Origin of the sequence: Roseovarius sp. (assembly GCF_040219995.1) — a bacterium.
Lineage (GTDB): Bacteria > Pseudomonadota > Alphaproteobacteria > Rhodobacterales > Rhodobacteraceae > Roseovarius.
Window position 1 is genome coordinate 167,881 of the sequence record NZ_JAVJUC010000014.1, and the last position, 224,155, is coordinate 392,035.

The 224,155-nt window shown below is 62.8% G+C and carries 218 protein-coding genes, 2 tRNA genes and 2 pseudogenes (2 of these 222 running past the window's edge); 123 read left to right on the top strand and 99 right to left on the bottom strand.

The features are described 5' to 3' along the window. From pyrG to RID11_RS05000, 3 genes are all read right to left on the bottom strand, one after another. Positions 1-1,623, bottom strand: the 5' portion of a protein-coding gene (gene pyrG, locus RID11_RS04990; protein WP_350136324.1) for a CTP synthase. 21 nt of this gene lie to the left of the window's left edge; only the first 1,623 of its 1,644 coding nucleotides appear in the window; its start codon is at positions 1,621-1,623; the stop codon falls past the left edge of the window. A gap of 172 nt (positions 1,624-1,795) precedes the next feature. After that, positions 1,796-2,158: a preprotein translocase subunit SecG gene (gene secG, locus RID11_RS04995; protein WP_350136325.1), complete on the bottom strand. Its 363-nt coding sequence runs from the start codon at positions 2,156-2,158 to the stop codon at positions 1,796-1,798. Positions 2,159-2,664: 506 nt separating this feature from the next. Next, on the bottom strand, positions 2,665-3,060 hold the full coding sequence (locus RID11_RS05000; protein ID WP_350136326.1) for a DUF6524 family protein: 396 nt from the start codon (positions 3,058-3,060) through the stop codon (positions 2,665-2,667). 146 nt (positions 3,061-3,206) lie between these two features. Between RID11_RS05000 and RID11_RS05005 the strand changes: the two genes are divergently transcribed. Together RID11_RS05005 and RID11_RS05010 are read left to right on the top strand one after the other, a co-directional pair. Further along, positions 3,207-4,502, top strand: coding sequence for an adenylosuccinate synthase (locus RID11_RS05005; protein ID WP_350136327.1), 1,296 nt, complete (start codon positions 3,207-3,209; stop codon positions 4,500-4,502). 9 nt (positions 4,503-4,511) lie between these two features. Further along, positions 4,512-4,733, top strand: coding sequence for a DUF2842 domain-containing protein (locus tag RID11_RS05010; RefSeq protein ID WP_350136328.1), 222 nt, complete (start codon positions 4,512-4,514; stop codon positions 4,731-4,733). A 74-nt stretch (positions 4,734-4,807) separates the two neighbouring features. Here the strand turns inward: RID11_RS05010 and RID11_RS05015 are convergent, their stop codons facing one another. Continuing rightward, positions 4,808-7,252 (bottom strand): GcvT family protein, encoded by a 2,445-nt coding sequence (locus RID11_RS05015; RefSeq protein WP_350136329.1) that lies wholly within the window; start codon positions 7,250-7,252, stop codon positions 4,808-4,810. 254 nt (positions 7,253-7,506) lie between these two features. Here RID11_RS05015 and RID11_RS05020 point away from each other — a divergent pair, with 254 nt between their 5' ends. Further along, complete coding sequence (locus RID11_RS05020) at positions 7,507-7,875, top strand: hypothetical protein (protein WP_050663443.1); 369 nt, start codon at positions 7,507-7,509, stop codon at positions 7,873-7,875. A gap of 185 nt (positions 7,876-8,060) precedes the next feature. Further along, a complete protein-coding gene (locus tag RID11_RS05025) occupies positions 8,061-10,487 on the top strand; it encodes a GcvT family protein (RefSeq protein WP_350136330.1) in 2,427 nt (808 codons plus the stop codon). 277 nt (positions 10,488-10,764) lie between these two features. On the opposite strand, the gene RID11_RS05030 is transcribed toward RID11_RS05025, so the two are convergent. Both RID11_RS05030 and RID11_RS05035 read right to left on the bottom strand, forming a co-directional pair. Next, positions 10,765-11,016: a hypothetical protein gene (locus RID11_RS05030; RefSeq protein ID WP_350136331.1), complete on the bottom strand. Its 252-nt coding sequence runs from the start codon at positions 11,014-11,016 to the stop codon at positions 10,765-10,767. Between the two features lie 10 nt (positions 11,017-11,026). Beyond that, complete coding sequence (locus RID11_RS05035) at positions 11,027-11,680, bottom strand: alpha/beta hydrolase (protein WP_350136332.1); 654 nt, start codon at positions 11,678-11,680, stop codon at positions 11,027-11,029. A gap of 159 nt (positions 11,681-11,839) precedes the next feature. On the opposite strand from RID11_RS05035, the gene iscR reads away from it, so the two are divergent. The 23 genes from iscR (at position 11,840) to RID11_RS05150 (ending at position 35,159) form a co-directional block, all read left to right on the top strand. Beyond that, on the top strand, positions 11,840-12,301 hold the full coding sequence (gene iscR / locus RID11_RS05040; RefSeq protein ID WP_074784095.1) for a Fe-S cluster assembly transcriptional regulator IscR: 462 nt from the start codon (positions 11,840-11,842) through the stop codon (positions 12,299-12,301). Positions 12,302-12,369: 68 nt separating this feature from the next. Further along, positions 12,370-13,413 (top strand): cysteine desulfurase family protein, encoded by a 1,044-nt coding sequence (locus RID11_RS05045; protein WP_350136333.1) that lies wholly within the window; start codon positions 12,370-12,372, stop codon positions 13,411-13,413. 18 nt (positions 13,414-13,431) lie between these two features. After that, positions 13,432-14,955 carry a Fe-S cluster assembly protein SufB gene (sufB, locus tag RID11_RS05050; protein WP_350136334.1) on the top strand — a complete coding sequence of 508 codons (1,524 nt, stop codon included), beginning with the start codon at positions 13,432-13,434 and terminating at the stop codon, positions 14,953-14,955. After that, positions 14,955-15,263 carry a hypothetical protein gene (locus RID11_RS05055; RefSeq protein ID WP_350136335.1) on the top strand — a complete coding sequence of 103 codons (309 nt, stop codon included), beginning with the start codon at positions 14,955-14,957 and terminating at the stop codon, positions 15,261-15,263. The genes sufB and RID11_RS05055 overlap by 1 nt, the downstream gene beginning before the upstream one ends. Before the next feature lies 1 nt (position 15,264). Continuing rightward, on the top strand, positions 15,265-15,870 hold the full coding sequence (locus RID11_RS05060; protein ID WP_350136336.1) for a hypothetical protein: 606 nt from the start codon (positions 15,265-15,267) through the stop codon (positions 15,868-15,870). Between the two features lie 32 nt (positions 15,871-15,902). Further along, positions 15,903-16,658: a Fe-S cluster assembly ATPase SufC gene (gene sufC, locus RID11_RS05065; protein ID WP_350136337.1), complete on the top strand. Its 756-nt coding sequence runs from the start codon at positions 15,903-15,905 to the stop codon at positions 16,656-16,658. Continuing rightward, a complete protein-coding gene (locus RID11_RS05070) occupies positions 16,658-17,941 on the top strand; it encodes a SufB/SufD family protein (RefSeq protein WP_350136338.1) in 1,284 nt (427 codons plus the stop codon). Before sufC ends, RID11_RS05070 begins: the two co-directional genes overlap by 1 nt. After that, positions 17,941-18,429: a YIP1 family protein gene (locus tag RID11_RS05075; RefSeq protein ID WP_350136339.1), complete on the top strand. Its 489-nt coding sequence runs from the start codon at positions 17,941-17,943 to the stop codon at positions 18,427-18,429. Before RID11_RS05070 ends, RID11_RS05075 begins: the two co-directional genes overlap by 1 nt. Continuing rightward, complete coding sequence (locus RID11_RS05080) at positions 18,426-19,022, top strand: YIP1 family protein (protein WP_350136340.1); 597 nt, start codon at positions 18,426-18,428, stop codon at positions 19,020-19,022. Before RID11_RS05075 ends, RID11_RS05080 begins: the two co-directional genes overlap by 4 nt. Position 19,023: 1 nt before the next feature. Continuing rightward, a complete protein-coding gene (locus tag RID11_RS05085) occupies positions 19,024-20,244 on the top strand; it encodes a cysteine desulfurase (protein WP_350136341.1) in 1,221 nt (406 codons plus the stop codon). A gap of 48 nt (positions 20,245-20,292) precedes the next feature. Continuing rightward, positions 20,293-20,369: transfer RNA gene (locus tag RID11_RS05090), tRNA-Arg, on the top strand. Between the two features lie 169 nt (positions 20,370-20,538). Continuing rightward, a complete protein-coding gene (locus RID11_RS05095; protein ID WP_350136342.1) occupies positions 20,539-25,530 on the top strand; it encodes an ExeM/NucH family extracellular endonuclease in 4,992 nt (1,663 codons plus the stop codon). Between the two features lie 244 nt (positions 25,531-25,774). Continuing rightward, positions 25,775-26,422, top strand: coding sequence for a helix-turn-helix domain-containing protein (locus tag RID11_RS05100; protein ID WP_350137728.1), 648 nt, complete (start codon positions 25,775-25,777; stop codon positions 26,420-26,422). Positions 26,423-26,585: 163 nt separating this feature from the next. Further along, positions 26,586-27,515, top strand: coding sequence for a class II glutamine amidotransferase (locus RID11_RS05105; RefSeq protein WP_350137730.1), 930 nt, complete (start codon positions 26,586-26,588; stop codon positions 27,513-27,515). 1 nt (position 27,516) lies between these two features. Further along, positions 27,517-28,194: a GXGXG domain-containing protein gene (locus RID11_RS05110; protein ID WP_350136343.1), complete on the top strand. Its 678-nt coding sequence runs from the start codon at positions 27,517-27,519 to the stop codon at positions 28,192-28,194. A gap of 11 nt (positions 28,195-28,205) precedes the next feature. Then, positions 28,206-29,549, top strand: a complete 1,344-nt coding sequence (locus RID11_RS05115; RefSeq protein WP_350136344.1) for an FMN-binding glutamate synthase family protein — start codon at positions 28,206-28,208, stop codon at positions 29,547-29,549. Positions 29,550-29,622: 73 nt separating this feature from the next. After that, positions 29,623-30,951 (top strand): type III glutamate--ammonia ligase, encoded by a 1,329-nt coding sequence (gene glnT, locus RID11_RS05120; protein ID WP_350136345.1) that lies wholly within the window; start codon positions 29,623-29,625, stop codon positions 30,949-30,951. A gap of 260 nt (positions 30,952-31,211) precedes the next feature. Continuing rightward, a complete protein-coding gene (locus tag RID11_RS05125; protein ID WP_350136346.1) occupies positions 31,212-32,129 on the top strand; it encodes an iron chelate uptake ABC transporter family permease subunit in 918 nt (305 codons plus the stop codon). A gap of 152 nt (positions 32,130-32,281) precedes the next feature. Continuing rightward, positions 32,282-32,740, top strand: coding sequence for a hypothetical protein (locus RID11_RS05130; RefSeq protein ID WP_350136347.1), 459 nt, complete (start codon positions 32,282-32,284; stop codon positions 32,738-32,740). Continuing rightward, positions 32,737-33,414, top strand: a complete 678-nt coding sequence (locus tag RID11_RS05135; protein WP_502949338.1) for a MotA/TolQ/ExbB proton channel family protein — start codon at positions 32,737-32,739, stop codon at positions 33,412-33,414. The genes RID11_RS05130 and RID11_RS05135 overlap by 4 nt, the downstream gene beginning before the upstream one ends. Next, positions 33,407-33,787, top strand: a complete 381-nt coding sequence (locus tag RID11_RS05140; protein ID WP_350136348.1) for an ExbD/TolR family protein — start codon at positions 33,407-33,409, stop codon at positions 33,785-33,787. The genes RID11_RS05135 and RID11_RS05140 overlap by 8 nt, the downstream gene beginning before the upstream one ends. Further along, the gene (locus RID11_RS05145; RefSeq protein ID WP_350136349.1) at positions 33,784-34,170 is read left to right on the top strand and encodes an ExbD/TolR family protein; all 387 of its coding nucleotides are present in this window, start codon (positions 33,784-33,786) and stop codon (positions 34,168-34,170) included. The genes RID11_RS05140 and RID11_RS05145 overlap by 4 nt, the downstream gene beginning before the upstream one ends. Continuing rightward, positions 34,167-35,159 carry an energy transducer TonB family protein gene (locus RID11_RS05150; RefSeq protein WP_350136350.1) on the top strand — a complete coding sequence of 331 codons (993 nt, stop codon included), beginning with the start codon at positions 34,167-34,169 and terminating at the stop codon, positions 35,157-35,159. Before RID11_RS05145 ends, RID11_RS05150 begins: the two co-directional genes overlap by 4 nt. Here the strand turns inward: RID11_RS05150 and RID11_RS05155 are convergent. After that, positions 35,140-35,283 (bottom strand): annotated as a pseudogene (locus tag RID11_RS05155) (integrase core domain-containing protein); the annotation flags it as partial. The gene RID11_RS05150 and the pseudogene RID11_RS05155 overlap by 20 nt on opposite strands. A gap of 81 nt (positions 35,284-35,364) precedes the next feature. On the opposite strand from RID11_RS05155, the gene RID11_RS05160 reads away from it, so the two are divergent. From RID11_RS05160 to RID11_RS05170, 3 genes are all read left to right on the top strand, one after another. Then, positions 35,365-35,883 carry a hypothetical protein gene (locus RID11_RS05160; protein ID WP_350136351.1) on the top strand — a complete coding sequence of 173 codons (519 nt, stop codon included), beginning with the start codon at positions 35,365-35,367 and terminating at the stop codon, positions 35,881-35,883. A gap of 88 nt (positions 35,884-35,971) precedes the next feature. After that, positions 35,972-36,499 (top strand): gluconate 2-dehydrogenase subunit 3 family protein, encoded by a 528-nt coding sequence (locus RID11_RS05165; RefSeq protein WP_350136352.1) that lies wholly within the window; start codon positions 35,972-35,974, stop codon positions 36,497-36,499. Next, positions 36,496-38,154, top strand: a complete 1,659-nt coding sequence (locus RID11_RS05170; protein WP_350136353.1) for a GMC family oxidoreductase — start codon at positions 36,496-36,498, stop codon at positions 38,152-38,154. The genes RID11_RS05165 and RID11_RS05170 overlap by 4 nt, the downstream gene beginning before the upstream one ends. Positions 38,155-38,228: 74 nt before the next feature. Here RID11_RS05170 and RID11_RS05175 read toward each other — a convergent pair whose 3' ends face one another. From RID11_RS05175 to RID11_RS05190, 4 genes are all read right to left on the bottom strand, one after another. Beyond that, complete coding sequence (locus RID11_RS05175; RefSeq protein ID WP_350136354.1) at positions 38,229-38,786, bottom strand: protein-tyrosine phosphatase family protein; 558 nt, start codon at positions 38,784-38,786, stop codon at positions 38,229-38,231. Between the two features lie 56 nt (positions 38,787-38,842). Continuing rightward, positions 38,843-39,886, bottom strand: coding sequence for a type 2 periplasmic-binding domain-containing protein (locus RID11_RS05180; protein ID WP_350136355.1), 1,044 nt, complete (start codon positions 39,884-39,886; stop codon positions 38,843-38,845). Between the two features lie 85 nt (positions 39,887-39,971). After that, on the bottom strand, positions 39,972-41,057 hold the full coding sequence (locus tag RID11_RS05185) for an amino acid ABC transporter permease (protein WP_350136356.1): 1,086 nt from the start codon (positions 41,055-41,057) through the stop codon (positions 39,972-39,974). Further along, a complete protein-coding gene (locus tag RID11_RS05190; protein WP_350136357.1) occupies positions 41,054-42,217 on the bottom strand; it encodes an amino acid ABC transporter permease in 1,164 nt (387 codons plus the stop codon). Before RID11_RS05190 ends, RID11_RS05185 begins: the two co-directional genes overlap by 4 nt. A 91-nt stretch (positions 42,218-42,308) precedes the next feature. Between RID11_RS05190 and RID11_RS05195 the strand changes: the two genes are divergently transcribed. After that, positions 42,309-42,935 (top strand): winged helix-turn-helix domain-containing protein, encoded by a 627-nt coding sequence (locus RID11_RS05195; protein ID WP_350136358.1) that lies wholly within the window; start codon positions 42,309-42,311, stop codon positions 42,933-42,935. Between the two features lie 254 nt (positions 42,936-43,189). Here the strand turns inward: RID11_RS05195 and RID11_RS05205 are convergent, their stop codons facing one another. The 4 genes from RID11_RS05205 to RID11_RS05220 form a co-directional block, all read right to left on the bottom strand. Next, the gene (locus RID11_RS05205) at positions 43,190-43,645 is read right to left on the bottom strand and encodes a nuclear transport factor 2 family protein (protein ID WP_350136359.1); all 456 of its coding nucleotides are present in this window, start codon (positions 43,643-43,645) and stop codon (positions 43,190-43,192) included. A gap of 85 nt (positions 43,646-43,730) precedes the next feature. Beyond that, entirely contained in the window at positions 43,731-44,366 is a 636-nt protein-coding gene (locus tag RID11_RS05210) for a cysteine hydrolase family protein (protein WP_350136360.1), read from the bottom strand. 165 nt (positions 44,367-44,531) lie between these two features. Then, positions 44,532-46,775, bottom strand: coding sequence for a xanthine dehydrogenase family protein molybdopterin-binding subunit (locus RID11_RS05215; protein ID WP_350136361.1), 2,244 nt, complete (start codon positions 46,773-46,775; stop codon positions 44,532-44,534). Positions 46,776-46,778: 3 nt separating this feature from the next. After that, on the bottom strand, positions 46,779-47,237 hold the full coding sequence (locus tag RID11_RS05220; protein ID WP_350136362.1) for a (2Fe-2S)-binding protein: 459 nt from the start codon (positions 47,235-47,237) through the stop codon (positions 46,779-46,781). Between the two features lie 186 nt (positions 47,238-47,423). On the opposite strand from RID11_RS05220, the gene RID11_RS05225 reads away from it, so the two are divergent. After that, positions 47,424-48,440 carry an AraC family transcriptional regulator gene (locus RID11_RS05225; protein WP_350136363.1) on the top strand — a complete coding sequence of 339 codons (1,017 nt, stop codon included), beginning with the start codon at positions 47,424-47,426 and terminating at the stop codon, positions 48,438-48,440. A gap of 332 nt (positions 48,441-48,772) precedes the next feature. Here the strand turns inward: RID11_RS05225 and RID11_RS05230 are convergent, their stop codons facing one another. From RID11_RS05230 to RID11_RS05245, 4 genes are read right to left on the bottom strand one after another with little or no spacing between them, the layout of a single operon-like run. After that, complete coding sequence (locus RID11_RS05230) at positions 48,773-49,027, bottom strand: hypothetical protein (protein WP_350136364.1); 255 nt, start codon at positions 49,025-49,027, stop codon at positions 48,773-48,775. Continuing rightward, positions 49,024-49,881 (bottom strand): alpha/beta fold hydrolase, encoded by an 858-nt coding sequence (locus RID11_RS05235; RefSeq protein ID WP_350136365.1) that lies wholly within the window; start codon positions 49,879-49,881, stop codon positions 49,024-49,026. Before RID11_RS05235 ends, RID11_RS05230 begins: the two co-directional genes overlap by 4 nt. Further along, positions 49,878-50,414, bottom strand: a complete 537-nt coding sequence (locus RID11_RS05240; RefSeq protein ID WP_350136366.1) for an anthrone oxygenase family protein — start codon at positions 50,412-50,414, stop codon at positions 49,878-49,880. The genes RID11_RS05235 and RID11_RS05240 overlap by 4 nt, the downstream gene beginning before the upstream one ends. A 23-nt stretch (positions 50,415-50,437) precedes the next feature. After that, positions 50,438-51,187 carry an SDR family oxidoreductase gene (locus RID11_RS05245; RefSeq protein ID WP_350136367.1) on the bottom strand — a complete coding sequence of 250 codons (750 nt, stop codon included), beginning with the start codon at positions 51,185-51,187 and terminating at the stop codon, positions 50,438-50,440. A gap of 178 nt (positions 51,188-51,365) precedes the next feature. Here RID11_RS05245 and RID11_RS05250 point away from each other — a divergent pair, with 178 nt between their 5' ends. Then, positions 51,366-52,370, top strand: coding sequence for a helix-turn-helix transcriptional regulator (locus RID11_RS05250; protein ID WP_350136368.1), 1,005 nt, complete (start codon positions 51,366-51,368; stop codon positions 52,368-52,370). Between the two features lie 71 nt (positions 52,371-52,441). Continuing rightward, the gene (locus RID11_RS05255) at positions 52,442-52,630 is read left to right on the top strand and encodes a hypothetical protein (protein WP_350136369.1); all 189 of its coding nucleotides are present in this window, start codon (positions 52,442-52,444) and stop codon (positions 52,628-52,630) included. Here RID11_RS05255 and RID11_RS05260 read toward each other — a convergent pair. After that, positions 52,627-52,779, bottom strand: a complete 153-nt coding sequence (locus RID11_RS05260) for a hypothetical protein (RefSeq protein ID WP_350136370.1) — start codon at positions 52,777-52,779, stop codon at positions 52,627-52,629. The genes RID11_RS05255 and RID11_RS05260 overlap by 4 nt on opposite strands. Before the next feature lie 470 nt (positions 52,780-53,249). Between RID11_RS05260 and RID11_RS05265 the strand changes: the two are divergent. Next, a pseudogene (locus RID11_RS05265) lies at positions 53,250-53,630 on the top strand (type III glutamate--ammonia ligase); the annotation flags it as partial. 300 nt (positions 53,631-53,930) lie between these two features. On the opposite strand, the gene RID11_RS05270 reads toward RID11_RS05265, so the two are convergent. Both RID11_RS05270 and RID11_RS05275 read right to left on the bottom strand, forming a co-directional pair. Then, on the bottom strand, positions 53,931-54,836 hold the full coding sequence (locus RID11_RS05270) for a GNAT family N-acetyltransferase (RefSeq protein WP_350136371.1): 906 nt from the start codon (positions 54,834-54,836) through the stop codon (positions 53,931-53,933). A gap of 290 nt (positions 54,837-55,126) precedes the next feature. Then, positions 55,127-55,402, bottom strand: coding sequence for a hypothetical protein (locus RID11_RS05275; protein WP_350136372.1), 276 nt, complete (start codon positions 55,400-55,402; stop codon positions 55,127-55,129). A gap of 47 nt (positions 55,403-55,449) precedes the next feature. Here RID11_RS05275 and RID11_RS05280 point away from each other — a divergent pair, with 47 nt between their 5' ends. From RID11_RS05280 to RID11_RS05290, 3 genes are read left to right on the top strand one after another with little or no spacing between them, the layout of a single operon-like run. After that, entirely contained in the window at positions 55,450-55,725 is a 276-nt protein-coding gene (locus RID11_RS05280; protein ID WP_350136373.1) for a hypothetical protein, read from the top strand. Then, on the top strand, positions 55,722-56,846 hold the full coding sequence (locus RID11_RS05285; protein WP_350136374.1) for a WD40 repeat domain-containing protein: 1,125 nt from the start codon (positions 55,722-55,724) through the stop codon (positions 56,844-56,846). The genes RID11_RS05280 and RID11_RS05285 overlap by 4 nt, the downstream gene beginning before the upstream one ends. 29 nt (positions 56,847-56,875) lie before the next feature. Then, positions 56,876-57,055, top strand: coding sequence for a hypothetical protein (locus tag RID11_RS05290; RefSeq protein ID WP_350136375.1), 180 nt, complete (start codon positions 56,876-56,878; stop codon positions 57,053-57,055). On the opposite strand, the gene RID11_RS05295 is transcribed toward RID11_RS05290, so the two are convergent. Next, a complete protein-coding gene (locus tag RID11_RS05295; RefSeq protein ID WP_350136376.1) occupies positions 57,048-57,977 on the bottom strand; it encodes a hypothetical protein in 930 nt (309 codons plus the stop codon). The genes RID11_RS05290 and RID11_RS05295 overlap by 8 nt on opposite strands. A gap of 86 nt (positions 57,978-58,063) precedes the next feature. On the opposite strand from RID11_RS05295, the gene RID11_RS05300 reads away from it, so the two are divergent. The 10 genes from RID11_RS05300 to RID11_RS05345 all read left to right on the top strand — a co-directional run bounded on the left by RID11_RS05300 (position 58,064) and on the right by RID11_RS05345 (position 69,428). Next, positions 58,064-59,323: an RNA polymerase factor sigma-54 gene (locus RID11_RS05300; RefSeq protein WP_350136377.1), complete on the top strand. Its 1,260-nt coding sequence runs from the start codon at positions 58,064-58,066 to the stop codon at positions 59,321-59,323. Between the two features lie 526 nt (positions 59,324-59,849). Then, a complete protein-coding gene (locus tag RID11_RS05305; protein ID WP_350137734.1) occupies positions 59,850-61,514 on the top strand; it encodes an aromatic/alkene/methane monooxygenase hydroxylase/oxygenase subunit alpha in 1,665 nt (554 codons plus the stop codon). A gap of 85 nt (positions 61,515-61,599) precedes the next feature. Further along, positions 61,600-62,655, top strand: coding sequence for an NADH:ubiquinone reductase (Na(+)-transporting) subunit F (locus RID11_RS05310; protein ID WP_350136378.1), 1,056 nt, complete (start codon positions 61,600-61,602; stop codon positions 62,653-62,655). A 52-nt stretch (positions 62,656-62,707) separates the two neighbouring features. Next, the gene (locus RID11_RS05315; RefSeq protein ID WP_350136379.1) at positions 62,708-63,769 is read left to right on the top strand and encodes an aromatic/alkene monooxygenase hydroxylase subunit beta; all 1,062 of its coding nucleotides are present in this window, start codon (positions 62,708-62,710) and stop codon (positions 63,767-63,769) included. A 22-nt stretch (positions 63,770-63,791) separates the two neighbouring features. Beyond that, positions 63,792-64,166 (top strand): MmoB/DmpM family protein, encoded by a 375-nt coding sequence (locus tag RID11_RS05320; RefSeq protein WP_350136380.1) that lies wholly within the window; start codon positions 63,792-63,794, stop codon positions 64,164-64,166. A gap of 83 nt (positions 64,167-64,249) precedes the next feature. After that, on the top strand, positions 64,250-65,272 hold the full coding sequence (locus tag RID11_RS05325; protein ID WP_350136381.1) for an amidohydrolase family protein: 1,023 nt from the start codon (positions 64,250-64,252) through the stop codon (positions 65,270-65,272). A 5-nt stretch (positions 65,273-65,277) separates the two neighbouring features. Further along, positions 65,278-66,081 carry an iron-sulfur cluster assembly protein gene (locus tag RID11_RS05330; protein WP_350136382.1) on the top strand — a complete coding sequence of 268 codons (804 nt, stop codon included), beginning with the start codon at positions 65,278-65,280 and terminating at the stop codon, positions 66,079-66,081. A 76-nt stretch (positions 66,082-66,157) separates the two neighbouring features. Beyond that, positions 66,158-67,789 carry a molecular chaperone GroEL gene (locus tag RID11_RS05335; RefSeq protein WP_350136383.1) on the top strand — a complete coding sequence of 544 codons (1,632 nt, stop codon included), beginning with the start codon at positions 66,158-66,160 and terminating at the stop codon, positions 67,787-67,789. Between the two features lie 66 nt (positions 67,790-67,855). Further along, positions 67,856-68,899 carry an NAD(P)-dependent alcohol dehydrogenase gene (locus tag RID11_RS05340; protein ID WP_350136384.1) on the top strand — a complete coding sequence of 348 codons (1,044 nt, stop codon included), beginning with the start codon at positions 67,856-67,858 and terminating at the stop codon, positions 68,897-68,899. A gap of 40 nt (positions 68,900-68,939) precedes the next feature. Continuing rightward, positions 68,940-69,428, top strand: coding sequence for a BLUF domain-containing protein (locus RID11_RS05345; protein WP_350136385.1), 489 nt, complete (start codon positions 68,940-68,942; stop codon positions 69,426-69,428). Between the two features lie 210 nt (positions 69,429-69,638). On the opposite strand, the gene RID11_RS05350 is transcribed toward RID11_RS05345, so the two are convergent. The 3 genes from RID11_RS05350 to RID11_RS05360 all read right to left on the bottom strand — a co-directional run bounded on the left by RID11_RS05350 (position 69,639) and on the right by RID11_RS05360 (position 73,267). Then, positions 69,639-71,654, bottom strand: a complete 2,016-nt coding sequence (locus tag RID11_RS05350; RefSeq protein WP_350136386.1) for a sigma-54-dependent Fis family transcriptional regulator — start codon at positions 71,652-71,654, stop codon at positions 69,639-69,641. Between the two features lie 107 nt (positions 71,655-71,761). Next, the gene (locus RID11_RS05355) at positions 71,762-72,244 is read right to left on the bottom strand and encodes a hypothetical protein (RefSeq protein ID WP_350136387.1); all 483 of its coding nucleotides are present in this window, start codon (positions 72,242-72,244) and stop codon (positions 71,762-71,764) included. A gap of 756 nt (positions 72,245-73,000) precedes the next feature. Further along, positions 73,001-73,267 carry a type II TA system antitoxin, ParD family gene (locus RID11_RS05360; RefSeq protein ID WP_350136388.1) on the bottom strand — a complete coding sequence of 89 codons (267 nt, stop codon included), beginning with the start codon at positions 73,265-73,267 and terminating at the stop codon, positions 73,001-73,003. A gap of 206 nt (positions 73,268-73,473) precedes the next feature. Between RID11_RS05360 and dusA the strand changes: the two genes are divergently transcribed. Beyond that, entirely contained in the window at positions 73,474-74,481 is a 1,008-nt protein-coding gene (gene dusA, locus RID11_RS05365) for a tRNA dihydrouridine(20/20a) synthase DusA (RefSeq protein ID WP_350136389.1), read from the top strand. Positions 74,482-74,499: 18 nt separating this feature from the next. Here dusA and RID11_RS05370 read toward each other — a convergent pair whose 3' ends face one another. The 4 genes from RID11_RS05370 to RID11_RS05385 form a co-directional block, all read right to left on the bottom strand. Next, positions 74,500-75,987 (bottom strand): replicative DNA helicase, encoded by a 1,488-nt coding sequence (locus tag RID11_RS05370; protein WP_350136390.1) that lies wholly within the window; start codon positions 75,985-75,987, stop codon positions 74,500-74,502. Between the two features lie 229 nt (positions 75,988-76,216). Continuing rightward, positions 76,217-76,894 (bottom strand): orotate phosphoribosyltransferase, encoded by a 678-nt coding sequence (locus RID11_RS05375; RefSeq protein WP_350136391.1) that lies wholly within the window; start codon positions 76,892-76,894, stop codon positions 76,217-76,219. 76 nt (positions 76,895-76,970) lie between these two features. Next, positions 76,971-78,008 carry a dihydroorotase gene (gene pyrC, locus RID11_RS05380; protein WP_350136392.1) on the bottom strand — a complete coding sequence of 346 codons (1,038 nt, stop codon included), beginning with the start codon at positions 78,006-78,008 and terminating at the stop codon, positions 76,971-76,973. 42 nt (positions 78,009-78,050) lie between these two features. Next, entirely contained in the window at positions 78,051-79,001 is a 951-nt protein-coding gene (locus RID11_RS05385; protein ID WP_350136393.1) for a phosphoadenosine phosphosulfate reductase, read from the bottom strand. Positions 79,002-79,206: 205 nt separating this feature from the next. Between RID11_RS05385 and RID11_RS05390 the strand changes: the two genes are divergently transcribed. The 7 genes from RID11_RS05390 (at position 79,207) to RID11_RS05420 (ending at position 87,280) form a co-directional block, all read left to right on the top strand. Beyond that, entirely contained in the window at positions 79,207-80,115 is a 909-nt protein-coding gene (locus RID11_RS05390; protein WP_350136394.1) for an AAA family ATPase, read from the top strand. 82 nt (positions 80,116-80,197) lie between these two features. After that, complete coding sequence (locus RID11_RS05395; RefSeq protein WP_350136395.1) at positions 80,198-81,436, top strand: vWA domain-containing protein; 1,239 nt, start codon at positions 80,198-80,200, stop codon at positions 81,434-81,436. A 4-nt stretch (positions 81,437-81,440) separates the two neighbouring features. Next, positions 81,441-82,403, top strand: a complete 963-nt coding sequence (locus RID11_RS05400) for an XdhC family protein (protein WP_350136396.1) — start codon at positions 81,441-81,443, stop codon at positions 82,401-82,403. Then, entirely contained in the window at positions 82,400-83,392 is a 993-nt protein-coding gene (locus tag RID11_RS05405; protein WP_350136397.1) for a molybdopterin-binding protein, read from the top strand. Before RID11_RS05400 ends, RID11_RS05405 begins: the two co-directional genes overlap by 4 nt. A 117-nt stretch (positions 83,393-83,509) precedes the next feature. Next, positions 83,510-83,995, top strand: a complete 486-nt coding sequence (locus RID11_RS05410) for a (2Fe-2S)-binding protein (RefSeq protein ID WP_350136398.1) — start codon at positions 83,510-83,512, stop codon at positions 83,993-83,995. A 118-nt stretch (positions 83,996-84,113) separates the two neighbouring features. Continuing rightward, positions 84,114-86,477: a xanthine dehydrogenase family protein molybdopterin-binding subunit gene (locus tag RID11_RS05415; RefSeq protein ID WP_350136399.1), complete on the top strand. Its 2,364-nt coding sequence runs from the start codon at positions 84,114-84,116 to the stop codon at positions 86,475-86,477. Between the two features lie 11 nt (positions 86,478-86,488). Beyond that, positions 86,489-87,280 carry an FAD binding domain-containing protein gene (locus tag RID11_RS05420; RefSeq protein ID WP_350136400.1) on the top strand — a complete coding sequence of 264 codons (792 nt, stop codon included), beginning with the start codon at positions 86,489-86,491 and terminating at the stop codon, positions 87,278-87,280. Between the two features lie 331 nt (positions 87,281-87,611). Here the strand turns inward: RID11_RS05420 and bchO are convergent, their stop codons facing one another. The 4 genes from bchO to crtA are packed head-to-tail and all read right to left on the bottom strand — an operon-like array spanning position 87,612 to position 91,877. Continuing rightward, positions 87,612-88,499 carry an alpha/beta fold hydrolase BchO gene (gene bchO, locus RID11_RS05425; RefSeq protein WP_350136401.1) on the bottom strand — a complete coding sequence of 296 codons (888 nt, stop codon included), beginning with the start codon at positions 88,497-88,499 and terminating at the stop codon, positions 87,612-87,614. After that, a complete protein-coding gene (locus tag RID11_RS05430) occupies positions 88,496-90,175 on the bottom strand; it encodes a magnesium chelatase subunit D (protein ID WP_350136402.1) in 1,680 nt (559 codons plus the stop codon). The genes bchO and RID11_RS05430 overlap by 4 nt, the downstream gene beginning before the upstream one ends. Then, entirely contained in the window at positions 90,172-91,176 is a 1,005-nt protein-coding gene (gene bchI / locus RID11_RS05435; RefSeq protein WP_350136403.1) for a magnesium chelatase ATPase subunit I, read from the bottom strand. Before bchI ends, RID11_RS05430 begins: the two co-directional genes overlap by 4 nt. Then, a complete protein-coding gene (gene crtA, locus RID11_RS05440) occupies positions 91,173-91,877 on the bottom strand; it encodes a spheroidene monooxygenase (protein ID WP_350137737.1) in 705 nt (234 codons plus the stop codon). Before crtA ends, bchI begins: the two co-directional genes overlap by 4 nt. Before the next feature lie 110 nt (positions 91,878-91,987). Here crtA and RID11_RS05445 point away from each other — a divergent pair, with 110 nt between their 5' ends. The 3 genes from RID11_RS05445 to tspO are packed head-to-tail and all read left to right on the top strand — an operon-like array spanning position 91,988 to position 95,045. Then, positions 91,988-93,541: a phytoene desaturase gene (locus RID11_RS05445; RefSeq protein ID WP_350136404.1), complete on the top strand. Its 1,554-nt coding sequence runs from the start codon at positions 91,988-91,990 to the stop codon at positions 93,539-93,541. Beyond that, on the top strand, positions 93,538-94,587 hold the full coding sequence (gene crtB, locus RID11_RS05450) for a 15-cis-phytoene synthase (RefSeq protein ID WP_350136405.1): 1,050 nt from the start codon (positions 93,538-93,540) through the stop codon (positions 94,585-94,587). The genes RID11_RS05445 and crtB overlap by 4 nt, the downstream gene beginning before the upstream one ends. Then, on the top strand, positions 94,584-95,045 hold the full coding sequence (gene tspO, locus RID11_RS05455) for a tryptophan-rich sensory protein TspO (protein ID WP_050662154.1): 462 nt from the start codon (positions 94,584-94,586) through the stop codon (positions 95,043-95,045). The genes crtB and tspO overlap by 4 nt, the downstream gene beginning before the upstream one ends. 9 nt (positions 95,046-95,054) lie before the next feature. Here tspO and RID11_RS05460 read toward each other — a convergent pair whose 3' ends face one another. Beyond that, positions 95,055-95,537, bottom strand: a complete 483-nt coding sequence (locus tag RID11_RS05460) for a Hint domain-containing protein (protein WP_350136406.1) — start codon at positions 95,535-95,537, stop codon at positions 95,055-95,057. 177 nt (positions 95,538-95,714) lie between these two features. On the opposite strand from RID11_RS05460, the gene RID11_RS05465 reads away from it, so the two are divergent. Further along, positions 95,715-95,799: transfer RNA gene (locus RID11_RS05465), tRNA-Leu, on the top strand. A gap of 123 nt (positions 95,800-95,922) precedes the next feature. After that, positions 95,923-97,257 (top strand): trigger factor, encoded by a 1,335-nt coding sequence (gene tig / locus RID11_RS05470; protein ID WP_350136407.1) that lies wholly within the window; start codon positions 95,923-95,925, stop codon positions 97,255-97,257. Positions 97,258-97,384: 127 nt separating this feature from the next. On the opposite strand, the gene RID11_RS05475 is transcribed toward tig, so the two are convergent. The 5 genes from RID11_RS05475 to rpsF form a co-directional block, all read right to left on the bottom strand. Further along, positions 97,385-98,179 carry an acyl-homoserine-lactone synthase gene (locus RID11_RS05475; RefSeq protein WP_350136408.1) on the bottom strand — a complete coding sequence of 265 codons (795 nt, stop codon included), beginning with the start codon at positions 98,177-98,179 and terminating at the stop codon, positions 97,385-97,387. Between the two features lie 324 nt (positions 98,180-98,503). Then, positions 98,504-99,235, bottom strand: a complete 732-nt coding sequence (locus RID11_RS05480) for an autoinducer binding domain-containing protein (RefSeq protein ID WP_350136409.1) — start codon at positions 99,233-99,235, stop codon at positions 98,504-98,506. A gap of 217 nt (positions 99,236-99,452) precedes the next feature. Beyond that, the gene (rplI, locus tag RID11_RS05485; RefSeq protein WP_350136410.1) at positions 99,453-100,073 is read right to left on the bottom strand and encodes a 50S ribosomal protein L9; all 621 of its coding nucleotides are present in this window, start codon (positions 100,071-100,073) and stop codon (positions 99,453-99,455) included. An 11-nt stretch (positions 100,074-100,084) separates the two neighbouring features. Further along, the gene (gene rpsR / locus RID11_RS05490) at positions 100,085-100,312 is read right to left on the bottom strand and encodes a 30S ribosomal protein S18 (RefSeq protein ID WP_013961325.1); all 228 of its coding nucleotides are present in this window, start codon (positions 100,310-100,312) and stop codon (positions 100,085-100,087) included. Positions 100,313-100,341: 29 nt separating this feature from the next. Continuing rightward, positions 100,342-100,695, bottom strand: a complete 354-nt coding sequence (gene rpsF, locus RID11_RS05495) for a 30S ribosomal protein S6 (RefSeq protein WP_080455272.1) — start codon at positions 100,693-100,695, stop codon at positions 100,342-100,344. 241 nt (positions 100,696-100,936) lie between these two features. Here rpsF and RID11_RS05500 point away from each other — a divergent pair, with 241 nt between their 5' ends. Together RID11_RS05500 and RID11_RS05505 are read left to right on the top strand one after the other, a co-directional pair. Continuing rightward, positions 100,937-101,446, top strand: coding sequence for a hypothetical protein (locus RID11_RS05500; protein ID WP_350136411.1), 510 nt, complete (start codon positions 100,937-100,939; stop codon positions 101,444-101,446). 126 nt (positions 101,447-101,572) lie between these two features. After that, on the top strand, positions 101,573-102,148 hold the full coding sequence (locus tag RID11_RS05505) for a YceI family protein (RefSeq protein WP_350136412.1): 576 nt from the start codon (positions 101,573-101,575) through the stop codon (positions 102,146-102,148). Positions 102,149-102,219: 71 nt separating this feature from the next. Here RID11_RS05505 and RID11_RS05510 read toward each other — a convergent pair whose 3' ends face one another. From RID11_RS05510 to RID11_RS05560, 11 genes are all read right to left on the bottom strand, one after another. Then, positions 102,220-103,428 carry a DegT/DnrJ/EryC1/StrS family aminotransferase gene (locus RID11_RS05510; RefSeq protein WP_350136413.1) on the bottom strand — a complete coding sequence of 403 codons (1,209 nt, stop codon included), beginning with the start codon at positions 103,426-103,428 and terminating at the stop codon, positions 102,220-102,222. A 125-nt stretch (positions 103,429-103,553) separates the two neighbouring features. Continuing rightward, a complete protein-coding gene (locus RID11_RS05515) occupies positions 103,554-104,858 on the bottom strand; it encodes an NAD(P)/FAD-dependent oxidoreductase (protein WP_350136414.1) in 1,305 nt (434 codons plus the stop codon). Positions 104,859-104,905: 47 nt separating this feature from the next. Further along, positions 104,906-106,273 (bottom strand): glutamine synthetase family protein, encoded by a 1,368-nt coding sequence (locus RID11_RS05520; RefSeq protein ID WP_350136415.1) that lies wholly within the window; start codon positions 106,271-106,273, stop codon positions 104,906-104,908. A 1-nt stretch (position 106,274) separates the two neighbouring features. Beyond that, the gene (locus RID11_RS05525; protein ID WP_350136416.1) at positions 106,275-106,952 is read right to left on the bottom strand and encodes a type 1 glutamine amidotransferase; all 678 of its coding nucleotides are present in this window, start codon (positions 106,950-106,952) and stop codon (positions 106,275-106,277) included. Between the two features lie 50 nt (positions 106,953-107,002). Beyond that, positions 107,003-108,319 (bottom strand): glutamine synthetase family protein, encoded by a 1,317-nt coding sequence (locus RID11_RS05530; RefSeq protein ID WP_350136417.1) that lies wholly within the window; start codon positions 108,317-108,319, stop codon positions 107,003-107,005. 177 nt (positions 108,320-108,496) lie between these two features. Continuing rightward, positions 108,497-109,189, bottom strand: coding sequence for a M48 family metallopeptidase (locus RID11_RS05535; RefSeq protein WP_350136418.1), 693 nt, complete (start codon positions 109,187-109,189; stop codon positions 108,497-108,499). Between the two features lie 42 nt (positions 109,190-109,231). Then, a complete protein-coding gene (locus RID11_RS05540) occupies positions 109,232-110,131 on the bottom strand; it encodes a DMT family transporter (protein WP_350136419.1) in 900 nt (299 codons plus the stop codon). Between the two features lie 70 nt (positions 110,132-110,201). Next, positions 110,202-111,086: a cation diffusion facilitator family transporter gene (locus RID11_RS05545; RefSeq protein WP_350136420.1), complete on the bottom strand. Its 885-nt coding sequence runs from the start codon at positions 111,084-111,086 to the stop codon at positions 110,202-110,204. A gap of 36 nt (positions 111,087-111,122) precedes the next feature. Continuing rightward, entirely contained in the window at positions 111,123-111,539 is a 417-nt protein-coding gene (locus RID11_RS05550) for a Fur family transcriptional regulator (protein ID WP_074784207.1), read from the bottom strand. 82 nt (positions 111,540-111,621) lie between these two features. Continuing rightward, entirely contained in the window at positions 111,622-111,960 is a 339-nt protein-coding gene (locus RID11_RS05555) for a DMT family transporter (RefSeq protein WP_350136421.1), read from the bottom strand. 318 nt (positions 111,961-112,278) lie between these two features. Next, positions 112,279-112,656, bottom strand: coding sequence for an Lrp/AsnC family transcriptional regulator (locus tag RID11_RS05560; RefSeq protein ID WP_350136422.1), 378 nt, complete (start codon positions 112,654-112,656; stop codon positions 112,279-112,281). Positions 112,657-112,659: 3 nt separating this feature from the next. On the opposite strand from RID11_RS05560, the gene RID11_RS05565 reads away from it, so the two are divergent. Beyond that, positions 112,660-112,866, top strand: coding sequence for a DUF6356 family protein (locus tag RID11_RS05565; RefSeq protein ID WP_350136423.1), 207 nt, complete (start codon positions 112,660-112,662; stop codon positions 112,864-112,866). 86 nt (positions 112,867-112,952) lie between these two features. On the opposite strand, the gene RID11_RS05570 is transcribed toward RID11_RS05565, so the two are convergent. Next, positions 112,953-115,157 (bottom strand): NADP-dependent isocitrate dehydrogenase, encoded by a 2,205-nt coding sequence (locus RID11_RS05570; RefSeq protein WP_350136424.1) that lies wholly within the window; start codon positions 115,155-115,157, stop codon positions 112,953-112,955. A 129-nt stretch (positions 115,158-115,286) separates the two neighbouring features. Beyond that, positions 115,287-116,510 (bottom strand): multidrug effflux MFS transporter, encoded by a 1,224-nt coding sequence (locus tag RID11_RS05575; protein WP_350136425.1) that lies wholly within the window; start codon positions 116,508-116,510, stop codon positions 115,287-115,289. 131 nt (positions 116,511-116,641) lie between these two features. Here RID11_RS05575 and RID11_RS05580 point away from each other — a divergent pair, with 131 nt between their 5' ends. Next, a complete protein-coding gene (locus RID11_RS05580; protein WP_350136426.1) occupies positions 116,642-116,935 on the top strand; it encodes a hypothetical protein in 294 nt (97 codons plus the stop codon). A gap of 63 nt (positions 116,936-116,998) precedes the next feature. On the opposite strand, the gene RID11_RS05585 is transcribed toward RID11_RS05580, so the two are convergent. Next, positions 116,999-118,045: a cytochrome-c peroxidase gene (locus RID11_RS05585; RefSeq protein ID WP_350136427.1), complete on the bottom strand. Its 1,047-nt coding sequence runs from the start codon at positions 118,043-118,045 to the stop codon at positions 116,999-117,001. 291 nt (positions 118,046-118,336) lie between these two features. On the opposite strand from RID11_RS05585, the gene RID11_RS05590 reads away from it, so the two are divergent. Next, positions 118,337-120,049 (top strand): bifunctional sulfate adenylyltransferase/adenylylsulfate kinase, encoded by a 1,713-nt coding sequence (locus tag RID11_RS05590; RefSeq protein ID WP_350136428.1) that lies wholly within the window; start codon positions 118,337-118,339, stop codon positions 120,047-120,049. Between the two features lie 71 nt (positions 120,050-120,120). Next, a complete protein-coding gene (locus RID11_RS05595) occupies positions 120,121-120,819 on the top strand; it encodes a hypothetical protein (protein ID WP_350136429.1) in 699 nt (232 codons plus the stop codon). Positions 120,820-120,823: 4 nt separating this feature from the next. On the opposite strand, the gene RID11_RS05600 is transcribed toward RID11_RS05595, so the two are convergent. The 3 genes from RID11_RS05600 to RID11_RS05610 are packed head-to-tail and all read right to left on the bottom strand — an operon-like array spanning position 120,824 to position 123,329. Continuing rightward, positions 120,824-121,174 (bottom strand): potassium channel family protein, encoded by a 351-nt coding sequence (locus tag RID11_RS05600; RefSeq protein ID WP_350136430.1) that lies wholly within the window; start codon positions 121,172-121,174, stop codon positions 120,824-120,826. 3 nt (positions 121,175-121,177) lie between these two features. After that, positions 121,178-121,816, bottom strand: coding sequence for a DsbA family oxidoreductase (locus RID11_RS05605; protein WP_350136431.1), 639 nt, complete (start codon positions 121,814-121,816; stop codon positions 121,178-121,180). Beyond that, on the bottom strand, positions 121,803-123,329 hold the full coding sequence (locus RID11_RS05610) for a class I adenylate-forming enzyme family protein (RefSeq protein ID WP_350136432.1): 1,527 nt from the start codon (positions 123,327-123,329) through the stop codon (positions 121,803-121,805). Before RID11_RS05610 ends, RID11_RS05605 begins: the two co-directional genes overlap by 14 nt. A 66-nt stretch (positions 123,330-123,395) precedes the next feature. Between RID11_RS05610 and RID11_RS05615 the strand changes: the two genes are divergently transcribed. Further along, entirely contained in the window at positions 123,396-124,019 is a 624-nt protein-coding gene (locus RID11_RS05615) for a helix-turn-helix domain-containing protein (RefSeq protein WP_350136433.1), read from the top strand. Between the two features lie 9 nt (positions 124,020-124,028). On the opposite strand, the gene RID11_RS05620 is transcribed toward RID11_RS05615, so the two are convergent. Then, positions 124,029-124,373 carry a hypothetical protein gene (locus RID11_RS05620; protein WP_350136434.1) on the bottom strand — a complete coding sequence of 115 codons (345 nt, stop codon included), beginning with the start codon at positions 124,371-124,373 and terminating at the stop codon, positions 124,029-124,031. Positions 124,374-124,512: 139 nt separating this feature from the next. On the opposite strand from RID11_RS05620, the gene RID11_RS05625 reads away from it, so the two are divergent. The 13 genes from RID11_RS05625 (at position 124,513) to RID11_RS05685 (ending at position 136,745) form a co-directional block, all read left to right on the top strand. After that, positions 124,513-125,460, top strand: coding sequence for a hypothetical protein (locus tag RID11_RS05625; RefSeq protein ID WP_350136435.1), 948 nt, complete (start codon positions 124,513-124,515; stop codon positions 125,458-125,460). Between the two features lie 61 nt (positions 125,461-125,521). Continuing rightward, complete coding sequence (locus tag RID11_RS05630; RefSeq protein WP_350136436.1) at positions 125,522-126,484, top strand: AAA family ATPase; 963 nt, start codon at positions 125,522-125,524, stop codon at positions 126,482-126,484. Next, entirely contained in the window at positions 126,481-127,383 is a 903-nt protein-coding gene (locus tag RID11_RS05635) for a DUF58 domain-containing protein (RefSeq protein WP_350136437.1), read from the top strand. Before RID11_RS05630 ends, RID11_RS05635 begins: the two co-directional genes overlap by 4 nt. Further along, entirely contained in the window at positions 127,373-127,744 is a 372-nt protein-coding gene (locus tag RID11_RS05640; protein ID WP_350136438.1) for a hypothetical protein, read from the top strand. Before RID11_RS05635 ends, RID11_RS05640 begins: the two co-directional genes overlap by 11 nt. Further along, positions 127,737-128,699, top strand: coding sequence for a VWA domain-containing protein (locus tag RID11_RS05645; RefSeq protein ID WP_350136439.1), 963 nt, complete (start codon positions 127,737-127,739; stop codon positions 128,697-128,699). Before RID11_RS05640 ends, RID11_RS05645 begins: the two co-directional genes overlap by 8 nt. Beyond that, entirely contained in the window at positions 128,699-129,595 is an 897-nt protein-coding gene (locus RID11_RS05650; protein WP_350136440.1) for a vWA domain-containing protein, read from the top strand. The genes RID11_RS05645 and RID11_RS05650 overlap by 1 nt, the downstream gene beginning before the upstream one ends. Continuing rightward, the gene (locus RID11_RS05655; RefSeq protein WP_350136441.1) at positions 129,592-130,245 is read left to right on the top strand and encodes a tetratricopeptide repeat protein; all 654 of its coding nucleotides are present in this window, start codon (positions 129,592-129,594) and stop codon (positions 130,243-130,245) included. Before RID11_RS05650 ends, RID11_RS05655 begins: the two co-directional genes overlap by 4 nt. Beyond that, positions 130,242-131,435: a hypothetical protein gene (locus RID11_RS05660; RefSeq protein ID WP_350136442.1), complete on the top strand. Its 1,194-nt coding sequence runs from the start codon at positions 130,242-130,244 to the stop codon at positions 131,433-131,435. Before RID11_RS05655 ends, RID11_RS05660 begins: the two co-directional genes overlap by 4 nt. A 70-nt stretch (positions 131,436-131,505) precedes the next feature. Next, entirely contained in the window at positions 131,506-132,222 is a 717-nt protein-coding gene (locus RID11_RS05665) for a response regulator (RefSeq protein WP_350136443.1), read from the top strand. A gap of 4 nt (positions 132,223-132,226) precedes the next feature. Beyond that, a complete protein-coding gene (locus tag RID11_RS05670) occupies positions 132,227-133,384 on the top strand; it encodes an FIST N-terminal domain-containing protein (protein ID WP_350136444.1) in 1,158 nt (385 codons plus the stop codon). Beyond that, positions 133,381-135,624: a hybrid sensor histidine kinase/response regulator gene (locus RID11_RS05675; RefSeq protein WP_350136445.1), complete on the top strand. Its 2,244-nt coding sequence runs from the start codon at positions 133,381-133,383 to the stop codon at positions 135,622-135,624. Before RID11_RS05670 ends, RID11_RS05675 begins: the two co-directional genes overlap by 4 nt. A 78-nt stretch (positions 135,625-135,702) precedes the next feature. Next, positions 135,703-136,383 carry a hypothetical protein gene (locus RID11_RS05680; protein ID WP_350136446.1) on the top strand — a complete coding sequence of 227 codons (681 nt, stop codon included), beginning with the start codon at positions 135,703-135,705 and terminating at the stop codon, positions 136,381-136,383. A gap of 56 nt (positions 136,384-136,439) precedes the next feature. Next, positions 136,440-136,745 (top strand): hypothetical protein, encoded by a 306-nt coding sequence (locus RID11_RS05685; RefSeq protein WP_350137740.1) that lies wholly within the window; start codon positions 136,440-136,442, stop codon positions 136,743-136,745. 17 nt (positions 136,746-136,762) lie between these two features. Here the strand turns inward: RID11_RS05685 and RID11_RS05690 are convergent, their stop codons facing one another. Together RID11_RS05690 and RID11_RS05695 are read right to left on the bottom strand one after the other, a co-directional pair. Continuing rightward, positions 136,763-137,455: a GntR family transcriptional regulator gene (locus tag RID11_RS05690; RefSeq protein ID WP_350136447.1), complete on the bottom strand. Its 693-nt coding sequence runs from the start codon at positions 137,453-137,455 to the stop codon at positions 136,763-136,765. Beyond that, on the bottom strand, positions 137,448-140,378 hold the full coding sequence (locus tag RID11_RS05695) for an FAD-binding and (Fe-S)-binding domain-containing protein (RefSeq protein WP_350136448.1): 2,931 nt from the start codon (positions 140,376-140,378) through the stop codon (positions 137,448-137,450). The genes RID11_RS05690 and RID11_RS05695 overlap by 8 nt, the downstream gene beginning before the upstream one ends. A 145-nt stretch (positions 140,379-140,523) precedes the next feature. On the opposite strand from RID11_RS05695, the gene RID11_RS05700 reads away from it, so the two are divergent. The 7 genes from RID11_RS05700 (at position 140,524) to RID11_RS05730 (ending at position 147,476) form a co-directional block, all read left to right on the top strand. Continuing rightward, the gene (locus RID11_RS05700; RefSeq protein ID WP_350136449.1) at positions 140,524-141,708 is read left to right on the top strand and encodes a pyridoxal-phosphate-dependent aminotransferase family protein; all 1,185 of its coding nucleotides are present in this window, start codon (positions 140,524-140,526) and stop codon (positions 141,706-141,708) included. 121 nt (positions 141,709-141,829) lie between these two features. Then, positions 141,830-142,804 carry a TRAP transporter substrate-binding protein gene (locus RID11_RS05705; RefSeq protein ID WP_350136450.1) on the top strand — a complete coding sequence of 325 codons (975 nt, stop codon included), beginning with the start codon at positions 141,830-141,832 and terminating at the stop codon, positions 142,802-142,804. 118 nt (positions 142,805-142,922) lie between these two features. Further along, on the top strand, positions 142,923-143,477 hold the full coding sequence (locus RID11_RS05710) for a TRAP transporter small permease (RefSeq protein ID WP_350136451.1): 555 nt from the start codon (positions 142,923-142,925) through the stop codon (positions 143,475-143,477). Further along, on the top strand, positions 143,477-144,757 hold the full coding sequence (locus RID11_RS05715) for a TRAP transporter large permease (RefSeq protein ID WP_350136452.1): 1,281 nt from the start codon (positions 143,477-143,479) through the stop codon (positions 144,755-144,757). The genes RID11_RS05710 and RID11_RS05715 overlap by 1 nt, the downstream gene beginning before the upstream one ends. Positions 144,758-144,766: 9 nt before the next feature. Then, entirely contained in the window at positions 144,767-145,540 is a 774-nt protein-coding gene (locus tag RID11_RS05720) for an enoyl-CoA hydratase (RefSeq protein ID WP_350136453.1), read from the top strand. Beyond that, a complete protein-coding gene (locus RID11_RS05725) occupies positions 145,537-146,739 on the top strand; it encodes a CaiB/BaiF CoA transferase family protein (RefSeq protein ID WP_350136454.1) in 1,203 nt (400 codons plus the stop codon). Before RID11_RS05720 ends, RID11_RS05725 begins: the two co-directional genes overlap by 4 nt. Beyond that, entirely contained in the window at positions 146,736-147,476 is a 741-nt protein-coding gene (locus RID11_RS05730; protein ID WP_350136455.1) for a 2-keto-4-pentenoate hydratase, read from the top strand. Before RID11_RS05725 ends, RID11_RS05730 begins: the two co-directional genes overlap by 4 nt. Before the next feature lie 5 nt (positions 147,477-147,481). Here the strand turns inward: RID11_RS05730 and RID11_RS05735 are convergent, their stop codons facing one another. The 5 genes from RID11_RS05735 to RID11_RS05755 all read right to left on the bottom strand — a co-directional run bounded on the left by RID11_RS05735 (position 147,482) and on the right by RID11_RS05755 (position 152,497). Next, the gene (locus RID11_RS05735; protein WP_350136456.1) at positions 147,482-148,330 is read right to left on the bottom strand and encodes an ABC transporter permease; all 849 of its coding nucleotides are present in this window, start codon (positions 148,328-148,330) and stop codon (positions 147,482-147,484) included. Positions 148,331-148,340: 10 nt separating this feature from the next. After that, a complete protein-coding gene (locus RID11_RS05740; protein WP_350136457.1) occupies positions 148,341-149,198 on the bottom strand; it encodes an ABC transporter permease in 858 nt (285 codons plus the stop codon). Continuing rightward, positions 149,198-150,301, bottom strand: a complete 1,104-nt coding sequence (locus tag RID11_RS05745; RefSeq protein ID WP_350136458.1) for an ABC transporter ATP-binding protein — start codon at positions 150,299-150,301, stop codon at positions 149,198-149,200. The genes RID11_RS05740 and RID11_RS05745 overlap by 1 nt, the downstream gene beginning before the upstream one ends. Before the next feature lie 67 nt (positions 150,302-150,368). Continuing rightward, on the bottom strand, positions 150,369-151,421 hold the full coding sequence (locus RID11_RS05750; protein ID WP_350137743.1) for an extracellular solute-binding protein: 1,053 nt from the start codon (positions 151,419-151,421) through the stop codon (positions 150,369-150,371). A 173-nt stretch (positions 151,422-151,594) separates the two neighbouring features. Further along, complete coding sequence (locus RID11_RS05755; protein ID WP_350136459.1) at positions 151,595-152,497, bottom strand: MurR/RpiR family transcriptional regulator; 903 nt, start codon at positions 152,495-152,497, stop codon at positions 151,595-151,597. A 139-nt stretch (positions 152,498-152,636) separates the two neighbouring features. Between RID11_RS05755 and RID11_RS05760 the strand changes: the two genes are divergently transcribed. From RID11_RS05760 to RID11_RS05790, 7 genes are all read left to right on the top strand, one after another. Next, complete coding sequence (locus RID11_RS05760; RefSeq protein ID WP_350136460.1) at positions 152,637-153,404, top strand: N-formylglutamate amidohydrolase; 768 nt, start codon at positions 152,637-152,639, stop codon at positions 153,402-153,404. Next, positions 153,397-154,002, top strand: a complete 606-nt coding sequence (locus RID11_RS05765) for a TRAP transporter small permease subunit (protein ID WP_350136461.1) — start codon at positions 153,397-153,399, stop codon at positions 154,000-154,002. Before RID11_RS05760 ends, RID11_RS05765 begins: the two co-directional genes overlap by 8 nt. After that, positions 153,992-155,314 carry a TRAP transporter large permease gene (locus RID11_RS05770; RefSeq protein ID WP_350136462.1) on the top strand — a complete coding sequence of 441 codons (1,323 nt, stop codon included), beginning with the start codon at positions 153,992-153,994 and terminating at the stop codon, positions 155,312-155,314. The genes RID11_RS05765 and RID11_RS05770 overlap by 11 nt, the downstream gene beginning before the upstream one ends. Before the next feature lie 51 nt (positions 155,315-155,365). After that, positions 155,366-156,403: a TRAP transporter substrate-binding protein gene (locus RID11_RS05775; RefSeq protein ID WP_350136463.1), complete on the top strand. Its 1,038-nt coding sequence runs from the start codon at positions 155,366-155,368 to the stop codon at positions 156,401-156,403. A 74-nt stretch (positions 156,404-156,477) separates the two neighbouring features. Further along, a complete protein-coding gene (locus RID11_RS05780; RefSeq protein ID WP_350136464.1) occupies positions 156,478-157,839 on the top strand; it encodes a glutamine synthetase family protein in 1,362 nt (453 codons plus the stop codon). Positions 157,840-157,915: 76 nt separating this feature from the next. Then, positions 157,916-159,295 carry an aldehyde dehydrogenase family protein gene (locus RID11_RS05785; RefSeq protein WP_350136465.1) on the top strand — a complete coding sequence of 460 codons (1,380 nt, stop codon included), beginning with the start codon at positions 157,916-157,918 and terminating at the stop codon, positions 159,293-159,295. Then, on the top strand, positions 159,292-160,437 hold the full coding sequence (locus RID11_RS05790) for an iron-containing alcohol dehydrogenase (RefSeq protein ID WP_350136466.1): 1,146 nt from the start codon (positions 159,292-159,294) through the stop codon (positions 160,435-160,437). The genes RID11_RS05785 and RID11_RS05790 overlap by 4 nt, the downstream gene beginning before the upstream one ends. Positions 160,438-160,445: 8 nt before the next feature. On the opposite strand, the gene RID11_RS05795 is transcribed toward RID11_RS05790, so the two are convergent. Continuing rightward, positions 160,446-160,571, bottom strand: coding sequence for a hypothetical protein (locus tag RID11_RS05795; RefSeq protein WP_350136467.1), 126 nt, complete (start codon positions 160,569-160,571; stop codon positions 160,446-160,448). A 342-nt stretch (positions 160,572-160,913) separates the two neighbouring features. On the opposite strand from RID11_RS05795, the gene RID11_RS05800 reads away from it, so the two are divergent. Genes RID11_RS05800 through RID11_RS05815 form a run of 4 tightly spaced genes read left to right on the top strand, consistent with a single transcriptional unit; the run spans position 160,914 to position 164,747 of the window. Next, positions 160,914-161,777 carry an FAD binding domain-containing protein gene (locus tag RID11_RS05800; protein WP_350136468.1) on the top strand — a complete coding sequence of 288 codons (864 nt, stop codon included), beginning with the start codon at positions 160,914-160,916 and terminating at the stop codon, positions 161,775-161,777. Further along, the gene (locus tag RID11_RS05805; protein ID WP_350136469.1) at positions 161,774-162,253 is read left to right on the top strand and encodes a (2Fe-2S)-binding protein; all 480 of its coding nucleotides are present in this window, start codon (positions 161,774-161,776) and stop codon (positions 162,251-162,253) included. The genes RID11_RS05800 and RID11_RS05805 overlap by 4 nt, the downstream gene beginning before the upstream one ends. Then, a complete protein-coding gene (locus tag RID11_RS05810; RefSeq protein WP_350136470.1) occupies positions 162,253-164,502 on the top strand; it encodes a xanthine dehydrogenase family protein molybdopterin-binding subunit in 2,250 nt (749 codons plus the stop codon). The genes RID11_RS05805 and RID11_RS05810 overlap by 1 nt, the downstream gene beginning before the upstream one ends. After that, positions 164,502-164,747 carry a MoaD/ThiS family protein gene (locus RID11_RS05815; RefSeq protein ID WP_350136471.1) on the top strand — a complete coding sequence of 82 codons (246 nt, stop codon included), beginning with the start codon at positions 164,502-164,504 and terminating at the stop codon, positions 164,745-164,747. The genes RID11_RS05810 and RID11_RS05815 overlap by 1 nt, the downstream gene beginning before the upstream one ends. A gap of 3 nt (positions 164,748-164,750) precedes the next feature. Here RID11_RS05815 and RID11_RS05820 read toward each other — a convergent pair whose 3' ends face one another. Then, positions 164,751-165,371: a thiamine phosphate synthase gene (locus tag RID11_RS05820; protein WP_350136472.1), complete on the bottom strand. Its 621-nt coding sequence runs from the start codon at positions 165,369-165,371 to the stop codon at positions 164,751-164,753. 205 nt (positions 165,372-165,576) lie between these two features. Here RID11_RS05820 and RID11_RS05825 point away from each other — a divergent pair, with 205 nt between their 5' ends. Genes RID11_RS05825 through RID11_RS05840 form a run of 4 tightly spaced genes read left to right on the top strand, consistent with a single transcriptional unit; the run spans position 165,577 to position 171,173 of the window. After that, positions 165,577-166,992 carry a YcjX family GTP-binding protein gene (locus RID11_RS05825; protein WP_350136473.1) on the top strand — a complete coding sequence of 472 codons (1,416 nt, stop codon included), beginning with the start codon at positions 165,577-165,579 and terminating at the stop codon, positions 166,990-166,992. After that, the gene (locus RID11_RS05830) at positions 166,989-167,435 is read left to right on the top strand and encodes a GNAT family N-acetyltransferase (protein ID WP_350136474.1); all 447 of its coding nucleotides are present in this window, start codon (positions 166,989-166,991) and stop codon (positions 167,433-167,435) included. The genes RID11_RS05825 and RID11_RS05830 overlap by 4 nt, the downstream gene beginning before the upstream one ends. Next, positions 167,432-168,421, top strand: coding sequence for a YcjF family protein (locus RID11_RS05835; protein ID WP_350136475.1), 990 nt, complete (start codon positions 167,432-167,434; stop codon positions 168,419-168,421). The genes RID11_RS05830 and RID11_RS05835 overlap by 4 nt, the downstream gene beginning before the upstream one ends. Positions 168,422-168,458: 37 nt before the next feature. Further along, positions 168,459-171,173 (top strand): DUF2339 domain-containing protein, encoded by a 2,715-nt coding sequence (locus RID11_RS05840; RefSeq protein WP_350136476.1) that lies wholly within the window; start codon positions 168,459-168,461, stop codon positions 171,171-171,173. Here the strand turns inward: RID11_RS05840 and RID11_RS05845 are convergent. Further along, complete coding sequence (locus RID11_RS05845; protein WP_350136477.1) at positions 171,170-171,580, bottom strand: group III truncated hemoglobin; 411 nt, start codon at positions 171,578-171,580, stop codon at positions 171,170-171,172. The two genes, RID11_RS05840 and RID11_RS05845, sit on opposite strands and share 4 nt — an antisense overlap. 295 nt (positions 171,581-171,875) lie before the next feature. On the opposite strand from RID11_RS05845, the gene ileS reads away from it, so the two are divergent. Further along, a complete protein-coding gene (ileS, locus tag RID11_RS05850; RefSeq protein ID WP_350136478.1) occupies positions 171,876-174,941 on the top strand; it encodes an isoleucine--tRNA ligase in 3,066 nt (1,021 codons plus the stop codon). Between the two features lie 48 nt (positions 174,942-174,989). On the opposite strand, the gene mazG is transcribed toward ileS, so the two are convergent. After that, positions 174,990-175,811 (bottom strand): nucleoside triphosphate pyrophosphohydrolase, encoded by an 822-nt coding sequence (mazG, locus tag RID11_RS05855; RefSeq protein ID WP_350136479.1) that lies wholly within the window; start codon positions 175,809-175,811, stop codon positions 174,990-174,992. Positions 175,812-175,873: 62 nt separating this feature from the next. On the opposite strand from mazG, the gene RID11_RS05860 reads away from it, so the two are divergent. Further along, entirely contained in the window at positions 175,874-177,046 is a 1,173-nt protein-coding gene (locus tag RID11_RS05860; RefSeq protein WP_350136480.1) for a M20 aminoacylase family protein, read from the top strand. 1 nt (position 177,047) lies between these two features. Next, positions 177,048-178,010: an agmatinase gene (gene speB, locus RID11_RS05865; protein ID WP_350136481.1), complete on the top strand. Its 963-nt coding sequence runs from the start codon at positions 177,048-177,050 to the stop codon at positions 178,008-178,010. A gap of 117 nt (positions 178,011-178,127) precedes the next feature. On the opposite strand, the gene grxD is transcribed toward speB, so the two are convergent. The 5 genes from grxD to mnmA all read right to left on the bottom strand — a co-directional run bounded on the left by grxD (position 178,128) and on the right by mnmA (position 180,896). Next, complete coding sequence (gene grxD, locus RID11_RS05870) at positions 178,128-178,490, bottom strand: Grx4 family monothiol glutaredoxin (RefSeq protein WP_350136482.1); 363 nt, start codon at positions 178,488-178,490, stop codon at positions 178,128-178,130. Continuing rightward, positions 178,487-178,771, bottom strand: a complete 285-nt coding sequence (locus RID11_RS05875; protein WP_350136483.1) for a hypothetical protein — start codon at positions 178,769-178,771, stop codon at positions 178,487-178,489. Before RID11_RS05875 ends, grxD begins: the two co-directional genes overlap by 4 nt. A 6-nt stretch (positions 178,772-178,777) precedes the next feature. After that, positions 178,778-179,014 carry a BolA/IbaG family iron-sulfur metabolism protein gene (locus tag RID11_RS05880; RefSeq protein WP_350136484.1) on the bottom strand — a complete coding sequence of 79 codons (237 nt, stop codon included), beginning with the start codon at positions 179,012-179,014 and terminating at the stop codon, positions 178,778-178,780. 92 nt (positions 179,015-179,106) lie between these two features. Next, entirely contained in the window at positions 179,107-179,667 is a 561-nt protein-coding gene (locus tag RID11_RS05885) for a hypothetical protein (RefSeq protein WP_350136485.1), read from the bottom strand. An 83-nt stretch (positions 179,668-179,750) separates the two neighbouring features. Further along, the gene (mnmA, locus tag RID11_RS05890; protein ID WP_350136486.1) at positions 179,751-180,896 is read right to left on the bottom strand and encodes a tRNA 2-thiouridine(34) synthase MnmA; all 1,146 of its coding nucleotides are present in this window, start codon (positions 180,894-180,896) and stop codon (positions 179,751-179,753) included. Between the two features lie 125 nt (positions 180,897-181,021). Between mnmA and sciP the strand changes: the two genes are divergently transcribed. The 5 genes from sciP to RID11_RS05915 all read left to right on the top strand — a co-directional run bounded on the left by sciP (position 181,022) and on the right by RID11_RS05915 (position 186,662). Next, positions 181,022-181,300: a CtrA inhibitor SciP gene (gene sciP / locus RID11_RS05895; protein WP_350136487.1), complete on the top strand. Its 279-nt coding sequence runs from the start codon at positions 181,022-181,024 to the stop codon at positions 181,298-181,300. A gap of 95 nt (positions 181,301-181,395) precedes the next feature. Continuing rightward, positions 181,396-182,112, top strand: coding sequence for a response regulator transcription factor CtrA (gene ctrA, locus RID11_RS05900; protein ID WP_350136488.1), 717 nt, complete (start codon positions 181,396-181,398; stop codon positions 182,110-182,112). 97 nt (positions 182,113-182,209) lie between these two features. Next, a complete protein-coding gene (ligA, locus tag RID11_RS05905) occupies positions 182,210-184,345 on the top strand; it encodes an NAD-dependent DNA ligase LigA (protein ID WP_350136489.1) in 2,136 nt (711 codons plus the stop codon). After that, positions 184,342-186,432 carry an ATP-dependent DNA helicase RecG gene (gene recG, locus RID11_RS05910; protein ID WP_350136490.1) on the top strand — a complete coding sequence of 697 codons (2,091 nt, stop codon included), beginning with the start codon at positions 184,342-184,344 and terminating at the stop codon, positions 186,430-186,432. The genes ligA and recG overlap by 4 nt, the downstream gene beginning before the upstream one ends. A 107-nt stretch (positions 186,433-186,539) precedes the next feature. Next, on the top strand, positions 186,540-186,662 hold the full coding sequence (locus RID11_RS05915; protein ID WP_268784689.1) for a hypothetical protein: 123 nt from the start codon (positions 186,540-186,542) through the stop codon (positions 186,660-186,662). Positions 186,663-186,962: 300 nt separating this feature from the next. Here RID11_RS05915 and RID11_RS05920 read toward each other — a convergent pair whose 3' ends face one another. Together RID11_RS05920 and RID11_RS05925 are read right to left on the bottom strand one after the other, a co-directional pair. Beyond that, the gene (locus RID11_RS05920; protein WP_350136491.1) at positions 186,963-188,189 is read right to left on the bottom strand and encodes a HAMP domain-containing protein; all 1,227 of its coding nucleotides are present in this window, start codon (positions 188,187-188,189) and stop codon (positions 186,963-186,965) included. Positions 188,190-188,296: 107 nt separating this feature from the next. Further along, positions 188,297-188,752, bottom strand: coding sequence for an iron-sulfur cluster assembly scaffold protein (locus tag RID11_RS05925; RefSeq protein WP_350136493.1), 456 nt, complete (start codon positions 188,750-188,752; stop codon positions 188,297-188,299). A gap of 67 nt (positions 188,753-188,819) precedes the next feature. On the opposite strand from RID11_RS05925, the gene hisI reads away from it, so the two are divergent. Next, the gene (gene hisI / locus RID11_RS05930; RefSeq protein WP_350136495.1) at positions 188,820-189,188 is read left to right on the top strand and encodes a phosphoribosyl-AMP cyclohydrolase; all 369 of its coding nucleotides are present in this window, start codon (positions 188,820-188,822) and stop codon (positions 189,186-189,188) included. Positions 189,189-189,270: 82 nt separating this feature from the next. On the opposite strand, the gene gluQRS is transcribed toward hisI, so the two are convergent. Genes gluQRS through RID11_RS05945 form a run of 3 tightly spaced genes read right to left on the bottom strand, consistent with a single transcriptional unit; the run spans position 189,271 to position 192,303 of the window. Further along, positions 189,271-190,104, bottom strand: coding sequence for a tRNA glutamyl-Q(34) synthetase GluQRS (gluQRS, locus tag RID11_RS05935; RefSeq protein ID WP_350136497.1), 834 nt, complete (start codon positions 190,102-190,104; stop codon positions 189,271-189,273). 12 nt (positions 190,105-190,116) lie between these two features. Further along, positions 190,117-191,475, bottom strand: a complete 1,359-nt coding sequence (gene trmFO, locus RID11_RS05940) for a methylenetetrahydrofolate--tRNA-(uracil(54)-C(5))-methyltransferase (FADH(2)-oxidizing) TrmFO (RefSeq protein ID WP_350136499.1) — start codon at positions 191,473-191,475, stop codon at positions 190,117-190,119. 42 nt (positions 191,476-191,517) lie between these two features. Beyond that, positions 191,518-192,303: an enoyl-CoA hydratase gene (locus tag RID11_RS05945; RefSeq protein WP_350136501.1), complete on the bottom strand. Its 786-nt coding sequence runs from the start codon at positions 192,301-192,303 to the stop codon at positions 191,518-191,520. A gap of 58 nt (positions 192,304-192,361) precedes the next feature. Here RID11_RS05945 and RID11_RS05950 point away from each other — a divergent pair, with 58 nt between their 5' ends. Then, positions 192,362-192,781: a PaaI family thioesterase gene (locus RID11_RS05950; protein WP_350136503.1), complete on the top strand. Its 420-nt coding sequence runs from the start codon at positions 192,362-192,364 to the stop codon at positions 192,779-192,781. 58 nt (positions 192,782-192,839) lie between these two features. Here the strand turns inward: RID11_RS05950 and speE are convergent, their stop codons facing one another. Continuing rightward, positions 192,840-193,688, bottom strand: coding sequence for a polyamine aminopropyltransferase (gene speE / locus RID11_RS05955; protein ID WP_350136504.1), 849 nt, complete (start codon positions 193,686-193,688; stop codon positions 192,840-192,842). Further along, positions 193,685-194,224: an adenosylmethionine decarboxylase gene (gene speD / locus RID11_RS05960; protein WP_350136506.1), complete on the bottom strand. Its 540-nt coding sequence runs from the start codon at positions 194,222-194,224 to the stop codon at positions 193,685-193,687. The genes speE and speD overlap by 4 nt, the downstream gene beginning before the upstream one ends. 358 nt (positions 194,225-194,582) lie before the next feature. Between speD and rplM the strand changes: the two genes are divergently transcribed. After that, on the top strand, positions 194,583-195,047 hold the full coding sequence (rplM, locus tag RID11_RS05965; RefSeq protein ID WP_050661799.1) for a 50S ribosomal protein L13: 465 nt from the start codon (positions 194,583-194,585) through the stop codon (positions 195,045-195,047). Then, complete coding sequence (rpsI, locus tag RID11_RS05970; RefSeq protein WP_080455810.1) at positions 195,047-195,538, top strand: 30S ribosomal protein S9; 492 nt, start codon at positions 195,047-195,049, stop codon at positions 195,536-195,538. The genes rplM and rpsI overlap by 1 nt, the downstream gene beginning before the upstream one ends. Before the next feature lie 62 nt (positions 195,539-195,600). Here the strand turns inward: rpsI and rfbA are convergent, their stop codons facing one another. The 5 genes from rfbA to RID11_RS05995 all read right to left on the bottom strand — a co-directional run bounded on the left by rfbA (position 195,601) and on the right by RID11_RS05995 (position 199,666). Continuing rightward, entirely contained in the window at positions 195,601-196,473 is an 873-nt protein-coding gene (rfbA, locus tag RID11_RS05975) for a glucose-1-phosphate thymidylyltransferase RfbA (protein WP_350136509.1), read from the bottom strand. Continuing rightward, the gene (gene rfbD, locus RID11_RS05980) at positions 196,470-197,327 is read right to left on the bottom strand and encodes a dTDP-4-dehydrorhamnose reductase (protein WP_350136511.1); all 858 of its coding nucleotides are present in this window, start codon (positions 197,325-197,327) and stop codon (positions 196,470-196,472) included. The genes rfbA and rfbD overlap by 4 nt, the downstream gene beginning before the upstream one ends. After that, on the bottom strand, positions 197,324-198,367 hold the full coding sequence (rfbB, locus tag RID11_RS05985) for a dTDP-glucose 4,6-dehydratase (RefSeq protein WP_350136513.1): 1,044 nt from the start codon (positions 198,365-198,367) through the stop codon (positions 197,324-197,326). Before rfbB ends, rfbD begins: the two co-directional genes overlap by 4 nt. A gap of 3 nt (positions 198,368-198,370) precedes the next feature. Next, positions 198,371-198,931 (bottom strand): dTDP-4-dehydrorhamnose 3,5-epimerase, encoded by a 561-nt coding sequence (rfbC, locus tag RID11_RS05990; protein WP_350136515.1) that lies wholly within the window; start codon positions 198,929-198,931, stop codon positions 198,371-198,373. Between the two features lie 69 nt (positions 198,932-199,000). Next, a complete protein-coding gene (locus RID11_RS05995; RefSeq protein ID WP_350136517.1) occupies positions 199,001-199,666 on the bottom strand; it encodes a metallophosphoesterase in 666 nt (221 codons plus the stop codon). A gap of 250 nt (positions 199,667-199,916) precedes the next feature. On the opposite strand from RID11_RS05995, the gene RID11_RS06000 reads away from it, so the two are divergent. The 5 genes from RID11_RS06000 (at position 199,917) to RID11_RS06020 (ending at position 207,624) form a co-directional block, all read left to right on the top strand. Then, complete coding sequence (locus tag RID11_RS06000) at positions 199,917-201,272, top strand: polysaccharide biosynthesis/export family protein (protein WP_350136519.1); 1,356 nt, start codon at positions 199,917-199,919, stop codon at positions 201,270-201,272. A gap of 365 nt (positions 201,273-201,637) precedes the next feature. Further along, the gene (locus RID11_RS06005; protein WP_502949339.1) at positions 201,638-202,300 is read left to right on the top strand and encodes a sugar transferase; all 663 of its coding nucleotides are present in this window, start codon (positions 201,638-201,640) and stop codon (positions 202,298-202,300) included. A gap of 262 nt (positions 202,301-202,562) precedes the next feature. Then, positions 202,563-204,713 (top strand): GumC family protein, encoded by a 2,151-nt coding sequence (locus RID11_RS06010; RefSeq protein ID WP_350136523.1) that lies wholly within the window; start codon positions 202,563-202,565, stop codon positions 204,711-204,713. 245 nt (positions 204,714-204,958) lie between these two features. Further along, entirely contained in the window at positions 204,959-206,989 is a 2,031-nt protein-coding gene (locus RID11_RS06015) for a YjbH domain-containing protein (RefSeq protein ID WP_350136525.1), read from the top strand. Next, positions 206,986-207,624 (top strand): YjbF family lipoprotein, encoded by a 639-nt coding sequence (locus tag RID11_RS06020; RefSeq protein ID WP_350136526.1) that lies wholly within the window; start codon positions 206,986-206,988, stop codon positions 207,622-207,624. The genes RID11_RS06015 and RID11_RS06020 overlap by 4 nt, the downstream gene beginning before the upstream one ends. Positions 207,625-207,730: 106 nt before the next feature. Here the strand turns inward: RID11_RS06020 and RID11_RS06025 are convergent, their stop codons facing one another. From RID11_RS06025 to RID11_RS06045, 5 genes are all read right to left on the bottom strand, one after another. Next, a complete protein-coding gene (locus RID11_RS06025; protein ID WP_350136528.1) occupies positions 207,731-207,994 on the bottom strand; it encodes a hypothetical protein in 264 nt (87 codons plus the stop codon). Positions 207,995-208,178: 184 nt separating this feature from the next. Continuing rightward, a complete protein-coding gene (locus tag RID11_RS06030; RefSeq protein ID WP_350136529.1) occupies positions 208,179-208,766 on the bottom strand; it encodes a GNAT family N-acetyltransferase in 588 nt (195 codons plus the stop codon). Then, positions 208,756-209,451, bottom strand: coding sequence for a sugar transferase (locus RID11_RS06035; RefSeq protein WP_350136531.1), 696 nt, complete (start codon positions 209,449-209,451; stop codon positions 208,756-208,758). The genes RID11_RS06030 and RID11_RS06035 overlap by 11 nt, the downstream gene beginning before the upstream one ends. A 3-nt stretch (positions 209,452-209,454) precedes the next feature. Next, on the bottom strand, positions 209,455-210,642 hold the full coding sequence (locus RID11_RS06040; RefSeq protein WP_350136533.1) for a UDP-N-acetylglucosamine 4,6-dehydratase: 1,188 nt from the start codon (positions 210,640-210,642) through the stop codon (positions 209,455-209,457). Continuing rightward, entirely contained in the window at positions 210,639-211,823 is a 1,185-nt protein-coding gene (locus tag RID11_RS06045; RefSeq protein ID WP_350136535.1) for a LegC family aminotransferase, read from the bottom strand. Before RID11_RS06045 ends, RID11_RS06040 begins: the two co-directional genes overlap by 4 nt. Positions 211,824-212,052: 229 nt before the next feature. On the opposite strand from RID11_RS06045, the gene RID11_RS06050 reads away from it, so the two are divergent. Genes RID11_RS06050 through RID11_RS06060 form a run of 3 tightly spaced genes read left to right on the top strand, consistent with a single transcriptional unit; the run spans position 212,053 to position 213,190 of the window. Beyond that, on the top strand, positions 212,053-212,316 hold the full coding sequence (locus RID11_RS06050; protein WP_350136537.1) for a spike base protein, RCAP_Rcc01079 family: 264 nt from the start codon (positions 212,053-212,055) through the stop codon (positions 212,314-212,316). Then, positions 212,313-213,047 (top strand): hypothetical protein, encoded by a 735-nt coding sequence (locus RID11_RS06055; protein WP_350136539.1) that lies wholly within the window; start codon positions 212,313-212,315, stop codon positions 213,045-213,047. Before RID11_RS06050 ends, RID11_RS06055 begins: the two co-directional genes overlap by 4 nt. 11 nt (positions 213,048-213,058) lie before the next feature. Continuing rightward, complete coding sequence (locus RID11_RS06060) at positions 213,059-213,190, top strand: hypothetical protein (protein ID WP_350136541.1); 132 nt, start codon at positions 213,059-213,061, stop codon at positions 213,188-213,190. Between the two features lie 14 nt (positions 213,191-213,204). Here RID11_RS06060 and RID11_RS06065 read toward each other — a convergent pair whose 3' ends face one another. The 8 genes from RID11_RS06065 to wecB all read right to left on the bottom strand — a co-directional run. Next, positions 213,205-214,422: a glycosyltransferase family 4 protein gene (locus RID11_RS06065; protein WP_350136543.1), complete on the bottom strand. Its 1,218-nt coding sequence runs from the start codon at positions 214,420-214,422 to the stop codon at positions 213,205-213,207. Between the two features lies 1 nt (position 214,423). Next, positions 214,424-216,229, bottom strand: coding sequence for a heparinase II/III family protein (locus RID11_RS06070; RefSeq protein WP_350136545.1), 1,806 nt, complete (start codon positions 216,227-216,229; stop codon positions 214,424-214,426). After that, positions 216,226-218,352: a bi-domain-containing oxidoreductase gene (locus RID11_RS06075; protein ID WP_350136546.1), complete on the bottom strand. Its 2,127-nt coding sequence runs from the start codon at positions 218,350-218,352 to the stop codon at positions 216,226-216,228. Before RID11_RS06075 ends, RID11_RS06070 begins: the two co-directional genes overlap by 4 nt. Before the next feature lie 389 nt (positions 218,353-218,741). Continuing rightward, a complete protein-coding gene (locus RID11_RS06080; RefSeq protein WP_350136548.1) occupies positions 218,742-220,004 on the bottom strand; it encodes a hypothetical protein in 1,263 nt (420 codons plus the stop codon). Beyond that, positions 219,997-221,145, bottom strand: coding sequence for a lipopolysaccharide biosynthesis protein (locus RID11_RS06085; RefSeq protein WP_502949340.1), 1,149 nt, complete (start codon positions 221,143-221,145; stop codon positions 219,997-219,999). The genes RID11_RS06080 and RID11_RS06085 overlap by 8 nt, the downstream gene beginning before the upstream one ends. Before the next feature lie 92 nt (positions 221,146-221,237). Then, positions 221,238-222,152: a class I SAM-dependent methyltransferase gene (locus RID11_RS06090; RefSeq protein WP_350136550.1), complete on the bottom strand. Its 915-nt coding sequence runs from the start codon at positions 222,150-222,152 to the stop codon at positions 221,238-221,240. A 72-nt stretch (positions 222,153-222,224) separates the two neighbouring features. After that, on the bottom strand, positions 222,225-223,496 hold the full coding sequence (wecC, locus tag RID11_RS06095) for a UDP-N-acetyl-D-mannosamine dehydrogenase (RefSeq protein WP_350136552.1): 1,272 nt from the start codon (positions 223,494-223,496) through the stop codon (positions 222,225-222,227). 6 nt (positions 223,497-223,502) lie between these two features. Continuing rightward, positions 223,503-224,155 carry the 3' portion of a non-hydrolyzing UDP-N-acetylglucosamine 2-epimerase gene (gene wecB / locus RID11_RS06100; protein WP_350136555.1) on the bottom strand. It continues 481 nt past the right edge of the window, so 653 of the gene's 1,134 nt are visible here — the last part of the coding sequence; its start codon lies off the right edge, out of view — the gene reads right to left on this strand; its stop codon occupies positions 223,503-223,505.

A 224,155-nucleotide genomic window follows, 5' to 3' on the forward strand; every position in this document is an offset into this window, starting at 1 on the left:
CACCGCCGCGCGCAGGAAATCCGAGAAAAGCGGGTGCGGTGCGAAGGGTTTGGATTTCAGTTCGGGGTGATATTGCACGCCGATGAACCACGGGTGATCGGACCATTCGACGATCTCGGGCAGGCGGCCATCGGGAGACATGCCCGAAAACGTCAGACCGCAATCCTCCAGCTTTTCGCGATACTTGGTGTCCACCTCGTAGCGGTGGCGGTGGCGTTCGTCGATCGCGGTGGTGCCGTAGATCTGCGCCACGCGGGAGCCCTCCTTGAGCACCGCGTCATAGGCGCCGAGGCGCATGGTGCCGCCCTTGTCGTCGCTGACATTGCGCTGCACCTTCTCGTTGCCCTGCACCCATTCCTTGAGGTGGTAGACGACTGGCTCAAACCGTTTCTTGCCCGACTCAAGGTCGAATTCCTCGGAGCCCGCGTGTTTGAGCCCGGCGACGTTGCGCGCCGCCTCGATCACCGCCATCTGCATGCCGAGGCAGATGCCGAGATAGGGGATCTTGCGGGTGCGGGCAAATTCGGCGGCCTTGATCTTGCCTTCGGTGCCGCGCTCGCCAAAGCCGCCCGGAACCAGAATGGCGTGGAACCCTTCGAGATGCGGGGCGGGGTCTTCGCGCTCGAAAATCTCGGCATCGACCCATTCGACATTGACCTTGACCCGGTTGGCCATGCCGCCATGAATGAGCGCCTCCTTGATGGATTTATAGGCGTCTTCCAGTTGCACGTATTTGCCGACGATGGCGATATTGACCGCGCCGTCGGTGTTGTGGATGCGGTCCACGACATCCTGCCAGACCGTGAGATCGGGGCGTGGCGCCGGGCTGATCTGGAACGCGTCGAGCACCGCCTGATCGAGCCCTTCGTGGTGATAGGCGAGCGGTGCCTCGTAGATCGACTTGAGGTCATAGGCGGCGACCACATGTTCCTTGCGGACATTGCAGAAGAGCGCGATCTTTTCGCGCTCCTTGTCTGGGATCGGCTGTTCGGAGCGGCAGACGAGGATATCGGGGGCGATACCGATGCTTTGCAGCTCTTTTACCGAGTGCTGGGTCGGCTTGGTCTTGAGCTCTCCGCTCGCGGCGAGATAGGGCAGGAGGGTCAGGTGCATGAAGATGCATTGCCCGCGCGCCCGGTCGTGGCTGAACTGGCGGATCGCCTCGAAGAAGGGCAGGCCCTCGATATCGCCGACGGTGCCGCCGATCTCGCACAGCATGAAATCGACCTCGTCGTCGCCGATGGCGAGGAAGTCCTTGATTTCATTGGTGACGTGGGGGACGACCTGAATGGTCTTGCCGAGGTAGTCACCACGACGTTCGCGTTCCAGCACATTGGAATAGATGCGGCCCGAGGAGACGGAATCGGTCAGTCGGGCGGGCACGCCGGTGAAGCGTTCGTAATGGCCGAGATCGAGATCGGTTTCGGCCCCGTCATCGGTGACGAACACCTCGCCATGCTCGAACGGCGACATGGTGCCGGGATCGACGTTGAGATAGGGGTCGAGTTTGCGCAGGCGGACCGAGAAGCCGCGCGCCTGCAAGAGCGCGCCCAAGGCTGCCGAGGCGAGCCCCTTGCCAAGCGAGGAAACGACGCCGCCGGTGATGAAGATGTAACGTGCCATGCGCGCGCAAAGCCCCCCGTGATGCTGCGTTTGTGATGCTTGATCAAAAGCCCGGAACGGCCCTGAAAAGGCCATCCATCACGGGATTTAACCAATAGAGGATTCGGGAGGGATACGCAAGCCAACCGCAAGATCATGTTGCGGTGGCAGCACGCCCCTCAATGGTTTGTGGTCAGTCGGCGGTGGGCGTCAGGGGCGCGTTGTCGCCCGAGGGCGGCGGCAGGAGCGAGCCGTCGCCGGGCAGGCCGGGCACGCTTTCCTCCACCGGAGCAGGTTGATCGCCAAGACGGTCAAGCACCGAACTGCCCGCCGATTGCTGCGCCGCGATGATGGTAAGCGTGATCGAGGTCACGATAAAGGCCGCCGCGAGGATCCATGTGACCTTGCCCAGGGCCGTGGCTGCGGCCCGGCCGGTCATGGCCCCGCCGCCACCGCCGCCCATGCCAAGCCCGCCACCCTCGGAGCGTTGCAGCAGCACCACGCCGATCAGCGCGAGCGCCAGAAGCAGGTGGATGGTCAGGACGACGTTTTCCATGGGTCACAGGGCCTATCACTTGATCGCGGTCTGCGCGGTATCTATGCAATTCCGCTGCCGCCCGCAACCCGGCAATGTGGGAGGCCTTGGCGGAGGGGCGTTCTGGTGCGGGGGTCAGAAGAAACTGAGCCGGGGTCGGGTGACACCGGAGTTTTCATTGGCGCCGGGCTATCAATGACATGCTCCGCCTGATGTGTTGGTCGGGATCTGGCCTTGAGCTGCCGTTGCCGCATCCCGCGCGAAACGCACCGAAGGTGCCGCGCGATCGCCGGGCCGTCCCGCGGCCTGGCGATTTGATATGGCGCGCAGCGTGTCGAGGTTACAATGACGTGGCTTGGATAAAGTGCCCGCCACGACCGCTGCATCGCCAGTCCCCGGCCCTGCGATCACGCGGCACCATCTGGCGAGGTGCAACGTCAACTCCAGGCCAATTCGGGTCGTCAGTTACAGCACACGCATTCCACAGCACAGCCGCAAAGATTACGGCGCTCACCCCTAACAACCCGCTATTCGTCCACATCGTCCATGTCCGCCTGCCCCGAGAGCCTGCGGCGGACGTGGGACCAGCTGAGCCCGATGCCGAGCACCAGCGACAGCGCTATCAGTGCCAGCCAGACATTCAGCGTGGGATTGTCGAAGCTGATCAGCCCGAAATCGTGCAGCACCCAGACCAGCGCCGCCGCGATTGCCAGCACCAGCCCCATGCCGAAGCCGCCGATGGAGCGCAGCGTGGCGCGCAGGTAGATGATGTAGCCGACCAGCAGGATCAGCCCCAGCAGCACGGTCAGCGGCATCTGCGCGCTGAAATTGCCCCGTGCCCAGGTGATGAAATTCCACTCGGTCGGGTTGAAGGTCAGCGCCAGCAGCACGAAGGCCACCGCCCATCTTGCCAGAAATCCCATGTCACCCCCGCTTTTGTAATGCACGGCACCGATGTGCCGCAGGGCGAGCGCGCTGTCCAGTGCGGCGCGGTGATTTAGCTGTTTCGCCCGAGTGCGCGCGCCGTTATACCGGCGCGCGGTTTGGACCAAATGCCGAGGGGTAAATCATGGCAAATGTCGTCGTCGTCGGGGCCCAGTGGGGGGACGAGGGAAAAGGCAAGATCGTGGACTGGCTGAGCGAGCGCGCCGACGTGATCGCGCGGTTTCAGGGTGGTCACAACGCAGGCCATACCCTCGTGATCGACGGCAAGGTCTACAAGCTCAACGCGCTGCCTTCGGGCGTGGTGCGGGGCGGCAAGCTGAGCGTGATCGGCAATGGCGTGGTGCTCGACCCGTGGCATCTGGTCAAGGAAATAGCCTCGATCACTGAACAGGGCGTGACGATCACGCCCGAGACGCTGATGATCGCCGAGAACACGCCGCTGATTCTGCCGATTCACGGCGAGCTCGATCGCGCCCGCGAAGAGGCCGCGAGCAAGGGCACCAAGATCGGCACCACCGGGCGCGGCATCGGCCCCGCCTATGAGGACAAGGTGGGCCGCCGCGCGGTGCGGGTGGCCGATCTGGCCGATGAGGAGACGCTGATCGCGCGGGTGGACCGGGCGCTTCAGCATCACGACCCGCTGCGCCGGGGGCTGGGGATCGAGGCGGTGGACCGCGAGGCGCTAATTGCGCAGCTGATGGAGATCGCGCCGCAGATCCTGCCCTATGCGGCACCTGTGTGGAAAGTGCTGAACGAGCAGCGCCGGGCGGGCAAGCGCATCCTTTTCGAGGGCGCGCAGGGTGCGCTGCTGGACATTGATTTCGGCACTTATCCCTTTGTCACCTCGTCGAATGTGATCGCGGGCCAAGCGGCGACGGGCGTGGGCATCGGGCCGGGCTCGATCGACTACGTGCTGGGCATCGTCAAGGCCTATACAACGCGCGTGGGCGAGGGGCCGTTCCCGACCGAGTTGCAGGATGCTGATGGTCAGCGATTGGGCGAGCGGGGCCGCGAGTTTGGCACCGTGACGGGGCGGCAGCGGCGCTGCGGCTGGTTCGATGCCTGCCTTGTGCGGCAGACCTGTGTCACCTCGGGTGTGACCGGCATTTCCTTCACCAAGCTCGACGTGCTCGACGGGTTCGAGACGCTCAAGATCTGCGTAGGCTATGATCTGGATGGCAAGCGGCTGGATTACCTGCCGATTGCCGCCGAGGAGCAGGCCCGCTGCACGCCGGTCTACGAGGAGTTGCCGGGCTGGTCCGAATCGACCGAGGGCGCGCGCAGCTGGGCCGATCTGCCCGCCAACGCGATCAAATACGTGCGCCGCGTCGAAGAGTTGATCGACTGCCCGGTCGCGCTACTCTCCACCTCACCGGAGCGCGAGGACACCATCCTCGTGACCGACCCGTTCGCGGATTGAGGAGGCGGAATGCTCAGCTACAAGGCGCGGAAACGCTGGTCTCTGGTGGTGCTGCTGGTGGGGCTGCCAGCCTATATCGTGGCCGCTGTGAGCCTTGTGAACTGGATCGACCGGCCGTCGTTCTGGATCGAATTGCTGGTTTATGTGGGGCTGGGATTTATCTGGATCATCCCGCTCAAGCGGTTGTTCCTTGGTGTGGGGCAGGCTGACCCGGATGAACGGCAGGATTAACTACAGCTTTCACCTTTCTGAAAATACTCGAATAAACCCCGGCTCAGGTCATCACCCGCGCCGGGGTTTTGCGATCAGCCCCGCATCCGCGCCCCGTCCGCGTCAAAAAGCGGCTCGGTGATCAGCCGGGCGGCGCGGCGGTGGCCGAGGATTTCGATCTCGGCCTCAAGCCCGTCGCGCGCGCGCTCGGTCGGGATGAGGGCGAGGGCGATGGATTTTCCTGCGTGGTGCGAATAGCCCCCCGAGGTGCAGAACCCGCGCACTTCGCCCTCGATCCAGACCGGCTCATAGCCGTTCACGTCGGCATCCTCGGCCTCGACCTCAAAGGCGACGAGCGTGCGGGCGGCCCCTTGGGCGCGCTCGGCCTCTGCCGCCGCGCGGCCGATGAAATCGGTGTTCTTTTTCCACGCGATGAACCGGTCCATCCCGGTCTCGCCGGGGGTGTAATCGGGCGAGAACTCGCGCAGCCACGCGCCGAAGAACCGGTCGAGCCGCAGCGACATCATCGCGCGCATCCCGAAGGGTTTCATGCCGTGCTTTTGCCCTTCGGCCCACAGCACATCCCAGAGCGCGCGTTGCGCCATCGGGTCGCAATAGATCTCGTATCCGAGATCGCCGGTATAGCTGACGCGCTGAACGAGGCAATCGACCATGCCAAGGACCGCGGGGCGGATATCCATGAAGTTCATGTCCGCCACCTGATCACGGGTGCAGGCGGTGAGCACGTCGCGCGCCTTTGGCCCCGCGATCTGGAAGCCGTTGAGTCGATCCGAGATGTTCTCGACCCGGACGCCCGTCGCCTCGTTCTGGGCGAACCAGCGCATGTGAAACGCCTGCGCGCCATAGGAGGCGGTAAGCTGGAAGGTCTCGTCATTCAGGCACGACACGGTGAAATCGCCCCAGAGCCGTCCCTTGGGCGACAGCATCGGGGTGAGCGAGAGCCGCCCGGGCTTGGGGATGCGCCCCGCCATGATCCGGTCGAGCCAGTCGCGGGCGCCTGTGCCGCTGACGAGGTATTTGCCGAAATTGTGAACCTCGTTGATGCCGACGCCCTCGCGCACCGCGCGGACCTCGCGGGCCGTGGCCTCCCATGCGTTGGACCGGCGGAAGGACGGGGTCTCAAAGCGCGGCTCTTTTTGTTGGCCTACCGCTTCGCTGCTTGAGGCCCCATAGCCTTGCGCGAAGTAGTTGACCACCTCCAGCCCGTATTGCGCGCCCCAGACCGCGCCCATGCCATCAAAGACGTCATACATCGGCGTCTGACGGAAGGGGCGGGCGGCGGGCAGTTCCTCGTTGGGGTAGGCGACAGAGAAGCGTTTCTGATAGTTTTCAATGACTTTCGGGCGGGTGTAGCCCGGGCTGATCCAATCGCCGAAGCGGGCGACGTCCATGGCCGTCACGTCGCGTTCACACTCCCCCTCGGTCATCCATTGCGCCAACATGAGGCCGACGCCGCCGCCCTGGCTGAACCCCGCCATCACGCCGCAGGCCGACCAGTAGCCGCGCAGGCCGGGGATGGGGCCCACGAGCGGGTTGCCATCGGGCGCGAAGGTGAAGGGGCCGTGAATGACCGATTTGACGCCCGCACGCTCCAGCACGGGGAAGCGGCGATAGGCGAATTCGATGCTGGCCTCGATCTTGTCGAGATCGTCGGGCAGCAGTTCATGGCCGAAATCCCAAGGGGTGCCGTCCACCGCCCAGGGCTTGCAGGGTTGTTCATAGAAGCCGATACACAGCCCGCGCCCTTCCTGCCGCAGATAGCTTTCGCCGGCCGGGTCCATGACATGGGGGTGCTCGGCGTCGCGGTCATAGATCTCAGGCGTCTCGTCGGTGACGATATACTGGTGCTCCATCGGGTGCAGCGGCAGGTAGACGCCCGCCATCGCGCCGACCTCGCGGGCCCAGAGCCCGCCCGCGTTGACCACGTGGTCGGTGTGGATGGTGCCCTTGTCCGTCACCACATCCCATGTGCCGTCGGGGCGCTGGTTGGTCTCTTGCACCATGCAATGGGTTTCGATCTGCGCGCCGCCCATGCGCGCCGCCTTGGCATAGGCGTGGGTTGTGCCGGAGGGGTCGAGATGGCCATCCAATGGGTCATAAAGCCCGCCGATGATGCCCTCGATGTTGGTGACGGGCGCGATTTCACGGATTTCCTCGGGTGTCACGATATGGGTGTCGAGGCCCATGTAACGATGCTTGGCGCGCTCTGCGAGCATCATGTCGAAGCGGTCGCGATTGTCGGCGAGGGTCACGCCGCCGACATGATGCAGCCCGCAGGACATGCCGGTGATCTCTTCCAACTCTTTGTAAAGCCGGATCGTGTAGCCCTGAAGGGCGGCCATGTTGGTATCGCCGTTGAGGGTGTGAAACCCGCCCGCCGCATGCCAGGTGGAGCCCGAAGTGAGTTCCGAGCGCTCGAGCAGCATGACATCGGACCAGCCCAGCTTGGTCAGGTGATAGAGCACGGAACAGCCGACGACACCGCCGCCGATCACGACCACACGGGTGCTGGTTTTCATTTCACGCCTCCCTGATGATTTTGGCCGAGCCTGCCTGCCGCGCAGGAAAGATCATGTCTGTCTGCGACAAATGCTGCCGTATTTGGATCGGGGCAGAGGGTGGCGCATTCGGGAGGGGCTTGGGGAGCCATCGAAAGAATTATGCGAGAAAACAACCAGAAGACGAATCATTGAAATTTTACTCAGCTTAATATATAAGAAAGTTACCCGCAGTAATTAGCGGGGACTTTAACTTTTCCAAGGAGGCCTTTGAAATGGCACAAGATTTTTATGAATTCGACAGTGAAGCCGTTGATGCTGCGCTCGACGCCGCACGGCGCACCCATTCGGGAAACGAGAAGCTCCAGAACCTGACGGCGCAGTCGGGTTTGCCCATGGTCGGGGCGCATATCGCGGTCGCCGCGCAATGCATTGCCGTGACCATCTCGAACAATCAGGTGTGTCTCACCCTGCCCTTGGGGCTGGGCAAGCATTGTCTCCACTTGCCGGTGCACATCCCCAACGGGACCGCAGCACAGGCCTGTCTGACGATCTGCACGCATTTCGGCATCCCGACGGGTGTCAAAGTGTCGGTGGTCGTGGCAGGAAGCACGGTGTTCAGCCAAACCTTTGGTGCGTGCTGAACCGAGTCATCCCCCAGTGACCTGACCGTATATTCTTGCCCTGCGGCCTGCCCCTTCGGTGGCAGGCCGTGTTTTTTGATGTTTGGTGGTGCCTTGCATCACCGCGACAGGAATTGTCGGAAATCGGCAATCGCCGGGACGGAGCGCGCTTCAGGGTATCGGGAAGAAAAACCCGAGGGATACCCATGAAGACCCATGCACAGGCCGTCGTGATCGGCGGCGGCGTTATCGGATGCTCGATCCTCTATCACTTGGCCAAGCTGGGGTGGAGCGATGTCGTCCTGCTGGAGCGCGACGAGTTGACGAGCGGCAGCACGTGGCACGCGGCGGCCAATATTCACGGGCTGCATGACAGTGCCAATATCAGCCGTTTGCAGCATTATACGATGAACCTGTATAATGCGCTGGAGGAGGAGACTGGGCAAAGCTGCGGGGTGTTTCAGCCGGGCAGCCTCTATCTGGCGCAGACCGAGAACCGGGCGCATCAGTTGCGGTTGCAAGCCGCGAAGGCCAAGCTTTACGGGATGAATTTCCACGAGATTTCCCGGGACGAGGCCGAGCGGCTGCACCCGCTGGTGAATTTTGACGGTATCCGCTGCATCATGTACGAGCCCGATGGCGGCAACGTGGACCCCTCGGGCGTGACCAATGCCTATGCGGTGGGGGCGCGGCAGCGGGGCGCGGAGATCCATCGCTTTACCCCGGTGATGGCGACAGTGCCGCAAGCTGACGGGACGTGGATCGTCGAGACGCCGAAGGGAAATATCCGCACGCCTTGGGTGATCAATGCCGCTGGTCTCTGGGGGCGCGAGGTGGCGAAGCTGGCGGGGATCGAACTGCCGCTGCAACCGACCGAACACCAGTATTTCGTGACCGAGACAATCGCTGAGATTGCCGGGATGGATCGGCGCTTGCCCTCGGTCGCGGACCGGGACGGCGAATATTACCTGCGGCAGGAGGGCAAGGGCCTGCTGATCGGCGCCTATGAGCGCGACATGCGGTTCTGGGCGGAAGAGGGCACGCCCTTGGATTTCGCGCATGATCTTTTCCCCGACGATCTGGAGCGGATCGAGGACAACATGATGCGCGCCATCGACCGGGTTCCGGTGGTGGGCGAGGCCGGCATCAAGCGGGTGATCAACGGCCCGATGATCTGGTCGCCCGATGCCAACGTGATCCTTGGCCCGGTGCCGGAACTGAAGGGCTATTTCTGCTGTAACGGGATCATTCCGGGGTTCAGCCAATCGGCGGGCATGGGCTGGATGGTGGCGGAATGGCTGGTGCATGGCGAGATGAAATACGACATGTTCGCCTGGGACATCGCGCGGTTTGGCCTGTGGGCCAATGACCGGGAGTTTGTGAAGGCGAAGGTCAAGGATCAATACGCGCATCGCTTTGCCATCCATTACCCGAACGAGGAGCGCGCGGCGGGGCGGCCGCTGCGAGTGCGGCCCGCCTATGAGATGCAGCGCGAGATGGGCGCGGTCTTTGGCCTCAACTATGGCTGGGAACATCCGCTGTGGTTTGCGGACACGCCCGGCACCGTCGATACCAACGGCTTTACAAGGCAGAACTGGTGGGGTCCGGTGGGCGAGGAGGCGAAGATGCTGCGCGAGCGGGCGGGGATCATCGACATCTCGAATTTTGCCAAGTACCGGGTCAAGGGGCCGGGGGCGGAGGAGTGGCTCAACGCCGTCTTCGCCAACCGGATGCCGAAGGCTGTGGGCCGGTCGTGCCTGACGCCATTGATTGGCGTGCGCGGCGGGATTGCCGGGGATGCGACGGTGACGCGGCTCGCGGAGGATGAGTTCTGGGTGATCTCCTCGGGCATGGCGGAGCGCTATCACAAGCGGTTCTTCGACGCGGTGCCGCTGCCGGAGGGGACCGTGTTCGAGAGCCTGACCGAGGCGGTCTGCGGCTTCAACGTGGCGGGGCCACAGTCGCGCGAGTTGTTGCAGCGGCTGACCAATGCGTCGCTCAGCACCGAGGATTTCCCGTTCATGCGCTCGGCGAGAGTTGAGATCGCGGGCGTGGCCTGCGTGGCGCTGCGAGTGAGTTTCACCGGCGATCTGGGCTGGGAGTTGCATTGCGCCACCGAGGATCAGGCGCGGCTTTATGCGGCGCTGATCGAGGCGGGGCGCGAATTCGGTGCGGGGCCGGTGGGCAGCCGCGCGCTGATGAGCCTGCGGATCGAGAAGGGCTATGGTTCGTGGTCCCGCGAATACAGCCCCGAATACTGGCCGCAGGAGGCCGGGCTGGCGGGGCTGTGCAAGATGGAGAAGGATTTCCTGAACAAGGCGGCGCTGGAGGCGGTGATCGGAGAGGCGCCGCGTGAGCGGCTGGTGCTGCTGGCGCTGGACGAGGCGGATGTGAGTGCCTCGAATGCCGATGCGACGGGCGGTGAGCCGATCTTCAAGGATGGCGTGGGCCTGGGGCGTGTGACCTCGGGGGCTTATGGCTATGCGGTGGGGATGAGCCTGGCGCTTGGATATGTGAAGGGGGACGCCGGGCCGGGCCACGCGGTGGAGGTAATGGTGCTGGGCCAGCCGCACCGCGCGCGCATCCTGCATGAGCCGCCGTTCGATCCGGAGGGGGTGCGGCTGCGGGCGTGAGGGGAATGTGAGAGTCGGACACGGGGGGGTGTTTGGCCTGTTGCTGCCGTTAAATCCTGCCCGCGCGAAACGCACCGAAGGTGCCGCGCGATCGCCGGGCCGTCCCGCGGCCTGGCGATTTGATAGGGCGCGCAACGTGTTGCGTTTAGAATGACTTGGCTCGGATAAAGTACCAGCATCTGCCGTTGCATCGCCAGTCCCCGACCCTGCGATCACGCGGCACCTCCTGGCGGGGTGCTATGTCCCCTTCAGGCCAAAAATCGCGACGCCCGACCGTTCAGCCGTCGCCCTTGCCGGCGGCGGCCTCTTTCTCGGCCTTGAACTTCTTGAGCTTGTCCATCAGCAGCGCCCGCGCCTTGATATTGGCGCGGCGCACGCGGACGGCGGTGAGAAACGCCTCTTCGGCGGTCTGCGAGGTGGCCCCGAGCACCTTCTGGATATCGGTCACGAGATCCTCGTCACCGGTCGCTTCGATCGCCTTGATGACGTCGCGGGCCAACTCGTCTGCAAGATCCTCGGTTACACCCATGTGACGCCCCCTAGCGCGTACTCTCGGTCAGGCGGCGTTTGACATAGGTCGAGACGGTGTCGATCATGCCGTCCATGTAGGGCTCGCGGAAGAAATGGTCGGCGCCCTCGACCTCTTCATGGGTGATGGTGATGCCATGCTGTTCGTGCAGTTTGCCGACCAGCGACGTGGTATCTGCGGGTGGCGCCACGCGGTCATGGCTGCCGTTGATGATCAGACCCGAGGCCGGGCAGGGCGCGAGGAAGCTAAAATCATACATGTTGGCGGGCGGCGAGACCGAGATGAAGCCGGTGATCTCGGGGCGGCGCATCAAAAGCTGCATGCCGATCCAAGCGCCAAAGGAAAAGCCCGCGACCCAGCAATGCTTGGAATTGTTGTTCATCGATTGCAGGTAATCGAGCGCCGAGGCTGCGTCAGAGAGTTCGCCCACGCCCTGATCGTATTCGCCCTGAGACCGCCCGACGCCGCGAAAGTTGAAGCGCAGCACGGTGAAACCCATGTTATAGAAGGCGTAATGCAGGTTGTAGACGACCTTGTTGTTCATCGTGCCGCCGAATTGCGGATGCGGGTGCAGCACGATGGCGATCGGTGCGTCCTTGTCGGCTTGCGGATGGTAGCGGCCTTCGAGACGGCCTTCGGGGCCGGGAAAGATTACCTCGGGCATAGGGTCCCTTTTGTCCTTGTTGCGGGGGCTGGCGAGAATCTTGACGAATTCGCTCGACCACCTTAGAACATTTCTAAATTACGGTCAGTGCCGGACTGGCTCAGAGCGAGATAAGCCCTGCGTCGCGCAAGGTCAATCTGTTCGCGAGGGGAGAGGCCCATGAAACTCAGCACCAAGGGACGTTACGCAATGGTGGCGCTGGTCGATATCGCGCTGCAGCCCGATGGCGAGGTGGTCACCCTGGGCGAGGTGTCGCGGCGGCAGGATATCTCGTTGCCGTATCTCGAACAGCTTTTCGTCAAGCTGCGGCGCGCCGAATTGGTGACCTCGGTGCGCGGGCCCGGCGGCGGCTACCGGCTGGCGCGGCCCGCGACGGAAATCCGCGTGGCCGATGTGCTGGCGGCGGTCGACGAGACGGTGGATGCGCTGCACAAGGGCGCGGGTGCCTCGGGTGGTGCGAGTGGGTCGCGCGCGCAATCCATGGCGAACCGGCTGTGGGAAGGGCTGAGCGCACAGGTCTATGTGTTCCTGCATCAGACAAGGCTGAGCGATGTGGCGGGCAATTCGCTGGCCCCGTGCCCGGCAGTGCCGCATCTCTTTTCGGTGGTGGATGAGGACTAGACCCTTGGGACGGGTGGGGGCCAGCCCCCACACCCCCGGAGTATTGCAACCATAAAGAAACGGCAGGCATGGACAGGGTTTACCTCGATTACAATGCGACGGCCCCGCTGCGCACGGAGGCGCGCGAGGCGATGATCCACGCCATGGACCTGCTGGGCAACCCGTCGAGCGTGCATGCCGAGGGGCGCGCTGCCAAGGGGTTGGTGGAGCGGGCGCGGGCGCAGGTGGCTGCCGCGCTTGGGGCTGAAGGCGCGGATGTGATCTTTACCTCGGGGGCCACGGAAGGCGCCGCATTGGCCTGCGCCGGGCGGGGCCTGAGCGGGGCGATGATCGAGCATGATGCAATCGGCGCCTGGGTGAGCGAGGATCTGGCGGTGGATGCGGCGGGACGGGTGACGGTGGAGGACCCCGAGTGTGCGGTGCTGCAACTTGCCAATTCCGAGACCGGCGTGGTGCAGGACCTGCCCGAGGGGCTGGCGGTGAGTGACATGACGCAGGGCTTTGGCAAGTTGCCGGTGGCCTTCAACTGGTCGGGCGCGCAGATGGCGCTGGTGTCGGCGCATAAGCTGGGCGGGCCCAAGGGTGTGGGCGCGCTGGTCATTCGGCGCGGCACCGATCTGGCGGCGCAGATCCGGGGCGGCGGTCAGGAAATGGGTCGGCGTGCGGGCACCGAGAATGTCATCGGTATCGCCGGATTCGGCGCGGCGGCCGAGGCGGCGGCGCGCGATCTGGCGGCGGGGGTCTGGGATCGGGTCGAAAAACTTAGAAAGATTCTAGAATCAACTATTGCAGAGACTGGGAACGGGACTATTTTCGTCGGGAAAGACTCGGTGCGATTGCCCAACACAAGCTGCTTCATAACGCCGGGCTGGAAGGGCGAGACGCAGGTCATGGCAATGGACCTTGCAGGCTTTGCGATTTCGGCGGGCAGCGCCTGTTCGAGTGGCAAGGTCAGGGCCAGCCGGGTGTTGCGCGCCATGGGATATGACGACGCCCATGCCGGTTGCGCGATCCGTGTCTCGCTGGGACCGGATGTGACGGAAGACGAGATCATGCGCTTTGCCGAAAGCTGGCTGACGCGCTGTACAAAACATCAGGCCCGCAAGGCCTGAGAAGAAGGGAGATAGCCGATGGTTGCTTTGGACGAGACCCAAGTCAAGGAAGGCGTTGATCAGGATACGGTCGATGCGGTGCGGCAGGTCGGCGGTGCCTACAAGCACGGCTGGAACACCGATATCGAGATGGATTACGCACCGATGGGCCTGAACGAGGACATCGTGCGGCTGATCTCGTCGAAGAACGAAGAGCCGGAGTGGATGACCGAATGGCGTCTGGCGGCCTATAGGCGCTGGCTGGAGAAAAAAGAGCCCAACTGGGCGATGGTCGATTACCCCAAGATCGACTTTCAGGCGCAGTATTACTATGCGCGTCCCAAGAGCATGGCCGAAAAGCCCAAATCGCTGGATGATGTCGATCCCAAGCTGCTGGAGACCTATGCCAAGCTGGGTATTCCGCTGAAAGAGCAGATGATCCTTGCCGGGGTCGAGGGGGCCGACGAGGCCCCTGCAGAGGGCCGCAAGGTGGCCGTCGATGCGGTCTTTGACAGTGTCAGCGTCGGCACCACGTTCCAGAAGGAATTGCGCGCGGCAGGCGTGATCTTCTGTTCGATCTCCGAGGCTATCAAGGAGCACCCGGAACTGGTGAAGAAGTATCTCGGGAGCGTCGTTCCGGTCAGTGACAACTTCTATGCGACGCTGAATTCGGCGGTCTTTTCCGACGGCTCGTTCGTCTATGTGCCGCCGGGTGTGCGCTGCCCGATGGAGTTGAGCACCTATTTCCGGATCAATGCTGAAAACACCGGGCAGTTCGAGCGGACGCTGATCATCGCCGACAAGGGGTCGTTCGTGAGTTATCTTGAGGGCTGTACCGCGCCGCAGCGCGATGAGAGCCAACTGCACGCCGCCGTGGTCGAGATCATCGTCGAGGAAGACGCCGAGGTGAAGTATTCCACGGTGCAGAACTGGTATCCGGGCGATGAGAACGGCAAGGGCGGGATTTACAATTTCGTCACCAAGCGTGCCGATTGCCGGGGCGACCGGGCCAAGGTGATGTGGACGCAGGTCGAGACCGGCTCTGCGGTGACGTGGAAATACCCGTCCTGCATCCTGCGTGGCGATGACAGCCAAGGTGAGTTCTATTCCATCGCCATCGCTAACAACCATCAGCAGGCCGATACCGGCACCAAGATGATCCATCTGGGCAAGAACACCCGGTCGCGTATCGTGTCAAAAGGGATCAGCGCGGGGGTGGCGCAGAACACCTATCGCGGGCTCGTCTCGATGCATCCCAAGGCCAAGAACAGCCGCAATTATACGCAATGCGACAGCCTGTTGATCGGTGACAAATGCGGGGCGCATACGGTGCCTTACATCGAGGTCAAGAACAACTCCTCCCGCGTGGAGCATGAGGCGACCACCTCCAAGGTCGATGACGACCAGATGTTCTATTGCCGCTCGCGCGGGATGGACGAGGAAGAGGCCGTGGCGCTCGTGGTTAACGGCTTCTGTCGCGACGTGCTGCAGGCGCTGCCGATGGAGTTCGCCATGGAGGCGCAACAACTGGTGGCGATCTCGCTGGAAGGGTCTGTTGGCTGATGACCGGGCAGGGCACCATCAACGGTCCGCAGCGGCTCGCGATTGCGTGGCTGACGCGGTTTCCGCCGCGGTTGCGGCAGGAGGGGCGGCGGCTTGGCCTGTTGATCCTCGGGCATCTCACGATCTTCCTGCTGGCGCTGGGCCATGACGAGATTGTCGCGGAATGCGTGGAGAACGGGATGATCGCCGCGCACCGGGCCGAAACGGTCGAGCTGGTCATCGGGCTGGGCCTGTTCCTGTGCTGGAGCGTGCTGACCGTCGCAATGGTGCGGATGATTGACCGGGCGCGCGCCGGTGTGCTGGACTGACATGCAGGACGCAGTGACCATAGCGCGGCCCGAGTTGACGCTGCCCGAGGCGGAGGCGGCGCATCTGCGGGAGGCCTATGAGCAGGCGGCGGTGATTCTCGAATACGGATCCGGCGGCTCTACCGTGATGGCCGCCGAGATGCCGGGCAAGACGGTGATGTCAGTCGAGAGCGACACGGACTGGGCGCAGATGATGCGCGACTGGTTCGCGAAAGCCGCGCCCGCCCATGGCACGACGGTCGATGTGATCTGGTCCGATATCGGGCCGACCAAGCAATGGGGCTTTCCCAAGGACCAAAGCGGCTGGTCGCGTTATGCGCAATATCCGCTGGCGGTCTGGGACCTGGACACGTTTCAGCAGCCCGACGTGGTGCTGATCGACGGGCGGTTCCGGGTGGGCTGTGCGATGGCCGTGGCGCTGCGCACGACGCGGCCGGTGACGCTGCTCTTCGACGATTATGTGCCGCGCAAGCAGTATCACCGGATCGAGCAATACATCGGAGCACCGCGCCGGGTGATCGGGCGAATGGCCGAATTCGAGGTGGCCCCGATGCCGCTGCGGCCGGAAATGCTCTTGACGACGATAGAGATGATGCAGCGGCCCTGAGGCCGCGAAGACAATAGGAAGGACATAATAAAATGTTGGAAATCAAGAACCTGCACGTCGATCTTGAAGACGAGGACAAGAGCATTCTAAAGGGTGTGGACCTGACCGTCGAAGCGGGCAAGGTGCATGCGATCATGGGGCCGAACGGGTCTGGCAAATCGACGCTGAGCTATGTTCTGTCGGGGCGCGACGGCTATGAGGTCACGCAGGGCTCGGCCACGCTTGACGGGGTTGACCTGCTGGCTCTGGAGCCAGAGGAGCGCGCCGCCGAGGGGCTGTTTCTGGCGTTTCAATATCCTGTCGAGATCCCCGGCGTGGGCAACATGACCTTTCTGCGCACCGCCGTGAACGCGCAGCGCAAGGCGCGCGGTCAGGACGAGATGAGCGCCGCTGATTTCCTCAAGGAGGTGCGCGAGAAGGCCAAGACGCTCAAGATCGACGCCGACATGCTCAAGCGTCCGGTCAATGTTGGCTTTTCCGGCGGTGAGAAGAAGCGCAACGAGATCCTGCAGATGGCGATGCTGGCCCCCAAGATGTGCATTCTCGATGAGACCGACTCGGGTCTCGATGTGGATGCGATGAAGCTGGTGGCCGAGGGTGTGAACGCGCTGCGCGACGAGGGGCGCGGGTTTCTGGTGATCACCCACTATCAGCGCCTGCTGGATCACATCAAGCCGGACGTGGTGCACATCATGTCGGAGGGCCGGATCATCAAGAGCGGCGGGCCGGAACTGGCGCATGAAGTCGAGAAGAACGGCTATGAAAACCTGAAGGCAGAGGTGGCGTGATGGCTTTGGACGATACCAAGCATTCGGCCACCGAGACGCGGCTGGCGTCGATGGTCGTGCCCGATGTCGGCTGTACCGCCGAGGCGCGGCAAGAGGCGCTGGCGCGGTTGCGCAGCATGGGCCTGCCGCATCGTCGTGATGAATACTGGAAATTCACCCGCCCTGACACTCTGGTGCAGCCCGAGCCGCCGCAGGCGGCGCTGTTCGACGATGGCGAAGCTCCGGTCTTCGACAGTTTCGACCGGCTCAAGATCGTTTTTGTGGACGGGCTGTTCGATCCCGAGTTGTCAGATGATCTGACGCTGGAGGGGGTCGTAATCGACCGTTTGGAAGATGTTTGCTGCAGCAACGAGCACTGGGCCGAGGATTTTTACGGAACGCTGGAAGCGGCCGGTCAGGTGCCGGTCGAGCGGCCGCTGGCCGCGCTCAACACCGCCTATGCGGGCGACGGTGTGACCATCCGTGTGACCGGACGCCCGAGCAAGCCGATCAACCTGATCTATACCCATGAGGCGACCGCGTCGGACGTGTTCCTGCATCATGTGGTGCGGGTCGAGGAGGGTGCCTGCGCGACGATCCTCGAAAACGGGCCGGCGGCGGCGCGGTTCAACAACTGCATGGAGGTGGACGTGGCCGATGGCGGCACCCTTCATGTGGTGCGCGCGCAGGGCCGCGACCACGAGCGGCGCGCGGTCACCAATCTCTTTGCCCGGCTGGGGCGCGAAAGCGTCTTCAAATGCTTTACCCTGACCGCCAATGGCGTGCTGACGCGCAATGAATGCGTGGTGACGCTGACCGGGGATGATGCGGTGGCCCATGTGGCCGGGGCCGCCATGGGCGACGGTGATTTCCATCAGGATGACACCGTGTTCATCACCCATGACGCCGAGCGCTGCGAGAGCCGTCAGGTCTTCAAGAAGGTGCTGAGCAATGGTGCGGTTGGCGTGTTCCAGGGCAAGATCCTGGTCAAGCCCGGCGCGCAGAAGACCGATGGCTACCAGATCAGCCAGTCGATGCTGCTGGATGGCGATAGCGAGTTCCTGGTCAAGCCGGAACTGGAAATCTACGCCGATGACGTGGCCTGTTCGCATGGTTCCACCTCGGGGGCGATCGACGAGGATGCGCTCTATTACCTGCGCGCGCGGGGGCTTCCGAAGGATATCGCGACGGACCTTTTGACCCTTGCGTTCGTCGCCGAGGCGGTCGAGGAGATCGAGGACGACGCCCTGCGCGAAGAGATCAACGGGCAGTTGGCAACCTGGCTGGACTGGCGCAAGGGCTGATGCCGGTCACAAGCGACATCGTCGCCACCTATCGCGGGCCGCGCCGGGTGGTGCGGCGACTGCTGGATATAGGCGAGCGCGAGGATCGCGCGCTGATACTCGTGATTACGGCATGTGTCTTGATTTTCGTGGCTCAAGCGCCTTGGCAAGCGCGCTTGGCACACTTTGACCCATCGGTACCGATAGAAGCTCGCCTCTACTGGAGCAGCTTTTTCTGGATACTGATAATGCCTCTATTACTGTATCTTTTAGCATTCTTGAGTCATTTGGTTGCCCGTACATTAGGAGGGAATGGTTCAGGCTATGGTGCGCGAATTGCGCTTTTCTGGGCATTTTTGGCCGTGTCACCAGTGTCTCTGCTACTAGGAATCGTGGCGGGCTTTGTCGGCCCCGGGCCGGGATTGCAGGGGGTCGGGCTGATCTGGTGTGGTGTTTTTGGCTGGTTCTGGCTATCCGGTCTGCGAGAGGCGGAATGGAGCAGCGCATGATACCCGATCACTTCAAGGAGCTGGTGCGGCAGACGCTGTTCCAGCCGCATGAGGCGGCGCGCGCGCTGATCGAGATGCGGTTGCCCCGGCAGGGGCTGTGGATGGCGCTTGCGCTGTTGTCGGTCCTGAATTCGATCGTCTACTCGCTGTCGCTGCAACTCAGCCCGCCGACTGATCCCTCGGCAGCACTGATGCCGCCTGCGTTTCATTCGCCGATCCTGTTCGCAATTTTCCTGTTCGGGGCCTTGGCAATCACGGTGATCGCGCTCCATTACGTGGGGCAGGGTCTGGGTGGTGCGCCCGGGTCGATGGACGACATCCTTGTCCTGCTGACGTGGTTGCAGGTGTTGCGTCTTATGGTGCAACTGGCAGTGTTGGTACTGGCGCTCGTGGCGCCCGTACTTGGTGCGCTTGTGGTGATGGTCGCGGCGGTCTGGGGCATTTACATATTGATTAGCTTTGTCGATGCCGCGCATCGCTTCGGCAACATGTTCAAGGCGGCAGGGGTCATTATCCTGTCGCTCGTGGCGATGGCGATCGGGCTGAGCGCGTTTCTCAGTCTTGTCGGGGTCGTCGTGATGGGAGGGGGCTGAGATGCTCGATGTCGAAAAAATCCGCGCCGATTTCCCGATTCTCGCACGAGACGTGAACGGCAAGCCCTTGGTTTACCTTGATAACGGGGCCTCGGCGCAAAAGCCGCAGGTGGTGATCGACGCGATCACCACGGCCTATGCCCATGAATATGCCAATGTGCATCGCGGCCTGCATTACCTGAGCAACCTTGCCACCGAGAAATATGAGGGCGTGCGCGGCACCATCGCGCGATTCCTCGGGGTGGCGGATGAGGAGCAGATCGTGCTCAATTCCGGCACCACCGAGGGGATCAACATGGTCGCCTATGGCTGGGCCATGCCCCGGATGGAGGCGGGTGACGAGATATTGCTGTCGGTGATGGAGCATCACGCCAATATCGTGCCCTGGCATTTCCTGCGCGAGCGGCAGGGCGTGGCGCTGAAATGGGTGGATGTGGATTCGCGCGGCTATCTCGACCCGCAAAAGATCATCGACGCCATCACGCCCAAGACCAAGCTGATCGCAATCACACATCTTTCCAATGTCTTGGGAACCAAAGTTGATGTGAAGGCGATTTGCGATGCGGCCCGTGAAAAAGGCGTGCCGGTGCTCGTGGACGGCTCTCAGGCGGCGGTGCATATGCCGGTCAATCTCGACGATCTGGGCTGCGATTTCTACGCCATCACCGGGCACAAGCTTTATGGTCCCTCGGGCTCTGGCGCGATCTTCGTGCGACGCGAGCGCCTCGCCGAGATGCGCCCCTTCATGGGCGGCGGTGACATGATCCGCGAGGTCAGCAAGGATCATGTCAGCTATAACGACCCGCCGATGAAATTCGAGGCGGGCACGCCGGGCATCGTGCAGACCATCGGTCTGGGCGTGGCGCTGGACTACATGATGGGCGTCGGCATGCAGGATATCGCGCGGCATGAGGACGATCTGTGCCACTACGCGCAGGAACGTCTTGCGGGGCTCAACTGGCTGAGCGTGCAGGGCACCACGCCTGACAAGGCGGCGATTTTTTCGTTCACCATGGACGGGGCCGCGCATGCGCATGACATCTCGACCATCCTCGACAAGAAGGGGGTTGCGGTGCGCGCGGGGCATCATTGTGCCGGGCCGCTGATGGATCACCTTGGCGTCACGGCCACCTGCCGTGCGTCTTTCGCGATGTACAACACCCGCGCCGAGGTTGACGCGCTGATCGACGCGCTGGAACTGGCCCACGAGCTTTTCGACTGAATTTGCGATTGCGGGGTCGCAATGGCCCCGCTATACGGTGCCTCAAGTGGACCCATAGCTCAGCTGGATAGAGCGCTGCCCTCCGAAGGCAGAGGCCTCAGGTTCGAATCCTGATGGGTCCGCCACTTGCCCCACAGTCTGAGAATACGTGGTTGGCGGCGGTGTCGCGCGGGCAGATCCGGAGATCCCACAAGCCACTCGGAGCGGGGTCGCCCAATCGCCGTGTTTGACACAATTTCTATACGTTGACCTGCCAAACCTGCGTTCATCTTGGGTGTATTCGGGGGAATCGGCATGACCACGTGGTGGCGTAGCTTTCAATTTGGCAACAACAACTCCAACCTTCTGACCGGGTCGGGCAACAGGGATCACCTGTTCGGGTTCGGCGGCAACGACAGCCTTGACGGCGGGGCCGGGCGCGACAAGCTTTTTGGCGGTCGTGGAGACGATAATCTGGCCGGTGGCGCGGGCAACGATTTTCTGAACGGCGGGCGCGGTTTTGACACGGCGATCTACGAAGGCGGTTTCGACGATTACGACATTTCGGTGCGCGGCGGCTGGTTCGGGCGGACGGCGACGGTATCGAGCGTGACTGCGACGGTGGCCGATGCGGGCCGCGACCTGCTGACCGGGGTCGATGCGCTGTATTTTGCGGCGGATGATCTGACGATATTTATCAACGGGCGCAACAACGCGGTGATCGCGGGCGATGACAGCGCCACGGTGAGCGAAGATGGCACAACCGGTATCGCGGTGGCGGACCTTTTGGCGAATGACCGGGATTTTGACGGCGATAGCGTCGCAATCACAGCGGTGTCGGCCAATTCCGAGGCCGGGGCCTCGGTGCGGATCGATGGTGATCAGGTGGTGTATGATCCCGGCACGATCTTCGATCATCTGGACGATGGTGAAACGGCCACCGACAGCTTTACCTACTCGGTCGATGACGGTCGGGGCGGCGTGAGCGAGGCGACGGTGACCGTGACCATCGAGGGGGCCAATGACGCCCCGGTCCTGTCGGCCCGCGCCGCTGTGACCATCGATGAGAACAGCATTGCCGTTCCGGCGGATATTCTGGCCAGTGACGTCGATGGCGACGCGCTCAGCTTTGCGATCACCGGCGGGGCGGATGCCGCGCTGTTTGCCATCGACGCGACGACCGGCGCGCTTAGCTTTGCATCGGCACCGGATTTTGAGGCACCGGGCGACGCGGGTGGCGACAATGTCTATGACGTGCAGATCGGCGTCAGCGACGGGGATGTGACCACGACCGCCGATATCGCCGTGACCGTTGCCGATGTCGAGGAAATCGACGCGCGGATCAACGAATTTCACTACGACAATGCGGGCACTGACGTCGGCGAGTTCGTCGAAGTGCGGGTTGGCGCGGGGCAGGACGCCTCGGGCCTGTTGCTGGAATTCTACCGCGACAGCGGCACTGTCTATGACAGCCGCAGCCTGCCCGATGCACCGGTCAGCAGCGAGGGCGGGTTCGACTATTACCTTGTCGAACTGCCCACCAACGGCATTCAGAACGGCGCTGCGGACGGGATCGCGCTGTCGAACGCTGGCACGCTCATCGAACTGCTGAGCTATGAGGGTACGCTGACCGCCACCGAGGGCAGCGCCATCGGCGTCATCTCGACCGATATCGGCGTGGCCGAGGGCAGCGGCACACCTATCGGTGCATCGCTGGAGCGGGATGAGGAGGGCGAGGGCTGGTCGGTCGCCGATCAGGACACGCGCGGGCTCAACAACGATTTCGTGCCGTTGGCTCAGCTTGTCATCTCGGAGATCATGCAGAACCCTGCGGCGGTGTCGGACAATGACGGCGAATATTTCGAGATATTCAATGCCGGTGACAGCGCGGTTGATCTCAATGGCTTTACCATCTCGGACAATGATTTCGATGCCCATTTGATCGACAATGGTGGCCCGCTTTTGCTGGCAGCCGGAGAGTTCCTGGTACTGGGGCGCAATGCCGACACGGCCAGCAATGGTGGCGTGGCGGTGGATTACCAGTATAGCGGCGTCGCGCTCGCCAACGGGGCTGATGAAGTCGTGATCACCGATACGCTTGGTCGCGAAGTGGACCGCGTCGAATATGACGGCGGCCCTGGCTTCCCCGATCCTAACGGCGCGGCGATGGAACTGGTCGATCTGGCGGCCGACAATAACGACGGCGTAAACTGGACGACGGCGACACAGAGTTTTGGCGCGGGCGATCTGGGCACGCCGGGGGCGGAGAACGGCACGCCGCCGCAGGTCTTTGTCGGACGGATCAACGAGTTTCACTATGACAATGCCGGGGCTGATATCGGCGAATTCATCGAGGTGCGCGTCGCGGCGGGCACCGATGTCAGCGCCACGACGCTGGCGCTCTATAACGGCAATGGCGGTGGGCTCTACAATACGCTGACGCTGCCTGCGGCCCCGACCTCCTCGGATGGCAGCTTTGATTATTACGTTGTCGATGCGCCGGGCCTGCAAAACGGCGGGCCGGACGGGATTGCGCTGGTCAATGGCGGCACGGTGATCGAGTTCCTCAGCTATGAGGGCACGATGACCGCTGCGGACGGGCCTGCGGCGGGGCTGAGTTCCACCGATGTCGAGGTGGCCGAGGCGAGCGGCACACCCGAGGGCTTTTCGTTGCAACGCAATGACGATGGCACATGGCGCGCGCCCGAGGCCGAGACCCGGGGTGCCGCCAATGACGGCGGAACGCCGCCGGCGGATGTGGCGATCAACGAATTCCGCGTCTCCAGCGGCGGGGCGAGTGACGACACCTCAAATTTTGTGGAGTTGAGTGCTGCGCCGGGGCAAGGCTTTGACGGGCTGACCTTGCTCGCCATCTCGGGTGAGTTCGAGCCCGGACAGGTCGATTTCGCGATCTCTCTGGATGGCGCCGTGGCGGATGAAAACGGCTTCTTGCTGATCGCGGAAGAGAGCAACCCGGCGCTTGAGATCGGCGATGTGGGTGTTGCGGGGCTGGATTTCTTCGGCTCACCGCAAAGCTTCCTCGTGGTGGACGGCTTTACCGGCAATGCGGGTGACGATCTGGATGCCGACAATGACGGCGCGCTTGACAGCGATGTCGGCGCGATCCTGGCCTCGCTGTCGCTGGTCGATGGCGATACCACGCCGGATGTCAATTACAGCCGCGATGTGTTTGGTCCCGATGGAAATTTCACCCCGGCGGGCGGTGCGCGTAACCCCGACGGCAGTGGAGATTTCACCCAACTGGAGTTCGGCGATACTTCGGCCGACACGCCCGGTGCCACCAATGCCGCTGGTCCGGCGACCCCGGCGCTGATCTCCGAGGTGCAGGGCGCAGGCCCGGTCGCGGCGCGCTTTGGTGAGGTCGTGACGGTGAGTGCGGTGGTCACATACCTCGTCGATGACGGTTTCTTCCTGCAGGAAGAGGATGCCGACAGCGACGGCAATGATGCCACCTCTGAGGGGATCTTCGTCTTCACCGGCGGGGCGGACCTTCCGAACCTTGGCGATCAGGTGTCGGTCACTGGCACGGTGACGGAGTTTTTCGAGGAAACCCAGATCGGCGATGTCACCAATGTGACCTTGCAATCCTCGGGCAACCCGATGCCGACCATGGCCGAGATCATGCTCTCCGAAAGCGCCTCGGATTTTGAGGCGGTGGAGGGGATGCGCTTTCGTCTTTCCAGCGGCATCGTTGAACAAGAGATTACCGTGATCGAGAATTTCAATCTCGACCGCTTTGGCGAGATCACGGTGAGTGCGGGCACCCAGACCCAGGCCACGCAGCTGTTCGATGCGCAGACCGAGGCCGCGCAGGTGGCGCAGGTGATAGAGGACAACCTCAACAATCGCCTGATCATCGATGACGGGCAGTCGGGGCAGAACCCGGATGCGTTCGAGTTCATTCCGAACCTGACACCGGGCGACAACGGCAACGGTATCCTTGATGCAGGTGATACCTTTACCGCAGAGGGGGCGACGCTGCGCCTTGGCTCGCAAATCATCGGGGTGACCGGCGATGCGGGACAGGACGACATCACCGGCGTGATGCGGTTCAGTTTCGACGAGTACCGGATGCTGGTCGACGGGCAACTGGTGGTCGATCCGGCCACCAACGAAGGCGCGCGCCCCGCGACGCCCGAAGATGTGGGTGGCGACATTCAGGTGGCCGCGTTCAACGTGCTGAATTATTTCACCTCGTTCAGCGACGGCGCGGCGACCAACCCTGCCGGGCAGGCGCGCGGGGCATCAACGGCCAGCGATCTGGAGCGGCAGACCACCAAGCTGGTCGAGGCCTTCTTCGAGACCGGGGCCGAGGTCTTTGGCATCCAGGAGATCGAGAATAATGGCTTTGGCGACGGTTCGGCCATCATGGCCTTCGTCGATGCGCTCAATGCCGAGGCGGCGTTGCGCGGCTCTGCGTCCAGCTTTGCCTTTGTCGACCCAACCACCGATGGCGGCCCCATCGGCACCGATGCGATCATCAACGGCCTGATCTACGACACCACCGCCGTCGATCTTGTCAGTTCCGATTTCAACGTCTTCACCGAGGCGTCGGCGGCAGAGACCTTTGCGCTTGCCGATGTGCTCAATCCGTTCGTCAGCTCCGGCGATCAGTTGGGGGACTTCCAGCGCAACCGCCCCACGGTTGCGGCGGAGTTCGAGGACAAGATATCCGGTGCTACCTTCACCGTCTCCTCCAACCACTTCAAATCCAAGGGTGACAGCGGCCTTGTGGATCTGGCCGAGGCGGCGCAGGCGTTTCTCGATGGCGGCGGCAGCGGCTTCACCCAAGCCGATATCGACGCGCTGCGGGCTGACCCGAACTTCGATCAGGGCGATGGTCAGGGCTTCTGGAACGCGGTGCGCGCGGATGCGGCGGGTGAGCTCGCCGACTGGATCGAGACCGGGTATAACGGCACCGGCACCGAGAATGCGCTTTTGCTGGGCGACTTCAACGCCTATGCCAAGGAAGACCCGGTGCAGACCATCGCCGAGGACCCGGGTTATGTCGATCTGATCGACAATTTCATTGGGCAGGAAGACGCGTTCAGCTTCATCTTCGACGGCCAGCAGGGCACGCTCGATCAGGCGCTTGCCTCGGAGGATATCGCCGCGCTCGTCACCGGTGTGACCGAGTGGCACATCAACGCGCAGGAGCCGGATCTGCTGAACTACAACAGCCGCTTCAACGATCCCGGCTTCTTCAGCGAGGATGTGTTCGCCTCGTCCGACCACGATCCGCTGATTGTCGGGCTCGACACGCAGCCGGAATTTTTGGTCGCCTGACGCAACGCCCCGGCCATCCTGTGGGTTGCCGGGGCATTTCATGGTCTGAGGGTCCATCGGCGCGCTTGACTGCCTTGGCGCGCCACCCGGCCCTGTGGCTGCGGCAGGACGCAATAGATGCTGATGACGTGAATGAGTGTTTGGATTCTTGCCGAGCAACGCGGTTTTGGGGCAGTTCCTGAGTGGCAATCAAACCGTGGGATTGTCGCCGGAATGTCCCTATAGTCGCGACAGCATCGTGATCATGAACATCCAAAAGGCGGAAGATTTGGCCAAGCTGACACAGGATCCCCATAAGGGATTGGAGGAAAAGGAAAAGGTTCTCGAAGTTGCCATCGGGCGCGAGGTTCGGGCGTTTCGCAAGAAGCAGAACATCACGGTGGCGGAACTGTCGGCGCTGACGAACCTGTCCATCGGCATGCTCTCGAAGATCGAGAACGGCAACACCTCGCCGTCGCTGACAACGCTTCAGTCGCTGGCGAATGCGCTGTCGGTTCCGCTGACCGCGTTCTTCAAGCAGTACGAGGAACGGCGCGAGGCGGTGCATACCAGGGCCGGGGAGGGGGTTGAAACCGAGCGGGCGGGCACGCGATCGGGGCACCAGTATAACCTGCTGGGCCATATCGGATCGAACAACAGCGGTGTCATCGTGGAGCCCTACCTGATCGTGCTGAACGACGAATCCGACACGTTCCAGACCTTCCAGCATGACGGGATCGAGACGATCTACATGCTCGAAGGTATTGTCGGATATCGCCACGGCAGTGAGGCCTACCGGCTCGAGCCGGGGGACACGCTGTTCTTTGATGCCGACGCGCCGCATGGTCCCGAGGAGTTGATCAAGTTTCCGATCCGGTATTTGTCGATCATCAGCTACCCGCAGCGCAAGTGATCCGGAGCGGTGCCGCTTTTTTAGGCGGACCGGCAGAAGAATGGCTTGCAGGTTATTGCCTAAGGGGAAACTTTTTTCACCTTTGTTGCGTATCACGCATCGTGATGCTAGCTTTTGTCAGAGGTGCCCCAAGGGGCGGAATCAGGACATGGAGCAGAGGCGAATGTGCGGGATTGTCGGGCTTTTTCTCAAGGACCAGGCGCTTGAACCACGGCTTGGGTCGATGTTGACGGACATGCTGATCACCATGACCGATCGCGGCCCCGACAGCGCGGGCATCGCCATATATGGCGCGGACAATCCGGCGGTGTCCAAGCTGACGGTGCAGTCGGATACCCCCGATCAGGCCTTCGCCACGCTGGAGGCGGATCTCGGGGCCGCGCTTGGCGGCGATGTGCGCCTGCGTCGCAAGGATACGCATGCGGTTCTCGAAATCCCGCGTGGTCAACTTTCCGCCGCCAGCACGGCGCTCGCCGGGATAAACCCTGATATCCGGGTCATGTCGTCGGGCGACACGGTCGAGATTTACAAGGAGGTGGGTCTGCCGACCGAGGTCGCCGAGCGCTTCGACCTGCGCGCGATGTCGGGAACGCACGGCATCGGCCATACCCGCATGGCGACCGAGTCGCTGGTGACGACCATGGGCGCGCACCCGTTCAACACCGGCGCTGACCAGTGTCTTGTCCATAACGGGTCGCTGTCCAACCACAACCGCCTGCGCCGCAAGCTGCAGCGCGAAGGTATGCATATCGAGACCGAGAACGATACCGAGGTCGGCGCGGCCTACCTGACATGGCGCATTCAGAACGGGGCCACCCTGGGCGAGGCGCTGGAGGGGGCGCTGACCGATCTCGACGGTTTTTTCACCTTCGTTTTCGGCACCAAGGACGGGTTCGGCGTGGTGCGCGATCCGATTGCCTGCAAACCCGCCGTGATGGCGGAAACCGATCAATACGTGGCCTTCGGCTCCGAATACCGCGCGCTGGTGAACCTGCCGGGCATCGAGCAGGCGCGCGTCTGGGAGCCGGAACCCGCGACCGTCTATTTCTGGAGCCACAACGACACCCCCACCCCAACGGAAAAGGCCGCGTAAGATGCAGATCATCGACATGGCAACCACGCCGCTGCGCGATCTGAACGCGACGCTTCAGGCGCAGGCGGAGGCGACCAACCTCACCGCATGGGAGATCGAGAACCCGCGCGGCAGTCACGCGATTGCCGTCGGTCTCGATGCGCCCATCGAGGTGACCGTCAAGGGCTCTACCGGGTACTACTGCGCCGGGATGAACAAGCAGGCGACGGTGACTGTGCGCGGCTCTGTCGGGCCGGGCGTGGCCGAGAATATGATCTCGGGCACCGTCGTGATCGACGGTGACGCCTCGCAATATGCCGGGGCCACCGGCCATGGCGGCACGCTCGTGATCAAGGGCAATGCCTCGTCGCGCTGTGGTATCTCGATGAAGGGCATCGATATCATCGTGCATGGCAATGTCGGGCATATGTCGGCCTTCATGGCGCAATCCGGCAATCTCGTGGTCTGCGGCGATGCGGGCGATGCGCTGGGCGACTCGATCTATGAGGCCCGGCTCTTCGTGCGCGGATCGGTCAAGTCGCTGGGCGCCGACTGCATCGAGAAGGAGATGCGCCCGGAGCATGTCACGCTGCTGGCCGATCTTCTCGAACGCGGCGGCTGCGATGCACGGCCCGAGGAGTTCAAACGCTACGGATCGGCCCGGCAACTCTATAATTTCAACATCGACAACGCGTATTGAGGGCCAGAGCCATGAAAGACGATCACAGCGGCGCCCCGCGCACCCAACCGATCCAGTCGGCCACGTTCAGCCAAAGTGTGAACGCGGAGATCCGCCGCGCGGCGGCGACTGGGATATACGACATTCGCGGAGGCGGTGCGAAACGCAAGGTGCCGCATTTCGACGACCTGCTTTTCCTTGGGGCGTCGATCTCGCGCTATCCGCTCGAAGGTTACCGCGAGGCCTGCGACACCGCGGTGACGCTTGGCACGCGCCATGCCCGCAACCCGATCGAACTCGACATCCCTATCACCATCGCGGGCATGTCATTCGGCGCGCTTTCGGGTGCCGCGAAAGAGGCGCTCGGCCGGGGCGCCACGCTTGCGGGCACCTCGACCACCACCGGCGACGGCGGCATGACGCCAGAGGAGCGGGGCCACTCAAAGACGCTGGTCTACCAATACCTGCCGTCGCGCTACGGCATGAACCCCGATGACCTGCGTAAGGCGGATGCCATCGAGGTCGTCGTCGGACAGGGCGCGAAACCCGGCGGCGGGGGCATGCTGCTGGGGCAGAAGATCACCGACCGCGTGGCGGAGATGCGCAACCTGCCCAAGGGCATCGACCAGCGCTCGGCCTGCCGCCACCCCGATTGGACAGGGCCCGACGATCTGGAAATCAAGATCCTCGAGTTGCGTGAAATCACCGGCTGGCGGGTGCCGATCTATATCAAGATCGGGGGCGCGCGGCCCTATTTCGACACCACGCTGGCGGTCAAGGCGGGGGCGGATGTGGTCGTGCTCGACGGGATGCAGGGCGGCACGGCGGCGACGCAGGACGTGTTCATCGAACATGTCGGCATGCCGACCCTCGCCTGTATCCGCGAGGCCGTGCGCGCGCTGGAAGACCTTGGCATGCACCGCGAGGTGCAACTGATCGTCTCGGGCGGTATCCGCAGCGGGGCGGATGTCGCCAAATGCATGGCGCTCGGGGCGGATGCGGTCTCGATCGGCACGGCGGCGCTGATCGCGCTCGGCGACAATGATCCGAAATGGGAAGACGAGTACCGCGAACTCGGCACCACTGCCGGGGCCTATGACGACTGGCACGAAGGCAATGATCCGGCGGGTATCAGCACGCAGAACCCCGAGCTTGCCGCGCGGCTTGATCCGGTCGAGGGCGGGCGGCGCTTGCGGAACTACCTCAAGGTGATGACCCTGGAGGCCCAGACCATCGCGCGCGCCTGCGGCAAGAACCGGCTGCAGAACCTCGAGCCTGAAGACCTCTGCGCGCTCACCATGGAAGCAGCGGCGATGGCAAAGGTGCCGCTGGCCGGCACGGATTGGTGGCCCGGCAAGCCCGGCACGACATTCTGAGGAGACCTCCGAAGGCGCGGCACCGAAGCTGCGCCTTTTTCAAAATCATAACAGACAACAGGGAACAGATCGCATGGCCACGGACCTCGCCAAATTCGCCGCAGACAGGGGCGTCAAGTATTTCATGATTTCCTTCACCGATCTCTTCGGCGGCCAACGCGCCAAGATGGTTCCGGCGCAGGCCATCGCGGACATGCAGGAAAACGGTGCAGGCTTTGCCGGGTTTGCCACGTGGCTCGACATGACCCCGGCGCATCCCGACATGCTGGCAATTCCCGATCCCTCTACGGTCATCCAGTTGCCGTGGAGGCCGGAGGTCGCGTGGGTCGCCGCGAATTGCGTCATGGAGGATGAGGACGTGGCACAGGCGCCGCGCAACGTGTTGCGGCGGCTGATTGACGAGGCCGCCGAAGAGGGCCTGCACGTCAAGACCGGGGTCGAGGCCGAGTTTTTCCTGCTGACCCCCGAAGGCGACCGGATCAGCGACCCGTTCGATACCGCCGAGAAGCCGTGCTATGACCAGCAGGCGGTGATGCGCCGCTATGACGTGGTGCGGGAGATCTGCGATTACATGCTCGATCTCGGCTGGGGCCCGTACCAGACCGACCACGAGGATGCGAACGGCCAGTTCGAGATGAACTGGGAATTCGACGACGCGCTCAAGACCGCCGACAAGCATTCCTTCTTCAAGTTCATGGTCAAGTCGGTGGCCGAGAAGCACGGCTTCCGCGCCACTTTCATGCCCAAGCCGGTCGAGGGGCTGACCGGCAATGGCTGCCATGTCCATATCTCGGTCTGGGATGCGCCCGGAGAGGCGGCAAAGACCAATGTCTTTGCCGGTGAGGGTGAGGGGCCGACGGGCGAGGTCGGCCTGTCGGAGCGCGGCAAGTATTTCCTGGGCGGCATCATGAAACACGCGAGTGCGCTGGCGGCGATCACCAATCCGACGGTGAACAGCTACAAGCGCATCAATGCGCCGCGCACCTCTTCGGGCGCGACCTGGGCGCCGAACTCCGTGACCTGGACCGGCAACAACCGCACCCATATGGTGCGCGTGCCCGGCCCTGGCCGGTTCGAGCTGCGCCTCGCGGATGGTGCCGCCAACCCCTATCTGCTGCAGGCGGTCATCATCGCGGCGGGTCTGTCGGGCCTGCGGTCGCAGGCCGATCCGGGCAAGCGCCATGACATCGACATGTATGCCGAAGGTCACAAGGTGCGCGGCGCGCCCAGCCTGCCGCTCAACATGCTCGACGCGCTGCGCGCCTATGACAAGGACAAGGCATTGAAGGCAGCGATGGGCGAGGCGTTCTCGTCGGCGTTCCTGACCCTAAAGATGCAGGAATGGAATGCCTATGTGTCGCATTTCACCCAATGGGAAAAGGACAACACGCTCGACATCTGATCTGGCATGGGGGGCTGTTGCAGCAGTCCGGTGTCGTCTTCACAATAGCCGCCGATGACCCAAGCGGTAACTGGGCTGTCGAAGGAAGAGACCAATTGCGCCGTCCAACCGGTATGGTTGAGAATCCTCAGTCAGACTCTTTGTAGGGTCAACTCGCTAGCTGTGCGTATTGCGCGCCTCTACCGATAAGCTCTGTATGACATCCCATCTCGACAATTCGGCCGCCATCCATCACCGCGATATGGTCGGCATGCTCGATCGTGCTGGCCGGGCTCGGCATCACCCTTGCCGCGCTCACGTTGGGGCGTATTGAGGCAGGTTGGCAGGCGGGCTTTCCCTCGGCTCTCACCTTCGATCTGCGCTGGCCGCGCGTGTTGGGGGCGGCGGCGGCGGGGCTTGCGATGGCGCTGTCGGGCGTGATCCTGCAACGGCTGATCCGCAACCCGCTGGCCAGCCCCGACATCCTTGGCATGACCGCCGGGGCGACCGTCGCGCTCGTCGGCACGGCGATCATCGGTGGTGGGTCGATCCACGAGGTGGGGGCGGGCAGCGCGATCCTCGGCAGCCTTCTGGTGCTGGCGCTCCTGCTCGCTTTGGGGCGGCGGCATGATCATGCGCCGACGGTGCTGGCGCTGACGGGCATCGCGCTCGCGGCGCTGCTCGATGCGCTGGTGAAGGTGGCGCTCGCGGCAGGCAGTCAGGATAGCTATGCGATCATCGGCTGGCTTGGCGGGTCGACCTACCGGGTCACCGGGGCAGAGGCGGGGCTGCTCGCGCTGACCGCGCTGCTGGGGCTTGGGGTGGTGCTGATGATGCGGCGCTGGCTCACGCTCCTGTCGGCGGGCGATGACATGGCGCTGGCGCGGAGGCTGTCGCTTGGGCTCGCTCGACCTGCGTGCCTTACGCTTGCGGCGGCGCTTGCGGCGCTGGTCACGGCGTGGCTGGGGCCGGTGGCCTTTGTCGGGCTGCTGGCCCCGCATGCGGCGGTGATGCTGGGCGCGCGCCGGGTGGCGGCGCAGGCGCTGATGGCAGGGGGCATCGGCGCGGTGCTGATGGTCGGATCGGACTGGCTGGGGCGCATGGCGCTCTATCCGATGCAGCTTCCGGCGGGGAGCGTGGCCTCGGTTCTGGGCGGGGGGTATTTCCTTTGGCTGCTGCTGCGGCGGCGGGTGCTGTGAGCCGGTGCCGTATACTTGACTCTTTCGCTCATGGAGCGATAAAAGCCGGGCAAAGCGGCCTTCGGGTCGCACCGTTCACAAAGACCGTGCCAGCCCTGCGCCAGCCATGCGGTTCCCATTCCCCTATGTTCAGGGAAGAAGAGGATCATGCCATGATTGCGCAGCGCCGTATCATATCCAGTCTCGCGGGCGCCCTTTGCGGTGCAGTGCTCGGCCTCGCGACGCCGGTCGCGGCACAAGAGGCTGACGCGGCGGCCGCACCCTCGCTCGCGCTCAGCCTCAACAGCCTGACCGCCACCGAGGCGGGCGGCTGTCGGCTGAGCTTTGTCATCCGCAACGGCCTCGAGGCCGATATCGACAGCCTTGTGACCGAGGCGGTGCTGTTCGACGCCGAGGGGCAGGTGGCCACCATGACGCTCTTCGATTTCGGCACCTTGCCTGCGGGACGGCCCCGGGTGCGGCAGTTTGATCTGGCGGGGCAGGGCTGCGACGGGATCAGTGGGGTTCTTGTCAACGGCATAGGCACCTGCGAGGGCGAGGGGCTGACGCCTGCCGTCTGTCTGGATGGGCTGCGGCTGTCGTCGGAGACGGATGTCGAGGTGTCGGGATGAGCGCGCTTGCCCCGATGCTCGAGCGGCTGCGCGGCCTCATGGAAATGGGCGGGCCGGTAATCGCGCTTATCGCCGCTGTCTCGGTGGCGACGCTGGCGGTCATTCTCTACAAGCTGTGGCAGTTCCGCGCCTCGGGCGTCGGGCGGCACCATGCGCTGCGTGCCGCCGTGGCGGACTGGGACCGGGGCGAGAGCCATGCCGCGCGGCGGACGCTGGAGCGCTCGCGCAGCTACCTTGCCCCGGTGATCGCCCGCGCCTTTGCCGCTGATCCGTGCGACGGGGCCGCCACGCGCCGGATCGAAGCCGAGGCCGAGGCGCGGTTTTCCCGGCTTGAGCGTGGTTTCCGCTTTCTCGACACGGTGGCGCAAGTGGCGCCGCTTCTGGGCCTCTTTGGCACCGTTCTGGGGATGATCGAGGCGTTTCAGGCGCTGCAATCAGCGGGAAGCCAGGTCGATCCCTCGCTGCTCGCGGGGGGGATCTGGGTGGCGCTTTTGACCACGGCTGCCGGTCTGGCGGTGGCGATGCCGGCCTCTGTGGTGCTCTCGTGGTTTGAATCGCGCATGGCCGAGGAGCGCGCGCTGGCCGATCACGCGCTGAGCGTGGTGCTGGGCCCGGACGGACAGGCGGTGGCGCACCCCGTGCCGCAGGGCCGGGCGGTGCCCCGGAGTGCGTAACCCGCCATTCCGGCGGCGCAAGCTGTCGCTGACTTCGCTGATCGACGTGATCTTCCTGCTGCTCTTGTTCTTCATGCTGTCCTCGACGTTATCGCAATTCGAGGAGGTTGACCTTGCCACGGCCGGGCAGGGGCAGACGGCGACCTCGGACACACGTCCGATCTTTGTGCAACTGCGCGAAGACAGCCTGCGCGTGAATGCGCGGGAGGTGCCGCTGGAGGGTCTGGCAGAGGCGCTTGCCGCCCTGACAGAGGGCGAGGCGCGCGCGCTGGTCAGCACCGGGGCGGAGGTCACGGCACAACGGCTGACCGACCTTCTACTGGCGCTGCGCGGCATCCCGGGCCTGTCGGTGCAGGTGCTGGTGCCGTCATGAGAGCGCCCGCGCGCCGCAGCCGCCGAGAGCCCACGATCGCGCTGATCAACATCGTGTTCCTGATGCTGATTTTCTTCATGGCCGCCGCGACCCTGGCGCCGCCGCTTGATGGCGAATTGAAACTGGTGCGCACCGCCGAGCTGGAGGGGCGCGCGCCGCCTGATGCGCTGGTGGTGCATGCTGATGGGCGGCTGGCCTATCGCGGAGAACCCCTGCCGGATGCGGCCGCCTACATGGCCGCGCTGCCCGAGGAGGCGCGCGCGACCGTGCGCATCGTGCCCGATGCTGCGCTGCCCGCGCCCGATCTCATTCGGCTTGGCGCGGCGCTGCGGCGCGCAGGGGCGACCCGCGTGGTGATGGTGACCGAACGGGGGCTGCAATGATCCGCCGCTCGCGCGTTGTATTATCTGCGTGCGCCGGGGTGGCGCTGGTGCTGCACGGCGCGGGGCTGTGGGTGTCGGACAGCGCCGAGAAGATCGAGATCGCAGGCGGGGCAGGGGCGGTCGAGGCCGCGCTGGGCAGCAGTTTTGCCGATATGGCGGCGGGCGTGGCGCAGCCCGTCTCGGAGGCCACGGTGACGCCTAACCGGCAGGCTGAGGACGGCGTGGATCCGGCCGAGCCGGTGGAGACGCGGCGCCCCGAGACCCCGCAGGCCGCCGCGCGTGCTCCGGCGGAGACGGCCGAGACGCCTCCCCCGGACAAGGCTGCGCTGCCCGCCGACACGGTGGCCGCAGCAAGGGTCACTCCGACCCCGTCCCCGCCTGCTGCCGCCGTGCCGGTCCGCCCGTCTGCCGCCTTGCCAGTGCAACGCCCCGCGACGCCGACGCGCGAGACGAGCGAGCGTGCCAGTTCGGCCCCGCAGGAGGTGATCGAGGCGCAGCCCGAGGCGGGACTACAGGTCTCGCGCCGCCCGCAGGCCCGCCCGCGCGCAATTGAAGAGACGGCCGCCCGCCAATCGCCCGAGCCTGAGCGCCGCGAGACGCGCAGCCGTAGCCGGCAAGGCAACAACGCCAGCCGCGACGCCATCACCGGCAGCGCCGCCGGGCGTGAGAGTGCCGCCGCCGCGCGGCAGGGCCGCGACACGTCCCGCCAAAGCTCTGCGCAGGGCAATGCCGCGGCCAGCAACTATCCCGGTGAGGTCATGCGCCACCTCGCCCGCGTGCCGCGCCCGCGCGCCGCCAGCCGCGGCGCGGCGCTGGTTCGCTTCTCCATCGGTGCGGGCGGGCGGCTCGCCTCGGTGGGGATTGCGCGCTCCTCGGGCTCCTCGCGGCTCGACCGCGCGGCGCTCACCGTGGTGGAGCGTGCCGCGCCCTTTCCCGCGCCGCCGCGTGGCGCACAGACCAGCTTTTCGGTGCGGATCGAGGGGCGGTGAGGGTTTTGTAGCGGACACGCCATTGCTCGATCACGATGTGGACTTCCCGCAGGCTGTAGAAGAATTCGCCATTGAGCAGTTTCTCTCTGAACCGGGCGTCGAAGCGTTCGGCGTATCCGTTTTTTTCCAAGGTGTGGCGTTGATGACAAGACTCGACATGAAAATTTGAAATGTTAGCAATGAGCTACGTCATACGGAGGTTAACATGAAGATGATACGACTTTTCGCTTCGTTCCTTGGTGCTACGGTTCTCGCAACACATGGCGTCGCAGGAACTGCTGTCCCGCCGCCTGTGACGCCACCGGCGGTCAACTCTGCCGGCAGCAATGACGATACATCACTCTTTGTTGGTCTGAACTGGGGTATCGGCTCCCGCGCCACGCTCGAAGGCATTGTTGGCGTGGTTCACAGCAGCGTTGATAGAGATGGCGACGTGGAAGGCGGCCGCCTGTCCGTGCATTTCGATTTGCTCGGTCGTGAGGTTGCTCCGAATGTACGCCTGACTGGCATCCTCGGCGACGATGACATTGCTGCAGAGGCTGGGCTTGGCCTTGGCTTTGATGGCACCCCGTTCGGCATTCTGGGCGGTATCGGAAACTACTACAACTTTGGTGGGACGTTAGGCTTCGACGGAACTGTCGGCGGCTACATTGGGACGCATTCCTACGGCGAGTTTGACGACAAACCGGATGCTCCGGCTCCGGTATTGCCACCTCCGACATGAGCTGACTCGGAACATCAGCCGGTCGAGGCATAGATGTCCGCTGCATCAGAATTTCGTCCGCTACGGCACAAGGCGGCTTTAACGAACTATGAACAGCACACGCGCGCCTGACAATCAATCTGCGCCTCTCTTGAAGAGCGCATTGGCTGTAAACCGTAGAGACGCGATTCTGCGATTGGCATCTGGCTGCCTGGTGTCGCTGGTGTCTTCGCCGGCGGTCGGACAAACTGCAACAATCGAACGCCAGACCCTGGATGCCGTGATCGACACTCTCTTGCCAGCGGATGACATGACGCCGTCGGCCACATTGCTTGGCGTGAGCGCCGAACTCATGTTGCTTGCACCAAAGGGCAGCTCTCTGCACCGTCTCTTCGCGCTTGGGACGACATGGCTCGACACACTGGATGCACGTAGCTTTGCAGAGTTGCCTTCCGAAACGCGTCAAGATGTTCTCAGATACATGGAGCGCGCAGATTACAACGAGGTGCCGGGGCGCTTCTTTCAATTGCTGCGCCAGATGACTGTAGAAATATACTACGCCCAGCCGCAGACCTATGCCGGGCTTTCACTCAACCCAGCCCCACAGCCAGAGGGGTACCCTCCTCCTTGGACATGAGCGGTGAGGTATATGATGTCGTGATTGTCGGCTCGGGGGCTGGCGGAGCCGCATCGGCATGGGCCCATACAACAGCCGGGCTGAAGGTCCTTCTTCTCGAGGCAGGTCCGCGTTTTGACCCGTCGCAAGACTATCCCTTGACAGAGCCGGGATGGGAGCGCCGAACCTTTCCGGTCAAGTCTGGCAGTCGCGCGCAAATCCTCTACGGCGATCTCGGGCGGCTCGATCCTGCAAACGCGGACCTACAGAGCTGGAACGCCGTTCAGGGCAAGCGCCCCCTGAATGCCCGTCGCCAGCCCAGTCGGTCAGGCTATTCGCACGTGATGGGCGTCGGTGGCTCCACCCTTCACTATGTCGGTGAGGCGCACAGACTGCATCCTGAGAGTTTCAAACTCGCACGGGACCACGGGATCGGGGCAGACTGGCCGTTGGAGTATCAAGAGCTGGAGCCCTACTACACGACAGCCGAATACCTGATCGGCGTTGCCGGACCAGAGACTGACGGTGCGCGATGGCGTTCTGCCCCCTATCCGCAATCGGCCCATCCGCTCAGTCCAGCCGCCCAACGTCTGGCAGAGGCTGGTCAGCGTATCGGTCTGCCATTCGAGCCGAATGCCCGCGCGGCGCTGTCGCAGCCACTTGATGGACGGCCTGCCTGCAATTATTGCGGGCAATGTAGCCGCGGTTGTCCCTTGGGCGACAAGGGGTCTACCGATGTCACGTTTCTAAGGCACGCAGAGGCGACCGGACGCCTCAAGCTGATACCCGAGGCACGGGTGGTAAACATCGAGGCCGCGCGCGACGGCCGGATTGCCGCAGTTCACTATGTCCATGAGAAACGTCGCATACGACAGGAAACACCACAGTTGATCCTCGCATGCGGAGCGGTTCAGACACCTCGGCTCCTGCTTGCCTCGCATAGCACGCAAACGCCTGACGGGCTTGCCAACGGGTCGGGTCAGGTCGGGCGTAATTTCATGGAAACCCTGTCATGGCACAGCACCGCGCTGCTGCCTGGTTTGCGCAACAGTCATATGGGTCTTCCCGCAGATGCCGTTGCATGGTCCCAAAGCGCTCCTGATGGCGCAGCGGACGCCTTTGGGGGGTGTCGCTATACATCGGCTGTTCAGGAGATAGGGCTGACCGGTCCGGCTGCCTATGCGTCCCGGCTCATCACCGGCTTTGGCGCGGCGTTCAAAACGCGACTGCGCTCCAGTTTTGGCTCCGCCATTACCGTCGGCGCGACTGGCGCGGTCATCGCTGACGCGCGCAGTTACATCGCCTTGTCCGAGGATGAGAACGACAGCGATGGCTTGGCCCTTCCCGTAATCAATTCGGTTTTGACCTCAAACAGCCTGACGTTATTGCACAACATGGCGAGCAATTCGCGGAAACTGTTGCACAGTACAGGGGCCGAAACGATCGTCGAGGAGTTCGGTTCTTGGGATGAATTCACGGCGACGCATGTTTTTGGCACTGCACGCATGGGCATCGACAGCACCACATCGGTGACGGATCGTTTTGGTCGCAGCCACGATCATCCGAATCTCTGGATAGCCGATGCAAGCGTGTTTCCCTCTTCCGGTGGAGGCGAAGGTCCATCTCTTACAATCCAGGCCCTTGCCTTGCGCCAGGCCGAGCGCATCAGCGGTTGACCCGGTCTCCAGATCTCCGTCCAGATTATGGAATGCTGCGATTGCTCCTGGCCCGAACCAGGACCCGCCCGGCGTCACAATCCGATGGCATATCTTGTCAGCCAGTCATGCTGACGGTCGTTTTCCACCGTCTCCGGGAATTGGTGGCGCAGCAGGCGCACCGCATGTTCTGGCGCCTGTCCGGCGTCAATCAAATGCATGGCGGCGATTACACCGCTCCGGCCCGCGCCATGGTGACAGCACATGCCGACGGACGCGCCAGACGTGAACACCGTTCTGAAGACAGGGGACAAGCGTTTCCAGGCCCGCATGAAGGCCGGACCGGGCACGGAATAATCCTCGATGGGCAAGGCGAGGGCGCGCACACCTCGCGCACTGACAGCCCGACGGAGCATCGCGATAGCGTCCTGGGGTAGTTCATCGGGCTGGGTCAGGATCAGAAGCAGCCGCATCCCTGCTTCAGATGCGTGGGTTAACGTGGCGTCCATCCTGTCGGGATTGATCAGGGCTTGCCCGCGAAAATCGGTATACAGACCGGGAAACCCCATGGTAAGGACATGCCCGCCACCGGGTCGCGGGCATATTGCGCGCACCGAGGTGTCCCGATGGGACATGATCAGGTCTTCGTGCATTTGCTCTCTGGACAGAAAAACGCGCGCCCCGGGAACCGGAGCGCGCTGAACCGGGGTTAGCGGATCGGATAGGGATACATCAGCCCGCCGTTTTCCGCATGTGCGTTGGGCGTTTCCGAACGGTTCAGGCCGAAGGGCGTCTCGACCCCCAGATGACGGTCGAAAACTTCGCCGTAGGAGCCCACCTGCTTGACGATCTGGTAGGCCCAGTCATTCGCCAGGCCAAGCTTTGCAGCCATGTCGGTGGTGGCGCTGTCGGTGCCGAACATGCGCTGCACGGCGGGCGACTGGTTGTCAAGATCAGCCACGACCGTGTCGATATTGGCCGAGGTAATGCCATGGCTGTCGGCATTCAACATGACCTGGAATCCCCAGAACAGGGCAGCCTCGAACGCCTGGTCCGGGCGCGTGACCAGCGTCAGCGGCTCGTTCGAGATAACCTCGGGCAGGATCACGTAATCGGCGGGGGTCTCTGACAGTTGACGGTCCGCGGTCAGCGCGGTCACATCCGAGGCGTAGACATCGCATTTGCCGGAAAAGAACGCCTCGAGCCGGGCGGTCTTGTCGGCGATGTTCTCGACCCGGTAGGTCATGCCCTGCGCGCCGAACCAGTCCGCAATGTTGAGAAGCGTTGTCGACCCGTCCTCGGCGCAGACGCTGGCACCGTCAAGTTCGGCGGCACTGGACACGCCGAGGGATTTGGGAACCATGAAGCCCTGACCGTCGAAGAAGGTCGTGACGACAAAGGCCATGCCCTCATCGGCGTCGCGGGTGCCGGTGCGGGTGATCGAGCGCGACCCCATATGCGCCTCGCCCGCGACAATGGTCTTCATCGAGTCGGAAAAGCCGACGCCGCGAATGTCGGCCTTGCCCGCGTCGCCCAGAACCGCCGCAGCAGCCATGCGGCAGAAATCGGCGTTGAAGCCCTGAAAGAGGCCCGTGCTGTCGGGCACGGAAAAACCGGGGGCGGTCGGGCTGACCAGACAGACCAGGCTGTCATTGGCCTTGATATCGTCCATGATCGGACCCGCGAATGCGGGGGCCGCCGCGACGGCAAAGATCGCGGCGCTGACGGACATGAGGTTATGGGCGGCGGGCATGAAAAACTCCTGCGATTGCAAAGCGTGAGCATCAACGGATGCTGCCACCTGTATACAGGTGTATTTCGTCAGATTCGTGACAGCCTCAGTGACTTTTTCGGCTTTGCTTGCGGTGCAATTCGCGTCCGACCCATGACAGGAACGCGCAAGACAACAGGAACCAGACCCCGACAAAGGCATAGGCCTCCAGCGCGAATTGCCCCCAGCCGGGTTCGCTGAACGCCATCCGCGCGGTGGAGGTCAGATCGTGGATGCCCAGCACCACGACCAGCGATGTGTCCTTGTAGGCCCCGATCACCGAATTCACCAGCGCAGGCAGGCTGCGCGACAGAGCCTGCGGCAACAGCACAAGGCGCATCGTCTTGCCCCAGGACAGGCCAAGGGAAAAGGCGGCCTCGTGCTGGCTGTCGGGCAGGGATTGCAACCCGCCGCGCACATCCTCGGCGAAATAGGAGGCGTGAAAGAACACCAGCGCGATCAGCGTCGCCATGACTGGGCTGATACGTGTGTCGGGCGGCAGGGTCAGTGGCAGCACGAAAACACCGACGAAGAGCACCGTGACCATCGGAAAGCCCCGCATCCCCTCGATATAGACGATAGCGGCGCGGCGCAGCACCGGCCAGCGGGTCTGGTGCCGCAGCACCGCCAGCGCCACCCCCAGCGGAAAGGCCAGCGCGATTGCGATGACCGACAGGATCAGCAGCACCGGCATCCCGTTCCAGCGTGACATGTCGATTGCCGCAAGCCCGGCCGCGCCGCCGCCCATCAGCACGAAGGCCAGCGGGATCACCCCGACCCACAGCACCACGAGCATCCGTGGCCGCAGCCAGCGAAGCCGCCCGGTGATCCGCAACCCCACCAGCGCAGACAGCGCCAGCAGCAGGAGAGAAACCAAGGCAGGGCGCCAATGTTCGGCATAGGGATAGGTGCCAAACAGCATGAACCGGCTTTTCTCCAGATAGAAGCGCCAGCACGCCCCCGAGGACCCGGCGCAATCCTCCATCGGTTGTGTGGGGGACAGCGCCGAGATCACCATCCAATCCAGCAAGGCCCACGTCACGTAAAGCGCGACAGCCGCGCTGATCAGCGACACGAGCGCGGTCACCGGCGTGCCAAACCATTGCCGCCACAGGTCGCGGCGCGCCTCTGGGGGCGGGGATGGCGGGATCACCTGGCACCTCCGGCGCTGCGGGCGCGCAGCCTGTCGTTCAGGCGGTTCATCAGCGAGGACGCGACCAGACACAGGCCCAGATAGAGCCCCATGGTTATCAGCATCATCTCGAGCGGTCGGAATGTCTGGTTGATGATCGTGCCGCTGACGGACATCAGATCGGAATAACCCACGGCGATGGCAATCGAGGTGTTCTTGATGAGATTCACATATTGGTTGATCATCGGCGGGATCACGATCCGCAGCACCTGGGGCAGAATGACAAAGCGCGTCACGTGCCGCGGGCTCAAGCCAAGCGCCCGCGCGGCCTCTATCTGGCCCTGTGGCACCGCGAGAATACCGCCGCGCACCACCTCGGCAATCTGCGCGCCGTGATAGAGCCCGAGCGTCCCTAAGACCACCAGGAACTGCACCGAAAGGCGCGCTCCGCCCTCGAAATCGAACCGCTGGAATTCTGGAACGCTGGTCATCAGCGGCGTATCGACGAGAAGACCAAAGATCAGCGGAAAACTGATGATCAAAGCGAGGATCACGGGAAGAACCTCTATGTCCTTGCCTTTGTCGCGCTTTATGCGGCGCGCGCGACGTAGCCAGAGCAGGCTGAGCGCAACTGCAACAGCCAAAGGCACCAACAGCCAAGCTTGCCGGACATCTGTTTCGATCACCGGCAAATAAATCGACCGGTTGGTCAGATGCAGTGGGCCGATAGAGAATGCCTCGCGCACCGGCGGCAAGCCGCGCACCGCCACGACATAGAGCACCAGCAGAACGAGGATCTTGGGCAGGTTGCGGAAAAGTTCGACGTAAAGCAGGCCGATCATGCGGCCCGCCGGGCTGGGTGACACGCTGACCAATCCCATCAGCACGCCCAGACCCGTGGCCAGCACCAGCCCGCATATGCCCAGAAACACCGTGTTGAGCAGCCCCGCGAGGATCACCCGCCCATAGCTGTCGCCCGCATCATAGCGGATCAGGCTCTCGCTCAGGTCAAACCCGGCGGTCTGCGTCAGGAACCCGTATCCCGGTGTCACGCCCGCCGCTTGCATGTTCAGCCAGATATTGCCCCCAAGGATCGTAAGGCTCAGCAGGATTGCCGCGACAACCGCGAGCCCGACCCAGTCAGGTGCGGATCGGCGGGCAGGCGGCGGCGCGTGTTGCATGAAAAGTCCCTGTGCAATATAGCTTCTGCATACGTGTATACAGGCGGTATGTCGGACCTGTGACACTTGACTGTTCCGGGATGAGACGCGAATGACCTTCCACATAGCCAAGCCACGCGCCGATGATATCGCGGATGCCATCCGCAAGCGGATTTGCCTGCAACCTCAGGACGGGCCGCACCTGCTGCTCGAAGGCGTTCTGGCAGACGAGTTCGGTGTGTCGCGCACCCCGGTGCGGCAGGCGTTGCAGCGGCTGGCCTATGAAGGGCTGATCGAAGTGCGCACCGGTGTCGGCTCCGTCGTGAACCCGATGGACCCGGCGCAGCGCGGTATGCATTGTGCCGTGCATGGCGCATTGTTGGGGCTTGTGGCGGGCCTGCCAGATGCACCGGTACCGCAGGAGGTCGCACGGCGTCTGGGCATGATAAGCACACAGGATATGTCGCATCTGTCGACGGACCCGGACACCGTCTACGCGGTATTCACGGAACTGAATGCCCTGATGTCACAACTGATCCCTGACCCGGTTATCGCCGATGCGCATCTCGTCAGCGGCTGGCGGATCGTGCGCTGGTTCCTGGCAGATATGCAAAATGGTGACGCCACGAGTTTCGAAGCCGTGCTTGGCCTTTGCAGGGCCACTATGCGCGCGGCCGATAACGGGCGGGCAGCGATGTTCCGGGCCGCCTCGGATATCGTGCTTGCGGCCGCCAAATGATCCACGATGTCGGCCCTCGCAACAGCGCGGGTCATCGCACCAAAACCACCAAGACCATTCGCATGTCCCGCCTGCCTCTGCCGGAGGGACAGCATCGCATGATCAGATGATGGCGTGGTGCATCCGGGCCGACACCCATTCGCTCAGGACCACGGAGGCAAGGATCAGGAGCAGGATCACCGTTACGTGACCCCAGGCGAGGACGTTGAGGCATGACCTCGTGAAAACCTCGCAAGCTCGACGGCTGAAACAACTTAGACGTCGCTCTCTTCCTGCGCAGTTTGGTTCGCAGTTGCCATGCGCTGCGTGGCTTCTTCGCCAAGTTTCATGACGGCAGCTATCGGGCGGATCATCACGACAAGGTCCGCTATCTTGCCAGCGGCATCGAAGCGGATGATATCTATGCCCGTGAACGCGGTATCGCCGACGCTGCCGCGGAACTCCAGGACATGACCGTCGTCGCCGTTGAAATGCCGCGTATATTCGAATTCGTCAAATATGCTGAATGACAGCCCCAAGCTGCCGACGAGTGCGTTCTTGCCGCGCAACGGCATCGCGTCGCCCGGATTGGAAAACGTCACGTCGTCTGCCAGAAGATTGGGCAGCTTGTCCCAGTCAAGGTGCAAAAAGATGCGTTGCCATTCTTTCAATGCGGTTTGGACATGCGGGCTGTGGACCATGCGATCTGGGTCGGAAGTGGTTTCGTTCATGGAAATCTCCTGATTTCAGGAAAGTGTTGAAGAGACTGATGCAACGATCACGCGGTCAACTACGGCTGACTGGTCCACGCGGGGATCATAGGGCCGTGTCGCCGACCAATTTCCCCACCACCTCGGCCGTGGTCAGAATCGCATGGGCATAGGTCGGGCCGTTGATCTCGTGGGCGGCATGCAGCGCTTCCGGGGACAAGGCCGCCGTTGCGTCGCGAACGAGGGTCACATGATAGCCAAGCTCGGCCGCATATCTTGCAGACGCTTCGGTACACGTATTGGCGATCGCCCCGACGAAGATGACATGGGTGATGCCGCGTTGGCGCAGCCGCACATCAAGGTCGGTGTTGGCAAAGCTCGACGCGCCCCAGTGTTCCTTGACGACGATGTCGCCGTGGTCGGGGCCGAACCCCTCGTACCATTCACCGCCCTTGCTGCCTTCGGCGAACATCTCGTGTTCATGGGCCGAGGCCTGGAACGGCGTCAGGTGCGCCCACTCCTCAAAGTCGTTCGGGTGGTGGCGGTGATGCGGCAGGATGAAGATCGGATGCCCGACCTCACGCGCCGCCGCACGGAGCTTGGCGAGGTTGGCATGAAGGTTGACCGATCTGGAGACTTCGCTGAGCGCGGGCCACATCTTGCCGTCCTCGGCGAGGAAATCGTTGTAGGGATCGACGCAAAGAAGCGCGGTGCTGTCGCGGGGATAGTCAGTATGTGCCACGGGTTATTCCTTTCGGTGGAGTGTCGTGAAACCGGCGTTCCTGGTCCTTGTTTTGCCATCGCGTGCGTCGGGCGCGGCTTTGTCTGGTGCTGCGACGTCGGCCAGGCGCAGGCGGTCCGGGCATGAGGCTGGCCGCGGACGTCAGGGACAGGCGCGCCGCATGTCTCACGCGAAATCCACCGACCGGTTGAACGGCATCTCTCGCAGCCGCTGGCCCGTCGCGGCAAAGATGGCGTCGGCCAGCGCAGGCGCCGCCGGTGCGGTCGCGGGTTCGCCCAATCCGCGGACCCGCTCGGCGAGGCCCAGAAGCTGCGTATGGAACCGCGGCGTCTGGTGCAGTCGCATGCCTTCGAACGCATCGAAGTTGGTTTGCTGCACCGCGTGGTTTTCGTAGGTCAGTTCGCAATTCATCGCGTGGCCCAGGCCGAAGATGGCGGCCCCGGTCAGCTGCGCCTCGGCGTTGACGGGGTCGAAAACGGTGCCGCAATCGGCTGCGATCCAGACCTCGTCGATGCGCAGCCCGCGATCGGTCATCGTCACGTCGATGACTTCGGCAACGGGTACGCCGTGCGTGTAGGCGAAGGCGATGCCCCGCCCGCGCTCCGGCCCAATATCGGCGCCAGCCCAGTTCGACATCTCGCCGACGGCCTCCAGAACGCGTCGCGAGTCCGCGTGGTCTATCAGGCGCAGCCGCTCCTCCAGCGGATCGGCGCCCGCGGCGTGGATCAGCTCCGACAAAAAGCTTTCGTGGAAGAAGGTGTTGGAGCAGGCTCCGGGAGAGCGCCACGACCCCACCGGCATCATCGGCGGCGCGGCATAGCCCGTCACGCGATAGTTCGGGATGGCGTAGGGCTGGTCAAAGGCGCCCCAGACCAGCATCGCATCCGGTCCGGGCGGCACGATGAAGACGCGCCCGAACCAGGACCCCACAAGCGACGGGCTGATCGTGTCCAGATCACAGGCCAGCACGCGGCCATCTGCCACTGTCCCCCGCCCGCGCGCCATGTGTAGGGGCCGTGGAAAATCGTGGGTCATGTCCTCTTCGCGGCTCCAGGTTGTCTTGATCGGCCTGCCAGGCATGGAGGCGGCGATCTGGATCGCCTGCACCACGTAATCGTGGTCGAGCCTGCGGCCAAAGCTGCCGCCCGCAGGCAGAGCGTGGAGGATGACGTTGCCCGCCTCGATGCCGGTTACATCGGCGACCGCATCCCGTACCACATGGGGCACCTGCGTCGCGGTCCAGATCGTCACCGAGTCGTCTTCGACCAGCACCGTGGCGCTAAGTGGCTCGAGCGCAGCATGGGCGAGGAACGGCGCGCGGTACTCCGCCTCGATCACGGTGGCACCGTTCAGCGCCGCCTCGACATCGCCGTCGTCGCGCAGACGGCTGTTGCGGAACTCATCCGCGTGCGCATCCGAGAGCGCCTGCCACATCTCAGCGCTGCTGGCCGGATAGTCTGGGGGCAGCCAGTCGACCTGAAGCGCCTCGGCGGCTTTGAAGGCGAACCAGGTGTTGTCGGCGATGACCGCCAGCCCCTCGTCCACCTCGACGACCGACCGCACGCCCTGCATCGCCAGCGCGGCATCGGGAGAGTAGCTCGCCATACTGCCGCCGCGCCCGGGGTTTGCGCGCACCGCGGCATGCAGCATGCCAGGAAAGGCCACGTCGATTCCGTAGGATTGCGTACCGGTCGATTTCGCCACGATGTCGAGCCGCTGATAGGGCTTGCCGAGCCGCGTCCAGTCGGACGCGGGGCGCAGGGCCACGTCGGTCACCGGCTCGGTTGCTGCCGCTTCGGCGGCGAGTTCGGTATAGGCGATGAGTGTTCCGTCGGGCAGGACAACGTGACCGTTCTCGGTCCGCAGATCCGCTGAGGACAGCCCTGTGCGCGCCGCGGCAGCGGCCTTCAGCGTCTCGCGGGCGGTGGCGCCGGCGCGCCGCAAGGTCTCGTGCAGGTCGGCGGTGGAGGACGACCCTCCGGTGAACTGCGACCCCGAAAGCCGCGCGACGTTCATCATCAGGTCGCGCACTGTCTCCGCGACGAACCCCTCATCCCACCCCGGAAAAGACAGACCGTCCGCCGCTACGGTGCCATTGAAATAGGCCGGATGCGGCTGGCCGGGGTCGAGCGTGGCCGTGCTTGGGTCAATATCAAGCTCCTCGGCGATCAGCATGGCCTGGGTCGAGGCGATCCCCTGTCCTACATCGGCGCGCGGCACGATCAGCGTGATCCCGTCCGGCGTGATCTTGACGAAGGGGGTCAGCGCAGCTTCGCCCTCGCCCAGATCGCCGAGCAGGGGGTTTGGCGTCGGACGGGTCACGAAATAGGCCCCGAAGGCGACCCCGCCGACAATGGCGGCCGACCCGATCAGGAAGCTGCGGCGGGCAATGGTTCTGACGCGTCCCATGGCTCAGGCCTCCCGCATCGCTCTGGCGGCGCTGTGGACGGCGGCGCGGATGCGGGGATAGGTCCCGCAGCGGCACAGATTGCCCGACATAGCGGCGTCGATATCGTCATCGGATGGCTCGGGGATGCGGGCCAGAAGGTCGGCCGCCTGCATGATCTGGCCGGACTGGCAGTAGCCGCATTGCGCAACCTGATGTTCGATCCAGGCGGCCTGAATAACATGCAAGGCATCGGGCGTTCCCAGCCCCTCGAGTGTTGTCACATCACCCCAGACATCGCCCAGGGTCACCTGACAGGAGCGCACGGCATCGCCGCCAATATGGACCGTGCAAGCACCGCATTGCGCGATGCCGCAGCCATACTTCACACTCGTTACGTTCAGCCCGTCCCGCAATACCCAAAGAAGGGGCATGTCGGATGGCAAGTCCACATCATGACTGTTGCCGTTTACCGTGAGTAGCATGTTTCGCTCCAGTCAGTTTGTGGACGTGGCGTGACACCGTGCGCCCTCAAGAGTTAAATCCATGGGTTCGCCAGAGCGATATGCATATGTGGTCAGGTGAATTCAGATTGGGTCAGTCGGCATTCAGAGTCTGGTTCTGCCCATGCGCCCATGGCATTGAGGCAAGGTAGTTGAAAGCTTGGGTGCATGGACAGTTCACAGACATACTCCAATTTCATGGCGACGGACGTGGCATGCCGCATCCTCGGCGTTGATCCGCAGGTCATGCTCGAGACGGCAGGCCTTGGTGGGTTAGCCCGCAGTCGGACAGAGATGCGTGTGACGGCGCAGCAGTATTTCGACTGCTGGAACACGATGGAGGTGCTGTCGCCGCGCCCCGACTATGTGCTTCACCTCGGTGTTGCGATCTCCCGCGGGCCGGTGATCCCGGTGTTTTTCACGCTGTCCTGTGCGCCCGACATGGAAACCGGCCTGATACGTCTGGCGCAGTTCAAGTCGTTGCTCGGCCCGACGCTCATGCGAGTGTTCTGGGATGGCGGGCTGTTGCGATTGGAGTTCGACAGCGTCGATGCCCGCGTGCCCATGCCGCCGAGCCTTGGCGCCCTTCAACTTGTGGTCGCGGTGGAGAACATTCGCGGGGCTGCGGCCCATCTGGTATGCCCGGTTGCGGCGGGCTTCGATGGATCGGAGGAAGAGCGGCACATGATCGCCGGTCAATTGGGGATCATGCCGGAGCGGTCGCCTGCCGCCTACGTGGCCTTCTCCCCGGAGGACGCGAAACGCCCGTTCATTTCCGAGAATCCCGCCCTCTGGGCCGATATCGAGGCCGACCTCAAGCTTCAGCTGGCAGCCCAGAACGACCGTTGGCCTGTCGCCGACCGGGTGAGGGGAGCCTTGGTCGATCTGATGCCCGCAGGGCGCACGGGAGCCGAGGACGTGGCCCTTGCGCTCGGGATCAGCCGCAGCACACTGCAGCGGCGATTGCGCGAGCAAGGGACGTCGTATCAGGTGGTCCTCGACGCCACGCGGCGTGACATGGCGATCCGGTATCTGACCAAGACCACCCTGCGCGTCGAAGAGATCGCAAGCGTGCTCGCCTACCGCGATGCCAACAGCTTTTCGAGAAGTTTCCGCAGGTGGACGGGACAAGCGCCTGTCGCCTTTCGCGAGGCACCCAAGCAACAGACCGGAGAGGCTGAATAGCCGTTGGATCATTCTGGAGCGCGGTCTACAGCTACCCTAGGCACGTGACATTGGGATCAGACGGCCACCCACCGTTAAGACTGCAGTGACTAGACGGAGATGGCGTTCACGGCCCTGCGACCGGTTGCATCGGTCTTCAGGATCGCTGTCGTTGCATGGATTTGTGCGGGGGCAGTTGCATCTTGTCAGGCTGCCCCGATGAGAATCCCGACCGCAAGCGCAGGGATAGCGACGAAGCTGGGGAGCCAGACCATTGTGCGCAGGACCGCGATACCAAGGTAGAAGACGGGGACATAGATCAGCCGCGAGACAATCGTAAGGAGCGCCGCGCCTCAGGTCCACCCGTTCGAGATATCGAGATTGACCGCAAGTCGGGCTAGCGGCAGATACATGATCGCCCCTTCCTTGAGGTTTCCCAGTGTCCTGTCGATCCGCAGACCCGTCGCTCTCATGCCCGGCGGGGCGCCATCGCGGTTGGAGAAGCCAAAGGCCGGGTCGGCGGTCAGGGCGGAATAGGTGGACTGCACCGCGAGGGTGCCGAAGATCAGGAAGCTGTAGACCGGGATGCCGAGGGCTTCGAGAGTCATCGGGCAATACCTCCACTTTCCTTTTCGACATCGGCAATGAAGGCAAGCACGCGCGCGAGGTAGTCTTCGGACGCGTCTTCCCATGCGTAGTGGGCAGCACCCTCGATGACGGCGAGACGACTGTCGGGCAGCAGATCGGCCAGCCGTTTCGAGTTGGAGACCGATACGAAGGTATCGTATTCGCCGTGCAGAACCTGGACAGGGGTTTCGATTTTCTCCACGTCCTTCTCCAGTGATGGCGTCTCGTCCGGGTAGCTCCCCAGAAATCCGACCTGCCCCTTGAGCTTCGCAAATGATGTGGATCCTGCCAGGTAGTCGGCCTTGGCGGCGGCTGTTGGGCGACTGAGACGGTACCCGATCGTATTTGCGGCGGCGCAATAGATGCGACCGCCGATGGCCCCGCCCGCGGACAGCGTGGCAAGCTGCACCACGCGAGAGTTGACCAGCCCACGGAACAGCCATGCCCCTTCGACGACGCCAACACATCCCGCATCGCCGAGTGTGGCAGACTTCAGACGACCCGGCGTGTCGGCCATGAACCTGAGGCTCATCGGTGTGCCGATATCGGGCCCGACAAAGTGCGGATGGGCCAGGTCGAAATGATCGAGGATCTTGCCGAAAAACCCCGCATGCTGGCTGACCGTCGTCACGTGGCGCGCCGCATCAGAGCCTCCATGGTTCGGCAGGTCTACCGCGACAACATCGAACTCATCGGCCAGTCGATCCCACCATGCGTCATAGGTCAGGATGCTCATCGGTTGCGGCGAGGTCAGGACGACCTGCGGCTTGCCCGGGTTTCGCGCGACGGCGAAACGGATCCGAAGTCCGTCAATGGTGCAGAATTCAAGCTTCATCGTTGCGCCTGCTCATGAGCGGCCATTGCGCGCAACGCGTAGATGGGTATGGCAAGGGTGATCAGGACGCGGGGGATGTGGCCCAGAAGCCAAAGCCCGCGGATCGTGGCCGCGTTCTCCTCTGTCACCGGACCGACCAGGGCGATGGCCTTGTAGAAATCCAGCACATCCCCCAGGGGCGACCCGATCACCGCTGCAAGTCGCACGTTGAGCGGCATGTGGAAGAAAATCGTGATCAGCGAGACGGCCAGATACAGCCACAGCGCGATCCCCCAGTTCCGCCGCGCCGGGGCATTGTCCCGATCGAGCCGGGCCGACAGGATCAGGCCAACCGGCATCAGGAGGAAAAGCGGCATGATCGTGTAGAGGAAATTGCTGAACTGGGTAAAGAACTGCGCGACAAAATCGCCCGGAGGGAGATTGAGCCAGTAACCCCCTATCGACAGCCCGATAAAGAGATTGGCGCCGAAAAAGGCAGCCGAGGTGATGACCGTCAGCGCATTGACGCGGGCGCGATAGATTTCGGATTGCATGACGTTGTCCCTGTCGTTGGAGGTCAATGAAACTCGGTCTTGGCGAACTGGCGGAACAGAAACGCGGGTGCGATCCGGCTCATCCATTTGATCTGGCGTGTTTGTCCCAGCAGCATCTCGGTCTGGTTTCGGCGCAATCCTTCAAGTATGTCGCGCACTAGGTCGGCGGGCTTCATCTTTTTGAAGTTGTCGGACTTCAGCACCGATGCCATGTCGGTATCGACGACGGGCGGCAGGGCTTCGAATACGGTGATGCCATAGGGCTTCAACTGGTGACGCAAGGTTTGCGCGCAGTGATGGATCAGGGCTTTGGTCCCGGAATAGACCGGCGTTCCGGGCGACGCGACGAAGGCAACGCCCGATCCGATGAACAGAACGCCGGGCTGCCCACTATTTTCCAGCAGTGGCAAGGCGCGCCGCGTCAGGGTCAGGGGTGCCGTCGCGTTGATCGCGATCTCGCGCTCGATCCTTTGCAGCGTGTCCGGGTCGGTCCTGAAATCATAGGCCAGAAAAATGCCCGCGTTGTTGATCAGCAGATCGAGGCGACCATGCTGCACCTGAATATCGGCCAGCATCCGCTCTTGATCCTTTGCAATCGTCACATCCCCCGCGATAGCCTGCGCCCCGGTCAGGCGCGCGGCCTCGGCCAGCTTGTCTGCGTCGCGCCCGCAGATGATGACCGTGTTGCCAAGCGACACAAGTTGCCGGGTCAGCTCAAGGCCGATGCCCGAACCACCGCCGGTGACGAGTATGATCTTCGATGTCAGGTCCAAGCCGGTCTCTCCAAGCGATGGTGTCATCGTCTAGGTAGGCTTGTTGAATGGCCTTCTTCCACTGATTGCGACTTGCAGATCGTATCAATGACTTGCAGATCGGCTCATGGCTGTTGCGTGGGACAGGGCGAGCGGTTCTAGTGCAATAAGCGGTACTCCCGCGCGAAAGGCCGATGGCATGCAGTCGCAAGAGCGATCCCCGATCTACACATCCGCCGTCCTGTCGGGGCCGATCTGCGGGATGCTAGGTGTCGGCTGGGACGAGGTTCTGACCCGTGCGGGCCTCAACGCGACCGAGCGTAGAGACCGGGCCTTCCTGGTTACCGCCGACGAATACCTGCGCCTCTGGAACGCTATAATGGCACTATCGGGGCAGCAGGACGTCTCGAAGCTTCTCGGATTGCGGATGGCGGGCGGTCCGGCAATCCCGGTTCTTTTCGCGCTATCCACCGCTCCGGATTTCGAGACCGGCATCACGCGCATGGCACAATTCAAGAGCCTGTTCGGGCCGATGCAATTCATAATGTCGCGCAGCGCGTCCGAGTTCACCGTGCGCGTCGCTCCTGACGTGGCCACCGGGCCTTTGCCCGGATCGTTCACCAGCCCACAGATCATTTACCTGCACGCGCAGGCCAATGCGCTGGCGCGTCATGCGATCCGCCCGCTGCGGGTCTGCCTGCCGCTGCCGCTGGACGAGCGCGAGCGTCTGGAAGGGACCTTCGGCCAGGTCCCAGAGCATGGCGACGCCATACTGACCTATGCCCGCGCCGATGCGCGCGCGCCCTTCGTCTCTGACAATCCCGAGCTTTGGAACGCCACGGAAGCGGACCTGAAAAGCCAGGCCATGATCCAGTCCAATGGCTTACCCCTGTCGGACCGGGTCCGCGCGACGATGTTGGAGGCTTTCTCGATCACCGAACCCACGATCGCCCATGTGTGCGGGCGCTTGAAACTCAGCCGAAGCACACTTCTCCGGCGCCTGGACGACGAAGGGGTCACGTTCCAGTCGCTGCTGGACGACACGCGAAAAGATCTGGCGATCCGATATCTGGTAAAGAGCGACCTGAACAACCAGCAGATCGCCCACCTCGTCGGGTACCGCGATCCCAATGCGTTCCAGCGGGCGTTCCGGAAATGGACCGGGATGACCCCACAGACACTGCGCGCGGAGCGGTTGAATTGAATTGATCCTTTTGCAAATCGGCGACGCTCAGGCGGCTTTCGCGGACTTGCGACCAGCCAGCCCCAGAAGCTATGCAAGATAGCCGTGGCAGAGATCAGGGTCATCACCGTGCCAGGGAAAAAGTTCATGTAACCCTGCAGATCGACGAACAGGAGATAGCCAATTTCCGCCCGCCTCCAACCATGGCCGTGACCCAGATAGCTGTCATGGTGCTGAGCCAGATAAAGACAGCGCCAATGATTGTTGCGAGGCAGATCTAGAGCAAGTTGAAGCCGTGCTTATTCAGTACGCTGCCGACGGCTGGGTCGTAGTCAGCCACCAGGATCACAGGGTCGATGGCGTCGGCAATAGCCGCGAGGCCTAGCGCCGAGGCCGGGATGATAGTCATCACGTCGGTGAGCGTGTGCACAGCCCTTCCCAAACGCCGCCGTCTTACTGTCTTTGTACTGGGTGGGCTGGAATGAGTGACGCCGTGTGCGTATGATGTGCACAACGTGTCCGTTCCGGTAGTGGGCGCACCTGAGGAGAACTCTGAATGCCAAACAACGCAGCCACCGAGGCAGCGAGACTATCTTCTGCGCCTATGATGGATGGTGGCGATTCTGACGTCATTTCAATTGGTTGCGGGGCGTCTTGTGCAGCTGATGTTCATGTTTCGATCGCACGATTTATTGTTCTGGCGTAGGTTTGGCCTGGTTGTCTCTGACGGGGCCCAATGGAGCAGTCCAGTTTGGAGGCAAAGAGCAGAAGCCAACAACCGTTTCGTGGCCCGGTCGACGTCTGGTCTGACGGAAATCGAGCTCTGCCGTAGCGACATCTATACGCTTCATTCCGTCTGCCTTCAGATCGGCCAAGGACGCCAGGGGCGTCAAGTATTTCATGATTTCCTTCACCGATCTCTTCGGCGGCCAACGCGCCAAGATGGTTCCGGCGCAGGCCATCGCGGAGATGCAGGAAAACGGCGCCGGGTTCGCCGGGTTCGCCACTTGGCTCGATATGACCCCGGCGCATCCCGACATGCTGGCCGTGCCCGATCCCTCCACGGTCATCCAGTTGCCGTGGAGGCCGGAGGTCGCGTGGGTCGCCGCGAATTGCGTCATGGAGGGTGAGGACGTGGCGCAGGCCCCGCGCAACGTGCTGCGGCGGCTGATTGACGAGGCCGCCGAAGAGGGCCTTTACGTGAAAACCGGGGCCGAGGCCGAGTTCTTCTTGCTTACGCCTGCGGGTGACCATATCAGCGACCCGTTCGATACCGCCGTGTAGCGCTGCTACGACCTGCAGGCGGCGATGGGAGAGGCGTTCTCGTCGGCGTTCCAGACCCTCAAGATGCAGGAATGGAACGCCTATGTGTCGCACTTTACCCAATGGGAGAAGGACAACACGCTCGACATCTGATCTCGCGTGACGCGCTGTTGAAGCACTCCCGATGTGGGTTTCACAAGAGCGTCCGATGGGCCAAGCGGATAAATTTTGGCGCGCTTGTCGGTTGCTCCACCTGCGCCACCTGTCGTATCGAGCTGAACGGCTCAGGTTCCGGCTGGATGAAAGTTCAGTGGCAAATCAGCATGGCAGGTCAAGCAGCGTGTGAACTTCGCTCAGCAGCCTGTCGCGATCCTGCGCGGTTAAAAAGCGGAGGGCTGGTCTGCCGCCACCGCACAAAACCATTCCGAGCACGCAACGTTCCTCGTTTTCTATGATCCAGAGCGCTGTGCCTGCGCCGCGAAACCGATGGGTCTCCAAAAAATTGCGAACCTGCGTTTCGTCCTGCCCGGGCCATATATCGCAGGGCGGTTGACCTTGGAGAAGTCGCTGAACCGATGCCAAATCGGCCTGCCGCGCGGGACGCAGGCTGATGCGGGGACCCTGAAGGTGTGGCGGGTTCAGAACATGCCATTGCTCTGGCGTCATCATGTGATCGCGGCAAAGATAGCTCGTTCCGGCACCGTGAAAGAACATGCGGCAGGTCATCGGGGCGGCGGAAAAGCCGATCCGTCTCAGCACTGAGAGCGAAGCGGTATTGTCCTCGCGACAGGTGGCAGTCAGCGGTGGTGTCGGGACGGCGAAGTGATCTGCAAGCGCAGCACGGAGCGCGCGTGCCATATAACCATGGCCCCAATGCGAGGGCGCAAGCCAGTACCAGAGTGCATCGCCAAGGCAGAGCCCGCCGATCACGACACCGTCCTGATCGAGCGCAAAAACCCTTTGCGCCGGGTCTGCGGAGTAAGCCAGAAACTCCTTGGCCTGACTGAGATCGAACGGTTGCCTGATGGCGGCGAGCCATTCGGCAACGCGTGGGTCCCCGAGTTGCACGACGATCGCCGCCAAATCGTCTTTTCCGAAGGGTCTCAGACGCGGTGTCATGGCGAGTTTTGCTCGTTTCATAGGCTGGGTTGCGGTTGCGATCGGGTCAGGTGGCACGGCCGACCCTGACCCATATTGATTCGCCGCGCCGCAGCGTTCGGCCATGTATCGGGTGCGACGGGTACAGCCATTGGCACACAGTGTTACGTTCGCCGGTGGACGGTGTAACAGGGGTTTACGAACGTCATGGTTACATGCCCAATCCTAACATAAATCCTTACTTTTCAATGTGCTTTATTGCAAGCTGCGGTCGCGACGAAAGCTTTCATGAAACTTTGAGGCCAGGATTTGTGACCCCATGACAACCGGAATAATCCAGTTCGAGTCTACGGGTGCATGGCTTCCGCGGCACGGGAGCGCTATCCGATTGCGAGTTCGTCCTAGGGCCAGCAGCCTCAGTTCGCAGGACCGTTGCGTGGGGTTCCGGGAAGCCGGTCCCATATCATGGAAAGGTTGCCGACAAGGCTGTGATGAACCTGCCGCTGAATGGCCTCACGGAGATCCGGTGCAAGCGCGTCCAGCGCCAATCGTGCGGCGCGTAGGTCGTCCGGTTGGCCGGTTGTCGCCGCGCGTTCTGCAGCCTTCGTGCAGAGATCGACGGCCCCGAGCCTTTCGCCGCAGACTGCGGCCAACTCTTGGAAAAACGCCAAGTCGGTCGGATCAAGCATCATCCCGGGCATCTCTTTGCATTGCGCGACCAGACTTACAGGAGGCAGGCATGACGGATCAAGGCAGATCAGTGCAGGACATTCTCAAGGCCCGGTTGGCGGTCACCCAGGAGCTTTCGGCGGCCACCGCTGAACATCTGCGGCTCAGTCAGAGCATCTGCGGCATTGAGGTGCTGGAGATGGGAGGGATTGGCGAAACCGACGTAAGGATGCAGCGTGAGCGTTCGGCTGTCGATATCTGTGAAGCGAAGATCAGCAGATTGGAGCAAGACATGGCGGAATTGGACGAGGAACTTGCCGAACTGACCAACGGAGACACGACATGATCGAAACCAAGCCGCCGCAGGCCCTGTCGTTGTTCGATCTCATCGGGCGGGAATGGGCGTTGGGCGACGCTGTCGCGCAGATCGTGTTCAATGCCAATACGTCGGCTGTGGCGTGCATGCTGGCAGACGGGACGCTTGCAATACTGCCTATGGCCGATGCCGAACACCCGGAACGTCGGATACGCATGGAACTGGAGACGGGGCGAACGACGATCCGGCCGCGTGAAAACCCGCCCGCGCCAGAAATTCGCCCCGATCCGCAGTTCTTTGGGAGGGTCTTCTGTCGTCTGGGTGAACAGGGATTTGCCGTGGGCGGCGAGGGAACTGCGCTCTGGCGGGTGACGGCACGCGGGCAGACCGTAAGGCTTGTTTGCGACGGCGACGCCCCGGTCACGGCGCTTTGTTCGGCAGGGCAGGCGGAGTTCTTCGTCGCGCGGGGCGGACATGTTGCGCTGCTGGAGACACAGAGCATGACTGCGAAGGCGGAGTGCGACCTGTCGTCGCCAGTGATGAAACTGGCGGTCTCGCCGAACGGGGGGCTGATCGTCGCCTGGCATGCGGGCCAATTCACGGTCCTCAAGACCGAGACATTGGAAGCCGTTTCCGAGATCAAGGCCGACGGCGTTGTAACCAGCCTCGCCTGGTCGCCTGACGGGCGGTGGATTGCGGCGGGCTGCGAAGACAAGGCTCTGATTGTTGTTGACGTGAAAACCGGGCAGGCTGATCGGATCGTGGATTTCCCCGGACCCGTGGCCTCGGTCGCCTACAATGCCAAGGCCAGGGTGCTTGTGGCGTCAGGCGCGTTCCGCGTGGTGGGCTGGCGATTGCCCGACCTGCCTTTCGGCACCCATGAAGGTGCGCCAATTCAGACGGGCAAACCGGGCCTGACGTTGGTTGAGCATGTCGCGCCAAACCCGAAGAGTGAGACCTGCGCAGCCGGCTATGCCAACGGGCTGGTAACGATCTGCCCGCTAGGCCAGCGTGACGAGCTGATGCTCTGCGAGGGCCGCGGCGCGCCTGTGTCGGCGATGGGCTGGTCCGAAGACGGCATGAACCTGGCGTTGGGTTTCGCCGATGGACGCGCTGCGATCATAAGTTTCCCGAAAGCGATGTTCAAATAGTGAGCCACTAGCAGAAAACAGGAGAAAGAATGGAACCGAAACTGTCATCCGAAGAGGAAAGCAAGGACCGTTTTTTCAGATCTCTCGCCACGATTTCCGAAGAGATGGTCGATGCCCATGGCAAGGATTTCGCGATGGGGGCGCTTGTGCTCGCAGCACGATGGATTGCCGAGGGAAAGTTCGGTGAGACAAGACAGCCCGTCAACTAGAGGCAGGCCAGGCGAGGCTCTGGATCTGATTGATCAGAACCGCGCTCATCGGTGCGGCCAGCCGGGCAAGCCGCGCATCCTGCGAGTTCGACGGCGGCTGCTTTTGGGCGGCGCATTCCAAGGCCTCTGTCAGGTTGGGCTTGATCAATTGTGAATAGGCGCAGAGCTCATGAATCCGGAAGGTTGCGAAGTAGATGCTGTCATCGTTCATCAGCCCCCGCCGTCTTTCGGCAGGGGGCGGCGCGAGGGCATTGCTGTGCACGGCGGCGCCAAGGATGGTGAGCACCTTCTGTCGCCACTGGCCGTATTCTGTATCTGCGGATTGATCGAGGCCGATGTTGTAAAGTTTCTCCGCAACAGCGCGAAACGCCCGGCCACCGGCGATGTGACGCCGCCAGAATTCATTGGCCTCGTCGACATCTCGGCATCCCACAAATCGTGCGGCAAGTTTGTGTCGGGCCAACTGCGCCAGTATCATGTCCACGTCTTCCGAAACGGACCGGGCAATCTGCATCGCGGGCATCGGCAGGTTTGTCAGCGCGAGAATCCTGAGCGCGGTGATCTGCTCTATCAAGCGCGCACTGACCGCTGCCATTCCGTTCCACTGCTCGGGATAGAGCCCCGGCGTGCCTTGCGCCTTGCCGGCAACGGCAGCGGCGTGCAGCGCCTTTACCCAAATCACGCATTGATCGAAAAGAAACACCAGATCGACCTGCGCACTGCTTGGCGTGTCAAGCCGGGGCAGGCCGCGAAAACCCGGCAGCGACCGAACGGCCAGCTTCCAGCTACGATCGAACTCAAGGCCATTGGCGGACCAGAGTTGCTCTACGCGTGCCAGGAGTTGCGGCGAAAGGCCGGGGTAGGACTGCTCTGGCCGGGGGGGTCGCAGGGGCGTGATCTCGCCTGTCAGGTCGTCGCTCATGCGGGTGGCCGTTCGATTGCGATTTCCTCGAGCATAGCGCGCAGGCGCGCAAACTGGCCAGTGGTATTTGCTTCGGGAGTACCGACATGTCGGTGAGCCTTGGCCTGGTGACGGCGCAGAAGCAGCGCATCCTGTTTCAGCAGTCTGCCATGATGCTGCGCATGTCCACGCTGGAACTGTCCGAGTTTCTTTTGGACGCGGCGGATACCAATCCGCTGCTGTTGGTAGAGTGCCCGCGACCGCGTCTTTACATGCACAACAGCAGCACCGATGCGCTGGAGGCCATGGGGGGCGAAGAACAGCAGAGCGTCTACGCCCACGTCTCGGCAGATCTGAGCGGCCTGATTGCTCAGGGCGGTTTGCTTGCACTGATCGTAAACCGCCTGATCGAAGAGCTGGAGCCGAGCGGCTGGATAGGCGCGTCAGTCCAGGACATAGCGGCCAAGCTGGGTGTCAAGGACGCGCTGGTGGATGCCGTGCTGAGGCTTGTGCAGAAACGGGTTGACCCGCCGGGGTTATTTGCGCGCAACCTGCAGGAATGTCTGCGCCTGCAACTTGAATCGCGGGGTACCGTCGGCAGTGAAATGGCCGCAGTGCTTGATCATCTTGGCGTGCTGGAGGGATACGGTGTCACGAGACTGGCGCGGGAGGCCGGACTAAGCTGCAATGACGTGCGCGATTGTATCGCGGTTCTTCGGCGTCTCGATCCGAAGCCCGGCGCAATGTTTGCCTGCGACCCGACCCTTGCGCGCGAGCCTGACGCAACGGTTGTTCGCGGTCATGATGGCTGGAGGATTGTGTTCAACTCCGAGGCGCAGCCGGTGGTCAAGATCGCGAGTTTACCCCGCAAGGGTGACAGAAGCGAGGATTTGACACGCCTGTTGAAAGAGGCTCGCGGGTTTAAACAGGCCGTTGACCTGCGGGTTTCGGCGACCCGGAAGGTCACGGCCGAGCTCGTATCACGACAACAGGCGTTTTTTGATTCCGGACCAGAGGCGCTGCATCCGCTGAGTATGAGCGAACTGGCCGCAGCGACCGGGTTTCATGCCAGCACGGTAAGCCGGGTATTGAACGGATATCTTATTGACGTTCCGCAGGGCATGATCGCCGCCCGTGATCTCTGCGCGAGGGCCGCATCTACGGCGTCATGCGCGCATTCCAAGCCGCAGGTGATGGCCAGGATGCGGGCGATCCTTGCCTCGGAAGACATCAGTGATCCGATCAAGGATACCCGGCTGAAAGAGCTTTTGCTTGCCGAGGGTATCGCGATCTCTCGCCGCATGGTCGCAAAATACAGAGACCTCTGCGGTTTTGCCTCCGCTGCATCGCGGCGTGGCCGGGCCTGAAGACGCGTATCTTCAACCGGCGTGTTTCAGAAAACATTAGGCCAATTGTAACATTTTCTACCCTTTGGCTGTAATGCTGATCAAGCGGTGTTCAATCCAAGTGTAACGGAATGTGACGCTGCGGCGTTCGGTCGCGCATGCTGCTTTTTCAAGCTGAATCAGAACTGAAAAAATCAAAAAAATTATTCCAATTAAAACAAAGAATTAATTGATGTTTCATGCGTGCTTGTCACCGTTTTGGCCGTTCTGGAACACCGCGTGCTTTTAAGTTTCGCATAAGACGCACGTCCCGTCGCTTTGGGCGTGTCGCAAGAACGAAGGAGAGAAAGCCGCACCGCAGCATGATGCTGGCGAAAGTTACTTCGCCGCGCAGTATCCGGCAGTGAACCCTGTGCTTTCCAACCTTTGCCGTGTTTCGCGGTCAGACAGTCTGAAGCGATTGTCTGGCTTGTTCAAAAGCTGGCGGCTCTGGCCGCCATTCATGCGATCGGGCAACCGATCCGCGAACCTGAAGGAGACTCATGGCATGACTTTGACGTTGAACAAGATCACGTCGCAGCGTGGCATTTCAGTCGGGGAGGCGACCAAGAAGATTTCCGACCTCGGCTGGAATCCCTCGTATGTCCAGGAAGCAAGCACCTTCCCAACCGACTACAAGATCACGAAGGCGCCGCGCGACCCGATGAAGCAGGTGTTGCGCTCCTACTTCCCGATGGAAGAGGAAAAGGACAATCGCGTCTATGGGGCGCTCGATGCGGCACTGCGCGGAGACATGTTCCGCAATGTGGAACCGCGCTGGATCGAGTGGATGAAGCTGTTTCTGGCGATCATTCCTTTCCCCGAAATCTCGGCTGCGCGCTCCATGGCGATGGTGGCACGTCTGGCACCGGGGGAAGACCTGCGCACCGGGTTTACCATGCAGATGGTGGATGAGTTCCGTCATTCCACGATTCAGATGAATCTGAAGAAATGGTATATGGAAAACTACATCGATCCGGCGGGCTTCGACATCACCGAGGAAGCCTTTGGCAAGTGTTACGCCACCACCATCGGCCGCCAGTTCGGCGAAGGGTTCATCACCGGCGATACGATGACCGCCGCCTGCATGTACCTGACCGTGGTTGCGGAAACCGCCTTCACGAACACGCTTTTTGTGGCAATGCCGTCCGAAGCCGCGCGTAATGGCGACTACGCCTTGCCGACCGTGTTCCTGTCGGTGCAATCGGATGAAAGCCGGCATATCGGTAACGGGCACTCGTTGCTGATGGCCGCCTTGAAAGAGCCGGAAAACCACCTGCTGCTGGAACGTGACCTGCGCTATGCCTTCTGGCAGAACCACGCGATCGTCGACGCCGCAATCGGGACGTTCATCGAATACGGCACCACAAACCGCGACAAGGACAAGGAATCCTACGCGGAGATGTGGCACCGGTGGATCTTCGAGGACTACTATCGGACCTACATGCTGCCGCTCGAAAAATACGGCGTGAAGGTTCATCACGACGATGTTCAGGAAGCGTGGAAGCGGATCACCGAAAAGAACTACGTCCACAAGGTCGCGCAGTTCTTCGCAGTGGGCTGGCCGGTGAACTTCTGGCGGATCGAAGCCCAGACCGAGAAGGACTTTGAGTGGTTCGAGCACAAGTATCCGGGCTGGTACGCCGAATTCGGCGATTTCTGGAAATGGTATGACAAGCTCAGCCGTCCTGGCGAGAAGGTACTGATCTTCAACGAGGATGTCGGCTACGCTTATCCGCACCGTTGCTGGTCGTGCCTGGTGCCGTGCCTCATCCGTGAGGATATGGTTGTCGATCAGATCGACGGCCAGTGGCACACCTTCGCTCATGAACTGGATCGTTGGACCGCAGTTGAGGCATTTGCCGACGAGTATCAGGGTCGGCCGACGCCTGCCATGGGCAAGTTCTCGGGCAAGCGCGAGTGGGAGACCCTCTACGATGGCTGGGATCTCGCCGATGCGATCAAGGATCTCAACTTCGTGCGTGACGACGGCGAGACGCTGGTGCCGCAGCCGCACCTGCGGTTCGACGACAAGGACATGTGGAAGCTGGAGCATGTCCGGGGCCACACCCTGGGATCGCCGCTCAAGGCGCTGCGTGCGATGTCGGATGCCGAGCGTGATGCCCATGTCGCGGAATATCGCAAGGGCTTCACGATCAATCCTTGCCACTGAAAAAGAACCGGAGAGGCCGCGCCAAGCGGCCTCTTCACAAGACGCAGGCCGAAAACGGCTGTGGAATACCAGGGAGACTATGAAAATGACGGACATCCATACCGTCCGATTGGAACCAGTTGGCGTGGAGTTCGAGGTGGAGGACGGCGAGACCATTCTGGACGCCGCCTTTCGTCAGGGGATCGCATTGCCGCATGGATGCAAGGAAGGCCAGTGCTCGGCGTGTAAATGTGTCCAGCTTGACGGCGAGACAGAGATGCTGCGCTATTCCACCTTTGCGTTGAATGATAGCGAAAAGGACAGTGGCCACATCCTCATGTGTCGCACCGTGGCCTATAGCGACGTGGAAATCGAACTTCTCAACTACGATGAGGAACTTCTGTCCAAGTCCATCCCTGTAAAGGAGTTTTCGGGGAGAATCGTCGATTTTCGGAAACTGACCCACGACATTCGGAGCGTCCAGATCGAACTGGATGAACCTCTCAAATTCTGGGCAGGCCAATATGTCGACATCACCGTCAGGACCGAAGAGGGGGAGGAGATTACACGCTCGTTCTCCATGGCAAATCCGCCGAGCGAAACCCAGAAACTCTCCTTCATCATCAAGAAATACCCCGACGGACGGTTCTCGAATGAACTCGACGACGGAGGAATCCGCATCGGAGCCGAGGTCAGGATCACGGGACCCTACGGGATGTGTTTCCGACGCGAAGAAAGAGACGGACCCGTGATCCTGGTCGGGGCCGGGTCGGGCATGTCACCTGTCTGGTCCATCCTGCATGACCATGTCGCAAGTGGCGAGGAGCGTCCGGTTTATTTCTTCTATGGCGCGCGCACGCAGGGGGATCTCTTCAAACTGAACGAGATCAGTGAACTGACCGCCGTGCATCCCGAAGTTCATTTCATCCCCGTTCTGAGCCACGAGGATGAGGCGAGCGACTGGAGTGGCGAACGCGGGTTCGTGCACGAAAGTGTTGACCAACGGCTGAGGGATTTGGGGATCGAAGGGCAAGGCGATGTCTACGCCTGCGGTCCGCCGCCGATGATCGATGCCCTGACGCCGGTCCTGTTCATGCAGGACTTCGATACCGATCGAATTTTCTACGACAAGTTCACGCCCACTTCCGGTTCTTCGGCCTGACATACAAGGCTGATCGCTAGTGACGTGAAAAGACACAGAAAGGGAGGCTACAATGGTAGCGACATCAAGCTCGGTTGGTTCCGGGGCGGCCGGCGCCGCAACATTCGTGGGGTCGAAAAGCCGCAAATACAACTACTACGAACCGCGCGGCAAGCGCGCCACCCATTACGAGGACGTCACCGTCGACGTGCAACCGGATCCTGAGCGCTATCTGATCCAAAACTGGATCATAGAGTTCGAGGGCGGCAAGAAGGGCGGCGCCTACACAAAGGACGCGACCCGGGCCAAATCATCCAACTGGCATGCATTCCGAGCGCCCGACCAGGAATGGGAGCGGACGCATTACCAGCGCCAGTCCAAGATCGAGACAATGGTGCAGAATGTCATCTCCAATGCCCGTCGGGCCGGAGCGCCAGCCGCATTCGACAAAGTATGGCAAAAGATCTTGCAAAAGCACCTGGGTGCCTGGAAGCACGCTGAGTTCGGCATGGGCACGTCGCTGATGCAGGCGCAGCGCTACGGCTATACCCAGATGATCAATAACGCCACTTTGACCAACTCGTCCTACAAGATGCGGCTGTCGCAGGACATCACGCTGTACCTGGCCGAGATCGGAATGGACATCGAAGGCTGGGACGACACGCTTGGCAAGCAAGCTTGGCTGGAAGATCCGATCTGGCAGCCGACGCGCGAGGCCATCGAAACCATCATGGGCACGGAGGATTATCTCGAACAGTATTTCGCGATCAATATCGTGTTCGAACCTCTGGTGGGAGAACTTTTCCGCTCGGGTTTCCTGATGCAGGCGGCCGCGGCCAACAACGATTTCATCACGCCACCTGTCATTTCCGCGGCTGAGGCGGATTATGAACGTAACCTCGCCAACACGGTGGACCTTATCTATTTGTTGGCCAACGACCCCGAGTTCGGTGCCCAGAACAAGGCACTGTTCCAGACCTGGGTCAAGAAGCACGGAGATCTTGCCAACAAGGCCGCCGCCGCGCTTCAGCCGATCTGGTCACAGCCGCATTCCAAACCGGTCTCGTTCGAGGATGTCAAAGCTGTCTCGCAGGAGCGCCTTGGCCAGATCCTCGGTGAGCTGGGCCTCGAATAACATTCGGAAAAGGATAAGAGAAATGTCTAGCATAGCGCGCAATGCGACCAAACAGAACATCTTCAAGTCGATGAAAGATATCGATCTGACCTCGCGCGAGGTCTCGCATCAGTGCGGCGTCACCATGAACGACAGCGTCGAGGCCCGCGCCATCGCCGAGTTCATGGAGGAGAACGACCCCAAGGTGACGGTGACCTATAACCCGGCCACCATCCGGATCGACGGCGAAGGCAAGCTGATCTTCAAGATGAGCGAGATCTCCGAATATCTGGGTCGCGACATGACCGCCGAGACCTTCGAGGTGAATACCTCCACCCATTACGGGCGGATGGTGCGGGTGGACGACGACACCGTGGTCCTCTTCGGCGACATGAATGAAGTGATGGAATACATCTGATCACATCCTGAAACGCTCCGGGGCCATCCCGTGACGGGCCCTGGAGCCTCCAGACAATTCAGCGACACGTTAGGGAGGATATCATGTACAAGACCAAAGACGGCAAAGAGATCTTCGTGCTCGACGGACATACGCATTTCTGGGACGGCAGCCCCGAGAACCAGTCTAACGTGCACGGCAAGCAATTCATTGAGTGCTTCTACGCCTACCACACGAATCTGAGTCCGCCGGAGCATCTCTGGGAGAAGGCACGGTTCGAGAAGTATTCCGAGGACGACATCTACCGCGATCTGTTCATCGACGGTCCGGACGACATGGCGATCATCCAGACCACCGTGCTGCGCGACTTCTACAAGAAGGGGTTTTCGTCGATCGAGCGCAGTTCGTCGATGGCCAAGCGCCATCCCGAGCGCTTCATCGTCAACGGATCCTTCGACCCCCGCGATGGCGAAAAGGCGCTCGAACAGATCCACTACATGAAGGAAGAGTTCGATATCCAGGGTGTGAAGATCTACACTGCGGAATGGCACGGTGCTTCCAAGGGCTTCGCCCTGAACGATCCCGATGCCTACAAGTGCTTCGAGCTGTGTGACAAGCTCGGGATCAAGAACATCCACGTGCACAAGGGTCCGACGATCATCCCGCTTTCGAAGGATGCGTTCGACGTGCATGACGTGGATTATGCCGCCACCGATTTCCAGAACCTGAACTGGATCATCGAGCATTGCGGACTGCCGCGCCTCGACGATTTCTGCTGGATCGCCGTGCAGGAGACGAACGTCTACGGCGGTCTTGCCGTTGCGCTGCCTTTCATCCATGCGCGCCCACGCTATTTCGCCGAAGTGATGGCGGAGCTACTGTTCTGGGTCGGTGAGGACAACCTTCTGTTCGGTTCGGATTATGCGATCTGGACACCGCAATGGCTGGTCGAGAAGTTCTGGGAGTTCCAGATTCCCGAAGACATCGCACAGGAACGCGGCGTGCAACTGACCAATGAAATCAAGGAAAAGATCCTCGGTCTGAACGCAGCCCGGCTGTACGGGATCGACGTGGAAGCGAAGAAAAAGCAGCTTTCCGCAGCGCCGGTTCAGATCGCGGCGGAGTAGAGGCCATGCTGACGAACATCATGAGGACGGCTCTCGAGTTCGAAGTCTGGGAATGTCTGGAGAGGGTGAACGATCCGGAACTTGATGAACCTGTCACCGACATGGGCTTTATCGAGCGCATCGAGGTCATCGAAAGCCATCGTGTCGAAGTTGTGTTCCGCCTCCCGACCTATTGGTGTTCGCCCAATTTCGCCTTCTTGATGGCTTTCGGAATCCGGCGCGAAGTCGAAAAGCTTCGCTGGGTCAAGGACATCAGGGTCGAGTTGAGTGATCATTGCTTTGGCGATGAGGTCAACGAGGGTGTGAACAGCGGGCGCGCGTTCAGCGCGGTCTTTGCCCAGTATTGTGACGGTGCCAATCTCGATTCTGTCGCAGAGACCTTCATGGCCAAGGCGTTCGACCGGCGGCAGGAAGCCATGCTGCTCGGCGTTCGCAAGCGCGGTCTTTCGGCTGAGCGGATCGTATCGATGAGCTTGGGAGAGTTCGATTGCATACAGTTCGCGGACGAGGAGGCGATCAAGCAGAAGCCGCGGTATCGGGAGTTGCTGCTATCTTGCGGTCTGGCCGAGGAACCCGGCGATCTGGCCTTCCCGACCTGGGAAGGCCAGTGCATCCTGCCTGACAGGCTGAAGGCACATCTAGAACGCCTGCGGGGTGTCAGGATCAACATGGAGTTCAACGGAGCGATGTGCCGGGGTCTTGCCTCGACCCGTTACAAGGAGGTCGAGATAGGTCCGGACGGTCCAACGCTCGTGGATTTCATCGCGGGGCGCGTGCCGCACCGCGATGCTGCCAAGATGTCAAGATAACCGGGAAAACCAACCGGGAAAACAAAACTTTTCAGAAGGACACTCGCGGACTGTTCGCGCAGTGAAGGAGGAAGAAATGGCCAAACTGCTTCTACACGGAAAACCGGCACGCAAGGCGCTGGCGCGCGGGGTGGCGCGGCTCGCCGCCGCGGTAGAGCCCACACTCGGGCCAAAGGGGCTCAACGCGATGGTCGATCGTCCTGTTGGAACACCGCTCATCAGCCGTGACGGGGTGAGTATCGCGTCCGAGATCGAGTTGAGAGACCGCTTCGAGAACATGGGCGCACAGGTGGTGCGTGAGGTGTCGATGCAGACTAACGAAGTGGCGGGCGATGGCACCACGACCGCCATCGTTCTGGCCAATGCGCTGATTCAGCGTGGTGTCGCGCTGACCGATAACGGGGTAAAGCCGGTCGATCTATGCAAGGGCATCGACATGGCCGTAAAGCGCATCGTCGATGCAATCGACGAGTCCTCCAAGGATTGCACGGAACATCCTGAATATCTGGAGGCCGTGGCGCGCGTTTCCGCAACTGATCCGGACCTCGGCGATCTTGTGGCCGAAGCCTATCGCAGGATCGGAAACGAGGGGGTTATCTCTGCGGATTTTGGCGTGACCATCGAAACCACGATGGAAGTCATGGAAGGCATGTCCTTTGAGCGCGGATACATCTCGCATCACATGGTGACTGATCGTGAACATATGGAAGCGGTTCTGCGAAATCCGCTGATCCTGATGACTGACCAGAAGATCCTTGATCCCTCGCTCCTTGATCAGGCGATCTCCATCGCCGCAGACGAAGACCGCCCGTTGGTCATCATCGCCGAAGAGATTGCGCCTGAAGTCGTCATCAAGTTGCTGGGCAATGGCGGGGCAGGCAAGTTCCTTATCGTGCATCCGCCGGAATATGGCCATTGGCGCAACGCCATGATGGATGATCTCGCCATCATCACCGGGGGCGAGGTTCTGGCGCGCGATCTTGGCAAGAAGATCCAAGAGGTCACTCGCGAGCAGCTTGGGGGTGCGGAGATGGTGCGTTCCACGACCTCCAGCACCAGTGTCCTGCGTGGCGAGGGGGATCACGACGCCGTGGTCGCCCGGCGCAATCAGGTGCAGCGCATGTATGATGTGGCCCCGCCCAACATCGAGCAGGACAAGCTGCGGGAGCGATTGGCGAAACTGTCGGGCGGCAGTGCGATCATCTATGCCGGTGGTTTCACGCCGGTTGAGCAGAAACGCAAGGTTCAACTGATCGAGGATGCACTTTGCGCCGTGCGCGCCGCAGCTGAAGACGGCGTTGTCGCCGGTGGCGGGACCTGTCTGGCCCAAGCCGGGCCCGTACTCGACAATCTGACAGCAATGGGTGACATCGGCAAAGGCATCGCTCTGGTCCGTTCGGTTCTGACCCAGCCCTTGCGACGCATCGCGTCCAATGCGGGTGCGGATGGCGACGCAGTCATCGAAGCAATAACCTCCGGTCCGCCGGGGTATGGCTTTGATGCGTCCAAAGGCGTCTACAGCGACATGTACGAGGCCAGAATTATCGATCCCGCACGCGTGCCTGCCTCCGCTCTGGTGAACGCCGCATCCGTCGCGACGCTGATCCTGACGACCGAGACACTCATAGGCGATTTGGATGAGGGCGAGGCCGACCCGACGGAAGGCCCGGCGCTTGGCGGAGGGGCTGAACTGCTTGGCCGTCAGTAATCCCACTGTTCCGCCGTGTGACAAGAAGAGATGCACGGCCCCGACGCATAACAAGGAGCCCGAAAGATGAAGGCTGCAAGACTGTACGAATACGATCCCGAGATGAACGTGACCCTCAAGATCGAGGACGTTCCCTCTCCCACGATCGACGCGCCGACCGACGTGATTGTGAAGGTCGGCGCGGCAGGGTTGTGCCGCACCGACCTGCATATCATCGAAGGTGTCTGGAAGGATATCATGGATGGTGACGGCGCACTTCTGCCATACACAATGGGACATGAAAACGCTGGCTGGGTCGAGGATGTCGGCAGCGCCGTGACCTCGGTCAAACCTGGCGATGCGGTCATCTGCCATCCGTTGCGCAGCTGTGGAATCTGCCTCAGTTGCCGGTACGGCCATGACATGTATTGCGACCACGGGATATTCCCCGGCTTGGGCATGGACGGCGGTTTCGCCGAATATTTCAAGACGTCGGAACGCACTCTCATCAAGCTCAACACCGGGATCATGCCGTTGGATGTGGCACCGATGGCGGATGCCGGGATCACCGCCTACCGTGCTGCGAAACGCGCGGCAAAGCTGTTGCACCCCGGTTCTGCCTGTGTGCTGCTTGGCGTCGGTGGCCTGGGCCACATTGCGCTGCAATGCCTCAAGCATCTGTGCGGCGGCCAGGTCATCGCGGTGGACCGCGAGCCCGGTGCCCAGGCTCTGGCCCGCGAACTGGGGGCGGATGCCGTGCTGGATGGCGGGCCGAACCTGATCGAGGAGGTCAAGGATCTGACAGGCGGTGGCGCATTGGTGGTCATCGACTTCGTGGGAGAGTTGGGCGTTGAGAATATCTGCTGGAAATTGCTGCGGCAGGGCGGCGAACTGATCGTTGTCGGGTATGGCGGCAGCATCGAAATTCCAACCCTCGAACTTGTGGTCAATGAAATCAAGATCGGTGGAAGTCTCGTTGGCGACTATATCGAACTGGTGGAACTGATGGAGATGAATGCCGAGGGTAAGGTGAAAATGCACCAGACCGAGTACAAGCTCGCAAACATCAACAAGGCGATCGACGACTTCAAGAACCGCCGCTTTACCGGTCGCGGGGTGATCGTGCCATGACTGCCGACCGATCTACATTTGTCACACGAAGGAGCAGATCATGAGCCAGACATCTCCGACCAAGGAGCGGCCCGATGCAGAGCCATCCGGAGAATGCTACAGACTGATCTACCGCAGTCACAGTCTTTTGCCGGAAACGAAAGCCAATGCAACCGGGCTTGCAGATATCTTGCGGACCGCGCGCGCCAATAACGCCTCGCTTGGCGTAACGGGTGCCCTGATGCTTTATGACGATTGGTTCGCACAGGTGCTGGAAGGCCCCAGGAATGTAGTCGAAGCTCTCTTTGGGAAGATCAGGGCCGATCCGCGCCATGATTCCGTACGCCTGGATCAGGCGGAAATGGCGCCGCGCAGGCTCTTCGAAAAATGGGCAATGGCGATCGTCGCCGAGCATCACGAGCCGGACTTGCCGATGGTCGCGACCACCGGAGGGTTGGCACAATGCGCGCCGTGGAAGGTGTCGCTTGAGCAAGAGGTCGTGTTGACCCGGCTGCGGGATTTGACGCGGGGATATGGGCGTGGGTCCTGACGCCCGTCCGCACGCGTTTACCCTTGGGTGGGTGAGGGCATTGAAGACCTGAGGCCCTTTGGATCACCACCCCGGCGTGTGTGCCGGAGCCGACGGGTTTTCCAGGATAGCAAGGCCCGGGGCGTTGCGAGGCGGCACGTCGCTGCTTTGCGCCCCCTGACACCAACAAGTTCAACAGCTGCCAATGATTGCCGAAGGCTTTGCCGTATTTCAGGATCGCGGGATGTCGTATTGCTTGATCTTGCGATAAAGCGTGGGCCTTGATATGCCCAGTTTCTCTGCCACTCGCGTAAGATTGCCGTTTTCAACCTGCATCGCGCGACGGATCGTCATGGCCTCGACATTTTCGAGGTTGACCCCGACATCGGGAATATCCACGCAAGGCATCAGTGCGAACCCATCCGCTGGCTCGAAGATTTCTTCCGGCAATTCGCGCGCTTGCACCTCGGTGTCAGCTTTCAACAGATAAAGCCGCTCGACCATGTTGCGTAGTTCGCGAACATTTCCCGGCCATCGATAGGCGCACAGACGTTCCTGGAGCACAGGAGAAAAACTCAGTGGTTCACGCCGGAAGCGTTTGGAAAACACTTCGTTGAAATGATCGATAAGCAGCGGAATGTCGCTGGCGCGTTCGCGTAGCGGCGGCACGTCGATAACAATGATGCCGATGCGGTAGAACAGATCGCGTCGAAAACGCCCCGCCTCTACATCGTTGCGAAGGTTGCGATTTGTCATAGCCACAAGTTGCACGTTGACAGATCGCCGTTCGCTGTCACCAACCCGGTAGACGGCCCTCTGTTCCAGCGCACGTAGCAGGTAGGGCTGCAATTCGATCGGCATGTCACCTATTTCGTCAAGGCACAGAACGCCACCATTGGCGTGTTCGAACTTGCCCGCCTTGCCGCCGCGTACAGCACCGGTAAAGGCACCCTCCACATGGCCGAAGAGTTCCGCGCCGATCAGATCCTTGGAGATTGCCGCGCAGTTCACGGTGACATATGGGGCGTTCTCGCGAGGCAGGCGGCTGTGCACAAGTCTTGCGAATTGTTCTTTGCCGACGCCGGTTTCGCCTTGTATCAGTACGGTCACATCTGCGGCAGCGGCGCGTTTCGCAAGTTCCAGCGCTTCCAGCATCTTGGGGGCTGCGCCAACGATGACGATCTCTTCTTCATCTACATTCGCGCGCGGTTTGATGCGCACCGCTCTTTCCATGTGCGCCGGAGGTGCGTCGCGGTTTTGCTTGAGAAACAGTGCAGCGCCGCGCAATCGACCACCGAATTCCAGGCGTTCTATTCCCTCTGTCTCCAGCTCCGGGGGCAGGGCAGCGCGAATGTCGCAGTCGTTCATGTTCGCGCTCAGCGGTAGAAGATGTTTACCGACGGCAAGCTCTGGGCGGCTCTGGTAGATCCTGTCGTCCAGCCCTCTTCTGAACAGGATACGCCCCACTTTGTCGAGCAACAGCACGCTGTTTCCGTGACGGTCATTGTTGGAGTTCAGGAAGGCCTCCAGAAGCAGGGTCCGTTCTTCGTGTTGTTGCTCGGCCAGCGCAATCTCGATTTCGCGTGCTGCAGCCATGACAAGCGCAACATTGTGGCGGCGGAAGATGCCTGGTGGGCCCGAGAGGTCCACGACGCCCATGATCGAGCGGTCGAACGGGTCGAAGATTGGCGCGCCGGCACAGGTCCAAGCATGCACTCCCTGACAAAAATGTTCAGCCGCATGGACATAGGTCGGTTTGCCGGTCTTCAGCGCCGTTCCTATTCCGTTCGTGCCGATGGCGTCTTCGTTCCAGATCCCGCCGATTTCAAGGTGTATGTTCTGACCCTCGTCAAGCACCGAAGGATCGCCAATCGCATCAATTATCACACCATCCTTGTCGGTCAGGATGAGAACCGCCTTTGCATCGGCCAAGTGAGGCTCCAGCCTTGCGAGGGCGTATTTCGCCGCACGTCGCAACGAGAGGTTTCGGCGCCTCAGTTGGTGGAGATCATCCTCGGATTCTATTTTGCGAGAATGCCGTTTGGCGGCGTCAACGCCCATATTCAGACTGCGTTGCCAAGACTGCACGATTTCGTCTCGAACGGGCCATGCCTCTTGCTGCTCCTTCGAGCGGCCCGTGACATAGCTTTCCCAAGCCTCCCGCGTCTGGCCTTCGGAGTATTCCGGGCTGACCGTTCGAAGAGGGCCGGATTTGCTAGCTGGGCTGAAGTAGCTCGTTCTATGCATGTATGGCTCAGTGCTATTGATGTGCCTCGGTGTTGGGACGCCCCAACTTGTGTCTCCCGTCCAGTGGATTTGTCACGTCCTGACCACGGGGCCGCCGTGCGCGACCGTTATTGCAGACCAAGGCTGGTTTCGATCGCCTCGGCCAAAGCCTTGTCATCAAACTCACGGGTCAATTCTACGCCGTCCAGGTGCAGCAGCGCCTCAAGCATTTCGCCATCGACCGGTGAGTAGAAATTTCTTGCAGCCGTGGCGAGCAGAAAGTGCTTTCCTGCGAAGTTTCCACGTATCTCGCCAAGAAGCTGAATTTGCTTACCGCTGTTCATGCACGCCAGAACAACCCGATTGTTCAGGCTTATCTTGACATATGGCTTGAGATCGACGGAGCTATTGGACGAGCCTAAATCGTGTATGATCAGGCCAGCGGGCTGAGGTTTTTCTCGGGCGTTTGCCTTGGCTTGCTGCATCGCAGTATAGCCACCGCCGCTTATCTGGTCGGCAAGTTTTGATATGACATGCGAGTTCTCAGATATCAAACGCTTCGCACGCACGTCTTGGGGTCGCGGCCCATCCCGCTTTGAGAAAATATCCAATTTCCGTCCTCCCTGCGCAATATTTTAGCAGACCGCACGTCAAAGTGCCAATCAATTCCTGAATTGCCGCTGAAGTTTAATCCAGCCGGAACTTGAGACAGATGGGTTTCAATACTGGTCCGGCCCCGAATATTTCACCGCCATTGTCGAGAATTTTTCGCTTTCGATCAGGGTGATAGGTTTCGAATGTGTATCGCCGAATGCCCGACGGTCTGTTTCCGCGGTAAGCGTGAGGTCATACCTTGGCGCGCGTTCGTTTGGACATCCGAGCGGCTTTTTGTTTTTGAGGCTGACCGACAAGCTTAAGCTTGGGTGCAGCGGTTGCACCGCCGCTGACAAACCCGCTCAGGCGATCCGCGTTTTCCCCTGCGGCCCGCCTTACGGGATCATCGGCAAGGTGTGCGTAGCGCATGGTGGTCAGGCAATCTTGACATTCCTGTTGCCAGCATAGCATGGACCAATCTTCGGTCAGATGCATTGGGATCGATTGACGCGATATGGAACACGCAGCTGAAGTTCAGGGATCGTGGATTTGCAGATCTGGACACTGAAGCCCGTCGCGCCCGGCGCTTTTCACAACGTCACAGGGCACTATTTTGGCACATTCGATGCCGTCGGGTGGGGGCATCCACCGCATCAATTCAGGCTCGGGCTGGGATGCTAGCTTCATAAAAGATAGCCGCGAGGAGGGACGTGACCTGAAGCCGGAAAACTTTCGCCAAAGTCGGTAGAACGTTCGGGGGCGGACCAATCGGGCTAGACCCACCCGCGCTTGCGCTCTTCGCGCCGGATCTCGTCAAGGGACTTGCCGGAAAGCTGACCGTGCCGCGCCTGCTCGATCCTCGGCTTCAGGAAGTTGGTCAACGCGGTGAAAGCCTCGTCCTCGCTCGTGCCGTCGAGGGCAGGGGCGTCGCCAAGCGCCCGGCCCAGGACATAGTCCTTGAGGTTCTGCCCCTTGAGAGCGGCGATGGCCTTCAGCTTCTGGTGGTCTTCCTGCGAGATGTCGATCGAGAGTCTGGGCATTCCAAGAATCTAGTCGATACCGTCCAATATTACAACATTTGTTGCGGATGCAGAGTTTGCTGAAAACCCTTTTTCGAGGCACCCCTACCCAAACGCCGCCGTCTTCCTGTCTTTGTACGGGGTGGGGTGGCAGGACAGGCGCCGTGTGCGTATGGTGTGCATAGCGGGTCCGTTCTGGTAGTGGGCGCACCTGAGGAGAACTCTGAATGCCAAACAACGCAGCCACCGAGGCAGCGAGGTTATCTTCTGCCCCTATGATGGACTGGACCGACCGGCATTGTCGGTATCTGCATCGGGTTCTGAGTCGTCATACGCTGCTGTACACCGAGATGGTGACCGCACCTGCTCTGGTGCGCGGGGGGGCTGTGCATTTGCTCGAGCACAATCCCGAGGAGCATCCGGTCGCCTTGCAGCTCGGCGGGTCGGATCCCGCGGAGCTGGCGCAGGCGGCGCGGCTGGGGACGCAGGCGGGCTATGCGGAGATCAACCTCAATTGCGGCTGTCCATCGGACCGGGTGCAGTCGGGCACGTTCGGGGCGATTCTGATGAGGGATCCGGGGCTTGTGGCACAATGCGTGACGGCGATGCGCGATGCGGTGGACGTGGATGTGACGGTGAAATGCCGCATTGGCGTCGATGATCAGGACCCGGAGGAGGTGCTGCCGGAGTTTCTCTCGCGGATCGTGGCGGCGGGTTGTGAGCGGGTGCAGATCCATGCGCGCAAGGCGTGGCTTCAAGGCCTCAGCCCCAAGGAGAACCGCGATATTCCGCCGCTCGATTACGATCTGGTGCAGCGGATGAAGGTGCTGTTCCCCAATCTTCACATCTCGATCAACGGCGGAATTAGCAATCTGGATCAGGCAGTTGGCCTGCTGGATGCGGGCCTTGACGGGGTCATGGTGGGGCGCGCCGCCTATCATCAACCCGCCGATATCCTCTGTGCGGCGGATCGGCGAATTTTTGGCGCAGAGGGCCCCGACAGCACAGCCGAAGGGGCCGTGCGCGCCATGCTTCCCTATATCGAGGCGCATCTGTCGAGGGGTGGAAAGCTGAACCAGATCACGCGGCACATGTTGGGGCTGTTTGCCGGGCGACCCGGTGCACGCGGCTGGCGCAGGACGCTGTCGGAGGGGGCAACTGCGCCCGGAGCGGGGCCGGAGTTGGTGGAAGGCGCGCTGTCCGACATCGAGGCGACGGCGCAGGTTACAGCGTGACGATGGTCTGTTGAGGCCTCAGAATTCCGCGCCGCCGCCCTGTTGCCACGGCTTCACGAGATTGCCGAACCGGGTGAATTGCGACTCGAAGCTGAGCTCGACCGTCCCGATGGGACCGTGGCGCTGCTTGCCGATGATGACCTCGGCCTTGCCGTGCAGACGCGACATGGCTTCCTGCCATTCGGCCATCTTTTCCATTTCGTGATCGCCGGGCTTTTCGCGTTCCTTGTAATATTCTTCGCGGAACACGAACATCACGACGTCGGCATCCTGTTCGATCGAGCCGGATTCGCGCAGGTCCGAGAGTTGCGGGCGCTTGTCCTCGCGGCTTTCGACCTGGCGGGAGAGCTGCGACAGGGCCATGACGGGAATGTCCAGCTCCTTGGCGATCGCCTTGAGACCCATGGAAATCTCACCGATTTCCTGTACGCGGTTCTCGGACGTGCCGCGCACCAGTTGCAGATAGTCGACGATCAGCAGGTCGAGCCCGTGGGTGCGCTTGAGCCGACGGGCGCGGGCGGCCAGTTGCGAGATCGGGATCGCGGCGGTATCGTCGATGAAAAGCGGGCAGGACTCAAGTGACTTGGCGGCCTCGACAAAGCGGCGGAATTCCTCTTCGTCCATGTCGCCCTGACGGATTTTGTGCGAGGAAATCTCGGAGGCTTCGGCCAGGATCCGGCCCGCCAATTGCTCGGCACTCATCTCCAGTGAGAAGAAGCCGACGACGCCGCCATCCACGGCTCCTTGGGTGCCGTCGGGCCGGGTGCCTTTCTTGTAGGCGCGGGCGACGTTGAAGGCGATGTTGGTCGCGAGCGAGGTCTTGCCCATCGAGGGCCGCCCGGCGAGGATCAGCAGATCGGATTTGTGCAGCCCGCCCAGCTTGCCATCCATGTCGAGCAGGCCGGTGGAGACGCCCGCCAGCCCGCCTTCGCGCTGATAGGCCGCGTTGGCAACATTAACTGCGTCGGTTACTGCCTTGAGAAAGCTTTGAAAACCGGATTCAGACTGGCCCTGTTCAGCCAACTGGTAGAGCTTTTGTTCCGCCTCGACGATCTGATCCTTGGGCTCGCTGTCGACATGGACGCGCGCGGCCTTTCCTGCGATGTCATGGCCGAGCGCGATCAATTCGCGGCGGATCGCGAGGTCATAGATCATCTGCGCATAGTCGCGCGCGGCATAGGTCGAAATCGCGGCCCCGGCGAGTTTCACAAGGTAATTCGCGCCGCCCAACTCCTGCAGCCCCTCGTCATCATCAAGAAAGGCGCGCAGGGTGACCGGCGAGGCGAGGTTGTTCTTGGCGATGCGCGCGGCGGCGGTCTCATAGATGCGGGCATGGACCGGGTCGTAGAAATGCTGCGGGCCGATGATCGCGGCGATGCGGTCATAGACATCGTTATTAGTCAGGATCGCGCCGAGGATCTGCTGTTCGGCCTCGATCGAATGCGGCATCGTCTCGGCGGCCTGAATCTCGGTGCCGGTTGGATTGAATACGCTGACCTCGTTCATGCCTGCTGTCCCTGTCGTCTTTGTCTTTTTGGCGTTCGGGTGTTCTATGCCAAAGCCCGCGCGCATGCCACATGTATAAGCCTGTGGATTGTTGCCGGGATAACCCTCTGAACAAGCTGCCCGTGCCTGTTCGCGCCCCGCATTCTGTGGAGCACGTCTTTCATACTACCATATCTGGAGGGCGATTTCGATTCGCGATGCAGGTTATCCACCGCGCCGGAACAGGATTTTATTTCTTGTTTGCTTCCTGCCACTTACGCGGATCGCGCAGAAATTCCTCGACCCGATCGAGGGTGGCAGCGCCGATTGATGCCTGCTCGCGGGCCTCTGCCAGCACGTCCCACCAGGTGCACAGATGGTGCAGGGCGACACCGTGATCGCCAAGGGTTTTCTCGGTCTCGGGGAAGATGCCGTAATAGAAGATGACGGCGGTGTGCCCGCAGGTCGCCCCGGTGTCGCGGATCGCATCGACGAAGCTGAGTTTCGAGCCGCCATCGGTGGTGAGATCCTCGACCAGAAGCACCCGTTGGCCGTCGCTCATCGCACCCTCGATGCGGGCATTGCGGCCGTAACCCTTGGGCTTTTTGCGGACATAGGTCATCGGCAGAGCCATGCGTTCGGCCACCAATGCCGCGAAGGGAATGCCCGCCGTTTCGCCGCCCGCGATGTTGTCGAACGCCTCGAAGCCTGCCTCGCGCATCACCGTGATGGTGAGGAAATCCATCAAGGTGGAGCGGATGCGCGGGTAGGAGATCAGCTTGCGGCAGTCGATATAGGTCGGCGAGGGCAGGCCGGAGGCCAGCGTGAAGGGCTCATCCGCGTTGAAATGCACCGCGCCGATTTCGAGCAGCATGCGGGCGGTGAGGCGGGCGATTTCGGCTTTGGGCGGGTAGGTGGCGGGGATCATGGCGTGGTCCTTGGGTTGGGCGGTGCGCCGAAGAGATTTGATGCTTCCGGCGGGGATATTTTGGGCAAAATGAAGATCAGGTCACTTGCCAGTGCAGCGCAAAGCCGGGGTCGAAGACGGTGACGGGGCCATCCTCTGTTTCGATCTTGTCAGGATAGGTGACCGTGTCGCCCTTGGTGAGGGTGATCTGCGCCTCGTTCGGGGGCAGACCGTAGAAGGCGGGGCCGTGGAGTGACGTGAACCCCTCGAGACGGTTCAGCGCGTTTTCCTCCTCGAACACATGGGCGAGGATCGACATGGTGTTGGGGGCGGTGAAGCAGCCGGCACAGCCGCAGGCGCTTTCCTTATTGGGGTCGGTATGCGGCGCGCTGTCGGTGCCGAGGAAAAACCGTGCGTCACCCGACGTGGCGGCGCGGCGCAGGGCGAGGCGGTGTTCCTCGCGCTTGGCCACGGGCAGGCAGTAGTAATGCGGTTTGATCCCGCCGACGAGGATATGGTTGCGGTTGATCACGAGGTGGTGGGTGGTGATGGTGGCGGCGAGGTCCTGCGCGTTGGATTGGACGTAGTCAACGCCGTCCCGTGTCGTGATATGCTCCATCACCACGCGCAGCCCCGGGGTGGCGCGGCGCACAGGGTCGAGCACGCGGTCGATGAACACCGCCTCGCGGTCGAAGATGTCGATATCCGCATCGGTCACCTCGCCATGCACGCAGAGCGGCAGGCCGATCTCGGCCATCTTGTCGAGCACGCCGCGCACCTTGTCAAAGTCGCGCACGCCCGAGGCGGAGTTGGTGGTGGCCCCTGCGGGGTAGAGTTTGACCGCCGATATGAGGCCGCTTGCGTGGGCGTCGGCGACGTCATCGGGGTCGGTCTGCTCTGTCAGATAGAGCGTCATCAGGGGGGTGAAATCGACGCCGTCGGGCAGCGCCGCCATGATCCGGTCGCGATAGGCGCGGGCGTCATGGGACGTGACCACCGGCGGCACGAGGTTGGGCATGATGATGGCGCGGGCGAAATGGCGGGCGCTTTCGGGCAGGACGGCGCGCAGCATCGCGCCGTCGCGCAGGTGCAGGTGCCAGTCGTCGGGACGGCGGAGGGTCAGGGTCTGTGTCATGGCCCATGCGCATACACAATCGCGCGCGCCAAGACCAGAGGGTCAGGCGGTGCTATCGGTGGTGCTCGCAAGTCGCGCTTCGGCCATACTGAGCGCCTTGCGAAAGCGAGGGCCGCCGACCTTGCGCGCGATAGCGTTGCGACAATGAAGCACCGTGAGGTGATAGCGCTCGTCCGCGATGAGACGGCGCATTACATTAGCGAGATAGGGGGTTTCATCGCGGCGGGCGCGCCACATCCTCGCGATGTCGAGCGGTGTGAGGGGAGCCTCGCTGAGCGCGGCCAGCAGCTGCGGGATGAGCCCCATGCGCTGCAGGGTCTGCGCGATCTGGTAGCCGAGGAACCGGGTGCGAAACTTGACCACGTTGGCCCGGGTGAAGAGCGCGGCATGCATCGCGTCAAATTCCACATCCGGATCATAGAGCAGGACTGCCGCGTCGGCGGCATCGAGCATGTCGGGGGCATAGCCGTAGCGGTCGGTGAACGCAGTGCGGCGCATGTGCAGATACCGATCGTCCCATTCCGCGACGCGAGGGTCGAGTGTTGCCTGCGGGCTGAGCATCGCCACTCGCGCGCCGGGGGCGGCGACTGAAAAGGCCGCCGCTGCGTAGCCGCAGGGCCCTGCGCCGTAGAAGATCACCTGATCGAATTCATCGAAAAAGCCGTCGTCGATCAGCCTGTCAAAATAGCCATAGACTCGGTTGTCGCGAAACCATGTGTCGCCGTGGCTGAGCAGGCATAGATGCGACCAGCCGAAGCGCTCGATCATCGACCAGCCAAAGGGCTGTGCGGTGGCGGAACTGTCGGGCAGGCGATTGAAACTCTCGAAGGTCACCAGAAGAACCGGCTTGCGCTCGATCAGCAGGGCGGCGTGCCGGTCGCCCAGGGGCTGGCAATAGCCGTCATCGCCCGCCAGCGTGTCGGCGTGCTCGATCCATGCCTCCCAGTTCAGCCCGGAAAGATCGGCCTTGGATATATCGGCGCTGTCTTGCATGTCTGCTTGAACCCTCGGTCACGCGTGGTCGGTCTGCGCCGTCCCTGAACATGGTTAAACATGGCCCCGTATTGGGGCGAAACTTGGGAGAATCCAAGAGCTTTCCGCGCGGATTTGCGACCTTTGTGTGAGGTCAGCGCCCTTGACCGATGGGTGGTTGCGATGCACTTGATGAGCGAAGGCAAGATGCAGCGGAGGCGAGAGCGTGCAAAACCCCACATCCATCGGCGCTGTGCAGGACATGCTGGCGGGTCAGAACTATGTCTGCGGCCGCGCCTTGGGCACGGTGACATATCTCGCGCTGACCCTCGGGCGGCCGCTGTTTTTGGAGGGTGAGGCGGGCACCGGCAAGACCGAGATCGCCAAGGCCATCGCGGCGGGTCTGGGGCGGCGGCTCATTCGGTTGCAATGTTACGAGGGGCTCGATGCGGCCAGCGCCGTTTATGAATGGAATTTCGCCGAGCAGATGATCGCCATCCGCACCGCCGAGGCAGCGGGCGGGGTGGATCGCGGGCATCTCAAGGATGAGCTTTTTACTGAGGACTATCTGGTCGAGCGGCCGCTCTTGCAGGCGATGCGCCCGCAGGCGGGGGGCGCGCCGGTGCTGCTGATCGACGAGATCGACCGCACCGACGAGCCCTTCGAGGCGTTCCTGCTGGAGGCGCTCTCGGATTTTCAGGTGACGATTCCGGAGCTTGGCACGATCCATGCCCCTGAACCGCCGATCGTGATCCTGACCTCGAACCGCACCCGCGAGGTGCATGACGCCTTGAAGCGCCGCTGCCTCTATCATTGGGTGGAGTATCCGACATTCGAGCGCGAAATCGAAATCCTGCAGGCCCGAGCGCCCGAGGCGGCAGAGCAGCTCAGTCGCGAGGTGGTGGCTTTCGTGCAGGCGCTGCGTACCGAGGACCTGTTCAAGAAACCGGGCGTGGCCGAGACCATCGACTGGGCCAAATGCCTTCTGGCGCTCGACGTGATCAGCCTCAGCCCCGAGGTGATCGCCGACACGCTCGGCGCGATCCTGAAATATCAGGACGATATCGCCCGGATGCAGGGCTCCGAGGCGAAGCGCATACTCGACGAGGTGCGCAGCACGCTGGCCCCCGCCTGATGTTTCTTTTGGGTCGAAATACTCCGGGGGTGTGGGGGCAGCGCCCCCCCGGAACGCCAAGACAGATTACGCCCCCCGGGAATTGCCCGACGATCCCAAGCTGACCCACAACATCACCCATTTCGCGCGCGCGCTGCGCGCGGCCGGTCTGCCCATCGGCCCGGGGCGTGTGATCGACGCGGTGTGCGCGGTGGCTGCCGCCGGGTTCAGCAGCCGCGAGGATTTCTTTTACACTTTGCGCGCGTGCCTTGTGACGCGGCCCGAGCATCTGACGGTCTTCGCGCAGGTCTTTCGCCTCTACTGGCGCGATCCGCGCTACATGGAGCATATGATGGCGATGATGCTGCCTGCCATCCGGGGCGTGCAGGAGGATCGCGGCGCGCAGGCCGCCGAGAAGCGCGCGGCAGAGGCGCTGCTCGATGGTGTGGCCCGTGACGCGCCTGAGATCGAGGAGCATGACAGCGACGAGGTGCAGATCGACATCGACGCGTCGGCGACGATGTCGGGCGAGGAGCGGCTGCGCAAGCTTGATTTCGAGCAGATGAGCAATGCCGAGGTGGCGCAGGCCAAGCGCATGCTGGCGCGGCTGACCTTGCCGGTCAAACCCTTCGCCTCGCGCCGTGGCGTGGCGAGCCCGCAGGGCGCGCGGCTCGACATGCGGCGCAGCTTGCGCGGGGCGCTGCGCCACGGCGGTGAAATGCGTCGCATTCACCGAAAGAAGCCGCGTGAGCGATGGCCAAATCTTGTCGTTTTGTGCGATATTTCCGGCTCGATGAGCCAATATAGCCGCATGGTCTTGCACTTTCTCCACGCAGTCGCCAATCAGAAGGGGGCGGGCTGGGCGCGTGTCCATGCCTTCACCTTTGGCACGCAACTGACCAATATCACGCGCCAACTGGCGACGCGGGATGTGGACGCAGCCCTTGCCGCGGCCGGGAAACAGGCGCAGGATTGGGAGGGTGGCACGCGGATCGGGGCGTCGCTGCACGCGTTCAACCGCGATTGGTCGCGCCGGGTGATGGGGCAGGGGGCGGTGGTGCTCTTGATCACCGACGGTTTGGACCGCGACGCGCCCGAGGCGCTGAGCCACGAGATGGAGCGGCTGCACCTGTCGGCGCGGCGGCTTATATGGCTCAACCCGCTGCTGCGGTGGGAGGGGTTTGCGCCCAAGGCCCAAGGCATCCGCGCGATGCTGCCGCATGTGGACGCGTTCCGCGCGGGCCATTCGATCGCCACGCTGGAGGATCTGGCCGAGGCGATATCGCGCCGCGACGACGATGGTGAAAAGGCGCGGCTGATGGCGGCGTTGCAAGGGGGGTAACAGGATGGACCGTTTCGACGACATACCCGAAACCGCGCTCGCGTGGCACCGGGCGGGCAAGGGGGCGGCCTTGGCCACGGTGGTTGAGACCTGGGGCAGCGCGCCGCGCCGGGTCGGCAGTCAGCTGGCGATTTCCGGCGAGGGAGAGATTGAGGGCTCGGTCTCGGGCGGTTGTGTCGAGGGGGCTGTGGTCGCCGAGGCGCTCGACGCCATCGAGGAGGGCCGGTCGGTGATGCTGGAATACGGCGTCAGCGATGGCGACGCCTTTGCCGTGGGGCTGGCCTGTGGCGGCACAATCCGGGTGCTGGTGGAGCCGGTGGGCTCGGTCCTGCCCGAGCAATTGCTGGCCGATCTTGTGCTGGCGCGCGAGGGGCGCGTGCCGGTGGCCTATGTGAGCGGTCCGGCGGGCCGCAGGCTGGAGCGTGAGGGGCATGAGAGCCGCTTTCGGATGGACCGGTCGGGGGTCGAGGAGGATGGCGAGACCTTCGTGGACATCCACAACCCGCCGCTGCGCCTGATCGTGGTGGGTGCGGTGCATATCGCGCAAGCCCTCGTGCCGATGGCGCGGATCGCGGGCTATGATCCGATCCTGATCGACCCGCGCGAAAGCTTTGCCTCGGAGGCGCGGTTTCCCGGCGAGACGGTGCTGCACGACTGGCCCGACGAGGGGCTGAGGGCCCTGGGCCTCGATCTGCGCACCGCGCTGGTGCTGCTGACCCATGATCCCAAGCTCGATGATCCCGCGCTGATTGAGGCGTTGCGCTCTGACGTGTTCTACATCGGTGCGCTCGGGTCTACCCGGACGCATGCGAAGCGCGTGGAACGGCTGACCGAGGCCGGGTTTTCCGAGGCTGAGATCGGGCGGATTCACGGGCCCATCGGTCTCGACATCGGGGCGGCAGGGCCGTCGGAGATCGCGGTGAGCGTTCTGGCCGAGATGACGCGGGTTCTGAGGAAAGGCGCATGAAGTTCGGCCCCGTGCCGCTGGCCGAGGCGGAGGGTGCGATCCTGGCGCATTCAGAGCAGGTGGCGTCGGGACGGTTGCGCAAGGGCGCGGTGCTGGGCGCAGATGAGATCGCGGCGCTGGTGGAGGCGGGTTATGACACTGTGACCGTCGCACGGCTTGAGGCGGGGGATCTGCATGAGGATGCGGCGGCGCAAACCTTGGCGGATGCGTTGCATGCGGGGGCTGCCGGGATCGCGTGCGGGCACCCCTTCACGGGACGGGTGAACCTGACGGCGGAGCGGCCCGGCGTGGTCTGTCTCGACGTGGGCGCGATCAACGCCGCCAATGCGGTGCATCCGATGATCACCGTGGCCACTGTGCCCGATCATCATCAGATCCGCGCGGGGGGCATGATCGCGACGGTCAAGATCATCGCCTATGGCGTGCCGGGCGCGGCGGTGGAGGCCGCAGCAGAGGCCGCGCGCGGGGCGGTGCGGCTGGCCACGGCGCGCTACACAACGGTGAGCCTGATCGTCACGGACGTGCCGGGCGGTCCGGGGACCAAGGGCGTGGAGGCGATCGATGCACGGGTCACGGGCCTCGGCATGGAGATGGCGGAAGTGCTGACATGTGCCCATGAGGAAGGCGCGCTGGCGCGGGCCATAGGCGCGGCCAAGGGCGAGATCATGCTGATCCTCACCGCCTCGGCCACGTCGGACCCCTATGATACCGCCCCACAGGCGCTGCGGCTTGCCGGCGGTCAGGTGGAGCGCTTCGGCATGCCGGTCGATCCGGGCAACCTGCTGTTTCTGGGTGATATAAAGGGCAAGCCGGTGATCGGTCTGCCCGGCTCTGCGCGCAGCCCGGTGCTGCACGGGGCGGATTGGGTGCTGGCGCGGGTGGCCTGCGGGCTGTCCTGCGGGGCTGCCGAGATCGCGGCGATGGGGGTGGGTGGCCTGCTCAAGGAAATCCCGACCCGCCCGCAGCCCCGGCGCGGCCCGCGCGGCTGAGACAAAAGAAACCGGGTTCTCAAGTGGCGGGAGGCATGCTTTAGTCGCATTGGACAGTCAGGCGGAACCCACTACAGTCTGACTGGGAGAGAGATACAATCGAACCGGGAGGAGCCAATGCCAGAGGTCAAGATGACCGTGAACGGCAAGCCAGCGTCGGGCCAGATCGAGGGCCGTACGCTTCTTGTCGATTTCCTGAGAGAGAACCTGGGCCTGACGGGCACGCATGTGGGCTGTGACACCAGCCAATGCGGGGCCTGCGTGGTGCATGTTGAGGGCCGCGCTGTGAAGGCCTGCACCATGTTCGCCGCCGAGGCGGAGGGAATGGAGGTGAAGACCATCGAGGGGATGGCCGAGCCTGATGGCACGCTACATCCCATTCAGGCCGCGTTTCAGGACCATCACGGGCTGCAATGCGGGTTCTGCACGCCGGGCATGGTGATGTCGGCGGCGGCGCTGCTCAAGGACAACCCGACGCCAACAGAGGCCGAGGTGCGCGACTACCTCGAAGGGAACCTGTGCCGTTGCACGGGCTATCACAATATCGTCAAGGCGATCCTCGCGGCATCCGGGCAGGATGTGAGCAAGATCGCGGCGGAATAAGCGGACAAGAGGGGGCGCTGCCCCCGCGCCTGCGGCGCTCCCCCGGAATATTTCGGGCAAGATGAAAATGCTGCGGGTTTGATGGGGGAGACCCCGGACCATTCAGGGAGGTCAAGACATGCCAAAGGACGGAGGCATCGGCGCCAGCACCAAGCGGCGCGAGGACGTGCGGTTTCTGACCGGCACGGGGAATTATACCGATGACATCAATCTGCGCGGGCAGGCCTATGTGCACTTCCTGCGCTCGGACATGGCGCATGGGCGGCTGAACAAGGTCGACACCAGCGCCGCCGAGGGCATGCCCGGTGTGATCCGGGTATTTACCGGCAAGGATTTCGAAGGCATCGGCGGGCTGCCCTGCGGTTGGCAGGTGACCGACCGGCACGGCGAGGTGATGCAGGAGCCGGGGCACCCGGTGCTGGCGCAGGGCAAGGTACGCCATGTGGGCGATCCGATCGCCGCCGTGGTGGCCGAGACCCGCGAACAGGCGCGCGATGCTGCCGAGGCGATCGAGCTTGATATCGAGGAATTGCCAGCGGTCGTGGACATGAAGGCTGCGCTCGAGGATGGCGCGACCAAGGTGCATGACGATCTGACCTCGAACCTCTGCTATGACTGGGGGTTCGTCGAGGAAAACAAGGCGGCTGTGGACGAGGCCTTCGAGAAGGCCGCGCATGTCACCACGCTGGAACTGATCAACAACCGGCTGGTTGCCAACCCGATGGAGCCGCGCGTCGCCGTCGGCGATTTTAATCGCTCGACCGGGGATCACACGCTTTATACTACAAGCCAGAACCCGCATGTGATCCGCCTGCTGATGGGCGCCTTTGTGCTGGGCATCCCCGAGCACAAGCTGCGCGTGGTGGCCCCGGATGTGGGGGGCGGCTTCGGCTCCAAGATCTTTCACTATGCCGAAGAGGCGTTCTGCACCTTCGCCGCCAAGGCGCTCAACCGTCCGGTGAAATGGACCTGCTCGCGCTCTGAGGCGTTCATGACCGACGCACATGGCCGCGACCACGTGACCAAGATCGAACTGGCGCTGGACAAGGAGAACAATTTCACCGCGCTGCGCACCGACACGTATGCCAACATGGGCGCGTATCTGAGTACCTTCGCGCCTTCGGTGCCGACCTGGCTGCATGGCACCCTGATGGCGGGCAATTACAAGACGCCGCTGATCTATGTGAACGTCAAGGCGGTCTTTACCAACACCGTGCCGGTCGATGCCTATCGCGGTGCCGGGCGGCCCGAGGCGACTTATCAGCTGGAGCGCGTGATCGACAAGGCAGCGCGTGAATTGGGCGTTGATCCGATCGCTCTGCGTCGGCAAAACTTCATCACCGAGTTCCCCTACGCCACGCCGGTGGCGGTGGAATATGACACCGGCGACTATCACGCCACGATGGACAAGCTGGAAGAGATCGCGGATTTCAAGGGCTTTACCGCACGGCGCAAAGAGAGCGAGGCCAAGGGCCGCCTGCGCGGTCTGGGCATCAACTGCTATATCGAGGCCTGTGGCATCGCGCCGTCGAACCTTGTCGGGCAGTTGGGCGCACGCGCCGGGCTCTATGAAAGTGCCACGGTGCGGGTCAACGCCACCGGGGGCCTCGTGGTGATGACCGGCTCGCATTCGCACGGGCAGGGGCACGAGACGTCATTCGCGCAGGTGGTGGCCGAGATGATCGGCATCGACGCGGATCAAGTCGAGATCGTGCATGGCGACACCGCCAACACGCCGATGGGTATGGGCACCTACGGCTCGCGCTCCATCGCCGTGGGCGGTTCTGCCATGGTGCGGGCGACCGAGAAGATCATCAACAAGGCCAAGAAGATCGCGGCCCATCTGATGGAGGCCAGCGAGGCCGATATCGAGCTCAGGGACGGGCAGTTCAGTGTCGCGGGCACCGACAAGTCGGTGGCCTGGGGCGATGTTACGCTTGCCGCCTATGTGCCGCATAACTATCCGCTCGAGGATATCGAGCCGGGTCTGGAGGAGACGGCGTTCTACGATCCGTCGAATTTCACCTACCCGTCGGGGGCCTATGCCTGCGAGGTGGAGGTAGACCCCGATACTGGCCGCGTCACCATCGAGCGATTTTCGGCCGCTGACGATTTCGGCAATATCATCAACCCGATGATCGTCTCGGGGCAGGTGCATGGCGGGATCGGTCAGGGCATCGGTCAGGCGCTGCTGGAGGCCTGCGTCTATGACGAGAACGGGCAGTTGCAGAGCGGATCCTACATGGATTACGCGATGCCGCGCGCCGATGACGTGCCGTTCTACGAGGTCGATCATTCCTGCCAGACGCCCTGCACGCACAACCCGCTTGGGGTCAAGGGCTGTGGCGAGGCGGGGGCCATCGGCAGCCCGCCCTCGGTGGTGAACGCGGTGATCGACGCGCTGCAATCGGGGGGCAAGAACGTCACCCATATCGACATGCCGCTGTCGCCGTCGCGCGTCTGGCAGGCGATGCAAGGGTAAGGAGAGCGATCATGTATGCATTCGATATCGAAAGACCCACACGGTTGACCGATGCGGTGAAACTGCTGAGCGATGCGACCGACAGCCAGCCCCTTGGCGGTGGTCAGACGCTGATTCCGGCGCTGAAGGCACGGCTTGCCGCGCCGGAGCGTCTGGTTTGCTTGTCTGCTGTTGACGAGATCAAGGGTATCTGCACCGCCGATGACGGTGCGCTCTGCATCGGTGCGGGCACCTGTCATGCCGATGTTGCGGCAGGCGCGGGGGCCTATCCCGCGCTGGCAAGCCTCGCTGCCAATATCGGCGATCCGGCGGTGCGCAATCGCGGCACCATCGGCGGCAGCCTTGCCAATAACGACCCGTCCTCCTGTTATCCGGCGGCGGTGCTGGGGTCGGGGGCCACGGTCGTGACCACGAACCGCAAGATCGCGGCGGATGAGTTCTTTGAAGGCATGTTCACCACATCGCTGGAGGAGGGGGAGATCATCACCGAGGTGCGCTTTCCGGTGCCCGAGACGGCCAGTTACCAGAAGTTCGAGCAACCCGCGTCGCGGTTTGCGCTGGTCGGTGTGTTCGTGGCGAAATATGCGGATGGTGTGCGGGTGGCCGTGACCGGCGCGTCGGAGGATGGTGTGTTTCGCTGGTCCGAGGCGGAGGCGGCGCTGTCGTCTGATTTCACCGCTGGCGCCGTGGAGGGGCTGAGCCTGTCGGGCGATGGCATGATCAGCGATATGCATGGCTCAGGTGACTACCGCGCGCATCTGGTGGGCGTTCTGACCCGCCGGGCGGTGGCGGCGGCGTGCTGAGGCGGTTTACGCGATGAGAATGCGCCGCGCTCCGGGAGGGGCGCGGCCGTTTTTTTGGCGCGGCACGGATTGGCCTGTTGCTGCCGTTGCCGTATCCCGCGCGAAACGCACCGAAGGTGCCGCGCGATCGTCATGCCGGAGGCATGCCTTTGGCATGACGCCGTCCCGCGGCCTGGCGATTTGAGGGGTTGCGCAACGTGTTGAGTTTAGAATGATTTGGCTGGGATAAAGTGCCCGCCACGACCGCTGCATCGCCAGTCCCCGGCCCTGCGATCACGCGGCACCGTCTGACGGGGTGCTATGTCCGCTCCAGGCCCATCGCGCGCTCCTATCAAGTCTTTCGGGGCGCGGGCTCGCTCAATATCCGCTCCACCAGATCGCAGACCCTCTCCGGGTCTTCCTCATGCGCAAGGTGCCCCAGGCCGGGTAGATGCGTGACCGTGCAATTGGGCAGGCGCTCAGCGGTGCGGTCGGAGACCTTGGGCGGCACTGCAAGATCGTTGTCGCCGGTGATCAGGTGACAGGGGGCGGTCAGGCTCTCCAGCCGCTCGAGCAGGCCGTCAATATCCCATTGCGACATCATGCGCAGGGTGCCGTCAACATGGGTGCGATCCGAGATGAGCCGCGCATAAAGCGCCAGCCCCGTCGGGTCGAGCGTCGATCCCGTGCCCCCGATCAGCCGTCTTGCGCGATTGGCCGGGTTGCCGCCCATGGTAAAGATCGTGGCGGTCAGCGGGTTGAGCGCCAGTACCCGTGCCAGCACCGGAAAGAGCCAGCCCGCGATGCCTTCGAACCGGTCGAGGGCTGCGTTGAGGCCTATCACCGTAGGGGGCATGCTGTCCGGCGTTGTGAGCCGCGTGCCGAGATCGAGCGCAATGGCGGCCCCGGCGGAATGGCCGATGATGGCGCGGGGCTGCCAGCCCTCGGCGTCGCAAAGCGCCGCGATATCAGTGGACATCGCGACCAACCCGCAGCGCCGGCGGTCGCCCGCGCGGGTAAAGCCCTGCGCAGGCAGGTCGAGCGCCACGACATGGTGGTGCTGTGCAAGCCGTGGCAGCACATCGCGCCAGCTATGGGTCGAGGCGCCGGCCCCGTGCAGCAAGAGCAGCGTTTCGCCGCTGCCCATTTCCTGCACATGCCAGTCATGCGGGCGGTGGCGAATGCGGCGCGAGCAGGCGCGGTTGGGCCAGTCGGGTGGGATGTCGGCCCCGCCGCTCATCGGGCGGGCGCATCCAGCGCCGCGCTGACCGCGCCGCTGATGCGGGCGGCATCGGCACGGGGCAGGGCGAGGTATTGCGCGCCGAGGCTTTGCGCAAGCTGCGCGGTCTCGGGGGCGCTGCGCGCCGAGGTGTCGATAAGGATCGCGGGCAGGCCTAGGGCGCGCAGGTAGGCTGACACTTCATGCGCCTCCTGCATGGCCGCCGCCCGCCCTCCGCTGCCATCGAGCGCGACATTGGCGCGCCCGTCGGTCAGCAGCGCAAGGGCCGGGTCGAGCCCGCGCCCGCGCGCCTGTGCCGCTAGGGTGGCCCCGGCCAGAAGGCCCGCCGCCAAGGGTGTGCCGCCGCCGCCGGGCAAGCCCGCGAGCCGCCGCTTGGCCTGCACCAGCGAGCGGGTCGGTGGCAGAAGCAACTCGGCCCCGGTGCCGCGAAAGGCGATGAGCGCCACATGATCGCGCCGCGCATAGGCCTGTGCCAGCAGCAATTCCACCGCGCCCTTGGCCTCGGCCAGCCGCGCCATCGCGGCAGAGCCCGAGGCATCGACGGCGAAGATCAGCAGCCGGTCGGAGCGGGTTTCGAAGCGGCGCAGACGGATGTCGGAAGGGTGAATGATCACGCGCGCGCTGCTTTCGTCTTGCCGTCGAAGCGGTTGCCAGGGGGCGGCGTTGCGCAGGGTGGCGACGATGTCGATCCGCGCCCGCCCGTCGGGCTTGCCGGGGCGTGAGGGCAGGGGGCGACCGCGCCGGTTGCCCTTGCGTCGCGCGCCGGCCCCGGCCCCGCGCATGCCGCGCGTGCTTCGCGCGTTTTGCAGCCGCTCCATCAGGCCCGGCGGGACGAGGGCCGCGACCGCGTCGATCAGCAAGTCATCGGGGATGCAGTCCTGCGTCTCTTCGGTATCGGCGCTGTCGGTCTCGGGGTCGGGTGGCGGCGTGTCGTCCTGTGGCTCGGCCTCTTCCTCTTGCGGGATCTGCGTCGCGCGATGCGCAAAGACAAGTTCCGCCGCCTCGCGCAGGTCGTCGTCATTCGGGGTCGCGCGCGCCTCCAATGCGGCCAGCGCGCGCGCGGCGCGCAGCGCCAGCAGCGGCGCGCGCAGGCTGTCGATGCCGAAGCGTGCGGCAAGCGCGGTGAGCGTGGCGATATGGTCGGGTCCGATCCTGACACCCGAAAGGCGCGCGCGGGCGGCGTCAAGATCAGCGGGGGCGGGCAGGGTTGCTTGCGCCTGATGCCAGCCGGTCTCTTCAAGGTCGAGGCCGAAGGCGAGCCGCTCGATCAGCGCCTCGGGCGCGCGCTCGGCCTCTTCCGCGCCCTCGTCGAGCAGGATCAGCCCGTGCCCCGCCGCCCGGTCGAGAAGCTGCGCCAGCCGGGCCGCGAGATGCGGTTGCGTGCGCTCGGCCATCGGCAGGACCAGCCGGGCGGGTTGTGTCGCGAGCCCCTCCTGCCAGATGAGCCGTCCCTCGGCGAGCGTGGCGGCGATATCCGCGCCGCCGAACAGCGCGGTATCGCTGAGATCGGGATGAATGCGCCGGGCGGGGCCGGGCAGGGTGGCCAGCATTGTCTCGAACCGCTGCCGGACCGGGCCTGCGCGCGCGAGCAGATGCAGCCCGCGCAGGCCCTCCGGGTCAATGGCCAGAAGGCTGAGCGCGCGCAGCGCACGGTCCCATGCGGCGCTGCCGCTCATCCCAGCACGTCTTCGGTCAGGCGGATGACACGGGTGACCGATCCGGCCTCGTCCAATGGGTCGCGGCGCAGCCGGTGGCTGAGGGCAATGGGCGCGACGCGGCGCAGGTGATCGCGGGTGATGGCGGCAGCCCCTTCATAGGCGGCAAGCGCGCGCCCGCTGCGCATCAGCGTCAGCTCGCCGCGCAGCCCGTCCGCGCCGAGCGCGGTGCAAAGGGTCGCGCAATCGCGCAGGATATCGTCGGGCGAGGTCACATCGGGCTTGGCCGCGCGGGCGGCAAGGATGGCGTCGCGGATCGTCGCATCCTCGGTCTGCCAATGGGCGAGAAAGGCTGTGGTGTCGGTCTCATAGGCGTCGCGGCGGCGGATGATCTCGATCCGCTCCTCGATATCGGTGGGCGAGCGCACCTCGACCGAGAGGCCGAACCGGTCGAGAAGCTGCGGGCGCAGTTCGCCCTCTTCGGGGTTGCCAGATCCGACCAGCACGAAGCGTGCGGGATGGCGGATCGAAAGCCCCTCGCGCTCGACCACGTTCTCGCCGGATTGCGCCACGTCGAGCAGCAGATCGACGATGTGGTCCTCCAGCAGGTTGACCTCGTCGATATAGAGATAGCCGCGATTGGCGCGCGCCAGCAGCCCCGGCTCGAACGCCTTTTCGCCGCGCGTGAGCGCCCGCTCGATATCGAGCGCGCCGGTTACCCGGTCCTCGGTCACGCCGAGCGGCAGGTCGACCACGGGGGTGGGGCGCTCGACGATGGCGCCGTCGGGGTGCGGGGCCCAGTCGGGGCTGTCCTCGGGGCGTTCGGCATTGGTGGGGCTGCCCTCGATCATGCGGATGGGGGGCAAAAGGGCCGCGAGCGCGCGCACGGCGGTGGATTTGCCCGTGCCCCGGTCGCCAAAGACAAGCACGCCACCAAGCCCCGGCTCGATCGCGGTGAGGATCATCGCGAGTTTCATCTGGTCCTGACCGACGATGGCGGAAAACGGGTAGGCGGCTGTCATGCGGGCTCTTTCATGGTGATCGGTTGGGTGCCGTGCCAGGTTCCGCGCGTGGTAGTGACGCGGAAGCGGGCGTAAAGCTCTTCGCGGAACCAGTCGCCCTCGCGCACGGCACGGATGGCGCGGGCATGCGGCCCGTCGGCGCGGGCGAATTGCGCCATGCTTTCGGCATCGGGCCAGATTGAGAAGGTCACTTGATGCAGCAGTGGCACTTCGCCGATGCCGATCTTGAAGGCGACGTTGGGGTCCTGGCCGATCATAGCGCTGATATCGGGCACGCGCCGCCAGAAGCGCAGCGCGCGGGCCGGGCGCACGGTGGCGCGGGTGAGCGCCGCGAGCGGACCAGTGCCGGGATCGTTGGAGGGCCGGAAGGGATTTTCGCCCGCCCAGGCGCCGCGCGCCGAAACCGGGGTGAGAAACACCGTCCAGACCTCGGCCGCGTGGCGGGCGTAGCGGCGAAAGATATCGGCCTGCGCGGTCTGGCGCAGGGCGGTGGGGTGGTCGGGCCATGTAGCGAGAATCGCGTAGACGCCGGTATTGGGCACCGGGGTGAAGCCCTCGCCGGTGCCCGAGCCGCAGAGCTTCCAAAAGCCGATGCCAGGCACGCGCGGCAACATCGGCCGCGCCGCGCCCATCATGGCAAAGGCCCAGAGCCGGCCGACACCGGTGTCGAAGCGATGGAAACTGAGGCTGACGGTTTGTATCGGGCCGCTCCCTGTGACGATCTGTGCAGAAATAGTGACATGGTTTCAAGGCATAGAAAAGGGTGCATTCCGTGATTGTCAATTTAACTAGACACATGTAGCATTATGTTATGTTGACACGTCTTGATCCGGAAATGAGCGAAGAGGCGGCCCGGGCGAGCGCCCCGCATGCCGTTGTAATCGGGGCCGGTCTGGGCGGTCTCGCCTCGGCGATGCGGCTGGGCGCGCGGGGATACCGGGTAAGCGTGATGGACCGGCTCGACAGCCCTGGCGGGCGTGGATCGAGCGTGATGCGCGACGGGCACCGGTTCGATCTGGGGCCGACCATCGTGACCGTGCCGCAGATCTTTCGCGAATTATGGGCCGCCTGCGGGCGTGATTTCGACGCCGATGTCGATCTGCGCGCACTCGACCCGTTCTATGAGATTCGCTGGCCCGATGGCTCGACCTTCACCGCGCGGCAGGATGGTGACGCGATGCGCGCCGAGGTGGCGCGGCTCTCGCCCGGTGATCTCAAAGGCTATGACGCCTTTGTGCGGGACAGTGAGGCGCGCTATTGGTTCGGGTTCGAGGATCTGGGGCGGCGGTCGATGCACCGGCTGGGCGATCTGATCAAGGTGCTGCCGAAATTCGCCTGGCTGCGCGCCGACCGGTCGGTCTATGCCCATGCGGCGCGGCGGGTCAAGGACGAGCGCCTGCGCATGGCGCTGTCGTTTCACCCGCTGTTCATCGGCGGCGATCCGTTCAACGTGACCTCGATGTATACGCTGGTCAGTCACCTCGAGAAGGAATTCGGCGTGCATTATGCCATCGGCGGCGTCGATGCCATCGCGCGGGCCATGGGGCGCGTGATCGAGGAGCAGGGCGGTGTGATCCGGCAGGGGGCGGAGGTTGACGAGATCCTGCTCAAGGCGGGCCGCGCGCGGGGCGTACGGCTGAGCTCTGGTGAAATCGTGACCGCCGATATCGTGGTCTCGAACGCTGATGCGGGCCATACCTATGACCACCTGTTGCGCAACCACAAGAAGCGGCGTTGGACGCCTGCACGGCTACGGCGCGCGCGCTGGTCGATGGGCCTGTTCGTTTGGTATTTCGGCACCAAGGGCACGGCGGAGATGTGGCGCGATGCGGGGCATCACACCATCCTCAACGGGCCGCGCTACAAGGGTCTGGTGCGGGATATTTTCCGCACCGGGAAACTGTCTGAGGACATGAGCCTTTATGTGCATCGCCCCTCTGTCACCGATCCGACAGTCGCGCCCGAGGGCGATGACACGTTCTATGCGCTGAGCCCGGTGCCGCATCTGGGCCATGCACATTCGGTAGATTGGCAGGCCGAGGCGGAACCCTATCGCCAAAAGGTGCAAAAGGTTCTGGAAGAGCAACTTTTGCCCGGTCTGGGCGATCATCTGACCGCCTCGGAAGTGTTCACGCCCGAGACCTTCCGCGATCGCTATCTCAGCCCGCATGGGACCGGGTTCTCGATCGAGCCGCGCATCCTGCAAAGCGCATGGTTCCGGCCGCATAACGTCAGCGAGGAGGCGCAGGGTCTGTATCTGGTCGGTGCGGGCACGCATCCCGGCGCGGGGCTGCCTGGGGTAATTTCAAGCGCTGAGGTGCTGGATAAACTGGTACCCGACGCCGAGACGGTGCGCGGCCGATGATTGATCCGCGCGATATGGAGCACTGCGTGGCGGCGATCCGCCACGGCTCGCGCTCGTTTCATGCCGCCTCCAAGCTCTTGCCGCGCAGCCTGCGCGACCCGGCGCTCGCGCTTTATGCGTTTTGCCGGCTGGCCGATGATGCGGTCGATCTGCAACCCAACAAGTCCGACGCGGTGCTTCGGCTACAGGAGCGGCTGGATCTGGCCTATGCGGGGCGCCCGCAGAATGCCCCCGCGGACTGTGCCTTTGCCGCGATCATCGCCGATTTCGAGATGCCCCGCGCGCTGCCCGAGGCGCTGTTGGAGGGGCTGGCCTGGGATGCGATGGGGCGGCGCTATGCGACGCTGTCGGACTTGCGTGCCTATTCGGCGCGGGTCGCCTCTGCCGTGGGGGCGATGATGTGCGTGCTGATGCGGGTGCGTGATGGCGATGCACTTGCCCGGGCCTGTGATCTGGGCGTGGCGATGCAATTGACCAACATTGCCCGTGACGTGGGCGAGGATGCGCGCGAGGGGCGGCTATACCTGCCGTTGGAGTGGTTCGACGAGGCCGGGCTTGATCCAGAGGGTTTTCTCGCCACGCCGCACCCTTCGACGCAGATGGCGGCGATGCTGCACCGGCTGTTGCGCGAGGCGGATGATCTCTACATTCGCTCCGAGGCCGGGGTGGCGGCGCTGCCGCGCGCTTGTCGTCCGGGGATTTTTGCCGCGCGTCATGTCTATGCCGGGATCGGCCATCAGGTGCGCCGGGCGGGTTACGATTCGGTGACGCGGCGGGCGATGACCAACACGCGGCAGAAGCTGGGCTGGCTTAGCCTTGCGATGCTGCGCGCGGGCGCGACATATGTCATGCCGCGCTCGGCGATGATCTATGCGCGCCCCTTGCCGGAATGCGCCTTTCTGGTCGAGTCGGCGGCGGAAACTGCTGCTCCGCGCGCGGATTGGAGCGACACGCTCTATGCCACCATGGCGCAGCTCAAGGCGCGGGATGCGGGCCGGGGCTTTGCCTTGATTGATGGAGACGCGGGCGATAGATACCGCGCATGATCTGGATCTGCTTTGCGATTTTCCTGGCCGCCTGCTTTGCCGCAGGCTCTACCGGGGGGCTGTTTTCGCCCGGGGAGTGGTATGACCGGTTGAAAAAGCCGTGGTGGACGCCGCCCAACTGGCTGTTTCCGGTGGCGTGGACGTTGCTTTACGTCTGCATGGCGGCGGCTGGCGCGCGGGTCGCGGTCAGCCCGGACAACGGGATCGCGATGGCCTTCTGGGCCTTGCAGATCGCGCTCAACGGGTTGTGGACGCCGGTGTTTTTTGGGCTCAAGAAAATGCGGCTGGGGTTGATCGTGCTGAGCGGGCTTTGGGTGTCTGTCGCCGCCTCGGTGGTGGCGCTGTGGCAGGTCGATATGATCGCGGGGCTCTTGTTCCTGCCCTATCTGGCATGGGTCAGCGTTGCCGGGGCGCTGAACGCCTCGGTGCTGCGGCTCAACCCTGAAGAGGCTGGGTAACGGGGGCGGTTATTCCTCGCCCTGCATCATGCTGGCCAGTTCCAGACCGTCCACATAGAGAATATGCGGTTGATCAAAGATCAGGTGATAGAGGTCGAACACCTGTTCGGGCCGAAGCGTGACGAATTCGCCGTCGACGAGCCGCTCTGCGGGGACCATCGCGCGGCCTGCACCAAAGAGCGCATGAGCACGCCAGTCCCGCACAAGGATCGGCTGCGTGGCGGGCAGTGTGACGTCATGTTCGGGCCGGGTATGGCCAAGCGAGCCGGCGCGGATGTGTACCGCCCGACAAGTGCTGCGCCGACGCTCCACGGCGCGTAGCGTTGCCGTGCCGCTATCACGGGTGATGACCCGGTAGCCGGGACGCAGATCGCGCACGCGCGTTTCGCCGTCGAGAGTGAGGATGATACTGTCGGCACACAGGCCGCTTGCTTCCATTGCGGGCATCACGGCCAAATCGCCGCCCGACCGCCCGACCGTATTCGGTTTCATGGCGTTTCTCGCTTTATGACTGCCTCAGTTTTTCACCACAATATGGCAAGATTGGGTTAATGTCGCGCCTTTTTTTCGCCGCTGGCCGGGCATGCGGGGCGTGTTTTCCCCTCGCATCCGGTGGCGCGCTTTGCTAGAGAACACGTCAGCGGTGCCCTGCGCGGTCCGCGATCCCGTGCGGGTGTGGCGAAATTGGTAGACGCACCAGATTTAGGTTCTGGCGCCGCAAGGCGTGGGGGTTCAAGTCCCTCCACCCGCACCACGGGACTGGCTGACCGGTTTGGCACCGGTTTTCCCTTGCACGCATGAAATCGCCTCAATAGAAGAGCCGTGATTTTGACCGCCGCGGACGCCTCCGCGGCCCGATGCATATGGAAGGACGAACATGCAGGTCACCGAGACACTCAACGAAGGTCTGAAGCGGGGATACAAGATGATCCTGTCGGCTCAGGCGCTGGACGACAAGGTCAATGAAAAGCTGAAAGAGGCCCAGCCTGATGTAGAGCTCAAGGGCTTTCGCAAGGGCAAGGTGCCGCTGCCGCTGCTGAAAAAGCAGTTCGGTCAGCGTGTGCTGGGTGAAGCGATGCAGGAAAGCGTCGATGATGCGATGAAGGCGCATTTCGAGGAAAAGGGCGAGCGCCCAGCATTCGAGCCCGACGTGAAGATGGCCAACCAGGAATGGAAAGAGGGCGACGACGTCGAGATCGAGATGACCTATGAGGCGCTGCCCGAGATCCCCGAGGTCGACCTGGGGTCGCTCAAGCTGGAGCGGATGGTGACCAAGGCCGATGAGGCTTCGGTTGATGAGGCGCTCCAGAACCTCGCCGAGAGCGCGCAGGATTTCAAGGATCGCAAGAAGGGCACCAAGGCCAAGGACGGCGATCAGGTGGTGATCGATTTCGTCGGCAAGGTCGATGGCGAGGCCTTCGAAGGCGGCACCGCCGAGGATTACCCTCTGACGCTTGGCTCCGGTAGCTTCATCCCCGGTTTCGAGGAGCAGCTTGTCGGTGTGAAGGTCGGTGAGGAAAAGGCCGTGACGGTCAATTTCCCCGAGGAGTATCAGGCCGCGCATCTGGCGGGCAAGGAGGCGGTCTTTGACTGCACCGTCAAGGCCGTCAAGGAGCCGGTTGCGGCCGAACTGAACGATGAACTGGCGCAGAAATACGGGGCCGAGGATCTGAACGCGCTGAAAGAGCAGATCCGCGAGCGGCTGGAGCAGGAATATGCCGGGGCCGCGCGTGCGATCCTCAAGCGGCATGTGCTCGATGCGCTGGACGAGAAGGTCAGCTTTGACCTGCCGCCCACCATGGTCGAGACCGAGGCCAAGCAGATCGCGCATCAGATCTGGCATGACGAGAACCCCGATGTGCAGGGCCACGATCATCCCGAGGTCGAGCCCACCGACGAGCACACCAAGCTGGCCGAGCGGCGCGTGCGTCTGGGGCTGTTGCTGGCCGATCTGGGCCAGAAGGCCGAGGTCGAGGTAACTGATGCCGAGATGACTCAGGCGGTGATGAACCAGGCGCGGCAATATCCCGGCCAAGAGCGTGAGTTCTTTGAATTCGTGCAGAAAAACCCGCAGATGCGCCAGCAGTTGCGCGCACCGATCTTCGAGGACAAGGTCATCGACTACGTGGTCGAACTGGCCGATGTCACCGACAAGGAAGTCTCCAAGGATGAGCTTGAGAAAGCCATCGAGGCGATGAACGACGACGAGTAAGCGATCCGGTCAGATCGTATGAATGAAGGGCCGCCCCGGGGAGAAGTGGGGCGGCCCTTTTCGTTCGTGCGTGAGTGTACGCGGACGTCCATGCCTAGCATCCGCGCGATATCGGCCCCTTTGGGGGTCAGGCGCCGACGTCCGTGCGCGAACGAATCTGCTCCGCGAGTGCTGCCTTGAGGCGCAGCGCGGCGTTTCTCTCTTCTTCGGTGGTGGCAGCCGCGATCTGTTCGTCGCAGTAGCATTCCAGATCCGACTTCGGTGCGAGGGCGCGTTCCACGGCGGGCAGCGCAAGTGCCTCTTCCTCGGTGAGGAATACGTTATCCTCGATTCCCGAGAAGGCCCGAAGCCGTGCGATCCGCTCGTCTGTGCAGTCCAGAAGGGCTGCCAGGGCCGGCACTTTGCCCATATCCGCCACCTTGCCCACGTAGTCATAGGGCGCGTTGTCCGAGCGTTTGAGCACGCGGTCCATCACAGGGTCGATCACCGTGATGATGTCGGTGATGCCCGACTGCTGAGCATATTCGAGCGAGCCGAGCATCAGTTCACTGGTGGCGTAGGCCAGGGAATGGCGGTCACGACCGCGCCCCAAGCGCTTTGTATCCACGCAGAAGCGGGTCGACTCCCAGATGGTTGCGCTGCGGATCGGCGGTTCGCCGTCGAGAATATCGGAAAACACATCCGACAGCATGTGTGGGCCGGTCGTCTGCAGGGCCCGGACGCAAGAAATGACGTTCCCCTCGTCGTCAAGCCCAATTACGTAGACCGGATCGAGATCATCGAAGTGATCCCGCTCGCGGCCGTCCTCCACGGAAACTTCCCAGCCGAGTCTGTCCCCGAAGACCCGGCCCCGCAGCAGGAACATTTCGTCCAGAACTGACGGGAAGCGGTGTTTGTTGAGCGCATCGATAACCAAGATCATGTGAGTTCCCCATGTGAGTATTTAGGTGAGTGGTGCATTGCGATTTTATTTTAGAGGAACCCTGACTAGGAGCTATTGGGGAAAACCCGTAGTTGAAGTTTCCGTGAACACGGCAACCTTGGTAAGCGATTTTTAGCGAATGAATTGATCGGTGGAGTGGAGTTTAGCCCCCCTCTCTGCGGTGAAAACGACCACCACACCCATCAAAAAGCGGGCCACGCCCGTTTACACGGCCTCGTGATATGCAAGAGAGCGGGCTGCGTCAATGATTGAATTGAGCGGCGGTTGCCGTCGAGGACGGACGTTTGCGATATCAAAGCGGGCTCAGCCGGGATAGATCAGACCCATCGAGATCGCGCGTCCGACGGCCTGTGCAGTGGTCAACGCATAGAGTTTATGGCGAGCCGATCTGAGATGGACCTCTACCGTGCGATTGGAGATCGAGAGGATATCGGCGATGTCCTGTTGCGATTTTCCCGCCGAGGTCCATTGTAGTACCTCCAGCTCGCGCTGCGACAGGGTGGGGGTGCGCAGCAGGTTCGACAGGCTGTCCGAACGGATCACCATGTCGTGGACATGGACTGCGACCGATTGAAGGTTGACGATCACTTCGGCCTTGAGCTTGTTCCAATCGCGCACCGAAAGGCCGCTCGTAATGCTCAGCCCACCAATATCGCCGTAGGGGCCGCGGACCGGAATTGTCATGCCCTGCGCCTGAATGCCGAAGTCACGTGCGTCATTGAAGACCGCCAGGAAGTGTTCGTCACGTTCGAGGCGGGACCAATCCACGGGTGCGATGCTGCGCCGCGCCTTGTGCAACGTGGGGTCGATCCGATGATAGCCCTGATTGGTATAGTGTTGTTTCCAATCGTTGTCATAGGTTACGTAACCGAACACGGCACCGTTGATCGGGTTCATCCCCGCATAGGCGACGTCGTCGAGGCCGAACTTGTCTCGCACCTTGTAGAGGAAATGGGTAAAGTCTTTGGACACCTCGGGAAGGCTCTCGAGGTCGTACAGATCGTTTTTCGCAAAGACGCTTGGGAGATTTTCCATTCCTGCAACAGGCCATTTCTTGGTTCAGTGCGGACCAAACGATGTAGTCCAGTCGACGAAAAAGGCGAACTCATTATAACCCGCTGCCACCCAGAGCGCTAAAATACAACCTTGAATGGACAGCTTAGCACTGGATTATGGCGTTTGTCGACGGTTTCCAGTACGGTAAACGCCGCGCGGTACTCCGCGCGGCGTTTATTGGCGGATCGCGTCTGGCTCAGTTCGCGCTGTCGTCACCCTCGACGGACTCGGCGACGTCAGCGAGATCATCATCGTCCGAGGCGGCGGCACCGATATCCTCGAAGAGTTCTGCGATCTCATAATCGGCGGCCTCGTCGGCTTCGGCGGCGGCGTCCTGGATGGATTTGCCAGAGGCTTGCAACTCAGCCTCTTCGTTGGAGCGTGCGACGTTCAACTGAATTGTCGCCTCGACCTCTGGGTGAAGCGTGACGATCACGTCATGCAGGCCGAGTTCCTTGATCGGGCGGGTCAGTGCGACCTGCTTGCGTTCGAGGCTGAAGCCGTTTTCGGTGGCCGCGTCGGACGCATCACGGGTGCTGACCGAGCCATAGAGCGCGCCGCTGTCGGAGGCCTGGCGAATCACGATGAACTGCTGACCGTGCAGCTTGTCCGCCATCGCTTCGGCTTCCTTGCGGGTCTCGAGGTTCTGGGCCTCGTACTGCGCCTTGCGGGCTTCGAAATCGGCGATGTTCTGCGCTGAGGCCGACAGTGCCTTGCCCTGCGGCAACAGATAGTTGCGCGCAAAGCCCGGCTTCACTTCGACGACTTCGCCCATCTGGCCGAGTTTGGCCACGCGTTCAAGAAGGATCACTTGCATCTGATTTCTCCTTATTTCACGGCGTATGGCAGCAGGGCGAGAAAGCGCGCGCGCTTGATCGCACGGGCCAGCTCACGCTGCTTTTTGGCGGATACGGCGGTGATGCGCGAGGGCACGATCTTGCCGCGTTCGGAGATGTAGCGTTGCAGCAGGCGCGTGTCCTTGTAGTCGATCTTGGGTGCATTATCACCCGAGAAGGGGCAGACCTTGCGGCGACGGAAAAACGGTTTTGTAGCCATGGTTTATGTTCCTTTCTTCAGATGATGGTTCAGCGGCGCTCGCGGCGCTCGCCACGCTCTTCGCGCTTCTGCATCTGGACCGAGGGGCCCTCGGCGTGCTCGTCGACCTTGATGGTCAGGACGCGCATCACGTCGTCATGCAGGCGCATCAGGCGTTCCATCTCCTGCACGGCCGAGGCGGGAGCGTCGGTGCGCAGAAAGGCATAATGGCCCTTGCGGTTCTTGTTGATCTTGTAGGCCATCGTCTTGACGCCCCAATACTCGCTGTCCACGAGTGTGCCGCCATTGTCGGTCAGCACGGTGCCAAAATGTTCGACAAGGCCTTCGGCTTGCGCGTTGGACAGGTCCTGACGCGCGATCATCACATGCTCATATAGCGGCATGTCAGCTCCATTTCTATCAAGGCGCATTTCATAGGACGGGCATTTTTCCTTTCGCGGCCCACCCACGAGAGACTGCGCGGTAAATAACGAATGCGAAAGGTCGTTAGCTCATACATGGCCGGACGGAATGGCGCAAGCCGATTTCAGGGTCCGTCACAAGCCCACGGATTGCCGTTCCGGTGCCCCATTTCCGGCGCTTTTCGGGGGCATTTTTGAAGAGTACGAGCATAAGGACACGACCATGGTTGCATTGCCCGATTTCGAACGCGAATTCACCGAGGCCCCGCACAGCTTTCACGAGCCTGCGCATCTGCCCGAGCAACGACTGATCCGGATCGAGGCGTCCCGGGTGCTACGCGGACTGTGCGGCACGGCGCTGATGGCGTCGACATTCGGTGTCTGGATCGTGCCGACCGGCGCGGGTGACCCGGCGATGATGCTGATCAAGCTGCTGTTCTCCCTTTCTCTTTTCTGGGCGGGCATGTTGTGTCTGTTCCGATCGGATCGCGACAGCGACCTGCCCGAGATTGCGCTCGATACCCGCGCACGCCAGTTGCGCGTGCTCTATCCCCAGCCGGGCGGGCGCACGGCGCGTGTGATGGTGCATGACCTCGATGACCTGACAGAATTGTCGCTGCGCGATCGGATGCTGACTGCGCGGGATCGCGATGGACGCCAGATCGTGACGCTTGAATTGCACGATGCGGGCACCGAGCAGACCCTGCGCCGTGCGCTGAGCCTGGTTGCCTGACGGCGCTCTGCCGGCGATTGTTCGCCAATCCACAGGGGCTGTTTGAATCTGTAGTATTGTGCTTCACGGCAAGAATGCCAATTTCGATCATGTCAATTCGACATAATCTGTTTGGAGGTTTCCGTGATGAGACAGACATTGATCGCCGCCGCGCTTGCCTTTGGGGCAACCGGCGCATTCGCCGCACCTGAGGCCTATACGCTCGACCCGAGTCACAGTCAGGTCTTGTTTTCTTATAACCATCTCGGCTTTTCGACCACCTATGGCATGTTCTCGGGGTTTGAAGGCGAGATCATGTTCGACGCCGAAGATCCGGCGGCCTCTTCGGTCAACGTCTCGATGCCGGTGATGTCGATGTTCACAGGCTGGGAAAAGCGCGAAGAGCACTTCATGTCCGATGATTTCTTCGGCGCGAGCGAGGGTGACATGGTCACTTTCACCTCGACGGGCATTGAAGTGACTGGCGACAACACCGCCAACATCACCGGCGATCTGACGATGAACGGTGTCACCAAATCGGTCGTGCTCGACACCACGCTCAATCAAAAGGCCGATGCGCATCCGATGAACGACAAGCCGTGGCTGGGCTTTGACGCCACCACGACGTTGCTGCGTTCGGATTTCGGGGTCGACAAGTTCGCCCCCTATGTCAGTGACGAGGTCGAGGTGAAAATCTCGATCGAGGCTGGCAAGGGCGAATAGAACCGCTGCCCCACTCACGGAAAAGCTGGGCTGTTCGCGGGGATGCGGACGGCCCTTTTTTATGGCGCATTTCAGGTGCCGTAGGCGCGGTCCGGGGCCATGATGTCGTCTGCCGCCGCTAAAATCGCCTCAACGATCATATCCAGTTCAGGCCGCGTCAGACGGGCGGGCAGGCGGGCGTCGCAGGCGCGCATCAGCATCCGTCGGGTTTGCGGCAGATCGGGCGTCTCTCCCGGCAGGAATTGCCAGTTCCAGAAGGCGCGTGCATTGTCAGCGCTAAGGCCAAAGATTTGCACCTTGACCCCGCGCGCCGCCGCCGCCTCGGCAAAGGCGCGGGTTTCCTCGTCACTCAGACCCACAAGGTTGAACTGGATGGAGTCCGGGGCGCGCTCTTCGGGGGGCAGTTTTGCAGGAACCGACAGCCAGGGCGAGGTATTGAGCCGGTCTGCGACATAGTCGTGATTGGCGCGCCCGTCGCGCACCCGGCGCGCCACCTCGGGCAGTTGCGGGCGGATGATCGCCGCCGAGAGGTTGTTCAGGCGTAGATTGTAGAGCGGCAGGCGGTTCTGCCAGCGGGCAAAACCAGCCTCGATCTCCGGGTCCGGCGCGCCCAGATGCTTGGCCCAGTTATGCTCGTAAGCCCCCGACATGATGACCGCACGGGCAATGAGATCGGCATCGTCGCTGACCATGATCCCGCCTTCGCCCGCATTCACCAGCTTGTAGGATTGAAAACTGAAACAGCCGACGCGTCCGATGGTGCCGATATTGCGCCCACCCCACGTTGTGCCGAGCGAATGCGCCGCATCCTCGATCACCGGAATTCCGCGCGCGTCGCAGAGCGCCATGATCCGATCCATATCCGAGGTGTGGCCGCGCATGTGGCTGATGATCACGGCCTGCACATCGTCTAGCCGCGCCTCGAAATCGGTCATGTCGATGCGGTAATTCTCGCCCACTTCGCAGAGCACCGGAAAGCAATCGGCATGCACCACCGAGGACGGCACGGCGGCGAAGGTAAAGCCGGGGATCAGCACGCGGGCATCGCGCGGCAGGCCAAGCGCCTTGAGCGAGAGAAATAGCGCTGCCGAGCAGGACGAGACCGCGAGTGCGTATTTCGACCCCAGAAGGTCTGCGAATTCCCGTTCCAAGAGCGTCACCGGCGCGTTTTCCGGTGCGGTATAGCGAAACAGATCGCCCGATTGCAGCATCCGGTCGATTTCTGCGCGGGCGGCTTCGGGGATGGGTTCCGCGTCATAGACATTGGGCGTGGGTGTCATAGTTTCGGATTTCCTGAATGTAGACTTCGGTTTTCCGGAACATATAGGCCGCAATTGTGACAGTTTGTCAAAGAAAACCCCGCCCTTTCGGGGCAGAGTGCGTTTTTCAGCCGAAAGGCGAGCGATCAAATGCCGAGCCGGTCGCGCATGGAGAACCACGTCATCGCCAGTACCAGAAGCGGCGTGCGCAGCGCGGTGCCACCGGGGAAGGCGGGGGCAGGCACGCGCGACAGGGTCTCGAACCCCGCCGCCTCGCCGCGCACCGCATCGGCCATGAGCTTGCCTGCATGGGTCGCGGTGCCAACCCCGTGGCCCGAATAGCCCGAGGCCGAGAGCATATTGGGCGCAAGCCGCGCGAGATAGGGCATGCGTTTCATGGTGATCGACAGCGTGCCGCCCCAAGCATAATCGATGCGCGCGTCGCGTAGATGCGGAAAGATCTCTAGCATCGGCTTGCGCACCAATGCCGCGATGTCGTGCGGAAAGCGGTAGCCATAGCTTTCGCCGCCACCGAAGAGCAGGCGCTTGTCGTGGCTGAGGCGAAAGTAGTTCACCACGAATTTGCTATCCGCCACGGCCACGTCGCGGGTCAGCACGCGCGCGGCCTCATCGCCCAGGGGTTCGGTTGCGGCGATGAAATTGTTGATCGGCATGACGCGGGCGGCGACCTTGCGGTCGAGCCCGCCGAGATAGCCGTTGCAGGCGAGGATCACGTGATCGGCCTTGACCGCGCCCGCATCGGTGGCCACGCGGGCCGGGGTGCCGCGCGTGACGTGATGCACCGCCGACCCCTCAAAGATGCGCACGCCTGCCGCAGCGGCGGCGCGGGCGAGGCCGAGCGCATAGGCCAGCGGATGCAGGTGCCCCGCGCCCATATCGAGCGTGCCGCCCTTATAGGCCGGCGAGGGGCAGAGCGCCTGCATTGCATCGGCATCGAGTTTCTCAAGCTGATCATAGCCATAGTGCTCGGCCAGATGATCGGCATAGCCATGCTCTGCCGCCGTTTCGCGACCCGAGAAACAGGCATGCGCTACGCCCGGCTTCAGATGGCAGTCGATGCCGTGTCGCGCCACCAGTGACTTGACCAGCGTCTTGGCATCTTCGGCCAGCTCCCAGAGTTTCAACGCATCCTCTGACCCGACCAGCCGCTCGAGCGCCGTCTGCTCCATCCGCTGTCCGCTGCCCAGTTGCCCGCCATTGCGCCCCGAGGCGCCGAAGCCCACGCGCTGCGCCTCCAGCAGCACTACGTCGAGCCCCGCCTCGGCCAGGTGCAGCGCCGCCGACAGCCCGGTATAGCCCGCCCCCACCACGCAGACATCCGCCCGCACCTCGCCGTGCAGGGGCGCGAACGGGGCCAGCGGCGCGGTGGTCGCGGCATACCAGCTTGGCGGGTATTCGCCGCGCCGGTCATTGGCATAGAGCAGGTTCATGGTTTCTTCTTGGTCAAAATACTCAAAATCCGAGCGCTTGGTTCGGGTCAGACGTTGAGCAGCAGATGCTCGCGTTCCCACGGGCTGATCACTTGCAGGAATTCCTCGTATTCGGTGCGTTTCACGATGTTGTAGACACGGCAGAATTCCGAGCCGAGGATCTCGTGCAGGTCGGTCGCCTCCTCGAACACATTGAGCGCCTCGCCCATGACATTGGGGATATCCGGCTCTCCGGCATAGGCGTCGCCCTTGAACTGCTTGTCGGGCCATTCTTCCTTGATCATGCCCAGAAGGCCGCAGGCGAGGCTTGCCGCGATCCCGAGATAGGGGTTGCAGTCCATGCCCGCCATGCGGTTCTCGATGCGGCGCGATTCCGGCCCCGAGAGCGGCACGCGGATGCCGGTGGTACGGTTGTCGCGCCCCCAGGCGAGGTTGATTGGGGCGGCGTGATCCTTGACGTAGCGGCGGTAGGAATTGACGTAAGGGGCCAGCACCGCGATCGCCGAGGGCAGGTGTTTCTGCAAGCCGCCGATGAAGTGGAAGAACGCGTCGGTTTCGCCGCCTTGTGGGCCTGAGAAAAGGTTGCGCCCGGTCTCCATGTCGAGAATCGAATGGTGGATATGCATGGCGCTGCCCGGCTCGTCCTCAATCGGCTTGGCCATGAAGGTGGCGAAACAATCGTGGCGCAGCGCGGCCTCGCGGATCAGGCGCTTGAAGTAAAACACCTCGTCGGCCAGCTTGATCGGGTCGCCGTGGCGCAGGTTGATCTCCAGCTGTCCGGCACCGCCTTCCTGCGTGATGCCGTCGATCTCGAAGCCCTGCGCCTCGGCGAAATCGTAGATGTCGTCGATGACGGGGCCGAATTCATCGACGGCGGTCATCGAATAGGCCTGCCGTGCGGCGGCGGGGCGGCCCGAGCGGCCCATCATCGGCTTGATCGCATGCGCCGGGTCGAGATTGCGCGCCACGAGGAAGAATTCCATCTCCGGCGCGACCACCGGTTTCATGCCGCGCTTGTGATACATCTCGACCACCCGGCGCAGCACGTTGCGGGGCGAAAACGGGATCGGCGCGCCGTCGCGGTCAAAGGCGTCATGGATGACCTGGAGCGTCCAATCCGCCGTCCACGGCGCGGCGGAGGTGGTCGACATGTCGGGCCGCAGGATCATGTCCTTCTCGATGAACCCGTCCTCGTCCGCCGCCTCGCCCCAGTCGCCGGTGATGGTCTGGTAAAAGATCGAATCGGGCAGGTGGAAATACTGCTGGCGGGCGAATTTTGAGGCCGGCACGGCCTTGCCGCGCGCGATGCCGGGCAAGTCGGAGATGATGCACTCCACCTCGTCGAGCCTTCGGTTTTCCAGATAGGCTTGCGCCGCCTTGGGCAGCGTCTTGGTGAATTCGCGTAGATCGGCCATGTCAGGCCCCTTTCCTGAAGACATCCGCGATGCGCGTGGCCATGGCGGCGTTGTCGGTGTGCGTGGAGAGCAGCCCGCGTGCATGATCGCTCAGCGGGTCGGGCACGACGCCGGGCGCGCGATGGTCCAGCAAGCCCTGCATGAAGGCGGCCCCGTACTCGGGATGCGGCTGAACCGTGTAAATCCGCTCGCCAATGCGCATTGCGGCGATGTCACAGCCCTCGGCGCGGCCTATGATTTCCGCACCGTCGGGGGCTTCGATCACCTGGTCCTGGTGCCACGCGTTGAGGGTGAGGGGGCTGCCCTCGATCTCGTACTGCGTGGCCCCCACGCGCCAGCCATCAGGGTGTTTCACCACCTTGCCGCCAAGCGCCTGCGCGATGATCTGATGGCCAAAGCAGATGCCGACCATCGGCAGGTTTGCAGCGTGAATGGCGCGGATCAGCTCTTCGAGCGGCGGAATCCAGGGGTGATCCTCGTAAGCGCCGTGCTTCGAGCCGGTGATGAGCCAGCCATCGGCAGCGTGCGGCCCTTCTGGGAACTCTTGATCGACGACCGCGTAGGTGTCGAAGTCAAATCCTTGGCCGTCCAGCATGCGCGCCATCATTGCGTCGTAATCGCCCGTGTCCGGCAGGAGCATGTCGGGGGCGTGGCCGGTTTGAAGGATGCCTATTTTCATCATTGGCTCGTTATTTGATCAAATTCTGACGTGGTGCTGCTGCACAGAGGCTACACCGTTTCGAGATAGGTCTTCCAGTGGTCCTCTGCGTCGATCTTCGAGATATGCGCATGTTCCTGGCGCTTGGTCATCACCAGATTGCGGATCAACTCGGCCGGAAAGATGCGCGCGATCAGCGGATCGGCCTCGAAAAGGTCGATGGCCGCGCCCCAATCCGCGGCGAGTTGCGGCAGGTCGGCCTCGTAGGCGTTGCCGGTGATCGGGGCGGGCGGCGTCATGCCGTCCTCGATGCCGGTGATCGCCGCCCCAAGGATGGCGGCGAAACTGAGATAAGGGTTGATATCGCCGCCCGCGACACGATGCTCGATCCGGCGCGCGGCATTGGGCCCGCCGGGAATGCGCACCGCTGCCGTGCGGTTCTCATAGCCCCAGCCCGCACCGGTGGGTGCGTGCGCGCCGGGTACGAGACGGGCGTAACTGTTGGCGTGGGGCGCGAAAATCAGCGTCGAGGGTGGCATCGCCGCAAGGCAGCCCGCGACCGCGCTGCGCAGGATATCGGTGCCCCGCTCGGTGCCGTCGTCGAACACGTTGCGACCGTCGCCGTCCAGCACCGAGAAATGCATGTGCATGCCATTGCCGGTATCATCGGCAAAGGGTTTGGCCATGAATGTGGCGACATAGCCATGTTGGCGCGCGAGCCCCTTGATCATGGTCTTGAAGAGCCAGGTATCGTCGGCGGCGCGCATTGCGGATTGGTGATGCAGGGTCAACTCGAACTGCCCGATCCCGGCCTCGCTGATCGCGGTTTCCACGGGGATCTCCATCTCGGCCCCGGCGGAATAGAGATCGGACAAAAAGGCGTCAAAGGCGTCCATTTGCCCGAGGCTGAGAATGCCGGGGGCCTTCATGCGTCTGCCGGAACGCGGATCGCGTACGGTTTTCAAAGACTTGCCGGAGGGATCGACGAGGGTGAATTCCAACTCGGTCGCAGCAAACACCTCCCACCCGCGCGCGGCGTATCGGTCGAGGACGGCCGCCAGCGCGTGGCGCGGGTCGCCTGCGAAGGGCGCGCCATCCTCGGTATGCATGACCATCGGCACCAGCGCCTGCGGCACGTCGAGCCAGGGCAGCGGGACCGCGCCGCGCTCGGTCGGAAAGAGGCAGCCGTCGATGTCGCCGGTCTCGAAGACAAGCGGCGAGTTTTCGATATCGGCGCCGAAAACATCGAGGTTGAGTGAGCTGAGCGGCATGCGCAGAGTGCCGCCGCCCAGCTTGTCGCCATGGCTTGCCGGCAGGCGCTTGCCACGCATGCGACCGTTGAGATCGCAGGCGGCCACGCGGAAGGTCTGGAACTGTGTGAGGTCCATTTTGGGAGTCCTGATCGGGATTTGCCGCAGCCTAGCCCGGCTCAGGGGGCTTTGCCAAGATAATTTGATCAAAAAATTTCGGGGTGTGTTCTTCGCCTCGTCATCGTCCGGCTTGACCGGACGATCTCTTGGCTGGGAGATCCTCGGGTCAAGCCCGAGGATGACGAGGAGCGCGGGTCAACTCAGGCTATGCTGCCAGCGGGTTTCCAGCTTCTCGATGGCGGCGATGCGCTCGTCGGTCTTGGGGTGGCTGAGCAGCCATGCGGGCATTGCGCCGCCCGCGCCCGAGGTCAGCGCCTCCAGCTTCTTGAACAGGGATTTTTGCGGTGCGGTGCCGATCCCGGCCTTGGTCAGGAGGGCCGCGGCATAGGCGTCGGCCTCATACTCGTCACCGCGCGACAGGCGCGCAGCCAGAAGCGTGGTCAGGCCATTGGCGATCCAGACGCCGACGCCCGGCAGAAACCGCGACAGCAGCATGGCAAGCGCAGTACGCAGCGCGTTCTGGCCGGAAAAGTCGATCATCCGGCGGCGCGAATGGCCCAGAGCCACATGCCCCAGCTCATGCGCGATGACCGAGGCCATTTCCTCGGCCGAGACCTCGCCGGTCTGGAACTTTCGGTAGAACCCGCGCGTGATAAAGATGCGCCCGTCAGGGGCGGCCAACCCGTTTACCGGGTCAATCTCGTAGATATGCACACGCACGCGCGGCAGGTCGAGTGCTGCGGCGAGCCTGTCGGTCATCCGCTTGAGCACCGGGTCGGCCAGCTCGGTCGATTGGGTGTCGAGCTCGCGCGTCGTGCGCCAGACCGAGAAACGGTACATGGCGAGCGCGTAGAGAATGGCGAGCAGGATCGGCGTGAACTTGAGCATACGTGGAATATGGGGCGGCGGGCGATGACTGGCAAGCGATAGCTAGCCGCGCGGGCTGACCGGGGCCGAGGGCGCGGGGCTGCGCCGCGCCAGCCGCCGCTCGCGCCAGAAGGTGTAGATCCCCGAGGCGATGATGATCGCGGCCCCGGTCAGCGTCCAGATATCCGGGCGCTCGTCAAAGAGCGTCACCCCGATGATCAGCGCGAAGATCAGCCGCGAGTAGCGGAACGGCGTGATCACCGCCACATCGCCCAAGCGCATCGCCGCGACGATGGCGTAATAGGCCGCGACCTCGCACAGGAGTGCCAGCACCAGATCGCGCCAGTTGAGGCCCGAGGGCAGGGCGGGCGTGCCGCTGAACGCCAAGAGGATCAGCCCGGTGGGCACCAGCGTGGCAAAGGCATAGGTCGAAAGCTGCATCGAGGAGATGCTGCGCGGCACCGCGCGGGTGGCCAGATCGCGGATCGCCAGACCGATCACGCCCTGCACGGCAAAGAGCGAGGCAGGCTCGAACCCTTCCAGGCCCGGGCGGATCACCATCAGCACGCCCAGGAACCCCACCAGAATGGCGCTCCACCGCCGCCAGCCCACGGCCTCGCCGAGAAAGAGCGCCGCGCCGAGCGTGACCGCCAGCGGCGTGGCCTGAAGGATCGCCGAGGCCGAGGACAAGGGCGTGAGCGCAATGGCGGTGACAAAGCCCAGGGTGCCGACAATCTCGCCGAAGTTGCGCAAGAGCACCGGGTGCGACAGCAGATCGCGCGACCAGAGCCTGCGGCCCTGACTCATGGTGATCGCCCCGAAAATGAGCGCGCCGCCGAAGCCGAGAAAGATGATGATCTGCCCCACCGGCAGCGCATCGGCCAGCCGCTTGATGAACATGTCCTCGAGCGCGAACCCGGCCATCGCAAGGACCATCAGGATGCTGCCGCGCAGGTTTTCCATGTCATGGGGCTTTCGTGTCAGGGTGCCTGACCCTGTTAGCGCAGCTCAGGTGCACAAGAAAGCAGCAGAGCTATGACAGCACGACAATCCCGCTATGCTTGGCCTTGTGCTCGGGCTCGACATGGATGGTGACGCGGGCATCGGGCAGCGCCTCCATCAGCGCCGCCTCGATCCGGTCGCAGAGGTCATGCGCGGCCTCGACCGTGGTGTCGCCGGGCATCACGAGGTGAAAGTCGATGAAGGTGACTTGGCCCGCGTGGCGGGTGCGCAGGTCGTGGGCCTCAAGGGCGGCATCATCGCTGGCAGCGTCCGAGATGACACGGCGGATGGTGGCCATTTCCTCATCCGAGACGGCCTCGTCCATCAGCCCGCTCAGTGATCCCTTGATCACCACCCATCCCGACCACAGGATGTTGAGCGCCACGAGCAGCGCCATCGCCGGATCGAGCCACCACCAGCCGGTGGCGAAGGCGAGCGCGACGCCGATCAGCACCCCCACCGAGGAGACCACATCGGTCATCAGGTGTCGCCCGTCGGCCACCAGCGCGGGCGAGCGGTGGCGGCGTCCGTTGCGAATGAGGATAGTGGCCCAGACCCCGTTGATCAGGCTGGCCCCGGCATTGATCGCAAGCCCCATCAGCGGCGCATCGAGCGCGCGGGGGCTGAGAAAGCCGGCATAGGCCTCGCGCAGGATGAAGAGTGCGGCGATCACGATCAGCACGCCTTCGAGCACCGCAGAGAAGAACTCGGCCTTGTGGTGGCCGTAGGGGTGATTGTCATCCGCGGGCCGCCGCGCCACGCGCAGCGCCACGATGACGGCCAGCGCGGTGGCCACATTCACCAGACTTTCGAGCGCGTCCGACATCAGTGCGAGCGAGCCGGTGAGCTGCCACGCGACCGCCTTGAGCGCCAGCACGGCAAGGCCCACGATCACGCTGCCGATTGCGATCCGCATGCTGCGTGTTGCGGGAGGTGTTGTCATCCGCCCGGCCTATTTGCCGGATTTCAGCGGCACGCCGTAAAGTTCCAGCCGGTGACCGATCAGGCGATAGCCCAGCTTTTCGGCGATCTTCTCCTGAAGGGCCTCGATCTCGGGATCGACGAATTCGATGACCTCGCCGGAATTCATGTCAATCAGGTGGTCGTGGTGGTCGCGCTCGGCATCCTCGTAGCGCGCGCGCCCGTCGCCGAATTCGAGCTTGTCGATGATGCCCGCTTCCTCGAACAGCTTGACGGTGCGGTAGACCGTGGCAATGGAAATGCGCGGATCGACGCCCGAGGCGCGGCCATAGAGTTCCTCGACATCGGGGTGATCGTCGGAAGCTTCCAGCACCGTGGCAATGGTGCGGCGCTGATCGGTCATACGCAGGCCCTTGGCCTCGCAGCGTTCGGTGATGGTGTCGCGCATGGGCGGCCTCATGTGGTCTTCGGTCGCTGCAATAGCGGCAAGCGGGGGCTGTTGCCACCCTTTTTGCCCCTTGGTTCGTGGTCTAGTGCGGGGCTGAGCGCGAGAATAACTGGATTACGACGATTCCGGCAAGGATCAGCCCGGTCCCGAGGATCGCGGGCAGGTCGAGTTTCTGGCCGAAAACCACGTAGCCGATGGCGGCAATGAAGACGATGCCGAGACCGGACCAGATCGCATAAACCACGCCCACCGGCATGGTGCGCAGCGTGAGCGCCAGCAGGTAGAAGCTGATCCCGTAGGCTATGACGACGACGACCGAGGGCAGGGGCCGGGTGAATTGCTGGCTGGCCTGAAGCGCCGTGGTGCCGGCGGTTTCGGCGAGAATGGCGAGAAAGAGGATGACGTAGACCGTGGGGATCATGGCGCGCTCCCGGTTCGGGTGGGTTTGGTGACGGGAATACGCGAGGGGTGGGGCCGGGTCTACCGGGAAAGATGTGGGAGTGTGGGCCTGGATCTGCCGTTGCCGCATTCCGCGCGAAACGCACCGAAGGTGCCGCGCGATCGCCGGGCCGTCCCGCGGCCTGGCGATTTGAGGGGTTGCGCAACGTGTTGAGGTTAGAATGACTTGGCTGGGATAATGCGCCCGCAAAGAGCGTTGCATCGCCAGTCCCCGGCCCTGCGATCACGCAACACCTTCTTGCGGGGCGTAAGGTCCGCTTCAGGCCAAAAAAGTCGCCCCTCACCTCTCGAACAGCGGCAACTCCGTGCTGTGCTTGATCTCTTCCATCACGAAACTCGCCGAGACATCGCCCATCGGCACCCGCGCGATCAGCGTCTGGTAGAGCCGGTCATAATCGGCCATATCCGCGACCCGCGCGCAGATCAGGTAGTCAAGATCACCGGTCATCCGGTAAACCCCCTGAATTTGCGGCATGGCGCGGGTCGTGCGGGCGAACCTGTCGAGCCAGTCGGCATCATGCGCCGCCGCGCGGATCTGCATGAAGACGGTGAGCGGCAGGCCGATCTTTTCGGCATCAAGCAGCGCCACCCTAGCGCGGATGACGCCCGCCGCTTCCAGCGCCTTGATCCGACGCCAGCCAACGAACAGGAGGACCAACAGATGATTTCGAGGCTGTTTCTGGAGCATCCACGCAAGGTGGAGGAAAGCTATGTCGAGCATGCGATATTCGCGGGGCGGTTCGCGCTGGGGCTCTTTGGGGCGGCATGTGCCGCGTTGATCCACGCGGTGATCCCGTGCCTGTTCGAAAAGACCGCGAGCCGGATGATCGCAACGCTGTATGCACAGACCCACAACCGGGGTCAGTGACCGAACGTGCAACGACCGGAGCTTCGCGCAAGGCCCCGGTCGCGTGACATCTCAAGCGGCGCGGACATGACCCGCGCCTTTTGTGCCTAGCCGATGATCGCGTTGAGCGTGGTCGAGGGCCGCATCACCGCCGCGAGTTTTTCCGCATCGGGGTGATAATAGCCGCCGATATCCGCCGGGCTGCCCTGAGCTGCGGCTAATTCCTCCACGATCTTGGCCTCGTTCTCGGCAAGCGCCTCGGCAACCGGGCCGAATTCCTCGGCCAGTGCGGCATCGTCGGATTGTGCTGCCAATGCCTCGGCCCAGTAGCGGGCGAACCAGTAGTGGCTGTCGCGGTTGTCGGGCTCGCCGACCTTGCGGCTTGGCGAGCGGTCGTGGTCGAGAACGCCCTGCGTTGCCGCCTCGACCGCCTCGCCCAACACACGGGCACGGGCGTTGTCGTGGGTCTCGGCAAGGAACTTGAGGCTTTCACCAAGCGCGCAGAATTCGCCCAGACTGTCCCACCGCAGGTGGTTCTGCTCCTGCAACTGCTGCACGTGCTTGGGGGCAGAGCCGCCCGCGCCGGTCTCGAATAGCCCGCCGCCATTCATCAGCTTGACGATGGAGAGCATCTTGGCCGAGGTGGCAAGCTCCAGGATCGGGAACAGATCGGTCAGGTAGTCGCGCAGCACGTTGCCGGTGATGGCGATGGTGTTCTCGCCCTTGGTGATCGTCTCGAGGCTTGCGCGGGTCGCCTCGCGCGGGGCCATAATCTCGAATTTATCAGCCACACCAGCGGCTTCCAAGATGGGCTTCACGTAAGAAATCAACTCCGCATCATGGGCGCGGGTGGCATCAAGCCAAAAGATCGCGCGATAGCCGGTCGCCTTCTGCCGCTCGATGGCGAGGGTGACCCAATCCTCAATCGGCGCCTTGCGCGCCGAGGCCGAGCGCCAGATATCGCCCGCTGCGACCGAATGCTCGTGCAGCACCGTGCCGTCGTCGAGGATCATCTTGACGGTGCCCGCCTCGGGGATCTCGAAGGTGGTGGGGTGCGACCCGTATTCTTCTGCCTTCTGCGCCATCAGGCCGATATTCTGCACGGTCCCGGCGGTGGCGGGGTTGAGCTTGCCGTTCGCCTTGAAGAAGCTGATCGCCTCGTCATAGACGGTGGCATAGCTGCTGTCGGGAATGACGCAGACCGCGTCGTGCTCTTTATTGTCCGGGCCCCAGCCCTTGCCGCCGCCCCGGATGAGTGCGGGCATGGAGGCGTCGATGATGACATCCGAGGGCACATGCAGGTTGGTGATGCCCTTGTCAGAGTTCACCATATACATCGCCGGGCGGTCGGCCATGCAGGCGTCGATGGCCTTGAGGATTTCGGGCTTGTCCTTGACGCGCTCCACCAGGTCGCCAAGGCCTGCATTGGGCGACACACCGAGCGATTTCATCTCGTCGCCGTATTGCTCGAAGACGGGCGCGAGGAACTGCTGCACCGCGTGGCCGAAGATGATCGGGTCAGAGACCTTCATCATGGTGGCCTTCATGTGCAGCGAAAAGAGGATACCCTCGGCTTTGGTCTTTTCGATCTCCTCGGCGAGGAAGGCGTCGAGGGCTTTGGCACTCATGTAGGTGGCATCGACCACGGTGCCCGCCGGATAGCTGAGCCCGTCCTTGAGCACGGTTTCGCCATCTGCCGTTTCCAGCACGATCTTCGCGCCGCTGTCCTTGGGCAGGGTGGCGGATTTCTCGTTGGAGAAGAAGTCATCCGCTCCCATCGTCGCGACTCGCGTCTTGCTGTCGGGCGACCAGTCGCCCATGCGGTGCGGGTTGTTCTGTGCGAATGTCTTGACCGCGGCGGCGGCGCGGCGGTCGGAATTGCCCTCGCGCAGCACCGGGTTCACGGCAGAGCCCTTGAGCGTGTCATAGCGCGCGCGGGCGGCTGTCTCGTCCTCGGTCTTGGGGTCGTAGGCGTAATCGGGGAGGGCGTAGCCCTGACCCTGCAACTCCTTGATCGCCGCCACCAGCTGCGGCTCGGAGGCGGAGATATTGGGCAGCTTGATCACGTTCGCGCCGGGCGTTTTGACCAGTTCGCCCAGTTCCGCGAGGTCGTCGCTCACGCGCTGATCTTCGGTCAGGTGATCGGGAAAGGCGGCGAGGATGCGGCCGGCAAGCGAGATGTCGCGCGTGTCGACCGAGACGCCGGCGGCGGAGGCAAAGCGGCGGATGATCGGCAAAAGCGAGGCCGAGGCGAGTTCCGGGGCTTCGTCGACCTTGGTGTAGACGATATCGGGAGTGGAGGTATTGGCCATCGGGTGTCCTTTCCGATCTGGATTTGCACGGTGTCGCGTGCGCCGCGACTCGCTTGGATTGGCGCTGTCTTAGCGGAAAATGCGGTTGCGGGAAAGATAGTATGCGACGGTATACAAAATAAACCTGCGTTACACAGCCTGCGCCATCCGCGTCTTGAGCCGGTGCATCAGCACATAGCCCGCCAACACCGCGCCCAATACGCCCAGATGCGCGGGCATCGGCGTGCCATTGAATTGCTGGCCGATGGGAATGGCGATCACCACGCTGCCCACCGTGGCGATGGCACCGGTCACGCTGGCGGCCATGCCCGCGATCGCGCCCATCGGGGCCATGGCGAGTGCGTTGAGATTGCCGAGCGTGAGGCCGGCCTGAAAGAACACCGATGTCTGCCAGATCACGAACACGCCGAATTGCGCGTCAGGCGGCAGGCCGATTTGCCACAGTGCGATGGCGGCAAGCGAGAGCAGGATCTGCGCGGTCAGTGCCGCGCGCACCATCCGCTCCATCCCCAACCGCATGACAAGGCGAGAGTTGAGAAAGCTGCCGCTGCCCGCGATCAGCGCCATCAGGAAAAACCAGTAGGGAAAGCTGTCGGCGCGGTGGAACACCTCGTCGAACACCGGCTGCACCATGCTGAGCGAGGTGAACAGCGTGGTCATGCACAGCATCTGCACCGCGATGGCGGTGCGGGTGACGGGATGGGCCAGCACCTCGCGCAGTGCGGCCAAGAGGGGGGCTGCACGGAACGGGCGGCGGGCCTGCGGTGCCAGCGGTTCGGGCAGGCGCAGCACCATCCACAGCGATAGGATTGTGGCAAAGAGGATGAACGCGGCAAAGACCCCGCGCCAGCCCGCCACGGCGATCACGCCCGCCCCCAGAAGCGGGGCCATGGCGGGGGTAAGGGCAAAGACCATCATCACAAAGGACATCAGTCGCGCCATGTCGCGCCCGGCATAAAGGTCGCGGATGATCGCGATGGAGACGATGCGGAACGCCGCAGCACCAATACCCTGGATCGCACGCGCCGCGAGCAGGGTCTCAAGGCTGGGCGCCATGATCGCGAGCGCCGCCCCGGAGATATAGATTGCGGCCCCGCCAAGGATCACCCGCTTGCGCCCGAAACTGTCCGAGAGTGGCCCCGACACGAAGGTGCCTAGCCCCAGCCCCAACAAAAAAGCGGTGATGATCAGCTGCGCGCGGTTCGGCGCCTCGGGGGTGAGCGATTGCGCGATATGGGGCAGGCCCGGCAGCATCGCGTCGATGGAAAAGGCCACAGTGGCGGCCATCATCGCCATCATGGCGATGAATTCCGGCCTCTTGAGTGGGCGGGCAGGGGCGAAGGGGCCGGGCATGTGCTGTCCTTTGTCGTGATATGGCGGGGCATTAGCATGGACCGGGGGGTGTGACCAGATGACGCCTCCCAAATACCTGAGAAAATTTGTAAGAAATTTCTGCGCGAACCATATCTTCAAGGAAACAGCAAATGAAACTCGCACTCTTTCACTCTATCGGTTTCGCGGGGTTGATCTCGGTTGGCGCGGTGGGGGTCAAAGCGGATGGGGCCTTGGACGGCCATATGACCTATGAGCTCTTCGAGCACACGGTCGAGCATGCCGATCTGGCGGGGTGCCCGCCCGAGTTCGATGCCGGCACGCAGTTTTGCCGCATGACGCTGGCCGATGAGCGCGCGCATGTCTTCGTGTTCGATCTGGAGGGGGACCAGCCTTTGCAGGCGGTCAAATCCTATGAGCTTTCCGAGGGGCTTCCGGCGTTCTGAACACATGAAAAAAGGGCGCGGGAGAGGCCCGCGCCCTTGGCCGTTGTCCCGAGGGATCGGGCCTTACTGGACCTCGCCAGTGGGGCGGGGTGTTTTCAGCGTCTCAGCGGGCAGCACCGGGTAGACCACTTCGGGCATCTTGCCGGTGAGCGCCCCAAGGAAGGCGACGATCTGATCGGTCTCTGCATCGTTGATCTCGGTGCCAAGCTGCGAGGTGCCCATGATCTGCACCGCGACCTTGAGATCCCAGACCTTGCCGGAGTGGAAATAGGGCGCGGTCTGGTCGATATTGCGCAAGGGCGCGGCGCGGAACACGTAGGAATCATCCGCCGTCTCGGTCACGGCAAAGCGGCCCCGGTCATCGGGTGGCAGCACATCGGCCCCGGGTTTTTCGATCAGGCCGAAGGGATAATAGCCATTGCCGCCGAGGTTGACGCCGTTGTGGCAAGCCGAACAGCCCTTGTCCATGAACAGTTCCAGCCCGGCCACCTGCTCGTCCGAGAGCGCGCCATCGTCACCGTTGAGCCATGCATCGAACGGCGCAGGGGTGATCAGCGTGGCCTCGTAAGCCTCGATCGCCTTGGCGAAGTTGTCGAAGCTGACCGGGGCCGCCTCTTCGGGGAAGGACGCCTCGAACCACTCCACATATTGCGGCATGGAATTGAGCGTGTTGACCACGTTATCGGGCGTGTTGGCCATCTCGACCCCGGCCTGTACCGGGCCCTTGGCCTGTTCGGCAAGGTCGGCGGCGCGGCCATCCCAGAATTGCGCGTCGTTGAACACGGCATTCAGCACGGTGGGCGAGTTGCGCGGGCCTTTTTGCCAGGCATGGCCGATCGAGGTTTCCATGTTGTCGTCGCCGCCGGTGGCGAGGTTGTGGCACGAGTTGCAGGAAAACACGCCCGATGCGGACATGCGCGGATCGAAGAACAATGCCTTGCCGAGATCGACCTTTTCCTCGGTTATCACGTTGTCGTTGAGTGCCGGAATGGTCGAGGGCAGGGGCGCGAATGTCTCTTGTGCGCGCTCGCGCAAGTCTGATGCGGCGGCACCCTGGGCGAGGGCCAGGGCGGATACCGTGCCGAGGATAAGTTTGAGGGGACGTGTCACGGAATTTCTCCTTGGATTACGTGGATTCGCGCGTTTGGAACTATTCTAAACTTTATGACGGATGGCAGATTTGATTTATCTCAAGACCACACCGTGTCTGGAACCGATAAGTGGCGATCTTGCAGGAATGGCGGTTGTTGTTCCAAACCGGCGGGTTCTCGCGTCATTTTTGTCTCAATTCACCAAACAAACCGGCTATGCCTTGAACTTATGTCCCAAGCGGGGCTAATCCCCCGCCAAACCTGTTGCGCTGCAACATCATTCAAATCCGCGAATTGCCCGAGGCTCACGATGCAACTGCCCAACCTTGCCCCCGTTCCCGAACTCTATGTCTCTTACGAGAGCGCGCAGAAACTCAAGGTCGAGGCCGCCGATCTGACAAGTTGGGATCTGAGCCCGCGCCAGATCTGCGATCTGGAACTGCTGATGAACGGTGGTTTCAATCCGCTCAAGGGGTTCATGAGCCAGGCGGATTATGATGGCGTCGTCGAGAAGATGCGGCTTGCCGATGGCACGCTCTGGCCGATGCCGATCACGCTGGACGTCAGCGAAAAATTCTCTGAAAGCATCGAGATCGGTCAGGATATCGCGCTGCGCGATCAGGAGGGAGTGATCCTCGGGACTATGACCGTGACCGACCGCTGGACGCCCGACAAGGCACGCGAGGCGGCGCATGTGTTCGGGGCCGATGACAGCGCGCATCCGGCGGTGAACTATCTGCACAACACGGCGGGCAAGGTCTATCTTGGCGGGCCCGTGACGGGCATTCAACAGCCGGTGCATTACGATTTCCGGGGTCGTCGCGACACGCCCAACGAATTGCGCGCGCTCTTTCGCAAACTGGGCTGGCGCCGCGTCGTTGCGTTCCAGACCCGCAATCCGCTGCACCGCGCGCATCAGGAATTGACCTTTCGCGCTGCCAAGGAGGCGCAGGCCAACCTGCTCATTCACCCCGTGGTCGGCATGACCAAGCCGGGCGATGTCGATCACTTCACGCGCGTGCGGTGTTACGAGGCGGTGCTCGATAAATACCCGGGTGCCACCACGACGATGAGCCTGCTGAACCTGGCAATGCGCATGGCCGGCCCGCGCGAGGCGGTCTGGCATGGACTGATCCGCAAGAACCACGGCTGCACGCATTTCATCGTCGGGCGCGATCACGCGGGCCCCGGCAAGAATTCGGCGGGCGAGGATTTCTACGGGCCGTATGAGGCGCAGGATCTGTTCCGCGAGTATCAGGACGAAATCGGCATAGAGATGGTCGATTTCAAACACATGGTCTATGTGCAAGAGCGTGCACAATACGAAGCGATTGACGAAATCGAGGACAAGGATGATGTGACCATCCTCAACATCTCGGGCACTGAATTGCGACGGCGTCTTCAGGAAGGGTTGGAGATTCCCGACTGGTTCTCGTTCAACGAGGTGGTGACAGAGTTGCGCCGCACCCGTCCGCCGCGTTCGCAGCAGGGCTTTACCGTGTTCTTTACCGGGTTCTCTGGGTCCGGCAAATCCACGATCGCCAACGCTCTGATGGTCAAGCTGATGGAGATGGGGGGGCGTCCGGTAACGCTTCTGGATGGCGATATCGTGCGCAAGAATCTTAGCTCCGAGTTGGGGTTCTCTAAGGAACATCGCGATCTCAACATCCGCCGGATCGGCTATGTGGCGAGCGAGATCACCAAGAATGGCGGCATTGCGATCTGTGCGCCGATTGCGCCTTATGCCGCCACGCGACGCGCAGTGCGCGAGGAGATCGAGCAATTCGGCGCGTTTATCGAGGTGCATGTGGCGACCAGCATCGAGGAATGCGAGCGTCGTGACCGCAAGGGCCTCTACAAGCTGGCGCGCGAGGGAAAGATCAAGGAATTCACCGGAATTTCAGATCCCTATGACGTGCCCGCCGATCCCGAATTGCGGGTCGAGACCGAGAATGTCGATGTCGACAACTGCGCGCATCAAGTCATTCTGAAGCTGGAGTCGATGGGGTTGATCGCGGGTTGATGCCGCGCGCCTGACAGTGTCCGAAACGGGGCGCCCTTGACGGGGCGGCCCGTTTTCGTTTGAGCGGGGGCATGTATGCGATCTCACTGACCTCGATCCCGCCGCGTTACGCGCGGCTTGGCCTGGTGCTGGAGAGCCTTCTGTCGCAGAGGCCTGCGCCTGACCGGGTGTTGCTGTGCCTCCCGCATCGGCCCATGCGGTTCGCGCCCGGGCCGTGGCCAGAGGTTCCCGAGGGTGTGGAGATCCTGTCTCTGGAGGAGGACATGGGACCGGCGAGCAAGGTTCTGCCCGCCGCGCGCCGGTTGGCGGGGCAGGGCGGGCGGCTGATCTATTGCGATGATGACTGGACCCTGCCGCAGGGTTGGGCGGCGCGGCTATTGGCGGGGAGCGCGGATGAGGCGGTCGCTGGATCGGGTTTTGACGTGCGGCGGCTGAAGCGGCAGGACCATGTCGCGCGGCGTGTGGGCTATGCCGACATCGCGCAGGGCTTTGCCGGGGTGGCTGTGCGGCCTGACTGGCTGGCCGGGGCGGAGTGCACCCCGCCCCCTGCGGCATGGCCGGTCGATGATATCTGGCTGTCTGCACAACTGGCACGGCAGGGCATCGCGGTCCGGCTGGCACCCGAGGCACGCGCGGGCATGTGCCCCGCCTACACGGATGCGCACGGATTGCAGGACGCGGTGATCGACGGGCGCGACAGGGCGGCGGCGAACCGCGCCTGTCTTGACGAGTTCACGGCGCGCTATGGGCTGTGGCCGCCGTTGGACTAAGAGATCAGTCGCGCAACTGGTCTGTCTCGGTTGCGTCGGTTTTAGCTTGCTCGGGCTGATCTTCGCTCATCAGATGCCTGCCCTGATGCTCGCGCTTCTTGATTGTGATCACGGCGAAATGTTGGATCGCCGCTGCAAATATACCGAGACCCGTGATGATGAACACGGTGGTGCCGATCTTGCCAAGGACCGTCGCAGGCACGAGATTGCCATATCCCACCGTCGAGAGCGTCACGACAGTGAAGAAATAACTGTCCAGCCACGACCAGCCTTCGACAAGTCGAAAAAAGACCGTTCCACTGGCGATGATCAACGCCAGCAAAGCCAGTAACACACGGGTGCGCAGGTTCAGCACGGTCTAGCCTTCGGCGGTCTCGCGGATCTCGTCGATCACCTTGAGCCACATGTCGGAGGGCTGGCAGCCCGGCACGGCATGCTGACCGGCGACGATGAATGTGGGCACGCCGGAAATGCCCATCTCGCGGAACTGCGTGTCGCGCGCCTTGATGTCCTCGCGGTCGGCATCCGTTTGCAAGAGACGGTGGATCATCGCGCCGTCCATGCTCAGGCTGTCGGCGATATCGGCCAGTACCTCGTGGTCGCCGATATCACGCCCCTCATCGAAATAGGCCTGAAAAAGCGCCATCGCCATGCGATCCTGGCACTCTTCGATGCCCGCCCAATGCAGCAGGCGATGCGCGTCGAGCGTGTTGGGCGTGCGCTTGATCGCGGCGAAGTCGATGGAGAGCCCGGCGGCCTCGGCACGCTCCAGGACCGAGGCATAGGCCGTGATCGCACCGTCTTTGCCACCAAACTTGCCCTCGAGGTAGGCGCGCCGGTCCATGCCTTCGGCGGGCATGTCGGGGTTTAGCTGGAAGGGGTGCCATTCGATCTGGAACGGATGGTCGGGCCGCTGGGCAAGCGACTGATCCAAAAGGGTTTTACCGATATAGCACCAAGGGCAGATCGGGTCGGAAATGATATCAAGCTTGACCATGAAGGTCCTCGTAAATCGGCCGCAAGGCGCGGCGCAGGAGTTTGCCATTGGCCCCCGTGGGCAGGGTCGCCAGATGGATATAGCCCCTCGGGGCCTTGTATCCCGCGAGACGCTCGCGCGCGAAGGCGTCGAGCATTGCGGGGTCGAGCGGTTCGGGGCCAGTATAGAAGGCCATTATGACGCGTGCATCCTCTTTCACCTCGATGTCCGTCACCGCGACCTGGGTGATGCCGGGATGCGGAGTGAGGGCGGCCTCGACCTCCAGCGGGGAGACGCGAAAGCCGCCTGCATTCATCATGTCGTCCGCGCGGCCCAGATAGCTGATCTGGCCCTCCGGGTCCATCGCGCCCTGATCGCCGGTCAGGAACCAGTCGCCGTTGAATTTCGCCGCAGTCGCCTCGGGCGCACCGAGATATCCAAGCATCAGGCCGGGATCGGATTTGTGAATGGCGATGGTGCCTTCCTCATTGGTTTTGACGGGGCCATCCGGGCCAATGATCGCCACGCGTCGGCCCTGTTGCGGGCGGCCCAATGTGCCGGGGGCGGCGGGGTGATCGGGACTGCCCGAGATGAAGGTGGAGCATTCGGACATGCCATACCCCTCATAGACCGGCGTGCCGGTGGCGTCCTGCCAGTGCTCGCGGATTGTGTACGATAGCTTTTCACCGGCAGCGAGACCGTGGCGAAGGCGGGGCAGGTCAAACTTCATGTCTTGCTTGAGGATCTTTCGGTAAACGCCCGGGGCTGCTGCGAAAATCGTCGCGTCGTGGCGATTGAGGAGGAGGGGCAGTTGATCCGGTGTGACCTCGGGGGCCGGGATCAGCGCGGTCGCGCCCATGGCCCAAGGGTCCATCAGCCCGGTGCCGAGCGTGAAGGTCCAGTTGAAGGCCCCGGCATGGCAGAGCCGGTCTTCGCTGCGCAACCCGTACCAGCCGTCATACATCATCCGCCGCGCCCAGATCGCGCGATGGGCGTGGCACACCGCGCGCGGTGTGCCCGAGGTGCCGGAGGTGTAGATGATATAGGCCAGCCGGTCGGGGTCGCCCATCGCGTAGGCGGCGGGTGGCAGGTTTCGCATCGCGTCCAGTGCGGGTTCGTCAAGAATGGGGATATCCGTCTCGGGGCAGGCGATGCCACCCGCGCGCAGGATCAGACGGGGTGCGGTTGTCTTGATGATCCCGGCCACCTCGGGCGCGGTCAGTTGGCTGGATGTGGGAACTGGCACCAGACCTACGGCAATGGCCCCGAGATAGGCGATGGGGAATTCGACGGTGTTGCCAAGTCGCATCAGTACCCGGTCGCCGGGGTGCAAGCCCGCACGCAAAAGCCCTGTCCCGGTGCCGCGAATGGCCGCGTGCAGGCGTGCGTAGCTCCAGTGTTCGGCACCGGAAAGGCGCAGAATGGCAAGGGCGATCTTGTCGGGCTGCGTCTCGGCCCGGCCCATCACATGGGCGGCGAGGTTGAACGGCGCGGGGCAGGGGGCGGCTGGGCCCTGATCGAAAATGGCAGTCATACCTTCGGATTAGGCAGGTGCCGCGCGAGTTGCAAGTGGGTCCGCGCCTGCCTATAGGACTGTGCTATGTCCGATCAAGCCTCCCACCCCCTGATCCGTGTCGCGCGTGACACCGGCGAGAGCGGCACGCCCGAGCCGCTCGATCTGGGCGTGCGGGTGCGCGAGTTGCGCAAGGCGCGCGGATGGACGCTGGAGCAGGCCGCAAAGCAGGCGGGACTGGCGCGTTCGACCCTCTCGAAGATCGAAAACGGCCAGATGTCGCCCACCTATGACGCGTTGAAAAAGCTCGCGCTCGGGCTGGAAATTTCCGTGCCGCAGCTCTTTACCCCGCCATTGCGCGAGCGGATCAATGGTCGCATGGCGCTGACCAAGTCGGGCGAGGGCGCGCCCAAGGCCACCGCGACCTACGAGCATGAACTGCTGGCCGAGCAGTTGAGCCAGAAGCGGATGCTGCCGTACCGCGCGCGCATCCGGGCGCGCAGTATCGAGGAGTTTGGCGGTTGGGTGCGTCACGATGGCGAGGAATTTCTCTATGTGCTGACCGGCGTGATCCGGCTTTATACCGAATTTTACGAACCCATCGAGATGCGCCGGGGCGACACTGCGTATTACGATGCCACGATGGGGCACAACGTAATCTCGGTCAGCGCCGAGGATGCGACGATCCTGTGGGTCACCTCGCTGGCCTGAGCCGAGAGCCTACTCGGCAGGTGTCGTAGCCTGCCCGCCCGAGATGCTTTCGGGGGCCGTTGCCTCGGGGGCGGAGCCGTCATCGGACGTCGAGGGCCCAAGCATGCTCAGGGTGATCAACCCGCCAAGCAGGGCCACGACGACCAGTAATGCAAGCAGCCCGCCGTTTGACGCGGCGCTGCTTTCGTATCCGGGGGCCGCATAGCGGTTGCGGTCGCGATTGACCTGTCGGTGAATGTCGTCATTGGGGGTATACATGGCAGTCTCCTTTCTCTGCGGTGTCAGTATAATCGAGGTGAGACCGCTGTCGGCCTTGCGCCAGAGCCGCGCGATATTCGGGCGGTGGCCTGCCATTTTCTGCACCTGCGCAGGGCGGATTCTGGCTGTCGGCGGCGGTTTGCCGGGCCAAAGGTGGCGTTTCGGCAAGGGCTGGCCGATCGTGATCGTCGCTCTGCGCTGTGGACAGCCGGGGCGCGTGGCCTAATATCCGGTCATGCGCTGCATCTGTCGTCATATAGCGGGTCTGCTGACCGCGATTCTCGGGCTCGCGATCGGGCCCGCCCTTGCTGACAAGGCGCAATATCTCGACATGGCCCGGCGCGGCTGGAGCTATGAGCTGCGCTCGACCATGGTCGGGCGCGACATGTCGATCCCGGTGCATATCAATGGCCGCAACCTGAAGGGTGCGGAGATCTGTCTGGTAGGTAAGCCGCCGACCGAGGGCAGCCGCGTGGTGCTGGACGCGTTTCGCGCATTGCTGGAGCATGTCCACGGTGTGTCCGCGCCGCTGCGCGAGGCCGGGGAAGACATCACCGCATGTGACACCGGGCGCCTGGTTGTTCTGCGGCTCTATTCCGGACTGCCGCCCAATCGGGCGCTGGGCAGTGATCTGGCGTGGATGGACCGGGTCTACGAATTAGGTCTGCCGTCGCGTCACGTCTGGGCCGCGTCCTCACCTGCGATGGCGCAGACTTTCTTCGGGCGCAAAGGCTCTGGAACACATGTGATGGTGCAGCAGGCGGCATCCGGCGGGGCTGGTCCGCTCGATCAGGAATATTTCCGGTCGCTCCTGGTGGAGGAGTTGTTTCAGACCTTCACCTTTGGCATGGATATCCTGCACCTTGATGCGCAGGAGCCGTTCCTGTCCAAGCTCGAAGAGAACCCCTTGCGTCTGCGTCATGTGGCTTGGGGGGCGAGCGGGTTCAAATCAGCGATGTTGTCCTCGAACCCGCCTGCGCTTTGTGCCTTCGATGTGTTCATGCTGCATGCCGTGGCCCGTGCGCCGGTGGAGGAGACCACGACCCCAGACTTTCTGTCCTATATCGATGCCCAATTCACACCGTTGCAGGCTCTGACCGAGGCGACGATGCGCGAGTTGCGCTTTGCCCCTGTGCTCGATCCTGCCTGTACCCCGCGAGCGGCCGCAAAGCTAAGACAATAGGCTGTCTTTGTGGGGCGGTGCTTTGCGGCTAGTCTGATCCCGGGATCAGTCGGGAGGGGCCATGGACAAGAGAGCCGAGGAGGTGCCGCAGGGCGTGGCCGCACTTGGGCAGACGCTTGAGGCGGAACTGGCGGGGCACGGGCTGCTGATCCGGCGCTTGCTGATCACGCTGCTGACAGGGGGGCATCTGTTGGTCGAGGGGCCACCCGGCGTGGCCAAGACCCGCGCGGTCAAGGCGTTGGCGGCGGGGATCGCGGGGCGGTTTGCGCGCATCCAATGCACGCCGGACCTGATGCCCTCGGACCTGACGGGGACACCGGTTTATCACCCGAAGGATGGCACATTCGAGTTCATGCCGGGGCCGGTGTTCAACAATCTCGTGCTGGTCGATGAGATCAACCGCGCGCCGCCCAAGGTGCAATCGGCATTGCTCGAGGCGATGGCGGAGCATCAGGTGACCGCCGGCAACACCACCCACGCGCTGCCTGATCCGTTCTTCGTGGTGGCGACACAGAACCCGATCGAGCATGACGGCACGTTTCCCTTGCCCGAGGCGCAGCTTGACCGGTTCCTGATGCATGTGGTGCTCGATCTGCCGGGGATCGAGACCGAGCGGCGCATTCTCGATCTGGTGGAGGCCGAAGGGCAGGCGAAAGAGACGGCTGCGCGCGCACATCCAATGACATTGGCGCAGCTGAAAGAGGCGCAAAAGGCGGTCAGGGACGTGCATCTTGCGCCAGAACTGCGCGATTATATCGTACGGCTGGTGATGGCGACGCGGGAGTCCGCGTTGCGCGCCGAGGTGGAGCATGCGGTCTCGCCGCGCGGCACGCTGGCGCTGGCCGCCACCGCACGGGCGCGCGCATATCTGGACGGGCGCGATCATGCGCTGCCCGAGGATGTGGCCGCACTCGCAGCGGATGTTCTGGCGCATCGCATGGTGCTGAGTTGGGCGGCGGTCGCCGAGGGGCGGCGGGCGCGCGATATCGTGGCTGACGTCCTGAACAGGGTGGCGCCGCTGTGACGCGTGCCCTGCAGGGCGAGGGCGTGGGCCTGCGGGCCGAGGCACTGATCGCGCTGCGGCATGTGGCCCTTGCCGCCCGGGGCGCCCCGGCGCTGGCGCAGTTGCCCGGCGGGCATCCGACACGGCGCAAGGGGGCAGGGCTGGAGCCTGCCGACACCCGCGATTATGTGCCAGGCGATGATCTGCGGCGGCTTGACCGGGGCACCACGGCGCGCACCGGGCGGCTGCATCTGCGCGAATACCGCGAAGAGCGCGACCGCGTGACCCTGCTTGTCGCCGATTTCAGGCCAGTGATGCACTGGGGCGTCGGGCGTCGGTTTCTGTCGGTGGCGGCGGCCGAAGCGCTGTGCATGATCGGCTGGCGGCTGGCCGAGGAGGGCGGGCGCGTGGGGCTGATGGCGCTGACTGCGGCGGACGCGATAATCGTACCAGCCCGTGCCCGGGCGCGCGGTATGCTAGACGTGATCGGCGGCATGGCGCGTGCGCATGACATGGGATTGGCCCTGGCGATGGAAGGGCAGGGTGATCCGCCGCTTGACCGGCTGTTGCCGCGCGCGGCGCGGCTGGTGCCGCCGGGGGCGGAGGTCGTTCTGGCCTCGGGTTTTGATGTGCCGGGCGCGGAGTTGCCGGACCGGCTCGATGCGCTTGCGCGACGGCGCGCGCTGCGGCTGTTGCTGGTGACCGAGCAGCTAGAGCGGCACCTGCCCGCCGGGCGCTATCCGATCCGGCAGCGTGACGGGCGGCGCGCGACGGTGCGGCTGAGCGCGGCGCGTCCGGAGATTATCGAGGATAAGGCCGCGCGGGTTGCCGGGCGCACGGCGCTGGTCATAGATGCGGGCAGGGACACTGCCCACATTGCGCGACGTATTGCGGCGGAAGGGCTGCGCGATGTCGGATGACCTCGAGCGCGCGCAGACACTTATGGCCGGGCTGCGCGACATCCGCCTGCCTGTCGAGGCGGCAGGTGGTGCCGTGGCAGAACTCGCGGCGGCGGTGGCGCTCGGGGCGGTTGCTGCGTTGGTCGTTGCGGGGGGTGCACGGTTGATTGGGCGGCGCGCACGCCATGTGCCGCTTGCGCCCGAGGGCGATCCGCTCAGTGCCTTGTCGGGGCTTGGGGGGGATGACCGGCGCGTGGCGCTGCTGCACCTGTTGCGGGCGCGCGATCCTGATCGCTATGCCTGTCTGCGCCAACACCTCTACCGGCGCGATGGGGCGCTTGACCTGGCGGCGCTGGAGGCAGAGGTGCGCGGCCGTGTTTGAACTGGCGCACCCCTGGCTGATCCTGCTTGCGCCGCTGCCCGTGCTGGTGCGGCGTCTATTACCACCGCGCGCCGCGGGGGGTGCGTATCTCATCGTACCGGAGCGGATCGGTGGAGCATTGCTGGCGGCGGGCCGAGCCGAGCGGGTGGGGCGGCGCGCCGACGCGCGCCTGATCCTGTCATGGCTGATCTGGGGTCTTCTGTTGTTGGCGCTGAGCGGGCCACGCGATCTCGCCCCGGTGCGCGCGCTCAAGGTCAGTGGGCGTGATCTGGCCATCGTGCTAGATCTGTCGGGCTCGATGGTGCGGGACGATTTTCACTTGAATGGAGCGCCGGTCACGCGGCTGACGGCGGTCAAATCCGTGGGTGCTGATTTTTCCCGGCGGCGCGGCGGGGACCGGGTCGCGCTGATCCTGTTCGGATCGGAGGCGTATTACGCCGCACCGTTCACCTTCGATGTTGGGTCGGTGGCGCGGCGTATCGAGGCCGCAACCATCGGCATCTCGGGGCGGGCGACGAATATCTCGGACGGTCTGGGCCTCGCGCTCAAGCGGTTGGAGCGGTCGCAGGCGCGTGCCAAGGTGGTCATCTTGCTGTCGGACGGGTCTAACAACGCGGGTATGACCACGCCGCGCGATGTGGCGGGGCTGGCTGCACGGATGGGGGTGCGGGTACACACCATCGCACTTGGCCCGAAGGATATGGAGAGCGCTGCCCCGGGGGAACGCGGTGTCGTGGATGCCGCTACGTTGCGCTCGATTTCAGAAACTTCGGGAGGCGAGAGTTTTCGCGTGCGCAGCACCGAGGACCTGGTGGAGGTGGGACGCGCGCTCGACCGGTTGGAGACGACCGAGAGCGACGGGCTTGCCGCCGAGATTTACCGGAACTTCTGGATCTGGCCCGCCTCTGTTGCGGGGCTGCTGGCGCTGCTCTTGGTCTGGAGGGAGGCGCGGTAATGGATGGTGATGTGACCCTGCTGCGGCCTTTGTGGCTGCTGGTGCTGCCCGGGATAGCGCTGCTCGCGGTCTGGCTGTGGCGGCGCGGGGCCGGGGCGGCTGCGTGGCAGCGCGCGGCACGTCCCGAATTGCTGGTGGCGATGACCGCGCTGGGCAGGGTGACGCCGACGGCCGGGCGCATGCCGCTATGGATGGCGCTGTCGCTGCCCGTCATCATCGTGATCGCGCTCGCCGGTCCGGCGGTGGAGCGGCGCGATGCGCCTGCGTTTCGCAATCTCGACGGGGTCCTGTTCGTGATGGACGTGTCGGAGGGGGTCATGGGGTCGGAGGGGTGGCAAGATCTCAAGATGACGGCGCGGTTCGCGCTTGGGGCGCTTGGCTCGCGGCCCGGTGGGCTGATCGTCTATGCGGGCGATGCCTATGAGGCGGTGGACATGACTGGCGACTTGCGCGAACTGGGACAGACGCTGTCCCTGCTGGAGGCGGGCACCGTGCCTGATCCCGGCGCTAGGCCGGACCGGGCGCTGATGCTTGCGACACATGTCCTGCGCGGGGCCGAGGTGATCGCGGGCGACGTGCTGCTTTTTAGCGATGGTACCGGCCTGGGCCCCGAGACGTTGCGCGTGGCGATGGAATTGAAGGGGGCAGGCGCGCGGCTGTCCTTTGTGGCGCTGCGCGATGTCACCCCGCAGATGCAGAGCCATGCTACCCTGACCGGCGGGCGGGTGTTTGGCACGGATGAGGTGAACGCATTGACCGGCTGGCTGGCGCAGAGCGCGCGGCCCCGGCTGGAACGGCAGGGCTATCCGCTTCTGTTCTGGCATGATCTGGGGCGGTATCTGCTTGCGTTTGGCCTGTTTCCCCTGTTTTGGCTGTTCCGGCGGGGCGCGGCATGAGGGGGCTGGGGATCCTTGGCCTTCTGGCACTACTGCTGGCGTTTGCGCTTGGTGGTGCGGCCCCGTTCGGGCGGATTGCGCTTGCGCTGCATTTGCCGGGTCTGGCGGTGCCGTTCTTCTCTGATCCGGGCTGGCGTGGGGTTGCGCGCTACCGGGCCGGCGACATGCCTGGGGCCGCGCGGGAGTTCGCGGCGGCAGGGGCCGATTTCAACCTTGGCAATGCCGAGGCGCGGCAGGGCAGGTATGCCGCCGCACTTGAAGCTTATGATCGTGCGCGTGCCACGGGCGACGCGGCGGCGCAGGCCAATTTCGATCTGGTCATGGCGCTCTATGCGGGAAGCGCCATCGACCCCGCTAGCATTGGCCGCTTTCCCGAGCGCGACGAGGGGCCTGAGGCTGCGTCCTTCGTGGCACGGGGCGATGCGCGGGCCTCTGGCACTGGTGACGAAGTGACGAATTCGGACCCGCTGCCGGGATTGGCAGAGCTTGAAAGCCGGGGACAGCTTGGGGTGAGACGGGTTTTTGATGACAGTTTCGTGCTGGCCGATGAACGTTGGCTGACGCAGCTTTCAGATGTGCCCGGAGAATTCCTGGCCGCACGCATCGCCCATGAACGAAAGCGCCGCGCGGCGCTGGAGGGTCGGCGATGAGAGGCTGGATGATCGCGGCACTACTGGTCGTCTGGCCGCTATTCGGCTGGGGTCAAAGCCGTGAGGTTCTGCCCGAAGAGTTGCAGCTCTCGGTCGAGGTCGAGCAGACCGGGCATCAGCCGTATCGCGGCGAGATGATCCTGGTGACTATTCGAGGCAGTTATCGGCGGCACATCACCCGCGAACGGGTGGAGCAACCGCCGCTCGACGGGTTCAGCTGGTCGCAGCTTGGACCCGACCGCTGGTATGAAGAACGGAGTCGAGGCCGTCCGGTAAAGATGTTCGAGCGGCGTATGGCGCTTTATCCCGAGCGGGCGGGAGAGTTGACCATCGGGGCCTTTGCCCATCACCTCACCCTGACAGATGAGGGCGATGAGTGGTTCGAGTATTCCGTGCACTCCGAGCCGGTGAAGATCAGTGTGGCCCCCGCGCCCGCGCCTGCGTCGGAGTGGTTTCCGGTGCGGCGGCTGCGGATCAGCGACGACTGGTCAAACGCACCTGATCAACTGGCCCGCGGCGAGGGCGTGCTGCGGGTGCTGCGGATCGAGGCGCTGGGCGCGTTGCCGGGCATGATCCCGCCGATGCCGGACCTGCACTCGCCCTCGGGTCTGATCTTTGCGCATCCCGAAAAACGCCTGGTCGAACTGACGCCCGAGGGGCCGATGACCTATGCGTTCTGGCGCTGGACGATCCGGCCTGGCAACGACACCTCGGCTATCGTGGAGCCAATCCGCCTGCGGTATTTCGATACGGTTGGACGCGTGCCGCATGAGGTGACGATTTCGGCGCAGCGGGTGGCCTATGGCAAGGTGCTGCCGACGTCTGCCAAGGTCGCGCCGCTACGGGAGACGCGCCTGCCCGGCGCATCGCAGGCGGTTCTGGGGGGCGCTGTCTTTCTGCTGGGCCTGTGGTTTGCGCTGCGTGGCTGGCGGATCGAGGGGCTGGCGCGGCTGCATCGGTTTGCACTGCTCGATCCGCTGGCATGGCGAATGCGGCGGGCGGCGCGGGCGGGCGATGCGCGGGCGCTGCGCCGGGCCGCCACTTTGGTCTTGACGCGTGATGGTCCGAATCCTGAGCGTCTGGCGCTGCTCGGGCGGTTGGACCGGGCGATCTTTGCTGCCGCGCCTCTTGACCTGAACCTGCCGGAGCTGGCGCGCGCGTTCACGTCCGCGCGATCAACCGCCGGGTGACCGGGGGCGTGTCACTGCTGTCTTGCAAAAGATGAAAGAGGGGGTAAAGTCTCGTCAGGGAGGAAATGTCATGAACGTGAGAGCCGAATTGCGGCCGCGCGGTCAGGTGAGTTCAGTTCTGATCGTGGACGATCACCCGCTTTATTGCGATGCCCTGGCTGCTGCTATTCCCGTGGTCTTTCCCAACTGTGTCGTCGAACAGACCGCAAGTCTGAAGGATGCTCTGAAGCGTCTTGAAACGGGCTTTCGGCCCGATCTTGTCATGTTTGATCTCAAGCTGCCGGATGTCTCGGGGATATCGGGCTTCATCACCATGCGCGACAGGTTGAAGACTGTGCCGATCCTCGTGATCTCGGCGCTGTCCTCGTCTGAACTGGTGCGCACGCTGATGGCGGAAGGGGCCGCCGGGTTCCTGCCCAAGGAGACGTCTGCGCAGGAATTGCGCCGGGTCATCGCGCGGGTGGGTGCGGGCGGTAAATATCTGCCCAAGGCCTATGCCGAGCGCATCGCGCGCGACGAGGGCGGCGGGCGCGCCGAGCCCGAGCATCCCACGCTGTCTGCGCTGACCCCACAGCAGCAAAAGATCATGAAGCTGATCTGCGCGGGTAAGGCCAACAAGCAGATTGCCTATGAACTGTCGCTGGCCGAGGCCACAGTTAAGGCGCACATTACCGGCTTGCTGAACCGGTTGGGCGTCAAGAACCGGACACAGGCCGCGGTGCTGGTCAAGAGCACGATGGGCGGCGAATCGGGCGATCCCGAGGCGCGCGCCTTTCTGAGCAGCTGACGCCATGCGAGACGGTGTCAGCGGCCCGTGTCATGTCTGGGTGGGGCAATCAAGCGCCGCGGAGGCGGCCCGCGCCGTGGACGAGGCTGCTGCGGGGTTCAATCTGCGCGAGACCTGTTTCGTCCTTGCCTTCGTGCCCAAGGGGCTTTGCCTTGACGAGGTTGGGGGCGCGCTGCAGGCGCGGCTTGGCGGTTTGCCGGTTTTCGGCTGCACCTCGGCAGGGCAGATCACGCCGGATGGCTACAGTTCGGACGCGCTGCTGCTGCTCGCCTTTCCCAAGGCCTATTTCCGCTGTGCCTCGGTGCTGATCGAGCAGTTGCGCCCATTCTCGTTTTCCGCCATCGCGGCGGCGGCGGAACGGCAGGAGGTGCAGTTTCAACATACCGCAGGATGGAACCGGCTGGCGCTGCTGTTCACCGACGGGCTGTCGAAGCAGGAAGATTTGCTGGTCTCGACGCTGGAGACGGTGTTGCCCGATATTCCCGTCTTTGGCGGCTCCGCCGGTGATGGCCTTGATTTCGATGAGACCTTCGTGTTGCAGGGCGGGCGGTTCTACAAGGATGCGGCGCTGTTGCTGATCATCGAGACATCGCTCGGCTTCAAGGGGTTCAGTTTCGATCATTTCCAGCCCACCGACGAACAGCTTATCATTACCGGCGCTGACCCCGAGGACCGGCTGGTCTTCGAGATCAACGGTGCACCGGCGGCCCAGGAATATGCCCGGCTTGTCGGCTGCGCGCGCGATGCCCTGTCGCCTCGGATATTCGCCGAGAATCCCATTCTGGTGCATCACAAGGGCCGTTATTTTGTGCGTGCGATCAGTGACGCCACCGAGGATGACGCGCTCTCCTTCATGGCGGCGATCGATGACGGGGTGATCATGACGCTGGGACGCGGCAAGGAAATGATCGAGACCCTGCGTACTGGCCTGGATCTTGAGAGTTCCAAGGGCGAGCCGCCGGATTTCATTCTCGGGTTCGATTGCGTGCTGCGGCGTCTTGAGGTGGAGCAGAGGCAGTTGAGCCGCGAGGTTTCGGAAATTTTTCGCGAGGCGCGGGTGCTGGGCTTCAACACCTATGGCGAGCAGCATTGCGGCGTGCACATGAACCAGACCTTCGTGGGAGTCGCTTTTTTCGGCCCTGATGGCCCGGGGGTGCTGTGAACCTGATTGATCCGAACCAGCCGTCCGATATCCAGATCGAGCGGCAATCACGGATCATCGCGGCCTTGATGCGGCGCGCCGACCGGCAGAATGAGTTGAACGTTTCCGCCTATAGCGCCTTTCAGTCAGCCATCGAATTGCAGGCGCAGGTTGCCGCCAAGACCCGTGATCTGGAACGCGCCGCGACCGAACTGGAATCGGTGCGCGGTGATCGCGAACGCACCCGTCGCAACCTGCATGATGCGCTCTCGGCGATGCATGAGGGGTTCGCGCTTTTTACCGACGGGCGGCTCGACGTGTGCAACGAGCTGTTCCGCAACGTGTTGCCGGACGTGGCGGGCGAGGTCATCTCGGGGATCACGCTTGATGCCTATTTCGATCTGATGGTGCGCAGCCGCCATCTTGTCTCCACGGATCGCAAGATCCATCACCCGGCGGCGCAGCTGAAAAACACCGATGACGGGGCAATGGCCATGTCGCTTCTGATCGAGGTGACGGGAGACATCTGGTATCAGCTTGGCCTTCAGCGCACCTCTTCCGACAATGTCGTGTTGCTGTTGACGGATATCACGCCGATCGTGCGGCAGAACCGGTCCGAGAAGAAGACGCTGATCGACCAGCAGGCGGATTACCTGCAGGCGGTGTTCGAGAACATGACCTCCGGGGTCTGCACCTTTTCCGCCGAGGGCACGGTAATGATGCAGAACCGGCAGTTTCGCCAGATCCTCGGCGTGCCGTATATCGAGTTGCAGCGCGGCACCACGCTCGCGCGGCTTTTGGCCTTCATGCAGGCCAATGACCTTGTTCGCGACGATGCCTTTCTGGAAATCGCCAACTGGCAGGAGCAGTTGAAGAAAAACGGCTGGCTTCGGCGGCGGGTGCGGCATGGCAAGGGCAGGGTGCTCGACGTGCAGGCCAACGAGCTGCCCGATGGTGGGTTCTTGGTGGAGTTGAAAGACGTCACGCTGGAAAGCCGCGCCACGGAAATGCTGGAAAACCGGGTGCTGGAGCGCACGGCGGAACTCACCCGCGCCAACGAACGCCTGACCGAGCAATTCGAGGAAATGGCCCGCGTCGAGGAGGAGTTGCGCCTCGCCAAGGAGCGTGCCGAGGCGGCGGTATCGTCGAAAACCCGGTTTCTGGCGGCGGCGAGCCATGATCTCTTGCAGCCGATCAACGCCGCCAAGCTGCTGATCTCGACCTTGCAGGAGGCGGCACAGGAGTCGCACCTGTCGCCGATGGTCGACCGGCTGCACCGCGCCTTCTCCTCGACCGAACAGCTTTTGCACGCGCTGCTCGATATCTCGCGGCTCGACAGTGCCGATCCGGATGCGGTGACGCCCACGGATGTCAGTCTCGGCCCGTTGATGGAGGGGGTCTTTGCCGATCAACTGCCGCTCTCGGAATCAAAGAACGTGCGGCTCGACGTGGTGCCCTGTCATCTCTTCGTGTGGTCCGATCCGGTCTATCTGCAACGCTCGATCCAGAACCTCGTGGTCAACGCGATCCAGTATACCGAGCCGGGCGGGCGCGTCTTGCTGGGCGCGCGGCGGCGGGCTGGCCGCGTCGTGCTGGAGGTCTGGGATACCGGCATCGGCATTCAGCGCACCGATCAGAAGCGCATCTTCGAGGAATTCGCCCGCGCCGAGAACGCGGCCTTCGGCACCGGCATGGGGCTGGGGCTGTCGGTGGTGGATCGCGCCTGCCGTCATCTGGGCCATGCCCTGCGCGTGCGCTCGGCCCCCGGGCGCGGATCGGTGTTCAGCATCGAGATGGAGGTGATCGAGGGCCAAGTGGCGCAGGATGATCCTGCGGCGCTCATTCAGGCCAAGGGCGACGTGCCCTTCGACTACCACGTGCTGGTGATCGAGAACGACGCGGACGTGCTCTTTGCCACCACGCAGCGGCTGGAGCGGTGGGGCGCGCGGGTGCTGGGGGTGCAATCGGCCTCTGCCGCACTCGTTCTGCTGGAAGAGACCGGCGCGGTGCCCGATATCGTGCTGGCCGATTATCATCTCGACGATGGCGAGACCGGGTTGGACGCCGTGGCCGCCTTGCGCGACTGGTCCGGCCATCATCTGCCCGCGATCCTGATCACCGCCGACCGCTCTGAGACGCTGCGCCGCAAGGCCGCGCGCGACGATATCTCGGTCATGCCCAAGCCGGTCAAGCTGTCGCGGCTGCGCCCGCTGATTGACTGGGCGATTCACTGGAATACCGGCGGGGCACCGTTTGGCTGAGCGGTGCGCGATACCGACAAAAGTCGGCCATGACAGGGCCTGCGGAACGCCTAGGCTGGAGATCGGGAGGAATTGAGCATGATGACACGCGCAGCCTTGGCACTGGGCCTTGCCCTGACGCTCGCGGCGGGGCCGGGCCTTGCCACGTCGGTGGATGGCGAGGCGACCTATGATCTTCTCTTTCGCGACGGCACGCTCGACCCGGTCAGCCGCGATCATGCGCTGGTCTATCGGCGCGAGGTTACGAATACGCTCAACCCCGATGCGGCGGCGCGCGACAGCGGCGAAATCGGTCTGCGGATCGAGCAGGCCGAGGACATGGAGATGGTCCGCCTGGACTTCCGCCGCGACGGCAAGCATCGCGGCATGGGCTCGTTTCCGGCGAGCGTCGGAAATCCGATGATCATGGTGTTCTACGAATCGGTTGTCCGTGACATGGCGGAAACGGCGGGCGGCAGCCCGTTCTACATCCGCAACCGGGTCAAGGACGCGCTGGTACAGCCCTCGGAGGTGGAGCCGGGCACGGCCATGGTCAACGGCGAAGAAGTGGCCACGAGAACGATCCGCATGCGGCCTTTCGAGGGCGATCCGAATGTCGACCGGATGCGCGGCTTTGGCGCGCTGGAACTGAGCGTGACCATGTCCGAGGCGGTGCCCGGCTGGTATCTGTCGCTGGTGGCCGAGGCCCCGGCCCCCGATGGCACGGGGCTTATGTATCGCTCCAGCCTGCAATTCGACGCAGAGGAGGCGCTGCAATGATCCGGGGATTGGGCTTGGCGTCGGTCTTGGCTTGGGCCGTAACCGTGGCCGGTGGCATGGCGGCGGCGCAGGACGTGGCCGAGCGGTTCAACGACTACCCGACCGAGGCGCGCGCCGATTACGTCTTTGCCTGCATGGCGACCAACGGCCAGAACCGCGAGACGCTGCGCCGCTGTTCGTGTTCCATCGACGAAATCGCGGCGATCCTGCCCTATGAGAAATATCTCGAGGCAGAGACCGTGCTGTCGATGCGCCGCGTCGGCGGCGAACGCATGTCCTATTTCCAGAGCGCAGCACCGTCTAAGGCTATGGTCGCCGATCTGCGCCGGGCGCAGGCAGAGGCCGAAATCGTCTGCTTCTGACCGGCAGGTGGCGGTGCTCAGTCGCGCGTCTTGGCCTTGATCGAGGCGAATTTCTGCAACAGGTGATCGCGCATGAGCTTTGAGCAGCGCTCCGCATCGCGGGCCTGAAGCGCCTCGGCAATGGCCTCATGTTCCTCGACCGCCGCACGCCAGCGATCGGGGGTGAGATTCGCCTGATAGCGCGCGCGTTGCACCCTGAAGGCCAGCAGTTCATGCGACCGCATGAGCGTGTCGTTGCCTGCGGCCGCGAGGATCGCGTTGTGGATGGCCTGATTGATTCTGAAATAGGTAGGGCGGTCAGACTGCTCGAACGACCGGCGCAAGTCTTGCGTCAGGCGCACGATCTCTTGCAGCGTGCTGTCTTCCGCCTGTTCCGCTGCCAGTTCACCCGCCAGCCCTTCGAGCGCGGCCAGAACGCGAAACACCTCGTCCAGTTCGGCTTCGCTCTGGCGGGTGATGACCGCGCCGCGATGCGGGATGAGATTCAAGAGCCCTTCAGAGGCCAGCACCTTGAGCGCCTCGCGCAGTGGCGTTCGGGAGACGCCGAACTGCTCGGTCAGCACCTTTTCGTTGATCTTCTCGCCTGGCTGCAACTGGCCTTCGAGGATCATCTGCCGCAGACGGTTGGTGATCTCGACGGCAAGCGCGGTGCGGCCGATCGGATCGGGTTTGAGGGCGGTCATCGGGGCCTCTTGGCTTTGGTCATCCATAGTTGCGGCCTTCCCTTACAGCATTTTCCGACGCCCTGTCGAAGATTTCCGCGATATGCATCGCGCGGCGGTTGGTGCCATCGGCGATCTGGTGACGACAAGAGGTGCCGTTGGCGATCAGAAGATCATCGGGGGCGGCGGCGCGCACGGCGGGCAGCAGGGACAATTCGCCCATCTTCTGCGAGACATCGATGGTTTCCGCCTGATAGCCGAATGCTCCCGCCATACCGCAGCAACTGCTCTCGATGGTTTGTGGGTCGAGACCTGGGATGAGCGCCAGCGCCTGGCCCATATCTCCCATCACGCCCGCTGCCTTCTGATGGCAATGGCCGTGCACATGGGCGGTGGTCCCCAGACGGCCAAGCGGTAACTTGAGCTTTTCGGCGCGGGACTCGCGGGCGATGAACTCCTCGAAGAGAAAGGCGTTTTCCGATAGCAGGCGCGCGTCGTCGCCGGGCAAGAGCGTGAGGAACTCGTCCCTCAGAGTCAGCAGGCACGAGGGTTCCAGACCCACCACCGGCACGCCCGCGCGGATATGCGGGATGAGCGCATCAAGCGTGCGCCGCGCCTCGTCTCGGGCCTTGTCGATCATGCCCGCCGCCAGATAGGTGCGGCCACAGCAGAGCGGGCGACCGGGGGTATTTGCGGTGATCACCTCGTATCCCGCACGCGACAGCACGCGCAGCGCGGCGCGGGGGATCTCCGGCTCCATCCAGCGGTTGAACGTGTCGGTGAAGAGAATGACCTTGCCCGCCTTGGTCGAGGCGCGGGCGCGCTTTACCTCGGCATCGCGAAAATAATCACCCCGAAATCTCGGCAGGGACCGCGCGCGCGCCAGCCCGGTGATTCGCTCGCCCAAGGCGGCCAGAAACGGCACGCGGTTGCGCAGGGTGATGAGACCGCGCAGCGCCACGGCAATACGCGCGTAGCGCGGCATCTCGGCGATCAGCCGGGCGCGCAGACCGAACCCCAGTTTCTGGCCGCGCTGATAGAGCACCTCGGTCTTCATCTTGGCCATGTCGACGCCGGTGGGGCATTCGCGCTTGCAGGCCTTGCAGCCGACACAAAGCTTCATCGTCTCGGCCATCTCATCCGAGAACAGCGCGTCCTTGCCCAGACGACCCGAGAGCGCGAGGCGCAGCGTGTTGGCGCGGCCTCGCGTCACGTCGCGCTCTTCGCGGGTCACGCGATAACTCGGGCACATCGCCCCACCCGCCAGCTTGCGGCAGGCCCCGTTGTTGTTGCACATCTCGACCGCGCCCTGAAATCCACCGCCCTTGCCGGGCCAGGCAGACCAGTCATGCCCGGTCTTGAGATCGGCGAAATCATAGCCCGGCGGATAGCGCATCAGGCTGCGGTCATCCATCTTCGGCGCATGCACGATCTTGCCGGGGTTGAGGCGGGTGTCGGGATCGAAGGCGGCCTTGACCTCTTCGAACGCGCTCAGGATGCGTTGCCCGAACATCGCCCCGTGAAACTCCGAGCGCACGATACCGTCACCATGTTCGCCGGAATGCGAGCCTTTATACTCGCGCACCATCTCAAACGCGGCCTCGGCAATCTCGCGCATCTTGCGCACGTCCTGCTCAAGCTTGAGGTTGAGCACCGGGCGCACATGCAGGCAGCCTTCCGAGGCGTGGGCATACCACGTGCCGGTGGTGCCGTGCTGGTGAAAGACCTCGGTCAGCCGGTCGGTGTAATCCGCCAAATGGTCGAGCGGCACGGCGCAATCCTCGACGAAAGACACCGGCTTGCCCTCGTCCTTCATCGACATCATGATGTTGAGCCCCGCCTTGCGCAGCTCTCCGATCTCGGCGGCAAGGGCCATGTCCCAGACCTCGACCACGCCGCCCTCATGGGCACCCCCCTTGCCGAACCCATAGCCAAGATCGGAAATGGTATCGGACAGGCGCGCCATGTTCTCTTCGTTCTCGGGCGGGCTGTCGGCGAATTCCACCAATAGCATCGCCGCCGGCTGCCCGCGCACGAATTGCTCCAGCGTTCTCCCATAAAGCGGGATCGCGCGGGCGAGGTCGATCATGGTGCTGTCCACCAGTTCGACCGAGGTCGGGCCAAGCGCCACCAGCGATTTCGCGGCCTCCATCGCGGCGCGGAAGGTGGGGAAATGGCAGACCCCCAGGACACGGGTTTTCGAGGGCAGGGGGGAGAGCTTGATCTCGATGGCGGTGGAGGTGGCGAGCGTGCCTTCCGACCCGATCAGCAGATGGGCGAGGTTGATGGGCCGGTCGCCCGGCACCAGCGCGTCGATATTGTAGCCGCCAACGCGGCGCTGAACCTGCGGGAAGCGCGCAGCGATCTCCTCGGCCTCGCGCGCGCCGAGGTCAAGCATCTGCCGAAGCAGGGATTCGGGCACGCGATTGCCCGATCCGGGGCCGAAATCGAACGGCGTGCCATCGGCGAGATAGCCCTCGATTCGGGCGACATTATCCCGCGTCGTCCCGTAGCGCAGCGAGCGGGATCCGCAAGAATTGTTGCCCACCATGCCGCCGATGGTGGCGCGCGACGCGGTTGAGACATCGACCGGGAACCAGAGCCCGTGTTGTTTGAGTGCACGGTTGAGGTCATCCAGCACGATCCCCGGCTCGACCACGGCACGCCGCCCCTCGACATCCAACTCAAGGATGCGATTGAGGTGCTTGGAGCAATCGACGATCAGCCCGGAATTCACCGTCTGCCCACATTGCGAGGTGCCGCCGCCGCGCATCGTGAGCGGGATTTCAGCGCTACGGGCAGCCTCAATAGCGGCGGAAATATCCTCGGGCGCGCGGGGCACGATCACGCCCGCAGGCATGATCTGATAGATCGAGGCATCGGTCGCATAACGCCCGCGTGAAAAGGCGTCAAAGCGGGTCTCGCCCCGTACCTCGCGGCTGAGGCGGTCTTGAATGGCGCTGTCCAGCATGGTCCCCCGATCCGGTGGTGGTTTGAGATAATGTCTTGACAGAATATTGAATTCAGAATTCAATTCAACAAAATTCACCTGCATCCGAGTCTTTGCTACTCGGCCCCTAGCGGGCGCAGGTGCCGTCATTTTGGGGAGGAACGACATGCCTGCTGGCCGCCATTTTCTGCAAATTCCGGGGCCGTCGAACGTGCCTGACCGCATCCTGCGGGCGATGGATTATCCGACGATGGATCACCGTGGCCCGGCCTTTGCCGATGTCGGGCGCAAGGCGCTGGAAGGTATGAAGAGCATTTTCAAGACCGAGGGCCGCGTGGTGATCTACCCGTCCTCTGGCACCGGCGCGTGGGAGGCCGCAATGGTCAACACGCTGTCGCCCGGCGACACGGTGCTGATGTACGAGACCGGGCATTTCGCCATGCTTTGGAAGAAACTGGCCGAAAAGCTGGGCCTCAACCCCGTATTCATCGAGGGCGACTGGCGCGGCGGGGCCGATGCGGCGGCCATCGAGGAGCATCTGCGCGGCGACAAAGGCCAAGACATCAAGGCGGTTTGCGTCGTTCATAACGAGACCTCGACCGGCTCTGTCACCGATGTCGCCGCCGTGCGCCGCGCCATCGACGCGGCGGGCCATTCGGCGCTCTTGATGGTTGATACGATTTCCTCGCTCGCCTCGGTCGATTACCGGCATGACGAGTGGGGTGTCGATGTGACGGTTTCCGGCTCGCAAAAGGGGCTGATGCTGCCGCCGGGCCTGTCGTTCAATGCTGTCAGCGACAAGGCGATGACTGCGTCCGAGAGCGCGGGGCTCATCCGCTCCTACTGGAGCTGGTCCGAGATGGCAGGACCGAACGACACCGGCTATTTCCCCTACACGCCCGCGACCAATCTGCTTTACGGTCTCAACGAGGCGATCGAAATGCTGCACGAGGAAGGGCTGGAAAATGTCTTTGCCCGGCATCGGCGGCATGGTGCTGCGGCGCGCGCGGCGGTAGAGGCCTGGGGGCTGGAGGTGCTGTGCAACACACCCTCCGACCGCTCGCCGGTACTGACGGCGGTGATGGTGCCCGAGGGGCATTCGGCCGACAATTTCCGCGCTGTCACCTTGCGCAATTACGACATGTCGCTTGGCAACGGCCTCTCGAAGGTCGCCGACCGGGTTTTCCGGATCGGACACCTGGGCGATTTCAACGATCTGATGCTGATCGGCACGCTGGCCGGTGTGGAGATGGGCCTGCGCGATGCAGGCGTGCCCTACCGCGCGGGCGGCGTGCAGGCCGCGATGGAGGTGCTGGGCGAGACCGCCCTGGCCAATCGCGCCGCCGCCTGACGGCGGATGTTCCGCGCGGGAGGAGGAGCCTGCGCGGAACGCACCCGAGACATTCGGGCAACGCAAAGACCACCGTGCGGAAGGAGCCGTGCGGGACACTGAAACCAAGGGAGGAAAGATAATGAAAAAGACACTGATTGCAGCCGTTGTGGCCTCGTTCGCCGCAGTGCCCGCCACGGCGGCGGACACGACGTTGAAATTCGGCCATGTCGGCGCGCCCGGCTCGCTCTTCGAGGCGACGGTGAACCATTACGCCGCGTGCGTGGGTGACAAATCCGGCGGCTCGGTCGAGGTGCAGACCTTCGGGTCGTCGCAGCTTGGCAAGGACAAGGAGCTGTTGCAGAAGCTCAAGCTGGGGCAGGTCGATTTTGCGCTGCCCTCTTCGGTGATGTCCTCGGTCGATAGCGTGTTCGGCATTTTCGAGATGCCCTATATCATCAAGGATCGCGACCATATGCGCCGCGTGCAGGACGCGATGATGGATACGTTCCAGGGTGCGGCCAACGACAATGGCTATCACATCGTGGGCCTGGCCGAGAACGGTTTTCGCAACATCACCAACAACATCCGCCCGATCAACACGCCCGAGGACCTGCAAGGCGTCAAGCTGCGCACGCCCAACGGCGAATGGCGCGTGAAGATGTTCAAGCAGTATGGTGCCAACCCGACGCCGATGGCGTTCTCGGACGTGTTCACCGCCCTGCAGACCGGCGTGATCGACGGGCAGGAGAACCCCTACGCGCAGATTGCCTCGGCCAAGTTCCAGGAGGTACAGAAGTATCTCTCGATCACCGGGCATGTCTACACGCCCGCCTATATCCTCGCCTCTGAAAAGCATTTCGGCAAGCATTCCCCCGAGGTGCAGGCGATGCTGAGCGACTGCGCGGCGGAAACGCAGACCTTCACCTATGAGAAGGCGGCGGAGCTTGAGACCGAATTGCTCGGCGTGATCAAGGACGCTGGCGTCGAGGTGAACGAGGCCGACAAGGACGCCTTCATCTCCGCCTCCAAGCCGATCTACGAGGCCTTTGCCGCCGAGGTCGATGGCGGGCAGGAGATGATCGACAAGGTGCTAGCGCTCGGCAACGCAAGCTGAGTGCCTTTTCCGGTGGCCCTGAACAGGGCCGCCGGATGACCCCTGATACACAAATGACGGCCCGATCCCGGCGCGCCTGCGTGCCGGGAGGGGTTGATGCAGCGCAAGACAGGCCCGAATGAACGCTCTTCTTCACCGAACGAACCGGATCGCAAGCCGCCTGCTGGAGTGGATCACGGTTCTGCTGATGATCGCATTGACGGTCATCGTTATCGTCGCCGTGCTTGCGCGCCTGATGGGGCACAGCTTTTCCTGGTATGACGAGGTGGCGGCGATCATGCTCGCCTGGATCACCTATTACGGCTCGGCCCTCGCCGCGCTGCACCGGCGGCATATCGGGTTCGACTCGGTGCTGCTGGCGATACCACCACGGGCGCGCATGATTGCCGTTCTGGTGGGCGAGGCGCTGGTGCTTATCTTTTTCGTGCTGATGGCACGAGCGGGCTTTCAGGTGCTTGAAGTTCTGGAGGGCGACAGCCTGACCTCGCTGCCCTGGGTGCCGGTGCAACTGACCCAATCGGTTATTCCCATCGGGGCAATTCTTTTCATTATCTGCCAATTGCTGAGCCTGCCGCATTACTGGGCCAAGACCGCGCAAGGCATATCGCTCGAACATGCCGAGATCGAGGAAGAGGTCGAAACCGAAATGGAAAAGAACAAGGAGCGCGGCTGATGCTGATGCTGGCGATTTTCATAGGCCTCGTGGCGATGATCTGCATCAACGTGCCGATCGCGATCGGGCTGGCCCTTGCAGGCGTCATGGGCCTTCTGGCGACAGAAGGGGCCGACAGCCTCGTGACAATCGCGCTCGACATGTATGACGGCTCGACCAAGTTCTCGCTGATCGCGATCCCGATGTTCGTTCTTGCGGGCGCGATCATGAACGCGGGCGGCATCACCGACCGGCTGATCAATTTTGTCTCGGCGATCATCGGCTTCGTGCGCGGTGGCCTCGCCATGGTCAATATCGGCGTGTCATTGTTCTTTGCCGAAATCTCAGGCTCTGCCGTGGCGGATGTGGCGGCCATGGGCTCGATCCTCATTCCGCAGATGAAGAAACGCGGCTATTCCAAGGAGCTTTCGGCCGCCGTCACATCCTCCTCGGCGTCTCTGGCGATCATCATTCCGCCGTCGATCCCGATGATCCTTTATGCCGCCTCGGCCAATACATCCGTGGAGCAGCTCTTCGTCGCCGGTGTGGTCCCGGGCCTTCTGGGGGCGTTCGGGCTGATGATGGTCGCCTATATCTTTGCACGTCGTTACAACCTGCCCACCGAAGAGGCGTTCAACATCCCGCGCCTGCGCGAGACCTTCATGGAGGCGCTGCCGGCCTTTACTCTGCCGGTGATCATTCTTGGCGGCATCTTCGGCGGTTTCGTCACCGCGACCGAGGCGGCGGGCCTCGCCGTGATCGCGGCCATCGTGGTGTCGGTCTGGTATCGGCAGATCGACATCGCGCATCTGCGCCGCGCCATGCTGGATGGCGGCATGCAGACCGCCGTCGTGATGCTGCTGGTCGCGGCCTCGGTGCTGATGGGCGGGTTCCTGACCCGTGCGCAGATCCCGCAGCAACTGGCGCAAGGCATTCTCAACATCACCGATCAGCAATGGATGATCCTGCTGATCCTCAACTTCTTCTTCCTCGTGATCGGGTTCTTCCTGCACTCCGCAGCGGCAATCATCCTGGTGGTGCCGATCGTCATTCCGCTGATCACGGCGGCAGGCATCGACCCGGTGCATTTCGGGCTGGTGGTGACGCTGAACCTTGCCATCGGGCAGCAGACGCCGCCCGTGGCCTCGGTGCTGATCACCTCCTGCGCGGTTGCACGGGCCAATATCTGGGAAGTGTCCAAGGTCAACGTCTGGTTCGTGCTGGTGCTATTGGCCGTGCTGATGCTGTGCACCTATGTGCCGTCGGTGCCGCTGTTCCTCGTCGAATACTTTTACCGCTAAGGGGCTATCATGAGCGAGATCACGACGAAGGTCCGGGGCCACACGCTCTGGATCACCTTCAACCGCCCGCAGGCGCGTAATGCGCTGACATTCGAGATGTATGAGGGGCTGGCAACCCTATGCCGCGAGGTGCCGACCGATGGCAGCATCCGCGCGGTGGTCATTCACGGCGCGGGAGGTAAGGCGTTCGCGGCGGGCACTGACATGACGCAGTTTCGCGCTTTCGACAAGGCGCAGGATGCGCTTGATTACGAGGCCCGGATCGAAGGCGTACTGGAGGCGGTGGAGCGGTGCCCGCTGCCCACGGTCGCCGCCATAAACGGGGCCTGCACCGGGGGCGGGGCCGCGATTGCCGGGGCCTGCGATATCCGCATCGCGACTGCCAATCTCAAATTCGGCTTTCCCATCGCGCGCACCCTTGGCAATTGCTTGGCTGCGGCCAACCTGGCGCGGCTGTCCTCATTGATGGGCGCAGGGCGGGTGCGCGAGATGATCTTTACCGCCCGCCTGATCGGTGCAGACGAGGCGCAGGGCTGTGGTCTCGTCACCGAGGTTTTGGACGACGAAGATGCCTTGATGGCCCGTGCCGGAGAACTGGCCGACACGCTTGCGCAGATGGCCCCCCTGACCCTGCGCGCCACGAAAGAGGCGATGCGCCGGGTGAGCGCCGCCACTCGGGTCGACGACGCCGACCTGATCGAGATGTGCTACATGAGCCGGGATTTCCGCCACGGGCTGGAGGCGTTTCTGGCCAAGGAGAAACCCGAATGGAGCGGGACATGACGAATGACGGCCCCCTTGCGGGGATGAAGGTGATCGAACTGGCCCATATCATGGCCGGGCCGGTCTGTGGTCTCATGCTGGCCGATATGGGCGCCGATGTGATCAAGGTCGAAAAGCCCGATGGCGATGACAGCCGCCGCTTCGTTCCGCCCGCGATCGAGGGTGAATCCGCCGCCTACATGATGATGAACCGCAACAAGCGGGGCGTGGCGCTGAACCTCAAGGAGCCGCAGGGCGTCGAGGCCCTGCACCGCCTGCTGGAAGAGGCCGATGTGGTGATCGAGAATTACCGCATGGGCACGATGGAACGGCTGGGGCTGGGATATGAGGACCTGCGCGCGATCAATCCGCGGCTGATCTATTGCGAAATCTCCGGCTTTGGCCGCACCGGCCCCTATGCGCAGCGCGGCGGCTTCGATCTGATCGCGCAGGGCATGTCGGGGCTGATGTCGATCACCGGCGAGGGGCCGGGGCGCCCCCCGGTCAAGACCGGCGCACCGGTCTCGGACATCACGGCGGGTATCGTGGCGGCGATGGGGGTTTCTGCCGCCTATGCGCGGATGTTGCAGACGGGCGAGGGGCAAAAGGTCGATACCTCGCTGTTCGAGGCAGCGATCACCCAGACCTACTGGCAATCGGCGATTGCCTTCGCCACCGGCGTCGCCCCCGGCCCGATGGGCTCGGCGCATCCGCTCAATGGCCCCTATCAGGCCTTTGAGACGGCGGATGGCTGGATCAACGTGGGCGCCGCCAATCAGCGCAACTGGCTGCGCTTTCTCGATGTGATCGGTGCGCCGGAGTTGAACGACGACGCGCGCTTTGCCTCCAACCACGACCGGATGCAGCATCTGGGAGAGCTGGAGGAGATCCTCAACGGCTATCTGCGGGGCGAGACCTCTGCTGTCTGGCTGGAGCGGATGGAGCAGGCGGGACTGCCCGCCGGGCCGGTGCTGGATATTCTCGAAATGCAGGCCGACCCGCAGGCGCGGGCCCGCGAAATGATCACCGAAGTGGACCACCCGACAGCCGGCCGCGTCAAGACCCTGGGCCATCCCGTCAAATTCAGCGAGACGCCCGCCAGCCTGCGCCGTGCCGCCCCCGTTCTGGGGCAGCACAGCCGCGAGGTGTTGCAGGAGGCGGGCTATGACGCGCAAGAGATTGAGGCGATGGTCGCCTCGGGTGCGGTGATCGCGGCATGAATGATCCCTTGGTGGCGCAGCTTCTGGCGGCGCGAAAGGGAGGGCTTAAGCTGCCCGCCACAGCGGGCAAGGATCTGACGCGCGCGCGCGTTTTCGCCGTGCAGGAGGCGGTTGCGGCGCGGCTTGGTCCCGTGGGGGGCTTCAAGGTGGCCTGCCCGCCGGATGCTCCCATCGTGATCGCGCCGATCATGGCGTGCGACATTCACACGACTTCTGCCGAGATCTCCGTTCCGATGGGCGAAGAGGTGGGGATCGAACTCGAATACGCTTTTCGCCTGATCGCAGCCCCGCCGGACCCGGACGCGCCCGATTTCGAAGCACGATTGCGCGCAGCGGTGGAGTTGTTGCCCGCGTTCGAGTTGGTTCAGAGCCGTCTCGCCGATCCAAAGGGTGCGGGAGCGGCGCTCAAGATGCTGGATAACCAACTCAATGGTGCGGTGGTTCTGGGCGAGGCGCGTCGCGACTGGCAGGGCCTTGACGTAACACGCGCCGAGGCGCGGCTGGTGCTGGGAGGTGAGACCTTGCTTGATGGTGTGGCGCGCGTGCCTGGCGGTGATGCCTTTGCCACGCTCTGCGCGCTGGCCCGCGCGCTCGGCGATCATTGCGGCGGGTTGCAGGTGGGGCAGGTGGTGATTACCGGCTCGCTGAACGGCTTGCCGTGGATCACCCCGCCCGCGACAGCGCAGGGCCGTATCGCGGGTCTGGGCGACGTGGCGCTGACGCTCACGACCGCCTGAGCGCTCTACCTGCGCTGAAACGCGATCATCACCAGCGCCAGCAGGCTTGAGCCGACCATGAGCAGCAGCGACACCGCGTTGAGCAGTGGGGTAGAGCCTTCCTTGAGCCGGTCGAACATGGCGATGGTCAGCGGCGCGTCAGAGCCCACCAGCATCAGCGTGGTGTTGAAATTCTCGGAGCTCATCAGGAAGGCGACGACAAAGGCCCCGATTAGCGCGGGCATCAGGTAGGGGATGGTGATCGTGCGCACCGCCGTCAGGTGACCCGCCCCGAGGTTGAGCGCAGCCTCTTCCAGCGTGTGATCGAATTTCTGCAAGCGCGCGGCGATGACCAGCGTGGCGATGGTGGTGATGAAGGAAAATTGCCCGAGGATGACCAGCACGAGGCCGGGGCGCAGCGCCATGATGTCCCATTCCATCGCGTCCCATGCCGCATTCGCCACGGTCGAGGAAAAGACCAGGATCGAGATGCCCAGGACGATCCCCGGAATGACAAGCGGCGTCAGCATCAGCACGTAGAGCAGTCCGCGGCCGCGGAACTCGTAGCGGTTGAAGAGAAAGGCGTTGGTGGTGCCCACGGCGACCGAGAGCCCCGAGACGCAGAACCCGACGAAGGCCGAGGTGCCGATGGCGCGCAGGATCGGGCGTTCGTGAAAGACGCCGATCTTGGGCTGCTCCTCGCCGAAGAACCAGTCCCATGTGAACCCTTCCCAAGGCAGCGAGGGAAACTGGCTGTCGTTGAAGGCAAAGACTGCGACCACCGTGAGCGGCAGCGCGAGATAGGTGAAGAAGAGCACCACATAGGCGGTGTAGGTCACCCTGATCAGACGGCTCTGGGGGATGGTGGGTATCATGACGCGCCTCTCATCCCATGGTCTTTTCAAGGGTCTGGCCGGTCAGGCGCAGCGTGCCCCAGACGATCACCGATGACAGGATCAGCAACATGAAGCCGAAGGCCGCGCCCAGCTCCCAGTTGAAACGCACGATGAATTGCGAATAGATCAGCTCGGTGAACCACAGGCTGTCCTTGCCGCCCAGCATGATCGGGGTGAGGTAATTGCCCAAGGACAGCATGAAGACGACGATGGAGCCCGAAACGATGCCGGGCATGGCATGGGGAATGACGATCTCGCGCAGGATCGACGGGCCCGAGCCACCCAGATCATAGCCCGCCTCGATCACCGCGTCGTCAAGGCTGTCGAGCGTGGTGATCAGCGGCACCACCATGAACAGCATCGAGGTATAGACCAGCCCGACCATGATCGCGGCGTCGTTATAGAGCATTTCGACCGGCGCATCGGCCAGCCCCGCCCATTGCAGCACCGACGAGAACAGACCGGTTTCGCGCAGCAGGATCATCCAGCCAAAGGTGCGTACCAGCTCCGACACCCAGAACGGCACGAGGCATAGCAGAAAGAGCGCCGAGCGCACCCGCCCGCGCGCCATCTTGGCGATGTAATAGGCGACCGGAAAGCCGATCAGCAGGGTTAGCGCGGTGGCCATGACCGACATCACGGCGGTGCGCGCGAAGGTCATCAGGTACAGCGGTTCCTCGATGAAGCTGCGGTAATTGGCGAGGCTGGTGGCGTATTCGCCCACGCCCACCCGCTCGCGCAGCGAGACGAGGAACATGTCGATATGCGGGATTATGATCAGCAGGCCCAGCCACAGCAGGAGCGGTGTCACCAGCAGGAGAAAGCCGAGCCTCTGCGCCGCCTGCATCAGACCGACCCCGCCGCGAAGCAATTGCCCTGATCGCTGGACCAGCCGACATGCACGTCTGAGCCACGCTCCAGATGGGCGAACTCGCCGGATTGCGGCAGAGCCACTTCAATGTCCTCGCCGCCCTCGATGGGACGCATCAGGATGCGGCTGGCCGCGCCGTTGAAGAGCAGGCTGGTCACGGTGCCCGAGAGCCGATTGTCGAAATGCGCCACATCCTCGGGGCTGTGGCCAAGGCGAATCGCCTCAGGTCGCACATAGATATCCGCCGTGGTCCCGTCGGACAGGGCGCGCCCGTGGCGGCTGCCCAAAAGTGCCAGCCCGCTGTCGCTGCGCAGGCGCAGGACGTCGCTCTGCACGCTCTCGACCCGGCCACGCCAGCGGTTGCTGTCCCCGACAAAGCCCGCGACAAAGGCGGTTTCGGGCCGGTAATAGAGATCGCGCGCGGCACCCATCTGCTCGAACCGCCCGGCATTCATCACCGCGACGGTGTCGGACATCACCAGTGCCTCGCTCTGGTCATGGGTGATGTAGACAAAGGTGGTGTCGAAGGCCGCCTGCAATGCCTTCAGCTCGATCTTCATATGTTCCCGCAGCTTGAGGTCGAGCGCGCCGAGCGGTTCATCAAGGAGCAGCACATCGGGTTCCAGCACCATGCAGCGGGCGATGGCCACGCGTTGTTTCTGGCCGCCAGAGAGTTCATCCACCTTGCGTGTGCCGATATCGGGCAGGCCGATCCGTTCGAGCACTTCGCCTACCTTGCGGGTGATCTCGGGCTTGGGCAGACCCTTGCGGCGCAGTCCGTAACCGATGTTGTCGGCGATATTCATCATCGGAAAAAGCGCCAGATGCTGGAACACCATGTTCACCGGGCGTTTGTTGGGGGCCACATCGAGCACCGAGCGGCCCTTGATCCGGATGTCGCCATCGGAAGGTGCGAGAAACCCCGCGATCATCCGCATGATCGTCGTCTTGCCGCAGCCCGACGGCCCGAGGATGGAAAAGAATGAGCCCGGCGGCACCTCGAAGCTGACATCGTCGACGGCGGTCGTGTCGCCGAACCGCTTGGTGAGATGGGTGCAAGCAAGATCGGGCTGCGTCATATTGGGGGTCCTTCAATGCAAGAGGCCCCCGCCATTGCGGCGGAAGCCTCGGAGATATCGCGCAGCTTCAGTTTGCGGCTTTGACGCGGTCGAGCACACCGCCCTCGATCACCTCAAGCCCTGCGGGCACCGGCGGATACCACTTGATGTTGTCCACCGCTTCGGGTGGAAAGCTGGCCTGATACTTGGCCTTGAGCGCGTCGGAGGCGTAATCGTCCGCGCCCTGCGAGGCGGTAAAGTTGCCCGCCGAAGCGGTGATCATCGCGGACACCTCGGGCTGCATCACGAAGTTGATCCAGTCATAGGCGGCGTCATCGGCGCGGCCCTTGGCGGGCAGAACGAACGTGTCGATCCAGCCAAGCGCACCCGAGGCAGGGGCGACGAAGGTGATGTCGGCATTATCCTCGTTCAGCTTCCAGCCGCCGGTATCCCAGGCCATCGCTGCCACGATCTCGCCCGAGCGCATCAGGTTCATCAGCTCGTCGCCGCCGCCCCAATAGGCTTTGACATTTGGCTTGCACTCGACAAGCTTGGCCTCGACCTTTTCCATGATCTCGGTATAGGCGGCCTCGTCGCCATAGGCGGCGAACGGGTCCATCCCCATGGCGAAGGCAAAGCCGATCAGCGTTGGCCGCTTGAGGCGGTAGGAGACGTCACCGGCCACGGCATCAGAGCACAGGTCGGTGTAATCCTTGACCATGTCCGCCTTGGAGGTGTCGAGCACGAGGCCCGATGTGCCCCAGACATGCGGCACGCCGTAGACCTCGCCACCGACGGTGGTGTTGGCCTTGGTCGCCTTGAGCATCGACGGAATGAAGAGCGATTCGTCGATCTTGGAGATGTCCATCGGCTTGTAGATGCCGAACTCGGCCTGCGGTCCGGCGATGCGGTCCTGGCTGGGCTGGGCGAGGTCGAAGCCGCCGCCGCCGGTGGCGCGCAGCTTGGCGATCATTTCCTCGTTGTTGGAGAGCGTCACCTCGACGGTGTGGCCGGTCTCTTCCTCGAATTTGGCGATGACGTCCTCGGGGGCGTAGCCGCCCCATGTCAGCAGCCGCAGCGTATCCGCAGCGGCGGGATGTGCGAAGGCCAGCGTTCCGGTCAGGACGGCGGCCAGGGTCATATGCGTAGATGTGAGTTTCATGTGTTTTCCCTGTCTTGAACAACGTGATCGGAATTGTTCGTTTCTGAGTGTTAGCGCAGGTTCGGTGACGTTTCCATGAAAACCGTTCTTGCCTGCGCCGGCTGTGATCCGCGCCCGTGATGTCCTTTCCCGGGGCCGCGCGGTGGCCCCGTTCAGGGTTTGCGAAAGAGCCGTGTCATCTCGAACAGGCTGTCGAGCCGCTCGAACCGGTCGCGCGCCTCGGGCCAGCGTTCCTCTTGGGTGGCGGCGATGAGCGCCTCGGTGAGCGAGAGCGTGGCGATGTTGGAATCCCATGCTGACGGAATTTCCCCCCAGCAATGAAAGGTCGCCTCGGCCAATCCCGCGACGGGGCTGGCCCATTGGTCGGTGATCAGGATCACCCGCACGCCGCGCGCCGAGGCAATCTCGGCCAGGCGCAGCAGGTTTTCCTCGTAACGCCGGATGTCGAAGATCAGCAGCGTGTCGCCCTCGACCATGTCGAGCACGTAATGCGGCCATGTGGCGGGCGAGGAGGTGAGATGCGTCACCCGTTCGCGGATCGCCTGGAAATGGGTGAAGGCATATTCCGCGAGCGACCGCGTGATACGCCCGCCGACGATATAGAGCCCGTTTTCACTGGCCAGAAGGCGCGCGGCGGCGTCGAATTGCGCGGTGTCGATATTGGCAAAGGTCTGCGCAAGGTTCTGCGTCACTGCCCCGGCAAATCGGTTGAGCATGTGCGATTCGGGGGCTTCGGCGGTCCAGACCGCGCGGCGCTCGGTCGGGCCCGAGACCTTGGCCTGCAATTCCTGCAACAGCGCCTGATGGAACTGCGGATAGCCCTTGAACCCCAGTTTCTGCACCATGCGCGCCACCACCGGGGCCGACACGCCCGCCCCCTCGGCGACGGTGGTGATCGAGGCGAGGCCCGCATTGGGGTAGTTTTCCATCAGGGTGTTGGCGAACTTGCGCTCGGATTGCGTCAGATCCTGATACTGACTGCGGATCAGTTGGCGCACCGTTGGCGTGGCCGATGTTATCGGTCTCGCTGGCTCGATTGGCGGATCGTCGGTCATGGGCGGGCCTTTCGCGGCGACAATCTGTGCAATGGGGACGGATCGAGGCAGGTCAACGGAAATCTTCTCCGGATGGTTCTGGAAAAATATTGACGAAAAAGTTCTCTCATGGAAAGCTTTTTCCAGCGACGGGGGAAACATGCTCGCAAAATGTGCCGAGGCTTATGAAATCATCAACGCGGACGGGCTCGGTCCGGCCGTGATCGTCTGCGAACATGCCTCGAATCACATCCCCGCCGACTATGACGGCCTCGGTCTGGACCCGTGGGCGCGCGACAGTCATGCAGCCTGGGACCCGGGAGGGGAGGATGTGGCACGGCGTCTGTCGGAGGCTCTGGAGGCACCGATGATCGCCGGGCGCATCTCGCGGCTGGTCTATGATTGCAACCGCCCGCCCGAAGCCCCGAGTGCGATGCCAGAGCAGACCGAGACGATCGCGGTGCCCGGCAATGTCGGGCTGGATGAGGCGGCGCGCGCGGCACGCGCGGCGCGGGTCTATGCGCCCTTCACGCGCGCCACATCCGACCTGATCGCGCGGCGGGGCAGGGCGGGCACGCCCTTTGCGCTGATTACCATGCACAGTTTCACACCGGTCTGGATGGGTCAGTCTCGTGCCGTGGAGATCGGCATCCTGCATGACAGCGATGCGCGGCTTGCCGATGCGATGCTGGCGCAGGAGGTGCCGGGGCGGCAGGTCGAGCGTAACGCACCCTACGGCCCTGCCGATGGCGTGACGCATTCGTTGCGCCTGCACGGGATTGCCAACAACCTGCCCAACGTGATGCTGGAGATCCGCAATGACCTGATTGCAATGCCCGCACAGCAGGACCGCATCGCCGCCGAATTGCTGCGCGTTTTGCGCCCGGCGCTCGCGCGGCTCAAGCTGATGGAGGCCCATGATGCGTAGCGCGATGCGAGGCTATATCCGCGCGATTGACCGGATGAACCGCTTTATCGGGCGTATCGCCATGTATCTGGTCTTTGTGCTGATGGGCGTGCTGCTCTGGTCGTCCCTGTCCAAGGCAACGTCGACCCCGTCGCTCTGGACGTTGGAGACTGCGCAGTTCGTGATGGTCGCCTATTACGTTCTGGGCGGGCCCTATTCGATTCAACTGGGCTCGAACGTGCGAATGGATCTGTTCTATGGCGACTGGTCGCCGCGCACCAAGGCGATGGTGGACGGGTTCACCGTGTTCTTTCTGCTGTTCTACCTCGTCGTTCTGTTCATGGGCGCGGTCAGTTCCACCGCCTATGCGCTTGGCTATTTCGGGACGGAGCCGTTTCACTTTTTCGGGGATTTGTTCCTGACCCTTATCACCGAGGGGCCGAGCGCCGCGCAGGAGAAACTCGGGTTTCTGGAACGCAGTTCGACCGCATGGCGTCCGCCGCTCTGGCCGATCAAGATCGTGCTCTGCCTCGGTATCTTCTTGATGATCCTCCAGGCGCTGGCGGAGTTCTTCCGCGATATCGAATACCTGCGCGAGGGAGACGCCGATGTCGCATGAGATGATTGCCCTCGTCATGTTCGCGGGCATGATGCTGATGCTGATGACCGGGCAGCGGGTGTTCGGGGCCATCGGTTTCATCGGCGCGCTTGCCGGCGTTTTGCTCTGGGGGACGGGTGGCGTTGAAATCCCGTTCTCGGCGGCGATGAAGCTGATGAAATGGTATCCGCTGCTGACCCTGCCGATGTTCATCTTCATGGGTTACGTTCTCAGCGAGAGCCGCATCGCCGACGACCTTTACAAGATGTTCCATGTCTGGATGGGGCCGGTGCGGGGCGGGCTGGCGATCGGCACAATCGGCCTGATGGTGCTGATTTCGGCGATGAACGGGCTGAGCGTCGCGGGCATGGCCATCGGGGCCACCATCGCGCTGCCGGAACTGCTGCGCCGGGGGTATGACAAGATCATGGTGACAGGGGTGGTGCAGGCGGGCTCGTCGCTTGGCATCCTCGTGCCGCCGTCGGTTGTGCTGGTGCTCTACGCGATGATTGCGCGGCAGCCGGTGGGGCAATTGTGGCTGGCGGGGGTGCTGCCCGGCCTGCTGATGGCCTCGCTCTTTATCCTCTATATCTATATCCGCTGCCGCATTCAGCCGCATCTCGGCCCGGTGCTGCCCGAAGAAGAGCGCAACGTGTCGCTGTCCGAAAAGCTGCGCCTGCTGCGTGCGGGACTGTTGCCGCTGGTGATCTTCGCGGTGATGATGGTGCCCTTCGTCAAGGGCTGGACGAGCCTTGTGGAAAGCTCTGCCATCGGCGCACTTGCCGCCTTCCTCGCCGCCGTGCTCAAGGGACGGATGACGCGCACGGTGTTCGAGACGACGGTGCGCAACACGCTGGCGATTTCGTGCATGTTCATGTGGATCATCCTGGCGGCACTCGGCTTTGGCGCGATCTTTGACGGGCTGGGGGCGGTGAACGCCATCGAGGGACTGTTTACCGACACGCTCAATCTCAGCCCGTGGATGATTCTCATCCTGATGCAGCTCAGTTTCATCATCATGGGCACGTTTCTGGACGACACCGCGATGCTGGTGATCGTCGCGCCGCTCTACGTGCCGCTGGTGGGGGCGCTCGGCTTCGATCTGATATGGTATGGTGTGCTTTATACGATCACCACGCAGATTGCCTATATGACACCGCCCTTCGGCTATAACCTCTTTCTGATGCGCGCCATGGCCCCGCCCGAGATCGGGCTGCGCGACATCTACCGCTCCATCGTGCCATTCGTGGGCGTGATGGTGGTGGCGCTGTCGCTGGTGATGATCTTTCCGCAGATCGCGCTGTGGCTGCCCGAATACGTGTACGGAAAATAACCCCAAAAGAGCCCTGACGAAGGGGCCATCATTGCAACAAGGAGAAGAACGATGACGACGACAAGACGCAAGTTCCTGAAAACCGCCGGTGCGGGTGCGGTCGCGGCCCCGCTCGCCGCCCCCGCCCTCGCGCAATCGACGATCACCTGGCGGATGCAGACCTATGCCGGCGCGGCACTGGCCGAGCATGTGGTAAAACCAGCCATCGACACGTTCAACAAGATCGCGGGCGACCGCATGCAGATCGAGCTGTTCTATGCCGATCAGCTGGTGCCCACCGGCGAGCTTTTCCGCTCCATGCAGCAGGGCACCATCGACGCCGTGCAGTCCGACGATGACAGCATGGCGAGCCCGACCGAAGTTACGGTCTTTGGCGGCTATTTCCCGTTCGGCTCGCGCTACAGCCTCGATGTGCCGGTGCTCTTCAACCAGTACGGCCTCAAGGAGATCTGGGACGAGGAATACGCCAAGGTCGGCGTCAAGCATATCAGCGCGGGCGCGTGGGACCCGTGCCATTTCGCCACCAAGGACCCGATCCACAGCCTTGAGGATCTCAAGGGCAAGCGCGTCTTCACCTTCCCCACGGCGGGCCGGTTCCTGTCGCAGTTCGGCGTCGTGCCCGTCACCCTGCCATGGGAGGATATCGAGGTGGCGGTCCAGACCGGCGAGCTTGACGGTATCGCCTGGTCGGGCATCACCGAGGATTACACGGTGGGTTGGGCAGACGTGACCAACTACTTCCTGACCAACAATATCTCGGGCGCTTGGGTTGGCCATTTCTTTGCCAATATGGGCCGTTGGGAGGAATTGCCGGAGGATCTGAAACTTCTGCTCGCCACCTGCATGGAACAGTCGCATTACTATCGCCAGTGGTGGTATTGGGGCGGCGAGGCGCGTCTGCGCGTGCATGGCGAAAAGATGCAGCTGACGACGATCCCGGATGCGGAATGGGCCACGGTCGAGAGCGCCGCGCGCGAATTCTGGGACGAGATCGCGGCGCAATCCGAGACCAAGGCCAAGGTCGTGAAGATCTTCAAGCAATACAACGCCGACATGGAAAAGGCCGGACGCCCCTACCGCTATACCTGAGCGGGGTGCCTGACGACCCAACAAGGGGGCCTGTTACGGGCCCCCTTTCCCTAGCCTGAATGGAGCGAACGACCATGACTGCCCTGACACTGGATGCGCTGAAAACCAAGGCCGCGAGCGGCGAGATCGACACGGTGCTGGCCTGCGCCGTGGACATGCAGGGCCGCCTTGTGGGCAAGCGGTTCCATGTGTCGAACTTTCTCGAAGCGGGGTTTGAGGAAACGCATTGCTGCAACTACCTGCTGGCCACCGATCTGGAGATGGAAACGCCTGACGGCTATGCCGCGACCAGCTGGGCCATGGGCTATGGTGATTACACGATGAAGCCCGACCTTGCCACGCTCTGCCCGGTGCCTTGGCTCGAGGGCACCGCGCTGGTGCTCTGCGATTTCCTCGATCACCACTCGCACGGCCCGGTGCCACATTCCCCGCGCCAGATCCTCAAGGCACAGATCGAGCGCGCGACGGCCATGGGCCTGACGCCGATGATGGCGACCGAGTTGGAGTTTTTCCTCTTCCAGCGCTCCTACGACGAGATCCGCGCCAGCGGTTACCGTGACCTGTCGACGCTGGTGAAATACAATCAGGATTACTCGATCCAGTTCACCACCCGCGATGAGCATGTCATGCGCCCGGTGCGCAACGCGCTATACGCCATGGGCATCCCGGTCGAGAACACCAAGGGCGAAGCCGAGATCGGGCAGGAAGAGCTCAACATCCGCTACGGTGATGCGCTCGAGGCCTGCGACCGGCACACGCTGGCCAAGCACGCGGTCAAGGAGATTGCCGCCCAGCACGGCCATGCCGCGACCTTCCTGCCGAAATGGCGCGCCGACAAGGTGGGCAGTGCCGCGCATATCCACCAATCGCTGTTCAACGCCGAGGGGAACGTGTTCCATGATGCGGACGCGCCGCATTCGATGTCAAAGGTGATGCGTCATTACGTGGCCGGGCTGTTGAAATACGCGCCCGACTGCATGCTGCTGATGGCCCCCTATATCAACAGCTACAAGCGCTTTGTGCCGGGCACCTTTGCCCCCACCAAGACCGCCTGGTCAATCGACAACCGCACCGCCGGGTTCCGCCTTGTGGGCGAGGGCACCAAGGGCGTGCGCATCGAATGCCGAATCCCCGGGTCGGACATGAACCCCTATCTCGCTTGTGCCGGGCAACTTGCCGCAGGGCTTGCGGGGATCGAGGAGGAACTGGCCCTGCCCGATCCCGCGCAGGGCGATCTCTACAGCATGGCGGATGTGGCCGAGGTGCCGCACAAGCTGAGCATGGCGACCGAGACCTTCCGCAATTCGGCCATGCTGCGGCGGGCCTTCGGCGATGCCGTGGTCGATCATTACACCCGCGCGGCGGAGGTCGAGCAGGAGGATTTCGACCGCGCCGTGACCGATTACGAGGTGCAGAGGGGCTTCGAGCGGGCGTGAGGGCGGCAACGTCGGATTTGAGTATTTTCGGAACGATGAAAGGGCGGGACATGCGCCTGCCGGAAAGGGTGTGACCATGCCGGAACTGAAATGTATATCGCCGATCGACGGATCGGTCTTTGCCACGCGCGAGACGCTGAGCGCCGAGGCCGCGCGCGCGGCCATTGCCGAGACCCGCGCGGCGCAGGCCGCATGGGCCGCGCGCCCATTGCAGGAGCGGATAGACCTTGTGATGGCGGGCGTCGCCGCTGTCGGTGAGATGAACGACGAAATCGTGCCGGAACTGGCCCGCAAGATGGGCCGCCCGGTGCGCTATGGCGGCGAATTCGGCGGCTTCAACGAGCGTGCGTCCTACATGGCCGAGATCGCCGCGCAGGGGCTGGCGGATATCGAGGTGTCGGATGATGGCGCGTTCCACCGCTATATCCGCCGCGTGCCGCATGGGGTCGTGTTCGTCGTGGCCCCGTGGAATTACCCCTACATGACGGCGATCAACACCGTCGCCCCGGCCCTTATCGCCGGCAACGCGGTGGTGCTGAAACACGCGACGCAGACCCTGCTTGTGGGCGAGCGCATGGCGCAGGCGTTCCATGCGGCGGGCGTGCCCGAGGCCGTGTTCCGCAACGTGTTTCTGGATCACGACACCACCTCGACGCTGATTTCCGAAGGCCAGTTCGATTTCGTAAACTTCACCGGCTCTGTCGGTGGCGGGCAGGCGATGGAGCGGGCCGCCGCAGGCACCTTTACCGGACTGGGGCTGGAGCTTGGCGGCAAGGATCCGGGCTATGTGATGGACGACGCCGACCCGGTGACGGCAGCCGAGGGGCTGATTGACGCCGCGATGTTCAACTCGGGCCAGTGCTGTTGCGGGATCGAGCGGATTTATGTGCACGAAAGCCTGTTTGATGCATTTGTCGCGAAGGCGGTTGAGATCGTGAACGGCTACCGGCTGGGCGATCCGCTGGACCCCGAGACCACCATAGGGCCGTTGGCGAACACACGCTTTGCGGCGGAGGTGCGCAAGCAAATCGACGAGGCCGTGGCGGCGGGCGCGACGGCGCATATCGAGCCCTTCCCGCGGGACGATGGCGGCTGTTACCTGACGCCGCAGATCCTGACCAATGTCAGCCATGACATGCGCGTCATGCGCGACGAGAGCTTTGGTCCCGTGGTCGGCATCATGCCGGTTCGCGACGATGCCGAGGCGATCCGGCTGATGAATGACAGCCCCTTCGGTCTGACCGCCTCGCTCTGGACGCGTGATGCCGCGCGCGCCGCACAGGTGGGGGACGCCATCGAGACCGGCACCGTCTTCATGAACCGCGCCGATTACCTTGATCCTGCGCTGTGCTGGACCGGCTGCAAAAGCACCGGGCGCGGCGGCGCGCTATCGGTCATCGGCTATCACAACCTGACCCGTCCGAAATCCTATCATCTCAAGAAGGCAACGACATGACACTTACCGCAAACTGGTCCTATCCCACCGCCATCCGTTTCGGGGCGGGCCGCATCGCGGAACTGGCCGAGGCTTGTACACAGGCCGGCATTTCCCGCCCGCTGCTGATCACCGACAAGGGGCTGGCCCCGCTACCGATCACCGCGCAGGCGATGGAGATCCTGGGCAAGGCGGGGCTGGCGGCCGCCGTGTTCTCGGAGGTCGACCCCAATCCAAACGAGATCAACCTTGCAGCCGGGGTCGAGGCCTACAAGGCGGGCGGCCATGACGGGGTTATCGCCTTTGGCGGTGGCTCGGGGCTCGACCTTGGCAAATGCGTGGCTTTCATGGCGGGTCAGACGCGGCCGATCTGGGATTTCGAGGATATCGGCGATTGGTGGACGCGCGCCGACGCCGATGCCATCGCGCCGATCATCGCCGTGCCCACCACCGCCGGGACGGGCTCGGAGGTCGGGCGCGCGGGGGTGCTCACGAATTCCGAGACCCACGAGAAAAAGATCATCTTTCACCCGAAAATGCTGCCCGCCACGGTGATCTGCGATCCCGAACTGACCGTCGGAATGCCAAAGGCGATCACCGCGGGCACCGGGCTCGATGCCTTCGCGCATTGCGTCGAGGCGTTCTCCAGCCCGCATTATCACCCGATGTCACAGGGTATCGCGCTGGAAGGCATGCGTCTGGTGATCGAGAACCTGCCGCGCGCCTACGCCACGCCTGACGATCTCGAGGCCCGCGCCCATATGATGAGTGCTGCGGCCATGGGCGCGACGGCCTTCCAGAAGGGGCTGGGAGCGATCCATGCCATGAGCCATCCGGTGGGCGCGCATTTCAACACCCATCACGGCACCACCAACGCGGTCTGCATGCCAGCGGTTCTGGATCTGAACGCGCCCGTGATCGCAGACCGCTTCGACCGTGCGGCGGGTTATCTGGGCATCGAGGGCGGCTATGACGGCTTTCGCGCATTCGTGGACCGCTTCAACGACAGTTTCAACGTGCCCAAGGGGCTGGCCGCGCTCGGCGTGACCGAGGACGCCATCCCGGCACTCGTCAAGGGCGCGATCAAGGATCCGTCTTGTGGCGGCAACCCCGTTGCACTGACCGAGGAGAACCTGACGGCGCTGTTCAAGGCGGCGATGTAGCGGTCAGGCTATGAGGTGACGCGCGGCTGTCCCTGCATGACGAGGGATCTGCGCGCCTCATCGGCGAAAAGCAGCGCCTCGGCGGGATTGGGTGGGGGTGTCTGCGCGATGCGCTGGCTTACATGCTGCGCCATGCTACGTTGCCGAATGAGTTCGAAGAGCAACGCATGGCGCGGGCCCTTTTCGGTGTATCCGTCAGTTTGTCGAGCATATGTCATCGGGTCACTCGTCGAAATCGGTCTCGTCTGGATAGCCTTTGAAGATTGATGGAGGATTAAGGCGCTTTTGGTGCGCGAAAGAAGCGGTGATGTGACGTTTTGCGGGTTTTGCGGTGTGAGTGACGTGATGCCGCGCGTGATCCTGCGGATGTCGGCGGGGTGTTTGCGTCTTGTCCGCACATGCGGGATAGTCGTGCCAAATAGCGCCCGAGTCAGGCTGTGCCCCGCAGGGGCGATCAAGAGGAAAGGACAATCCATATGCGATACGAGGCACCAAGACGGTTGGAAGATGCCGTGAGCCTGCTGGCCGGTCAGGACGGTGCGCATGTGCTGGCGGGGGGTACCGACCTGCTCGTCAAGCTGCGCTCGGAGATGATCGAGCCGGAGATGATCGTCGATATCAAGCGGATCGAGGGCATGCACGACATTGCCGCCGAGGACGGCGGCTGGCGCATCGGTGCCGCGGTCTCGGGCGCCGAGATGGGCGAACATGCGGGGCTTGTCGCCGATTGGCCCGGCGTCGTCGAGGCGGCGGGGCTGATCGGCTCGACGCAAATCCAGGGCCGCGCCACGCTGGCGGGGAACCTCTGCAACGCCTCACCGGCGGCGGACAGCGTGCCGGCGATGGTCGCGGCGCAGGCCAGGGTGCGGATCGCCGGGCCGAACGGCGCGCGCGACATGGATGTGATCGACGTGCCCCAAGGCCCCGGCAAGACGGCGCTGGAACGCGGCGAATTCATCGCCTCTGTCTGGCTGCCCGCACGCAGGGCGCGCGCAAGCGATGCCTATCTGCGCTTTATCCCGCGCACCGAGATGGATATCGCGGTGGTGGGTTGCGGCATTTCGCTCAGCCTTGACGAGGAGGACCGCGTGACGGCGGCGCGGGTGTCGCTCGGCGCGGTTGGCCCCAAGGTGATGCTGGTCGAGGACGCGGCACAGGCGATCACTGGCCGCATCCTCGACGAGGCGGCGCTCAGTGATCTGGCTGCGGCCTGTTCGGCGGCGGCCACACCGATTGACGACAAGCGCGGCACGATTGATTTCCGCAAGCACGTGGCGGGCGTTCTGGCCCGGCGCGCGGCGGTGATCGCGGCGAAGCGCGCGAAAGGAGAGACGGCATGAGCCAGCTACACGTAACCACCAGGATCAACGGTGACGACACCGAGTTTCTCTGCGAGGCCGAGGACACGCTGCTCGACGTGCTGCGCGACCGGCTGGGCCTGACCGGGACCAAGGAAGGCTGCGGCACCGGCGATTGCGGCGCCTGTTCGGTGGCCGTGGATGGCCGTCTGGTCTGTTCCTGCCTGATGCTCGGGGCCGAGGCCGAGGGCCGCGACATTGCCACCATCGAGGGCATGGCGACGGGCGATCAACTGCACCCCCTGCAGCAGAAATTCATCGAGATGGCCGCCCTGCAATGCGGCATCTGCACGCCGGGCATCCTCGTGGCGGCGCAATCGCTGCTGGAGCGCAATCCTGACCCGAGCGAGGAGGAGGTGCGCTATTGGCTGGCGGGCAATCTCTGCCGCTGCACCGGGTATGACAAGATCATCCGCGCCGTGATGGAAACGGCGGCGGACATGCGGAGGGCTTCGTAATGGCACTGGATGACACCAAGAAAACACGCGAATTCAAGGTCGTAGGCACGCGGCCCGACCGGCCCGACGGCATTGATAAGGTGACGGGCCGCGCGCGGTTTGGCGCCGACATGGTGGCACCGGGCATGCTGACCGGTCGCATTCTGCGCTCGCCCCATGCCCACGCGCGGATCGTGAAGATCGACGCGTCCAAGGCCGAGGCGCTTTCGGGCGTCAAGGCGGTGGTCACCCGCGCCGATTTCGGCGAGGTGCCCGAGGATGTCGCCGATGTGCTCGACAATTGCATGGCGGGCGACAAGGCGCTTTACGATGGTCACGCGGTGGCCGCCGTCGCCGCAAGCAGCCCGGCCGTGGCACGCAAGGCGCTCAAGCTCATTGAGGTCGAATACGAGGTGCTGCCGCATGTGACGGACGTGGATGCGACGATAAAGCCCGACGCGCCGGTGCTGCACGAGGGCCGCCAACAGGAGACGGTGCCCGAGGGCATGTCGCAGAACGTGATCGCGCGCTCGGAATTCGGGCATGGCGATATCGAGGCCGGGCTGAAACAGGCCGACCGCGTGGTCGAGCGCACCTATCGCACCGCGGCCACGCATCAGGGCTATATCGAGCCGCATGCCTGCCTTGCGACGATGGGCTCGGATGGCCGCGCCGATCTCTGGGTCTGCACCCAGGGACATTACATGGTGCGCAACACCTGTGCCGCCATTCTGGGCATGGAGCAGGGCCAGCTGCGCGTCACCGCATCAGAGATCGGTGGCGGGTTCGGCGGCAAGACGGTGGTGTTTCTGGAACCCGTCGCGCTGATGCTCGCCAAGAAGGCGGGCCGCCCGGTCAAGATGGTGATGAGCCGCTCCGAGGTGCTGCGCGCCACCGGGCCGACCTCCTCGACCTCCATCGACGTCAAGATCGGCATGACCAAGGACGGCAAGATCACCGCCGGTTTTGCCGAGTTACGCTATCAGGGCGGGGCCTATCCCGGCTCGCCCGTCGATATGGGCGCGATGTCCGGCTTTGCGCCTTATGATCTGGAAAACGTCAAGACCGTGGGCTGGGACGTGGTGACCAACCGGCCCAAGGCCGCCGCCTACCGCGCCCCCGGCGCGCCAATGGCCGCCTTCGCCATCGAGAGCGCGATTGACGAGGCGGCCAAGGGCTTCGGCCTCGACCCGCTGGAAGTGCGGTTGATGAACGGCGCGGATGAGGGAACTAGGGCCTCCTACGGCCCGACCTATCCCGCCATCGGCCTCAAGGCGACGCTGGAGGCGGCGAAATCGCATCCGCACTGGTCCGCGCCTCTGGGTGAAAATCAGGGCCGGGGCGTCGCCTGCGGGTTCTGGTTCAACTTTGGCGGCGATACCTGCGTTAGCCTGAATATCACGCCGGACGGCACGGTGACCGTGTCGGAGGGCAACCCCGATATTGGTGGGTCGCGCGCGTCGATGACGATGATGGCCGCCGAGGAGCTGGGCATCCCCTACGATCAGGTCCGCACGATCATCGCCGATACCGGATCCTTGGGCCAGAACGAGGTGACCGATGGCAGCCGCGTGACATTCGCCGTGGGGCTGGCCACGATCAAGGCCGCAGAGGCCGCGAAAAAGGAGATGTGCCGCCGCGCCGCGATGGTCTGGGGCATCGACGAGGAGGCCGTGGAATGGGAAGACGGCGCGGCGCGTCCCGCCGGGCCCAATGCCGGGAAATTCCCGCCCATGACGCTCAAGGAGATCGCCGCCATCGCCTCGAATACCGGCGGGCCCATTGCCGGGCATCATGAGGTGAATGCCGAAGGGGCAGGCGTGAGTTTCGCCACCCATATGGTGGATGTGGAGCTGGACCGCGACACCGGATCGACCAAGATCCTGCGCTACACGGTGTTTCAGGATGCCGGTAAGGCGGTGCATCCCTCCTACGTCGAAGGCCAGTTTCAGGGCGGGGCCGTGCAGGGCATCGGCTGGGCGCTGAACGAGGAGTACATCTACGGCGAGGATGGCATCCTGCAGAACGCGGGTTTTCTCGACTACCGCATTCCCGTGGCGTCGGACCTGCCGATGATCGACACCGTGATCCTCGAAATCCCAAATCCGGGCCACCCCTACGGCGTGCGCGGTGTGGGCGAGACTTCGATCGTGCCGCCGCTTGCGGCCATCGCCAATGCGGTGTCCGAGGCAGCGGGCGTGCGGATGACGCAACTGCCGATGTCGCCGCCGCGCGTGCTTGCGGCCTTGCAGGCCAAAGCGGAGGGCTGATGGTCGAAGTGCTGCTCTGGGGCTCGCTCGCTGATCAGGCGGAGGGCGTGCGCAAGGTCGAGGTCGAGGCCGCCACCTTGCGCGAATTGCTCGACGGGCTGGGGGAGAAATTCCCCGGCCTGCGCCCGGAGTTGGAGCGCGGCGTGTCGGTGTCGATCGACGGGCGGGTCTATAACGACAGCTGGTTCCAGCCGATTGCCGAGGATAGCGAGGTGGTGTTGCTCAAGCGGTTGAAAGGCGGATAGCCGTCAGCCCATGGCAGCGATCAGACGGCCAAGCGCCGCGGCTGCATCGTCTTCGTGCCAGATCTCCTCGCCGAAGGCCAGAAAATCGCTCACCGGGGCGAAGGAGGCCACTTCCTCCATGCCAAGCGCACCCTCGGCAACGATCGGCACTTCGATCACCTCTGACCACCATTCGAAAATCTCGCGGTCTGCATGGCTACCATCTCCAAGGCCGGTGGAGCCGATGGGGCCGAAGCTCACGTAGTCGGCACCAGCTTCGCCCGCGCTCATCCCGTCATGGCGCGAGGTTCCGCAGAAGGCCCCGACGATGGCCTCTTCGCCCAGTTCCTTGCGCGCGGCACGCACCCCGCGCGAGCCATCAAGCAGATGCACCCCGTCGAGCCCCAAACGTTCCACCATCAGGACATGGCTGTCGATCACCACGGCGATATCGCGCGCATGGGTCACCTCGCGGCAGGCATCGGCGGCGCGCGAGATGCGGTCCTCGTCGCGGGTGGCAAGGCTCAGCCGAAGGCAGGCCACCTCATGCGCGTCAAGCACCCGCGCCAGACGGTCGGGGAATATCTCCAGCTCGAACTCCGGCGGGGTGATGAGATAGATTTGCGGCTGCTCGATCTCGTCCATCTGCGCACTCCTTGGCATTTTTGCCTGTCTTAGCCAAGAAAGGCGGCTTTGACCATCGCTGGCATGCAGCTTCTTATTGGCAAAATTCTCATATCAGCCAGATGCGGCGCGTGCGCAATCGTGATGGGGACGCGCGGGTGCAAATGGCCCCTAGCAAGCCCCCAAGTGCGCCTCTATCTTGGGGGCAAAGAGGAAAGGGGCAGGTTTGGCGATTGCAGGGCTGGCGGATGGGCTGACGCGCGGGTTCGAGGAGTTCGGGGATCGCGTTTCGGGCGCGTTTTTCGAGCCGGTGGTACGGTTGGGGGTCACTGGCCTTGCCCGCGCGGGCAAGACGGTGTTCATCACCTCGCTGATTGCCAATCTGCTGGACCGCGCGCGCATGCCGGGCCTTCTGGCCGAGGGCGAGGGGCGCATTCTTGCGGCCTATCTGCAACCGCAGCCCGACGTGACCCTGCCGCGTTTCGACTACGAGACGCATCTGGCGGCCCTCACTGGGCCCAACCCGCATTGGCCCGAGAGCACCCGCGCCGTGTCGGAACTGCGACTATCGCTGCGGGTGCGGCCGGGCGGATTTCTGTCCGGCATGACCGGCCCGCGTGTGGTGCATCTCGATATCGTGGATTATCCCGGCGAATGGCTGCTCGATCTGGCGCTGCTGGACAAGAGCTATGATCAGTGGTGCGACGAGGTGCTGGGCCGCCTCAAAGCACGCCCGCAGGCCGCCGAATATCTGGAGGCCGCGCGCGCGACGGATGGCGCGGCCCCGCTGGAGGAGGCGACAGCGCAGCGTCTGGCGCAGGGCTTTACCGCCTATCTTCATGCTGCGCGCGACGCGGGCTTTTATGACTGCACGCCGGGGCGCTTTCTCTTGCCCGGTGATCTGGCAGGCTCGCCGGTGGTGACCTTCGCGCCGTTGCCCGGCGACGGCGCACCCCCGCGCAAGAGCCTGCGCGCCGAGATGGCGCGGCGCTATGAGGCTTACAAGCGCGAGGTGGTGCGGCCCTTCTTTCGCGACCATTTCGCACGGATCGACCGGCAGGTGGTGCTGGTCGATGCGCTCGACGCGATCCACAAGGGGCCGCGTGCAGTCGAGGACATGCGCGGTGCCATGGCCGATATCCTCGGGGCCTTTCGCCCCGGTAGGAATGCGTTTCTCACGCAGCTTCTGATGGGGCGGCGGGTTGAGAAGATCCTCTTTGCCGCGACCAAGGCCGATCATCTGCATCACACGCAGCACGGTCGCCTGACCGCAATCATGGAGGCGCTGTTGCGCGCGGCGCGGGACCGGGCCGACTTCGCCGGGGCCGAGACCCGCGCCATGGCCATCGCTGCGCTGCGCGCCACGGTCGAGGAGCGGAAGAGCCATCAGGGCCGCGATCTCGATTGCGTGCGCGGGCGGCTCTTGGAGACCGGGCGGCAGGCGGCGTTTCATCCCGGCGAATTGCCCGAGGATCCCGCGCGGCTTCTGGCGGCGGCGCGGGGCGGGGCGGAGGCATGGCCCGATGGCGATTATCGGGCGATGCGCTTTGCGCCCGCAGCCCTCAGCCTGCGCCCCGGCGAGGGGCCGCCGCATATCCGGCTGGATCGCGCCGCGCAGTTCCTGATCGGCGATCGGCTATGAGCATCGCGCGCGCCCGGCTCTGGCATGTGCCGCATCTGGCCCGCATCCTGTGGGCGTTTACCCGGGCGACGCCGTGGCTGCCTCAGGTGCGCAGCCCGCGCGACGATCTGCGCGCGCTCCTGTGGGTGACGCGGCGGGGCTGGGTCCGCATTCTGCGCGACGGGTCGGGTATTGCCGGCTTCATCGTACGCGACGGCTCGCGGGTGCATGCGCTTTACGTCGCGCCTGCGCGGCGCGGACAGGGCCATGGCGGCGCACTGCTGGCCGAGGCCAAGGGCGATGCGGGCGCGCTCGATCTGTGGGTGCTAGAGCGCAACCGACCCGCGCGCGCGTTCTATGCGGCGCAGGGCTTTCGCGAGGCCGTACGCGGGCAGGGGGCGGGCAATGACGAGGGCCTGCCCGATATCCTGATGATCTGGAGTGAGGGGGAAGAGCTGGCATGACCAATGGCCCGGTTCTGATTGATCTTGACGAAGACAGGGCGGCGGAGCCTGATCGTGCGCCGCCCGTGCCCGACGACCAGCCCCGCCCCGAGGGCCGTGCGATGCAGGCGGCGATGGCGCGTGCGGCGCGGCGGCCGTCGCGGTTGGCGCGGGCGTTCTGGTCGCTGGCGCTTGGCCTCGTCGGCGCGGCGGTCTCGGTCGCGGCCTGGGATTTCGCGACAGGGTTGATCGCGCGCGCGCCGCTTCTGGGCTATGCGGTCGCGGGGATGGGGGTGGCGCTGCTCTTTGTGGTGGTGCTTATCGCCCTGCGCGAGGTTGCGGCCTTTGCGCGACTGGGACGGCTCGACAGTCTCCGGCATGGCGCGAACGAAGCGTTGGCAGAGGAGGACCTGTCTGGTGCGCGCGCGACGGTGACGCGGCTTTCGACGCTCTATGCCGGGCGTGATGTGCTGCACTGGGGACAGGCGCGGCTGAAAGAGCGCGAGGGCGATCAGTTCGACGCCGAGGCGCTTTTGGGTCTGGCGGAGGCCGAGTTGCTGGCACCGCTCGATGCGCAGGCCCTGCAAGAGATCGAATTGGCGGCACGACAGGTGGCGACGGTCACTGCGCTGGTGCCGCTGGCGCTCGCGGATGTGGCGGGGGCGCTGATTGCCAATCTGCGGATGATCCGGCGCATTGCCGAGATCTATGGCGGGCGCGCCGGTGTGCTGGGCAGCTGGCGGCTGACCCGGGCGGTGATGGCGCATCTGGTGGCCACGGGCGCGGTGGCCGTGGGTGACGACATGATCAGCAGCGTCGCGGGCGGCAGCATGCTCTCGAAACTGTCGCGCCGCTTTGGCGAGGGGGTGGTCAATGGCGCGCTGACCGCGCGCGTGGGGGTAGCCACGATGGAGGTCTGTCGCCCGCTGCCCTTTCTGCGAGTGCGTCGCCCGTCGGTCTCGGGTCTGGTGAAACGCGCGCTTGTTGGGCTCTTTCCAACGCGGTAGCGTCTGCGGAATGTAATGGTGAAGGCGGGTGCGCGGCGTGGATATTCTTGTCGGTTTTCTCGGTCTGGGGTCGATCCTTCTGGTTCTGGCTGTGCCCTATCTGCTGATCGCGCAGGCCGGGCTTCGGCGCAGGGTGCGTGCATTGGAAAAGGCAAATGCAGACCTGCGCGACGGTTCGGTTTCGCAACGGACTGATGAGGTTACACCGGCGATACCCGAGGCCGCACCACATCCGCTGTCGGCACCAAAGGCAGCCCGTGCGACGCAGGCGCGCGCATCAATGTCAGAGCCTGAAGCCGCGACGTCCTCGACTGTGACGCGCGGTCAGGTTCCGCGCGCCTTCGTGTTTCGCGCTGACCGGATTGCCGCCCTCGGACAGTGGTTGCGCGACAATTGGGCGCTTGCTGTGGCGGGGCTGTCGATGGCGCTCTCCGGGGTGTTCATGGTGCAGTACGGCGTCGAGCAGGGGTTGCTAACGCCGGTCTGGCGCGTCATCGGTGCGCTGCTCCTGGGGGCTGGACTGATCGCTGGTGGCGAGGTGATCCGGCGGCGGCATGGCGACGAGACGCAAGGTGCGACGCAATCGCTTCCCTCGGTGCTCTCCGGGGCTGGGCTTGTCTCACTCTTCGCAGGGGTGCTGGCGGCGCATGCGCTTTATACTCTCATTCCCGCAGGAACGGCGCTGCTTGGGCTGGTGACGGTGGCCGCTGTGGCCATTGTGTTGGGCTGGTTCTACGGTCCAGTGCTGGCGGCGGGCGGCATCATCGGCGCGGCCGCCGCGCCGTTTCTTCTTGGCGGCTCCTCCGAGGCACCCTGGCTGTTCTACTACTATTTTGTGCTGATTGCCCTCGCCGGGCTTGCCGTGGATACGGTCAAGAGATGGGCCTGGGTATCGGCGCTGGTGCTTGTAGTGACGATGCTGGCAGCCATTGGTCTTTACGTCATGGGCGTGGAGGCCGCGCATTTCCTCGTTTTCCTCGCTCTGCTGAGCGCAATGGCGCTGGTCATCCCTGAACGTAGGCTCATGCCGCGCCATGCGGGCACGTCGATCTTGGGCATGATGCTGGGACATCGGCCCTTGCCGGAATTTCCAACCCGCCTTGGCGGCGGAATGGTGATTGCGGCCAGCGTCGGGGCGATTGTGGTTGCAGCAGATGCACAGTCTGTCGTGCTGGTCTGGCTGGCGATTGGCCTGCTGGCGCTGCTATTGAGTGGTGCGCTGTGGTGGTTGCGTGGGGCCGAGGGCTTGCAGGATATTGCCCTAGCCCCGGCGATTGCCGTGGTCTTTGTCGTGGCGGAACAGTCACCCTATCCCTTTGGGCCGCTCCTGAGTGCCTTCCGCGCCCCGCGTGTACCGGAATCGGACATGCCCCTGACGGTCACCGTGATCCTTGGGTTGGCCGCGATTGCCAGCCTGCTGGCCAATGGGCGGATGCGGCGCGCGGCGGACGTGTCAGCACCAGGCCCGGCGATCCTCTGGACGATTGGGGCCGCCATGTTCGCGCCGGGGATGCTCCTGATGTTCGAATTCCTATGGCAACCGGCGGTGGTTCTTGGGGCTTACGTCTGGGCGCTGCACGCGCTTGCCCTCGCGGCGTTGATGACGGGGCTCGCCATGCGTTGTCACCGGGATGCCGGGCCGGTCGAGCCTGCCTTGCGGGCCGCCATCTTCGCCGTTGCGGCGCTCACCCTGATTGCGCTTGCGCTATTCCTCTTGCTGGCCGACTCGGCGTTGACCGTGGCGCTTGGTGTGATGGTTTTAGGCACGACTTTGATCGACCGACGTCATGATCTGCCGCTCTTGGGTTGGGCTCTGCAGGCAGGCGCGGTGATCATCGGGTATCGGCTGATCGTCGATCCCGGTGTCTTCTGGGGGATGGACGCCGCGCCCGTGCAGGTTTGGCTGGCCTATGGCGGCGCGATCACTCTGCTGGCTGCGGCCTGGCGGGTCATGGCACATCGCCCGCAGTCTGCCGCACGCGTCGTGCTGGAAAGCGCGGTCTGGACGTTATCGTCGGTGTTTGCCTGCGTGCTGCTGTTCCGCGTGATGGGCGAAGACAGGCTATTCAGCCATTGGGGCGCGGGCCTTTTGGCGACAGTATGGATTGTCTCGGCGCTGAATCAACTCTACCGGCTGAAGGCGGGTGGGGGTCTCATCCGCGCGGTGCGGATCAGTCTCGCCAGCGTCTTTGGATTGATGGGATTGGGCCTGATTCTGTTGCAAGTGACGCTTCTCAACCCGATTTTTGATATCTTTACCGACGAACGCGTGATTGGCCCGCCAATCCTCGACAGTCTTGCTGTGGCCTGCCTGCCCCTTGCCCTGGCCTTCGGTATTGCGGCCTGGCGGCTGACGCATCTGCCGCGCTTTTTGCGGTCGGGCTTTGTGGCGGTGTCCGCGGGCTATGCCGCGGCCTTCGCGGCGCTCGAGATACGCAGGCTCTGGCGCGGGACTGACCTGTCGGTGCCCGGAGTGACACAGCCGGAACTCTACTCGTATACCGTGGCCATGCTTGTGGTCGCTGTGGCGATGCTGCTCTTGGCCTTCGCCCGCCGCTCGGTTGGGCTGCGAAAGTTGGCGATGTTGGGGGTTGCGCTGACCGTGGCCAAGGTTTTCGTGATCGACACGTCCGGCCTGTCGGGCCTGATCCGGGTGATGTCTTTCATGGGGCTTGGCCTCGGGCTGGCGGGGCTGGTGTGGCTCAATCGCAAGATGTCAGCGCAATGGGATCGCGCCAAGGGCAGCAGCTAGCGCAGCTTGGGTACCCCGCCGGGCAGGGTGTCACGCTCTACCACGCCCGCGCGCAGGGACCGCCCGATGCGATGCGCCAGGGCCGACCATGCGGCGGCCTGATCCGGGCGCAACTCGGCGCTCAACACACTGTCAAAGAGGTCAAGCCAGGTGGAGAACATGCCGGGCCGGACATTCCTGGCCTTCACATGTGCGGCCATCGGCGAGCCGTCATAGACCCGCTCATGCAGGATGGAATTGGCCCAGAAATCGGCGACCTTGGCCTCATGCGCCGGCCAGTCGTCGACATGCACGGCAAAGACCGGGCCGAGCGTGGGATGCGCGCGCACCGCCTCGTAGAACGCGGCGACGACCCGCTCGATCTCGGGGCGGGTGATGTCAAAGCGCGGGGGCAGGGCGGTGGTCATGCTCTTTATGTGGCGCGGGATGCGGGCCGTGGCAATCCCCCCTTGTGAGTGGGTCGGGCCGAAATCTTCAAAAGATTTCGGAGCGCTTTCTTTTCAAGAAAGCGGGGGCTCCCCCTCTGGACGCCTGCCGGGTGCGCGCCTATAAGGCGGGCATGGTGAGATGCATAGCGATCATTATTCGAATTACATGCCCGGCGCTCTGACCCTATCGAGCCGCCGGGATCACAGGCGTTTGAGCCATCGCGCCGCCCCAGACCCCCAGATTTTCAACACCCAGTGACAAAGGACGTCACCCATGTGTTCTGACATGCCCGACTACAAAGACACCCTTAACCTGCCGCAAACCGAGTTCCCGATGCGCGCGGGCCTGCCCAAGCGCGAGCCGGAATGGCTCGCCCGGTGGGAAGAGATCGGCATCTACGACCGGCTGCGCGAGCGGGCCGGCGGCCGCCCGCCCTTTACCCTGCATGACGGCCCTCCTTACGCCAACGGCCACCTGCATATCGGTCACGCGCTCAACAAGATCCTCAAGGACATGGTGGTGCGTTCGCAGCAGATGATGGGGCGCGACGCGCGCTATATCCCGGGCTGGGATTGCCACGGGCTGCCCATCGAGTGGAAGATCGAGGAGCAGTACCGCGCGAAGGGCATGGACAAGGACAAGGTCGATGTCGTGGATTTCCGCCAGGAGTGCCGGAAATTCGCCGAAGGCTGGATCGACGTGCAGCGGGGCGAGTTCAAGCGGCTGGGGATCACGGGCAAGTGGGACAAGCCGTACCTGACGATGGATTTCCGCGCCGAGCGGATCATCGCGGAGGAGTTCCAGAAGTTCCTGATGTCAGGCGTGCTCTATCGGGGGTCCAAGCCAGTGATGTGGTCGCCCATTGAAAAGACCGCGCTGGCCGAGGCGGAGGTGGAGTATCACGACAAGGAGAGCTTTACCGTTTGGGTGAAGTTCGAGGTGACCGCCATTGACGAGGACAAATATCAGAAAGCAGTGCTTGATCGGGGTGCTTACACGCGCTCCGCACCAAGCAAAGATTCTGAGAATGATCAGGTCTCCCTGAACACCGAAGCTACGGATGCGTTGCGCGAACGGGCCAACACTCCCCCAACTGATCTTCTTGGTGCGCACGTCGTCATCTGGACCACCACCCCTTGGACGATCCCGTCCAACAAGGCGGTGGTTTACGGCGAAGACATTTCCTATGGCCTCTACGAGGTGACCGGCACGCCGGGCGAATGCTGGGCCGATGTGGGCGACCGTTTCATCCTCGCCGACAAGCTGGCCGGGGACGTGATGACCCGCGCGCGGCTGGAGGACGGGATGTATACCCGCCTGCGCGACGTGAGCGCCGAGGAGCTGGCGGGCCTCTCGTTGCAACACCCCCTGGCCCATGCTGAAGGTTCCAACGGCGAATGGGACGACCTGCGCGATTTCCGCGCTGCCGATTTCGTCACCGATGAGGAGGGCACGGGCTTTGTCCATTGCGCGCCCAGCCACGGCATGGAGGAATACGAGCTCTATCGCGGTCTGGGCATGCTGGATCAGGTGATCACCTATAACGTGCTCGACGATGGCTCCTTCCGGCCCGATCTGCCGTTCTTTGGCGGCACGTTCATCCTTGACCGCAAGGGCAGGGAGGGCAATGCTAACAAGGCCGTCATCGACAAGCTGGTCGAGGTCGGCGGGCTGCTTGCCCGCGGCAAGATCAAGCATTCCTACCCGCATAGCTGGCGCTCCAAGGCGCCGGTGATCTACCGCAACACGCCGCAATGGTTCGCCGCCATCGACCGCGCCGTGGGCGACGGGGAGGACGCCTATGGCACCACGATCCGGGAGCGTGCGCTGCGCTCCATCGACGAGCTGGTGACATGGACGCCCAAGACAGGGCGCAATCGGCTGTATTCGATGATCGAGGCGCGGCCGGACTGGGTGCTGTCGCGGCAACGCGCATGGGGTGTGCCGCTGACATGCTTTGTGAAGAAAAGCGCGCAACCGACGGATTCGGAATATCTTTTGCGCAACGCGGAGGTGAACGCGCGCATTCTTGAGGCGTTCGAGGCCGAAGGCGCGGATGCCTGGTACAAGGAGGGGGCAAAAGAGCGGTTCCTAGAAGGGATCGTTGACCCGGAGGCTTGGGAGAAGGTCGATGACATTCTCGACGTGTGGTTCGATTCAGGCTCCACCCATGCCTTCGTGCTGCGCGACCGCGAAGACGGGTCGGCGGACGGTATGGCCGATCTCTACCTCGAAGGCACCGATCAGCATCGCGGCTGGTTCCATTCCTCGATGCTGCAAGCCTGCGGCACCATCGGGCATGCGCCCTATCGCGGCGTGCTGACGCACGGGTTCACGCTTGACGAGAAGGGCAACAAGATGTCCAAATCGCTCGGCAATACCGTGGCTCCCGAGGATGTGACCAAGCAATACGGGGCAGATATCCTGCGGCTCTGGGTGGCGCAGGCGGATTACACGGCCGATCTGCGGATCGGGCCCGAGATTCTCAAGGGTGTGGCCGATGGCTATCGCCGCTTGCGCAACACGATGCGTTTCATGCTGGGCGGGCTGAGCCATTTCAGCGAGGCGGACCGGGTGGACCCCTCGGAGATGCCGGAACTGGAGCAATGGGTGCTGCACCGGCTGGCAGAGCTGGACCACAAGGTGAAGTCAGGCTATGAAGCCTATGATTTCCAAGGTGTTTTCCAGCAGATCTTTAACTTCGCCACGATCGAGCTGTCGGCCTTTTATTTCGACATCCGCAAGGACGCGCTCTATTGCGACGGCGATACCGCACGTCGCCGTGCGGCGCGGACGGTGCTTGATCTGCTCTTCCACCGGCTGACCACCTGGCTTGCACCGGTGCTGGTCTTTACCATGGAAGAGGTCTGGCTGGAGCGCTTCCCCGGCGCGCAAAGCTCGGTGCACCTGACCGATATCCCCGCCACCCCCGCTGACTGGTTGAATGAGCCGCTGGCGGCGAAATGGGCGCAGGTGCGCCAAGCGCGGCGCGTGGTGACGGCGGCGCTGGAGGTGCAGCGCAGCGACAAGGTGATCGGGGCCTCATTGGAGGCCGCGCCCATCGTGCATGTGCGCGATGCCGACATGCTGGCGGCGCTGAAATCGGTGAATTTCGAGGATATCTGCATCACCTCGGATATCACCCTCACCGACACGCCGCGCCCCGATGAGGCGTTCCGCATGCCCGAAGTGGACACGGTTGGCGTGGTCTTTGCCAAGGCGGATGGCGAGAAATGTCAGCGTTGCTGGAAGATTCTGCCGGATGTGGGCAATCACGCCCATCCCGGCACCTGCAAACGCTGCGATGCCGCATTGTCCGAGATGAAGGTTCGGGCGTAACCGTCTGAAAATTGAGTATTTTTGCCAATAGGAAGACGCGGGTGGGGCTCAGGCCTCGCCGCGTTCTTCGGCCTTGGCGCGATTCCAGAGCGCGTCCATTTCCGCGAGATCCGATTGATCGGGTGTCTTGCCCGCCTCGGATAGCAGCGCCTCGATCCGCTCGAACCGGCGGGTGAATTTCGCGTTGGCGCGGCGCAGGGCGGTTTCAGGGCAGAGATTCATGTGCCGTGCGAGATTGGCCATGACGAACAGGAGATCGCCGAATTCCTCTTCGACCTTGTCCTGCGTCAGATGCTGCACGGCCTCGTGAAGCTCTTTAACTTCTTCCTGTATCTTGCTGAGAACGTGAGAGGTTTCCGGCCAGTCAAAGCCCACGCGCGCGGCGCGTTTCTGCAGCTTGACGGCCCGCAGCAGGGCCGGAAGGCCGAGCGCCACCCCGTCGAGCGTGCCGGATTTCGCCTCGGCTGCCCGCTCGGCGGCCTTGATCGCCTCCCAGTCTCGGGTCTGTTGCTCGGCGCTCTTGTCACGGCTCTCGGTGCCGAAGACATGCGGATGCCGCGAGACCATCTTGTCGGAGATGGCATTGGCCACGTCCTCGACATCGAACAACCCGTGATCCTGCGCGATCTGCGCATGAAAGATCACCTGCAACAGCAGATCGCCCAACTCGCCGCGCAATTCCGGCCAGTTTTCCTGCTCGATGGCGTCGGCGACTTCGTAAGCTTCTTCAATGGTATAGGGGGCGATGCTCGTAAAGTCCTGCTCGATATCCCAGGGGCATCCCGTCTCGGGATCGCGCAGCCGCGCCATGATGGCAATGAGGCGCGGCATGCCGCCCGAAGGGTCGTGAATGAGCGTGTCGTCAGGCATTGCAGCGGCCTCCGCTTTGGGGTTGAGTGGACCCTGACGCGAGAAGGAAAGGATGTCCAGAGATGGCCGTGATCAACCGCATAGCGGGCTTTGCCGATGAGATGACCGCCTGGCGCAGGCATCTGCATGCCAATCCCGAGATCGGATTCGACTGTCACAAGACGGCGGCCTTCGTGGTCGAGCGGTTGCGGGAGTTCGGGATCACCCAGATCGAGACGGGCATTGCCGAGAGCGGCGTCGTCGCGGTGATCGAGGGGCAGGGCGCGGGCCCCTGCATCGGCTTGCGCGCCGATATGGACGCGCTGCCGATGGAGGAGATCACCGGGGTCGAGTATGCCAGCCAACGCCCCGGAAAGATGCATGCATGTGGCCATGACGGGCATACCACCATGCTTCTCGGTGCGGCCAAGTACCTTGCCGAAACACGGAATTTCGCGGGCAAGGTGGTGCTGATCTTTCAACCCGCCGAAGAGGGGCCGGGCGGCGGGCGCGTGATGGTCGAGGAGGGTATGCTGAGCCGCCACGCGGTGGATCAGGTCTATGCGCTGCATACCTTGCCAGGCGCGCCGGAGGGCACGTTCGAGACGACGCCGGGGCCGATCATGGCGGCGGTGGATACGCTGCATGTGGACGTGATCGGGCAAGGCGGGCACGGGGCCTTTCCGCATGAGACGCGCGATCCGGTGATCGCTGCCGTGGCGATCGTGCAGGCCATCCAGACGATCATAACAAGGAACCGTAACCCTCTGGATGATCTGGTTATTTCTGTGACGCAGATCCATACCGGCAGTGCCGACAACGTCATTCCCGAGACCGCCTATATCAACGCCACAATCCGCACCTTCAGCCCTGAGGTTCAGGCGATGGTGCACCGGCGTCTGCGTGAGGTGGCCGAGGGCACGGCGGCGGCGCATGGGGTGCGGGCGGAGGTGCGGATCGATGTGGGCTATCCGGCGACGCTGAATGATGCGGCCAAGACCGGCTTTGCCGCCGAGGTGGCGCGCGAGGTTGCGGGCTCTGAGGCAGTGATCGCGGATCGCACCCGCGAAATGGGGGCCGAGGATTTCTCCTACATGCTGCAGGAGCGTCCAGGCTGTTATCTGTTCCTGGGCCAAGGCGACGGGCCGGGTCTGCATCATCCGGGGTTTAATTTCAACGATGCGGTAGCCCCGGTCGGGGCGTCGTTCTTTGCCCGGATCGTGGAGCGGGCACAGCCGGTGAACGGAGGGGCGTGATATGGCGCTGGAAGATGCGAAAACACAAGTCGATCAGGCGTTTACGCGCGAAACCTCGCGTGGTCTGAGCTATGAGAATACCTTTGGTGGTGCGCTGTCCTTTGCGCGGCGGCGCTACACCAAGGACCTCGCCGGCGTGGATGTGGCGATCACCGGGGTGCCGTTTGATCAGTCGGTGACGAACCGTCCGGGCACGCGGTTGGGACCGCGCGCCATTCGCGAGGCGAGTGCGTTGCAGGTGTTCGATCCCCCATATGGCTGGGACGGGTATGATCCGCTTTCGAGCCTCAGCATCGTGGATTATGGCGATCTGGCGTTTGATTACGCCAAGATCGCCGAGTTTCCCGAGGCGTTGACGGCGCATATCCGGGGCATTCTCGACGCCGGTGCAGCAACTATCACGCTGGGTGGTGATCACTACATTTCTCTCCCGATTCTAGAGGCTTACGCGGAGAAGTTCGGGCCGGTGGCGCTGGTGCAGTTCGATGCGCATTCCGATACCTGGGTCGATGACGACATGACCCGGATCGACCATGGCACGATGTTCTACAAGGCGGTGAAACTGGGGCTGATCGACGTGGAGCGGTCGGTGCAGGTTGGCATTCGCACGGTGAACCCTGACACGATGGGCATCGCGACCATCGACGCGCGCGAGGTGCATCTGGAGGGGCCAGTCAAGACCGCTCGCAAGATCAAGGAGATTGTTGGCGATGCCCAAGTCTACATGACCTTCGATATCGACGCGCTGGACCCGGCCTATGCGCCGGGCACGGGCACGCCGGTCTGGGGCGGGCTTACCTCGGCGCAGGCGGCGATCATGCTGCGTGATCTGGCCGGCATCAACCTGTTGGGCGGCGATGTGGTGGAGGTCTCGCCGCCCTTTGACACAACCGGATCCACGTCGATTGCCGGGGCGCATGTGGCGATGGAAATGCTGTGCCTCTGGGGCTGGACGCGGCGATGAGGTGGGCTGTTCATCCTGCGTGATCGCCCGACTTGATCGGACGATCCCGCGGCCGTGAGATCCTCGGGTCAAGCCCGAGGATGACGGGTGGCTGCCCGAGGAGGGCGGTGCATTTGGTCAGGCGTTGGCTTCGCGGATCTTCTCGGCAGCGGCCTTGTCATAGGTGACGCCGTTCTGCTCGAAGAGCTGATCAAGCTCGCCCGAGAGGGTCATTTCGGTGATGATGTCGCAGCCGCCGACGAATTCGCCCTTGACGTAGAGTTGCGGGATGGTCGGCCAGTCTGAGTAATTCTTGATACCCTGCCGGATTTCCTCGTCGGCGAGCACGTTCACATCGGCGAAATCGACACCCATGTAGTTGAGCACGCCCGCCACGCGGCTGGAGAAGCCGCATTGCGGCATGTCCTTGGTGCCCTTCATGTAGAGCACGACGTCGGAAGATTTCACGGTGTCTTCGATGCGGGATTTTGCGTCAGTCATGTGCGGCTATCCTGTTCGTTTGGGTCTGCGGGATCGGGTTGGGTTTCGGCAGTGTTTTCGCCATCGTCGTCGCCGTCGCCGGGGGTGTAGTCCTCGGGGTCGTAGCTTTCTTCATCCTCGGCGATGGCACCTACATGGGTGGTGTTGGTTTCCGGGTCGTAGGTGAGCCCGTATTCGGCACGTCCCTCGCGTTTGAAGCGGCTGTATTCCGACCATGTGGCGTAGACGAACACCGCCACGAAGGGCAACAGCAGGGCAACTACAAGCAGGCGGGCATCCAAGACGGGTTACTCCGGTGCCTTCGTGGTCAGGGCAAGCGCATGCACGACCCCGTTGGGGCCGTCCATCTTGCCCTTGAGCGCGGCATAGACTGAGCGCTGCTGCTGCACGCGGTTCATCCCGCGAAAGCTCTCGTCGATGACCTCGGCGGAGAAGTGGACGCCGTCATCACCCTCGACCCGGATCTGGGCATTGGGTAGGGTGTCGCGGATCAGCGCTTCGAGGTCGGAGGCGAGCATGGCCATGGGCATCTCCTTGTCACGGTCTGCTCTTGATTTAGAGCGCGACCGGCCCGAGCGCAAGGGAGCGTGAGGACCGCGGGGGGTGGCCGTGTGGGCTAGATATCCTCGCCTTTCTTCAGCAGATCGTCGATGAGTGCGCGTTGCAGCGCGCCGCTGTCGCCGCCCCCGTACTGCAGCGCGCCGCCGGAGTAGAGCGTGCCGTAGCTCTGGGCGAGGTTGACGACCTGTCCAAGTCCGGAAATCAGCTGGTCTTTTTCGAGTGGTGTCAGTGGGTGAATGAAGGCCGACCACAGGATATCCTTGGCGAGGGCGTAGCGCGCATCGAGGGCGGTATCGAAATTGGCCTGGAGGATGCGCTGCATGTCTTCGCTGGAGACTTCGTCGCTCTTGGCCACGGGGGTGATGGCGCGCATGCGGTCAGCGGTCTCGTCGGTGACAATGAGCACCTGCACCTCATTGATGGTCAGCTGCCAGATCGTACCGTTGGATTGCAGATCGGGATCTAGGGCGCGCAGGATCGTATCCAGCCGATCAATGGTCATTGGCGGCTCTGCCGCCGTGGTGTCGGGGTTGTCTGGTGGGGCCGGTGTTGGCTCCTGTGCCGCAAGACCGAGCGGCAGGAGCATCAGACAGGCGAGAAGCAGGTGACGGAGCATGGCGGCGTCCTTTCATGGCATGCTCCGAGCGTGCCACAGCCGGGCGGGCCGCGCCACGGTGCTCCGCAAAACGTGAAGGCGCGTCAGTAACCGCGCCAGATCCAGCCGCCGCCCAGAACCCGGCTGCCCTCGGGTGCATAGAACACGCAGGCCTGACCGGGTGAGACGCCTTCCTCTGCGGTGAGCAACTCGACCTCGGCCTCGGTCTCGGAGAGCGGGCGCAGCACTGCATCGCGCGGGGGGCGGGTGGAGCGGACCTTGACCGATACGGCCCACTCGTTGCGCGAACCGAGCGGCTCATCGCCAAGCCAGTTTATCTCGCGCAGGGGGACGCGGCGGGTGGCCAGCATCTCCTTGGGGCCGACGATTACGCGGTGATTGTCCACATCGAGCCGGACCACGTAGAGCGGCTCTTCCAGTCCGCCGATGCCGAGACCGCGGCGCTGGCCGATCGTGTAGTGGATGACGCCCTCATGGCGTCCGAGGACACGCCCGTCGGCATGCACGATCTCGCCCGGTTCGGCGGCACCGGGGCGCAGTTTCTCGATCACGCTGGCGTAGTTGCCGTTCGGCACGAAACAGATATCCTGACTGTCAGGCTTGTCGGCCACTTGCAGGCCGTATTGCGCCGCCAATTCCCGCGTGGCCTGCTTGGAGGGCAGGTGGCCGAGCGGGAAGCGCAGGTAGTCAAGCTGCTCCGGCGTCGTGGAGAACAGGAAATAGGATTGGTCACGCGCGGCGTCGGTGGCGCTATGGAGTTCGGGGCCCTGCGCGCCCATCTTGCGCTGGATGTAATGGCCTGTCGCCATGCAATCGGCGTCAAGGTCGCGGGCGGTTTCCAGAAGATCCTTGAACTTCACCCGCTCGTTACAGCGGATGCAGGGCACCGGGGTGGCCCCTGCCAGGTAGCTGTCGGCGAACTCGTCGATCACTGCGTCGCGAAAGATGTTCTCGTAATCGAGCACGTAATGCGGAAAGCCCAGATCCTCGGCCACGCGGCGGGCGTCGTGAATGTCGACGCCGGCACAGCAGGCCCCTTTTTTGGCCAGCGCCGCGCCGTGGTCGTAGAGTTGCAGCGTCACGCCCACCACGTCATAGCCTTCGGACGCCAGATGCGCGGCCACGACGGAACTATCGACGCCGCCAGACATGGCCACGACAACGCGCGTCTCGGCAGGGCTTTTCGCAAAGCCCAGAGAGTTCAGGGGAGTGTCGATGTCCAGTGCCATTCGGGGTCTCCGCTCGGGTCTCGCAGAATATAGGAAAATCCTAATCACTCTCAAGCCCCGGTTTCATCCGTCGTTAAGGGAGATGACGGCAGTTTTGCCGTCAGTGGAAAGAAGGGGTGAATGCGATGTATCTCAAGAAAGTCGGAGGGCCAAGGGCAGTGACACTGCCAGATGGCACGGTATTCAGCTACGCAGACCTGCCGCCGCCGGACACGCGGCGTTGGGTGGCGTCACGCAAGCTCGCTGTGGTGCGGGGTGTCGCCTATGGGTTGATTTCTCAGTCTGAAGCGTTGCGCACCTATGAGTTGAGCGAGGAAGAGTTCCTAGGTTGGCTGTCCGCGGTAAAGAGCCACGGAGAAAATGCGCTCAAGGTAACGTTACTCAAGGATTATAGACAATCATGAGGCGTGTACGCAAAATGTTCCAGTGACGGTAACGCAAGGTTAACCATTTATGTCCAGTCTTGCGAGGAAGCCTGAGAGATGAACGGAGAAGCCTTATGCATGTATTACTGGTCGAGGACGACCCCACCACCTCGAAAAGCATCGAGATGATGCTGACCCATGCCAATCTCAACGTCTATACCACGGACTTGGGGGAGGAGGGGATCGATCTGGCGAAGCTTTATGATTACGATCTGATTCTGCTTGATCTGGGGTTGCCGGACATGAACGGGCATGAGGTGCTGCGCCAGCTACGCCTGTCGCGGATCGAGACGCCGATCCTGATCCTGTCCGGGGCCGATGACACCGAAAGCAAGATCAGGGGTTTTGGGTTTGGAGCCGACGATTACCTTACCAAGCCGTTTCACCGGGAGGAACTGGTGGCGCGCATCCACGCGATCATTCGCCGATCCAAGGGGCATTCGCAGTCTATAATACGCACCGGCAAGATCAACGTCAATCTCGATGCCAAGACGGTCGATGTGGCGGCGCAGGCGGTGCACCTGACCGGCAAGGAATACCAGATGCTGGAACTCTTGAGCCTGCGAAAGGGCACGACGCTGACCAAGGAGATGTTTCTGAACCATCTTTATGGCGGCATGGACGAGCCGGAGTTGAAGATCATCGACGTGTTCATCTGCAAGCTGCGAAAGAAACTGACCGAGGCGACGGGCGGCGAGAATTACATCGAAACTGTCTGGGGGCGGGGCTATGTGCTGCGCGATCCCGAGCCGGGCGAGATGGAGGGCACGCCACTGGCCATCGGGGCCTGAGCGGCGCCTGATCTCTGGACCTCTGATCTCGCTGGCCCTATCACTCTGACAGGGAAGGGGCGCGCGGCCCCGCAACCGTCAGCGCGATGAGGGGCCGATGAGCGATACGACAGAGGGCGCGGATCTTGAGGTTGAGGATCTGACCGAGCTGCAGGCGCGCGCCGAACTGGCGCGGCTGGCGGAGATTCTGGCAGCGGCCAACACCGCCTATCACACCGAAGACGCGCCCGAGATCAGCGATGCGGACTATGACGCTCTCAGGGCGCGGAATGCCGATATAGAGGCGCGATTTCCGCACCTCAAACGCGTCGATAGCCCGTCGGATCAGGTGGGCGCGGCCCCGGCAGAAGGCTTTGCAAGGGTTCGGCACAGCATCCGCATGCTCAGCCTCGGCAATGCGTTCGAGGACGAGGATATCACCGAATTCGATGCGCGTATCCGGCGCTATCTGGGGTTGGCCGAGGATGCGCGCCTTGCCTATACCTCGGAGCCCAAGATCGACGGGCTGAGCCTGAGCCTGCGCTACGAGGGCGGCCACCTGCTGCAGGCCGCGACGCGCGGCGATGGTGAGGTGGGCGAGAATGTCACCGCCAATGCCCGCACAATCGCGGATATTCCCGAACGGCTGGAGGATACCCCCAAGGTGCTCGAAGTGCGCGGCGAGGTCTATATGAGCCACGAGGATTTCGAGGCGCTGAACGAGCGGCAGGCCGAGCGCGGGGCCAAGACCTTTGCCAATCCGCGCAATGCCGCCGCCGGGTCTCTGCGGCAACTCGATTCCACCATCACTGCCGCGCGCCCGCTGCGCTTCTTCGCCTATGGCTGGGGCGAGGTGACGGCCCCGCTGGCCGATACGCAGATGGGTGCGATTGAGCGGCTGGCCAGCCTCGGCTTCTCCACCAATCCGCTGACCAAGCTCTGCGACGGCCCCGCTGCGCTGCTGGCCCATTATGCCGAAATCGAACAGGCGCGCGCCACGCTTGGCTATGACATCGACGGGGTAGTCTACAAGGTCGATGATTTGGCGCTGCAGGCGCGTCTCGGCTTCCGTTCGACCACTCCGCGTTGGGCGATAGCGCATAAGTTCCCCGCCGAACTCGCGTGGACACGGCTCGAGGCGATCGACATTCAGGTCGGGCGTACCGGTGCGCTGTCGCCCGTGGCGCGGCTCACGCCGGTGACGGTGGGGGGCGTCGTGGTTAGCAACGCGACGCTGCATAATGAGGATTATATTGTCGGGCGCGACAGCAAAGGCGAGGTTATTCGGGACGGCAAGGATATTCGCGTGGGCGATTGGGTGCAGGTCTACCGCGCGGGTGACGTGATCCCTAAAGTCGCCGATGTGGACCTGTCGAAACGGCCCGAGGGGGCGGAGCCTTATGTCTTTCCCACCACCTGCCCGGACTGCGGAAGCGACGCGGTGCGCGAGGAGGGTGACGCGGTGCGCCGCTGCATGGGGGGCCTCGTCTGCCCTGCGCAGGCGGTGGAAAAGCTCAAGCATTTCGTTTCCCGCGCGGCCTTTGACATCGAGGGGCTTGGCGCGAAGCAGGTCGAACAGTTCTACCGCGATGGCTGGATCGCGGAACCCGCCGATATCTTCACCCTGCAAGAGCGCTATGGCCGTGGCATGCAGCAGCTGAAGAACCGCGAGGGCTGGGGCGAGAAGAGCGCGAATAACCTCTTTGAGGCAATTGAAGAGAAAAGGAAAATTCCTTTCGGGCGGCTGCTCTTTGCGCTTGGTGTTCGACACGTGGGCGAGCAGGCCAGCAATCTCATCGCGCGCAATTACGGCCGGTGGGAGGAGTTCACGGCGGCGATGGATGGCGCGGCGGGTTTTGACGGGCCCGAATGGGAGCGCCTGCTCGGGATCGACGGCGTGGGCGAGGTGCTGGCGCGCAGCCTGGTCGGGGCCTTTGCCGAAGACAACGAGCGCGCGAGCATCGAGCGGCTGGCCAAGCATCTCGAGGTTGAGGAGGCCGCCGCCCCTGACACCTCGGGCAGCCCGATGGCGGGCAAGACGGTGGTCTTCACCGGCAGCCTCGAGAAGATGACCCGCGCCGAGGCCAAGGCGCGGGCCGAAGCCCTGGGCGCCAAGGTCTCGGGCAGCGTCAGCGCACGCACTGATCTTTTGGTGGCTGGGCCGGGGGCGGGTTCAAAGGCCAAGAAGGCCGCGGATCTGGGCATCGAAACGATGGACGAGGACGAGTGGCTCGCTCTCATCGGGGACGCATGACCGGGCGGCCCGAGATCCTGTTTCCGCTCTTCGCGGGGCTCGACACGCTGGAGGGGGTGGGGCCGAAGACGGCGCAGCATCTGGCAGCATTGGACATCACCCGCCCGCGCGACCTGATCTTTACCCTGCCGCATTCCGGCGTCGACCGGTCGCGACGTGCCACCGTGCAGGGGGCGGAGATTCCCGGCGTCGTGACGGTCGAGGTGACGGTAGGCCAGCACCGGCCCAACACGCGCAAGGGAGGGCCTTACCGCGTGGTGGTCGAGGATGCCGCCACGAGTTTTCAACTCGTGTTTTTCCGCAGCCAGGGCGATTATCTGAAACGTAGTCTTCCCACCGGCGCGCGGCGGGTGGTCTCGGGCAAGGTGGAGCTGTTCGACGGTGTGGCGCAGATGGTGCATCCCGATCACGTGCTGGCGGTGGACGAGGCCGGTGAGATCCCCGCGTTTGAGCCGGTCTATCCGCTGACTGCCGGTGTCACGCAGCGGATGATGGCCAAGGCGGCGCAGGCGGCGCTGACCCGTGTGCCGGATATGGGCGAATGGATCGACCCGGTACAAAAGGCGCAGGCGGGCTGGCCCGATTGGGCGGCGGCGGCGCGCGCCGCGCATGCGCCGGAGCGGGTGCAGGATCTGTCGCCCGCGCATCCGGCGCGCGAGCGGCTGGCCTATGACGAGTTGATGGCGCATCAGCTCACATTGGCGCTGGCGCGGGCCAAGCTGCGCCGGGCCAAGGGGCGGGCGACGGTCGGCACGGGCGCGTTGCAGGCGCGCGTGCTCGACGCGTTGCCCTATGCGCTGACCGGCGCGCAGACCCGCGCGATTGCCGAGATCGCTGGCGATATGGCGTCGGGGATGCGGATGAACCGGCTGTTGCAGGGCGATGTCGGCGCGGGCAAGACGTTGGTCGCGTTCAAGGCGCTGCTGATCGCGGTCGAGGCGGGCGGGCAGGGGGTGATGATGGCCCCCACCGAGATCCTCGCGCGGCAGCATTTGCAGGGTTTGCGGCCCTTGGCCGAGAGCGCGGGCGTGGTGCTTGATATCCTGACAGGCCGCGACAAGGGGGCGGAGCGGCGCGCCAAGCTGGCGGCGCTGGAGCGGGGCGATATCCAGATTCTGGTCGGCACCCATGCGGTCTTTCAAAAGGACGTGGAGTTTGCCGATCTGCGGCTGGCCATCGTCGATGAGCAGCACCGCTTCGGCGTGCGGCAGCGGCTCGAACTGGGCAAGAAGGGCGTGCAGGCGGATGTGCTGGTGATGACGGCAACGCCGATCCCGCGCAGCCTGGCGCTGGCGCAATATGGCGACATGGATGTCAGCGTGCTCGATGAAAAACCGCCCGGGCGCAAGCCGATCAAGACCGCGCTGGTCAATATGGGGCGGATCGACGAGGTGGTCGATCACCTGCGCCGCGCGATTGCCGAGGGGCGGCAGGCCTATTGGGTCTGCCCGCTGGTGGATGAGAGCGAGGTGGTGGATCTGAGTAGCGCCGAGGAGCGATTTCGCCGGTTGCGCGCGGGGTTCGGTGAGGGGGTTGTCGGGCTGGTGCATGGTCAGATGCCGCCCGAGGAGAAAGACGCCGCGATGGCCGCGTTTCAGCGCGGCGAGACCAGTGTGCTGGTCTCGACCACGGTGATCGAGGTGGGGGTCGATGTGCCCAACGCCTCGATCATGGTGATAGAGCGCGCCGAGAGTTTCGGCCTCGCGCAGTTGCACCAATTGCGAGGCCGCGTCGGGCGGGGTGAGGCGGCCTCGACCTGCCTTCTGATGTATCAGGCGCCGTTGAGTGAGGGCGGTGCCAAGCGGCTTGAGACGATGCGCGACACCGAGGACGGGTTTCGCATTGCGGAAGTCGATCTGGAGATGCGCGGGGCGGGCGATCTGATCGGCACCGCACAATCGGGCCTGCCGAAGTTTCGTGTGGCGGACCTTGAGGCGCAGGCGGCGTTGATGGCGGTGGCGCAATCGGATGCGCGCAAGCTGTTGCATGACGATGCGGACCTGGAGGGCGAGCGCGGGCAGGCGGCGCGTGTTCTCTTGTGGTTGATGGAACAGGATCAGGCGATCCGTTTGATTTCAGTCGGTTAGACGCAAATTTCCAATTAGTTCACAAATGTTCTCACAAAGTTCTTTACAGTGTGTCGAAAAAATGAGAACAAAGGGGCAACAGAACGGAGTTCAGGAGGAACCACCCCATGTTGCACCAGATCAAGACCGCCGCGATCCGCGCGCAGGATACGATTGTCGGCGATGCCATCGGGGCCGCCGCACTGATGGTGACGCTGGTTGGCGCGCTCTACCTGCCCGGGATGTTCTGACAGCTTCTTTCAGGTTTCTGCCTGGCGGGTCCACCCTCTGGCCCTTTGTGCGCCGCCCCACTGTCCCAAGTCGGGGAAGCGTCACGCACTGCCTGTCCCAACCGGTTTTCGGGGTCTGCCTCATTCCCCCCCGAATGTCGCCAGAGGATGAGGGCCCGCCACACCTAGTCGCCGCCACCCCTGTCGGGTGTGCGGCGATTTTTTTATCTGGGACCGACGAGGGCTGCATGGGCTGTTGCCGGTGTGTGCGATATCGCACATTCGGCAGTCTCCAACCGTGTTCATGGCGCAAGCTCCGTGTTACTCCGGACCTTCCGTCGGGCGGATGCGCTGAACGAGGACGCTTCCTGTCTCGACAATGCCTTCCATGCGTTCCTCCAGCCGGATCATCTCGGCCATGGCGCGCTTGAGGTTTTCGCTTTCGTCGCCCAATTCACCCAGATCGGCAAAGACGCGCTCGCTGGTTTCGATCTGCGCCTCGGCATTGGTGACCACGGCGCGCAGATCCTCGACGATGCCGCCGATATCCTCTTCGCGCGGGTCGGCGCGGCGGGCTTCAAGATCGGCCACCGCGCGGCGGGCGGCGTCGAACCAGGCCTGCGAGAGGCGCGGTTCGGCCTTGGCGCTGAGCATGGCCGAGCGTTCCAGCCGCCGGATACGCCCGGTCAGGCTGTCGATCCGGTCACGCAGGTCGCTCTGGATCTTGACGATATCGGCATTGACCGAAACGACGCGCGCCAGCACCTCGTCAAGCTCCTCCATCAACCGGCAGACCCGATCGAGAAAGAGATTTAGATCGCGCGCCAGCACGCCGAATTCATCTGCCGTGCGGATCTCGGCCCGGTGAGTCAGCCCGCCATAGGCGCGCGCGAGGTTGCTGACCACGGCGCGCAGGCCCAGAAGCGGCTCCAGCCGGGCGCGCAGGATCAAAAACAGCAGAAAGGAATGCAGCACGATCTTGCAAAGCGAGAGCAGGCCGGTGAGGCGCATGTCCTCGGCCCATTGGGTGAAATCGGTGGCGAGATCGCGGCGCACGGTGACCTCGCCCAGCACGTCGCCGACATCGGCCTCGGTATGACAGGCCAGGCAGAACGGCTCTGCGGTGATAGCGACATGGCCGAGATTGTGCGTGGCGTCGGGCCAGTCGCCCTGCGGGATGCCCTCGGGGGTAAAGTCGAACCCCTCCTCGATCGAGCGGATAGTGACGGGGGCGGGGGTGATCGCGATGCGGTAACCCAGATCGTCCCAGTTGCGCCTCAGGATCGCGTAGACGGTGCGCGCCGCCACCGGCCCGCCCTCGTTGCGCATGATCGAGCGGACATTGTCGGCGATGCCCTCGGCCACCTCCTGCGTGCGCTCCGGCCCCGAGACGCGGAACTTGTAATAGACCAGCGCCGCCTTGAGGGTGAATTCCAGCACCGTGACCGCGACGAGGATCACGAAAAAATCGCGGATCATGTGGATGAGAAAGGACTGATCGAAACGTCCGATAAGGGGGCTGTTCTGGTCGAGTTTCTGGCGTGCCATGAGCGCTGTCCCTGCGGGTCATGCACGCAAGGTAGGGCGTTTTGTCGCGATGGATAGGGGGCAGTGGCTCACGGTATGTCGCTTTGGCGCGACGGCTCTGTCACATCTCACGCGCAGGAGGTTTGCGCTTGCACCTCTTCCAGGGCCTCGACCAGTGCGTCGAGCGTGAGCAGGATTGAGGCATGGCGGTTCTTGTAGTCGCGTGCCGGGCGCAGCACCTCGAGCCCGTCGAAGGGCGCGGGCGGCGTCGGGCCGTCGGATTTGAGCATCTCTTTCAGCGCTTCGCGCGCCGCGCGCACGTGCGCAAGATCGCAGCCGATGATATTGGCGCCCACTACGCTGGCCGCTGCCTGACCGAGCGCGCAGGCCTTGACCTCGGCGGCATAGTCGGAAATCCGGCCCTCGTCGCAGGCGATATCCACCGTCACGGTAGAGCCGCAGAGCGGCGCGCGGCGCTTGACGCTGGCCTGCGGCGCATCGAGCCGCCCGTGATGCGGGATGTCGGCCGCGAGTTCGAGGATGCGCGCGGAATAGAGCTTGATCAGGTCGGTCTCGCCGGACATGGCTTTCCCTTTCGTGTCACTCCCCATAAATAGGCCCGCATGCGCCAGATGCAAAAGGAAAACCGTCATGGAATTTGACCCGAGCCGACTAAAGTATGATGCCAACGGGCTGATCCCGGCGATCGCGCAGGGGGCGGAGACCGGCGAGGTGCTGATGATGGCCTGGATGACTGCCGAGGCCGTCGCGCGCACGCTCGAGACGGGCCGCGTGACCTATTGGAGCCGCTCGCGGCAGTCCTTCTGGATCAAGGGGGAAACCTCGGGCCATGTGCAGGACCTGGTCGAGATGCGCATCGATTGCGACAGCGATTGCCTGCTCTTGCTGATCCGCCAGACCGGGCCCGCCTGTCACACCAACCGGCGGTCGTGCTTTTACCGGGCGGTGCGCGAGGGCGCGGAGATCGAGATCATGGCACCGATAGCGGCGTCGGATTGAGTATTTTTAGAACGATGAAACGCAAAAGCATGTTGCTCAAAAGTGGGAACCGGTTTTGAGCTTCTCAAACAAGCAACATACTCTAAAGCCCGACGAGTTTGCGAATGTCCTGCGGGCTGGCCGCCTCGGCGCGATAGGTGGCGATGGCGCGTGCGTCGTCGCGTTTGGCAAGGCGCTTGCCGTGGTCGTCGCGGATCAGCCTGTGGTGGTGATAGGCCGGGGTGTGCAGGCCGAGCAGGCGTTGCAGCAGGACGTGGATTTGCGTGGCTTCCTGCAAATCCTGCCCGCGGATCACATGGGTGATCTGCTGATCGGCATCGTCAATCACCACCGAGAGATGGTAGGAGGCCCCCATGTTGCGGCGGGCAAGGACCACGTCGCCAACGGTGGCGGGCAGGTTCTGCGGCGTGATGATTTCGCCTTTTTCATTGTATGTCAGTGGGGTGGCGAGTGATTTGCAGGCGCGGGCGATGTCGAGGCGCAGGGCGGTATCCCGAGGCATCGGGCCCGTGGGCGGTGTCCTGGGACGGCAGGTGCCAGGATAGATCACCCCGTCGGGGCCATGCAGCGGCGCACCCTCTTGCGGGGCGGAGGCGGCGGCGCGAATATCGCTGCGACTGCATGAACATGGGTAGAGAAGGCCCTGATCCCAAAGGAATTTAAGGACGGATTGATACCGAGGTAGGCGGGTGGATTGATGCAGGACAGGCACAGGCCAGGACAGGCCGAGCCAGGTCAGATCGTCATAAATCTGTGCCTCCCATTCGGTTCGGCTGCGGCTCTGGTCAAGATCGTCGATGCGCAGAAGGAAGGTGCCGTTCGCGGCCCGCGCCATGTCATGCCCCAGCATCGCCGAGAAGGCATGCCCCAGATGCAGCGGGCCGGTCGGTGAAGGGGCAAAGCGCGTTATGAACATGTAAGCAATGAGTTACGAGGCGCAGCTCATGTCTTGAGTGGCGAGCCAATCGGACCATGCCGCCTTGGCGCGGTCGGTATAGGCCTTGTAACGATGCACGCGCCCGCGCCGCCCGCCCTTGAGCCCCTCGACCGGGCGGAAGAGGCCGAAATTGACGTTCATCGGCTGAAAGGTCTTCGCCTCTGCGCCGCCGGTGATGTGATGGATGAGCGCGCCCATGGCGCTGTCTTGCGGGACCGGCGGCAGCGGTTGACCCATGATTTCGGCGGCGGCGAGGCGGCCTGCAATCAGGCCCATGGCCGCCGATTCGACATAGCCTTCGACCCCGGTGATCTGCCCGGCAAAGCGGATGTGCGGGCGCGAGCGCAGGCGCATCTGCTCGTCGAGCAACGTGGGTGAGTTGAGAAAGGTGTTGCGGTGGATGCCGCCAAGGCGCGCGAACTGTGCATTCTCCAACCCGGGAATCGTCCGAAAAACAGCAGCCTGCGCGCCGTATTTCATCTTGGTCTGGAACCCCACCATGTTGTAGAGCGTGCCGAGTGCGTTGTCGCGGCGCAGTTGCACCACCGCATGCGCCTTGATGTCGGGCTGATGCGGGTTGGTGAGGCCGACCGGCTTCATCGGGCCGTGGCGCAGGGTTTCGCGTCCACGTTCGGCCATCACCTCGATGGGCAGGCAGCCGTCGAAATAATTGGCGGTTTCGCCTTCGTGAAACTCGATCTTGTCGGCGGCGAGCAGCGCGTCGATGAAGGCCTCGTATTGGTCGCGGTCCATCGGGCAGTTGAGATAGGCGGTGCGTTCGGCCTCGGTCTCGCCCTTGTCGTAGCGCGATTGCATCCACGCCTTCGACATGTCGATGCTGTCGTAATAGACGATGGGGGCGATGGCGTCGAAGAAGGCGAGCGCGTCGCTGCCGGTCTCGCGTGCGATGGCTTGGCCGAGCCCTTCGGAGGTCAGCGGGCCGGTTGCGATGATCCAGTGGCCATCCGTGGGAAGGTCCGTGATTTCATCATGTTGCACGGTGATCTTCGGGTGATCCATGAGGTGCCGGGTGACCGATTGCGCGAAGGGGTCGCGATCCACGGCAAGCGCCCCGCCGGCGGGCAGGCGGTGGCGGTCGGCCATCGTCATGATCAGGCCGTTCGCGGCGCGCATTTCCCAGTGTAGCAGGCCAACGGCGTTCTGTTCGTCATCATCTGAGCGGAACGAATTGGAGCAGACCATTTCGCCGAGATCGCCGGTACGATGCGCGAAGGTCTTCACCTTGGGCCGCATCTCGTGGATGACCACGTCGATGCCGAGATTGGCGGCCTGCCAGGCGGCCTCGGACCCGGCCATGCCGCCGCCGATGATGTGCAAAGTCTGTGTCATGGGCTGCGATCTAGGCGATTGCGCGGGGTTTGGAAAGGGGTGTCACTGCTGCCAGTCCGGCGGGCGCTTGGCGAGAAAGGCGTTGATGCCCTCGTCGGTGTCGCGGTCGAGCATGTTCTCGACCATCACCGCGCCGGTATGGGCGTAGGCCGCGTCAATGCCCAATTCCTGTTGTTCGTAGAAGGCGCGTTTGCCGATGCGCACCGCCGAGCCAAGCTTGGCCGCGACGGTTTCGGCGAGGGCCATGGTCTCAGCCTCCAGTTCCTCCATCGGCACGGCGCGGTTGATCAGGCCCAACTCCTGCGCGCGGTCGGTTTCGATGAACTGGCCGGTGGTCAGCATCTCGAACGCCTGTTTGCGCGGGATGTTGCGGCTGAGCGCCACCATGGGGGTGGAGCAGAAGAGCCCGATATTGACGCCGTTGACACCGAAACGCGTGCCGTGGGCTGCGACGGCCATGTCGCAGGAGGCGACAAGCTGGCAGCCCGCAGCGGTGGCGATGCCATGCGGCGCGGCGATCACCGGCTGCGGCAGGTCGCGGATCGCGGTCATCACTTCTGTGCAGCGCGAAAAGAGATCGGCGAAATAGGCACGGCCATTGTCGGGCGATTGGCGGGCGGCCTGCATTTCCTTGAGATCGTGGCCTGCGCAGAATGCCTTGCCTGTCCCTGCCAGCGTGACCACGCGAATGTCGCGATTTTCACTGAGGTGCGCGAATTCGGATTTGAGCGCGGCCAGCATCGCATCGGAGAGCGCGTTGAGATTGTCTGGCGAGTTGAGCGTGAGACGCGCGATCGCGCCCTCGTCTGTACGGTCGAGAATTGCCATCTTGTAACCCCTTTTGCGTTATGGCCATTCTGGCACGGAAGAGGGCAGGGAGGGAAGCATGAGCCTGAAGATGAGTGCCGATGAATTGATGGAGTTTCTCGAACGGGAATTTCCGCAGGTCATGGGCGAGTTTGCCATCGAGGAGCTGGGCGAGATGCGCATCCGCACCCGGCTCCTAGTCGGAGAGCGGCATTTGCGGCCCGGCGGCACGGTGTCGGGCCCGTCGATATTCTCGCTGGCGGATGTGTCGGTCTACCTGGCCGTGCTGGCGATGATCGGACCGCAGGGGCTGGCGGTGACCACCAATTGCAGCATTGATTTCATGCGCAAACCGGCGGCGCGGACCGATCTGATCGCGGAATGCCGGTTGTTGAAGCTGGGGCGGGTACTAGCCGTGGGCGAAGTTCTGGTGTTTTCCGACGGCATGACGCAGCCGGTGGCGCGGGCGAGCCTGACCTATTCGATCCCGCCCACCTAAGGCGCCGGGGGGCTGTCTGCCCCCCGGACCCCCGAGAGTATTTCGGGAAAGATGAAGCTCAGGGCAGGAGTTTGGCGACGTAGCCGGGCAGGGCGAAGGCCGACTGATGGACCTGCGGGGTATAATAGCCCGGCGTCGTGATCCCGGCAGCGTCGAACCGGCCTTGCAGCACCTCAAGCGGTGTGTTGCGCGCCGGGCCGTCGGTGCCCCAGCCAAAGGCCATCGGTCCGCCCGCGTATGTCGGGATGGTGGCGAGATAGCAGGTGGCATCGACAAAAAGTGCGGTGAAGGCACGCATGGTGTTGTGCAGCTCTTGGCCTTGCAGGAACGGCACGCCGTTTTGCGTCACCAGGATGCCGTCTTCGGTCAGCGCGCGTTTGGCGTGCCCGTAGAACGTGTCGGAAAACAGCACCTCGCCCGGGCCGATGGGATCGGTCGAGTCGACGATGATCACGTCATAGCCGCCAGCAGTCTGCCGGATGAACTCGGCCCCATCGGCAATCACCAGATCGAGGCGCGGGTCGTCAAAGGCACCTTCGCTCAGCATCGGCAGATATTCCTTGGAGAATTCGACGACCCCCGCGTCGATCTCGACCATCGTCACATGCTCGACGCTTTCGTGACGCAGCACCTCGCGGGCCATGCCGCCGTCGCCACCGCCGATGATCAGCACGCGCTTGGCCGCCCCATGCGCCAGGATCGGCACATGGGTCAGCATCTCGTGGTAGATGAAGTTGTCGCCCTCGGTGGTCTGCACCACGTCGTCCAGCGTGAGCACCCGGCCGAAGGTGCCGTTCTGGAACACCTTCAGCCGCTGATGCGCGGTCTTGCTGTCATAGAGCATCTCGTCCACGCGCAAGGATTGCGCGTAGTCGGGATGCAGGCTCTCGCGGGTCCAGTCATTCATGCTGCGATACCGGCCTCGGTCACGACATCCTCGCCGCGCAAAAGCTCTTTGACGCGGACATCCGTCGTGCCAAAGGCGGATTTCAGCACATCGACAGCTAGCCAGGGACGGGCGTCGCCGCACATGAACACATCGAAGGCACCATAGCCGATCTCGGGCCAAGTGTGGACCGAGATATGGCTTTCGGCCAGCACGGCCACGCCCGACACGCCTTGCGGGCTGAACTTGTGGGTGTGGATGTGCAGCAGCGTCGCGCCACAGGTGTCGACGCAGTCGCGAAACGCCTGTTGAATACGGGCCTCGTCGTCAAGCCCGTGGCCATTGACCACCTCGATGATCAGATGGGTACCTGCAAACACAGCCCCATCGCGCCGGATGAAGTGATCGTCACGATCCTCATCCAGAACGTCTCTGGCCAGCATGTCACAGGGCAAAACGGTATCTGTATTCGCGGCGGTAAAGCCGCGTGCGGTGTCTTCCTCTTGGGCGCCTGTCTCCAGACCGATCCCCAGTTGGAAGAGGTTGGCGTCTTTCATGGCGCTCCCCTTCGTTCCAGTAGATTGAATCCAGTCGGTCCCTTAGCGCCCCCCCAGAAAGACATCCGAAGTTGGGATCGGTTCCGATCAAGTGAGGGGCAAATAGGGGCCCATTCCGAGTCGTGCAAGGAATTTATGCGGCGCCTAGGAATTTTTCGGCGAAAATGTCACGGATTGTGCGGCTTTCAGTGAGGTATAATAATACCTAATTTTCAAACCATTGAATTTAATCGATTTATTCGGATTTTCGCCTGTTGACCCGGACGCGCCACTGACTATAACCCGTCCATCGCATCGGCGTGCCGCGACCGGCCCGCCGGGACCAAGACCAAAGACCAAGCACAAGGTTTTGACTGACATGAAAACATTCTCTGCAACGCCTGCAGATATCGACAAGAAATGGATCCTGATCGACGCCGAGGGCGTTGTTCTGGGCCGTCTCGCCTCGATCATCGCAATGCGCCTGCGCGGCAAGCACAAGGCGAGCTTTACGCCCCATATGGACACTGGCGACAACGTGATCGTCATCAATGCCGACAAGGTGCAGCTCACCGGCAACAAGCGCAACAAGCCGAACTATTGGCATACCGGCCATCCGGGCGGCATCAAGAGCCGCACCACCGGCGAGATCCTCGAGGGCAAGTACCCCGAGCGCGTCGTGATGCAGGCCGTCAAGCGCATGCTGCCGGGCAACCGCCTGAGCCGCACGCTGATGACCAATCTGCGCGTCTATGCCGGCGGCGAACATCCCCACGAGGCCCAGAGCCCCGAGGTGCTGGACGTCAAATCCATGAACTCCAAGAATACGCGGGTGGCTTACTGATGGCTGAAGAAATCAAATCCCTCGAAGGTCTGGAAGCCGTCGCAGGTGACGTAGGCGTTGCCCCCGAGGCGATGGAAGCCCCGCGCGAGCCCGTCCGCGACGATCTCGGTCGGTCCTATGCCACTGGCAAGCGCAAGGACGCGGTCGCCCGTGTCTGGATCAAGCCCGGCTCGGGCAAGGTTGTCGTCAACGGCAAGCCGATCAACGAGTATTTCGCGCGCCCCGTGCTGCAGATGATCCTCAAGCAGCCGTTCACCGTGTCCGGCACCGAGGACCAGTTCGACGTGATGGCGACCGTCAAGGGCGGTGGTCTCTCGGGGCAGGCGGGTGCGGTCAAGCACGGCGTGTCCAAGGCGCTCCAGCTTTACGATCCCAGCTTGCGCGGCGCGCTCAAGGCCGCCGGGTTCCTGACCCGCGACAGCCGTGTGGTGGAACGCAAGAAATACGGCCGGGCCAAGGCGCGCAAGAGCTTCCAGTTCTCCAAGCGCTGATCCGGTTTCATACCGATATCAAAGGGCCATCCCGGCGGGTGGCCCTTTTTCGTTCGGGCGGCTCAGTCGAGCAATGTGCGGAGATACTGGCCATAGTCGTTCTTGCCGAACTGATCGGCGCGTTCGGCGATGGTCTCGGCATCGATCCAGCCGTTTTCAAAGGCGATCTCGTCGAGGCAGCCGGTTTGCAGGCCCTGCCGGGCCTGAAGGGTGCGCACGAAATTGCCTGCGTCGAGCAGGCTGCCATGGGTTCCGGTGTCGAGCCACGCATAGCCGCGTCCCATGGTCTCTACGTGGAGCTTGCCGGCCTTGAGGTAGAGTTCCAGAAGTGATGTGATCTCCAATTCACCGCGCGCCGAGGGGCGCACCTCGCGCGCGAGGCGGGGCGCGTCGTGGTCGAGGAAATAGAGCCCTGTCACTGCGTAGCGAGACGGCGGATTGGCGGGTTTCTCGATGATCTCGCGGGCGCGGCCATCGGCGTCGAAGCCGACCACGCCGTAGCGTTCGGGGTCGGAGACGTGATAGCCGAAGACCGTGCCGCCGTCGCGCCGGGCATCGGCACCGGCCAGAAGCTGCGGTAGCCCGTGGCCGAAGAAGATATTGTCGCCCAGCACCATGGCCGAGGGTGCGCCGTCGAGGAAATCTTCGGTCAGCGTGTAGGCCTGCGCCAGACCGTCGGGGCTGGGTTGGGTGACATAGGTGAGGGCAATGCCCCATTGGCTGCCGTCACCGAGCGCGGCACGAAATTGCGCCTGATCCTGAGGCGTGGTGATCAGTGCGATGTCGCGGATGCCCGCCAGCATCAGCACCGATAGCGGATAGTAGACCATCGGCTTGTCGTATATCGGCAGAAGCTGTTTCGACAGGCCCATGGTGATCGGATAGAGCCGCGTGCCGGAGCCGCCTGCGAGAATGATGCCTTTGCGATCGCTCATGTCGGGGTCACTCCAATCTCGGTTAAAATATCGGGCAGGGCGGCACGCCAGTCAGGACGGGTGAGACCGAAGGCGGTCTCGGTCGTGCGGCAATCGAGCCGGGAATTGAGCGGGCGGGCGGCGGGGGTGGGATAGTCTGCTGTCGGAATGCCGGTGACAGACACATGGCGCCCGGCGGCGACAAAGATCGCCTCGGCGAAGCCCTGCCAAGACACATCGGGGGTGCCAGAGAAATGGTAGGTGCCGGTGAGGGTCGGATCGGCACTGAGGTGATCGGCGATGGTCAGGCAAGCCTCGGCGATATCGCCCGCCGGGGTTGGTCCGCCGATCTGGTCGTTGACGATGGAAAGCGCATCGCGTGTATCGGAGAGGCGCAGCATGGTCTTGAGGAAATTGTTGCCATGTGAGGAAAACACCCAAGAAGTGCGTAAGATGGCATGTGCGGCACCGGTGGCGCGAATGGCCACTTCGCCCGCGAGTTTGCTGCGACCATAGGCGTTGAGCGGCGCGGTAGGGGCCTGCACTGCGCGCGGGGCATCGCCGCTGCCATCAAACACGTAATCGGTCGAGATGTGGATCAGCGGGATACCAAGCGTGGCACAGGCGCGGGCCATGGCGGCGGGGGCTTCGGCGTTGATGCGGGTGGCCTGCGGTTCTTCCTCTTCGGCCCGGTCCACGGCCGTGTAGGCGGCGGCGTTGATCACTGCGCGCGGCGCGTATCGGGCGATGGCGGTGGCGCAGGCGTCAGGGTCGGCAAGATCGGCCATGTCGCGCCCGAGGCAGAGTGCATGCGGCGCGCGACGGGCGATCTCGGAGGCAACCTGCCCGGTTTTGCCAAAGACCAGAAGGCTCATGCGCGGGTACCCACCCGGCTGCCGACCCCGTCTAGCCCCAAGAGCGGCTGCCACCAGTCCCGGTTGTCGAGATACCATCGCACCGTGCGGCGCAAACCGGCTTCGACCGTGACCGATGGCTGCCAGCCCAGTTCGCGAGTTATCCGGTCGGGGTCGATGGCGTAGCGGGCGTCGTGGCCGGGTCGGTCGGTGACGAACTCCACGAGGTTGCGGTAGGGTCCTGCGGCGCGGGGCTGCATCTCGTCCATAAGATCGCAGATCGTATGGACGAGGTCGATATTGCGCCGCTCGTTATGGCCGCCGACATTGTAGCTGCGGCCGGGCTCTCCCTTGGCTACCGCGAGAAGCAGCGCGTCGGCGTGGTCTTCGACATAGAGCCAGTCGCGGACGTTCTCGCCACGACCGTAGACCGGGATCGGCTGGCCGTGCATGGCGTTGAGGATCACCTTCGGGATCAGCTTTTCAGGGAAGTGATAGGGGCCATAGTTGTTGGAGCAGTTGGTCAGCACCACGGGCAGGCCGTAGGTGTGATGCCAGGCGCGCACGAGGTGATCCGAGGCCGCCTTGGAGGCCGAATAGGGGCTGCGCGGATCGTAGGGGGTGTCCTCGGTGAAAAGCCCGGTGGGGCCGAGGCTGCCATAGACCTCGTCAGTGGAGATGTGGTGAAAGCGGAAACTCTCGGGGCGGCCCGCGTGCTGCCAAAAGGCGCGGGCGGCCTCGAGCAGGTTGTAGGTGCCGGTGATGTTGGTGTCGATGAAATCGCCCGGCCCGTCGATGGAGCGGTCGACATGGCTCTCGGCGGCAAGGTGCATGACCGCGTCGGGGGCTGTGTCCTCGATGATCCGGTCGAGAACTGGACGATCGCGGAGATCGGCGTGGACAAAGCGGTAGAGCGGGCTTCCGGCCACGTCGGCCACGTTCTCGGGGCGGCCGGCATAGGTCAGCGCGTCGAGATTGGTCACGTGGTGACCGCGCGCCACCGCAAGGCGTACCACCGCAGACCCGATAAAGCCGCAACCGCCGGTCACCAGAAGCCGCATACCCTAGCCCTCCCAGGTGAAATAGGTGGGCAGGTCGCGCATTCGTGGGGCGGCGGCGTCCTTGTCCGACAGGATGGGCGGGCCGTCGAGGCCCCAGTCGATCGCCAGATCCGGATCGTCGTAGCGCACCGCCGCATCACAGTCCGGCGAGTAATAATCGGAGCATTTGTAGATGATTTCGGTGTCGGGCTGCTGGGTGACAAAGCCATGCAGGAAGCCTTCTGGAACGAGCAGTTGGCGGCCGTTCTCAAAACTCAAATCAACGCCGATCCAGCGCCCGTAGGTGGGGCTGCCATGACGGATATCGGCCACCACGTCCATGAATGCGCCTCGTCCGCAGCGCACCAGCTTGGCCTGTGCGTGTGGCGGGGTCTGAAAATGCAACCCGCGCAGTGTGCCGGGTTCCACGGACATGGAGTGGTTGTCCTGCACGAAGTCGATTTCAACGCCATGCCCGGCCATGCGACGGCGGTTCCAGCTTTCGGAAAAGAAGCCCCTCGCATCGCCGAACCGGTCCGGTTCGATGATCAGGACACCGGGTAATTCGGTCGTCAGAACCTGCACGCAGCGCACTCCTTTTCGAGTTCCGCGTTTGACTTAGCAAGGCCCGCCCGACTTGTCACGAGAAAGGGTTCAGGTCGACTCGAAGCGGATGTCGCCGTCGTTGACGATGGCGGCGGTCAGCCGTCCGGAAGCGTAGGCACCGGTATCTATGGCGACGCGGCCCTGATCTATTACGGGGGCCGATACGATGGTGTGGCCATGGATGATCCAGATGCCGTCGCGGCGCGGGCTGGTCATGAAGTCGGGATGTCCCCAACGCAGCACATGGCCGGGCTGCGAATCGAGCGGCAGGGCCGGGTCGGCACCGGCATGCACCACCGCGAGATTGCCCACGCGCCAGCCCGATTGCAGCCCGTCGAGCCAGTCGATGAGCGGACCGCCCATCGCTTTAACTAGGGCATCGCGCGCGGTTCGAAGCCGGTCATCGGGGCTCGTTTCGGTCAGTCCGGCGATGCCGAAACTGGCCATTGTCTGAAGCCCGCCATTCCGGAACCAGCGCCGGCCATATGTTTCCGGCTGCTCGAGGAAGTTCAGCAGCATTTCCTCGTGGTTGCCCTTGAGGCAGATGATGTCGGAACTGGACTGCAGAATGCGCAACACGTCAGCCGACCGGTCGCCACGATCAATGTAATCGCCAACGCAGATCACCTGCAGGTCGGGCTCGAGCCGCGCCAGCAGCGTTTCCAGCAGATCGGCGCGGCCGTGAATATCGCCGATGGCCGCAAGCGGAACCAAGGGAGCCGGTCGGCCAAATTCGCAAAGCTCCTTGCGCGTAGGTGAGAACAGGGACTTCAGTAGCTTCATCTGGTCTTTCTTGTGTCGCAATTATCGGGACGGATATATGTCAGCGGGTGCGAAATGACCACGCTTTGACATCCGGCTTGCACTTTTTTCGCTCACGGTCTCTAACGGTCGTGACCTTTTTGTCATTGATTGCTACACGGCCAAGAGACTTATTGCGGAGGGTGGCGTTTTGCGGGGCAGATTGTTGATCGCGGCTTTAGCGGTCTTAGCGCTAGGGGCGTGCGGCACGCTTTATCGGTCCGCGTCGGTGACGGCTGGCGTAACAGATGAAAGCAAAGTCCGGGTTGTTCCGATCACTGCTGAGACCGTACTTCAGGCAAATCGCTCCGAACGCTCGCCGCAGACATTACCGGCGGTATTTTCCATGACGGCAGGGACCGGCGGTGGCTTGCGCGGTGCGGGCGCGTTGCCCGAGGCGCCGGTCATGCCGGAACAGCGTCCTGCGCGGATGTCGCTGAACCTGCCGCCGGATGTTCCGGCGGAGCCTTATAGGATCGGTGTCGGAGATGTTGTGCTGCTGTCGGTACCGCGCGATGCGCAGCTGGCCGCGGAATTCCCCGGCCTGCTCGCGGCAGAGAATTCTCGTCAGGGATATACGGTACAGGACGATGGCGCAATCAATGTCCCCGATGTGGGCCGCGTGCGCATTGTCGGTCAGACCATCGAGGAGGCCGAAGCAGATCTTTTCCAGCGGTTGGTCGAGGCGGGCATCGATCCGACCTTCAGTCTCGAAATTTCAGAGTTTAATTCCCGGCGGGTGTCAATTGGTGGTGCCGTCCGGGAGCCTGCGGTCGTTCCCGTGACGCTGACGCCACTCTATCTCGATGAAGCGCTCGCAGCCGCCGGCGGGTTGGATGTGGAAGATCCGGATTTTGCCGCAATCCGGCTTTATCGTGATGGCCAACTCTACCAGATTCCGCTCAACGATCTTTTTTCGCAAAGTGGTTTGCGGCGTATGCGTCTGACAGACGGTGATGCAATCTTTGTCGACGCTGCCTTTGAGCTCAGCAAGGCGCAGGCCTATTTCGAGCAGCAGATCCGGTTGTCTGAACTGCGTAGGACAGCGCGTGGTGAGGCGTTGCGCAACCTGTCGGAAGAGATCGCGATTCGGCGCAGCGAACTGGACGAAGCGAGGGAGAATTACCAAGCGCGGCGCGAACTCGGGATGGATGATCGCGACTATGTCTACGTTGCAGGCGAAGTGGACCGGCAGTCGCGGTTCGCACTGCCGATAGGGCGCACCGCGACGCTGGCTGATGCCCTGTTTGACGAGGCGGGTGGGGCCGCTCAGGGCACGGGCGATGTGACCGAGGTTTATGTCCTGCGCGCGGCGACCGACCCGCGCGAATTCGGGGCCGTGACGGCTTGGCATCTCAACGGTCGGAACGCCGCAAATCTTGCGCTGGCGACGCGATTTGAGCTGCGGCCCGATGACATGGTGTTCGTGGCCGAAATGCCGATCACGCGGTGGAACCGTGCGATAACGCAAATCCTACCTCAGGTTGTCGTGACGGGTGCCGGGGTGGCGGCTCGCTAATTGCTCAGAGCGCAGTGCTCGGCGTGGTGAGTCGTGATTGAGGCGCTTGTTTCCAAGCACGCAGAGCGGGAATCAGTCCCCTTGGATCTTCTTATGATAGAGTTACGTCTCGAATAGACCTGCTGATGTTTCTGCAACCAGTGATTGTCAGGCCGGCAATCTGCTTTTCCGAGTATTTGGCTGTTCTTGCGTCCCATTCACGCGAAAAACAGCCCATGGCCGGTCACTTATAAGCGGAAACTCTTCCGGTAAGCCTTTTAACCAAACTTTACATTTACGTGTTCTTACCGGTCTGGTAACGATCATTTCGGGCATGCTGTCAAATGCCCTCGTGTAAGTGGTTACGAAATTTATGGTGCGGGGGTATGGTGTTGAAACATGATTTCATCGGGTCGGAGAGCAGTCGGGAAGTGGTGCCGCATCACGCGAGGCGTCCAGCTCGATTTTATCATCGTATTGGCAAGCCGGTTTTCGATTGTTCGATATCGCTTCTGCTGCTGCCGGTTTTTCTGTTTTTCTGCGGCACGCTCCTGATCCTGAATCCGTTCCTGAACAAGGGGCCGTTGTTTTTTATCCAGCCGCGCATGGGGCGCAACTGCAAGGCGTTTCCTGCGATCAAATTTCGGACGATGAAGTCTGCCGAGCGCATCACGCGAAGTGCCGAGGATCCTCTGGAGGTTGACCGCATCACCACGCTTGGGAGTATAATCCGCAAGACCCGAATTGATGAGCTTCCTCAGATACTCAATGTCTTGCGCGGAGAGATGAGCCTGATCGGGCCGCGTCCTGACTATTTCCACCACGCTCGGCGGTATGTGAAAACGGTTCGTGGGTATCGCCAGCGGCATCAGGTGCGTCCGGGTATCAGCGGCCTCGCACAAACCGAGCTTGGATATGTAAACTGCAGTGAAGGCACGCAGCTGAAGGTGCAGCTTGATCTACGCTATGTAGAGAACTTGAGCTTCCAGATGGACGTTTATGTATTCCGGCGCACCCTGGAAACTGTCTTTGGTCGCAAGGGTTGCTGATTGATTGCGCGTGTGTGTTTGTCGTTGACACGGGTCCCGGTGGCATGCCGGGATTTTCGTTTGGGTGATGTTGTTGCCCCAGAGACGGCGCGCATCCCCGAAACATCTGGACGATGTTACCGATAGGGTTGTTTGGTATGGGATTTGCCGTGACGTGTGGGCCATGCTAATGCAAGTCACAGCGTAGCAGAGCCTGCGCTGCGCGTCGCTGGAGATGGTCGGACAATCCAAGAACAAGGGCTCGGGTCTCGTGAGTACGGTAATGCAAAGCAAAACATCGAAAGTCGTGCACCCTCTGCGCGAGCAGACACAGGCGCATCAGCAAATCGTGCAACAGGACGACAGTGACGAAATCGACCTGAGCGCGCTGCTAGGTACGATCTGGCGTGGCAAAGGGCTGATTGCGTTGTGTTTTGTCGGTGCTGTCGTTTTGGGCGGATACTATGCGTTCGGCATGGCGACGCCCCTCTATACCGCCAAATCTACGGTTATTCTCGAGGCACAGGAACAAAGCGTCGCGGGTTTGGAAAGCGTCGTCGGCGGTTTATCCACCGATTCCAGTGAGGTTAATTCCGAATTGGAAGTCTTGCGTGCCCGCGGTCTGATCGGAAAAGTTGTCGACGAACTAAACCTCGTATCGGATCCCGAGTTCAATAGTGCTCTGCGCGATCCGGGGACGCTCGCGGCGGTCGAGGGATGGGTCCAATCGGTTTTGCCGCTAGGCGACACCGGCGAGATCGTGCTTGAAAACCGGGAGCGTGATGCGGTGGTCTCTACGCTTCTGGAAAAGATGACCGTTACGAACGTGCGTAATAGTCTTGTCTTCGACATCACGGTGGAGACGGAAAGCCCGGCAAAATCCGCCTTGATCGCTGATACCATTGCTGACCTATACATTCTTGATCAAATCGAGGTGAAGTTCGACAAGACCGAGCAGGCAACGGCATGGTTGAGCGATCGGGTTGCAGAACTCCAGATCGATCTGGAAAGCGCGGAAGAGGCTGTCGCAGCGTTCAGTTCGCAAACCGAGCTTGTCTCCGAAGACGCGTTGCGCGCGCTAGAGCGGCAGCTAAAGGACACGCGCGACCGGATTGAGCCGCTTACGGAGAACCGCGCAGAGGTTTCGAGCCAACTCGAGGCTTTGACCGAGGCCGACACTCGTGACGCGCGTGTCGAATTGGCAAATGATCCGCAACTGACGCGCATCTGGGGGCAGATGCAGTCCGGTGACGGGGGCGAGGCGGCGTTTGACGCACGATTTGAGCGTATCTTGGCTCAAACTGAGGTTGAGGTGACACGCGCGTCCCAGCAGATCCAATCGCTTCAAGATGCAGCAAAATCGCTGTCGAAACGAATAGAGTCCCAGAGCCAAGACTTGATCCGCTTGCAGCAACTGACCCGTGAAGCCGAGGCGACGCGGCTACTCTATGAGCATTTTCTGACGCGCCTCAAGGAGACCTCGGCGCAGCAGGGGATTCAACAGGCGGATAGCCGGATCCTATCGAATGCGGTCGTGCCGATAAACGCCTCATTCCCGCGAAAATCGCTGGTTCTGGCGCTCTCGGGTGTGCTCGGAGTGATGCTGGGCGTGGCCCTGGTGCTGCTGCGCGAATTGCGAAACAACAGCTTCCGGACAGCTGATGACCTGGAGCGGCAGACCGGGATCACCGTGATGGGGCAGGTGCCCGTTATTCCCGCGCGCGCGCGTGGTGACGTGCTGCAATACATGCGGGACAAGCCGACCTCTGCCGCTGTCGAGGCGGTGCGGAACCTGCGCACATCGATCCTGCTGTCGGATGTAGATAATCCCCCGCAAGTGATTGTATCGACCTCCTCCGTGCCGGGTGAGGGCAAGACGACCAATGCTCTGGCGCTTGCGCAGAACCTGATCGGCATGGGCAAGAAGGTGTTGTTGATCGAGGGCGACATTCGTCGCCGGACCCTCAATGAGTACTTCAAGGATGTCCCGACGCACGGCATCGTGTCCATTCTGAGCGATGAAAAGACGTTTGATGACGTGGTGTTTCACCCGGCAGAATTCGACGGCGCGATCCTGCCGGGTGACAAGAGCAAGGTGAATGCGGCCGATCTGTTTGCATCGGAAAAGTTCCGAAGCTTCTTGACGGAACTGCGTCAGCGCTACGACATCATCATCATCGATACGCCGCCGGTGCTTGTGGTGCCGGATGCGCGGATCATTTCGCAAAGTGCCGACGCGCTCCTTTTCTCGGTAAAATGGGACAGCACAAGCCGTGCGCAAGTCTTGGAGTCCCTGCGTCTGTTGCAAACATCCAACATCCGTCCCACCGGTTTTGTCCTGAGCCAGATCAGCCCGAAAGGCATGAAGAAATATGGCTATGGTGGGCAATATGGGGCATACGGTGCCTACGGCTCGAAGTACTACAACAACTGATGCGCTCGGGGGACGGAGTGTCTGTCAAATGCGATGCGCGGGGCTTGTTGCACGCGCGTCGCGCGGCTAGAAGTTGACGCAATCGGCCCGGATAATTTCGGCCCTTGCTACGGCATGGACGCAGGGGCGAAACGCGTCCCCATTGAAACTGAGGAGCAGTTCCACCAATGTTTCTTCGCTCCAAGCCTGTCTGGGTGGTATGTGGCCTTCTGATATCCGTTTCTTCCGTGGCGCTTGCACAGACGATGTCGACCTATGGCACGCCCGGGCTCGTGGAGATGCCTACGGCCGAGATGCTCAATGATGACGAGTTGGCCTTTACTGCGAGCACCTTCAACAACACGACGAGATATGCGCTCACCTATCAGATTTTTCAAAGGATGAACGCCACTTTCCGCTACACCCTGATCGATGATTGGGGACCGCAGAATATCAACAATGCAGACCGCTCATTCGACGTGAATTTTCTGCTCGCACGGGAAAACGACTGGCGTCCCTCTGTCGTTCTGGGTCTGAGAGACATTGTCGGCACGGGTATTTTCAGCGCAGAGTACATAGTGGCGACCAAGACAGTGGGCCCGGGGCTGCGCTTTTCCGGTGGCCTGGGGTGGGGGCGCTTGGGTGGGCGTGGTGGCGTGACCAACCCGCTCGGGATCTTTGACTCGCGGTTTGAGACCCGCCCGCCACGATCTGATGTCGGTGTGTCCACCGGCGGCACAATCGACGGGAGCGCATGGTTTCGCGGCGATATGGCGTTCTTTGGAGGCGTGAGTTGGGATGTGACCGACAAGCTCACCCTGAATGCGGAATTTTCTCCTGACCGCTATGCCGAAGAGGCACAGCAGGGTGCGGAATTCATCGACGAGCCTTGGAATGTCAGCTTGACCTATGGGTTCGACAATGGGGTCGCATTGACGGGATATGTTCTTGGCGGCAGCGAGGTCGGGTTGCAGCTGGGATACAGTCTGAATCCGAAGAGGCCGCCGCAACCAGGCGGTGCTGAGCCCGCGGCACCCGCGCTCGTCCCGGCCGAGAGCGTAGCCGCAGCGAGCTGGAACCTACCCGAGAACCGAAGTGCGGGGCAGCCGCGCGAGGTTTTGAGGGCGCGTCTTGAGGATGAGGGGCTTCAGTTCGATGGAGTGGCGATTTCAGGGGCGAAAGCGGTTGTCCGGGTCGAGAACAATCGCTGGAACAATGAAGCGCAGGCAGCGGGGCGCGTGGCCCGTGTGATGGCAAATACATTGTCTCCGAATATCCAGGAATTCGGCATCGTGTTTCAGCGGGACGGCGTACCGATCAGCCGGGTGACGATGATCAGAAACGATCTTTACGAGCTTGAGCACGATTTGGATGGGGCCTGGCGCAGTTTTGCCCGCGCCGACATCAAGGACGCGGCCCGCGTTGCTGAGTCCGAAATCGCAGAGGACCGGTTTCCGGCGTTCAGCGCTGAGTTGATTCCCTTTCTGCAATTCTCATTTTTCGATCCCGATGAGCCGTTGCGGTACGAGTTCGGCCCCGAGCTTGTTCTTGATTACACGCCTGCTCCGGGGCTGAGCTTTTCAAGCAGCGTGCGCTATCCTCTGCTGGGGACGATCGACGATACGTCACGGCAATCAGACTCCGTTTTGCCTCGGGTGCGCTCGGAGGCGTTTCGCTATTCTCAGGAGTCCGACATTCAACTCAACCGTTTGACCGCAAGTTATCTGTTCCGTCCTGGAAAGGATCTGTTTGGGCGGATTACCGGCGGTTATCTTGAGACGATGTTCGGTGGCGTATCCGGCGAATTGCTATGGCATCCGGTCAACAGTCGTTTGGCTCTCGGGGTGGAGGTCAACTATGCCAAGCAGCGCGATTTCGACGTGCTGTTCGGGTTTCAAGATTACGACGTCGTGACCGGGCATGCCTCTGCCTATTACGAGTTCGACAATGGTTTTTTGGCCCAGGTTGATGCCGGGCGGTATCTCGCGAAAGACTGGGGGGCCACGTTTACACTGACTCGCGAGTTCGAAAACGGGTTTCGGATCGGCGGCTTCTTTACACTCACGGATGTGCCGTTCAGCGAATTTGGCGAAGGCTCCTTCGACAAGGGTATTACCATCGAAATCCCGGTTTCCTGGTTGACCGGGAGACCGACGCGGAATTCGATCAGCGAAACGATCCGCCCGCTCCTGCGTGACGGGGGGGCACGGCTCAACGTGGCAGACCGGCTCTATACAGTCACCCGCGACTACCGTGCAAACTCGTTCGAAGACGGTTGGGGAAGGTTCTTCAGATGATCAGCAAAGTAATCAGGCTGACTTTGCTCGCCGCTCCGGTGCTTTTCGCAGGGTGTGATACGCTTGTTGATCCAAACGGGACAATCGCGCAACTGCAGCAAGTAACTGGGAACGATCGCGAAAATCCGGAAGTTCTAAGAGCGGCACAGGCCGGAGGCGCGTTGCTTCAGATCGGGCTGGTCGAACGGGATTTGCAAACAGCGGTTGTGCTCGAAACCCAACGAGACGGCATTGATACATGGCGCAGTGTCGATGGCGCGGCTTTGATTACCGAGAACGGAATGCTGCGGGGGACTCGCGGCTTGTCTATGGTTTGGCTTTCATCGGATGTCAGTCAGCCTTTGGCGATGGTCACACGCCTTCAGGACGGGAAGGTGGAGCGGTTTCACTCCTACCTTGGCGGCGAAGATCAGGTTGTGACGCGCAGCTATGTTTGCGATATCGATACCCGGGGGCCAAGAGAGGTCAATCTCGGTGTCCGGGTGGCGCAGACCGTGCTCATGCGGGAAACCTGCTATGGTCTGGATGACGAATTCTTCAACCTGTACTGGGTTGAGAACGGGCGCATCATACAATCCCGCCAATGGGGCGGCCCGGGTGTTGGTGCCATATCGACGCGGGTCGTCGAGGGTTAAAAGTGATCATTCATTGAAGCAGCACGCTTGTTTTGAGCCGTTCTCGAAAAAGAAAAAGCCCGCAGAGCTGCGGGCTTTTCCGGGAAATCTCATCACTTGCGAGGGATCAGTTGGTCCCGGGAGTGCTGACCGTGCTGTTTGACCCGTCGCTGCCACCCGAAAGTGCGCCAGCTACAGTTACTACAGCTATGGAACCGGCAATAATCAGCGGAAGGGTCATATCGGCTCCACCTTGCGAGCTGACGGTGGGCAAGTTAAGGCAAGCATCGGTCTCGGCGTTCGCCGCAACCGAACAGTCAACGTTTTGTGCGGAAACAGACCCGGCGAAAGCCGTGACTGCGAGGGTAAGTGCAATAGTCGTGCGTTTCATAACGTACTCCTTAACATTTCTCGAACTCAATAACATGACTTCCGCTATCCATGCCACCTTTAGTTGAAGAAATCCAGTGGAACGGCAGATTTTTTCCTATGTGATTTCGTGCCGGGGCCGCGCGGAGGCCTGAGCCTGCCAGAACGCTCGTCCGAGGTGGCATGTTTGTCACAGTTTGACTCGCTCATGAGGTAACGTTTTGTACATATATGGTAGAGGTTGAGGTGCCGTGGAGTCGGACGGCTCTGACAGGCTTGGCCCCCATACGCGTGTAGAATCGGTGGGCGGGGATCAGGCTCTCGCCTACGACAATTCGGTAGGCCGGCACATGTATGGCGCGAAAGTGGTCGTTAAGGCCTTGATAAAGCCGCTCCGCCGTGCCGCTGCCCCGAAATGTAGGATCGACGGCGATACTGAACAGTTCATGCCGCGGCAGGATATGTGCGTCTCCGCTTGTGTCGCGGCGCCTCAGGATTTCGAGGATGCCCCTGATCTTGCGCGGCTGAACGAGAGCTGGAGCAAGAGACAGGCCCAAGCGTGGCCAATCGCGCAACATCTGGCGATAGACCGGCCCCATACCGCACCCGCCTGTGACAAAGCCGGTGATGCGGGGACCATCTTTTTCGACAATCAGAACCGCAGTGTCGCAGAGGTCGATTGCCCGATAGAGTACAGTCAGGAAGCGCGGTCCGAGGCTTGAAAGAAAACCTTGCGAGATGGCGCTGGCATGCAGTTCTGCTACTTGCCTAATTGTCTGCGCGTCATGCGGCATTGTTTACAGCATGCCAGTTCACATCCTCCGCGATGTCCTCTGGCGGTCTTGGCAGGTCCGGAAAGATACGCCAGACGATGCCGGAGCGCGGGATCAGAACCACCCAGACCGTGAGCATGATCAACAACAGATAGGTGGTCACGCTCTGGTTGCGGACATACCACTCTTCCAGCTTGCCCTTGTAGGGCATGATCACGTGATCGTAAAAACGGTCGGGATTGTTGGCGGCGTGCATCATGTCTTCTTCGCCGCGAAATACGATTGAGCCGATGCCCGAGAGCCCTGGCCGAACGGTCGTGATCGCGTGTTGCGAGGCGTCGGGGAATGCGTCGAAACAGCGTTGCGTCTGGGGGCGCGGCCCGATCAGGCTCATGTCGCCGAGAAGGATATTCAGAAGCTGTGGCAGTTCGTTTATCTTGGTCTTTCGCAGGAACCTCCCGACCGGCAGGACGCGCGGATCATCCTTGAGCGTGACCGTGCCGGTGCCCATGTTTGGGCTGTTTTTCAGCATCGTGGCAAATTTCAGAAGGCTGAAATGCCCGCCGCCGCGCCCGACACGGTTCTGACGGAAAAAGACTTCGCCTTCACCGCTGAACCGCAGAATGATGGCGATCGGCACCAGCAACGGTGACAGCAGCGCGAGCGCTGTGCCGGAGAAAAGGACATCGAGAAGGCGCTGCAACATGGTCTACATCCTTGAGTCAAGATACTTGCCGGTTTCCTTGTGATTGAAATCCGGGATCATGGCGTTGAAAAGGGCGACGATTTCCGGCTTGTCCCATGGTTGGGCGGATCGAATCCGCGCAATTTCGGCGATGAAGTGGTCGAGTTTCGCCGCCTCGAAATCCGGCGTATTGCGGATCACGCCGATATTGGCAAAGCGTTCCATGTCCAGATCTTCGGTCTCGGTGAAGAACTCCTCGAAATCCTTTTCGCCGGTTGTGTCGGAGGCAAAGAAGTAAACCGGCCATTTGCCCAGTGGGATCAGGTCGGTGGCGCTGTCGCGGGCTTCGTCTTCGGTGGCGCATTCGTAAGGCTCATATCCGCGCGCCCGCAGGTAGCGGGTCGCGATATCCGAAAATCGGGTCAGGTTCAGCGCCTCGCTGAGCTTGGGAAAGAAGATATCTCTATTTTCACCCAAAAGGCAGGACATGAGGCAAAGTTCGCCGGATTCCTGCGGTGTCACGAAATAGCGCCGGACGTCGTTTGGCGCTGAAATCGGCTGATTCTTGGCAAACCTTTGGTTGAAACCGTGCAACAGCGATCCATCGGAAAAGGCAACATTTGCGAACCGCGCCGTGGAGATCGGCAGGCTCAGGCTCTCGCGCATGAGAAACATTTCCATGATCCTCTTGCTGGCTCCCATCATGTTGACCGGATTCGCGGCCTTGTCCGTTGAGACGCAGAAGTATTTGCTGGCTCCCGTGTCGCGCGCAGCCTGTAGCGTTGAGATCGTGTTGAGCACATTGACCTCTATCAACCGCATGAGCGTATAGGGGTCCTTTTCGCTGCGGACATGCTTTAACGCAGACAAGTTGAGTACGTAGTCATAGCCCGTGTTGGCGGACATGAGCGCCTCGAATTCCCGGCTACCACAGTCGATTGCAAAGGTGCGGAAATCGGCGTCGTTATAGCCTAGCGTGCTGCGGATGTCGCGCACCAGTTCGACCATGTTGTTTTCGCTGATATCCACCACATGCAGAGCCCGGGGATTGCGTTTGAATATCTCACGCGTGACGGCCTGTCCGATGGAACCCGCGCCGCCGATCACGAGAAAGCGAGAGGCTCCGACCCGCTCGCGCAATGCAGCGTCATGACGCGCGATATCGGTATCGAAAAGTTGCCGGTCGCGGCCGATCAGGTCCAAGATATTCATGCGTTCAGCCTTTGAAACTCGTTTTCGGGGACACTGGAGGGAATGTTGACAATTCGATCAACCAGCCATCGCGAGGTCTCTAACCCGTCTGTCTGGCACTGTGAGAAGGCATCAAGTTCGCTCATCAGGCGCCAGATCGGTCGTGTCATGACGCCTTTGGAATTGGTGTATTCGAGAAAGGTGTCGCGCTCTGCGCGATCTTTGAGGCGCAGTGCGTTAAGCCAGAAATTCGTTGTCGTGCCTTCGATGGGATCTACAAAATGCATGCCGTGCTCCTGACAGAAGGCCCGATAACGCGCTGCCGTATCGGCCTTAATCTTTAGCATTGCCGGGAGTTTTTCCATCTGGGCACACCCCAGTGCCGCGTTGAGATTGGGCATCCGGTAATTGTAACCGACCTCATCATGCACGAATTCCCATGCATGCGGCACCTTGGCCGTAGTTGTCAGGTGCTTGGCGCGATCAGCCAGCGCATGATCGTTGGTGATGATCATACCGCCGCCGCCGGTTGTGATGATCTTGTTGCCATTGAAGCTCAGCGTTGCCAGCTTGCCGAAAGAGCCCGTGTGGCGGTTGCCGACATAGCTGCCAAGCGACTCCGCCGCATCTTCGACCAGCGTGATCCCGAATTCGTCGCAGATGGCTGCGATTTCCGCGATGCGGCAGGGCAGGCCAAAGGTGTGCATCGGCACGCAGGCTGCAATCCGTGCGCCGGTCGTTGCATTGAGTGTTTGCCCACCCGCGCGCCGGGTGTTGGTTTCCAGCCAACGGCGCAGTGCCGCGGGACTCATCCCCATTGTATCTTCATCGACATCGATGAAGACCGGGGATGCGCCGATATAGCTGATCGCGTTGCAGGTCGCCACGAAGGTCAGAGCCTGGGATAAAACCTCGTCGCCCGGACTCACATCCGCGACGAGCAGAGCCATATGCAACGCAGCGGTGCCGTTCATCGTCGCAATGGCGCGGGCGCAGCCGGTGAACTGGGCGGTGCGCTCTTCGAATTCGGTAACACGCGCCCCCACTGATGAGACGAAATTGGAGTCTATGGTTTCGCTAAGATAGGTCCGCTCATTCCCTTCGAACACTGGGCGATGCAGGGGAACCGGAGATGGGCCGAAGATCGTGTGAACGAGATCTATCAACGAGTCTGCAACGCATGAATCTTGTTTTATTTTCATCAGCTTACTCTTCTCTCGGAACTCAAACAGCAGGTAGGGAAAGAGGCGGCGTTAAGGCGTGTATATATGCTTTTGCGCAGGGTCTACACGCCATGCCTGGCCCAGACAAGCCCGTGCACTTGACGCCGTCCTGGCGTTCGGTTGATTCATCCCGTGTCAATCTCTTTGGCTGGATGTTTGCGCGTGACACCCGCCGGTTCCAGGTGGGGTTTCAACCAAAGGAGCCACCATGAATCCCTTCGAAAACCGTATTGCTGCCCTGTCCGGTCCGGCAACCGATGCCATTCCCGTAACCCCTGACGATTCCACGGATCTGTCGCATGTCGCCATCGGTCTCTATATCGAGAATGCGGGCCTTCTGAGCGTCGTTACCGTCACCGGAGAGACCCGCATCTTGTCGGTTGCCGGTTTTTCGATCCTGCCGGTGGGTGTGCGGCGGGTCAATGCCACCGGAACCACCGCATCCGGGATTCACGCGCTGGTTCTCGCATGAAGACCGTCAGGGATATTTCAATCACAGCGGTTCCCAAGACGCTTGATGTCGACTGGACGCCGGACGCGATCTTTCGCGATACAAATCAGGGGGCGTGGTTCGATCCCTCGGATATCAGCACGCTCTTTCAGGACGTCGCGGCGACAGTGCCGGTGAGTGCAGATGGTCATCCTGTGGCGGTCATGCGCGACAAATCCGGGCACGGCAACGACGCGGTTCAGACCAACGCGGCGCGCCGTCCGACATGGCGCAGTGACGGCACCCTGGCCTGGCTCGAATTCGACGGGGTTGACGACCGGATGCTGTGCAGCCCGATCGTGTTCGAGACCTCGGATACGCTGAACTGTTGTGCAGGAATGTCCTATGTTCCCGGCGGGGCAGGCTGGGGTGCTTTGCGCTCTCTGGTCGCCACGGGCGTGTATGCCGGGCTATCCAATCCGTCGATAACCGGTACGATTTCCAATTCCGGTGGGGTGTTCTCGCTTAATGGAGATGCTGCGCCGAATGATCGAAAAGAACTGCGCGAGGCGTTGTTTTCGCCGGCCGTTCTGTCCGGACGTGAGGTCCAGACGTCCAGTTTCTCGTCCCAGCCTTGGCAGTTCTTCGGCTATTGGAACACCTCGCCGCCGGGTGGGCGATTGTTTGGATATGTCGAATATGAAGGGTCCGCTGGGGCAGAGTTTGCATCGTTGCGGGCCTGGATGGCGAAAAAAACCAGTGCGGCGGCATGAGGTGTTCGATCATGATCATGTTGCCCGCCGCCATTAGTTTTGCGCTGCCTAAGGTGGCCAATGTTCAGATCGATGCGGTGTCTCTGGGTCATTTCGATGATGCACTGATAGGGCAGGGGCTGCAGCGGGTAGGAATGCGATAACGGCCAGAGTGTGCCTAGCGCCGCGCGCCCGTTACCCATGCCACCCAATCCTGAGAGAGTCGCGCGCGGGAAAACTCGGTCTCGGCCAGATTGCGCGCCGCCTCGCCCATCCTGATCAGTGCCGCGCGATCCTCCGACGCCGTGATCAGGGCATCGGCAAAGGCCTCCGGGTCATCGGGCGGCACTGAGAAGCCGCAGGCGTTCTGTTCGATCAATCCGGCCAGCCAGCCAGGGTAGTTGTTGAGCACCGGGAGCCCTGCGGCGATATAGTCGAAAAACTTGTTGGGTGAGGTGCCGTAATAGAATGCCGGTACGTTCCTGAGACATTGCAGCCCTAGGTCCGCCCCCGCTAGAAGCCCGCAAAGCTCGGTCTTGGGGACGGGGTCGAGAAAGAGCACATTATCGAGACCCTCGCGCGAGGCACGCGCCGCAAGATCGGGTTTTTCACGACCCTGGCCCACCAGCGCGATTTGGATATCGTCGCGCCCTCGCGTCTTGAGCACTGCCGCCACATCGAGCACCGCGCCCAGCCCGTTGGCATGCCCATGGGTGCCGGAAAAGACTGCGAGCATTTGATCGTCCCGTACACCCTCCGGTCGCCACGCGGCCCCACTGGAGGCGAAGAGGTCCAGATCGCAGCCATTGGGCACCAGCGTGATCCGATCCTCCGGCACACCGCGTCGTGCGATCCCTTCGACGATCCCCGGCGACAGTCCGATCAGTCGATGCGCGGCATGATAGGAGGACCATTCCAGCGCTGACATCAGACCCAGCACGACCGGGTTTCGAACAATCCCCATCGCCTTGGGCAATTCCGGCCACAGATCGCGCACTTCGAACACGAAGGGGCGTCGGCCGAAAAGGCGCGCGGCAATGCCGGGAATACCCGCTGTCAGCGGCGTGGTGGTGGCAAACACCACATCTGCCGGTTCCCGAAGCGCCAGGCGGACCGACCCCATGGCGAATTTCGCGAACACGCTCAGCCGTGCGACAAACCCCATCTCGTTGCCGTAATTGAGATCGAATTCGATGATGTCAATTCCGTCGACCGTGCCGCGCCGCTTGCCGCGCTGAAATGGGCCTGTCAGCCCGGTTTTTCCCTGCGCGTAGCTGCCGCAGACCATCGTGACCCGGTGCCCCGCGCGCAGGGCGGCCTGTGCCATTTCATAGGACCGCGTGCCGGCGGATCCCTGCGGAGTTGAGAAATGCTGATGAAAATAAAGGATGCGCATGTCAGTAAGTGATCCTTGTGGTGACGGTCGCGGGGGCGTCGAGGGTGATCTCGAGCACGGGCAGGTCGTCTTTTTGCTGGTAGTAGCGCGACTCGGCGGCGCGGGTGAGGTCGAGTTGTGGAACGGCCCCCTCGGCTGTGATCTGCAATCGTACCTTCCCGCCAGTCACGCCGGTCGTGTCCAGCGCATAATCGTCTGGCGCCAAGCGCCAGCGCAGGCAGGCCCGCTCGAACTGCCCCCCGATGCGATCTGTGATCGTCATATACCCGTCATTCAGTGCGATCCGCCGGTGATGACGTGCGCCGTACCCGTCGCGGTATCCCGCGGACGCGGCCAGCCCGTCCTGTGTTGCGCGAACCTCTTCGACGTGCTCGGCCTTCAGCCAGTCACCGAACAGGAACCGCCCCAGACGTGGCATCTGATCGCGCCCGTCGAAGGTGACGGTGTTATGCGCGCTTGTCCCGCCAAACCATTCGGCCCCTTCGCTGTTATAGCTGTACGTGCCCGCATCGCGCAGCAGGTTGCGGCCCTCGTGCCAAAGGTCCAGATGCAGCGCGTCCGCCTGACCGGGGCGAAAGCGAAAGCGTGGATAGCGCAGCACCGCCAGCGTGTCGCCCTGCCGAAGCACATGGTAGCCCCCGTCATCAAAGGAGCGCGTGGGCGCGGCGGCGCAATGTTCGGGCAGGGCAATCCCAAACCATTCCAGCACATCATCCCATCGGCCGGGCGCGTAGGCGCGCTTCCCCGCAAAGAGCGTCATCGCAAGCTGAACTGATGGTCTGAAATCGCGGTAATCGCTGTCGATCAGCGGGATCAGCCGCGCACCGTCATTGGCCCCGATGTTGGGCGCGTCTCCGCTCTGAGGGTCGGTCATCGCAAATAGCCATGTGGCTGCCGCGGCCAGCCGTTCATGCAAAAGAGGCGAGAACGCAGGCAGATCACGGTGCCGCCGCCACGCTTCGGCCAGCGAGTAGCTATCCAGCATAACCCGGTGATAGGTGACCGAATACTGGCTAAAGCTGCCGTCCGGCGCGATAAGCGTTTGCGCGCGCTCTTCCAGCCAACGCCGACCTTTGCGCGCCCATTTGGCAGCATCCGGATGATGACCGGCCAGCAGGCTGCCACCGACGAAAAGCGCCGTCGCCTCGGAGGTGCCGTGATTGTTGTCCTGCCCGATTGCATAGGACATGGTGGGCGCAATGCGCTTCAAATTACCGGTGAGCAGATCGACCAGACCCTGCTCGGGCCGGTCATCCTGCCCCAAGAGCCACGCCACGACACACAGGTGCATGACCCGGATCGAGGCCTCCTGGCCGCATTTCCAGTTCGGGCCTTTGAAGGGCGGGTTATGCGCCGCCCAATCATCAAGCCAGCAATTCAGCCGGGAGAGCGCCTGCGCATCACCCTGCGCGGCTTGCGTGCCCCAGGCCACCGCCCAGTCAAAGCGCGACAATTCCCAGACGCCCTTGATGTCGCCATGGCCAAAATCGGGAATACGCCACCAGTCGCGCGAGGCATCCGGCTGTGGCTGGTCCGAAAAGGGATTGGCAAACCAGTCTGGAGGCGTCTCGGGCAGAGGCTGCTGATACCAGCCAAAATCCCAGGTCGTGCTCGTCCAGGACAGATTTGGCGCGGGGCGCGCAGACCATGCCTGCGTGGCGCGAAAGAATGGACCTCGCGCCACCGATGCAGAGAGCTTTTGCACCGGATGTAGGCCCGAGCGCAGCCCGAGCCGATAGATCGCCACGCGCGCGATATTGACCGGCCCCAAGCGGGCCAGCGTGCGCAGCTTGCTCAGGCGTGTCATGCCTGAGCGCGCAACTGGTCTGCTGTTTCCAGGGTCACGCGCGCGACCTCGAAAAGTTCTTCCGCCGGAATCGGCGCCGAGCCGCCCTGTTCGACGGCCGCGAGAAACGCGGCCGCACATGCGGTTTGTCCCTTGTCTTGCCGCCAGAGGTTCTGCTTCTTGAAACCGGGCCAGTTGAAGCCGCGCAGCTTGAGAAAATTGTCGAGTTGCAAGGTGCGGCCAGCCGCGAAAACCTCGACGCGCTCCTTGGGAAAGGACGCACCGCCATTGGCGAGATAATGAATGGTGCCGAATGAGCCGTCTGCAAATCCCAGCATGATGGCGGCCTTGTCCTCGCTCACGGCCTCGGCATCGGTTCCGCCCATACGCCGCGCCTGCACCGACGTGATCGGCGCATCGGCCAGAAATCGCATCAGGTCTATGTAATGGCAGGCCTCGCCGATGATGCGCCCGCCGCCCACAGCAGGGTCTTGCGTCCAGTGATCGGCGGGAATTGCACCGGCATTCATGACCATGACGAAACTCTTCGGCGCGGTAACGGCTGTCAGCAGCTTTTTCATGACCTGAACCTGCGGCGCGAACCGGCGGTTGAACCCGACCATAAGCTGGCGGTCACTTGTCGCATGGGCGGCGCGCACGTCTTCCAGTTCATCATGCGTCAGGGCCAGCGGTTTTTCGACAAATACATGCTTACCCGCCCGCAGTGCCTGTGCGGTCAGGCGGGCGTGGCTGTTATGTCGCGTCACGATGGCGATGGTGTTGATCGCTGGATCGGCGATCAGTGCGTCCGTGTCGGAGGTTGCCTTGGCAAACCGGCCTGTACGCCCGTGCAGCACTGCATTGGTACCGCCGGCCGAGGCAATCGTGTGCAACTGTGCGCGCGCCGCCTTAAACGCCGGGATCAACATTCGCGAAGCGTAGTTGCCCGCGCCGATAAAGCCCACGATTGGCTTGCCCGACGCGGAGGCCGTAATCTCGGACGCGGGCAGGTCGACATGCGTGCAGTGTCGCCCCTCGACTGAATGCTCATAGCTCAGCACGATACCGAGGGCCGATTTATCGCGACTCAACAGCTCGTAGGCGCGGGGGGCCTCCTCGAACGGGATCCGGTGGCTGATCAGCGGCGCAACATCCAAAGCGCCTGCCGCCATCAAATCAAGCACCGCGTCGAAGTTGCGCTTCTCGGTCCAGCGCACGAACCCGATGGGATAATCCTGCCCCTGTTCTTCATAGGCGGCATCATACCGCCCCGGCCCGTAGGAGCACGACACCTGAAAGCTCAGCTCCTTTTCGTAGAAATCCGCGCGGGTCAGTTCCAGCCCGGTGACGCCTACCAGAACGATCCGCCCGCGCTTGCGGCACATGCGTGCCGCTTGCGTGATCGGGTCGGAAGACTTGGTCGAGGCGGTGACGATCACCCCGTCCACACCCGCCCCCCGGCTGAACGCAAGGCCCGCCGCAACCGGGTCTTCGCCCGCAGCGGGGTTGCATATCTGAGCCCCGAACTGCCGCGCCAGTTCCAGCTTTTCCGCGTCGAAATCCACCGCCATGACCCGGCAGCCCTGTGCGCGCAGCATCTGCACCGTCAGAATCCCGATCAGCCCAACGCCGGTGACCACAAAACTTTCGCCCAACGTGGGCTGTGCCAGCCTGATCCCCTGTAGCCCGATGCTGGCCACGACCGTGAAGGCGGCGGTCTCGTCGCTGACGCCATCGGGGATACGCGCACAGAGATTCTTCTGCACGCTGACTACGTCGGCATGCGGGCCGTTCGAGACCACGCGGTCGCCGGGCTGAAATCCCTCCGTCCCGCTTTCGCGCACCACGCCCACATTGCAATACCCCAGCGGAATCGGCTGCGCGAGCTTGGAGCGCACGGCGTCCACCGTCGTCATCAACCCGTCGGTCGCCACCTTGTCGAGCACCTGGCGCACCTTGTCGGGCTGCTGCCGCGCCTTCGAGATCACCCCGGCACGCCCGAAATCGACCAGCATCCGCTCGGTACCGGTGGAGATCAGCGACACGGTGGTGTCGATCAGCACCTGCCCCTTGCGCGCCCGCGGGGCCGGGGCCTCAACCAGTTCAGACTGGCCGGTGGAGAGGTTCTGGAGGATTTGTTTCATGCTCATTAACGCCTTGAAAATCTGAAGGATAATTTTCTTCCGGGGTTTAACAGATACTTGCTCAATAAGGTGCCGATGATTGCCAAAACAAGCATAAATGTTGGGGCGTATAGTGAACCGCGCGCCCACATTATCGACACATAAAAGCAAAAGAGGTATGGATATGCGGCGCAGTCGGGAAATTTTCTAAGCACATTTTCAACGCATCGCATGTTGGCAAAGGAAAACAGGATCCAAAGAGGAAAGATCGCTCTGACTGTGTAGCAATAACTCCAAACACAAAAAAGCGCGTGTTGTAAAGACTGCCCCAATGGCGACAGGCGGGCTGTCTTGGGGGTATCAAGGCCGCCGTGTCATTCCCAAAGAGGGGGTGGGGGTGATCACGGATATCATCCTGATCGTACGGTCTTGTCTTTGATAATTGCCGGGCTTCGCTTTGTCTTGTTGGTTTCAAAGTGGGAATTGAAACAGGACCCGAGCGCGGCCCCAAACAGGAACCAGAAACTCATGAACACGTCTTCACCGAAGAACAGAAAATAGACAAACGAGTGCAGGAAGCCCAGCTTGACGAGGTCAAATCTGTTGTACTTGAGCACTTCCAGAAACGAGCAGATCGAAATGAAGAGTGCGCCACCAAAGAAAATAATGAGACCGACATAACCATAGCGTGACAAAATTCTTGGTACAGCGAGGTGTATATGGGTTTCGCGCTGCATTGTTCGTTCGTTCAAATAGGTAAACCCGACGCCGCGGCCAAAGATATGATCCAGCCAGACCCCATTCTGGTCGATCTCGAAATTAACAGAGCGCCATTCAACGTCCCGTCCGTCTTCGATTGTGTTGTTGGGCGTCGAACTAAAGGTAGATTCAAAACGGGTCAGGGTGACTTGCATCATCGGCGGGAAAATGCCACGGTCCATCGATAGCAGGGTCGTGATCCCAATAGGGCCGAAAACGGCCAGAAACAGGAACATGAACACAAGGCGACGCCGCGCCTTTTTGCGGATCCTTTCCGAACTCAGGAACAGCAGCAACAGATAAAAGATAATTGTCGCAACAGCCGTGCGCATACCCCCGGTCGCAGCGACAAACAAAACACCGGCAAAAACGAAGAGAAACAGGAATTTGCGGCCATAAAAAAGTGTCCAGAAGCCTTCTCGGGACAGCCCGATCGAACTGCGGTAGCCAATGGAATCCCCCAAGTAGCGGACGAAGCCGTGGACCGATTCCATAACCGCGCCGATGATTAGTATCTGTCTCATGTTGGGCCAGTAGTTATAGACGGCGCATCTGTATCCGGCATGGATCACAAGAAGCTGGAAGATGGAGAGAATGAAATAGGTGAACGTCACGCCAAACTCGTTACGTCCGTCAATAAAGTTGATCACGCCCAGAAGCATACCGAAAACCAGGACGAAATTCAGCGCCCTGAAGATTGCCCTTGCCCACACCTGGCCAAGAGTTATCTCGGCCCGCCGACCGTTCTTGAGGACATAGATATAACAATAGCCAAAGAGTTGGCAGACCAGAAGGCTATAGAGATACAACTGTTGGCTTACGTTGCTTGAAATATACGCGCCGAACGTCACTACAAGCTGCAACGCCACATAAATCGCGACGTGAAAAGGGCCTATGCGCATCTTGTTACCCATGGCGCAGATAGGTTCGCATGTAGAGGGCACCAATGAATGACTTTGTGACATGGGCCACAAATATGGACAAGGCTGCCCCTACTTCCGCGTATATGGGGATCAGGATCAGGGCCACGAAGATATTGGCCGCAAGGGCTACAAAGTTTGCTTTTGTGCACTCCTTCTCCCGTCCGATTGCAATCAGCGCATAGTGGAAATGGCCGACCGATGCGGTCACCAGATTTCCCGTACAGATTATAATGATCGTGAGCGCCAGATAGGTATTCAGCTCTCCTCGGGTATAGAAATAGACATTGCCGACAAGGATCGCAAAAAGGCTGACCGCGATCGTCAAATAGAAGGTCGATCTGCGGTACTTGAGGAATACGCCGTTGGATTTCATCAGGTTTTTTTCCCGCAGGGCCGCAATGAAATTGGGTACAAAAAGCGAGGCAGAGAAATTCAGGGGCATCGAGGCAATATTGGCCAGAACCAAGGCTTTGGCAAACCATCCCGCTTCGTTCAGCATGCCCAGATAGGCGAAGATGAACAGTTCGACCTTGTTGAAGGGGAGCGAGGACAGCAATGTGCCGAAGTTATATTTGGCCCGTGTGGACATAGTGTGGAGCAAGAAGCGGGGTTCTTCTTTCCATGACAATAGATGAGACCGGAAGAAGATCAGAAAGGCGATCAGCAAAGCCGCCGAAATGATCAAAAGCAAAGTGCCCGCCGCTTGCCGGAACATATCCGCAAAGGCCGTCTGATCCATTGTGTCAGAGGCGTTATAAAGGATCAGCCACATAACAATCGTCAGATACGTGGCGTAGGGGGCAAGGTTTTCACACGTGATCGACGATAAGACGTTATTGGACATCTTCATGCGGGCGGCAAAGATCTGGTAGACTGCAAAGGGCCACCAGCAAAAAAGCAGGATGATACTGCCGTCAAAGATGAACTGTGCCAGCAAGCACAGCGTCACGCCCACAAGGGTGCAGAAGAATGCAAAAACCAGCAGGTCCAGCGCCTTCTCCTTTTGGTCGACGGATATCGAGAGCGCAGCATAGGGGATACCAATCGTCGCAAGTCCCCCGACAAGGATAGAATAGGCCACAAAGCTCTGGTACAATCCGGCTGCGGAATTACCGAAGAGACTGTCCACCAAAAAGAGCAGACCGACACTGAGGCCTACCGCCACAACCCTAAGAGCGACGGCGAGTAGTGATGTTAACCTTGGGGTCATGCGTTCGAGCTGGCCTACGACACGCTTGCATCTGTCTTTTTTGCGAAGACGACAACCTCGTCACCCGCTCTCATCCACCCCTCAAGGAGGGCTATCGGGGCATATGGCAAATCGAGGATGGACATGATCTTGAGCCGCGTGGAACCCGAGTTGCGATTTCCGCCTGCACCACTGTCCCCGTCGATTTTATTGCCACCCTTGAGGTATCTTTGCAGCGCACCAACCGGGAAACGGGCATGCGATTTGGTCAGCACCTTGATCTGTGTGAATCCGCTTTTCTGCAAAAGGGTTTCCAGCGATTTGGGAGTGAAAAGATGGGTGTGCTCGATGGAAATGCCCGGCCAGTTCTTGCCTGATAGGCGCCCTGACAAAGAGCCGACATTTGGTGTTCTGATGTTGATCCATCCACCCGGTTTGATGAAGCCTTTGATGTGCTCGATGAAATTATGTGGATCATCGACATGTTCGATGACGTGAAACGCGGTCACGACATCGAATTGTTCCGGTACGATCTCGGTCAGAGCGTCGTGAATTTCCACATCATAGGCGCCTTTGGCATATTCGATCACACCGGCGGCGGTGTCTTGTCCTTTGACCGAACGGCAGTCTTTAGAGACCGCGTTCAGGAACTCGCCCAGACTGCAGCCGATATCCAGAAGCGACTTGTCTTGCAGGCCGCTGATATGGTTTCGTAGGTCCGCCGCACGTTTTGCAGCCAGCGATTCAAAGTAGGATTTGTTCTTGGACCGAAAGAGAATGTATTGATCGTCACCGAAAAAATTTTCTTCGGCAGCCTGCAGCTTTTCCAGGCCAGATATGCCTTTGGTATGGCCACACCGTTTGCATCTTTGCAGCTTCCACTCATCCCCGTACTCTTGAATATCGGTGCCGTTACATATGCTGCAGCGTGATGGCGTATCTTGTGTCATATCTATTTGGATTTCCTAGCTTTTTATCTGTAAATCTGGAGTGTAGCATCCGGCAGATGCCGGGGCTGCGTTTTAATGCGCGTCTTTCCAAACACCGCGCGCATCTACGATCTGGCCATCTGGCCGGGGCGCGTTCTTGAAGTCCTTGTGATCGACCAGCATCACGTGCACCTCTGCCCGGATCTCTGTCAGATCACATAGCACGCCTGCGCCCAACCCCTCGGGAAGCGTCGTCACGTTCGGCTCCACGATCCGCAGCGGCCCAACGTGTTCCGCCGCGATGCGCCGCGCGATGTCGAGGGCCGGGCTCTCGCGCAGGTCGTCGATATCAGGTTTGAACGCCAGCCCGTAGATCGCCACCGTCACCTCGCGCGCGGTGCGGTCAGGGTTCTGCGACAGATGCGCGCCGATCGCCGCGCGGACCTTCTCCAGCACCCAGCCCGGCTTGGCGTCGTTCACCTCCCGCGCCATCGCGATCAGCCGTGCCTCGGCGGGGGCGGAGGCCACGATGAACCACGGATCGACCGCGATGCAATGCCCGCCGACACCCGGCCCCGGTTGCAGGATGTTGACCCGCGGGTGACGGTTGGCCAGCCGGATCAGCTCCCAAACATCCATGTCGAGCCGGTCGCAGATCATCGACAGTTCGTTGGCAAAGGCGATGTTGACGTCGCGAAAGCTGTTCTCGGTGAGCTTGGCCATCTCTGCCACCCTCGGCCCCGTCGCGATGACGCATTCGCCGGTCACGAAGGTGCCGTAGAGTTCGGCGGCGCGCTCCGAGCAGCGCCGCGTCATGCCGCCGATCACACGGTCATTACTGATCAGTTCCTGCATGACCTTGCCGGGCAGCACCCGCTCGGGACAATGGGCGATGCGGATGTCGGAGGTCTCGCCCGCGTCTTGCGGAAAACTCAGGTCGGGGCGCGCCTGCGCAAGCCAGCCCGCCATCGCCTCGGTGGCACCGACCGGCGATGTGCTTTCCAGCACCACAAGATTGCCCGCGCACAGCACCGGTGCGATGGTCTTGGCGGCCGACTCGATGTAGTGCAGGTCCGGCTCGTGATCGTCGCCTTTGAACGGGGTCGGGACGGCGATCAGAAACGCCTCGGCGGGCTCGGGCTCCAGTGTAGCGCGCAGGTAACCTTCGTGCACGGAGGCGTGCACGATCATGTCGAGATCGGGCTCCACGATATGGATCCCACCGCGATTGATCGTGTCGACCGTACGCGAATTGACATCGACGCCGATCACCTCGACCTTGCGCGAGGCGAACATCGCCGCCGTGGGCAGGCCGATATACCCCAGCCCGATCACCGAAATCCGTTTGAATGGCTGTATTGTCATCACTGATTACTCATCTTCCTCGTTTGTAAAATTCAAGACTGCGTCGCGGATACGCGCGGCCGCAAGCCCGTCACCATAAGGGTTATGTGCCCGCGCCATTCGGTCATAGGCGGTGGGGTCATCGAGCAATTCAGTGACCTCGGACACGATGAGGCCGCTATCCGTACCGACCAGTTTCACGGTGCCCGCATCCACCGCCTCGGGGCGTTCGGTGGTCTCGCGCATCACGAGAACCGGCTTGCCAAGCGACGGGGCTTCTTCCTGCACGCCACCGGAATCTGTAAGAATGATGTCAGCGCGCTGCATAAGGTGCACGAAGGGCAGGTAGTCTTGCGGCGCGATCAGCTGCACCCGGTCCAGATTGCCCAGCCGTGTTTCGACGGGGCCTTTGACATTCGGGTTCAGGTGGACCGGATAGATGATCTGGACGTCCTCACGTGCGGCCAGTTGTGAAAGCGCATCGCACATCCGTTCGAACCCCTGACCAAAGCTTTCGCGGCGATGGCCGGTCACCAAGATTGTGCGCAGGGCGGGATTGATGCAAAAGCGCGCATCGAGCGCGCGGCTCTGCGCCTCATCTGCGCGCAGTTTTCCGACCGCCTCCAGAAGCGCGTCGACCACGGTGTTGCCGGTGACGTGTATATGCGACGCAGCAACAT

Bases quoted from the DNA above. Each gene is read 5' to 3' on its own strand.
- secG (WP_350136325.1), bottom strand. From the start codon at position 2,158: ATGGAAAACGTCGTCCTGACCATCCACCTGCTTCTGGCGCTCGCGCTG.
- RID11_RS05000 (WP_350136326.1), bottom strand. From the start codon at position 3,060: ATGGGATTTCTGGCAAGATGGGCGGTGGCCTTCGTGCTGCTGGCGCTG.
- RID11_RS05005 (WP_350136327.1), top strand. From the start codon at position 3,207: ATGGCAAATGTCGTCGTCGTCGGGGCCCAGTGGGGGGACGAGGGAAAA.
- RID11_RS05010 (WP_350136328.1), top strand. From the start codon at position 4,512: ATGCTCAGCTACAAGGCGCGGAAACGCTGGTCTCTGGTGGTGCTGCTG.
- RID11_RS05015 (WP_350136329.1), bottom strand. From the start codon at position 7,252: ATGAAAACCAGCACCCGTGTGGTCGTGATCGGCGGCGGTGTCGTCGGC.
- RID11_RS05020 (WP_050663443.1), top strand. From the start codon at position 7,507: ATGGCACAAGATTTTTATGAATTCGACAGTGAAGCCGTTGATGCTGCG.
- RID11_RS05025 (WP_350136330.1), top strand. From the start codon at position 8,061: ATGAAGACCCATGCACAGGCCGTCGTGATCGGCGGCGGCGTTATCGGA.
- RID11_RS05030 (WP_350136331.1), bottom strand. From the start codon at position 11,016: ATGGGTGTAACCGAGGATCTTGCAGACGAGTTGGCCCGCGACGTCATC.
- RID11_RS05035 (WP_350136332.1), bottom strand. From the start codon at position 11,680: ATGCCCGAGGTAATCTTTCCCGGCCCCGAAGGCCGTCTCGAAGGCCGC.
- iscR (WP_074784095.1), top strand. From the start codon at position 11,840: ATGAAACTCAGCACCAAGGGACGTTACGCAATGGTGGCGCTGGTCGAT.
- RID11_RS05045 (WP_350136333.1), top strand. From the start codon at position 12,370: ATGGACAGGGTTTACCTCGATTACAATGCGACGGCCCCGCTGCGCACG.
- sufB (WP_350136334.1), top strand. From the start codon at position 13,432: ATGGTTGCTTTGGACGAGACCCAAGTCAAGGAAGGCGTTGATCAGGAT.
- RID11_RS05055 (WP_350136335.1), top strand. From the start codon at position 14,955: ATGACCGGGCAGGGCACCATCAACGGTCCGCAGCGGCTCGCGATTGCG.
- RID11_RS05060 (WP_350136336.1), top strand. From the start codon at position 15,265: ATGCAGGACGCAGTGACCATAGCGCGGCCCGAGTTGACGCTGCCCGAG.
- sufC (WP_350136337.1), top strand. From the start codon at position 15,903: ATGTTGGAAATCAAGAACCTGCACGTCGATCTTGAAGACGAGGACAAG.
- RID11_RS05070 (WP_350136338.1), top strand. From the start codon at position 16,658: ATGGCTTTGGACGATACCAAGCATTCGGCCACCGAGACGCGGCTGGCG.
- RID11_RS05075 (WP_350136339.1), top strand. From the start codon at position 17,941: ATGCCGGTCACAAGCGACATCGTCGCCACCTATCGCGGGCCGCGCCGG.
- RID11_RS05080 (WP_350136340.1), top strand. From the start codon at position 18,426: ATGATACCCGATCACTTCAAGGAGCTGGTGCGGCAGACGCTGTTCCAG.
- RID11_RS05085 (WP_350136341.1), top strand. From the start codon at position 19,024: ATGCTCGATGTCGAAAAAATCCGCGCCGATTTCCCGATTCTCGCACGA.
- RID11_RS05095 (WP_350136342.1), top strand. From the start codon at position 20,539: ATGACCACGTGGTGGCGTAGCTTTCAATTTGGCAACAACAACTCCAAC.
- RID11_RS05100 (WP_350137728.1), top strand. From the start codon at position 25,775: ATGAACATCCAAAAGGCGGAAGATTTGGCCAAGCTGACACAGGATCCC.
- RID11_RS05105 (WP_350137730.1), top strand. From the start codon at position 26,586: ATGTGCGGGATTGTCGGGCTTTTTCTCAAGGACCAGGCGCTTGAACCA.
- RID11_RS05110 (WP_350136343.1), top strand. From the start codon at position 27,517: ATGCAGATCATCGACATGGCAACCACGCCGCTGCGCGATCTGAACGCG.
- RID11_RS05115 (WP_350136344.1), top strand. From the start codon at position 28,206: ATGAAAGACGATCACAGCGGCGCCCCGCGCACCCAACCGATCCAGTCG.
- glnT (WP_350136345.1), top strand. From the start codon at position 29,623: ATGGCCACGGACCTCGCCAAATTCGCCGCAGACAGGGGCGTCAAGTAT.
- RID11_RS05130 (WP_350136347.1), top strand. From the start codon at position 32,282: ATGATTGCGCAGCGCCGTATCATATCCAGTCTCGCGGGCGCCCTTTGC.
- RID11_RS05135 (WP_502949338.1), top strand. From the start codon at position 32,737: ATGAGCGCGCTTGCCCCGATGCTCGAGCGGCTGCGCGGCCTCATGGAA.
- RID11_RS05145 (WP_350136349.1), top strand. From the start codon at position 33,784: ATGAGAGCGCCCGCGCGCCGCAGCCGCCGAGAGCCCACGATCGCGCTG.
- RID11_RS05150 (WP_350136350.1), top strand. From the start codon at position 34,167: ATGATCCGCCGCTCGCGCGTTGTATTATCTGCGTGCGCCGGGGTGGCG.
- RID11_RS05160 (WP_350136351.1), top strand. From the start codon at position 35,365: ATGAAGATGATACGACTTTTCGCTTCGTTCCTTGGTGCTACGGTTCTC.
- RID11_RS05165 (WP_350136352.1), top strand. From the start codon at position 35,972: ATGAACAGCACACGCGCGCCTGACAATCAATCTGCGCCTCTCTTGAAG.
- RID11_RS05170 (WP_350136353.1), top strand. From the start codon at position 36,496: ATGAGCGGTGAGGTATATGATGTCGTGATTGTCGGCTCGGGGGCTGGC.
- RID11_RS05175 (WP_350136354.1), bottom strand. From the start codon at position 38,786: ATGCACGAAGACCTGATCATGTCCCATCGGGACACCTCGGTGCGCGCA.
- RID11_RS05180 (WP_350136355.1), bottom strand. From the start codon at position 39,886: ATGCCCGCCGCCCATAACCTCATGTCCGTCAGCGCCGCGATCTTTGCC.
- RID11_RS05190 (WP_350136357.1), bottom strand. From the start codon at position 42,217: ATGCAACACGCGCCGCCGCCTGCCCGCCGATCCGCACCTGACTGGGTC.
- RID11_RS05195 (WP_350136358.1), top strand. From the start codon at position 42,309: ATGACCTTCCACATAGCCAAGCCACGCGCCGATGATATCGCGGATGCC.
- RID11_RS05205 (WP_350136359.1), bottom strand. From the start codon at position 43,645: ATGAACGAAACCACTTCCGACCCAGATCGCATGGTCCACAGCCCGCAT.
- RID11_RS05215 (WP_350136361.1), bottom strand. From the start codon at position 46,775: ATGGGACGCGTCAGAACCATTGCCCGCCGCAGCTTCCTGATCGGGTCG.
- RID11_RS05220 (WP_350136362.1), bottom strand. From the start codon at position 47,237: ATGCTACTCACGGTAAACGGCAACAGTCATGATGTGGACTTGCCATCC.
- RID11_RS05225 (WP_350136363.1), top strand. From the start codon at position 47,424: ATGGACAGTTCACAGACATACTCCAATTTCATGGCGACGGACGTGGCA.
- RID11_RS05230 (WP_350136364.1), bottom strand. From the start codon at position 49,027: ATGACTCTCGAAGCCCTCGGCATCCCGGTCTACAGCTTCCTGATCTTC.
- RID11_RS05235 (WP_350136365.1), bottom strand. From the start codon at position 49,881: ATGAAGCTTGAATTCTGCACCATTGACGGACTTCGGATCCGTTTCGCC.
- RID11_RS05240 (WP_350136366.1), bottom strand. From the start codon at position 50,414: ATGCAATCCGAAATCTATCGCGCCCGCGTCAATGCGCTGACGGTCATC.
- RID11_RS05250 (WP_350136368.1), top strand. From the start codon at position 51,366: ATGCAGTCGCAAGAGCGATCCCCGATCTACACATCCGCCGTCCTGTCG.
- RID11_RS05255 (WP_350136369.1), top strand. From the start codon at position 52,442: ATGCAAGATAGCCGTGGCAGAGATCAGGGTCATCACCGTGCCAGGGAA.
- RID11_RS05270 (WP_350136371.1), bottom strand. From the start codon at position 54,836: ATGGCCGAACGCTGCGGCGCGGCGAATCAATATGGGTCAGGGTCGGCC.
- RID11_RS05275 (WP_350136372.1), bottom strand. From the start codon at position 55,402: ATGATGCTTGATCCGACCGACTTGGCGTTTTTCCAAGAGTTGGCCGCA.
- RID11_RS05280 (WP_350136373.1), top strand. From the start codon at position 55,450: ATGACGGATCAAGGCAGATCAGTGCAGGACATTCTCAAGGCCCGGTTG.
- RID11_RS05285 (WP_350136374.1), top strand. From the start codon at position 55,722: ATGATCGAAACCAAGCCGCCGCAGGCCCTGTCGTTGTTCGATCTCATC.
- RID11_RS05290 (WP_350136375.1), top strand. From the start codon at position 56,876: ATGGAACCGAAACTGTCATCCGAAGAGGAAAGCAAGGACCGTTTTTTC.
- RID11_RS05295 (WP_350136376.1), bottom strand. From the start codon at position 57,977: ATGAGCGACGACCTGACAGGCGAGATCACGCCCCTGCGACCCCCCCGG.
- RID11_RS05300 (WP_350136377.1), top strand. From the start codon at position 58,064: ATGTCGGTGAGCCTTGGCCTGGTGACGGCGCAGAAGCAGCGCATCCTG.
- RID11_RS05305 (WP_350137734.1), top strand. From the start codon at position 59,850: ATGACTTTGACGTTGAACAAGATCACGTCGCAGCGTGGCATTTCAGTC.
- RID11_RS05310 (WP_350136378.1), top strand. From the start codon at position 61,600: ATGACGGACATCCATACCGTCCGATTGGAACCAGTTGGCGTGGAGTTC.
- RID11_RS05315 (WP_350136379.1), top strand. From the start codon at position 62,708: ATGGTAGCGACATCAAGCTCGGTTGGTTCCGGGGCGGCCGGCGCCGCA.
- RID11_RS05320 (WP_350136380.1), top strand. From the start codon at position 63,792: ATGTCTAGCATAGCGCGCAATGCGACCAAACAGAACATCTTCAAGTCG.
- RID11_RS05325 (WP_350136381.1), top strand. From the start codon at position 64,250: ATGTACAAGACCAAAGACGGCAAAGAGATCTTCGTGCTCGACGGACAT.
- RID11_RS05330 (WP_350136382.1), top strand. From the start codon at position 65,278: ATGCTGACGAACATCATGAGGACGGCTCTCGAGTTCGAAGTCTGGGAA.
- RID11_RS05335 (WP_350136383.1), top strand. From the start codon at position 66,158: ATGGCCAAACTGCTTCTACACGGAAAACCGGCACGCAAGGCGCTGGCG.
- RID11_RS05340 (WP_350136384.1), top strand. From the start codon at position 67,856: ATGAAGGCTGCAAGACTGTACGAATACGATCCCGAGATGAACGTGACC.
- RID11_RS05345 (WP_350136385.1), top strand. From the start codon at position 68,940: ATGAGCCAGACATCTCCGACCAAGGAGCGGCCCGATGCAGAGCCATCC.
- RID11_RS05350 (WP_350136386.1), bottom strand. From the start codon at position 71,654: ATGCATAGAACGAGCTACTTCAGCCCAGCTAGCAAATCCGGCCCTCTT.
- RID11_RS05360 (WP_350136388.1), bottom strand. From the start codon at position 73,267: ATGCCCAGACTCTCGATCGACATCTCGCAGGAAGACCACCAGAAGCTG.
- dusA (WP_350136389.1), top strand. From the start codon at position 73,474: ATGCCAAACAACGCAGCCACCGAGGCAGCGAGGTTATCTTCTGCCCCT.
- RID11_RS05370 (WP_350136390.1), bottom strand. From the start codon at position 75,987: ATGAACGAGGTCAGCGTATTCAATCCAACCGGCACCGAGATTCAGGCC.
- RID11_RS05375 (WP_350136391.1), bottom strand. From the start codon at position 76,894: ATGATCCCCGCCACCTACCCGCCCAAAGCCGAAATCGCCCGCCTCACC.
- pyrC (WP_350136392.1), bottom strand. From the start codon at position 78,008: ATGACACAGACCCTGACCCTCCGCCGTCCCGACGACTGGCACCTGCAC.
- RID11_RS05385 (WP_350136393.1), bottom strand. From the start codon at position 79,001: ATGCAAGACAGCGCCGATATATCCAAGGCCGATCTTTCCGGGCTGAAC.
- RID11_RS05400 (WP_350136396.1), top strand. From the start codon at position 81,441: ATGGACCGTTTCGACGACATACCCGAAACCGCGCTCGCGTGGCACCGG.
- RID11_RS05405 (WP_350136397.1), top strand. From the start codon at position 82,400: ATGAAGTTCGGCCCCGTGCCGCTGGCCGAGGCGGAGGGTGCGATCCTG.
- RID11_RS05410 (WP_350136398.1), top strand. From the start codon at position 83,510: ATGCCAGAGGTCAAGATGACCGTGAACGGCAAGCCAGCGTCGGGCCAG.
- RID11_RS05415 (WP_350136399.1), top strand. From the start codon at position 84,114: ATGCCAAAGGACGGAGGCATCGGCGCCAGCACCAAGCGGCGCGAGGAC.
- RID11_RS05420 (WP_350136400.1), top strand. From the start codon at position 86,489: ATGTATGCATTCGATATCGAAAGACCCACACGGTTGACCGATGCGGTG.
- bchO (WP_350136401.1), bottom strand. From the start codon at position 88,499: ATGAGCGGCGGGGCCGACATCCCACCCGACTGGCCCAACCGCGCCTGC.
- RID11_RS05430 (WP_350136402.1), bottom strand. From the start codon at position 90,175: ATGAGCGGCAGCGCCGCATGGGACCGTGCGCTGCGCGCGCTCAGCCTT.
- bchI (WP_350136403.1), bottom strand. From the start codon at position 91,176: ATGACAGCCGCCTACCCGTTTTCCGCCATCGTCGGTCAGGACCAGATG.
- RID11_RS05445 (WP_350136404.1), top strand. From the start codon at position 91,988: ATGTTGACACGTCTTGATCCGGAAATGAGCGAAGAGGCGGCCCGGGCG.
- crtB (WP_350136405.1), top strand. From the start codon at position 93,538: ATGATTGATCCGCGCGATATGGAGCACTGCGTGGCGGCGATCCGCCAC.
- tspO (WP_050662154.1), top strand. From the start codon at position 94,584: ATGATCTGGATCTGCTTTGCGATTTTCCTGGCCGCCTGCTTTGCCGCA.
- RID11_RS05460 (WP_350136406.1), bottom strand. From the start codon at position 95,537: ATGAAACCGAATACGGTCGGGCGGTCGGGCGGCGATTTGGCCGTGATG.
- tig (WP_350136407.1), top strand. From the start codon at position 95,923: ATGCAGGTCACCGAGACACTCAACGAAGGTCTGAAGCGGGGATACAAG.
- RID11_RS05475 (WP_350136408.1), bottom strand. From the start codon at position 98,179: ATGATCTTGGTTATCGATGCGCTCAACAAACACCGCTTCCCGTCAGTT.
- RID11_RS05480 (WP_350136409.1), bottom strand. From the start codon at position 99,235: ATGGAAAATCTCCCAAGCGTCTTTGCGAAAAACGATCTGTACGACCTC.
- rplI (WP_350136410.1), bottom strand. From the start codon at position 100,073: ATGCAAGTGATCCTTCTTGAACGCGTGGCCAAACTCGGCCAGATGGGC.
- rpsR (WP_013961325.1), bottom strand. From the start codon at position 100,312: ATGGCTACAAAACCGTTTTTCCGTCGCCGCAAGGTCTGCCCCTTCTCG.
- rpsF (WP_080455272.1), bottom strand. From the start codon at position 100,695: ATGCCGCTATATGAGCATGTGATGATCGCGCGTCAGGACCTGTCCAAC.
- RID11_RS05500 (WP_350136411.1), top strand. From the start codon at position 100,937: ATGGTTGCATTGCCCGATTTCGAACGCGAATTCACCGAGGCCCCGCAC.
- RID11_RS05505 (WP_350136412.1), top strand. From the start codon at position 101,573: ATGAGACAGACATTGATCGCCGCCGCGCTTGCCTTTGGGGCAACCGGC.
- RID11_RS05510 (WP_350136413.1), bottom strand. From the start codon at position 103,428: ATGACACCCACGCCCAATGTCTATGACGCGGAACCCATCCCCGAAGCC.
- RID11_RS05515 (WP_350136414.1), bottom strand. From the start codon at position 104,858: ATGAACCTGCTCTATGCCAATGACCGGCGCGGCGAATACCCGCCAAGC.
- RID11_RS05520 (WP_350136415.1), bottom strand. From the start codon at position 106,273: ATGGCCGATCTACGCGAATTCACCAAGACGCTGCCCAAGGCGGCGCAA.
- RID11_RS05525 (WP_350136416.1), bottom strand. From the start codon at position 106,952: ATGAAAATAGGCATCCTTCAAACCGGCCACGCCCCCGACATGCTCCTG.
- RID11_RS05530 (WP_350136417.1), bottom strand. From the start codon at position 108,319: ATGGACCTCACACAGTTCCAGACCTTCCGCGTGGCCGCCTGCGATCTC.
- RID11_RS05535 (WP_350136418.1), bottom strand. From the start codon at position 109,189: ATGCTCAAGTTCACGCCGATCCTGCTCGCCATTCTCTACGCGCTCGCC.
- RID11_RS05540 (WP_350136419.1), bottom strand. From the start codon at position 110,131: ATGGAAAACCTGCGCGGCAGCATCCTGATGGTCCTTGCGATGGCCGGG.
- RID11_RS05545 (WP_350136420.1), bottom strand. From the start codon at position 111,086: ATGCGGATCGCAATCGGCAGCGTGATCGTGGGCCTTGCCGTGCTGGCG.
- RID11_RS05550 (WP_074784207.1), bottom strand. From the start codon at position 111,539: ATGCGCGACACCATCACCGAACGCTGCGAGGCCAAGGGCCTGCGTATG.
- RID11_RS05555 (WP_350136421.1), bottom strand. From the start codon at position 111,960: ATGATCCCCACGGTCTACGTCATCCTCTTTCTCGCCATTCTCGCCGAA.
- RID11_RS05565 (WP_350136423.1), top strand. From the start codon at position 112,660: ATGATTTCGAGGCTGTTTCTGGAGCATCCACGCAAGGTGGAGGAAAGC.
- RID11_RS05570 (WP_350136424.1), bottom strand. From the start codon at position 115,157: ATGGCCAATACCTCCACTCCCGATATCGTCTACACCAAGGTCGACGAA.
- RID11_RS05575 (WP_350136425.1), bottom strand. From the start codon at position 116,510: ATGCCCGGCCCCTTCGCCCCTGCCCGCCCACTCAAGAGGCCGGAATTC.
- RID11_RS05580 (WP_350136426.1), top strand. From the start codon at position 116,642: ATGAAACTCGCACTCTTTCACTCTATCGGTTTCGCGGGGTTGATCTCG.
- RID11_RS05590 (WP_350136428.1), top strand. From the start codon at position 118,337: ATGCAACTGCCCAACCTTGCCCCCGTTCCCGAACTCTATGTCTCTTAC.
- RID11_RS05595 (WP_350136429.1), top strand. From the start codon at position 120,121: ATGTATGCGATCTCACTGACCTCGATCCCGCCGCGTTACGCGCGGCTT.
- RID11_RS05605 (WP_350136431.1), bottom strand. From the start codon at position 121,816: ATGGTCAAGCTTGATATCATTTCCGACCCGATCTGCCCTTGGTGCTAT.
- RID11_RS05610 (WP_350136432.1), bottom strand. From the start codon at position 123,329: ATGACTGCCATTTTCGATCAGGGCCCAGCCGCCCCCTGCCCCGCGCCG.
- RID11_RS05615 (WP_350136433.1), top strand. From the start codon at position 123,396: ATGTCCGATCAAGCCTCCCACCCCCTGATCCGTGTCGCGCGTGACACC.
- RID11_RS05620 (WP_350136434.1), bottom strand. From the start codon at position 124,373: ATGGCAGGCCACCGCCCGAATATCGCGCGGCTCTGGCGCAAGGCCGAC.
- RID11_RS05625 (WP_350136435.1), top strand. From the start codon at position 124,513: ATGCGCTGCATCTGTCGTCATATAGCGGGTCTGCTGACCGCGATTCTC.
- RID11_RS05630 (WP_350136436.1), top strand. From the start codon at position 125,522: ATGGACAAGAGAGCCGAGGAGGTGCCGCAGGGCGTGGCCGCACTTGGG.
- RID11_RS05640 (WP_350136438.1), top strand. From the start codon at position 127,373: ATGTCGGATGACCTCGAGCGCGCGCAGACACTTATGGCCGGGCTGCGC.
- RID11_RS05650 (WP_350136440.1), top strand. From the start codon at position 128,699: ATGGATGGTGATGTGACCCTGCTGCGGCCTTTGTGGCTGCTGGTGCTG.
- RID11_RS05655 (WP_350136441.1), top strand. From the start codon at position 129,592: ATGAGGGGGCTGGGGATCCTTGGCCTTCTGGCACTACTGCTGGCGTTT.
- RID11_RS05660 (WP_350136442.1), top strand. From the start codon at position 130,242: ATGAGAGGCTGGATGATCGCGGCACTACTGGTCGTCTGGCCGCTATTC.
- RID11_RS05665 (WP_350136443.1), top strand. From the start codon at position 131,506: ATGAACGTGAGAGCCGAATTGCGGCCGCGCGGTCAGGTGAGTTCAGTT.
- RID11_RS05670 (WP_350136444.1), top strand. From the start codon at position 132,227: ATGCGAGACGGTGTCAGCGGCCCGTGTCATGTCTGGGTGGGGCAATCA.
- RID11_RS05680 (WP_350136446.1), top strand. From the start codon at position 135,703: ATGATGACACGCGCAGCCTTGGCACTGGGCCTTGCCCTGACGCTCGCG.
- RID11_RS05685 (WP_350137740.1), top strand. From the start codon at position 136,440: ATGGCGGCGGCGCAGGACGTGGCCGAGCGGTTCAACGACTACCCGACC.
- RID11_RS05690 (WP_350136447.1), bottom strand. From the start codon at position 137,455: ATGGATGACCAAAGCCAAGAGGCCCCGATGACCGCCCTCAAACCCGAT.
- RID11_RS05695 (WP_350136448.1), bottom strand. From the start codon at position 140,378: ATGCTGGACAGCGCCATTCAAGACCGCCTCAGCCGCGAGGTACGGGGC.
- RID11_RS05700 (WP_350136449.1), top strand. From the start codon at position 140,524: ATGCCTGCTGGCCGCCATTTTCTGCAAATTCCGGGGCCGTCGAACGTG.
- RID11_RS05705 (WP_350136450.1), top strand. From the start codon at position 141,830: ATGAAAAAGACACTGATTGCAGCCGTTGTGGCCTCGTTCGCCGCAGTG.
- RID11_RS05710 (WP_350136451.1), top strand. From the start codon at position 142,923: ATGAACGCTCTTCTTCACCGAACGAACCGGATCGCAAGCCGCCTGCTG.
- RID11_RS05715 (WP_350136452.1), top strand. From the start codon at position 143,477: ATGCTGATGCTGGCGATTTTCATAGGCCTCGTGGCGATGATCTGCATC.
- RID11_RS05720 (WP_350136453.1), top strand. From the start codon at position 144,767: ATGAGCGAGATCACGACGAAGGTCCGGGGCCACACGCTCTGGATCACC.
- RID11_RS05725 (WP_350136454.1), top strand. From the start codon at position 145,537: ATGACGAATGACGGCCCCCTTGCGGGGATGAAGGTGATCGAACTGGCC.
- RID11_RS05730 (WP_350136455.1), top strand. From the start codon at position 146,736: ATGAATGATCCCTTGGTGGCGCAGCTTCTGGCGGCGCGAAAGGGAGGG.
- RID11_RS05735 (WP_350136456.1), bottom strand. From the start codon at position 148,330: ATGATACCCACCATCCCCCAGAGCCGTCTGATCAGGGTGACCTACACC.
- RID11_RS05740 (WP_350136457.1), bottom strand. From the start codon at position 149,198: ATGCAGGCGGCGCAGAGGCTCGGCTTTCTCCTGCTGGTGACACCGCTC.
- RID11_RS05745 (WP_350136458.1), bottom strand. From the start codon at position 150,301: ATGACGCAGCCCGATCTTGCTTGCACCCATCTCACCAAGCGGTTCGGC.
- RID11_RS05750 (WP_350137743.1), bottom strand. From the start codon at position 151,421: ATGACCCTGGCCGCCGTCCTGACCGGAACGCTGGCCTTCGCACATCCC.
- RID11_RS05755 (WP_350136459.1), bottom strand. From the start codon at position 152,497: ATGACCGACGATCCGCCAATCGAGCCAGCGAGACCGATAACATCGGCC.
- RID11_RS05760 (WP_350136460.1), top strand. From the start codon at position 152,637: ATGCTCGCAAAATGTGCCGAGGCTTATGAAATCATCAACGCGGACGGG.
- RID11_RS05765 (WP_350136461.1), top strand. From the start codon at position 153,397: ATGCGTAGCGCGATGCGAGGCTATATCCGCGCGATTGACCGGATGAAC.
- RID11_RS05770 (WP_350136462.1), top strand. From the start codon at position 153,992: ATGTCGCATGAGATGATTGCCCTCGTCATGTTCGCGGGCATGATGCTG.
- RID11_RS05775 (WP_350136463.1), top strand. From the start codon at position 155,366: ATGACGACGACAAGACGCAAGTTCCTGAAAACCGCCGGTGCGGGTGCG.
- RID11_RS05780 (WP_350136464.1), top strand. From the start codon at position 156,478: ATGACTGCCCTGACACTGGATGCGCTGAAAACCAAGGCCGCGAGCGGC.
- RID11_RS05785 (WP_350136465.1), top strand. From the start codon at position 157,916: ATGCCGGAACTGAAATGTATATCGCCGATCGACGGATCGGTCTTTGCC.
- RID11_RS05790 (WP_350136466.1), top strand. From the start codon at position 159,292: ATGACACTTACCGCAAACTGGTCCTATCCCACCGCCATCCGTTTCGGG.
- RID11_RS05795 (WP_350136467.1), bottom strand. From the start codon at position 160,571: ATGGCGCAGCATGTAAGCCAGCGCATCGCGCAGACACCCCCACCCAAT.
- RID11_RS05800 (WP_350136468.1), top strand. From the start codon at position 160,914: ATGCGATACGAGGCACCAAGACGGTTGGAAGATGCCGTGAGCCTGCTG.
- RID11_RS05805 (WP_350136469.1), top strand. From the start codon at position 161,774: ATGAGCCAGCTACACGTAACCACCAGGATCAACGGTGACGACACCGAG.
- RID11_RS05810 (WP_350136470.1), top strand. From the start codon at position 162,253: ATGGCACTGGATGACACCAAGAAAACACGCGAATTCAAGGTCGTAGGC.
- RID11_RS05815 (WP_350136471.1), top strand. From the start codon at position 164,502: ATGGTCGAAGTGCTGCTCTGGGGCTCGCTCGCTGATCAGGCGGAGGGC.
- RID11_RS05820 (WP_350136472.1), bottom strand. From the start codon at position 165,371: ATGGACGAGATCGAGCAGCCGCAAATCTATCTCATCACCCCGCCGGAG.
- RID11_RS05830 (WP_350136474.1), top strand. From the start codon at position 166,989: ATGAGCATCGCGCGCGCCCGGCTCTGGCATGTGCCGCATCTGGCCCGC.
- RID11_RS05835 (WP_350136475.1), top strand. From the start codon at position 167,432: ATGACCAATGGCCCGGTTCTGATTGATCTTGACGAAGACAGGGCGGCG.
- RID11_RS05845 (WP_350136477.1), bottom strand. From the start codon at position 171,580: ATGACCACCGCCCTGCCCCCGCGCTTTGACATCACCCGCCCCGAGATC.
- ileS (WP_350136478.1), top strand. From the start codon at position 171,876: ATGTGTTCTGACATGCCCGACTACAAAGACACCCTTAACCTGCCGCAA.
- mazG (WP_350136479.1), bottom strand. From the start codon at position 175,811: ATGCCTGACGACACGCTCATTCACGACCCTTCGGGCGGCATGCCGCGC.
- RID11_RS05860 (WP_350136480.1), top strand. From the start codon at position 175,874: ATGGCCGTGATCAACCGCATAGCGGGCTTTGCCGATGAGATGACCGCC.
- speB (WP_350136481.1), top strand. From the start codon at position 177,048: ATGGCGCTGGAAGATGCGAAAACACAAGTCGATCAGGCGTTTACGCGC.
- grxD (WP_350136482.1), bottom strand. From the start codon at position 178,490: ATGACTGACGCAAAATCCCGCATCGAAGACACCGTGAAATCTTCCGAC.
- RID11_RS05880 (WP_350136484.1), bottom strand. From the start codon at position 179,014: ATGGCCATGCTCGCCTCCGACCTCGAAGCGCTGATCCGCGACACCCTA.
- RID11_RS05885 (WP_350136485.1), bottom strand. From the start codon at position 179,667: ATGCTCCGTCACCTGCTTCTCGCCTGTCTGATGCTCCTGCCGCTCGGT.
- mnmA (WP_350136486.1), bottom strand. From the start codon at position 180,896: ATGGCACTGGACATCGACACTCCCCTGAACTCTCTGGGCTTTGCGAAA.
- sciP (WP_350136487.1), top strand. From the start codon at position 181,022: ATGTATCTCAAGAAAGTCGGAGGGCCAAGGGCAGTGACACTGCCAGAT.
- ctrA (WP_350136488.1), top strand. From the start codon at position 181,396: ATGCATGTATTACTGGTCGAGGACGACCCCACCACCTCGAAAAGCATC.
- ligA (WP_350136489.1), top strand. From the start codon at position 182,210: ATGAGCGATACGACAGAGGGCGCGGATCTTGAGGTTGAGGATCTGACC.
- recG (WP_350136490.1), top strand. From the start codon at position 184,342: ATGACCGGGCGGCCCGAGATCCTGTTTCCGCTCTTCGCGGGGCTCGAC.
- RID11_RS05915 (WP_268784689.1), top strand. From the start codon at position 186,540: ATGTTGCACCAGATCAAGACCGCCGCGATCCGCGCGCAGGATACGATT.
- RID11_RS05920 (WP_350136491.1), bottom strand. From the start codon at position 188,189: ATGGCACGCCAGAAACTCGACCAGAACAGCCCCCTTATCGGACGTTTC.
- RID11_RS05925 (WP_350136493.1), bottom strand. From the start codon at position 188,752: ATGTCCGGCGAGACCGACCTGATCAAGCTCTATTCCGCGCGCATCCTC.
- hisI (WP_350136495.1), top strand. From the start codon at position 188,820: ATGGAATTTGACCCGAGCCGACTAAAGTATGATGCCAACGGGCTGATC.
- gluQRS (WP_350136497.1), bottom strand. From the start codon at position 190,104: ATGTTCATAACGCGCTTTGCCCCTTCACCGACCGGCCCGCTGCATCTG.
- trmFO (WP_350136499.1), bottom strand. From the start codon at position 191,475: ATGACACAGACTTTGCACATCATCGGCGGCGGCATGGCCGGGTCCGAG.
- RID11_RS05945 (WP_350136501.1), bottom strand. From the start codon at position 192,303: ATGGCAATTCTCGACCGTACAGACGAGGGCGCGATCGCGCGTCTCACG.
- RID11_RS05950 (WP_350136503.1), top strand. From the start codon at position 192,362: ATGAGCCTGAAGATGAGTGCCGATGAATTGATGGAGTTTCTCGAACGG.
- speE (WP_350136504.1), bottom strand. From the start codon at position 193,688: ATGAATGACTGGACCCGCGAGAGCCTGCATCCCGACTACGCGCAATCC.
- speD (WP_350136506.1), bottom strand. From the start codon at position 194,224: ATGAAAGACGCCAACCTCTTCCAACTGGGGATCGGTCTGGAGACAGGC.
- rplM (WP_050661799.1), top strand. From the start codon at position 194,583: ATGAAAACATTCTCTGCAACGCCTGCAGATATCGACAAGAAATGGATC.
- rpsI (WP_080455810.1), top strand. From the start codon at position 195,047: ATGGCTGAAGAAATCAAATCCCTCGAAGGTCTGGAAGCCGTCGCAGGT.
- rfbA (WP_350136509.1), bottom strand. From the start codon at position 196,473: ATGAGCGATCGCAAAGGCATCATTCTCGCAGGCGGCTCCGGCACGCGG.
- rfbD (WP_350136511.1), bottom strand. From the start codon at position 197,327: ATGAGCCTTCTGGTCTTTGGCAAAACCGGGCAGGTTGCCTCCGAGATC.
- rfbB (WP_350136513.1), bottom strand. From the start codon at position 198,367: ATGCGGCTTCTGGTGACCGGCGGTTGCGGCTTTATCGGGTCTGCGGTG.
- RID11_RS06005 (WP_502949339.1), top strand. From the start codon at position 201,638: ATGGTGTTGAAACATGATTTCATCGGGTCGGAGAGCAGTCGGGAAGTG.
- RID11_RS06010 (WP_350136523.1), top strand. From the start codon at position 202,563: ATGCAAAGCAAAACATCGAAAGTCGTGCACCCTCTGCGCGAGCAGACA.
- RID11_RS06015 (WP_350136525.1), top strand. From the start codon at position 204,959: ATGTCGACCTATGGCACGCCCGGGCTCGTGGAGATGCCTACGGCCGAG.
- RID11_RS06020 (WP_350136526.1), top strand. From the start codon at position 206,986: ATGATCAGCAAAGTAATCAGGCTGACTTTGCTCGCCGCTCCGGTGCTT.
- RID11_RS06025 (WP_350136528.1), bottom strand. From the start codon at position 207,994: ATGAAACGCACGACTATTGCACTTACCCTCGCAGTCACGGCTTTCGCC.
- RID11_RS06030 (WP_350136529.1), bottom strand. From the start codon at position 208,766: ATGCCGCATGACGCGCAGACAATTAGGCAAGTAGCAGAACTGCATGCC.
- RID11_RS06035 (WP_350136531.1), bottom strand. From the start codon at position 209,451: ATGTTGCAGCGCCTTCTCGATGTCCTTTTCTCCGGCACAGCGCTCGCG.
- RID11_RS06040 (WP_350136533.1), bottom strand. From the start codon at position 210,642: ATGAATATCTTGGACCTGATCGGCCGCGACCGGCAACTTTTCGATACC.
- RID11_RS06045 (WP_350136535.1), bottom strand. From the start codon at position 211,823: ATGAAAATAAAACAAGATTCATGCGTTGCAGACTCGTTGATAGATCTC.
- RID11_RS06050 (WP_350136537.1), top strand. From the start codon at position 212,053: ATGAATCCCTTCGAAAACCGTATTGCTGCCCTGTCCGGTCCGGCAACC.
- RID11_RS06055 (WP_350136539.1), top strand. From the start codon at position 212,313: ATGAAGACCGTCAGGGATATTTCAATCACAGCGGTTCCCAAGACGCTT.
- RID11_RS06060 (WP_350136541.1), top strand. From the start codon at position 213,059: ATGATCATGTTGCCCGCCGCCATTAGTTTTGCGCTGCCTAAGGTGGCC.
- RID11_RS06065 (WP_350136543.1), bottom strand. From the start codon at position 214,422: ATGCGCATCCTTTATTTTCATCAGCATTTCTCAACTCCGCAGGGATCC.
- RID11_RS06070 (WP_350136545.1), bottom strand. From the start codon at position 216,229: ATGACACGCCTGAGCAAGCTGCGCACGCTGGCCCGCTTGGGGCCGGTC.
- RID11_RS06075 (WP_350136546.1), bottom strand. From the start codon at position 218,352: ATGAAACAAATCCTCCAGAACCTCTCCACCGGCCAGTCTGAACTGGTT.
- RID11_RS06080 (WP_350136548.1), bottom strand. From the start codon at position 220,004: ATGGGTAACAAGATGCGCATAGGCCCTTTTCACGTCGCGATTTATGTG.
- RID11_RS06090 (WP_350136550.1), bottom strand. From the start codon at position 222,152: ATGACACAAGATACGCCATCACGCTGCAGCATATGTAACGGCACCGAT.
- wecC (WP_350136552.1), bottom strand. From the start codon at position 223,496: ATGACAATACAGCCATTCAAACGGATTTCGGTGATCGGGCTGGGGTAT.